At 67.8% G+C, this 201,722-nt stretch carries 187 protein-coding genes, 3 tRNA genes, 1 pseudogene and 1 riboswitch; of the genes and pseudogenes, 122 read left to right on the forward strand and 69 right to left on the reverse strand.

Annotated elements, in window-relative coordinates; all coding sequences use genetic code 11:
* Window positions 1–95: 95 nt before the first annotated feature.
* Both CRO07_RS07590 and CRO07_RS07595 read right to left on the reverse strand, forming a co-directional pair.
* Window positions 96–446 (reverse strand): annotated as a pseudogene (locus CRO07_RS07590) (IS481 family transposase); the annotation flags it as partial.
* Between the two features lie 242 nt (window positions 447–688).
* Entirely contained in the window at window positions 689–2,779 is a 2,091-nt protein-coding gene (locus CRO07_RS07595) for a sensor histidine kinase (protein WP_097030100.1), read from the reverse strand.
* Between the two features lie 297 nt (window positions 2,780–3,076).
* Here CRO07_RS07595 and CRO07_RS07600 point away from each other — a divergent pair, with 297 nt between their 5' ends.
* The 4 genes from CRO07_RS07600 to CRO07_RS07615 all read left to right on the forward strand — a co-directional run bounded on the left by CRO07_RS07600 (window position 3,077) and on the right by CRO07_RS07615 (window position 5,707).
* Entirely contained in the window at window positions 3,077–4,288 is a 1,212-nt protein-coding gene (locus tag CRO07_RS07600) for an AI-2E family transporter (RefSeq protein ID WP_097030101.1), read from the forward strand.
* Window positions 4,285–4,545 carry a GlsB/YeaQ/YmgE family stress response membrane protein gene (locus CRO07_RS07605; RefSeq protein WP_097030102.1) on the forward strand — a complete coding sequence of 87 codons (261 nt, stop codon included), beginning with the start codon at window positions 4,285–4,287 and terminating at the stop codon, window positions 4,543–4,545. The genes CRO07_RS07600 and CRO07_RS07605 overlap by 4 nt, the downstream gene beginning before the upstream one ends.
* Before the next feature lie 49 nt (window positions 4,546–4,594).
* Window positions 4,595–5,542 carry a hydroxyacid dehydrogenase gene (locus CRO07_RS07610; RefSeq protein WP_097030103.1) on the forward strand — a complete coding sequence of 316 codons (948 nt, stop codon included), beginning with the start codon at window positions 4,595–4,597 and terminating at the stop codon, window positions 5,540–5,542.
* A 91-nt stretch (window positions 5,543–5,633) separates the two neighbouring features.
* Window positions 5,634–5,707 (forward strand) — tRNA-Gly (locus CRO07_RS07615).
* Between the two features lie 29 nt (window positions 5,708–5,736).
* On the opposite strand, the gene CRO07_RS07620 is transcribed toward CRO07_RS07615, so the two are convergent.
* The 4 genes from CRO07_RS07620 to fabA form a co-directional block, all read right to left on the reverse strand.
* Entirely contained in the window at window positions 5,737–6,159 is a 423-nt protein-coding gene (locus tag CRO07_RS07620) for a VOC family protein (RefSeq protein ID WP_097030104.1), read from the reverse strand.
* Window positions 6,160–6,276: 117 nt separating this feature from the next.
* On the reverse strand, window positions 6,277–7,065 hold the full coding sequence (locus tag CRO07_RS07625; protein WP_097030105.1) for an enoyl-ACP reductase FabI: 789 nt from the start codon (window positions 7,063–7,065) through the stop codon (window positions 6,277–6,279).
* A gap of 9 nt (window positions 7,066–7,074) precedes the next feature.
* A complete protein-coding gene (gene fabB / locus CRO07_RS07630; protein WP_097030106.1) occupies window positions 7,075–8,304 on the reverse strand; it encodes a beta-ketoacyl-ACP synthase I in 1,230 nt (409 codons plus the stop codon).
* Window positions 8,305–8,322: 18 nt separating this feature from the next.
* Window positions 8,323–8,832: a bifunctional 3-hydroxydecanoyl-ACP dehydratase/trans-2-decenoyl-ACP isomerase gene (fabA, locus tag CRO07_RS07635; protein ID WP_097030270.1), complete on the reverse strand. Its 510-nt coding sequence runs from the start codon at window positions 8,830–8,832 to the stop codon at window positions 8,323–8,325.
* Between the two features lie 172 nt (window positions 8,833–9,004).
* On the opposite strand from fabA, the gene irr reads away from it, so the two are divergent.
* Window positions 9,005–9,421, forward strand: coding sequence for a Fur family transcriptional regulator Irr (gene irr / locus CRO07_RS07640; RefSeq protein ID WP_176504524.1), 417 nt, complete (start codon window positions 9,005–9,007; stop codon window positions 9,419–9,421).
* A 137-nt stretch (window positions 9,422–9,558) separates the two neighbouring features.
* Window positions 9,559–10,374, forward strand: coding sequence for a transglutaminase-like domain-containing protein (locus CRO07_RS07645; protein ID WP_097030108.1), 816 nt, complete (start codon window positions 9,559–9,561; stop codon window positions 10,372–10,374).
* On the opposite strand, the gene CRO07_RS07650 is transcribed toward CRO07_RS07645, so the two are convergent.
* Genes CRO07_RS07650 through CRO07_RS07665 form a run of 4 tightly spaced genes read right to left on the reverse strand, consistent with a single transcriptional unit; the run spans window position 10,371 to window position 14,588 of the window.
* On the reverse strand, window positions 10,371–11,540 hold the full coding sequence (locus tag CRO07_RS07650) for a CaiB/BaiF CoA transferase family protein (RefSeq protein WP_097030109.1): 1,170 nt from the start codon (window positions 11,538–11,540) through the stop codon (window positions 10,371–10,373). The two genes, CRO07_RS07645 and CRO07_RS07650, sit on opposite strands and share 4 nt — an antisense overlap.
* The gene (locus tag CRO07_RS07655; RefSeq protein ID WP_097030110.1) at window positions 11,537–12,670 is read right to left on the reverse strand and encodes an acyl-CoA dehydrogenase family protein; all 1,134 of its coding nucleotides are present in this window, start codon (window positions 12,668–12,670) and stop codon (window positions 11,537–11,539) included. The genes CRO07_RS07650 and CRO07_RS07655 overlap by 4 nt, the downstream gene beginning before the upstream one ends.
* Window positions 12,667–13,428 carry an SDR family NAD(P)-dependent oxidoreductase gene (locus CRO07_RS07660; RefSeq protein WP_097030111.1) on the reverse strand — a complete coding sequence of 254 codons (762 nt, stop codon included), beginning with the start codon at window positions 13,426–13,428 and terminating at the stop codon, window positions 12,667–12,669. The genes CRO07_RS07655 and CRO07_RS07660 overlap by 4 nt, the downstream gene beginning before the upstream one ends.
* Window positions 13,428–14,588 (reverse strand): acetyl-CoA C-acyltransferase, encoded by a 1,161-nt coding sequence (locus CRO07_RS07665; protein WP_097030112.1) that lies wholly within the window; start codon window positions 14,586–14,588, stop codon window positions 13,428–13,430. Before CRO07_RS07665 ends, CRO07_RS07660 begins: the two co-directional genes overlap by 1 nt.
* 191 nt (window positions 14,589–14,779) lie before the next feature.
* On the opposite strand from CRO07_RS07665, the gene lnt reads away from it, so the two are divergent.
* The 11 genes from lnt (at window position 14,780) to CRO07_RS07720 (ending at window position 27,252) form a co-directional block, all read left to right on the forward strand.
* Window positions 14,780–16,267, forward strand: a complete 1,488-nt coding sequence (gene lnt / locus CRO07_RS07670; protein WP_097030113.1) for an apolipoprotein N-acyltransferase — start codon at window positions 14,780–14,782, stop codon at window positions 16,265–16,267.
* A 30-nt stretch (window positions 16,268–16,297) separates the two neighbouring features.
* Window positions 16,298–16,347, forward strand: a riboswitch (SAM-SAH riboswitch).
* 7 nt (window positions 16,348–16,354) lie between these two features.
* Window positions 16,355–17,521, forward strand: a complete 1,167-nt coding sequence (gene metK, locus CRO07_RS07675) for a methionine adenosyltransferase (protein ID WP_097030114.1) — start codon at window positions 16,355–16,357, stop codon at window positions 17,519–17,521.
* 204 nt (window positions 17,522–17,725) lie between these two features.
* Entirely contained in the window at window positions 17,726–17,881 is a 156-nt protein-coding gene (locus CRO07_RS18620) for a hypothetical protein (protein ID WP_176504511.1), read from the forward strand.
* 371 nt (window positions 17,882–18,252) lie between these two features.
* Window positions 18,253–18,636, forward strand: coding sequence for a hypothetical protein (locus CRO07_RS07685; protein ID WP_097030116.1), 384 nt, complete (start codon window positions 18,253–18,255; stop codon window positions 18,634–18,636).
* A gap of 3 nt (window positions 18,637–18,639) precedes the next feature.
* Complete coding sequence (locus tag CRO07_RS07690; RefSeq protein ID WP_097030117.1) at window positions 18,640–20,853, forward strand: NosR/NirI family protein; 2,214 nt, start codon at window positions 18,640–18,642, stop codon at window positions 20,851–20,853.
* Window positions 20,846–22,783, forward strand: a complete 1,938-nt coding sequence (gene nosZ / locus CRO07_RS07695) for a TAT-dependent nitrous-oxide reductase (RefSeq protein WP_097030118.1) — start codon at window positions 20,846–20,848, stop codon at window positions 22,781–22,783. The genes CRO07_RS07690 and nosZ overlap by 8 nt, the downstream gene beginning before the upstream one ends.
* A 2-nt stretch (window positions 22,784–22,785) precedes the next feature.
* Complete coding sequence (locus tag CRO07_RS07700) at window positions 22,786–24,105, forward strand: nitrous oxide reductase family maturation protein NosD (protein WP_097030119.1); 1,320 nt, start codon at window positions 22,786–22,788, stop codon at window positions 24,103–24,105.
* Window positions 24,080–24,964: an ABC transporter ATP-binding protein gene (locus CRO07_RS07705; RefSeq protein WP_097030120.1), complete on the forward strand. Its 885-nt coding sequence runs from the start codon at window positions 24,080–24,082 to the stop codon at window positions 24,962–24,964. Before CRO07_RS07700 ends, CRO07_RS07705 begins: the two co-directional genes overlap by 26 nt.
* Window positions 24,961–25,782, forward strand: coding sequence for an ABC transporter permease (locus CRO07_RS07710; protein WP_097030121.1), 822 nt, complete (start codon window positions 24,961–24,963; stop codon window positions 25,780–25,782). The genes CRO07_RS07705 and CRO07_RS07710 overlap by 4 nt, the downstream gene beginning before the upstream one ends.
* Window positions 25,779–26,327 carry a nitrous oxide reductase accessory protein NosL gene (locus CRO07_RS07715; protein WP_097030122.1) on the forward strand — a complete coding sequence of 183 codons (549 nt, stop codon included), beginning with the start codon at window positions 25,779–25,781 and terminating at the stop codon, window positions 26,325–26,327. Before CRO07_RS07710 ends, CRO07_RS07715 begins: the two co-directional genes overlap by 4 nt.
* A gap of 10 nt (window positions 26,328–26,337) precedes the next feature.
* Entirely contained in the window at window positions 26,338–27,252 is a 915-nt protein-coding gene (locus CRO07_RS07720) for an FAD:protein FMN transferase (RefSeq protein WP_097030271.1), read from the forward strand.
* A gap of 115 nt (window positions 27,253–27,367) precedes the next feature.
* Here CRO07_RS07720 and CRO07_RS07725 read toward each other — a convergent pair whose 3' ends face one another.
* Window positions 27,368–28,681, reverse strand: a complete 1,314-nt coding sequence (locus tag CRO07_RS07725) for a D-amino acid dehydrogenase (protein WP_097030123.1) — start codon at window positions 28,679–28,681, stop codon at window positions 27,368–27,370.
* Here CRO07_RS07725 and CRO07_RS18385 point away from each other — a divergent pair.
* The 11 genes from CRO07_RS18385 to CRO07_RS07775 all read left to right on the forward strand — a co-directional run bounded on the left by CRO07_RS18385 (window position 28,680) and on the right by CRO07_RS07775 (window position 40,713).
* Window positions 28,680–28,997 (forward strand): hypothetical protein, encoded by a 318-nt coding sequence (locus CRO07_RS18385; protein ID WP_141400044.1) that lies wholly within the window; start codon window positions 28,680–28,682, stop codon window positions 28,995–28,997. The genes CRO07_RS07725 and CRO07_RS18385 overlap by 2 nt on opposite strands.
* A gap of 261 nt (window positions 28,998–29,258) precedes the next feature.
* A complete protein-coding gene (locus CRO07_RS07730; RefSeq protein WP_097030124.1) occupies window positions 29,259–29,597 on the forward strand; it encodes a hypothetical protein in 339 nt (112 codons plus the stop codon).
* 45 nt (window positions 29,598–29,642) lie between these two features.
* A complete protein-coding gene (locus CRO07_RS07735; RefSeq protein WP_097030125.1) occupies window positions 29,643–30,731 on the forward strand; it encodes an ABC transporter substrate-binding protein in 1,089 nt (362 codons plus the stop codon).
* On the forward strand, window positions 30,728–31,777 hold the full coding sequence (locus tag CRO07_RS07740) for a FecCD family ABC transporter permease (protein ID WP_097030126.1): 1,050 nt from the start codon (window positions 30,728–30,730) through the stop codon (window positions 31,775–31,777). The genes CRO07_RS07735 and CRO07_RS07740 overlap by 4 nt, the downstream gene beginning before the upstream one ends.
* Window positions 31,774–32,511, forward strand: coding sequence for an ABC transporter ATP-binding protein (locus tag CRO07_RS07745; protein ID WP_097030127.1), 738 nt, complete (start codon window positions 31,774–31,776; stop codon window positions 32,509–32,511). Before CRO07_RS07740 ends, CRO07_RS07745 begins: the two co-directional genes overlap by 4 nt.
* Window positions 32,512–33,229: 718 nt before the next feature.
* Entirely contained in the window at window positions 33,230–34,225 is a 996-nt protein-coding gene (locus tag CRO07_RS07750; protein WP_097030128.1) for a class 1 fructose-bisphosphatase, read from the forward strand.
* A gap of 3 nt (window positions 34,226–34,228) precedes the next feature.
* The gene (locus tag CRO07_RS07755) at window positions 34,229–35,107 is read left to right on the forward strand and encodes a phosphoribulokinase (protein ID WP_097030129.1); all 879 of its coding nucleotides are present in this window, start codon (window positions 34,229–34,231) and stop codon (window positions 35,105–35,107) included.
* Window positions 35,108–35,189: 82 nt separating this feature from the next.
* Entirely contained in the window at window positions 35,190–37,163 is a 1,974-nt protein-coding gene (gene tkt, locus CRO07_RS07760; protein ID WP_097030130.1) for a transketolase, read from the forward strand.
* 10 nt (window positions 37,164–37,173) lie between these two features.
* Window positions 37,174–38,175, forward strand: a complete 1,002-nt coding sequence (gene gap, locus CRO07_RS07765) for a type I glyceraldehyde-3-phosphate dehydrogenase (protein WP_097030131.1) — start codon at window positions 37,174–37,176, stop codon at window positions 38,173–38,175.
* Between the two features lie 81 nt (window positions 38,176–38,256).
* Entirely contained in the window at window positions 38,257–39,321 is a 1,065-nt protein-coding gene (gene fba / locus CRO07_RS07770) for a class II fructose-bisphosphate aldolase (RefSeq protein WP_097030132.1), read from the forward strand.
* A 15-nt stretch (window positions 39,322–39,336) separates the two neighbouring features.
* Entirely contained in the window at window positions 39,337–40,713 is a 1,377-nt protein-coding gene (locus CRO07_RS07775) for a ribulose-bisphosphate carboxylase (protein ID WP_097030133.1), read from the forward strand.
* A 109-nt stretch (window positions 40,714–40,822) separates the two neighbouring features.
* Here the strand turns inward: CRO07_RS07775 and CRO07_RS07780 are convergent, their stop codons facing one another.
* Window positions 40,823–41,311 (reverse strand): GNAT family N-acetyltransferase, encoded by a 489-nt coding sequence (locus CRO07_RS07780; protein WP_097030134.1) that lies wholly within the window; start codon window positions 41,309–41,311, stop codon window positions 40,823–40,825.
* Between the two features lie 247 nt (window positions 41,312–41,558).
* Between CRO07_RS07780 and CRO07_RS07785 the strand changes: the two genes are divergently transcribed.
* From CRO07_RS07785 to CRO07_RS07795, 3 genes are all read left to right on the forward strand, one after another.
* On the forward strand, window positions 41,559–42,062 hold the full coding sequence (locus CRO07_RS07785; RefSeq protein WP_097030272.1) for a cytochrome c oxidase subunit 3: 504 nt from the start codon (window positions 41,559–41,561) through the stop codon (window positions 42,060–42,062).
* Window positions 42,063–42,064: 2 nt separating this feature from the next.
* Entirely contained in the window at window positions 42,065–42,334 is a 270-nt protein-coding gene (locus tag CRO07_RS07790) for a hypothetical protein (RefSeq protein ID WP_097030135.1), read from the forward strand.
* Window positions 42,335–42,617: 283 nt separating this feature from the next.
* A tRNA-Thr gene (locus CRO07_RS07795) sits at window positions 42,618–42,692 on the forward strand.
* A gap of 552 nt (window positions 42,693–43,244) precedes the next feature.
* Here CRO07_RS07795 and CRO07_RS07800 read toward each other — a convergent pair.
* On the reverse strand, window positions 43,245–43,451 hold the full coding sequence (locus CRO07_RS07800; RefSeq protein WP_097030136.1) for a cold-shock protein: 207 nt from the start codon (window positions 43,449–43,451) through the stop codon (window positions 43,245–43,247).
* A gap of 34 nt (window positions 43,452–43,485) precedes the next feature.
* Between CRO07_RS07800 and CRO07_RS18870 the strand changes: the two genes are divergently transcribed.
* From CRO07_RS18870 to CRO07_RS07890, 18 genes are all read left to right on the forward strand, one after another.
* On the forward strand, window positions 43,486–43,920 hold the full coding sequence (locus tag CRO07_RS18870; protein WP_204839989.1) for a hypothetical protein: 435 nt from the start codon (window positions 43,486–43,488) through the stop codon (window positions 43,918–43,920).
* Window positions 43,921–43,925: 5 nt separating this feature from the next.
* Entirely contained in the window at window positions 43,926–44,621 is a 696-nt protein-coding gene (locus tag CRO07_RS07805; protein WP_097030137.1) for a hypothetical protein, read from the forward strand.
* Window positions 44,622–44,728: 107 nt separating this feature from the next.
* Window positions 44,729–45,193 carry a hypothetical protein gene (locus CRO07_RS07810; RefSeq protein ID WP_097030138.1) on the forward strand — a complete coding sequence of 155 codons (465 nt, stop codon included), beginning with the start codon at window positions 44,729–44,731 and terminating at the stop codon, window positions 45,191–45,193.
* A 27-nt stretch (window positions 45,194–45,220) separates the two neighbouring features.
* Window positions 45,221–46,417 carry a phage tail sheath family protein gene (locus tag CRO07_RS07815; protein WP_097030139.1) on the forward strand — a complete coding sequence of 399 codons (1,197 nt, stop codon included), beginning with the start codon at window positions 45,221–45,223 and terminating at the stop codon, window positions 46,415–46,417.
* A 20-nt stretch (window positions 46,418–46,437) separates the two neighbouring features.
* The gene (locus tag CRO07_RS07820; protein ID WP_097030140.1) at window positions 46,438–46,884 is read left to right on the forward strand and encodes a phage tail protein; all 447 of its coding nucleotides are present in this window, start codon (window positions 46,438–46,440) and stop codon (window positions 46,882–46,884) included.
* A gap of 1,442 nt (window positions 46,885–48,326) precedes the next feature.
* Window positions 48,327–49,112 carry a hypothetical protein gene (locus tag CRO07_RS18625; protein WP_097030142.1) on the forward strand — a complete coding sequence of 262 codons (786 nt, stop codon included), beginning with the start codon at window positions 48,327–48,329 and terminating at the stop codon, window positions 49,110–49,112.
* A complete protein-coding gene (locus CRO07_RS18630; protein ID WP_097030143.1) occupies window positions 49,109–50,605 on the forward strand; it encodes a phage baseplate assembly protein V in 1,497 nt (498 codons plus the stop codon). The genes CRO07_RS18625 and CRO07_RS18630 overlap by 4 nt, the downstream gene beginning before the upstream one ends.
* Window positions 50,606–50,608: 3 nt before the next feature.
* A complete protein-coding gene (locus CRO07_RS07840; protein ID WP_097030144.1) occupies window positions 50,609–50,956 on the forward strand; it encodes a hypothetical protein in 348 nt (115 codons plus the stop codon).
* A gap of 9 nt (window positions 50,957–50,965) precedes the next feature.
* The gene (locus tag CRO07_RS07845; protein ID WP_097030145.1) at window positions 50,966–51,370 is read left to right on the forward strand and encodes a GPW/gp25 family protein; all 405 of its coding nucleotides are present in this window, start codon (window positions 50,966–50,968) and stop codon (window positions 51,368–51,370) included.
* On the forward strand, window positions 51,363–53,888 hold the full coding sequence (locus tag CRO07_RS07850; RefSeq protein ID WP_097030146.1) for a baseplate J/gp47 family protein: 2,526 nt from the start codon (window positions 51,363–51,365) through the stop codon (window positions 53,886–53,888). The genes CRO07_RS07845 and CRO07_RS07850 overlap by 8 nt, the downstream gene beginning before the upstream one ends.
* Window positions 53,875–54,399 (forward strand): phage tail protein, encoded by a 525-nt coding sequence (locus tag CRO07_RS07855; RefSeq protein WP_176504512.1) that lies wholly within the window; start codon window positions 53,875–53,877, stop codon window positions 54,397–54,399. The genes CRO07_RS07850 and CRO07_RS07855 overlap by 14 nt, the downstream gene beginning before the upstream one ends.
* A 3-nt stretch (window positions 54,400–54,402) precedes the next feature.
* A complete protein-coding gene (locus CRO07_RS07860; RefSeq protein WP_097030148.1) occupies window positions 54,403–55,566 on the forward strand; it encodes a Stk1 family PASTA domain-containing Ser/Thr kinase in 1,164 nt (387 codons plus the stop codon).
* A gap of 40 nt (window positions 55,567–55,606) precedes the next feature.
* On the forward strand, window positions 55,607–56,092 hold the full coding sequence (locus tag CRO07_RS07865) for a hypothetical protein (protein WP_097030149.1): 486 nt from the start codon (window positions 55,607–55,609) through the stop codon (window positions 56,090–56,092).
* Between the two features lie 240 nt (window positions 56,093–56,332).
* Window positions 56,333–58,243 (forward strand): trypsin-like serine protease, encoded by a 1,911-nt coding sequence (locus CRO07_RS07870; RefSeq protein WP_097030150.1) that lies wholly within the window; start codon window positions 56,333–56,335, stop codon window positions 58,241–58,243.
* Window positions 58,240–59,151 carry a S1 family peptidase gene (locus CRO07_RS07875; protein ID WP_204839990.1) on the forward strand — a complete coding sequence of 304 codons (912 nt, stop codon included), beginning with the start codon at window positions 58,240–58,242 and terminating at the stop codon, window positions 59,149–59,151. The genes CRO07_RS07870 and CRO07_RS07875 overlap by 4 nt, the downstream gene beginning before the upstream one ends.
* A 53-nt stretch (window positions 59,152–59,204) precedes the next feature.
* Window positions 59,205–60,446: a hypothetical protein gene (locus tag CRO07_RS07880; RefSeq protein ID WP_141400045.1), complete on the forward strand. Its 1,242-nt coding sequence runs from the start codon at window positions 59,205–59,207 to the stop codon at window positions 60,444–60,446.
* A 1-nt stretch (window position 60,447) separates the two neighbouring features.
* Window positions 60,448–62,667, forward strand: a complete 2,220-nt coding sequence (locus CRO07_RS18635; RefSeq protein ID WP_204839991.1) for a peptidoglycan-binding protein — start codon at window positions 60,448–60,450, stop codon at window positions 62,665–62,667.
* 228 nt (window positions 62,668–62,895) lie between these two features.
* Window positions 62,896–64,218, forward strand: a complete 1,323-nt coding sequence (locus CRO07_RS07890) for an ABC1 kinase family protein (protein WP_097030153.1) — start codon at window positions 62,896–62,898, stop codon at window positions 64,216–64,218.
* Between the two features lie 55 nt (window positions 64,219–64,273).
* On the opposite strand, the gene CRO07_RS07895 is transcribed toward CRO07_RS07890, so the two are convergent.
* Window positions 64,274–64,618: a carboxymuconolactone decarboxylase family protein gene (locus CRO07_RS07895; RefSeq protein WP_097030154.1), complete on the reverse strand. Its 345-nt coding sequence runs from the start codon at window positions 64,616–64,618 to the stop codon at window positions 64,274–64,276.
* Between the two features lie 250 nt (window positions 64,619–64,868).
* On the opposite strand from CRO07_RS07895, the gene CRO07_RS07900 reads away from it, so the two are divergent.
* Window positions 64,869–65,846, forward strand: a complete 978-nt coding sequence (locus CRO07_RS07900; RefSeq protein WP_176504513.1) for an SLAC1 anion channel family protein — start codon at window positions 64,869–64,871, stop codon at window positions 65,844–65,846.
* A gap of 59 nt (window positions 65,847–65,905) precedes the next feature.
* Here the strand turns inward: CRO07_RS07900 and CRO07_RS07905 are convergent, their stop codons facing one another.
* From CRO07_RS07905 to CRO07_RS07925, 5 genes are all read right to left on the reverse strand, one after another.
* A complete protein-coding gene (locus tag CRO07_RS07905; RefSeq protein WP_097030155.1) occupies window positions 65,906–66,265 on the reverse strand; it encodes a DUF5368 family protein in 360 nt (119 codons plus the stop codon).
* 10 nt (window positions 66,266–66,275) lie between these two features.
* Window positions 66,276–67,592 carry an NAD(P)/FAD-dependent oxidoreductase gene (locus CRO07_RS07910; RefSeq protein WP_097030156.1) on the reverse strand — a complete coding sequence of 439 codons (1,317 nt, stop codon included), beginning with the start codon at window positions 67,590–67,592 and terminating at the stop codon, window positions 66,276–66,278.
* A 119-nt stretch (window positions 67,593–67,711) separates the two neighbouring features.
* Complete coding sequence (locus CRO07_RS07915) at window positions 67,712–68,395, reverse strand: glutathione S-transferase (protein ID WP_097030157.1); 684 nt, start codon at window positions 68,393–68,395, stop codon at window positions 67,712–67,714.
* A 126-nt stretch (window positions 68,396–68,521) separates the two neighbouring features.
* The gene (locus CRO07_RS07920; protein ID WP_235840952.1) at window positions 68,522–70,435 is read right to left on the reverse strand and encodes a putative bifunctional diguanylate cyclase/phosphodiesterase; all 1,914 of its coding nucleotides are present in this window, start codon (window positions 70,433–70,435) and stop codon (window positions 68,522–68,524) included.
* 421 nt (window positions 70,436–70,856) lie between these two features.
* Window positions 70,857–71,171, reverse strand: a complete 315-nt coding sequence (locus CRO07_RS07925) for a hypothetical protein (RefSeq protein ID WP_097030276.1) — start codon at window positions 71,169–71,171, stop codon at window positions 70,857–70,859.
* Between the two features lie 347 nt (window positions 71,172–71,518).
* Between CRO07_RS07925 and CRO07_RS18640 the strand changes: the two genes are divergently transcribed.
* On the forward strand, window positions 71,519–71,686 hold the full coding sequence (locus tag CRO07_RS18640) for a hypothetical protein (RefSeq protein WP_176504515.1): 168 nt from the start codon (window positions 71,519–71,521) through the stop codon (window positions 71,684–71,686).
* A 276-nt stretch (window positions 71,687–71,962) separates the two neighbouring features.
* On the opposite strand, the gene CRO07_RS07935 is transcribed toward CRO07_RS18640, so the two are convergent.
* Complete coding sequence (locus tag CRO07_RS07935) at window positions 71,963–72,304, reverse strand: zinc ribbon domain-containing protein YjdM (protein WP_097030277.1); 342 nt, start codon at window positions 72,302–72,304, stop codon at window positions 71,963–71,965.
* Window positions 72,305–72,569: 265 nt separating this feature from the next.
* On the reverse strand, window positions 72,570–73,436 hold the full coding sequence (locus tag CRO07_RS07940) for a glycosyltransferase family 2 protein (protein WP_097030159.1): 867 nt from the start codon (window positions 73,434–73,436) through the stop codon (window positions 72,570–72,572).
* A gap of 107 nt (window positions 73,437–73,543) precedes the next feature.
* Here CRO07_RS07940 and miaB point away from each other — a divergent pair, with 107 nt between their 5' ends.
* The 4 genes from miaB to CRO07_RS07960 all read left to right on the forward strand — a co-directional run bounded on the left by miaB (window position 73,544) and on the right by CRO07_RS07960 (window position 77,489).
* On the forward strand, window positions 73,544–74,854 hold the full coding sequence (gene miaB, locus CRO07_RS07945) for a tRNA (N6-isopentenyl adenosine(37)-C2)-methylthiotransferase MiaB (protein WP_097030160.1): 1,311 nt from the start codon (window positions 73,544–73,546) through the stop codon (window positions 74,852–74,854).
* Between the two features lie 165 nt (window positions 74,855–75,019).
* Window positions 75,020–76,039: a PhoH family protein gene (locus CRO07_RS07950; RefSeq protein ID WP_235840953.1), complete on the forward strand. Its 1,020-nt coding sequence runs from the start codon at window positions 75,020–75,022 to the stop codon at window positions 76,037–76,039.
* Window positions 76,023–76,526: an rRNA maturation RNase YbeY gene (ybeY, locus tag CRO07_RS07955; RefSeq protein WP_097030161.1), complete on the forward strand. Its 504-nt coding sequence runs from the start codon at window positions 76,023–76,025 to the stop codon at window positions 76,524–76,526. The genes CRO07_RS07950 and ybeY overlap by 17 nt, the downstream gene beginning before the upstream one ends.
* Before the next feature lie 39 nt (window positions 76,527–76,565).
* Window positions 76,566–77,489: a CBS domain-containing protein gene (locus tag CRO07_RS07960; RefSeq protein ID WP_097030162.1), complete on the forward strand. Its 924-nt coding sequence runs from the start codon at window positions 76,566–76,568 to the stop codon at window positions 77,487–77,489.
* Between the two features lie 18 nt (window positions 77,490–77,507).
* Here CRO07_RS07960 and CRO07_RS07965 read toward each other — a convergent pair whose 3' ends face one another.
* A complete protein-coding gene (locus CRO07_RS07965) occupies window positions 77,508–78,611 on the reverse strand; it encodes an alpha/beta hydrolase (protein WP_097030163.1) in 1,104 nt (367 codons plus the stop codon).
* A gap of 447 nt (window positions 78,612–79,058) precedes the next feature.
* Here CRO07_RS07965 and CRO07_RS07970 point away from each other — a divergent pair, with 447 nt between their 5' ends.
* Window positions 79,059–81,176 carry a calcium-binding protein gene (locus tag CRO07_RS07970; RefSeq protein WP_097030164.1) on the forward strand — a complete coding sequence of 706 codons (2,118 nt, stop codon included), beginning with the start codon at window positions 79,059–79,061 and terminating at the stop codon, window positions 81,174–81,176.
* 15 nt (window positions 81,177–81,191) lie between these two features.
* Here the strand turns inward: CRO07_RS07970 and CRO07_RS07975 are convergent, their stop codons facing one another.
* Complete coding sequence (locus tag CRO07_RS07975; protein WP_235840954.1) at window positions 81,192–82,610, reverse strand: coniferyl aldehyde dehydrogenase; 1,419 nt, start codon at window positions 82,608–82,610, stop codon at window positions 81,192–81,194.
* A 199-nt stretch (window positions 82,611–82,809) separates the two neighbouring features.
* Here CRO07_RS07975 and CRO07_RS07980 point away from each other — a divergent pair, with 199 nt between their 5' ends.
* Window positions 82,810–83,175 (forward strand): response regulator, encoded by a 366-nt coding sequence (locus tag CRO07_RS07980; RefSeq protein WP_097030166.1) that lies wholly within the window; start codon window positions 82,810–82,812, stop codon window positions 83,173–83,175.
* Between the two features lie 102 nt (window positions 83,176–83,277).
* Window positions 83,278–84,945 carry a methyl-accepting chemotaxis protein gene (locus CRO07_RS07985; protein ID WP_097030167.1) on the forward strand — a complete coding sequence of 556 codons (1,668 nt, stop codon included), beginning with the start codon at window positions 83,278–83,280 and terminating at the stop codon, window positions 84,943–84,945.
* Window positions 84,946–85,034: 89 nt separating this feature from the next.
* Here the strand turns inward: CRO07_RS07985 and CRO07_RS07990 are convergent, their stop codons facing one another.
* Complete coding sequence (locus CRO07_RS07990; protein ID WP_097030168.1) at window positions 85,035–85,301, reverse strand: hypothetical protein; 267 nt, start codon at window positions 85,299–85,301, stop codon at window positions 85,035–85,037.
* A gap of 489 nt (window positions 85,302–85,790) precedes the next feature.
* Between CRO07_RS07990 and CRO07_RS07995 the strand changes: the two genes are divergently transcribed.
* The 4 genes from CRO07_RS07995 to CRO07_RS08010 all read left to right on the forward strand — a co-directional run bounded on the left by CRO07_RS07995 (window position 85,791) and on the right by CRO07_RS08010 (window position 88,830).
* The gene (locus tag CRO07_RS07995) at window positions 85,791–86,102 is read left to right on the forward strand and encodes a hypothetical protein (RefSeq protein ID WP_097030169.1); all 312 of its coding nucleotides are present in this window, start codon (window positions 85,791–85,793) and stop codon (window positions 86,100–86,102) included.
* On the forward strand, window positions 86,102–87,316 hold the full coding sequence (locus CRO07_RS08000) for a methyl-accepting chemotaxis protein (RefSeq protein ID WP_204839992.1): 1,215 nt from the start codon (window positions 86,102–86,104) through the stop codon (window positions 87,314–87,316). The genes CRO07_RS07995 and CRO07_RS08000 overlap by 1 nt, the downstream gene beginning before the upstream one ends.
* 135 nt (window positions 87,317–87,451) lie before the next feature.
* Window positions 87,452–87,859, forward strand: a complete 408-nt coding sequence (locus tag CRO07_RS08005; RefSeq protein ID WP_097030171.1) for a carboxymuconolactone decarboxylase family protein — start codon at window positions 87,452–87,454, stop codon at window positions 87,857–87,859.
* Window positions 87,856–88,830 (forward strand): quinone oxidoreductase family protein, encoded by a 975-nt coding sequence (locus CRO07_RS08010; RefSeq protein ID WP_097030172.1) that lies wholly within the window; start codon window positions 87,856–87,858, stop codon window positions 88,828–88,830. The genes CRO07_RS08005 and CRO07_RS08010 overlap by 4 nt, the downstream gene beginning before the upstream one ends.
* A 422-nt stretch (window positions 88,831–89,252) precedes the next feature.
* Here the strand turns inward: CRO07_RS08010 and CRO07_RS08015 are convergent, their stop codons facing one another.
* Complete coding sequence (locus CRO07_RS08015) at window positions 89,253–89,495, reverse strand: hypothetical protein (protein WP_176504516.1); 243 nt, start codon at window positions 89,493–89,495, stop codon at window positions 89,253–89,255.
* Window positions 89,496–90,360: 865 nt separating this feature from the next.
* On the opposite strand from CRO07_RS08015, the gene CRO07_RS08020 reads away from it, so the two are divergent.
* From CRO07_RS08020 to CRO07_RS08035, 4 genes are all read left to right on the forward strand, one after another.
* Window positions 90,361–91,617 carry an efflux RND transporter periplasmic adaptor subunit gene (locus CRO07_RS08020; RefSeq protein ID WP_097030279.1) on the forward strand — a complete coding sequence of 419 codons (1,257 nt, stop codon included), beginning with the start codon at window positions 90,361–90,363 and terminating at the stop codon, window positions 91,615–91,617.
* Window positions 91,617–92,318 (forward strand): ABC transporter ATP-binding protein, encoded by a 702-nt coding sequence (locus CRO07_RS08025; protein ID WP_097030173.1) that lies wholly within the window; start codon window positions 91,617–91,619, stop codon window positions 92,316–92,318. Before CRO07_RS08020 ends, CRO07_RS08025 begins: the two co-directional genes overlap by 1 nt.
* Window position 92,319: 1 nt before the next feature.
* Window positions 92,320–93,525 (forward strand): ABC transporter permease, encoded by a 1,206-nt coding sequence (locus CRO07_RS08030; RefSeq protein ID WP_097030174.1) that lies wholly within the window; start codon window positions 92,320–92,322, stop codon window positions 93,523–93,525.
* Between the two features lie 63 nt (window positions 93,526–93,588).
* The gene (locus CRO07_RS08035; RefSeq protein WP_097030175.1) at window positions 93,589–94,629 is read left to right on the forward strand and encodes a lysine-2,3-aminomutase-like protein; all 1,041 of its coding nucleotides are present in this window, start codon (window positions 93,589–93,591) and stop codon (window positions 94,627–94,629) included.
* Here CRO07_RS08035 and CRO07_RS08040 read toward each other — a convergent pair.
* Window positions 94,626–95,867 (reverse strand): lytic murein transglycosylase, encoded by a 1,242-nt coding sequence (locus CRO07_RS08040; RefSeq protein WP_097030176.1) that lies wholly within the window; start codon window positions 95,865–95,867, stop codon window positions 94,626–94,628. The two genes, CRO07_RS08035 and CRO07_RS08040, sit on opposite strands and share 4 nt — an antisense overlap.
* Window positions 95,868–96,157: 290 nt before the next feature.
* On the opposite strand from CRO07_RS08040, the gene CRO07_RS08045 reads away from it, so the two are divergent.
* From CRO07_RS08045 to CRO07_RS08080, 8 genes are all read left to right on the forward strand, one after another.
* Entirely contained in the window at window positions 96,158–97,756 is a 1,599-nt protein-coding gene (locus tag CRO07_RS08045; protein WP_097030177.1) for an ABC transporter substrate-binding protein, read from the forward strand.
* 68 nt (window positions 97,757–97,824) lie between these two features.
* Window positions 97,825–98,832 carry an ABC transporter permease subunit gene (locus CRO07_RS08050; RefSeq protein WP_097030178.1) on the forward strand — a complete coding sequence of 336 codons (1,008 nt, stop codon included), beginning with the start codon at window positions 97,825–97,827 and terminating at the stop codon, window positions 98,830–98,832.
* Between the two features lie 7 nt (window positions 98,833–98,839).
* The gene (locus tag CRO07_RS08055; RefSeq protein WP_097030179.1) at window positions 98,840–99,733 is read left to right on the forward strand and encodes an ABC transporter permease subunit; all 894 of its coding nucleotides are present in this window, start codon (window positions 98,840–98,842) and stop codon (window positions 99,731–99,733) included.
* Between the two features lie 4 nt (window positions 99,734–99,737).
* A complete protein-coding gene (locus CRO07_RS08060) occupies window positions 99,738–100,586 on the forward strand; it encodes an ABC transporter ATP-binding protein (RefSeq protein ID WP_097030180.1) in 849 nt (282 codons plus the stop codon).
* A complete protein-coding gene (locus tag CRO07_RS08065; protein ID WP_097030181.1) occupies window positions 100,586–101,434 on the forward strand; it encodes an ATP-binding cassette domain-containing protein in 849 nt (282 codons plus the stop codon). Before CRO07_RS08060 ends, CRO07_RS08065 begins: the two co-directional genes overlap by 1 nt.
* A gap of 91 nt (window positions 101,435–101,525) precedes the next feature.
* Window positions 101,526–101,921 (forward strand): VOC family protein, encoded by a 396-nt coding sequence (locus CRO07_RS08070; RefSeq protein WP_097030182.1) that lies wholly within the window; start codon window positions 101,526–101,528, stop codon window positions 101,919–101,921.
* Window positions 101,922–102,003: 82 nt separating this feature from the next.
* Window positions 102,004–103,188: a hypothetical protein gene (locus tag CRO07_RS08075; protein WP_235840955.1), complete on the forward strand. Its 1,185-nt coding sequence runs from the start codon at window positions 102,004–102,006 to the stop codon at window positions 103,186–103,188.
* Window positions 103,189–103,570: 382 nt separating this feature from the next.
* Window positions 103,571–105,022: a DegQ family serine endoprotease gene (locus CRO07_RS08080; protein WP_097030184.1), complete on the forward strand. Its 1,452-nt coding sequence runs from the start codon at window positions 103,571–103,573 to the stop codon at window positions 105,020–105,022.
* A 73-nt stretch (window positions 105,023–105,095) separates the two neighbouring features.
* Here the strand turns inward: CRO07_RS08080 and cutA are convergent, their stop codons facing one another.
* From cutA to CRO07_RS08100, 4 genes are all read right to left on the reverse strand, one after another.
* The gene (gene cutA / locus CRO07_RS08085; RefSeq protein WP_176504517.1) at window positions 105,096–105,404 is read right to left on the reverse strand and encodes a divalent-cation tolerance protein CutA; all 309 of its coding nucleotides are present in this window, start codon (window positions 105,402–105,404) and stop codon (window positions 105,096–105,098) included.
* Window positions 105,405–105,521: 117 nt separating this feature from the next.
* Window positions 105,522–107,093 carry a GMC family oxidoreductase gene (locus CRO07_RS08090; RefSeq protein WP_097030186.1) on the reverse strand — a complete coding sequence of 524 codons (1,572 nt, stop codon included), beginning with the start codon at window positions 107,091–107,093 and terminating at the stop codon, window positions 105,522–105,524.
* A gap of 12 nt (window positions 107,094–107,105) precedes the next feature.
* Window positions 107,106–107,627 (reverse strand): Twin-arginine translocation pathway signal, encoded by a 522-nt coding sequence (locus tag CRO07_RS08095; RefSeq protein ID WP_097030187.1) that lies wholly within the window; start codon window positions 107,625–107,627, stop codon window positions 107,106–107,108.
* A gap of 323 nt (window positions 107,628–107,950) precedes the next feature.
* Window positions 107,951–108,235, reverse strand: a complete 285-nt coding sequence (locus CRO07_RS08100) for a ribbon-helix-helix domain-containing protein (RefSeq protein WP_097030188.1) — start codon at window positions 108,233–108,235, stop codon at window positions 107,951–107,953.
* Between the two features lie 178 nt (window positions 108,236–108,413).
* On the opposite strand from CRO07_RS08100, the gene rarD reads away from it, so the two are divergent.
* Window positions 108,414–109,313, forward strand: a complete 900-nt coding sequence (rarD, locus tag CRO07_RS08105) for an EamA family transporter RarD (RefSeq protein ID WP_097030189.1) — start codon at window positions 108,414–108,416, stop codon at window positions 109,311–109,313.
* A gap of 16 nt (window positions 109,314–109,329) precedes the next feature.
* Here the strand turns inward: rarD and CRO07_RS08110 are convergent, their stop codons facing one another.
* Together CRO07_RS08110 and CRO07_RS08115 are read right to left on the reverse strand one after the other, a co-directional pair.
* On the reverse strand, window positions 109,330–109,773 hold the full coding sequence (locus CRO07_RS08110) for an RrF2 family transcriptional regulator (protein WP_097030190.1): 444 nt from the start codon (window positions 109,771–109,773) through the stop codon (window positions 109,330–109,332).
* 366 nt (window positions 109,774–110,139) lie between these two features.
* The gene (locus CRO07_RS08115) at window positions 110,140–111,675 is read right to left on the reverse strand and encodes a pyruvate kinase (RefSeq protein ID WP_097030191.1); all 1,536 of its coding nucleotides are present in this window, start codon (window positions 111,673–111,675) and stop codon (window positions 110,140–110,142) included.
* A 197-nt stretch (window positions 111,676–111,872) separates the two neighbouring features.
* Here CRO07_RS08115 and CRO07_RS08120 point away from each other — a divergent pair, with 197 nt between their 5' ends.
* A complete protein-coding gene (locus CRO07_RS08120; RefSeq protein ID WP_097030192.1) occupies window positions 111,873–113,318 on the forward strand; it encodes a tryptophanase in 1,446 nt (481 codons plus the stop codon).
* Window positions 113,319–113,363: 45 nt separating this feature from the next.
* Here the strand turns inward: CRO07_RS08120 and CRO07_RS08125 are convergent, their stop codons facing one another.
* Window positions 113,364–114,236 (reverse strand): ChuX/HutX family heme-like substrate-binding protein, encoded by an 873-nt coding sequence (locus tag CRO07_RS08125; RefSeq protein WP_097030193.1) that lies wholly within the window; start codon window positions 114,234–114,236, stop codon window positions 113,364–113,366.
* A 213-nt stretch (window positions 114,237–114,449) separates the two neighbouring features.
* Between CRO07_RS08125 and CRO07_RS08130 the strand changes: the two genes are divergently transcribed.
* Together CRO07_RS08130 and pth are read left to right on the forward strand one after the other, a co-directional pair.
* Window positions 114,450–115,166: a DUF5765 domain-containing protein gene (locus tag CRO07_RS08130; RefSeq protein ID WP_097030194.1), complete on the forward strand. Its 717-nt coding sequence runs from the start codon at window positions 114,450–114,452 to the stop codon at window positions 115,164–115,166.
* A gap of 73 nt (window positions 115,167–115,239) precedes the next feature.
* Window positions 115,240–115,950, forward strand: a complete 711-nt coding sequence (pth, locus tag CRO07_RS08135) for an aminoacyl-tRNA hydrolase (protein WP_097030195.1) — start codon at window positions 115,240–115,242, stop codon at window positions 115,948–115,950.
* Here pth and CRO07_RS08140 read toward each other — a convergent pair.
* Complete coding sequence (locus tag CRO07_RS08140) at window positions 115,947–116,711, reverse strand: NAD kinase (RefSeq protein ID WP_097030196.1); 765 nt, start codon at window positions 116,709–116,711, stop codon at window positions 115,947–115,949. The genes pth and CRO07_RS08140 overlap by 4 nt on opposite strands.
* A 159-nt stretch (window positions 116,712–116,870) precedes the next feature.
* Here CRO07_RS08140 and glyA point away from each other — a divergent pair, with 159 nt between their 5' ends.
* On the forward strand, window positions 116,871–118,166 hold the full coding sequence (gene glyA, locus CRO07_RS08145) for a serine hydroxymethyltransferase (protein ID WP_097030197.1): 1,296 nt from the start codon (window positions 116,871–116,873) through the stop codon (window positions 118,164–118,166).
* 44 nt (window positions 118,167–118,210) lie between these two features.
* Here glyA and CRO07_RS08150 read toward each other — a convergent pair whose 3' ends face one another.
* Window positions 118,211–118,594: a hypothetical protein gene (locus tag CRO07_RS08150; protein WP_235840956.1), complete on the reverse strand. Its 384-nt coding sequence runs from the start codon at window positions 118,592–118,594 to the stop codon at window positions 118,211–118,213.
* Between the two features lie 81 nt (window positions 118,595–118,675).
* Here CRO07_RS08150 and CRO07_RS08155 point away from each other — a divergent pair, with 81 nt between their 5' ends.
* Window positions 118,676–119,449 carry an alpha/beta fold hydrolase gene (locus tag CRO07_RS08155; RefSeq protein WP_097030199.1) on the forward strand — a complete coding sequence of 258 codons (774 nt, stop codon included), beginning with the start codon at window positions 118,676–118,678 and terminating at the stop codon, window positions 119,447–119,449.
* A 1-nt stretch (window position 119,450) separates the two neighbouring features.
* Here the strand turns inward: CRO07_RS08155 and CRO07_RS08160 are convergent, their stop codons facing one another.
* The 4 genes from CRO07_RS08160 to carB all read right to left on the reverse strand — a co-directional run bounded on the left by CRO07_RS08160 (window position 119,451) and on the right by carB (window position 125,692).
* The gene (locus tag CRO07_RS08160) at window positions 119,451–119,957 is read right to left on the reverse strand and encodes a cytochrome b (RefSeq protein ID WP_097030200.1); all 507 of its coding nucleotides are present in this window, start codon (window positions 119,955–119,957) and stop codon (window positions 119,451–119,453) included.
* A gap of 33 nt (window positions 119,958–119,990) precedes the next feature.
* Window positions 119,991–120,167 (reverse strand): CTP synthetase, encoded by a 177-nt coding sequence (locus CRO07_RS08165; protein ID WP_097030201.1) that lies wholly within the window; start codon window positions 120,165–120,167, stop codon window positions 119,991–119,993.
* A gap of 326 nt (window positions 120,168–120,493) precedes the next feature.
* Window positions 120,494–121,885 (reverse strand): DEAD/DEAH box helicase, encoded by a 1,392-nt coding sequence (locus tag CRO07_RS08170; protein WP_097030202.1) that lies wholly within the window; start codon window positions 121,883–121,885, stop codon window positions 120,494–120,496.
* A 477-nt stretch (window positions 121,886–122,362) separates the two neighbouring features.
* Entirely contained in the window at window positions 122,363–125,692 is a 3,330-nt protein-coding gene (carB, locus tag CRO07_RS08175) for a carbamoyl-phosphate synthase large subunit (RefSeq protein WP_097030203.1), read from the reverse strand.
* Window positions 125,693–125,881: 189 nt separating this feature from the next.
* On the opposite strand from carB, the gene CRO07_RS08180 reads away from it, so the two are divergent.
* The 4 genes from CRO07_RS08180 (at window position 125,882) to CRO07_RS08195 (ending at window position 130,266) form a co-directional block, all read left to right on the forward strand.
* Window positions 125,882–127,021 carry an aminodeoxychorismate synthase component I gene (locus tag CRO07_RS08180; RefSeq protein WP_097030204.1) on the forward strand — a complete coding sequence of 380 codons (1,140 nt, stop codon included), beginning with the start codon at window positions 125,882–125,884 and terminating at the stop codon, window positions 127,019–127,021.
* Window positions 126,979–127,611 (forward strand): aminotransferase class IV family protein, encoded by a 633-nt coding sequence (locus CRO07_RS08185; protein WP_176504518.1) that lies wholly within the window; start codon window positions 126,979–126,981, stop codon window positions 127,609–127,611. The genes CRO07_RS08180 and CRO07_RS08185 overlap by 43 nt, the downstream gene beginning before the upstream one ends.
* A 173-nt stretch (window positions 127,612–127,784) precedes the next feature.
* Complete coding sequence (aspS, locus tag CRO07_RS08190) at window positions 127,785–129,560, forward strand: aspartate--tRNA ligase (RefSeq protein ID WP_097030206.1); 1,776 nt, start codon at window positions 127,785–127,787, stop codon at window positions 129,558–129,560.
* A 4-nt stretch (window positions 129,561–129,564) separates the two neighbouring features.
* Window positions 129,565–130,266, forward strand: coding sequence for a GNAT family N-acetyltransferase (locus CRO07_RS08195; RefSeq protein ID WP_097030207.1), 702 nt, complete (start codon window positions 129,565–129,567; stop codon window positions 130,264–130,266).
* 223 nt (window positions 130,267–130,489) lie between these two features.
* Here CRO07_RS08195 and CRO07_RS08200 read toward each other — a convergent pair whose 3' ends face one another.
* Window positions 130,490–131,140 carry a response regulator gene (locus CRO07_RS08200; protein WP_235840957.1) on the reverse strand — a complete coding sequence of 217 codons (651 nt, stop codon included), beginning with the start codon at window positions 131,138–131,140 and terminating at the stop codon, window positions 130,490–130,492.
* Window positions 131,141–131,333: 193 nt separating this feature from the next.
* Here CRO07_RS08200 and mce point away from each other — a divergent pair, with 193 nt between their 5' ends.
* Both mce and CRO07_RS08210 read left to right on the forward strand, forming a co-directional pair.
* Complete coding sequence (mce, locus tag CRO07_RS08205) at window positions 131,334–131,738, forward strand: methylmalonyl-CoA epimerase (protein ID WP_097030209.1); 405 nt, start codon at window positions 131,334–131,336, stop codon at window positions 131,736–131,738.
* Window positions 131,735–132,007, forward strand: a complete 273-nt coding sequence (locus CRO07_RS08210; protein ID WP_097030210.1) for a DUF1467 family protein — start codon at window positions 131,735–131,737, stop codon at window positions 132,005–132,007. The genes mce and CRO07_RS08210 overlap by 4 nt, the downstream gene beginning before the upstream one ends.
* 34 nt (window positions 132,008–132,041) lie before the next feature.
* On the opposite strand, the gene CRO07_RS08215 is transcribed toward CRO07_RS08210, so the two are convergent.
* Together CRO07_RS08215 and CRO07_RS08220 are read right to left on the reverse strand one after the other, a co-directional pair.
* Entirely contained in the window at window positions 132,042–132,737 is a 696-nt protein-coding gene (locus tag CRO07_RS08215) for an EI24 domain-containing protein (RefSeq protein ID WP_097030211.1), read from the reverse strand.
* Window positions 132,734–133,312 carry a nitroreductase family protein gene (locus CRO07_RS08220; RefSeq protein WP_097030212.1) on the reverse strand — a complete coding sequence of 193 codons (579 nt, stop codon included), beginning with the start codon at window positions 133,310–133,312 and terminating at the stop codon, window positions 132,734–132,736. Before CRO07_RS08220 ends, CRO07_RS08215 begins: the two co-directional genes overlap by 4 nt.
* A 202-nt stretch (window positions 133,313–133,514) precedes the next feature.
* Between CRO07_RS08220 and CRO07_RS08225 the strand changes: the two genes are divergently transcribed.
* The 7 genes from CRO07_RS08225 (at window position 133,515) to CRO07_RS08255 (ending at window position 140,047) form a co-directional block, all read left to right on the forward strand.
* Window positions 133,515–135,104: an ABC transporter substrate-binding protein gene (locus tag CRO07_RS08225; RefSeq protein WP_097030213.1), complete on the forward strand. Its 1,590-nt coding sequence runs from the start codon at window positions 133,515–133,517 to the stop codon at window positions 135,102–135,104.
* The gene (locus tag CRO07_RS08230; RefSeq protein ID WP_097030214.1) at window positions 135,105–136,175 is read left to right on the forward strand and encodes an ABC transporter permease; all 1,071 of its coding nucleotides are present in this window, start codon (window positions 135,105–135,107) and stop codon (window positions 136,173–136,175) included. It begins immediately after the preceding gene.
* On the forward strand, window positions 136,172–137,074 hold the full coding sequence (locus CRO07_RS08235) for an ABC transporter permease (protein ID WP_097030215.1): 903 nt from the start codon (window positions 136,172–136,174) through the stop codon (window positions 137,072–137,074). Before CRO07_RS08230 ends, CRO07_RS08235 begins: the two co-directional genes overlap by 4 nt.
* Window positions 137,075–137,150: 76 nt before the next feature.
* The gene (locus CRO07_RS08240; protein ID WP_097030216.1) at window positions 137,151–137,969 is read left to right on the forward strand and encodes an ABC transporter ATP-binding protein; all 819 of its coding nucleotides are present in this window, start codon (window positions 137,151–137,153) and stop codon (window positions 137,967–137,969) included.
* On the forward strand, window positions 137,969–138,724 hold the full coding sequence (locus CRO07_RS08245; RefSeq protein ID WP_097030217.1) for an ABC transporter ATP-binding protein: 756 nt from the start codon (window positions 137,969–137,971) through the stop codon (window positions 138,722–138,724). The genes CRO07_RS08240 and CRO07_RS08245 overlap by 1 nt, the downstream gene beginning before the upstream one ends.
* On the forward strand, window positions 138,721–139,788 hold the full coding sequence (locus CRO07_RS08250) for a dipeptidase (protein ID WP_097030218.1): 1,068 nt from the start codon (window positions 138,721–138,723) through the stop codon (window positions 139,786–139,788). Before CRO07_RS08245 ends, CRO07_RS08250 begins: the two co-directional genes overlap by 4 nt.
* Before the next feature lie 4 nt (window positions 139,789–139,792).
* The gene (locus CRO07_RS08255; protein WP_097030219.1) at window positions 139,793–140,047 is read left to right on the forward strand and encodes a DUF167 domain-containing protein; all 255 of its coding nucleotides are present in this window, start codon (window positions 139,793–139,795) and stop codon (window positions 140,045–140,047) included.
* Between the two features lie 23 nt (window positions 140,048–140,070).
* On the opposite strand, the gene CRO07_RS08260 is transcribed toward CRO07_RS08255, so the two are convergent.
* From CRO07_RS08260 to CRO07_RS08270, 3 genes are all read right to left on the reverse strand, one after another.
* Entirely contained in the window at window positions 140,071–140,991 is a 921-nt protein-coding gene (locus CRO07_RS08260; RefSeq protein WP_176504519.1) for an MBL fold metallo-hydrolase, read from the reverse strand.
* Window positions 140,992–141,150: 159 nt separating this feature from the next.
* Window positions 141,151–141,807: a class I SAM-dependent methyltransferase gene (locus CRO07_RS08265; RefSeq protein ID WP_097030221.1), complete on the reverse strand. Its 657-nt coding sequence runs from the start codon at window positions 141,805–141,807 to the stop codon at window positions 141,151–141,153.
* The gene (locus CRO07_RS08270; RefSeq protein WP_097030222.1) at window positions 141,804–143,006 is read right to left on the reverse strand and encodes a DUF3419 family protein; all 1,203 of its coding nucleotides are present in this window, start codon (window positions 143,004–143,006) and stop codon (window positions 141,804–141,806) included. The genes CRO07_RS08265 and CRO07_RS08270 overlap by 4 nt, the downstream gene beginning before the upstream one ends.
* 284 nt (window positions 143,007–143,290) lie before the next feature.
* Here CRO07_RS08270 and CRO07_RS08275 point away from each other — a divergent pair, with 284 nt between their 5' ends.
* The 21 genes from CRO07_RS08275 (at window position 143,291) to CRO07_RS08380 (ending at window position 174,475) form a co-directional block, all read left to right on the forward strand.
* Window positions 143,291–144,880 carry a glucan biosynthesis protein gene (locus tag CRO07_RS08275; RefSeq protein ID WP_097030280.1) on the forward strand — a complete coding sequence of 530 codons (1,590 nt, stop codon included), beginning with the start codon at window positions 143,291–143,293 and terminating at the stop codon, window positions 144,878–144,880.
* A 256-nt stretch (window positions 144,881–145,136) separates the two neighbouring features.
* On the forward strand, window positions 145,137–146,138 hold the full coding sequence (locus CRO07_RS08280; protein WP_097030223.1) for an NAD(P)H-binding protein: 1,002 nt from the start codon (window positions 145,137–145,139) through the stop codon (window positions 146,136–146,138).
* A gap of 369 nt (window positions 146,139–146,507) precedes the next feature.
* On the forward strand, window positions 146,508–148,388 hold the full coding sequence (locus tag CRO07_RS08285) for a phage tail sheath family protein (protein ID WP_176504520.1): 1,881 nt from the start codon (window positions 146,508–146,510) through the stop codon (window positions 148,386–148,388).
* 11 nt (window positions 148,389–148,399) lie between these two features.
* Window positions 148,400–148,900, forward strand: coding sequence for a phage tail protein (locus tag CRO07_RS08290; RefSeq protein WP_097030225.1), 501 nt, complete (start codon window positions 148,400–148,402; stop codon window positions 148,898–148,900).
* Between the two features lie 18 nt (window positions 148,901–148,918).
* Window positions 148,919–149,626, forward strand: coding sequence for a hypothetical protein (locus tag CRO07_RS08295; RefSeq protein ID WP_097030226.1), 708 nt, complete (start codon window positions 148,919–148,921; stop codon window positions 149,624–149,626).
* Window positions 149,626–150,618 carry a hypothetical protein gene (locus CRO07_RS18645; RefSeq protein WP_176504521.1) on the forward strand — a complete coding sequence of 331 codons (993 nt, stop codon included), beginning with the start codon at window positions 149,626–149,628 and terminating at the stop codon, window positions 150,616–150,618. Before CRO07_RS08295 ends, CRO07_RS18645 begins: the two co-directional genes overlap by 1 nt.
* Window position 150,619: 1 nt before the next feature.
* A complete protein-coding gene (locus CRO07_RS08310) occupies window positions 150,620–151,780 on the forward strand; it encodes a Pvc16 family protein (RefSeq protein WP_176504522.1) in 1,161 nt (386 codons plus the stop codon).
* The gene (locus tag CRO07_RS08315; protein WP_102016831.1) at window positions 151,777–153,735 is read left to right on the forward strand and encodes an ATP-binding protein; all 1,959 of its coding nucleotides are present in this window, start codon (window positions 151,777–151,779) and stop codon (window positions 153,733–153,735) included. The genes CRO07_RS08310 and CRO07_RS08315 overlap by 4 nt, the downstream gene beginning before the upstream one ends.
* A complete protein-coding gene (locus CRO07_RS08320) occupies window positions 153,732–154,004 on the forward strand; it encodes a hypothetical protein (RefSeq protein ID WP_097030230.1) in 273 nt (90 codons plus the stop codon). Before CRO07_RS08315 ends, CRO07_RS08320 begins: the two co-directional genes overlap by 4 nt.
* Window positions 154,001–154,684 (forward strand): hypothetical protein, encoded by a 684-nt coding sequence (locus CRO07_RS08325; RefSeq protein ID WP_097030231.1) that lies wholly within the window; start codon window positions 154,001–154,003, stop codon window positions 154,682–154,684. The genes CRO07_RS08320 and CRO07_RS08325 overlap by 4 nt, the downstream gene beginning before the upstream one ends.
* Before the next feature lie 9 nt (window positions 154,685–154,693).
* Entirely contained in the window at window positions 154,694–154,972 is a 279-nt protein-coding gene (locus CRO07_RS08330) for a hypothetical protein (protein WP_097030232.1), read from the forward strand.
* A gap of 9 nt (window positions 154,973–154,981) precedes the next feature.
* Window positions 154,982–156,127: a hypothetical protein gene (locus CRO07_RS08335; RefSeq protein ID WP_097030233.1), complete on the forward strand. Its 1,146-nt coding sequence runs from the start codon at window positions 154,982–154,984 to the stop codon at window positions 156,125–156,127.
* Window positions 156,124–156,861, forward strand: coding sequence for a phage baseplate assembly protein V (locus CRO07_RS08340; RefSeq protein ID WP_097030234.1), 738 nt, complete (start codon window positions 156,124–156,126; stop codon window positions 156,859–156,861). The genes CRO07_RS08335 and CRO07_RS08340 overlap by 4 nt, the downstream gene beginning before the upstream one ends.
* 7 nt (window positions 156,862–156,868) lie before the next feature.
* Complete coding sequence (locus CRO07_RS08345) at window positions 156,869–157,342, forward strand: hypothetical protein (RefSeq protein WP_097030235.1); 474 nt, start codon at window positions 156,869–156,871, stop codon at window positions 157,340–157,342.
* Window positions 157,343–157,353: 11 nt separating this feature from the next.
* Complete coding sequence (locus tag CRO07_RS08350; RefSeq protein ID WP_097030236.1) at window positions 157,354–157,752, forward strand: GPW/gp25 family protein; 399 nt, start codon at window positions 157,354–157,356, stop codon at window positions 157,750–157,752.
* On the forward strand, window positions 157,749–160,190 hold the full coding sequence (locus CRO07_RS08355; RefSeq protein ID WP_097030237.1) for a baseplate J/gp47 family protein: 2,442 nt from the start codon (window positions 157,749–157,751) through the stop codon (window positions 160,188–160,190). Before CRO07_RS08350 ends, CRO07_RS08355 begins: the two co-directional genes overlap by 4 nt.
* Window position 160,191: 1 nt before the next feature.
* Window positions 160,192–162,708 carry a baseplate J/gp47 family protein gene (locus CRO07_RS08360; protein ID WP_097030238.1) on the forward strand — a complete coding sequence of 839 codons (2,517 nt, stop codon included), beginning with the start codon at window positions 160,192–160,194 and terminating at the stop codon, window positions 162,706–162,708.
* Entirely contained in the window at window positions 162,705–166,004 is a 3,300-nt protein-coding gene (locus CRO07_RS08365) for a phage tail protein (protein ID WP_097030239.1), read from the forward strand. The genes CRO07_RS08360 and CRO07_RS08365 overlap by 4 nt, the downstream gene beginning before the upstream one ends.
* A 29-nt stretch (window positions 166,005–166,033) precedes the next feature.
* Entirely contained in the window at window positions 166,034–169,354 is a 3,321-nt protein-coding gene (locus CRO07_RS08370; RefSeq protein ID WP_097030240.1) for a hypothetical protein, read from the forward strand.
* Between the two features lie 191 nt (window positions 169,355–169,545).
* Window positions 169,546–173,910 (forward strand): eCIS core domain-containing protein, encoded by a 4,365-nt coding sequence (locus CRO07_RS08375; protein ID WP_097030241.1) that lies wholly within the window; start codon window positions 169,546–169,548, stop codon window positions 173,908–173,910.
* Window positions 173,911–173,914: 4 nt separating this feature from the next.
* Window positions 173,915–174,475, forward strand: coding sequence for a hypothetical protein (locus CRO07_RS08380; protein WP_097030242.1), 561 nt, complete (start codon window positions 173,915–173,917; stop codon window positions 174,473–174,475).
* Between the two features lie 6 nt (window positions 174,476–174,481).
* Here the strand turns inward: CRO07_RS08380 and CRO07_RS08385 are convergent, their stop codons facing one another.
* Entirely contained in the window at window positions 174,482–175,285 is an 804-nt protein-coding gene (locus CRO07_RS08385) for a helix-turn-helix transcriptional regulator (protein ID WP_097030243.1), read from the reverse strand.
* 459 nt (window positions 175,286–175,744) lie between these two features.
* On the opposite strand from CRO07_RS08385, the gene CRO07_RS08390 reads away from it, so the two are divergent.
* The 3 genes from CRO07_RS08390 to CRO07_RS08400 are packed head-to-tail and all read left to right on the forward strand — an operon-like array spanning window position 175,745 to window position 180,723.
* Window positions 175,745–176,911 carry an efflux RND transporter periplasmic adaptor subunit gene (locus CRO07_RS08390; protein WP_097030281.1) on the forward strand — a complete coding sequence of 389 codons (1,167 nt, stop codon included), beginning with the start codon at window positions 175,745–175,747 and terminating at the stop codon, window positions 176,909–176,911.
* 1 nt (window position 176,912) lies between these two features.
* On the forward strand, window positions 176,913–180,038 hold the full coding sequence (locus CRO07_RS08395; protein ID WP_097030244.1) for an efflux RND transporter permease subunit: 3,126 nt from the start codon (window positions 176,913–176,915) through the stop codon (window positions 180,036–180,038).
* Window positions 180,039–180,072: 34 nt separating this feature from the next.
* Window positions 180,073–180,723, forward strand: a complete 651-nt coding sequence (locus tag CRO07_RS08400; protein WP_097030245.1) for a TetR/AcrR family transcriptional regulator — start codon at window positions 180,073–180,075, stop codon at window positions 180,721–180,723.
* Between the two features lie 5 nt (window positions 180,724–180,728).
* Here CRO07_RS08400 and cowN read toward each other — a convergent pair whose 3' ends face one another.
* The 4 genes from cowN to trpA form a co-directional block, all read right to left on the reverse strand.
* Entirely contained in the window at window positions 180,729–181,007 is a 279-nt protein-coding gene (gene cowN, locus CRO07_RS08405) for a N(2)-fixation sustaining protein CowN (protein ID WP_097030246.1), read from the reverse strand.
* A gap of 257 nt (window positions 181,008–181,264) precedes the next feature.
* Entirely contained in the window at window positions 181,265–181,873 is a 609-nt protein-coding gene (locus CRO07_RS08410) for a 50S ribosomal protein L25/general stress protein Ctc (protein ID WP_097030247.1), read from the reverse strand.
* Window positions 181,874–181,998: 125 nt separating this feature from the next.
* Window positions 181,999–183,162, reverse strand: coding sequence for an alpha-hydroxy acid oxidase (locus CRO07_RS08415; protein WP_097030248.1), 1,164 nt, complete (start codon window positions 183,160–183,162; stop codon window positions 181,999–182,001).
* Between the two features lie 157 nt (window positions 183,163–183,319).
* On the reverse strand, window positions 183,320–184,111 hold the full coding sequence (gene trpA, locus CRO07_RS08420; protein WP_097030249.1) for a tryptophan synthase subunit alpha: 792 nt from the start codon (window positions 184,109–184,111) through the stop codon (window positions 183,320–183,322).
* 148 nt (window positions 184,112–184,259) lie between these two features.
* Between trpA and ychF the strand changes: the two genes are divergently transcribed.
* Window positions 184,260–185,357: a redox-regulated ATPase YchF gene (ychF, locus tag CRO07_RS08425; RefSeq protein ID WP_097030250.1), complete on the forward strand. Its 1,098-nt coding sequence runs from the start codon at window positions 184,260–184,262 to the stop codon at window positions 185,355–185,357.
* 76 nt (window positions 185,358–185,433) lie between these two features.
* On the opposite strand, the gene CRO07_RS08430 is transcribed toward ychF, so the two are convergent.
* Together CRO07_RS08430 and CRO07_RS08435 are read right to left on the reverse strand one after the other, a co-directional pair.
* Window positions 185,434–187,023 carry a methyl-accepting chemotaxis protein gene (locus CRO07_RS08430; RefSeq protein ID WP_097030251.1) on the reverse strand — a complete coding sequence of 530 codons (1,590 nt, stop codon included), beginning with the start codon at window positions 187,021–187,023 and terminating at the stop codon, window positions 185,434–185,436.
* A gap of 294 nt (window positions 187,024–187,317) precedes the next feature.
* Entirely contained in the window at window positions 187,318–189,018 is a 1,701-nt protein-coding gene (locus tag CRO07_RS08435; RefSeq protein WP_097030252.1) for a methyl-accepting chemotaxis protein, read from the reverse strand.
* Window positions 189,019–189,412: 394 nt separating this feature from the next.
* On the opposite strand from CRO07_RS08435, the gene CRO07_RS08440 reads away from it, so the two are divergent.
* Together CRO07_RS08440 and CRO07_RS08445 are read left to right on the forward strand one after the other, a co-directional pair.
* The gene (locus CRO07_RS08440; protein ID WP_097030253.1) at window positions 189,413–190,297 is read left to right on the forward strand and encodes a DMT family transporter; all 885 of its coding nucleotides are present in this window, start codon (window positions 189,413–189,415) and stop codon (window positions 190,295–190,297) included.
* Window positions 190,298–190,529: 232 nt separating this feature from the next.
* Complete coding sequence (locus CRO07_RS08445; protein WP_235840958.1) at window positions 190,530–190,820, forward strand: hypothetical protein; 291 nt, start codon at window positions 190,530–190,532, stop codon at window positions 190,818–190,820.
* Here the strand turns inward: CRO07_RS08445 and CRO07_RS08450 are convergent.
* From CRO07_RS08450 to CRO07_RS08520, 16 genes are all read right to left on the reverse strand, one after another.
* A complete protein-coding gene (locus CRO07_RS08450; protein WP_097030255.1) occupies window positions 190,795–191,061 on the reverse strand; it encodes a WGR domain-containing protein in 267 nt (88 codons plus the stop codon). The genes CRO07_RS08445 and CRO07_RS08450 overlap by 26 nt on opposite strands.
* Window positions 191,045–191,281, reverse strand: a complete 237-nt coding sequence (locus CRO07_RS18875; RefSeq protein ID WP_097030256.1) for a hypothetical protein — start codon at window positions 191,279–191,281, stop codon at window positions 191,045–191,047. The genes CRO07_RS08450 and CRO07_RS18875 overlap by 17 nt, the downstream gene beginning before the upstream one ends.
* Window positions 191,257–191,403 carry a hypothetical protein gene (locus CRO07_RS18880; protein WP_204839993.1) on the reverse strand — a complete coding sequence of 49 codons (147 nt, stop codon included), beginning with the start codon at window positions 191,401–191,403 and terminating at the stop codon, window positions 191,257–191,259. Before CRO07_RS18880 ends, CRO07_RS18875 begins: the two co-directional genes overlap by 25 nt.
* Window positions 191,404–191,697: 294 nt before the next feature.
* Entirely contained in the window at window positions 191,698–192,207 is a 510-nt protein-coding gene (locus tag CRO07_RS08460) for a lysozyme inhibitor LprI family protein (RefSeq protein ID WP_097030257.1), read from the reverse strand.
* A 109-nt stretch (window positions 192,208–192,316) separates the two neighbouring features.
* A complete protein-coding gene (locus CRO07_RS08465) occupies window positions 192,317–193,357 on the reverse strand; it encodes a ribonuclease E/G (protein WP_097030258.1) in 1,041 nt (346 codons plus the stop codon).
* Window positions 193,354–193,932: a Maf family protein gene (locus CRO07_RS08470; protein WP_097030259.1), complete on the reverse strand. Its 579-nt coding sequence runs from the start codon at window positions 193,930–193,932 to the stop codon at window positions 193,354–193,356. Before CRO07_RS08470 ends, CRO07_RS08465 begins: the two co-directional genes overlap by 4 nt.
* Complete coding sequence (gene infA / locus CRO07_RS08475; protein ID WP_002720792.1) at window positions 193,933–194,151, reverse strand: translation initiation factor IF-1; 219 nt, start codon at window positions 194,149–194,151, stop codon at window positions 193,933–193,935.
* A gap of 91 nt (window positions 194,152–194,242) precedes the next feature.
* Window positions 194,243–195,118, reverse strand: a complete 876-nt coding sequence (locus CRO07_RS08480) for a carbon-nitrogen hydrolase family protein (protein ID WP_097030260.1) — start codon at window positions 195,116–195,118, stop codon at window positions 194,243–194,245.
* Between the two features lie 14 nt (window positions 195,119–195,132).
* Entirely contained in the window at window positions 195,133–195,729 is a 597-nt protein-coding gene (locus CRO07_RS08485; protein WP_097030261.1) for a GNAT family N-acetyltransferase, read from the reverse strand.
* Window positions 195,726–196,124 (reverse strand): ketosteroid isomerase-related protein, encoded by a 399-nt coding sequence (locus tag CRO07_RS08490; RefSeq protein WP_097030262.1) that lies wholly within the window; start codon window positions 196,122–196,124, stop codon window positions 195,726–195,728. The genes CRO07_RS08485 and CRO07_RS08490 overlap by 4 nt, the downstream gene beginning before the upstream one ends.
* Window positions 196,114–196,599, reverse strand: coding sequence for an arsenate-mycothiol transferase ArsC (locus tag CRO07_RS08495; RefSeq protein ID WP_097030263.1), 486 nt, complete (start codon window positions 196,597–196,599; stop codon window positions 196,114–196,116). The genes CRO07_RS08490 and CRO07_RS08495 overlap by 11 nt, the downstream gene beginning before the upstream one ends.
* Window positions 196,596–197,075 carry a UPF0262 family protein gene (locus CRO07_RS08500; RefSeq protein WP_097030264.1) on the reverse strand — a complete coding sequence of 160 codons (480 nt, stop codon included), beginning with the start codon at window positions 197,073–197,075 and terminating at the stop codon, window positions 196,596–196,598. The genes CRO07_RS08495 and CRO07_RS08500 overlap by 4 nt, the downstream gene beginning before the upstream one ends.
* Window positions 197,076–197,078: 3 nt before the next feature.
* Window positions 197,079–198,383, reverse strand: a complete 1,305-nt coding sequence (gene hisD, locus CRO07_RS08505) for a histidinol dehydrogenase (protein WP_097030265.1) — start codon at window positions 198,381–198,383, stop codon at window positions 197,079–197,081.
* A gap of 180 nt (window positions 198,384–198,563) precedes the next feature.
* A complete protein-coding gene (locus CRO07_RS08510; RefSeq protein WP_097030266.1) occupies window positions 198,564–199,040 on the reverse strand; it encodes a DUF2948 family protein in 477 nt (158 codons plus the stop codon).
* Complete coding sequence (gene murA / locus CRO07_RS08515) at window positions 199,040–200,308, reverse strand: UDP-N-acetylglucosamine 1-carboxyvinyltransferase (protein ID WP_097030267.1); 1,269 nt, start codon at window positions 200,306–200,308, stop codon at window positions 199,040–199,042. Before murA ends, CRO07_RS08510 begins: the two co-directional genes overlap by 1 nt.
* A gap of 16 nt (window positions 200,309–200,324) precedes the next feature.
* Entirely contained in the window at window positions 200,325–200,513 is a 189-nt protein-coding gene (locus tag CRO07_RS08520) for a hypothetical protein (protein WP_097030268.1), read from the reverse strand.
* Between the two features lie 113 nt (window positions 200,514–200,626).
* On the opposite strand from CRO07_RS08520, the gene CRO07_RS08525 reads away from it, so the two are divergent.
* Window positions 200,627–200,701: transfer RNA gene (locus CRO07_RS08525), tRNA-Thr, on the forward strand.
* 60 nt (window positions 200,702–200,761) lie between these two features.
* Window positions 200,762–201,250 (forward strand): GIY-YIG nuclease family protein, encoded by a 489-nt coding sequence (locus tag CRO07_RS08530; protein ID WP_097030269.1) that lies wholly within the window; start codon window positions 200,762–200,764, stop codon window positions 201,248–201,250.
* Between the two features lie 277 nt (window positions 201,251–201,527).
* Here the strand turns inward: CRO07_RS08530 and CRO07_RS18650 are convergent.
* Window positions 201,528–201,722 (reverse strand): hypothetical protein (locus CRO07_RS18650; RefSeq protein ID WP_176504523.1); only part of this gene is annotated, 195 nt, incomplete at its 5' end.

Consider the following 201,722-nt stretch of genomic DNA (forward strand, 5'->3'; position numbering starts at 1 on the left):
CCAGCCTCCATGGAGAAACTCCGTCCTGATCAACATCAGGCTCCAATCAGCCGATTACGACCAAGCCAGGAAGGTGGGGTTCAGGCGACGCTTACAAAGAAGCCGATGGGGTAGCGATTGAACTTCTGGCGCTGGGGCTTGTCACCCTCGACATCCGGCAGCCGCGAGAAGCCATGCCGCTGAAGGCATCGATGCGGCGCCGAACGGGTCAGATGCGGGATCGACGGCTGCAGGGCATAGAGGCAATCGTCCAGCGGAAGCAGCGTATGGCGCCGGAACCCGACAATCATCGTCTCTTCGGCCTCGGTCAGGACGGTCGACCGCGGTTCCCTCGGCCCGGTCTTCATGTCCTCGACTGTCGCCCGCTTGCGCCACTTCGCCACCGTCTTGGGGTTGATGCCCAGTTCCCGGCTCGGCTGCGCGAGCGAAGCTTGCGATCGCTGTATTGCAGCTCTGACGGCGTGCGTGGTCGTCGCGCTCTAGTGACGAACTATGTCCCATAGTGCTTCCTTCCATTCCTGCAAATGGATCGCACCATCAAACCGTGGGATCAAACACCTAAGCAGAACACGGGTCCGTCAACGTGGGTGGGTGTGCGGCGGCCCACATCGCTGCCTGCGGCCCGTGGCTGCGGAAATGCCCTGCGGGCGTCCGCCCTTGCTGCGGGCAGACGCCGAATCGAGGGCGGTCAGCTTCGACCCTGTCGGGTTCGCGGGATGGTCAGAAGGAAGGTCGTGCCCGTGCCGACCTCGCTTTCGAAGGTCAGGCGGCAACCGCTGACCTCGGCCAGTCGCCGTGCGATGGTCATGCCGATGCCGGCGCCGCTGATGCTGCTGTTTTCGCGACCAAGGCGGTGGAAGGCCTTGAACACCTCGTCCTGCCGTTCGGGCGGGATGCCTACCCCGGTGTCGTGGATGCTGACCCCCACCATGTCGGGCGAGCCGAGATCGAAGCGCACCGTCACGCTGCCGCCGGTGACATTGTATTTCACCGCATTCGACAGCACTTGATCGAGGATCCGCGACAGCATTTCGGCATCGCCGACCACCGACGGCAGCGGCGCCTCGGGCGGTTCGACCCGCAATGTGACATCGCTGCGCGCAGCCTCGGGGCGGATGCGGTCGCAGGCGCTGGCAACAATGGGCATCAGATCCATCGAGCTTGTAGAGATCCGCACGTTCTGACGTTCAAGCCGGCTGAGATCCAGCACCGCATCGACCAGCCGCAGCAGGTTCCAGCCCGCCCGCGAGATCGCCCGAACCTGCTTCATCCGCTCGCCGTCAAGGCTTTTGCCTTCCGCCACTTCGAGAAGCTCGGAATAGCCGATGACAGACGTCAGCGGCGTTCGCAACTCATGGCTCATTGCGGACAGGAAGTTCGATTTCGCCTGGTTCGCGGCATCCAGCTTTGCGCCCATCGTGACCAGATGCTCGCCCACCGTCTGCAATTCGCTGATCGGATAGTTGTGCGTCGCAGAAACGGTTCCCCCTTCCGAGATCGTGACCATCCGCTGTTCGAGATCACTCAGCGGTTGGGCAACCCGCGCGCTCATCACGACCGAGCGGCGCCAGAGATAGGCGAAGAACGCGGCGTAGAACACCAGAAGGACGGCGATCATGATCTCGCTGACCACGGTCAACTGACTGCGCAGGTTGGCGGATTCAGTCAGCAGGCTTTCTTCGCTGGTCAGAACCAGCAGGGTCCAGCTTGGCCCTGCCACGGTGGACCAGGCCGCGATCATCGGCTGTTTCAGATCGATCCTGCGCACGCCTTCGCGCTGCGAGCGAAGCGCCTCGGCCAGACCGGCCAGTTCCGGCCGGCGAAAGATGTTGAAGGCGTCCGGCTTGAACGTGTCCTGCTGGATCGCATTCTCGTAGTCATGCGCCACAAGTTCGTTCAGCCCCAGCTCAGCTTCGCCTTCCTTCGGAAGGGCCAGAATGGTGCCGTCGCGGCCGACAAGGATCGCAAAGCCTTCGCCCGGGATCTGGATGTTCAGAACCCGACGCACGATGGTGGCAATGGTGATGTCGATGCCGACCACCCCTTCCAGGCGCTCGGCGCTGTAGACCGGCGCGATCGATGACACCATCCAGCCGCTGCCCGCGGGGTCGACATAGGCATCGGTCCAGACCGGGACGCGCGCCGGATTGTGCTTTTCGTCGGCCTCATAGTAGAAATTGTAGGCGGGGATATCCATGTTCGAGGGATAGATATCCAGCACCTCGAAATAGGGATAGATCCTGTTCAGGGAATCGTGGGTGTTCAGATAAAGTTGTGAAACCAAGGGGTCGGCGTTCTTGATCGATTTCATGATCGGATCAAGACGCACGGTGCGCCAGACCTTTTCGCGCTCGGCCTCGCCAATGGGGACATGGCCGGAATAGAACACGGCCGAGTTGCCGGTGTCGCGCGTGGTGTAAAAGGCGCCATCGGGGGCATAGGCGTGGCGGGCCTTTTCCTCATCGGGCACGTCGGCCGGCATGGCAAGGGCGCGGGCGGCTTCGTCGGCGTAGATCCCGGTCATCACCGCGACAGCCTGAAGGCGGTGGGCGATGATATTGGCCTCGCGCGCGGCGGCGTCGCGCAGGGTGTCGGTCGAGATGCGGGTCATGGCGGCGGCGCCGCGGTCATAGACCACCTGACTGGTGGCCCAGTAAATGCCGATGAAGCCCAGTTCGATCAGCAGAAGCGGAACAAGGGCAGCCTTGATGTAAGAGCGCCACAGCCACTTTTTCAACGGAACCGGGGTAACGGGGCCTGCCTTGGCGTTCCGAAACATCTAACCTGACCTTTACTGATCGAAATGGGCAGTAAGCCCGCCGAACTATCGGCGCAATCTATTGCAAAACCCCAGCTGCGAGAAGCCGGCCGCAACTTTCTTTAGATTGGCCATACATACTTTCGGATTGTTTCTTCCGGGCATGCGGGCACTTTGCCGCAGAAATCCGCGCGTCGCAGGCGGAATTGCATGCCGTTCCCGTCGTTCCGGCCGGTCGTCCCACGGAACAAGCCCCCGGGGTTTTCGGTTGTTCGCCACAGGAAGCACCGGCCCTTGCCGGAGGGCGATGGGGACGCAATGCAGACAGAGCGGAGGACGCAACCGGGGGAACCGGCAGACGATTCCAGTGCCGAGGCCGGCCCTGCCGCCGATCCGGTTCACCTGAACCATCTGGCGGCGATCCGACGCCTGCTGGGGTGCATTCTTCTCGTTCTGGTCATCATGGGGCTTTATTTTGCCCGCGATGTGATCCTGCCCCTGATGGTCGGGCTGCTTCTGGCGCTGACGCTGAGTCCGGTGGTCCGGGCGATGCAGCGTATCGGGGTCGCGGCTCCGGTGACGGCCACGGCGCTGATCCTTGCGCTGGCGGCGGTGCTGGCGGTTGCGGCCTTTTTGTCCAGCGGGCCGGTCGCGGACTGGATCAATCAGGCGCCCCGGCTGGGCGATCAGCTGCGCGACCGCCTGCAATCGCTGCTGAGGTCGTTCCAGGCGGTGCAGGATGCGTCCGAGCAGATGTCAGACTTTGCGACCGATGCCGAAGATCCCACGGTGCAGCGCGTGGCGGTTCAGTTGCCCGGTATCCTCGGTTCCGCGGTGGGCAGCGTTGCGGCGATCCTGACGACGGGGGTGGTGACGCTGGTGCTGGCACTGTTCCTGCTGGCCTCGGGCGATCTGTTCTACATCAAGCTGATCGAGGCTTTCCCGCGTTTCGGTGACAAGAAGCGGGTGCTGCGCATCGTCTACGGGATCGACCGGCGGGTTTCGCGCTATCTGCTTTCGGTCACGCTGATCAATGCGGGGCTGGGCGCGGTCATCGGTCTGGCGATGTGGGGGGCCGGGATGCCCCGGCCGCTGATCTGGGCGGTTGCGGCCTTCGTGCTGAACTTCCTGCCCTATATCGGTGCGGTGGCGGGGGTCGGGCTTTCGGCCGCGGTGGCGCTGGTGCATTTCGACCCGCTGTCGCAGGCGCTGCTGGTGCCTGCGCTGTATCTTGTCTGCACCATGGTCGAGGGCCAGCTTGTGACGCCCATCGTTCTGGGGCGACGGCTGGAGTTGAACACCGTGTCGGTCTTTGTCACGGTGATCTTCTGGGGCTGGCTGTGGGGGATTGCCGGGGTGCTGATCGCGGTTCCTTTCCTTGTCTGCCTCAAGGTGGTCTGCGACAATGTCGAGGCGCTGCATGTGCTGGGCAATTTCCTTGGCGCACGCGATCCGCTGCCCGAACTTGATCCCGCCGACCCGGCCGACAGCGGCCGGTGGCAGTCAAACCCAACGGAGGACCGGTCTTGAGCATCGTCTGGACCATTCTTATCGGCTTCGTCGCCGGCCTGATCGCGAAACTGCTGCATCCCGGCGACCACGGGCCGCGGGGCTTCATCCTGACCACGCTTCTGGGCATCGGCGGTGCGGCCATGGCGACATGGCTGGGCCAGACCGTGGGCTTTTACCGGCCGGGCGAAGGTGCGGGCTTCATCGGCGCGATCGTGGGCGCCATCCTTGTGCTGATGATCTGGGCCGCGCTGACCCGCGATCGCAACCGCGGTTAGCCGCTTGCATCCCGGCATCACCGGGCACCACCCCAGCCGGAGATCCGCCATGCCCCATGTCCTTGTCGCCGGAGTGCTGCATCCGGCGGGGCTTGACCTTTTGCGCGCCGCGCCGGGGGTCACCGTCCATCATGTCGAGGATAACGCCGCCGCCGCCTATCTTCCCCATCTTGCGGAGGCCGATGCGCTGGTGGTGCGGACGCAGCCGGTGACGGCGGCGGCGCTGGCGGCGGCACCACGGCTGCGCATCGTCTCGCGGCACGGGGTGGGCTATGATTCGGTCGATGTGGCGGCGCTGAAGGCGCGCGGGATCACGCTGGCGGTGGTGGGGGATGTGAATTCGCTGTCGGTGGCCGAACATGCGATGATGTTGATCCTTGCTGCGGCCAAGCGGCTGCGGCAGGCCGATCTTGCGGTGCGCGAGGCAGGGCGCTGGGACTGGCGCAACCGGATGGAGCCGGTCGAACTGGCGGGCCGCCGGCTGTTGATCCTTGGATATGGCCGGATCGGCCGGCATCTGGCGCGGATGGCTTTGGCCTTCGGGATGGAGGTCCGCGCCTTCAGCCCCTCGGTTCAGGCCGCGGGCTGGCCCGAAGGCCCCGTCTCCCCGGTGACGCTGGATGAGGGGTTGCCTTGGGCCGATGTGGTCGCGGTGAATGCGCCCAAGCGCGCCCGCCCGCTGATCGGTGCCGCGGAACTGGCGCGGATGAAACCCTCGGCCATCCTTGTCAACACCGCCCGGGGGGGTGTGGTGGATGAGACCGCCCTTGTCGCCGCACTGCGCGGCGGCCGGCTGGCCGCGGCCGCGCTTGATGTGTTCGAGGACGAACCGCCCCCGCCCGACCATCCGCTTCTGACGCTGGATCAGGTGATCCTGACCCCGCATATCGGCGGCGTGACCGCCGAGGCGGCGCGGCGGATGTCGGTCCAGTCGGTGCGGAACGTGCTGGATTTCTTCGCGGGCCGGCTTGATCCGGCGCTTTGCGTGCCGCTTTGATCCACGGGTCACGGCGTCCATCCGGCGGCCACCGGACATCCCGCCTGCAAGGCTTGAGCCTGCCGCCGGCACATGCTATCAGACGCCTCGCGCGGGTATGGTGAAATGGTATCACACGAGCCTTCCAAGCTCTTGGCGCGGGTTCGATTCCCGCTACCCGCTCCATCCTGATCCGTGAAAGAACGCTGCGTGGCCTATCCGCCCATCTTCTGGGCGGCGTTGGCGGCTTCGACATCCATCCAGAACGGTTCGAACACGTTGCCATCGGGATCGGTGAAGGTGCGGCCATACATCCAGCCGTGATCTTCGACGGGGTGCGGCTCGGCCCCGCCGGCGGCCAGAGCGGCGGCCATCATGTCGTCGACCGCGTCGCGGCTGTCGCGCGACAAGGCCAGCAGGACCGCGGTCGTGGCCTGCGTATCGGCGCGGGGCAGGGGGGAAAAACCCTGAAACCGCGGATGTGTCAGGATCATCAGAAAGATCGTGTCCGAGATCACGACACAGGCGGCGGTCTCGTCGCTGAAGGCGTCATCGATCCCGAACCCAAGCGCGGAATAGAACGCGCGCGAACGGTCAAGATCCGCGACAGGCAGATTGACAAAGATCTTCTGGGGCATGGCCAGTCCTCTGTGACGCGGGGGAAAACCCGCATCCAGACGAACGAAACCGGCCGGCGATGCGTTCCCTGCCGTGGCCGGGGCCTGAGCGGTCTCAGGCCCGAAACTCCACCGGGATCAGATGTTTTCGGGCTGCGGCATCCCAAGGACGTGATAGCCGCCGTCGACGCGGACAATCTCGCCGGTGGTGCAGGCGCCGTAATCCGACGCCAGCCAGACCGCCGTGCCGCCCACCGCTTCCAGCGTGGCATTGGCGCGCAGCGGGGCGTTCGCCTCGGAATGGCGATAGGTCGCCCGCGCCCCGGCAATGGCCGCCCCCGCCAACGTTTTCATCGGCCCGGGCGAGATCGCATTCACCCGGATCTTCTGCGGCCCAAGGTCATTGGCCAGATAGCGCACCGCCGCCTCAAGCGCCGATTTCGCCACGCCCATCACGTTGTAATAGGGCGTGACCCGGTTCGATCCCTGATAGGTCAGCGTCAGCAGCGTGCCGCCATCAGGCATCAGTTCCGACGCGCGACGCGCGATGTCGATGAAGGAATAACAGGAAATCGTCAGCGAGGTCTTGAAGTTCTCGCGGCTGGTGTTGATGAAGCGGCCCGCCAGTTCCGACTTGTCGGAAAAGGCGATGGCATGAACCACGAAATCGATGGTGCCCCAGCGATCCTTCAGCGCGCCGAAGCAGGCATCCAGCGAGGCATCGTCGGTTACGTCGACATCCACCAGAAAATCCGACCCGACCGAGGCCGCCAGCGGCTCGACCCGCTTGCCGAACGCCTCGCCCTGATAGGAAAAGGCCAGTTCAGCCCCCTCGGCCGCCAGCGCCTTGGCGATGCCCCAAGCGATCGAGCGTTCGTTCGCGACGCCCATCACAAGCCCACGCTTGCCTTTCATCAACTCGGCCATGGTCGGACCTCAGTTCCTGAATTTGCTCATGACCAGCGTGGCGTTGGTGCCGCCAAAGCCGAAGCTGTTCGACAGGACCGAGTCCAGCTCGACATTCTCGCGCAGGGTGGTGGCGATCTCGTCGGGGTGGATCTCGGGGTCGAGCTGGGTGATGTTGGCCGACGCCGCGATGAAATTGCCGTTCAGCATCAGCAGCGAATAGATCGCCTCATGCACGCCGGTTGCGCCAAGGCTGTGGCCGGTCAGCGATTTGGTGGACGAGATCGGCGGCACGGCGCCTTCGCCGAAGATGCGGCGGATCGCCTTGACCTCGGTCACGTCGCCCGCGACGGTCGAGGTGCCATGCGCGTTGATATAGTCGATGCGCCGCCCTTCGGGCAGGGTCGAGATTGCCAGCCGCATCGAGCGTTCGCCGCCTTCGCCCGACGGCGCCACCATGTCGGCCCCGTCCGAGGTCGCGCCATAGCCCGTCACCTCGGCGTAGATCTTCGCGCCGCGCGCCAGCGCGTGGTTCAGTTCTTCCAGCACCACGACGCCGCCGCCGCCCGCGATCACAAAGCCGTCGCGCGTCGCGTCAAATGCCCGCGAGGCGGTCTGCGGCGTGTCGTTGTATTTCGACGACATCGCGCCCATCGCGTCGAACAGGCAGGACAGCGTCCAGTCCAGTTCCTCGCCGCCGCCGGCAAAGACGATGTCCTGCTTGCCCATCTGGATCAGTTCGGTGCCGTTGCCGATGCAATGCGCCGAAGTCGAGCAGGCCGAGGTGATCGAATAGTTCACGCCCTTGATCTTGAAGGGCGTGGCAAGGCAGGCCGAGTTGGTGGACGACATGCAGCGCGTGACCATGAACGGCCCCATCCGCTTGGGCGAGCCCTTTTCCACCACGATGTTGTGGGCTTGGAAGAAGTTCGAGGTCGACGGCCCACCCGATCCCATCACAAGGCCGGTGCGCGGGTTCGACACGTCCGATGCATCCAGCCCCGAATCCTTCACCGCCTGATCCATGGCGATGAAGTTGTAGGCGGCACCCGGCCCCATGAAGCGCAGGTCGCGCTTATCGATGTGGTCTTCCAGCACGATCTGCGGCATGCCGTGGATCTGGCTGCGGAAGCCGCGCTCGGCATATTCCGGCGAGGCCACGATGCCCGAGCGCCCCGCGCGCAGGCTGGCTTCCACTTCAGCGGCATTGTTTCCGATCGGCGAGACGATGCCGATCCCGGTGATGACGACGCGGCGCATGGGCTTTCCTCCCCCGGGTCAGGCCGCAGCGGCCAGACCGACTTTCATATCCTTGACGACATAGATTTCTTCGCCGTCGGCGAACACGCGCCCGTCCGCCACACCCATCTTCAGGCGGCGGTCGATGACACGGGTGAAATCGACGTGATAGGTGACCAGCTTGCGATCGGGCCGCACCATCCCGGTCAGCTTGACCTCGCCCACACCCAGCGCGAAGCCTTGACCCTGCCAGCCGCGCCAGCCCAGATTGAAGCCGGTCAGCTGCCACAGCCCGTCCAGCCCCAGACAGCCCGGCATCACCGGATTGCCGGGGAAGTGGCAGGCGAAGAACCACAGGTCGGGATGGATGTCGAACTCGGCCACCACATGGCCCTTGCCATGCAGACCGCCATCGGCGCTGATCTCGGTGATGCGGTCCATCATCAGCATGGGCGGCAGCGGAAGCTGCGCATTGCCCGGCCCGAAAAGCTCTCCGCGGGCACAGGCCAGCAGGGCCTCCTTGTCGAAGCTCGTCGGATAGTCCGCCATCATTCCCCCGCCGTCCCTAGGTCAATCAGTCCCCTCTATCACCCGTGTCTTGGCGCTGGCAAGGGCGCTGGGCCGTCCCAAGCGGCCTGCGACGACATGGAAAAACATGGGTCTTTCCGTTTGAATTTTTTCCGGGTGATGCGATATGATAAGAGTTATGGCACATGATACTATGGCACGGACGGCAATCGAACGCGGCACCGAGTGGCTGGCAAGGGGGGGCTTGCGTCCCACCCGTCAGCGGGTTGCCTTGGCCGCGCTTCTTGTGGGTGACGGAAACGACCGGCATGTGACGGCGGAAGGTCTGTTCGCGCTGGCCACGCGCGCCAATGACCGGGTCAGTCTGGCCACGGTCTACAACACGTTGCGCGCCTTCTGCGAGGCCGGTCTGATGCAGGAAGTCGTGGTTGACGGTGCCCGCAGCTATTTCGACACACGGATGGATGACCATCCGCATTTCTTCTGGGAAGACACCGCCGATCTGTTCGACGCCCCGGCCGAGCAGCTTCAGATCGCGCGCCTGCCCGACCTGCCGCCCGGTGCGGAACTCAGCCGGGTCGATGTGGTGATCCGTCTGCGGCGGGCCTGACGCCGCGCGCTTTTTCGGCCCCCCACTGCATCGCGCCGCCCGTTCCGCGGGCCTCGGGTCTGTCTGGTCCGGGGCTTTCGGAACCCGTGCGGCGGCCGGCGTGTTGCCCAAGCCTGAACCACTGGCAGGAGCGGGCAATGCTGATACGTTTTGGATACGAAATCTCGGTCACTTGTGCGGCCGAGACGCCGATGATCTGCCTGCTTGACATCCGCGACGAGCGTCGGGGCGATCTGCGCAAGCCGGAACGGGTGACGGTCTCGCCCGATGTGCCGATGACGCTCTATCGCGACATGTTCGGCAACCGTTGCCGGCGTCTGGTGGCGCCGGCGGGCGCGTTCACCATTGCCGGCGATGGGGTGCTGGAAGATGCGGGCCTGCCCGACCCCGAGGACTGGTCCGCCCCCGAGACCCCCGTGGCCGATCTGCCGCCCGAGGTGCTGGGCTATCTTCTGGGCAGCCGCTATTGCGAGACCGACCGGATCAGTCCCGTCGCCTGGGATCTGTTCGGCGCCATCGCGCCGGGATGGGGCCGGGTGCAGGCGATCAGCGATTTCGTCCACAACCACATCCGCTTCGATTATCAGAACGCCCGCGCGACCCGCACTGCTTTCGAGGCATGGCAGGAAGGCACCGGCGTCTGCCGCGATTTCACCCATCTGGGCATCGCCTTCTGCCGCGCGCTGAACATTCCGGCGCGTTATGTGAACGGCTATCTGGGCGATATCGGTGTGCCGCCCGGCGGGCCGATGGATTTCTGCGCCTGGATTGAGGTCTGGATCGGCGGTCGCTGGCATGCTTTCGACCCGCGCAACAACCAGCGCCGGATCGGCCGCATCGTGGTGGCACGCGGGCGCGACGCCGCCGACGTGCCACTGATCCATTCCTTCGGCCCGCATCGTCTGACCGGCTTTACCGTGCGCTGCGACGCGGTGGCCGAGGCCACGGCCTAAAGCCGGATCGCGCCCGCCGCCTTTGCCGCGCTTCCATCCACGCCCCAGCGGGCAAGGATCTCGGCACTGTCGGCGCCGGGCCGGGAGGGTGGGGCCGGGGGCGCGGCGCCGGTTGCGGAAAACCGCGGGCAGGGTGCCGGTTGCAGCACCCCGGCCACCGTCGCAAAGCTGCCTCGCGCGCGGTTCTGGGGATGGTCGGGCGCCTCGGCCCAGGACAGCACCGGCGCCACGCAGGCATCGGTGCCCTGAAACAGCGCCACCCATTCGTCGCGCGGGCGCCGCCTCAGCACCGCTGCAAGGCGTTCGCGTTGCGCGGGCCAGTCGGCGGCGGGGCCCTGATGCAGCCCGTGGGCATCCTCGCCCAGCCGGTCAAGGAAGGCGCGGGCGAACTTGCCCTCGATCGGCGCAACGGCAAGGAATTTTCCGTCGGCACATTCATAGGTGCCATAGAACCACGCCCCGCCATCCAGCAGATTGGCCTGCCGCGCGTCGACCCATGCCCCGCCGGCGCGAAAGCCCCAGATCATCGCCGCCAGCAACGAGGCCCCTTCGGTCATGGCGGCATCGACCACCTGACCCTCGCCGGTGCGCCCGGCATGGATCAGCGCGGCCAGCATCCCGAAGGCCAGCATCATGCCGCCGCCGCCGAAATCGCCGATCAGGTTCAGCGGCACCGCGGGCGGACGATCCGCCGGCCCCAGCGCGCCCAGCACCCCCGACAGCGCCAGATAGGTCAGATCATGCCCCGCCGCCTGCGCCAGTGGCCCGTCCTGCCCCCAGCCGGTCATCCGGCCGTAAACCAGCCGCGGGCGGCGGGCCAGACAGACATCCGGCCCAAGGCCCAGCCGTTCCATCACCCCCGGCCGAAATCCCTCCATCAGCCCGTCGGCACGGTCGATCAGATCCAGAGCCAGCGCCAGCCCTTCGGGCCGCTTCAGATCCACCGCGATCGAGCGCCGCCCGCGGGCCATCACGTCATGGTCGCTGCCCATCAGCGGGATGTCCGAGCGCGCATCCAGCGGGTGGATGCGGATCACCTCGGCGCCGGCATCGGCCAGCATCATCGCGGCAAAGGGGCAGGGACCAAGCCCCACCATCTCGATCAGACGCAGGCCCGACAGCGGGCCGCTCGCAGCCGGGGGGGAACCGCCCGGCCCCGCGCTCATGCCATGCCCCGCAGGATCAGCATCTTCTGGATGTCCGACGTGCCCTCGTAGATCTGGCAGACGCGGACATCGCGGTAGATCCGCTCCACCGGAAAGTCGCGGGTATAGCCGTAGCCGCCGAAGGTCTGGATCGCATCCGACACGATCCGCTCGGCCGCCTCGGAGGCGAACAGCTTGGCCATCGCGGCTTCGGTCAGGCAGGGGGCACCTGCATCCTTCAGCCGTGCGGCATGAAGAACCATCTGCCGTGCCGCTTCCAGCCGGGTTCTGGCATCGGCCAGCCGGAAGCCCACCGCCTGATGATCGATCAGCGCCCGCTCGAACGAGGTGCGGTCGCGGGCATAGGCCACCGCCGCGTCAAGGGCTGCCTGGGCCATGCCGACCGATTGCGCGGCGATGCCGATCCGGCCGGTTTCCAGACTGGACAGCGCGATCCGATAGCCCTCGCCCTCGGCGCCGATGCGCATGGTTTCGGGCACTTCCAGCCCGTCAAAGCGCAGGGCGCAGGTGTCGGATGCATCCTGCCCCAGCTTTTCCTCGACCTTGGTCACCTGATAGCCGGGGGCGGATGTGGGCGTCAGGAAACAGGTGATGCCGTCCTTGCCGCGGGTGCCGTCGATCCGGGCGAACAGGATCGCCCAGCCGGCCAACTGCCCCGAGGTGATGAAGATCTTTTCGCCGTCGATCACATAGCCGTCCCCGCGGCGGCGGGCGCGGCTGCGCAGGGCCGAGGCATCCGACCCCGCCTGTCCTTCCGTCAGCGCGAAGGCGCCGATGAAGGCGCCCTGCGCGGCGGGGCGCAGCACCGTCTGCCGCTGCTCGTCGGTGCCGAACCGCTGAAGGATGGCGTTGAAGGGCGCGTTATGAACGCTCATCACCGTCGAAACCGAACCGTCGCCGGCTGCGATCTCGATCAACGCCAGCGCATAGCTGACGTAATCGGCGCCGACGCCGCCCATGTCCTCGGGGACGGTCATGCCCAGAAAGCCCAGATCGCCCAGGGCTTTCAGCACCTCGGGTTCGATGGCGCGGGCCTTGGCGCGGGCGGCGGCGCCGGGGGCCAGCACGTCTTGCGCGAAACTGCGGGCGGTCTGCTGGATCAGCCGTTGGTCGTCGGTAAGCAGGGTCATTTCGGTCCCATCCGTAAAGCGCCATCCAGCCGGATCGCCTCGCCGTTCAGCATCGGATTGGCGATGATATGCTGGACAAGGGCCGCGAACTCGGCCGGCTGGCCCAGTCGCGAGGGGAAGGGGACCGCGGCGCCGAGGCTGTCCTGCGCGGCCTGTGGCAGGCCCTTCAGCATGGCGGTCTCGAAGATGCCGGGCGCGATGGCGCAGACCCGGATGCCCAGCGGCGCCAGTTCCCGTGCCGCCGGCAGGGTCAGCGCCACCACACCGCCCTTGGAGGCGGCATAGGCGGTCTGGCCGATCTGTCCATCCCATGCGGCAATCGAGGCGGTGTTGATCGCGACACCCCTTTCGCCGGTCTCCAGCGGGTCCAGATCCGCCGCGCCGGCCGCAAACAGCCGCAACAGGTTGAAACTGCCGATCAGGTTCACCTCGACCGCGCGGCGGAAGTCGTCCAGCGCCATCACCCCGGCCCGGCCCAGCATCCTCTTTGCCGGCGCCACGCCCGCGCAGTTCACAAGGATGCGCGCCGCGCCATGCGCCGCCGCCGCCTGCGCCACCGCCGTCTCGGCGCTGCTGGCCGAGGCGACATCGCAGGCCACCGCCAGCCCGCCGATTTCGGCCGCGACCGACCTTGCGGCCTCAAGGTTGAAATCCAGCAGCGCGACCTTTGCCCCCGCCGCGGCCAGTGCCCGCGCCGTGGCCTCGCCCAGACCCGATCCTGCGCCGGTGACCAGCGCCGCCTGTCCTGCCACCTGCATCACGCCACCTCGATCGCGATGGCCGTCGCCTCGCCGCCGCCGATGCAGAGCGAGGCGATGCCGCGCCGCAGCCCGCGTTCGCGCAGCGCATGGATCAGCGTGACCACGATCCGCGCACCAGAGCAGCCGATGGGATGGCCAAGCGCACAGGCGCCGCCGTTCACATTCACCCGGTCGTGCGGCAGATCCAGATCGCGCATCGCGGCCATGGCGACCACGGCGAAGGCTTCGTTGATCTCATACAGATCGACGTCGCCCGCAGCCCATCCCAGACGGTCCAGCAGCTTGCGGATGGCAAAGATCGGCGCCGTGGTGAACAGGTTCGGCGCCTGTGCGTGGCTGGCATGGCCGCGGATCACCGCCAGCGGCGTCAGGCCGCGGGTTTCGGCCGCGCCCATCCGCGTCACCACCAGCGCCGCCGCCCCGTCCGAGATCGAGGAACTGTTGGCCGCCGTCACCGTCCCGCCCTCGCGGAAGGCGGGGCGAAGCTGGGGGATCTTTTCCGGCCGGGCGCGGCCGGGCGCCTCGTCATGGGCCACACCGCCCAGCGTCACCACTTCCGGCGTGAAGCGCCCGTCGGCAATCGCGGCCTGCGCGCGGGCAAGCGATTCCAGCGCATAGGCATCCTGCGCCTCGCGCGTGAACTGATAGGCTTCGGCGCAATCCTCGGCAAAGGTGCCCATGGCGCGGCCCTTGTCATAGGCGTCTTCCAGCCCGTCGAGGAACATGTGGTCCAGCACCCGGCCATGGCCGATCCGATAGCCTGCCCGTGCGCGGTCCAGCAGGTAAGGCGCGTTCGACATGCTTTCCATGCCGCCGGCCACCACGATATTGGCGCTTCCGGCGCGGATCATGTCATGGGCCAGCATCACGGCCTTCATTCCCGATCCGCAGACCTTGTTCAGCGTCGCGCAGGGCACCGCTTCGGGCAACCCCGCCGCCAGTGCCGCCTGCCGCGCCGAGGCCTGCCCCAGCCCCGCGGGCAGGACGCAGCCCATCACCACCTCGTCCACCGCCTGCGCGGTCAGGCCCGCCCGGACCAGCGCCGCGGAAATGGCGGTGGCACCAAGGTCCACCGCGGTTTTCCCCGCCAGCGCGCCCTGAAACGCCCCCATCGGCGTGCGCGCCGCGCCCGCGATCACGATCGGTTCCGCTGTCATCAAGCCCTCCCCTTCCTGTTGACAAGCCGGAAGACTAATCCACCGCGCCGCGACCGCGAAACCGGGAATGTCGCGCGTGCCGCAGCGTCAGATGCGGCCAAGGCCGCTCACGCATCCGCGATGGGACGGACCTTGACGCGCCCCGTCTGCCGGGGCACCCAAAGCGCGCAACCCGAACACGCGGAGCCTGCATGGTCCTTTCCAGCCTTTCAGACCGCCCCGGCCGGCGCCTTGTCCTTGGCGGCGCGACGGGGCTGGCGCTTGCGCTGGGGCAGGCGCCGTTCGGGCTGTGGTGGGTGGCGCTGCCGGGCCTTGTCGCGCTGACCGCGCTGGTGGCCACCGCGCCCACCCGGCGCACGGCTGCGCTGACGGCGCTGTGCGGGGGGGCTGCGCATTTCGCACTGGCGCTGAGCTGGATCGTCGAGCCGTTCCTGATCGACATTGCCCGTCACGGCTGGATGGCGCCCTTTGCGCTGTTGCTGATGGCGGTCGGGCTGGCGCTGTTCTGGATGGCGGCGGGCTGGCTGTCGGGGCTGGTTGCCGCCCCGCGCCGGGCGATCGGCTTTGCGGTTGCGCTGGCCGCGGTGGAGCTGGCGCGGGGCTATGTGCTGACGGGCTTTCCGTGGGCGCTGGTGGGCCACATCTGGGTGGGCGCGTGGCCTGCGCAGGTGGCGGCACTGGCAGGGCCGTCGGGGCTGACGCTGATGACGACGCTGGCCGCGGCCCTGCCGGTGACGCTGCGCTGGCGTGGGCTGGCGGCGGGGGGGGCGATTCTTGGCGCGGCGGCGGCGTTCGGGGCGTGGCGGCTGGCCCAGCCGGACCCGGCCGCGCCGGGTGTCACGCTGCGCCTTGTCCAGCCCAATGCCGAGCAGAAGCTGAAATGGGATCCCGACATGGCCGCCGCCCATTTCGCCCGCCTGCTGGCCCTGACGCGCGACGGGCCGCGCCCCGATCTGACGATCTGGCCCGAAACCTCGGTGCCCTATCTGCTGGACCGCTCGCCCGGGCTGCTGGATGAGATCGCGGCAGCGGGGCGCGGTGCGCCGGTGGCGATCGGCATCCAGCGCAGCGAGGGTTGGCGGTTCTGGAACAGCCTTGCCGTCGTAGCCCCCGATGCGACCATTGCCGGGCTTTATGACAAGCATCATCTGGCGCCCTTCGGGGAATATGTGCCGATGGGCGACACGCTGTTTGCGCTGTTCGGTGTCCGGGCCTTTGCCGCGCAGGAAGGCTATGGCTATTCGGCGGGATCGGGGCCGGCGGTGCTGGACCTTGGGCCGGGTCTGGGCCGGGTGCTGCCCCTGATCTGCTATGAGGCGGTGTTTCCGCAGGATCTGCGCACGGACACCCGCGCCGAGTGGATCCTTCAGATCACGAATGACGCGTGGTTCGGCACCTTCAGCGGCCCCTATCAGCACCTGGCCCAGACCCGGTTGCGCGCCATCGAACAGGGGATGCCGCTGGTGCGCGTGGCCAATACCGGGGTCTCGGCGCTGATCGATGCAAAGGGCAGGGTGATGGCGGACCTGCCGCTGGGCGCGGCCGGTTACAAAGATGTCGCACTTCCTGCCACCTTGCCGCCTACGCCGTTCTCACAAAAGGGGGAATTGCCGGTTCTCTTTATTCTGGCGGTCCTCTGCGGCTTTCTGGCCCTGTCCCGCGGCCCTCGGCGCGCTTGACCGGGGGGCAGGCGGGGTGTAGCGCGGTTTCAACCGTCACAACGGCTTCCTGGCGTGACGGGGATAACCCCAACGGAGCACTTCCCAATGTCCCGCAAGAACTACGTCTTCACCTCCGAGTCCGTCTCGGAAGGTCACCCCGACAAGCTGTGCGATCGCGTGTCGGATGCCGTCCTCGATGCCTTCCTGGCCGAGGAGCCGAACGCCCGCGTCGCCTGCGAAACCTTTGCCACCACCAACCGCGTGGTTGTCGGCGGCGAAGTGGGCCTGTCGGACCCTGCGAAACTCGACGAGTTCATGGGCCGCGTGGACGGGATCGTCCGCGACTGCGTGAAGGATATCGGCTACGAACAGCAGGAATTCCACTGGCGCACCATCGAGGTGCAGAACTACCTGCACCGCCAGTCGGCGCATATCGCGCAAGGGGTTGACCGCGACGGCGCGGGCGATCAGGGGATCATGTTCGGCTATGCCTGCCGCGAGACGCCCGACCTGATGCCGGCGCCGATCCAGTATGCCCACGCCATCCTGCGCCGTCTGGCCGAGGTTCGCAAATCGGGTCAGGAACCCGACCTGCGCCCCGACGCCAAGTCGCAGCTGACGTTGCGCTATGAGGATGGCAAGCCCGTCGAGGTGCGCTCGATCGTGCTGTCGACCCAGCACGCGTCCGAGCATCAGACCTCGGATGACATCCGCGCCATCGTGGAACCCTATATCCGCGAAGTGCTGCCCGAAGGCTGGGTGACCGAGTCCACCGAATGGTGGGTGAACCCCACCGGCACCTTCGTGATCGGCGGGCCGGATGGCGACGCGGGCCTGACCGGGCGCAAGATCATCGTGGACACCTATGGCGGCGCCGCGCCGCACGGTGGCGGCGCCTTCTCGGGGAAAGATCCGACGAAGGTCGACCGCTCGGCCGCCTATGCCGCGCGCTATCTGGCAAAGAACGTGGTGGCGGCGGGTCTGGCCGATCGCTGCACGTTGCAGGTGTCTTATGCCATCGGTGTGGCCAAGCCGCTGTCGATCTATGTCGACACTCACGGCACCGGCAAGGTCGACGAGGCCGCGATCGAACGCGCTGTGGCCGAATGCATGGATCTGACCCCGCGCGGCATCCGCGAGCATCTGAACCTGTGCCGGCCGATCTATGCCCGGACCGCGGCCTATGGCCACTTCGGCCGCGCACCCGAAGCCGATGGCGGTTTCTCGTGGGAGCGGACGGACCTGACCGAGGCGCTGCTGAAAGCGGTTTGATCCCGGGCCTTTGACGCACGCCAAAGCCCCGGCGCGGTGATACATTCCGCGTGGTGGGACACGAGACAGGGCCGGATCAGCCGGCCCTGTTCTTTTTGATTTCGCCGGGTCTTCACGGGTGTCGTGCGGCAATGTCAGGCGCAGGGGCTGGTTTCGGCCGACACCGTCCACATCGACGCCAGTCTGATCCGGGCGGATGTCAGCATGGATGCGATGGTCGCGCGCCATCTGGATGCGGTCGAAGAAGCCAATGCTACCGAGCGTGATGCGCACACGAGCGGCAGGTTCAAGAAGCTCTGCCGCACGGACCCGGACGCGCCCATGGCGACGTGTCCTAAGGTTCCGCTGCGCCCGGCCTAAAAGCAGCACACAGCCTTGCGGGCGTTGCGGTTGACGTGGAATCGTGACCGGCGAAGAGCACGACACGGGCCGGTTCGAGGCGCGCCTCGACGTCATCGAAGATATCGATAGCGCGCTTTCGATAAGGTGTCATGCGGCGGGCCGACCGTGCGGGGGTGGGGCCTGAATCCCACGAATTCTGCGGGCCAGATTGCCGAAAACCTCGGGGTTTCGATGCCACATCAACACCTTCGCCGGTGTTCGGGCCGGACTGCCCAATTCCGGGCAGGCTTTCAGGCCCGGCGTGAAGGGCAAGCGCCGCACGGCAATAAGGATACAATTGTTTGACCTTTATCAACGTGAGCGATCCGGCCGACCTGTAGGCTTGCGACATGAAGTGCCGTTTGCCCCATCTGTGCCTTTGCCTGACGCTGGCCTTTGCCCTTGCGGCGATGCTGGCGTCGACCGCTTCGGCGGGCCTGCGGATGGCGGCCATGGGCCCGCTGACCGAGATGGTGATCTGCGATCACAAGGACGGTGCATCAACCATCCTGATCGATCGCGCGGGCCAGCCCGTCAGCCCCAAGCGCGACTGCTGCGACGGCCCCTGCGCCGTCTGCCTTGGCGCGGTGACCGCCGCCCTGCTGCCGACCGCGGCGCCCTTGGGTCTTGCGGCGGGCGGTGCAAGCCGGTGCCTGTCCGCGCCGCAGTCGGTGGTGGCCCCGCGGCCTGAAGCTGTCAACCGGGCCCGCGGCCCCCCGTCCGGGAAAGTCTGAGTCATGCGATTTCCGTCGGCCCCGTGCCGCATCCTGCTTTTGTGGATAGTCATCGCCCTTGCCGCTGCGGTTGTGCCGGCGGGGATGTCGCGGGCCGATGCGCCCTTTGTCACCGGGTTTGCGGCCGAAGTGCAGGCTGCGGATCTTGTTCCCGGCGCCGATGGCTATGGGCCGCTGCGCGAGGATCTGGCCGTCGTTCCCGTGCTGAAGGGCACCGAGACGATCGGCTATGCCTTTGTCACCTCGGATTTCGTCGGCACCACCGGCTATTCCGGCAAACCCATCCATGTGCTGATGGCGGTGGGGCTGGATGGCCGGGTGATCGGCGTCGAGCTTGTCAAACATTCCGAACCCATCGTTCTTGTCGGCATCCCGGATGCGCGGATCCGCAAGATGGTGGCGGGCTATATCGGCATGGATCTTGTGGCCGAGGCCGCCAAGGAAGGCGGGGCGCACCAGATCGACATCATCTCGGGCGCGACTGTCACCATCATGGTGATCGACGATTCCATCGTGCGCTCGGGGTTGAAGGTGGCACGCGCGCTGGGGCTGGGCGGGCTGACCGCGGTGGCCGCACATCAGGGGCCACGGTTCGAACCCGACCCCGACGCCGCCGCCCCGGCCGACTGGCTGGCGCTGACCGGCGATGGAACATTGCGCCGGCTGTCGCTGGATGTCGGCCAGATCAATGCCGCCTTTGCCGCCCACAGTGACCCACGCGCCGCCCAAAGGCCCCATCCGGGCGCCGAGACCGAGATGTTCGTGGACATGGTCGCGGGGCTGGCCAGCGTGCCGGGCATCGGGCGCAGCCTGCTGGGCGAGGCCGAGTTCTCCAACCTTTCCAACTGGTTGCAGCCGGGTGATCACGCGCTGATGCTGGCGGGGCGGGGGATCTATTCCTACAAGGGATCGGGCTATGTCCGTGGCGGGATCTTTGACCGGATCGTGCTGGTGCAGGGCGACGTCTCGATCCGCTTCCGCGACCGGATGCACCGCCGGCTGGGCGCCATCGCCGCCGCCGGCGCGCCGCGGATGACCGAGATGGACCTGTTCCGCATCCCGGCCGACTCGGGCTTCGACCCGACCGAGCCGTTCCGCATCCAGCTGCTGGTTCAACGCGAGGTGGGGCCGATCGAGAAGGTCTTTGCCACCTTCGACCTTGGCTATCGCCTGCCCGACCAGTATCTGCGCGCCGTGGCCCCCCCCGCCGCGCAGGCGGTGGACATCCCGTCCGAGACCGCCGCGCAGGCCGAACTCTGGCAGCGGATCTGGCGGGACAACCGCGGCCGGATCGTGGCGCTTCTGGCCATGCTGGGCGTGCTGACGGCGGCCTTCTTCTTCCAGTCGTTCCTGACCGCCTCGACGCGGCTGACCTTCTGGTTCCGGATCGGCTTCCTGTCGACCACGCTGGTCTTTCTGGGCTGGTATGCCAATGCGCAGCTGTCGGTGGTGAACCTGATGGCGCTGATCGGCTCGTTGCGCGACGGGTTCAGCTGGCAGGCGTTCCTGCTGGACCCGATGACCTTCATCCTGTGGTTCTCGGTTGCGGCGGCGCTGCTTTTCTGGGGCCGGGGGGCTTATTGCGGCTGGCTTTGCCCCTTCGGCGCGTTGCAGGAACTGACGAACCGGCTGGCGAAACTGGCCCGCATCCCGCAGGTGACGCTGCCGTGGGGCCTGCACGAACGGCTGTGGGCGGTGAAATACATCCTGTTCCTTGGTCTGTTCGGCATCAGCCTCGCATCCATCGAACAGGCCGAGCATCTGGCCGAAGTCGAGCCGTTCAAGACCGCGATCATCCTGAAGTTTGATCGCGCCTGGCCCTTCGTCCTTTACGCGCTGGTGCTGCTGGGGATCGGGCTGTTCGTCGAACGGTTCTACTGCCGTTACCTTTGCCCGCTGGGCGCGGCTTTGGCGATCCCGGCGCGGGTGCGGATGTTCGACTGGCTGAAACGCTATCGCGACTGCGGCAACCCCTGCCAGACCTGTGCCCGCGATTGCATGGTGCAGGCGATCCACCCGACTGGCGAGATCAATCCGAACGAGTGTTTGAATTGCCTGAACTGTCAGGTCCACTACCAGTCCAAAACCACCTGCCCGGTGGTCATCCGAAAACTCAAGCGCCGCGAGACGGCCTCGGCCGGGACCGCCGCGGTCCGCGAGACGCTTGAGAAGGCGATCCAGAACCATCCAAACGTGAAGGGAAAAACCCATGTCTGACAACGAAAAGGGAGGCATCAGCCGCCGGGGCCTGCTGGGCGCGACGGCAGGGGGTGTGGCGCTTGGCGCACTGGCACCGCGGGCGGCGATGCTGGGGGGAGGAGCGGGCCTTGCCACGATGGCGGGCATGAGTTCCGCCGCGGCCGCGGCCAAGATCCACCTCGCACCCGGTGAACTGGATGAATATTACGGTTTCTGGTCCTCGGGGCAGACGGGCGAACTGCGCATCCTTGGCGTGCCCTCGATGCGCGAGTTGATGCGGGTGCCGGTGTTCAACCGCTGCTCGGCCACCGGCTGGGGCCAGACCAACGAGTCGCTCAAGGTCATGACCGAGAACATGACCGAAAAGACCCGCAAGTATCTGGAAGCGAACGGCAAGAAGGTCCATGACAACGGCGACCTGCACCACGTCCACATGTCCTTCACCGAAGGCAAGTATGACGGCCGCTTCCTGTTCATGAACGACAAGGCCAACACCCGCGTCGCCCGCGTGCGCTGCGACGTGATGAAGACCGACGCGATCCTTGAAATTCCGAACGCCAAGGGCATCCACGGCCTGCGGCCGCAGAAATGGCCGCGCACCACCTATGTCTTCGCCAATGGCGAGGACGAGGCGCCGATGGTGAACGATGGCAAGGTGCTGGACGACCCGTCGCAATACGTCAACTTCTTCACCGCCGTCGACGCAGACAAGATGAAGGTGGCATGGCAGGTGATCGTCTCGGGCAACCTTGACAACACCGATGCCGATTATGAAGGCAAGTGGGCCTTCTCGACCTGCTACAACTCGGAAATGGGCACCAACCTCGGCGAGATGATGGAAGCCGAGATGGACCATGTGGTGGTCTTCAACATCGCCGAGATCGAAAAGGGCATCGCGACGGGCGATTTCATCGAACTGAACGGGGTGAAGGTGATCGACGGCCGCAAGGGCCAGAACAAGAACTACACCCGCTATATCCCGATCGCGAACAACCCGCACGGCTGCAACATGGCCCCGGACAAGATCCACCTGTGCATCAACGGCAAGCTGTCGCCGACGGTCAGCGTGATCGACGTGCGCAAGCTGGATGCGGTGTTCTATGACGGCGCCGAGCCGCGGTCCGTCATCGTGGCCGAGCCGCAGTTGGGCCTTGGGCCGTTGCACACCGCCTTTGACGGCAAGGGCAACGCCTATACCTCGCTGTTCCTCGACAGTCAGGTGGTGAAGTGGAACATCGAGAAGGCCATCGCCGCCTATAACGGCGACGAGGTCGATCCGATCATCCAGAAGCTGGATGTCCATTATCAGCCGGGCCATCTCAAGACCTCGATGGGTGAAACGCTCGAGGCGGACGGCAAGTGGCTGGTGGTGCTGTGCAAATTCTCGAAGGACCGCTTCCTGAACGTCGGCCCGCTGAAACCCGAGAATGACCAGCTTGTGGATATCTCGGGCGATCAGATGGTGATCGTCCACGACGGGCCGACCTTTGCGGAACCCCATGACGCGATTGCAGTCCATGCTTCGAAGATGACGAACATCCGTTCGGTATGGGATCGCAACGATCCGATGTGGGCCGATGCCCGCGCGCAGGCCGAAAAGGATGGCGTCAACATCGACGACTTTGTCGGCGAGGTGATCCGCGACGGCAACAAGGTCCGGGTCTATCTGTCGGGCATCGCGCCGGCCTACAGTCTGGAAAAGTTCACCGTGACCGAAGGCGACGAGGTGACGGTGATCGTGACCAACCTTGACGAGGTGGACGACCTGACCCACGGCTTCACCATGGGCAACCACGGCGTCGCAATGGAGATCGGGCCGCTGGCGACCGCCTCGGTCACCTTTGTGGCGGGACAGCCGGGGGTCTACTGGTATTATTGCCAGTGGTTCTGCCACGCGCTGCACATGGAGATGCGCGGCCGGATGTTCGTCGAGCCGAAGGCGGCCTGACGATGTTTCGCCTTGGCCTTGCGCTTTTGTGCCTGCTGGCCGGCCCGGTTTCGGCGGCCGAACGGCTGGTGCCGGCCGGGGCCGGGGCGCTGAAAACCGCCGTCGTCGGGGCCGACCCCGGCGACGTGCTGATCCTTGCGCCGGGCCGCCATGACGGGCCGGTGCATCTTGACCGGCCGCTGTCTCTGCGCGGGCAGCCCGGGGCGGTGATCGACGGCGGCGGGCAGGGCTCTGTCATCACGGTGACCGCGCCGGATGTGACGGTGACGGGGCTGGAGATCACCGGCTCGGGGTCCTCGCATGAGGGGATCGATTCCGGCATCCGGCTGCTGAAGGGTGGCGACCGGGCGCGGGTCGAGGGCAACCGGCTTCTGGGCAACCTTGTGGGTGTCGACATCCACGGCGCGGCCGATGCGACGGTGCGCGGCAATGTCATCGTGGGCCGCGACGGTGCCCGCATGAACACCCGCGGCAACGGCATCTATGTCTGGATGGCGCCGGGCCTGCTGGTCGAGGGCAACGACATCAGCCTCGGCCGTGACGGGATCTTCGTCAACGTCTCGGATCGAAATGTCTTTCGCAACAACGTGATGCGCAACCTGCGTTTTGCCATTCACTACATGTATGCCCACAATTCCGAGGTGACGGGCAATATCTCGATCGGCAATCACCTTGGCTATGCGCTGATGTATTCGCATCACCTGACGGTGACCGACAACCTTAGCCTGCGTGACCGCGACCATGGGCTGATGCTGAACTATGTCAACAACGCCGAGGTGGCCCGCAACCTTGTGCGCGGCGGCACCGGCAAATGCACCTTTATCTACAACGCCCACCGCAACGTGATCCACGACAACCGCTTCGAGGGCTGTGGCATCGGCATCCACTTCACCGCCGGATCGGAAAAGAACACCCTGACCGGCAACGCCTTTGTCGGCAACCGCACGCAGGTCAAACATGTCGGCACCCGCAGCGTGGAATGGAGCCATGCGGGGCGCGGCAACTTCTGGTCGGACCATCCGGCCTATGACCTGAATGGCGACGGGATCGCGGATGCAACCTTTCGCCCGAATGATCTGATGGACCATATCCTGTGGTCGCAGCCCGCAGCGGCGCTTCTGGTGGGATCGCCCGCCGTGCAACTGATCCGATGGAGTCAGGCCAGCTTTCCCGCGACCCTGCCCGGCGGCGTGCGCGATTCCCATCCGTTGATGTCGCCCGTGGCCATTCCCGTGCCCGATGACGCGGCCCGGCTTGAGACGGCCGTTCCGAACTGGCCGCAAGGAGAATCCTTCGATGCTGACACTCTTGCAGGTCACTAAGGCCTTTGGCGGGCTGACGGCCCTTGACGATATCAGCCTTGCCGTCGCCCCGGGCGAGCGTGTGGCGCTGCTGGGTCACAATGGCGCCGGGAAATCCACGCTGATGAAGATCGTGCTGGGGCTGATTGCGGCCGACAGGGGCCGGATCGCCGTGGGCGGTCATGCCCCCGGCAGCCGTGCCGCCCGCGCAATCACCGCCTATCTGCCGGAAAACGTGGCCTTCCATCCGGCGCTGACCGGGCTGGAGACGGTGCGCCACTATCTGCGCCTGCGCGGCGAGGATGCGCGCAAGGCCGGCGATCTGCTGGATCGGGTGGGGCTGGGCGCGGCGGCCGGGCGGCGGATCGGCACCTATTCCAAGGGGATGCGGCAGCGTGTCGGCCTTGCGCAGGCGCTGATCGGCCACCCGCGGCTGCTGGTGCTGGACGAGCCGACAAGTGGGCTTGATCCCGTTTCGCGGCGCGATTTCTATGCGCTGCTGGCAGAGCTTGCCGCCGAAGGTGCGGCGATCCTCTTGTCGTCCCACGCCCTGACCGAGGTCGAGGCCCGGACCGACCGGATCGTGATCCTGTCGGGGGGGCGGCTGATGGCCAATGATACGCTGGCCAACCTGCGCCGGCAGGCGGCGCTGCCGATCCGGTTGCAGGTCTCGGCCCGGCCGGGCGCGGCTGACGAGGTGGCCGAGCGGCTGAAGGGCGGCCGGCGCAACGGGGTGGTTGTCGATCTGTCCTGCGCGCCGGACGAAAAACTTGACCGGCTGGGTGCGATCACCGCGCTGGGGCCGATGGTCGAAGATGTCGAGATCCTGCCTCCCAGTCTTGAAGACCTCTACACCCACTACAGCCGGAGACCGTCATGAGTCGCATCCTTGCCTTTGCCGCGTCCGAGGCGCGGATCGCGATGCGCAACCGCTGGGTGGCCATCGTCACGCTGCTGATGGCGCTGTTCTCGCTGGTGCTGGCCGCCGCAGGCTCGGCGCCCACGGGCGAGTTGGGCATCGACCGGCTGTCGGTGACGGTGGCCAGCCTGACCAGCCTTGCCGTCTATCTGGTGCCGCTGGTGGCGCTGCTGATGTCCTTTGACGCCGTCGCCGGCGAGATCGAGCGCGGGACGCTGCCCCTTGCCCTGACCTATCCGGTGTCGCGGGCCGAGGTGCTCTTTGGCAAGTTCTTGGCGCATCTGGCGATTCTGGCGCTGGCGGTGGCGGTGGGATACGGCCTTGCCGCCGTGGCGGCACTGGCCGTCGACCCCGAGGCCGTGGCCGGCCTGCCCGCGCTGTTCCGCCTGTTCTGGAGTTCGCTTCTGCTGGGCGCGGCCTTCCTTGCCGCGGGCTATGCGGTTTCGGCCGTGGCGCGGCGGCCGGGGGCCGCGGCGGGCATGGCGATCGGGCTTTGGCTTGCGCTGATCGTGCTGTGGGATCTGGGTCTGCTGGCGGCGGTGGTGGCCGATGACGGTGGCACCTTTACCACGCAGGTCTTTCCATGGCTGCTGCTGGGCAATCCGGCCGATGCCTTCCGGCTTTACAATCTTGCGGCATCGGATGCGACCGCCGCTGCCGCCGGTGTGGGGGGCGCGGCCGCCGCGATCCCGCCGGTGCAGGCGCTGGCATCGGTGCTGATCTGGCCGGTGCTGGCCTTCGGTCTGGCCATCGCCGCTTTCCGAAGGGTCACGCCATGAAGCGCCTGTTGCTTGCCGCCCTTGTCCTTGCCGCCTGCCGCGAAGAACAGGCGCCGCCCTCGCCCGTGGCCCTGACACCCGAGGCGGTGGGCCATTACTGCCAGATGAACCTGCTGGAACATCCCGGCCCCAAGGCGCAGGTGCATCTGGATTTCGGCCCGCCGCTTTTCTTCAGTCAGGTGCGCGACGCGCTGGCCTATCAGCGCATGCCCGAGCAAAGCGCCGCGATCCGGGCGATCTATGTCAACGACATGGGCGCGCCCGGTGCCAGTTGGCAGGAACCGGGGCCTGCCAACTGGATCGATGTCGGGGCGGTGGTGTTCGTGACCGGATCAGATGTGGCCGGCGGCATGGGGGCGCCCGAACTGGTGCCCTTTGCCGCCCGCGCCGCGGCCGAGGACTTTGTCCTGCGGCACGGCGGGCAGGTGGTGACGCTGGCCGAAATTTCTGACGCGGCCCTTCTTGCGCCCGCCCCCGCACAGGGGGGCGACGATGCCGATTACCAGAAGATGCTGGGCCGCCTTCCGGCCCCAGATGCGGAGTGATCCCATGACCCTGCACCGCCGTCGTTTCCTTTGCATCTCGGCCGCAGCCTTCGCCACCGGTCCCGCGCTTGCCGCCGCGCCGCTGACCCGCATCCACGGGCAGGCGATGGGAACCGGGGTGCAGATCCTGCTGGCCCATCCCGATGCCGCGGCCATCGGTCAGCGTGCCCTGGCCGAGATCTCGCGGCTGGAGGCGATCTTCAGCCTTCATCGCGACTCGGCGCTTGTTCGGTTGAACCGCGATGGCCGCCTTGTCGCCCCCCCGCCCGAGTTTCTGGATTGCCTCAGCATTGCCGGGCGGCTGCATCGGGTGACGGGCGGGCTGTTCGATCCGACGGTTCAGCCGCTTTGGCAGCTTCATGCCGCGCGCCATGCTGCGGGCGGCCCACCCTCTGCGGCCGAGATTGCCGAGATGCGGGCGCGTGTCGGCTGGCAGCGGGTGCAGTTTGACACCGGCCTTGTGCAACTGGCGCCGGGAATGGCGCTGACGCTGAACGGGATCGCGCAGGGCCATATCGCGGACCGGGTGGCGGCGCTGCTGTCGGCCGAGGGGTTGACGGATGTGCTGGTGGATACCGGGGAACTGGTCGCCCCCGCCGGGCAGCCGGGCGGCGGCACCTGGCCGGTGACGCTGGCGGACGGGCAGGGCCGGTTCGCGTTGCGTGGGGCGGCGCTGGCCAGCTCATCCGTGCTGGGGACGAGCTTCGACGCGGGCGGGGCTTTCGGGCATATCCTCGATCCGCGCACGGGCCAGCCTGCGCCCGCACGCTGGCGGCTTCTCAGCGTGACGGGGCCGACGGCGACGATTGCCGATGCGGCCAGCACCGCCTGCTGCCTGATGGACCGCCCCGACATCGACCGGACGCTGGCGGCGCTGCCGGGGTTTCGGCTGGCTGCGCTGGTGCCGTATCCCGCCACGCTGTAGATGGCCGTGGGGGGCGTCCATCTCCACGGGGCCGCGGGGGTGTCGCGACAAATGGCTGACCGGCACGCCCAGCATGCGTGGGCAAGCCGGATGCCCTGCCGGCCTGCCCGCGCGCTCAGGCCGCCTGATCCGTCGCGGGACGCGGGAAACCGGATGGGCGCCGGATGACGGAACGTTTCAGATAACGGTCGATCCCGAGATCCGCACTTTCGATCTCGGGGGCGTGACCAGAGACAAGGTCGGCCAGAACGCGGGCCGATCCCGCGGCCATCGTCCAGCCCAGCGTGCCGTGCCCGGTGTTCAGGAACAGCCCCTTCACATGCGTCCGGCCAATGACCGGGGTTCCGTCGGGCGTCATCGGCCGCAGGCCGGTCCAGAAACTTGCGCGGCTCTGGTCGCCCGCGCCGCCGAACAGATCCTCGACCGAGCGCACCAGCGTCGCGCGCCGCTTTTCGTTCAGCGACAGATCGAACCCGGCGATCTCGGCCATGCCGCCCACGCGGATGCGGTCGCCTAGGCGCGTGATGGCCACCTTGAAGCTTTCATCCATCACCGTCGAGACCGGCGCGCGCGCCTCGTCCATGATCGGCACAGTGATCGAATAGCCCTTGAACGGATAGACCGGCAGATCGATGCCCAGCGGCCGCACCAGCGCCGGCGAGTGGCTGCCAAGGGCCACCACCACCGCATCTGCCGCCACCTCGCCGCCCGAGGTCACAACCGAGGCGACGCGTCCGCCCGTCACCACCAGCCGCTTGACCGCGGTGCCATAGCGGAAGGTCACGCCCGCGCTTTCGGCAAGCGCGGCAAGGCCTTGGGTGAACTTGAAGCAGTCTCCCGTCTCGTCCCGGGGCAGCCGCAGCCCGCCCGCGATCCGGTCGCGCGCCGCCGCAAGGCCCGGCTCGGCGGCAAGGCAACCCGCGGCGTCCAGCAGTTCGAACGGCACACCGCCCGCGCGCAGCACCTCGATGTCCTTGCCCGCCGCATCCAGGTGTTTCTGCGTGCGGAAAAGTTGCAGCGTGCCCTGCTGCCTTTCGTCGAAGGCAAGGCCGGTCTCGTGGCGCAGCGCGGTCAGGCTGTCGCGCGAATATTCCGCAAGCCGCACCATGCGCGCCTTGTTCACCGCATAGGCCGACGCCGTGCAGTTGCCCAGCATGCGCGCCAGCCAGCGGATCTTTTCGGGATCGGGCCGCGGCTGGATGATCAGCGGCGCATGGGCCATGAACAGCCACTTCAGCGCCTTCAGCGGAATGCCGGGGGCCGCCCAGGGCGAGGAATAGCCGGGGCTGATCTCGCCCGCGTTGGCGAAAGAGGTTTCCAGCGCCGCGCCCGGCTGGCGGTCGATCACCGTGACCTCGTGACCGGACCGGGCAAGTTGCCAGGCCGAGGTGACACCGATGACGCCAGCGCCAAGAACGACCACCTTCATGCAACTTCCTCCCTGCGGACATCCAAGCTGCGGGATATTATGGCGATTCCTGAAGAAATCTTTTGGTGAAGGTGACCGCGCCGGAGTCATCCAGCGCAAGGATCTGCGGCTTGTCGCTCGCCATGCCGAAGGAAATCGCGCCATAGCGTCCATGGACGCAATCGATCCCCGTTCGGCCGCTTCGGGGCGGCTTTCGCAGGGCACAGCGCGTCCCCCTAATGGCATCATCGCCGCGATCCGGGTCGAGAGTGGATCGCGTGTCGTCTGCGACATCCAGATCATGCGCCCCTCTGACCCACCGCGCCCGGATTTCTGACAATCACGCCCGACGGTCGCGCCCGATGTGTCGAGGCCCGAGGTCTGTGCCGCAGGATGGCGTGGTCGGAAGTTTGACGCTGCGCAAGCTTTTGCTTGGGCTGCGTGTTAGGTCTGTGTCATGGTCAAGGCGCGGCTCAGTATGGATCGGTTGGCGGCAGCCCTTGGCGGGCAGCCGCGGGCCGCAATCGGCGGGGGGGTTTGCGCAGTGCGGCGTGGCGGGCGGCCTTGGCGCGGGGCGGGCGCTGTCCAAGGCGGATGGGTGCGGGCCCTTCTGCTTGTTCTGGTTGCGTCCTTTGCGCTGCTTGGCTTCCGTCCGGGTGCGGCGCCGGTCGGGTTTGATGCGGCGGCGCTGTTTCCGGGCATGGAGATCTGCCACGATGGCCCGGTGCCGGAACCGCGCGACGCGGACAAAAGCTGCGTCTTCTGCCACCTGATTGCCGGGGCCTTGGCCGACCTGTCCGCGCCTGCACAAGGCGCGATGCGCCCCGTGCGCTTCACGCGGCTGAACCGGCCGCGTGGCACGGGTCTTCCTCGTCCTCGGTCGCTGCGGATCGCGCGGGCGCGGGCGCCTCCGGTTTCGGGTTCTGTGATCGCGTGAACCCACCGTGGCGCCTCGGCGCCGATCCGAACCTGGACACCAGACATGAAAACCACCCTTCTTCTGGGGGGCGCCTTCTGTGCGCTTGCCCTTCCGGCCCTTGCCGGGATCACGGTCACCGATCTGCGCGGCCGCGTTGTCACGCTGGATGCGCCCGCAAACCATGTTCTGCTTGGCTTCAACTACGAGGATTTCCTGGCCATCACCGGCCCGGGGGGCGAAAGCAGGATTGCGGCGCTGTCGAAAACGCCCTGGGCCGAGTGGCGCCCCGCCCAATGGGCGGCCTACACCGCGGCACTGCCGTCGCTTGCGGCCCTGCCCGATGTGGGTGACGCCGAGACCGGAACCTTCTCGGTCGAGGCCGCCATTGCCGCGGCGCCCGATCTGGCGATCCTTGCCGGCTGGCAGGTCGATGCGCTTGGCGAGGGCGTGGCACAGCTTGAGGCCGCCGGCATTCCGGTCGTGGCCATTGACTACAACGCGCAGACGGTCGAGGCGCATGTGGCCTCGACCCGGCTTCTGGGCGCGGTGATGGGAGAGCCGGACCGGGCCGAGGCGCTGGCCGCGCTTTATGCGGCGAAAATGGCCGACACCGCCGCCCGCGTTGCCCGCGCCGGCGACGGATCGCCCAGCGTCTATGTCGAACTGGCGCAGAAGGGGCCGGGCGAGATCGGCAATTCCTACGGCAAGGGGATGTGGGCCGGGGTGATCGAGGGCGTCGGCGGCGACAACATCGCCAAGGGCCAGATCGAGAACTGGGGGCCGCTGTCGCCGGAATATGTGCTGGCGCGCCAGCCTCAGGTGATCCTGCTGGCGGGATCGGAATGGAAGAACAAGCCCGAGGCGGTGCTGCTGGGCTTCGGTCAGGATGAGGCGCTGGCGCGGAAGCGCATTGCAGCCTATCTCGGCCGCCCCGGCTGGGCCGATCTGCCGGCCGTGCGCGAAGGGCGCGTCTTCGGCATCTACCACGGCGGCGCGCGCACGCTGTCGGATTTCGTCTATGCCCGCCATATCGCCAAGGCCCTGCATCCGGCGGCCTTTGCCGATGTCGACCCGGCGGCAGAGCTGGCGCAGTTCTACGCCGACTGGCTGCCGGTCAAGCCCGAGGGCCCGTTCGTGGTGCAGGTGCGATGACCGTTGCGCTTGCGATGCCGGGCCATGCGATCCGCCGCGAAACTGCGGGCCGGCTGGCCATGCTGGGCGCCGCCGCGCTGGTCCTGCTGGCTCTTGCCGTGACCGACCTGGTCACCGGACCCTCGGGGATGCCGCTGGGCAAGGTGCTGGCGGCCTTTGCCGCGGGCCCTGACGGCGCCGACCGCGGGGCGGCCACGATCCTGTGGCAGCTTCGCATGCCGCAGACGCTGACCGGGGTTCTGGTGGGGGCAAGCCTTGGGGTGGCCGGGCTGGTGATGCAGACGATCCTCGCCAATCCGCTGGCCAGCCCTTACACGCTGGGCTTCTCGGCCGCGGCGGGGTTCGGCGCGGCGTTGGGGATCATGTTCGGCGGGCTTTTGCCGCTGGCGGTCTGGATCGTGGTTCCAGCCTCGGCTTTTGCCATGACGCTGGTTGCCTGCTGCCTGATCTATGCCATCGCCCGGGCAAGAGGCGCCTCGCCCGAGGTGCTGGTGCTGGCGGGTATCGCCACGCTGTTCTTCTTCCAGTCGCTGCAATCGCTGCTGCAATTCCTTGCCGCCCCCGAGGTGTTGCAGCAGATCGTGTTCTGGCTGTTCGGAAGCCTTCTGAAATCCAGCTGGACCTCGGTTCAGGCGATCTTTCTGATCCTCTGTATCGCGGCACCGATCCTTGCGCGCGACGTCTGGAACCTGACCGCGCTGCGGCTGGGCGAGGCGAATGCGGCCAGCCTTGGCCTTGATATCGACCGGCTGCGGCGGCGCTGCTTTGCGCTGGTGGCGCTGCTGACGGCGGGGGCGGTCAGCTTCACCGGCACCATCGGCTTCATCGGCCTGATCGCGCCCCATGTCGCGCGGCGGATGGTGGGCGAGGATCACCGCTTTGCCCTGCCGGTGGCGGCGGTGCTGGGGGCGGTGCTGCTGGTTGCGGCCTCGGTCATCGGCAAGCTGATCTCGCCCGGGGCGGTGATCCCGGTGGGCATCATCACGGCAATCGCGGGCATCCCGATGCTGCTTGCCGTGATCCTGAAAGAGGGGGGACGGCGATGAGCCTTGACGTCGAAGGGCTTTCGGTGCGGCGCGGCCGGCGCGAGGTTCTGGCGCCCGCCAGTTTTGCGCTGCCGCCCGGCTGCGTCGCCGGCGTCGTCGGGCCGAACGGGGCGGGCAAGTCCAGCCTTCTGGCGGCGGTGGCGGGTCTTTTGCCCGCCGAGGGCCGCGTGCATTGGCAGGGGCGCCCGCTTGTCCCGCAACAGGTGGGCTTCCTGCCGCAATGCTTCGCCGTGAAGTCGCGTCTGACGGTTCTTGAATGCCTGCTGCTGGGGCTGCGTGAAAGCCTTGGCTGGCGCGTGCAGCCCGCGCAGGTCGCCGCGGCCGAACGGATGCTGGCGCGGCTGGGCCTGTCGCAGCTTTCGGATCGGCCGATGGAGGCGCTGTCGGGCGGCCAGCAACAGCTTGTGCTGCTGGCGCAGCGCCTGCTGCGGCGGCCGGTGCTGCTGATCCTTGACGAGCCGACCAGCGCGCTTGACCTGCACCATCAGGTGCAGGTGCTGCGCCACGTCCGGGCCCATGCCGAGGAAACCGGCGGCGTGGTGCTGACGGCGCTGCACGACCTGACGATGGCCGCGCGCTTTTGCGACCGGCTGCTGCTGATCGAAGCCGGAACCCTGACGGCCGAAGGCCCCCCGGCCGAGGTTCTGGACGAGCCCCGCGTCACCCGCATCTGGCGCATCGACATCGAAATCCTCGCCTCGCGCGAAGGCCACCCGGTGATCGTGCCGCACTGACGCCCGGCGGGTAACGCCATCAGGGCCTGTCCTTGTTTTTCGTCATCCAGGACAGGCCCCGATCGCGTTTCGTCGCGCACGGGTGGGCCGTGCGGTCGATGTCGGGCACCCGCCGATCCAGGATGCCGCTGACCATCCCCGCCCCATCAGCACGAAAACCGGCAGGAAGGTCGCGGCAGGCGTGATCTTGGTGGCGGGTTCGATGGCAGCCCTGTGCGCTGAACGGCCGCCCGCGCCGGTCTGGGCAATGACCGGTGCGGGAAGAATCCAAGGACTGCCGGTTCGAATGGCCCATCCGGCGGCAATTTCACACGGCCGTTGATCCGGCGCGCCCGGTGATCGGGCCTCGTCGGGCATCGCAGGGCCTGCCCGACCTGCGACATAGCGTCTGCGATCCGGCCTGCCATGCTGAGCCGCGACCGGCCCCGCCCGATCTGGTCCAAGGCCGCCGTCAGGGCGGATGCGGCAAAAGCACCGACGCGGGTCGCTTTTGCAACATGTTGATATAGATATGATTATCGCGGGTCCGGCCGCAATGCCCGCCCTGTAGCAGGCTGCGAACCCGGATCGAACCGTGGCCTCGTCAGTGTGAACCTGCTGGCGCATGACCCCACCCAGCCGGACAATTTCAATTTTTTTGAAGGCTTCTTGCTGATTTTCTAATATTCATGAACGCGATCCTGACGCAATTTCCGCCCCGACAACGGCAGGAGTGGCCATGGCGATCGAACTGGACGACCTCGGGCTGAGCCCGGAGCTTGCGGATGTGATGCAGCGTCTGGCGCGCGTGGGGGCGCGGATGGCCCGTATCATATCGCGCAACGGGCTTGAGGACGACCTTGCCGCGGGGGTTGGCACCAATGCCGGGGGCGACGGGCAGAAGGCGTTGGACGTCATCGCTGACGATGCCTTCCGCGAGGCGCTGACCGGATCTGCGGTGGCGTTCTACGCATCCGAGGAACAGGATGATGTGGTGACGCTGGGCGCGGGCAGTCTTGCGCTGGCGATCGATCCGCTGGACGGATCGTCCAACATCGATGTGAACGTGTCGATCGGCACGATCTTTTCGATCTTCCCCGCCGCCGAAGGCCCGAACGAAAGCTTTCTGCGCCGCGGGACCGAGCAGCTTGCCGGCGGCTATATCATCTATGGGCCGCAATGCGCGCTGGTCTGCACCTTTGGCCGCGGCGTGCAGCATTGGGTGCTTGACCTGGATGCACAGGTTTTCCGCCGTGTCGCGGATATCAAGCAGCTGCCGGCGGAAACCTCGGAATATGCGATCAACGCCTCGAATTATCGCCACTGGTCGGCGCCGATCCGCGCCTTCATCGACGATCTGGTGGCCGGTGCCGAAGGCCCGCGGGAGCGGAATTTCAACATGCGCTGGGTCGCCTCGCTGGTGGCCGAGACGCACCGTATCCTGATGCGGGGCGGCGTGTTCCTTTACCCTGGCGACGAGCGCAAGGGCTATGCCCGCGGCCGGCTGCGCCATGTCTATGAATGTGCGCCGATCGCCTTCCTGATCACGCAGGCCGGGGGCGGCGCCACCGATGGCAGCGAAGGCATCCTGACCGTGGTGCCGGATGCGTTGCACGCCCGCACGCCCTTTGTCTTTGGCTGCGCGGGCAAGGTTGCCCGCGTCACCGCCTACCATGACCTGCCCGGCGAAGAGACATCCGCGCTTTTCGGCCGCCGCGGCCTGTTTCGGAGCTGACCAGTGTCAAAAAAGTTTCCCATCATTTCCGTTGTCGGATCGTCCGGGGCTGGCACCTCGACGGTGAAAAACACTTTCGACCAGATCTTCCGCCGCGAGGGCGTGAAATCGGTCTCGATCGAGGGTGACGCCTTCCACCGTTTCAACCGCGCCGACATGAAGGCCGAACTGGAACGCCGCTATGCTGCGGGCGACGCGACGTTCTCGCATTTCTCCTATGAAGCCAACGAGTTGGCCGAACTCGAGCGCGTGTTCCGTGAATATGGCGAGACCGGCCGCGGCCGCAGCCGTCACTATGTCCATGACGCGACCGAATCCGAGAAATTCGGCGTGCCGCCCGGCCATTTCACCGATTGGGCCCCGTTCGAGGAAGGCACCGACCTGCTGTTCTACGAAGGGCTGCACGGGTGCGTCGTGAACTCTGAGGTCGATCTGACCAAATACGCTGACCTGAAGATCGGCGTGGTTCCGGTCATCAACCTTGAATGGATCCAGAAGATCCACCGCGACCGGGCGCAGCGCGGCTATACGACCGAGGCCGTCACCGATGTGATCCTGCGCCGGATGCAGGCCTATGTGCATTGCATCGTGCCGCAGTTTTCGGAAACCGACATCAACTTCCAGCGGGTGCCGGTGGTCGACACCTCAAACCCGTTCGTCGCGCGCTGGATCCCCACGCCCGATGAAAGCCTGATCGTGATCCGGTTCAAGAACCCGCGCGGGATCGACTTCCCGTATCTGACCTCGATGATCCACGGATCATGGATGAGCCGGGCGAACTCGATCGTGATTCCGGGCAACAAGCAGGATCTGGCGATGCAGTTGATCCTGACCCCGCTGATCGAGCGGATGGTGCGCGAGGCACGCCGCGCGCGGGCCTGAACCGACGGATAAAGCCTTGACATCATGGCGGGCCCATCCGGGCCCGGCCGGGAAAGATCTGGGCACAAGCAGGGAGAATGCGGTGAAAGACATGCAGATTTCACACGAGACGCGGATGGCCAACGCCATCCGGGCGCTGGCGATGGATGCGGTGGAAAAGGCCAAGTCGGGCCATCCGGGGATGCCGATGGGCATGGCCGATGTGGCGACGGTGCTGTTCAACCGCTTTGTCCTGGTCGATCCGTCGGCGCCGAAATGGCCTGACCGCGACCGCTTTGTGCTGTCTGCGGGCCATGGCTCGATGCTGCTTTATGCGATCCACCACCTGCTCGGCTATGCCGATATGGACATGGACCAGATCCGCGCGTTCCGCCAACTGGGCGCCCGCACCGCCGGCCACCCGGAATACGGCCACGCCGACGGGATCGAGGTGACGACCGGCCCGCTGGGGCAGGGCATCGCCACTGCCGTGGGCATGGCGCTGGCCGAGCGGATGAAGGCCGCGCGCTATGGCGATGCGCTGGTGGACCACTTTACCTATGTCATCGCCGGCGACGGTTGCCTGATGGAAGGCATCAGCCACGAGGCGATCGACATGGCCGGGCATCTGGGCCTTGGCCGGCTGATCGTGCTGTGGGACGACAACCGCATCACCATCGACGGCGATACCGAGCTGTCGACCTCGACCGACCAGATGGCGCGCTTTGCGGCCTCGGGCTGGCATGTGCAGGCCTGCGACGGCCACGCGCCCGACCAGATCGCGGCGGCGATCGAGTCCGCGCGCCACGACCCGCGGCCGTCGATGATCGCCTGCCGCACGGTGATCGGCTTTGGCGCACCCAACAAACAGGGCGGCCACGATGTCCATGGCGCGCCGCTGGGGGCCGAGGAAATCGCCGCCGCCCGCGCCTTTCTGGGCTGGGATCATCCCCCGTTCGAGATTCCGGCCGACATCTATGACGCGTGGCACGCGATCGCCGCGCGCGGCGCCGCCGCCCGTGCCGCATGGGAAACCCGGCTGGCCGCCAGCGCGGCGCGCGATGCCTTTCTTATGGCCGAGGCGGGCGACACCTCGGCGCTGCCTGCGGCCATCACTGCCTGGAAGGCGAAGCTTTCGGCCGACAAGCCCAAGGTCGCGACCCGCAAGGCCAGCGAAATGGCGCTGGAGGTGGTGAATGGCGCGCTGCCCTTCTCGGTCGGTGGCTCGGCGGATCTGACGGGGTCGAACCTGACGCGGTCGAAAGGCATGGTTTCGGTGAAACCGGGGGCCTTCGGCGGTGACTATATCCACTATGGCATCCGCGAACATGGCATGGCGGCAGCGATGAACGGCATCGCGCTGCATGGCGGCCTGCGGCCCTATGGCGGCACCTTCATGGCCTTTGCCGACTATTGCCGGCCCGCGATTCGGCTTTCGGCGCTGATGGGGGTGCCGGTGACCTATGTCATGACCCATGACAGCATCGGTCTGGGCGAGGACGGCCCGACCCACCAGCCGGTGGAACATCTGGCCAGCCTGCGGGCGATCCCGAACCTGACGGTGATCCGTCCCGCCGATGCGGTGGAAACCGCCGAGGCGTGGGAAGTCGCCATGACCTCGACCGCGACGCCGACGCTGTTGGTGCTGTCGCGGCAGAACCTGCCCACCGTGCGCCCCGAGCACACCGACGAGAACCTGACCGCCCGCGGCGCCTATCTGCTGCGCGACCCGGAAAACCGTCAGGTGACGCTGATCGCCACCGGGTCCGAGGTGGAACTGGCGCTGAAGGCCGCGGATCTGCTGGCAGAGGAGGGGATTGTCGCCGCCGTCGTCTCGGCCCCCAGCTTCGAGCGGTTTGCCGCCCAGCCGCGCGACCATGTGGCCAAGGTTCTTGGCACCGCCCCGCGTGTAGGCTGCGAAGCGGCGCTGCGGCAGGGCTGGGATCTGTTCCTGGGGCCGACCGACGGCTTCGTGGGCATGACGGGCTTTGGCGCCTCGGCGCCGGCGCCCGCGCTTTATCACCATTTCAACATCACAGCGGAAGCCATCGTCGCCGAAGCGAAGAACCGGATCTGAGGGAAGAGGGATGACAGTCAAGGTTGCCATCAACGGCTTCGGCCGCATCGGCCGCAACGTGCTGCGCGCCATCATCGAATCGGGGCGCACCGATATCGAGGTGGTCGCGATCAACGATCTGGGGCCGGTCGAGACCAACGCGCATCTGTTGCGCTTTGACAGCGTGCATGGCCGCTTTCCGGCCACCGTCACCACCGGCGCAGACTGGATCGATGTGGGCCGCGGCCCGATCAAGGTGACCGCGATCCGCAACCCGGCCGAGCTGCCCTGGGCGGACGTCGATGTGGCGATGGAATGCACCGGCATCTTCACCACGAAGGAAAAGGCTGCCGCGCATCTGCAAAACGGATCGAAGCGGGTTCTGGTTTCGGCACCGTGCGACGGGGCGGACAAGACCATCGTCTTTGGCGTGAACCATGCCACGCTGACGGCCGAGGACATGGTGGTGTCGAACGCATCCTGCACCACCAACTGCCTGTCGCCGGTTGCCAAGGCGCTGAACGATGCCATCGGCATCACCAAGGGCTTCATGACCACGATCCACAGCTATACCGGCGACCAGCCGACGCTGGATACGATGCACAAGGATCTGTATCGGGCGCGCGCGGCGGCGCTGAGCATGATCCCGACCTCGACCGGGGCGGCGAAGGCGGTGGGCCTTGTGCTGCCGGAACTGAAGGGCAAGCTGGACGGAGTGGCGATCCGGGTGCCGACGCCCAATGTCTCGGTGGTGGATCTGGTGTTCGAGGCCGCCCGCGACACGACGGTCGAGGAGGTCAACGCCGCCATCGAGGCCGCGGCCGACGGCCCGTTGAAGGGCGTGCTGGGCTACACGAAACAGCCCAACGTCTCGTCCGACTTCAACCACGATCCGCACAGCTCGGTCTTCCACATGGACCAGACCAAGGTGATGGAGGGCCGGATGGTCCGCATCCTGAGCTGGTACGACAACGAATGGGGCTTTTCGAACCGCATGGCCGATACCGCCGTGGCGATGGGCAAGCTTCTCTGACAGAAAGCCGGGGGGCGCTGCCCCCCGGACCCCCCGGGATATTTCGGCCAGAATGAAGGGCCGACAGGCAAGGATTTCCACATGGCACTGATCACGCTTCGCCAGCTTCTCGACCACGCCGCCGAATATGGCTATGGCGTTCCCGCCTTCAACATCAACAACATGGAGCAGGGTCTTGCGATCATGGAGGCCGCCCGCGCCTGTGACGCGCCGGTGATCATCCAGGCCAGCCGCGGGGCGCGCGGCTATGCCAATGACATCATGCTGGCCAAGATGATCGAGGCGCTGGCCGCGATCTATCCCGAGATCCCGCTGTGCATGCATCAGGACCACGGCAACAATGAAGCCACCTGCATGACCGCGATCCGGCACGGGTTCACCTCGGTGATGATGGACGGATCGCTGAAGGCCGATGCCAAGACGCCGGCGGATTACGACTACAACGTGGAGATCACCGAGCGGGTGAGCCGGATGGCGCATTGGGTCGGCGCCTCGGTCGAGGGCGAGCTGGGTGTGCTGGGCAGCCTTGAGACCGGCGAGAGCGAGGCCGAGGACGGGCATGGCGCCGAAGGCAAGCTGGATCACAGCCAGCTTCTGACCGATCCGGATCAGGCGGTCGATTTCGTGAAGAAGACGCAGGTGGACGCGCTGGCCATCGCCTGCGGCACCAGCCACGGCGCCTACAAGTTCAGCCGCAAGCCCGATGGCGAGATTCTGGCCATGTCGGTGATCGAGGCGATCCACAAGAAGCTGCCCGACACCCATCTGGTGATGCATGGCTCGTCCTCGGTTCCGCAGGAGTTGCAGGACATCATCAACGAATTCGGCGGTGCCATGCCGCAGACCTTCGGCGTGCCGGTCGAGGAAATCGTGCGCGGCATCAGGATGGGCGTGCGCAAGGTCAACATCGACACCGACTGCCGCATGGCGATGACCGGCCAGTTCCGCCGCATCGCGCAAGAGAACCCGTCCGAGTTCGACCCGCGCAAGTTCCTGAAGCCCGCGATGGATGCGATGCGCGACCTGTGCAAGCTGCGTCTGGAAGCCTTCGGCACCGCTGGCAATGCCGGCAAGATCAAGGTGATCCCGATGGACGATATGGCGAAACGCTATGCCAGCGGTTCGCTTGCGCCGAAAACCGCCTGATCGAAAGGACAGATCATGGACCAGTCCAACCGTTACGCCCGGCTTGACCTTCGCGAAGCCGATCTGATCGCAGGCGGCCGTCATGTGCTGTGTGCTTATGTGATGAAGCCGAAGGCCGGCTATGGCTATCTCGAGACGGCGGCCCATTTCGCCGCCGAAAGCTCGACCGGGACCAACGTCGAGGTCTCGACCACCGACGACTTCACCCGTGGCGTCGATGCGCTGGTCTATGAGATCGACGAGGCGCGCGAGCTGATGAAGATCGCCTATCCGGTCGAGCTGTTCGACCGCAACATCATCGACGGCCGGGCGATGCTGTGTTCGTTCCTGACGCTGACGATCGGCAATAATCAGGGCATGGGCGACGTCGAATATGCCAAGATGCACGATTTCTACGTGCCGCCCTGCTATCTGCGGCTGTTCGATGGCCCGTCGATGAACATTGCCGACATGTGGCGGGTGCTGGGCCGCGACGTGCGCGATGGCGGCATGGTGGTGGGCACCATCATCAAGCCCAAGCTCGGCCTGCGCCCGAAGCCCTTTGCCGATGCCTGCTATGAATTCTGGCTGGGCGGCGACTTCATCAAGAACGACGAGCCGCAGGGCAACCAGACCTTCGCGCCGCTGAAAGAGACGATCCGTCTGGTGGCCGATGCCATGAAGCGCGCGCAGGACGAGACCGGCGAGGCCAAGCTGTTCTCGGCCAACATCACCGCCGACGACCATTACGAGATGGTGGCGCGCGGCGAATACATCCTGGAAACCTTTGGCGAGAACGCCGACCATGTGGCTTTCCTGGTCGACGGCTATGTGACGGGTCCGGCGGCGATCACCACCGCGCGGCGCAGCTTCCCGCGGCAGTTCCTGCACTATCACCGTGCGGGCCATGGGGCCGTGACCTCGCCGCAGTCGATGCGTGGCTATACCGCTTTCGTGCTGTCGAAGATGTCGCGCCTGCAAGGGGCCAGCGGCATCCACACCGGCACCATGGGCTACGGCAAGATGGAAGGCGAGGCCGCCGACAAGATCATGGCCTTCATGCTGACCGATGACGCCGCGCAGGGGCCGTTCTACCATCAGGACTGGCTGGGAATGAAGGCCACGACGCCGATCATCTCGGGCGGGATGAACGCGCTGCGTCTGCCGGGGTTCTTCGACAACCTTGGTCATTCGAACGTGATCCAGACCTCGGGCGGTGGCGCCTTCGGCCACCTCGACGGCGGCACGGCTGGCGCCAAGTCGCTGCGTCAGGCGCATGATGCGTGGAAGTCGGGCGTGGATCTGGTCACCTATGCCAAAGGCCACCGCGAACTGGCCCGCGCCTTCGAAAGCTTCCCGAACGACGCCGACAAGTTCTACCCCGGCTGGCGCGAGGCGCTGGGGCGCGGCTGATCAATCGCACGAAGAACGCCCCCGGCCCGTCAGCCGGGGGCGTTCTTCGGCGGTAGGTTCCGGCCTCGGGTCTGTTGCCTTTGCTGCAAGCCACAGCCCGGCCGAAAGATCAGAGCCCTCTGGTCATGAACAGGCTGTTCGGGTCATCGCGATAGTCCGCAAACGGGGGGCAGGGGACAAAGCCCGCGGCGGCGTAAAGCGCGCGGGCGGCGGCGAAGGCGGGCTCGACGCCGGTTTCAAGGCTGAGCCGCACAAATCCGGCCGCGCGGGCCTCGGCCATCAGATGGTCAAGCATCCGGCGGGCCAGCCCTTTGCCTCGGGCTTCCGACAGGATGTGCATCGACTTGATCTCGGCATGGGTCGGGTCGATGGCCTTGATCGCGCCCATCCCCAGCACGCTCTGGCCTTGCCGCAGGCTGAAGAACGCCACGCCGGGCACTGCAAGCTCTGCCGGATCAAGGGCATGAACGCTTTCCGGTGGCGAGCTTTCCCACATCAGCGTCAGGTGCCGCTGGAATACTGGCCGCAGTTCGGGGGCAAGCGGGTCGTCTCGCCGGATGACCGGGCTGTCTTGTGGGATGGTGGCGATGTTGGCCATGGCAAAGTTTTCCCCCTTCTCGACAGGCTCGGACCTTGCCGGGCGCGTTCCCATGTTAGGCGGCGCCTTGCATGAAGGCCACGGGGGATTTCGGGGCCAGCGCCGAATGCCCCCCCCGCGGTGCCAGCGCCTGCCCGATAGGCGATGTGCTTGTCGTGGCGCAACGTCTGGCCGGCAGAGTCCGCGCAAGACTGCGGCCATGCACACGTCGTCACCCCCCGCGCCCGTGCCTCCGGGCGATCTGCTGATGTGGATCCTGATTTTGTCGGAACTGCTGGTGTTCGGCGCGGGTCTTGCCGCCTTCCTTGCCGTTCGTCTCGGTGATCCCGAAGGGTTCGCCGCGGCGCAGGCGCAGCTTCACCGCGGGCTTGCGGGGGTCAATACGCTTGTTCTGGTTACCTCGGGGGCCTGTGCGGCACTGGCGACACGGGCGGCGGCATTGTCACGAAAACCCGTGGCGCGACTTTGGCTGCTGGCGGCGGGGGCGTTGGGGGCGGTCTTTCTGGGCATCAAGGCCACCGAGTTCCGCGACCTTGCTGCTTTGGGCTTTTCCACCGAGACGCATCCGTTCTTTACCTTTTACTACCTGTTGACCGGCTTTCATGCGGCGCATGTTGCGGCGGGTCTGCCGCTGTTCCTGATTGTCAGCTGGCGTTGCTGGCCGGCCGGCGTCGAAATGGCGGCTGCGTTCTGGCATATGGTGGATCTGGTCTGGGTGCTGATCCTGCCCGTCATCTATCTTCTGAGGTAGACATGGGCGGTCGCGCGATCCTGAAGACATGGCTGGCGCTTCTGGTGCTGTCGGCGCTGTCGACGCTTTACGCCGAGCGTCCGCCGCAGGGCGACGCGCTGGCTGTGGGGGCGGCCGGGTTGCTTTTGGTGACGTTGGCGAAGGCGCGGGCGATCCTGTCGGTCTATCTGGGGCTTGCGGTGGCGCCCGCATGGCAGCAGGGCGCGACGCTGGTGCTTCTGGCCTATCTGGCGCTGCTGGGGGCGCTGTATCTGGCGCCGGTTCTGGCGTGACCGGGCCGGGTGGCCGGCGCGGCCGCGCCTTGCCCTTTGGCAATCCGGAAACCGATCCTGCGCCCGCAGATGCGCGTCGTGCCGCTGAAGGTCAAAGAGATCCGGCCGTGGTCGGTCTGTCCCGTGCCGGGCGCCTTGAAGATCGCATCCCACCCGGCGGGCAAAGCCTGCAATGGGCCGTTGCCTCAGTTTCGGGGTTGCGGGCGATGGCCGCAACTCGTCATCCGGAACTTCAAGATAGCCTTGCCCAACAAAACCGTGTCGTTTAAACAGACGACGCGTCGCCCTCTTAGCTCAGTCCGGCCAGAGCAACCGCCTTGTAAGCGGTAGGTCGTCCGTTCGAATCGGACAGGGGGCACGCGCTGGCCAATGGCTGGGCGGCATGAAATCCGTGAAACTGGTCCCTTTATGGCATCGCGGTGCAGATCCGGTGCGGCCGGGGGGGGCGCATGTCGGGCTTGTAAGCCTCGGCGCAAGAAATGCTGTTGCGCAGGTGATCTGCCCCGTGATTTTCCCGCGCTTGCGATAAGGCTTGGGCGTGGTGAGGGGGCGATGGTCTTCGCTTCCGTCCCTGTCCCTGCCTAGCCGCGCCGTCGCAAGGATCTTGCCCGAGGGCGGCTGGACGCTGGTGGGGCAGGTGGCCGGATCATGGGGCGCGCGCATTGTCGGCGGCATCGGCCATGCGGTTCGCGATCGTGCCATTCGCAGGCTTGACCATGATGCGCGGGCAATGCGGCGACAAGACCCCGGGCATCGCGCGCCGGGCCGGTTTGACCATGATGTGCGGCAATGCCCCTGCCGTTGGCCGCTGCGCTTTCGCGCCATACCGAACGGAGACATTCACGATGTTGCGGCGTTCAAATGCAAAAGGCCGGCACGAGGCCGGCCTTTTCATCGTCTGTCGATAATCTCAGGCGAGCGCGAGGTTCGTCGCCGACTCACGACCGTTACGGTCGCGTTCCAGATCGAACGTGACGGCCTGACCGTCGTTCAGCTGACGGATGCCGGCCCGCTCAAGCGCCGACACGTGGACGAAAACGTCCTTCGAGCCGCCTTGCGGAGCGATGAAACCGAAGCCTTTGGTGGCGTTGAACCATTTCACGGTGCCGTTGGCCATCGTGATATTCCTTATCATGACTGCCGCTCACAGAATGCAGCGACTTGGCAAAGCTGAAGATCGAGAGCTGAGCCGTCAGGAACAGGTTCGAAAACAAGAGTTGCCTGACCCATATAGACCATCCCCGACCATTTTGGGAGACTTTCTCGCCGCTTATCGGAACAAATCGCGTTACGCCTTGAAACGGTTGCAAATTATTTCTCTTTGCGGCGATGCGATGGTGCGGGTTGTGGCAGATTCAGGGGCGATCCGTGGCATCTTCGGGGCGCGCGGGGTCGCGGACGCACCCTTGCGATGCCTGATCGCGCCGTTTCCCGCCCGACGCCATGACAAGGCCGGCGTCGTGTCCCGCCTTCGGTCCGGGCAGACCTTACGGCCGGGGCCGATCCTGGTGGCCCGTCCGTGCAACCCTGGCTTGTCGGGTTGGCCTGCCGGCGGTATGGTCAAAAAGGCGCTTCAGGGTCGGTGAACCGGATGGACGCGGCGAAGATCGGCATCTTCTACCTTGGCCTGTTCTGCTTCGCGCTTGCGATCGTGGGCGAGTTTTCCCTGGGTCTTGTGCTGGGCGCCATGGGCAGCGCCAGCGCCAGCGCCGACGCAGCGCCGGGGCTTGGTATCCGGATGCTGGGGCTTCTTGACCTGGCACTGGCCTGGACGCTGCTGCTGATGGCGGTCGAGATGGTCCGGCCGATCGGACCGCTGGCGAAGATCCAGGGCTTTGTCACCCTCGTCCTGTCGTTCTTCGGGATACTGGGCGGGATCGCGCTGATCTTCACCACCCTTGCGCTGCTGATCCTGATGGTCTCGCTGCTGCTGGCGATTCCGTTCGGCACCATCGTCTACATGGCGACATGGGCCGATTTCCCGGCGGGATATGCGCGCGGTGCGCTGGCGCTGCTGATGACATTCAAGCTGATCGGCACCGGCCTTCTGGTGGTGGCCAGCCCGGCGCTGATCCGCAACAAGGGGCTTCTGGTCTTGTTGGTGCTGTCCATCGGGCTGACCTTCCTGACCGGGCTGCTGATCGGTTTCGTTCCGGGGGTGGTGTCGGCGATTGCCGATGCGATCGCGGCGCTGATCTCGGCGATTGTCGGCACGGTGTGGATGCTGGTGCTGCTGATCGGTGCGCTTGGGTCGATCCTGCGCGCGATCCGCAGCACTGCGACCTGATGAAGCATGTCCGGCAGGTCGCAAACGGCGCGTGCAACGCAGACGGGAATCGGTTAATCATAGGTTGAAGATGCACGCGTAATCTCCGGATTTTCGGAGTCGTTTCAATGACGGTCGATGCGCTTATGAATTGGGTGGGGCGGCAGGCGGGAACCGTTCCGGTTCATCTGCGCACCATGGGCGACGAGCAGCCCGAAGGCGTCATTCTTTCGCTGCTGGCCGTCAATCCGCTTGCCTCGTTCGAGGCGAACGCCTTGCGACTTGAACTGACCTACCGCCTGACGGTGCGCCTGGCCGATCCGGTCGCCGCCCATGATCTGCTGTGCGCCATCGCCTTCGCGGCGATCGGGGCGCCGGATCTGCCCGCGCAGGATGGTGTGCGGGCGCGGGCCCTGGAACTGCTGACCCCGGCCGAGGCCCGCCTGCGCCACGGCCCACCCGCCGAGCCGTGCCTGCACCTTGTCGTCACCCTCGAGCGTGCGCGCGAGGGCGCCAAGGCGCTTCCCGTCAGGGAGCGTGTTCTTCACACCACCCAGACCGTGCCGCGCCGCGCCGCGGACGCAGAAAGATGACCCCGAAGCCAAGGGAGGATCGCCGCGATGCCCGAGTATCTGACACCAGGTGTCTATGTCGAAGAAGTGGCCATGGGCGCCCGCCCGATCGAGGCGGTGGGAACCTCGACCGCGGCGTTCCTTGGCCGTGCGCCTGACGCCACCGCCCGCGTGGGCGAGGCGGTGGCCGTCAACAACTGGCGCGATTTCCTGCGCCAGTTCGGCGGCGAGGCCCCGGTTTCGACCCCGCTTTCCCACGCGGTCGCGGGCTATTTCCTGAACGGCGGTCGCCGCGCCTGGGTGGTCAACACTGGGCCGGGCGACAAGTTCGACGACGGCCTGCGGGCGCTGGCCGCGGTGGATGAGATCGCCATCGTCGCAGCCCCCGGCCAGACCTCGCCCGCGGTTCAGGATCTGCTGCTGGGCCATTGCGAATTGCTGGGGACGCGGTTCGCGATCCTTGACGGGCCGGCGGAAGCCGCGGATCTGTCGCTGCTGACGCGGGTGGCGACGCTTGCCGCCCCGGCCGCCCCTGCGGCGGCGGAAGGCGAGACGCCGAAAGAGGGCAAAGAGGCCAAGGGTCAGCGCGGACTGCGCCCGCGCGAAAGTGAGCGCGGTTATGGCGCGGTCTATTTCCCGCATCTGGTGGTGCGCGATCCGTTCGATCCGGCCCAGCTTGCGACCGTGGCGCCCTCGGGTCATATCGCGGGGATGTTTGCGCTGAACGACAGCCAGCGCGGGGTGTTCAAGGCGCCGGCCAACATGGTGGTGCGCGGTGCGCTGGGTCTGTCGCAGCGGCTGACCGATGCCGAACAGGGCGTGCTGAACCCGCGCGGCGTCAATGCGATCCGCATGTTCACCGGGCGCGGCATTGTGCTGTGGGGGGCGCGCACGCTGGCGCCGGCCGCCGGCGAATGGCGCTATGTGCCGGTGCGCCGGCTGTTCATCATGGTCGAGGAAAGCATCCGCCGCGGCACGCAATGGGTGGTGTTCGAACCCAATGACGAACGGCTGTGGAAAAGCATCCGGCGCGATGTTGGTGCCTTCCTCATGCTGTTGTGGCGCGACGGGGCGCTGCAAGGGGCAACGCCCGAGGAAGCGTTCTTCGTGAAATGCGACGCCGAGACCAACACCCCCGATGAGATCGCCGCCGGCCGTGTGGTGATCGAGGTCGGCCTTGCCCCCGTCCGCCCGGCCGAGTTCGTGATCTTCCGCATCGGCCAGACCAGCGCCGAAATGTCCTGACGCCCTGGAAGGAGCACGCCATGCCAGACACTCAGACCGCCCGTGCCGCAGACCCGATGCGCAACTTCCAGTTCCGGCTGGAAATCCCGGGCGTGGCCCAGGGCCATTTCACCGAAGTCAGCGGGCTTGGCGTCCGCGTCCATCCGATCCGCTACCGCGAAGGCGGCATCGGTCAGATCGTGCGGACGATGCCGGGCCCGGTGGATTACTCCGAGGTCACGCTGCGTTATGGCCTGATCCGCGACCGCGAATTGTGGACCTGGATGCAATCGACGATCCAGGGCCGGATTGAACGGCGCAACATCTCGATCATGATGCTCGATACCGATGGCGCGACCGAGACGCTGCGCTGGAACCTGTTCAACGCCTGGCCCTGCGAATGGCAGGGGGCGCCGCTGGATGCGATGGGCCGCGATGTGGCGGTCGAGCTGTTGCGCATCTCGTTCGACCAGATGGAGCGGGCCTGACCGATGACGGCGCCGGGGCTTCTGCGTCGGATTCTTGCGCGGGCCCTGCTGCGGCTGGCGCGGATGCTCGACACGCCGGAAGCCGAGGCCACGACCCGCGCGGCCCGGCTGCGGGCAAGGTTTCCCGACGCGCCCGAGGTCTGGATCGCCGCAATTGCGGCCCTGGGAGAGCCGGTCGAAGGCCCGCTGCCTGCCGCCCGCCTGCCCCGGCGCGACACTGCGCCGGCCCTGCCGCACCCCCCCCCGTCGGTGACGGATCTGCCAGTGCCCGGGTTGCCTTTTCCCGATCGGCCGTTGTCCGATGTCCCGTTGCCCGACCTGCCCGCGGCTGGACAGTCCGTTCCAGGCGCGCAAGGTCCAGACCTGTCACCGCCGGCGCGCCACGCACCGCCCCGACCTGCGGCAGTCCAGCCCCCGGCTGTCGGGCCTCTGTCGCACCTGCCCCTGCCGCGGGACGGTGCAAGGTCTGGCCTGGGTCCAGATGCGCTGACGCCGCCCGGACCTGCTCTTTCGGGGCCGCTCGCACCCCATCCTGCGCGACCCGCCCCCTCGCGGCTGGCGTTTGATCGCAGCCCGGCCGCGCCATCCCCTCCGGCGCCAGCCGTCGCGCCTTCGCCATCCGCCCGCCCGGCCAGGCACCCCGCCCGGCCGGCGTTTTCCCACAATCCTGCGCCGGTGCCCCCGAACCCGACGCAGGTGCAGGCCGTCCCGCGGGATGTCCCGCCCTCGCCCCCCCCGGTCCCGGTGGCGCAGGAACCCCCCGCGCTGCGCCCTACCGTCTGGCTGCCCTTGCCGGGCTCTGTCCGGCAGGATCGCCTGCCAGTGCCCGTGGGGCCGTCCGCGCCGGACAGGCCCCCGCCGCGGGTGCATCAGGGCTGGCCCGCGCCGCAGGCGCCGGTCGCCCGGCAGGTCCACCCTCTGGCCGAAGCGCCCGTTCCCGAAGATTCCGCGCCGCCGCTGGCGCCGGTCCCGCCAAGGCCCTGGCCTGCGCGACTGGCGACAAGGCCGGTCTTTCATCCGCCACAGCCGCCCGCGGATCCCGTGCCGCCTGTCGTGGCCGGGCGCGAACCGCGGCCCCCCTCGGCCGGGTTCGGTCCCGACCTGCCGGCGCAGGGGCGCGGTGCTGTCGCCTCGCAGCCCTTGCCGATCCGGTTGGCGGCCGCGACCGATGCTGCCGCCGCTTGGGTCGCACTGCCGGCGTCTGACCTTCCGGCGCCCGATCGCCATCGGGCGCCGCCCCGCTATCGCGACCGCGTTGCCGCGCTGCCGATCCCGGATCAGTCCTCCTGGCCCGCACTCGACACTCGGCACGATACGGCCAGTGGCCCCGCCGATCCTGCGCCCCGGCCCGCGTGGCCCGCACTTCCGCCGCCGCTGGCGCCAGCCGTGCCGCAACCCCCCGGCCGCCGGGCCGACCTTCTGCCCGATCAGGAGGCCCGCGGATGGAGCGCGTGACCTTCCTGATCGAGGCCACCGGCGCGCGGGTGTCGTGTCTGCTGAACCCCGAAAGCCTGACGCTGACCCGCCGCGCCGGCCTGCGCGAACGGTCGGGGCGGGGCGGGGCGCTGACCGGGGCAGGGGGCAGCCATGATCCGCTGATCGCCACCGGCGGCGGGGTGACGGAACTGGATCTGCATCTGCTGTTTGACACCGAACTGGCGCGAAGCCTTGATCCGCGACCGGCGCTGACCACCGCCACCGGCGAGGGCGACACGCCCGCCCCTGCGCGGCCCGAACCCGATGTGCGCGACCTGACCCGGCCGCTGGTGGCGCTGGCCGAACCCGGACAGGGCGCCACGGCCGAGATCCGCGGCACGCCGGTTGCGCGGTTCATCTGGGGCCGGGCGTGGAACATGCCTGTCGTGGTCCTTGCCGTGGCCGAACGGCTGGAACGCTTCGGCCCCGGCGGGGTGCCCGGCCGGTCGTGGATGAGCCTGCGGTTGCGGCAGGTGCCCGAGGCCGAGACGGCCGCCGCTGGCCCGGTGCCGCCCGCCCCGCCACAGATCGGCGACACGCCCGAGACAGCACCCGAACTGACCGCGGACGCGATCGAGGCGGTGGCCGATGCGGCCGGGCTTCCCACAACCCCGCTTTATCTGGCGGCGTTCTGGCTGACCGGCCGCCCTGAGGACTGGCCCGCCATCGCCGAGGCCAGCGGCATCGAAGACCCGCTGCGGATCGAGGCGGGCACCGTCCTGACCGCCGCCAGACCCGAGGTCTCGCCATGACCGCCGCCCTGACCCCGCGCCCGCGCCTGCTGGTTCTGATCGACGGGACCGAAATTACCCCCGCGCTGGCGGCCGCCCTGTCCGAAACCGTGCTGCGGCAGGGCCTTGGCGCCTCAGCGGCGCTGGAGCTGACCTTTGCCGATCCCTTGGCCGCTGACGGCCTGAAGCCGGGGCTGTCGGTTGCGGCCCTGATTGACGGCCGGGCGGTGTTTTCCGGCCGCATCACCCAGCTTCGCGAAGACAGCGGCAGCGCCGGCCGGACCGTCCACCTTGTGGCGCGTGATGCGATGATCCGGCTTGCGCGGCGTCAGACGCTGCGGGCGCTGGCCGATGTCTCGGCCGGGGATGTGGCGGCGCTGCTGGCCGCCGACCTTGGCCTTGACAGCCTGAGCCTCGAGCCCACACCGAAGCGGACGCTTGTTCTGCAACATGAACAGACCGATCTTGATTTTCTGGCTGATCTGGCGGGGCAGGCCGGGCTGTTCCCGATCCTGCGCGACGGCCGGCTGATGTTGATGTCGCTGGCCGGGGATGGCGACGAGCCGATCCCGCTGGTGCTGGGCCGGAACCTTCACGCCTGCGAGGTGGCGCTGGCGGCCGACCGCTGGCTGGATGGCGGCACGATCCACAGCCGCGATCCGGTCAGCCTGAAGCCGCGCGCCTCAAGCCTGACGCTGGCGCGGCAGGACCGGGTGGTGGACATGCACGACCCCGGCGCCGATCCGCCCTCGGGGCAGCGGATGCTGCTGAACCGGCTGGCCGCAACCGATGCCGAGGCCGAGGCGATGGCGCAGGCCACACTGGACCGGGCCGCGGCCGACACCGCGGTGGCCGAAGGTCTGGCCGAGGGCAACGCCGACCTTCAGCCCGGCCGGACGGTGATGGTCGATGGCGTGCTGCCGGCGCTTGCGGGGGGGTATGTCGTGACCCGCACGCTGCACCGGCTGTCGGCCTCCGAGGGCTATGTCACGGAATTTTCCACCGAAGCGCCGCGACTGCGGCCGGCGCCTCGGACGCCGATGGTGGCGTTGGGGCGGGTGTCGGATGATGCCGACCCCGACGGTCTGGGCCGTTGCCGGATCGTGCTGCCGGATTTCGGCGATCTGGATGCCGGCTGGATGGCCAGCATTGCGGCCGGTGCCGGTCGGCGGCGGGGGGTGGTGGCGCTGCCCCTGAAGGGCGACGATGTGCTGGTGCTGTTCCCCGAGGGCGACCCGGCGCGCGGCTTCGTTCTGGGGGGGCTGTTCGGCGCGCAGACGCTTCCCTCCGGGGCGGCGCGCAGCCCGCACGGGATCGTTCTGCGCAGTCAGGGCGGGCAGATCCTTGACCTTGGCGGCGGAGGCGGCGCGTTGAAGATCGCGACCTCGGGCGGCAGCCTGCTGGAAATGGGCCCGGATGAGGTGCGGCTGGCGGCGGCCGCCGATCTGCTGATCGAGGCGCCAAAGCGGACCATCACGATCCGGGCCGGCGCGATCCGGTTCGAAAGGGGGTAGGCGATGCCGAATGTCCTGACCGAAGCGGCCCATCTCAGTTGCGCCCATGGCGGGCGGGTGGGCCTTGCCGCCTCGCAGGATCTGGTGCGGATCGGGCGCGTCCCGGTGCTGGTGCGGCCCGACCTGCTGGGCCGGCCGATCGCGGCCTGCCCGCATGCGACGCCTTCGACGCCGCCCTGCCTTCAGACGGTGGTGGTGGATGACGCCGCATCCTATTCCGGCTTTGTCACCATCGACGGCCGGCCGGTCGCCAAGGCCACGGCACAAGGGCGCACCGACTGGAGCAAGCTGGGCGTCGTGCCCTTCGGCGTCGATGCCGCCGGGCAGGATTTCGTCAGCGTAAGCGAGTAGGAGGCGACGATGACGGCCTTGCAGGGATGGCTTTTCGCATCACCGGGCGGCCCGGCGCTGACGGCGGGCGGGGGCGTGGCGACGGTCACGGGGGCGGCGCTGATCCGTCAGTCGCTCATGCTGCTTTTGGGGACGGTGCCGGGCGAACGGGCGATGCGGCCGGATTATGGCTGCCCGCTGGACCGGCTGGTGTTCGCGCCGAACGATGCCACGACCGCGGGCCTTGCGATCCACTATGTCCGGCAGGCGATCCGCCGGTGGGAGCCGCGGATCGAGGTGTTGCGGCTGGATGCCGGCCCCGACCCGCAGGGCCCGCCCGAACGGCTGCGGATCTGGCTGGATTATCGCATCCGCCAGACGGTCGAGCGCGGCACTCTTGGCTTCACACTGGATCTTGGAGGGGCGGATGCGTGACGATGACCTGATCGATCGCCGCCGCTTTGCCGATCTTGTGGACGAGGCGACCGCGATCATCCGCGCCCGCTGCCCCGACTGGACCGACCTTTCGCCGGGCGATCCGGGGGTGACGCTGCTGGAAGCCTATGCCTGGCTGACCGAAACCATGCTTTACCGGCTGAACCGCCTGCCCGCGCGGCTGCATCTGGAACTGTTGCAGCTTCTGGGCGTGGCGCCGCTGCCGGTGGCCGCCGCCGAAACACTGCTGCGCTTTACCCGCAGCGGCGAGGATCTGCCGGCGCTGGACTGGCCCGCCGGGCTTCGGGTGTCCGACCCCGAGGGCAAGGTGGTGTTTTCCACCTGCCGCCCGTTGAACCTTGCGGCCGGCGCGACCGTGGCCGAAGTGCCCGCCGTTCACGCCGAGCCGGTCGAGGGCGAACTTCTGGGTGTGGGCACCGGCGAGGCGGGGCGCAGCTTCACCCTGCGCCGCGGTCCGCTGCCGCGCCCGCTGGCGGTGGCCGAAACGCTGCGCATAGGCGTCGAATGGCAAGAGGGCGCATTGCCCGAAACCGCCCGCACCATCAGCCTTGATGGCCGCGTGTTCCTGCTGTGGGACGAGGTTCCGGGCTTTCGCCCCGGTCTGCCGCGCCGCGCCTTTATCGCCGATCGCGCGGCGGGCCGGATCAGTTTCGCGCCGCTGTCGGGTGTGATCCGCACCGGCGAGGCGGCCGGCTTCGAGATCCCCGCCCGCGGTGCCGAGATCCGCGCCTGGTATCTGGCGGGTGGCGGCCGGGCGGGCAACGTGGCTGCGCTGACGCTGACGCAGTTGCGCCAGCCCGTGCCGGGGCTGAGCGTGACCAACCCCTCCCGTGCCACCGGCGGCGAGGATGCCGAAACCCCCGCAGCCTTCGTCCTGCGCGGCAGCGAGGCGGTCCGGATGCCCGAATCCGCCATCACCGCCACCGATTTCGAACAGGTGGCGCTTGCCGCCGGCGGCGTCGCCCGCGCCAGCGCCGAGGCTGAATCCGCGCTGTGGTGTTTCGGCCGGCCCGGCGTGGTCGAGGTTCGGGTGGTGCCGCAGGCCCAGCCCGATCCCGAAAGCGGTGCGCTGACGGATGCGATGCTGGCCGCCCACCGGCAGGAACCGCTGCGCGCCCGGATCGAGGCGCTGCTGGATGCCCGCCGTCCGATCGGGGTGCGGGTGGCCGTCCGCTGGGCGAAATGCCGAAGCATCGCGGTCGAGGCGCGGATCGCGGCCTCGCCCTCGGAAGACCTGAAGGCGCTGGAACAGCGGGTGACGCGGCGGCTGAACGCGCTTTTGTCGCCGCTGGGGGGCTGGCCCTTTGGCAAGGCGGTGCGGATCTCGGACATCTACGAGGCGATCCTGTCCGAACCCGGCGTCCGCTATGCCGAAGGCGTCCGCCTGTCGACCGATGACGGGCCGGAGGGCGCGGTCAGCCGGCTGGTGGCCGATCCGCACCAGCCGCGGACGCTGCACGCCCTGATGGCCGACGGGCTTTACCGCTCGCTCGACGATGCGCAAAGCTGGGAACGGGTGGCGTCCGAAGACGGCGCCCGCCCGACCGTCATCGCCACCGACCCCGCCACGCCCGGCTTTCTTGCGCTGGCGCTGGAACGCGAGGGGGGCCAGACGGCCATCCGCGCCTCGGGCAGCTGTGGCGAGGCGTGGGAGGATCTTGAGGTTCTGCCCCGGCCGGTCCATGGCCTTGCCGTCATCCCGCGCGACGGGCGGCGCTGGCTGGTGATCGCCGGCCCCGAGGGCTGTCTGCAACGCGATCTTGCCGCGCCGGGCGTGATGCCGACCGAGGTCGCGCCCGGACTGGCAGGGTTTTACGCGGTGGCGAGCGCCACCAATGCCGCAGGCGTTGCGTTCGTCGCGCTGGCCGCGCGGTCGGGCGGCGGGGTGTGGCTGTCGTCGCGTGCCGGCGCGAACGGCAGCTTTCAGCTTCTGCCGGGGTCGCAGGATCTGGATATCCGCGCGCTGGCATTCTCGCGCGAGGGGGGGCAGTTCTGGTTGTGGGCTGCGGTCTGGTCCGAAGCCGGGCAGGCGGGGACCGGGCCGATGCGGATCGCGGTCCGCGCGGACGGGCTGGACCCGCTGGGCTGGCAACGCTTTGCCGAAGGGTGGAAGGGCGGATCCTGCCTTGGGTTCGATGTCGCGGGCGGGCAGGTTGCGGCGGGCACGCGGGATGCGGGTGTGCTGATGCTGGATGTGGCGATGGCCAAGCCTGTCTGGCGCGCGGCGCGGCTGACATCGGGGCTGCCGATCGACGCGGACCGCGCGCGGCTGCTGCCGGTGTCGGCGGTGGCGCTGCGGCCCAGCGGGCGCACGCTGCTGGCCGGCACCGCGCAGGGCCTGTTCCGGGCCGAACCGGCCGAGCTGACCTTTGCCCGGATCGAGGGCCGCCGCTTCTCCGACCGCCTGCCGCTGCCGCCGGGCTGGCTGCCCTGCGCCGGAAGCCACCGGCTGCGGTTTGGCGCGGATGCCGCGGAGGATGCCGATGCAACCGGCTGAAATCGCGCTACTTCTGCCCGAGATCTATCGCCGTGACCTGACCGATGGCACGGTGCTGGACGGCCTGCTGCATGTGATGTCGGCGCTGCATGGATCCCTGGAACAGGCCATTGCGGACCCGTCGGTTCTGGTCGATCCCCGCCGCGCTCCGGATCGGCTGGTGCCGGTTCTGGCGGCCTGGGTCGGCCTTGGCTGCTACCTGCGCACCGACCCCGGTCAGGACCGGCCCACCCCGGCCGATCTGCGCGAACTGGTGGCGGTGGCCGCGGCGCTGGGTCGGCGTGGCGGCTCTGCCGCGACGCTGCGCCGCCTGCTTGAGACCGCCACCGGCATCGACGGCTTTGCCATCGAGGAAAGCCAGGATCGTCCGTTCCATTTCCGCGTGCTGATGCCGCCCGCGGCCCAGTCCCGTCTGGATCTGGTGCTGCATGTCATCGCGACCGAGAAACCCGCCTTTACCACCTTCGAACTGGTGTCGGTCCTTGATGCCGACACGAACCCAGGGAGTTGACCAATGCCTTCCTTCCAGATCACCGAAGCGCCCTCTCGGCTTGAACTTGGCAATCCCGACGCGGGCGGGCTGACGCCTCCGGGCAAGGCCACGTTCCTTGTGCGCAACATGGGGCCCGCGGCGCAGGTGGGGCGGATCTCGGTCGAGCCGCTGGAGGGCGCGCGTGCCGACTGGTTCCAGATTGCGGGGGCGCCGGCGACCTCGCCCGGCCGGACCGAACGCGATTTCGTCTATGGCGGCAATCAAAGCGTCGAGGTGACGGTGCGCCCGCCGGCCGGGGCGCCTGCGGGCAATTTCGGCTTTCGGCTGCGCGTTGCGTCCGAAAGCGATCCCGATACCGATTATGTGCAGGGCCCCTCGGTTGCCTTCACGCTGAAACCCGCGCCGGTGGCGCCGCCGCCCGCGCGGCGCATCCCGTGGTGGATCTTTGCCGCGGCGGCGGCGCTGACCGCGGCGCTGGTGGGGGTGGGGGTGTTCCTGTTCGTGATGCGGACCCCCGCCACCCCGATGCCCGCCGGCCTTGTCAGCCAGCCCGCCGAGATCGCCGCCTTCCGGGTCGCGGAAATCCCGCGTCCGGTCAGGTTCACCCTGTCGCGGCAAGGGACCGAGGTCGCGCTGTCGGTGCTGTCCACCCAGCCCGCGGAAGGCGAGGGGGTGGACGAGGACGCGGTGGTGGATCTGACGGTGCGCAGCCCCGACGGGCCCTGCGCTTCGCTGATCTGCATGTTCCCCGGCGCCGAATTCCCGCCGGATGTGGTCAGCGCGCTGTCGGCCGAGGGCTTCGATGCCCGCTTTGCCCCGGCGCTGACGGTGGTTGAAAGCCGGGTCCAGTTGGATGCGGCCAAACTGTCCGACATCAAGAACGCCCAGCCCCCCGCGGCGATGGTGCGGCTGCCGCGGCTGACCGGGCTGACCGTGACGCAGGTCAAGCAGACGCTGAGCGACCTTGGACTGGGGATGGAGCTGAACACCGTCACCGACGGCCCCGAGGATGACGTCGTCCGCCGGACCGAGCCGCAGGCGCCGACCAACATCGCCGAAGGACAGATCGTCAAGGTGTTCTACCGGCCAAAGCCCTGCACCTCGCCGCGCTGCCTGAAGATTGACCGTGTGCTGATCGCGCCCAAGGTGATGGACAAGTTCGAGTTGAGAACCATTCAGCCATGACCGTGGCAGCGTCTGATCCTTCGCACAGGCGGGATTGTCCATGCGCAAGGGGCTGATCGGGCTGGCGTTGATCGGCCTCTTGTTTCTGGGGCTGATGCTGTTTGCGCCATCGGGCGCGGACAAGGGTGAGCCGCCGAACTGGACCCGATCCCTGGGTGATCTTCTGGGCGGGTTTGCGCCGCGGGTGCGCAGTCTGGGCGGCCAGACCGAGATCGTGCTGGAAAGCGACGCGACCCGCCGCGTCGCCATTCCGGCGGCGCCCGATCAGAAGGTGCGGCTGCTGACCCTTCGGCATCTGTCGGGCGGGGCGGTGGTCGCGACATTCACCTGCAAGCCTACGGCCAAGGACCGCTGCGACCCTTCCGAGGCCACCGGCTGCCTTGGGCTGCCGCTGGATCCGGCCTGCGAGGAACAGGTCAAGGCCAAAGACCGCGGCCAGGAGGTCTCTTTCACCATAGGCCCGGGGGGCGGGACGCTGGACCTGCGATCGACGTCTGCCGCCAGTCGGCTGGGGGTGGCGCAGTGATCGGGTGCCGGCGGTGCGGGGAAAGGGCGATGGATCGGCGGTTTTGCCAATCCGTCCCGAAGACTGCGCGTTTTGGCGCGGATTGAACGAATCGACAAAGGGTGCCACACTTTTTGGTGAATTTTCTTGCAGATAAGTCGCGCAGGGCGGGTGCGTCCTGTCATCGGTTAAGGATCTTGTCGGCACCCGGTCCGGGTGGTGCCGTCTTTCGTTCGTCCCACGATCACGGGGGATCGTCCCATGCCCATCGTCACAGCTTTCCGGTTCAAGGCCGCCTTGATCGCGGCAATCTGGCTGTTTGCGGCCCTTGTCGCCGCCGAAAGGGCCAGTGCGCAGGCCAGCCTTGTCACCTTCGACGACATCAAGCGGATCTCTCCGACCGCGCGGGATGAATATGCGCAGGCCATGGTCGATGCGGCGCCGCTGTTTGCCAAAGCGGGCATCAACACCCGCCTGCGGATGGCGCATTTTCTGGCGCAGGTGATGACGGAAACCGGCGGCCTGAAGCGGCTGGATGAAAACATGAACTATTCCTACAAGACGCTGATCCGCGTGTTCAGTCGGCGCACCATCTCGGATGCGAAGGCCCGCCAGATCGCAGGCAGGCCGGTCGAGATCGCGAACTGGGTCTATGGGGCGCGGCTGGGCAACCGGGGCCGCACGACGCAGGACGGCTGGAACTATCGCGGCTCGGGGTTCATCCAGTTGACCGGGCGCACGAATTTCCGGCTGCGCGGGCAGGAACTGGCCCTTCCGCTGGAAGACGATCCGGAACTGGCGCGCAAGGCCGATGCGGGGCTTCAGGCGGCCATCGGCTACTGGACCTCGCGCGGGATCAATGCCGCGGCCGACAACAACGACCACCGCCGCGTCCGTATTCTGGTCAACGGGCCGGCCGCGCATGGGTTGGATCAGGCACGGATTCACTTTTCGCGCGTATGGACGCGGGTGTTTGCGGCCAAGCCGCCGTCGCCGGGCGAAGTCGCCGTCGAGATGACCGAAGCGATGCCGTCCGAAGCCGATCTGTTCGACAACATCCTGATCGGCGGCGGCATCCTGTCCGAAGATGCGCTGGCCACCGAAGCCGGCGCCGCCGAAGCCCGCGCCGAGGCGCTGCGCGAGGTGCAGCGCGATCTTGGTCTGCCCGAAACCGGCGTGCTGGACGAGGCGACGCAAGACGCGCTGCTTGATCCGCGCGAATGGCGGCATCTGGACGAGGGCGAGGCGCAGGCCGCCGAGGCCGGTCCCGATGCCGAGCGCAGCGTGATTTTCCCGATTGCGGACGGGGGCGGGCAGACCGCGGCCACAGCGGCCCTGATGCCGGAACCCGGCAGCGGTGCCATCGTGGCCGATCCGAACCTGCCCGAAGCCGAGCGCCAGTCGCTGGGCCGTGCCAGCGGGATCTATGCCCGCTATGAAATGGGCGATGCCGACATCGATCCCGAAACCTTCACGCCGTTCTCGGTGATCGGTCAGGACGAGCGCGTGGCCGTGACCGAGACCGTCTCGTATCCGGCGCGGGCCGTGGTGCAGATCCTGTTCGAGACCGCTTCGGGATCGCAGCGCATCTGCACCGGGGCGATGGTCGGGCCGCATACGGTGCTGACGGCGGGGCATTGCCTGCACAGCGGCACCAGCACCGGCCAGCTTTACCGCAACTTCCGCGTGATCCCCGGCCGCAATGTCGGGGCGGGTCCGTTCGGGGCCTGTCGCGCCACCCGGGTTTTCGTGCTGGCCGGCTGGACCGGCGCGCAGACCGGGGACGAGGCGCGCTATTACGATCTGGGCGGCCTGCGGCTTGACTGCGAGGTGGGCCGGGCCACCGGCTGGCTTGGCGTGCGGGCGCTGGCCGATGCCGAGACCGGGATCGAGACGGTGGTGCATGGCTATGCCGCCGACCTCTCGCCGCCCGGCCGGCAGTGGATCAGCCGCGACCGGCTGCATATCCTTTGGGATCTCAAAGGCTTTTACCAGAACGACACGTTCGGCGGCACCAGCGGATCGCCGGTGCTGGCGGGGGGCGCGCCCGATACCATCATCGGCGTGCACACCAACGGCCTGCATGGCGAAGAGCCGTGGGCCTCGTTCAACGCCTTTACCCGGATCACGCCCGAGCGGCTGGCCCGGATCAGGGACTGGATCGGGGAATGACCATGCAGGGCTTCCGATGTGCCGTCATCGCGCTTGCGATTGCCCTGCCGGGGCCGGGCGCGATGGCGGATGTGGTGGATGAGACGACGGTCTATCTGGAATGCACCGCGGGCGGCGTGACCCACCGCGGCACCGGGGTTGTGGTCAGCCCCAAGGGATTGGTGCTGACCGCGCAGCATGTGGTGCCGAAGGATGCGGCCTGCGTCGGCTCGATCGGGCTGGCCGATCCCAACACCGCCAGCCGGATGATCGTGCGGCCGACGAACCTTCCCGTCGATGCGGCCCTGCTGCAATTCGCCCGCCAGCAGCCCTATGCCTTTGCCGGCTACTGCGATCTTGAAGACTGGATGGTGCGGCGCAAGATTTTCGTTGCGGGCTTTCCCGGCAATACCGAAACCGGCGCCCCGTCCTATCGCGAAGGCGTGCTGTCGACGGTGCTGCCGAATGCGGCCGGACTGCTGGAAACCGACGGCCAGACCGTCGCCGGAATGAGCGGCGGGCCGGTGTTCTCGAACAATCTGGCCGGGATCGTCGGCATCGTGATCGGCGCCAAGTTCGACAGTCTGGGCACCGTCAGCTTTTACGGCATCCTTCCCGCCTCGGCCTATGCGCAGGCTTTCGGCCTGACCCCCAGCGCAAAGCCCTGCTACCATCAGCACCGCGAGGTCGATTTCACCGATCCCCGCACCGGCACCTGGACGGCGACATGGAAGGCGGGCGATCCACCGCTGCCGCTGGGTGTGCATGAAGATGAAGGGCTGTGTTTCCTTGCCGGTGTGGGCGGGCTTTTCAACGACGCCGAGGATACGGCGCGGGTGGACCGGGTCGACGGGCAATACCGGCTGACCGGGAACAACAGATCGGGTGGAAGCCACAGTGCGGTTGCGCGATGCATCTGGTTCGAATGACGGGCAGGGCGCATGGCCCTATGCGCCGCGGCCCTGTCGCATGGGGTGCGGCTGTGCTGTTGGCGTCGGGTCTTGCCGTTTCCGCTGCGGCACAAACGCCTGAAAACAGCGCCGAGATTCTGGAACGCGCCACCGAGGCGGTTTTTCATATCGAGGTGACGGGCACCCCCTCGGACCCGGCGAACCCGACGCAAGAGGCCGCCCGTTCCGGCAAGGCCTTCGCCATCGGGCCGGAGATGCTGGTCACCGCGTTGAATGTGGTGGGCGACGAAACCGAATGGATGCTGGCCCGCACCACGCGGGACGAGGTGACACGCGCGGTCCGGCCGCTGTCGCGGACCGTTCAACTGACTGATGGCCGAAACTTCCGCATTCCGTCCGGCGATGTGCTGGTGCTGGCCGCGCCGGCGCGGGCGGTGGATGCGGCGGGCATCATGGTGCCGGACCTGAAGCTGAAGGATTACTTTCATTTCAGCATGTGCGATATCGTCGAGGGGCAGCATTACAGCGCCCTGATGACGACCTCGCAGCAGCCGGGGGATGCGCGCTCGGTCGAGAGGCTGGAACTTGTGCCGCTGATCGCGGCGGGATACCGCCCGGGCGACTATGGCGCGCTTTACCTGTTTGAATCCGAAGGCGCGCCGCCCTTCGCGCCGGAACCCTGGGGTCACGGCGGCTCGCCGATCCTTGATGCCGACGGCAATGTGGTCGCGCTGATTTCGGCTGTGACGGTGACCGGCGGCGGGCCGATTGTGCTGGCCACCCCGATCAGCCCGCTGTTTCCGGGCCTTGGCCCGATGCTTGCGCGCGAACCCGAGAACGCGGCCGCCACACAGGCGCAGCTGAAATGTTCGATGGTCGATGCGGTGCGGCAGGTGCGCAACCAATTGAAAAGCCATGCGATATGGTCGATCGCGCCGCGCCCCGCCGATAACCCCGACGAAGTTGACATCGTCTTTGAATATGACAGCGCCATTGATCCGCCGAACATCTCCAGCATCGAGGTGCGCTATATGTTCTTTGGCACCGAGGTCGAGGGCCTGCCTGCCGGCCGTATTCCGCATCGCCCCGCCGCCGAGGATGTGATCACCCTGCGGCCGAACCCGAAAGAGCCGCGGACCTTTGTCACCTCCGAGATCGCGCGGGTGGGGCGTGTCAGCGTGGCCAACTACGTCAAGCCCGGCAATGGCGCGATCGAGTTTGTCCGGCTGATGATAAAGGCCCACCTGACCACCGGCGAGATCGTCGAGAACCGGACCAAATATTACGATATCCAGTGGAGCGATCTCGATTAGCATGTGGGGCAGGACCATCACCCGATTGTCGACATGGCTGTGGGCGGCGGCTGTGGTCTGCTGCACGGCCGCACTGGCCGAAACGCCGGTTCTTCTGGATCGCGTCCGGCCGTTCGATCTGCCGGTCGGTCTTGATCGCATCTATGGCGGCGGGGCGGATCTGGTCGTGGGCACCAGTCAGGCCGAGCGTCTTGTGGTGCTGATCGATGCCCGCGACGGGCGGGTGCTGGCCCGGCAGGATCTGGGCGGGGTGCCACATTCGGCGGCGACCGCTGCGGTGCCCTCGGCGCCGGGGATGGTGTCGGTGGCGGTGGTGATCGCGCAGGAGGGCGGCGGCTTTGCGCTGCGGTTGTTCGCGGCCAATGCCGCCCGGGGGTTCGTTGCCGCCGATGCGACCAAGGGGGGCCTTGCGAAAGCCCTGCGCGATCCGGGGGTCAGCTTTCTGCCCGCCACAGTTGAAAAGGGCCGGCCCGGCACGGCGCTGGTGATCTGGGATCGCGCCGACCCGCCCGGATCGGGGCAGATTCTGGTGCTGCGCGGCGGCGCGGGACGGCCCGTCGCCCCCGATGATCAGCCCCAGCACATGATCCCGATCGGATCGCCCGAATGGATGCTGGCGCTGCATCCCCCGGCCGGGCGGGCCACGGTGATCGATGCGTTGACCGGCGCACGGCATGACAATGTGCTGATCGAAAATCTGGGCGATGGCCCGCCCGAGCAACTGGCGCTGTTCGTTCCGGCCGAGGTCCATGGCGGCACCGGGGATGCGCTGATCGCGAACGGCAGCAGTGGCCAGTTGATCGCGTTGACCGTGTCGCCGGGCTATCCGCCGCTGCTTGACCCGCCGTTGCGCATCGGACTGAACGCGCTGCGCGGCGACCGGCCCGAAGGGTTCATGCCATGGATTGCCGCCGACAGGGCGCAATCGCTGATCGTCGTCGGCGCCAGCGGCAGCCCGTCGATCCTGATCCTGCGGCGGTTCCGGGGCGGGATCGAGACGCTTGCCAGCGCCTCGCTGGTCATGCCGGTCCGCGACGGGGTGACCTTGCAGGGCCCACGCCCGATCGACCGCGAGCATTTCGCCCTGCTGGGCGCCGATGGCCGGCAGCTTCTTGTCCTTGATCTGCAAGAGCTGGGGGTCAGTTTTCAGGAAAGCCTGCCGATGCCCGAGCCGCCGCCTGCGGTCACCGCGCTGCCCCCGCCGCCTCTGCCCGGGGGCGCGTTGGAGCCGCGGCCGATGCTTGATCCGGCCGACACCCGTCAGGTTCAGCGTGTTCTGGGCGCACTGGGCTATCCGGTCGGCAGTATTGACGGCATCATGGGGCAGCGGACCACCGCCGCCATCCGCGCGTTCCAGTATGACCGGAAGCTGGAAACCACCGGCCTGCTTGACGATGCGACGGTTGCCAAACTGACCGAGGGGCTGCCTGTCGGCCGGAAGTCCGCGCTTGACCGCGCGGTGAAAGAGTATGCCGCCTTTCTTGCGGGCTTTCCCGATGCACGGGCGCTGGCCACGCGCATCCTTGCGCCAGAGCCGTCGCAGGAAGACCCCAATCACCCCTGCTTTGGGTTGAATGACCTGCCTCCGCCGCAGCTTTGGCCGAATTCGGTCAAGGTCGTTCAGCTTCTGCGCCGGCTTGAGGCTGATCTGGGCACACGGGTTCACATCATCTCGGCCTATCGCACCCCGGCCTACAATCGGTGCAGCAACTATGAACCGGCATCCGAGCATCAGAATTTCGGCGCGATCGACATCCGGCCGGCCGATGGTCCGCCCACCGATGAAGGCTATCTGCGGTTGCAGACGGCGCTGGAGCAGCTTCAGGCCAAGGGGCTGACGACGGTCAGGCTTTATTGCTGCCTGAACGGCCTGCATGTCGAGCCGCTGATCGGCGCGTGGCACGCGGCGATCGCCTCTTATCCGGCACGGGAAAGCGGATGCCGGCTGGCGCGCGACGATGCGGACGAGTTCGCCCGGCTGCTTGCCGGAACGCCATTGCGCGGGCGCGAGGTGATGGTGCTGCGTATGCCGGCCTCGTCGGTCTACACCGTGACCATCGATACCGGCAACGACAAGGCCGCCGCCCGGAACGCCGCGGATCTGATCCGCGCCCTGTCGAAGAAAAGCATCGATCGCCGGACCGGCAAGGATGCGTTCGTGATTCAAGGAACGGGTCTGGCCACGGATACCGATTGCCTGCACACCCGCGTCATCAACTAGCCCGGCCCGGCGCCATCCGGCCAGCCATGGCCCCCCTTCGGACAGGTGCGGCGCGGGCGCCATCCCCGCCCGCGCCGATTTTGCCCCTTTGTGACGCGATCACAGTCACCCGCCACGTCTTGCGTTAAGGCTTCCGCTTGCGAACCCGCCCCGGCCTTTCGCCGGGGGATGTCCTGCCCTATCTGAATCCGCGACGGCCACCCCGCCGTCGCATGAAGGAGCCCTGACGTGCCGCACCGCAAGATCGAGTCGAAAGCCCTTGCCGTTCCAAGTTCCCGCCTGTCGCGGCTGGCCAAGCTGGGCGGTCTTGCCTCGGGGATCGCGGGCAATGTCGCGGCGGAAGGTGCGCGGCAACTGGTGCGCGGACAGCGGCCCAACATGGGCGCGCTGCTGCTGACGCCGGCCAATGCGATGAAGGTGGCCGATCAGCTTGCGCAGATGCGCGGGGCGGCGATGAAGGTCGGCCAGCTTGTGTCGATGGATGCGGGCGACGTGCTGCCGCCGGAACTGGCGCAGATCCTGGGCCGGTTGCGGGCCGAGGCGCATCACATGCCGGGCCAGCAGTTGAAAAAGGTGCTGACGGATGCCTGGGGGCCTGACTGGTTGCGCCGGTTCCAGAAGTTCGACGTCCGGCCGATCGCGGCGGCCTCGATCGGGCAGGTGCATCGGGCGGTGACCCGCGACGGGCGCGATCTGGCGATCAAGGTGCAATACCCCGGTGTCCGCCGCAGCATCGATTCCGACGTGGACAATGTGGCGGCGCTGATGCGGATCTCGGGTTTGGTGCCGCGTGGCATCGATCTGGCGCCCATGCTGGCCGAGGCCAAGCGGCAGTTGCACGAGGAAGCCGATTACGAACGCGAAGGCCGCTGCCTTGCCCGGTTCGGAGAGTTGCTGTCGGACAACCCCGCCTTCCGCGTGCCCGCGCTGCATGCCGATCACACCACGACCTCGGTTCTGGCGATGTCCTTTGTCGAGGCGGTGCCGGTCGATGATCTGGCCGAAGCCCCGCAGGCCGAGCGTGACCGCGTGGTGACGCTGTTGATCGATCTTCTGTTCCGCGAACTGTTCGAGTTCCGGCTGATGCAGACCGACCCGAACTTTGCCAACTATCGCTATTCGCCGGCGACGGGGCAGGTCGTGTTGCTGGATTTCGGTGCGACCCGCGCCTTTCCCGAAGGCTTTGCCGATCTTTACCGCGGGCTGTTGCGGGCCGGTTTTGCCGGCGACCGCGATGCCATCCGTCGCACCGCGCGCCAGATCGGCTTTCTGGCCGAGGACACGCCCGAAGGGCTGGAACAGGCGATGCTGGCGATGTTCGAGATGTCGCTGGAACCTTTGCGCCAGAAGGGGGCGTTCGATTTCGGCGCCTCGGATCTGCCGGTGCAGATGCGCGACGCCGGCATGGCCATGGCGGCCGAGCGCGACCATTTCCGCATCCCGCCGATGGACACGCTGTTTCTGCAACGCAAGTTCGGCGGGATCTATCTGCTGGCAAGCCGGCTGAAGGCCAGGGTCGATCTGCGCGCCCTGATCGAGCCTCATCTGTGACCGCCTGTGCCGCCGGCAAGGGAAAGCCCCGCCCGGCGGCACAGGCAAGGCGGCGTCAGCCCGGAAGGGCCGCCAGTTCGTCCCAGCAGGCCAGCGCCTTTGCCGCATACATCATGCCGGGGCCGCCGCTCATCTGGATCGCCATGGCCAGCACGTCGCACAATTCATCGCGGCTGGCGCCGGTCTTCATCAGCGCCTCGATATGCAGCACGATGCAGGGCTCGCACCGCTGCACCAGCGCCATGCCAAGCGCCACGAATTCCTTTTCCTTGTGCGACAGGACGCCGGTTTCCTTGACAGCCTTCGACAGGGCGCCGAAGCCCTTGGTCTGTTCAGGCGCGGCCTTGTAAAGGCTGCGCAGCTCGTCGCGGATGTCGTCGATCTTCTGCTTGTAGGTCATCGTCGTCCTTGCCTTTCCGTTGAACCCTGGGCCGCGATGCGGCGACAGGGGAAGTGACAGCCCGCCCTTATCCTGATCCGGTGCCCGCGTCGGTGACCTTGTCACCGAATCCGGTGCAGCGCAAAGCGCGCAGCACGGCCGGCCTGTGTGACGCAGTCACCGTCCGGCCCGCGCGCTTGCGCTATCAGCCCGTGCGAAGGGCCGCGGCGGCCCTGGTCCAGTCTGTTCCTGCCCACGGAAGGAAGCCCACATGTCCACAGCCACCATGGCCCCCGCGCAGGACGCGCGGCTGGCCCATTATCCGGTCACCTTCTTTGCCATCGGCATGGGGATGCTGGGCCTGACGATTGCCCTGCGAACCGCCGAATCGGCCTTTGGCTTCGGGGCGCAGGTGTCGCAGGCGGTTCTGGTCGTCTCGGTCGTGCTTCTGGGCCTTGTGGCGCTTGGCTATGCGGCCAAGGCGGTGCTGCATCCCGGCGCGGTGGCGGCGGAATGGCATCATCCGGTGCGCATCGCCTTCTTTCCGGCGATCTCGATTTCGCTTCTGCTGCTGTCGGTGGCGCTGCTGGGCCAGTGGCCCGCGGTCGCGCGGATCGTCTGGATGGCGGGCACCGGCTTGCAGGGCATCCTTGCGCTGGCGGTGATCGCGGCCTGGATCGGCCATCGCAGCTTTCAGCCCGGCCAGTTGACGCCCGCCTGGTTCATCCCGGCGGTGGGCAATGTCATCGTGCCGCTGGCGGGGGTGAAGCTGGGCCATCCCGAACTGTCGTGGCTGTTCTTTTCCGGTGGGCTGCTGTTCTGGATCGTGCTGTTGACGCTGGTGATGAACCGGCTGATGTTTCACGATCCGCTGCCGGGCCGGATGGTGCCGACGCTGATGATCCTTGTCGCCCCGCCGGCGGTGTCGTTCGTGGCATGGCTGCACCTGACCGGCGAGGTGGGCGCCTTTGGCCATATGCTGCTAAGCATGGCCTATGTGTTCGCGCTGATCGTGGCGACGCAGGTGACGAAGTTCACCCGGATGCCGTTTGCCTTGTCGTGGTGGGCGCTGTCCTTTCCGTTGGCGGCGCTGACCATCGCCAGCTTTTCCTATGCTGCTGCCGCCGCCTCCGAGGCGCATCGCTGGATCGGGGCGGGTCTTCTGGGGCTGTTGACGCTGGTGGTGGCGGGGCTGATCCTGCGCACCGCGCTGGGGATCTGGCGCCACGAGATCTGCATCGCGGAGTGACCGGCCCCGCAGGAGGCCCCCCGGTGGGGGCCGCCTGCCTGTCGCGCATCAGGGGCGGGTCAGTCCCGGTGCGCGGCCCGCGGCGAGATCAGCGCCTGCGCGACATAGGCCACCATCGTGATCCCCGCGCCGCCGATCACGCCGATGCCGATCAGCACCACCACATCGATGGCCCCGCCGATGTGGTAAAGATGCGAGTTGGTGATCCATTGCACGAAGGCGATGGCCAGCACCGCCCCCACTGGCGACAGCAACTGCGCCCGCACGAAATGGTGGCTGACCAGCCCGCGGTCGCGGATCACCAGTGCCAGGAACAAAAGCCCGAACAGCGCGGACAGCACCGCCATGGTCCAGAACAGGCCGCGGCCATACATTTCCTCGAACACGGCCAGAAGGGTCAGGAAGCTGAAGGTTTCCATCGGTTTCTCCTTATGCGCGGCCGCGCAGCATGGCGTTGTAGGTGGCTTTCAGCGCGATCTCTTTCATCAGCCACGAGATCCACAGTTCTTCGAGCGGGGCGACCACGCCGGGGAAGGATTCGACAAGGTTGTTGTTGTAGTCGAACTCGACCAGCATCGCGCGGCCCACGCGGGTGATCATCGGGCAGGACGTATAGCCGTTGTAGCGCGCGGTGCCCTCGCGGCCCTCGATGGCGGCGATCAGGTGATCCTCGACCACCGGGATCTGCCACTTGACCGAGGCTGCGGTCTTGCCCTTGGGCACGCCCGCCACATCGCCAAGCGCGAACACCTCGGGGAAGCGCGGATGGCGCAACGTGGCCTTGTCGACCTCGACCCAGGACTGGCCCACCCATTTGTCGGCCCAGGGAAGCGGTGAATCCCGCACCACATCCGGCGCCCGCATCGGCGGAATGACGTGGATATAGTCATAGGGCCGTTCCACCGGCCCTTCGGGCGTGCGGAAGGTGGCCAGTTTGCGCCCGGCGTCGATGGCGGTCAGAACATGGCTGTAGGCGGTGGCGATCTGGCGGTTCTCGAACAGCATCCGCACCTTTTCATGCACGATCGGCACCGAGAACAGCGCCTCGTTGTTCGAGAAATAGGTGATCTCGCTTTTGGGCCGCCCGCCGCGGGTGCGGGCGATGTCGTCGATCAGGAACGTATGCTTCAGCGGCGCGCCTGCGCATTTCATCTCGGTGTCGGGGCGGGTGAACAGACCCTGCCCACCCTGTTCGGCAAAGCGCGCGGCCGCGGCCCAGGTGCGGGCGGCATGATCGGCCCCGGCATAGACCGAGCCGACCCCGTCGCGCCCGATCATGTCCAGCGAAAAGCCCTCGATCGCGGCGTAATCCAGCGTCAGGCCGGTGGCCACCACCAGATAATCATAGGCGATGCGGGTGCCCTTGGCGGTCGTGACGGTCTTGCCCAGAGGGTCGATCTCGGCGGCGGGCTCCTGCAACCAGTCGATGCCCGCGGGCAGCCATTCCGCCGTGGTGCTCAGGGCGTAGCGGGCGGGTTTCAGCCCCGCCCCGATCAGCGACAGGCCGGGCTGGTAGAGATGCTCTTTCCGGCTGTCGACAATGGTGATCCTTGCGCCGTCCAGCCGTTCGACCAGCCGATTGGCGAAGGCCGTGCCGGCCGCCCCCGCGCCCAGGATGACGATCCGCGCCCCGGTTCTGACCTTTGCCGCACGCGCCGCCGGTGTGCCTGCCGCCAGTGCGATCCCTGCGGCGCCAAGCCCGAAAAACCCCCGGCGTGTCAGTGTTTGCCACGTCTGCCTTGTCATGCGGCACCCTCCTCTTTACATGCAAAAGCTCGCATGTCTTGGGCCGGGCGCCTTGACATAGCGCAACATATCCCGGGCAGACGGGGGTATCGATGGGATTGGCCGCGGTCATGCGGGCATCACATCCCTGGCCAGGGCCGCGTGGGCCAGTCGCGGCGATAGATGTCCTGATCCGGGCCGTCCTGCAAGGCCGCGGCCCGCCAGGCCCGGAACGACGGGTGGCGCAGATGCGCGGCCACATAGGCCGCGGCCTGTGGCCCGACATGCAGGTTGTGCCCGGCAATCCGGGCCGCAACAGGCGCAAAGAAGGCATCCGCCACCGAATAGGCCCCGCACAGCCAGTCGCCCGCGGCGCCGGTCCGCGCCCGCGCATCGGCCCAGATCGTCTCGATCCGCGCCAGATCGGCCAGCACGGCCCGATCCGGGGCGCAGTCGGAATAGCTGACGCGCAGGTTCATGGCGCAATGGCTGCGCAGCGCCGGAAAGCCGGAGTGCATCTCGGCTGCAAGCGACCGTGCCACCGCCCGCGCCGCCGGGTCAGATGGCCAGAGCCCCGCCCTGGGCTGACGCGAGGCAAGTTCCTCGGCAATGGCCAGGCTGTCGGATACCACCACCCCGTCAGGCGTCCGCATCACCGGCAGGGTGCGGGCGGGCGGAAAATCCGCGAGGGCGCGCGGCAGATCGTCGGAATAAAGCCGGCAGGTCCGAACCTTGACCGGCAGGCCGAAGGCGTCGAACAGCAGCCAGCCGCGCAAACTCCAACTGGAATAGCTGCGGTCGCCGATCAGAAGGGTATAGGTCATGGGGCACCTCCGGTCCGCAACCTATGCCGGGATCAGGGGCCGGCCAAATTCATCCTGATGAAGCCGCCCATCACCGCCACCGATGATCGGCGGCGGGGCGCCCTTGCCCCCGACCGCCGGACGGCATCAGCCGCAGGCTTTCACGGCCGGCGCATCGCCCGGGACGGCAGGACCGCGGTGCGGAAAACCCGCGAAACCCGCGGCGTCAATCGATTGCGACCACAGATAGCCCTGGCCGGAATGAACCCCCATCTGCGTCAGGATCTGACGCTGCGCTTCGGTTTCCACGCCTTCGGCCACGGCCCGGATGCCCATGCCGCGGGCGATCTCGGCGATGGCGGCGACGATGGCGCGATCGTCGCGGCGGGCTTCGACGCCGGTAATGAAGCTGCGGTCGATCTTGATTTCCGCCACCCGGATCTGCTTCAGATGTGCAAGCGAGGCATGGCCGGTGCCGAAATCGTCCAGCGACAGTTCGTATCCGCGATCGGCCAGGGCATCGAAAATCTTGTTGGCGGCATCGGTGCCGCGGTCGATGAAACAGTCTTCCGTGACTTCCAGGATCAGATCGCGCCCGGTGATGCCGTGCGATTCGAACATCTCGATGGTCTCGACCAGCATCGACTGCGATTTGAAATCGTCCGGATGCAGGTTCAGCGCGATCTTGCCCGGATCGAACGCGCCCCTGCGCCATGTCAGGATGTTGCGCGCCACGATCTCTGCGATGTAGCGGGTCAGCCGTGGGATCAGGCCGCGTTCGGATGCGATGGCCAGAAACCGTTCGGGCGCGATGTTGGCGCCGGTCGCGGATTTCAGCCGCACCAGCGCCTCGGCGCCGATCAGCCGCCCGTCGGACAGGGCGATCTTGGGTTGGTATTCGACATAAAGCAGCCCCTCGTTCAGCGCCGTGCGCAGGGCGGCTTCGATCTCGTCGTTGGTCTTCACCTGCCGGCGCAACGCGTCGTCGAATCTGACGCACTGGCCGCGGCCGATCTCTTTCGCGCGGTTCAGCGCCAGATCGGCCTTCAGCAACAGATCGCTTGGTTCCGATGCATCCATCGGGCAGGTCACGGCGCCGATCGAGGCGCCGGAATGGATGTGGCGCCCCGCCAGATGTGCTGGACGAGCAAGCGATTTCAGCAGGCGGTCGGTGACCGTGCGAACCGCTTCCTCATCCGCGGCATCCATCAGAATGACCGAGAACTCGTCGCCGCCCAGCCGGGCGATGACATCGCGTTCCGAAAGACCTTTACGCAGGCGGCGCGCGATCTCTGCAAGAAGCTCGTCCCCGGTGCTGTGGCCGAACAGGTCGTTCACATGCTTGAACCGATCAAGATCCATCAGCAGGACCGAGAACGGCCGCCCCGTCCTGCGATGGTGGGCGACGGTCTTGCGCAGGCGGTCGTTGAAGGCCTTGCGGTTCAGCAGCCCGGTGGTGTCGTCGATATTGGCCAGCAGATAGTTTTCGTCCCGCGCCTGCCGCAGTTTTGCCACCGCCCGCGACAGTGCCGCCACGGATTCGTCGCGCTGGCGGGCGGTCTCGCCGGCGATGAAGGCGAAGTAGGCCAGGAAGGACGCATAGACGATGCCATAGCCGGTCACCGACCAGGCCATGTCCCACCCGCCGATATGGGATGAGACGATGATCGCCAGAAAGATTGTCGCCATGTAGCTGAGTGCTGCGACAAGCGCCCGGTGCAGCATGAAGGTTCCGCCCGACAACATGCCGGTGCAGACCAGAATCACGACCATCGGCTGGCCGGGTCCGTGAAAGCCGATGACATAAAGCGGCAGGATCGCCCAAGGCAGCGCAAGCAGGATCGAGGTTTGCACAAGGCGACGCGCGGCCCGGCGCGACACGCTGCCGATGCTGCGCCCACGCGCCTTGCGCGACATCCGCGTCATTGTCAGGCAAAGCATGAGAATCACGCCAAGCCACAGCGCCAGGAAGGGGATGGCTGCGGGCTCGAACGCGCCGATGGCGTAGATTAGCGCGTTCAGTCCGGTCACGAACGCGCCGACCGCGGTGCTGCTGACCACGCTGGCGGCATCCTCGGGACTCGGGTGTTTGGTCAGCGCCGAGCCGGCCGCAGTCAGAGCGGATTGAATCCTCTGTCGTATGACACCTAGATTCACGTCACCCCTGCCCAATCATGAACGATATCCGGAATGCCACGGGACGCGCCATCCGCGGAATCTCTCAATTCGGCTGCCCTGACGGCATGCCCTGACAGGTTTTCATCCGGAATGTCGAAAGATCATGCCATCAATTCGAAAGAATGGGCCGGGCCAGCCGCCGGGTGCGGTCCTGACGGGGGCCTGATGGGGCCGCCATCGGGTGGTTTGCAAGACCGCCTTTGGGCGTGGGGTGTGGTGCCGCGATCTGTCAGGCGGCGGGCCTTGCCGGCCCCGGCCCGTTACCGGGTCCGGCGCGCTTGCCGGTGCGCCGCACGGGTGGCCGTCAATGCGTGCCGTGGCCTGCCACGCGGGCCGAGACTTCCTGCAAGCCATGGACCAGCGAAACGCCCATGACGCCGTGATAGATGATCGATGCCCCGAGGACGTGGAAGAAATAGATCCAGCCGCCCGAGATCCCGGCCGCCACGGTCACCACCAAGGATGCCACCGCCGATACGAAAAGCGCCAGCAGGATCGCGCGACCGTTCGGGCCAAGCCTGCGGGCGACAATGGCGCGGCGTTCAAGCTCGGTCGCGCCAAGCAGCAGGGCCAACGAAAAGCCGAAGGACAGTGCAAGGAACTGGAACAACTCGAACATCCTTTCGCGTTGCGACCGGCGCGGGGTGCCGGTTTCCACCGGACTTGCATTACCAGCCCGATAACTCCCCCACAATGAGGCAGAATATCCGTGGGGATGCAACAGCATCCGCTTGATCGGGGCATTTGGGCCGCGATCGACCCCGCAATGAGCCAGAATATCCCGGGCGCAACGGCGCCGTCCGTTCCCGTTCGGGCTGCTGCCAGCTTTCTCTGCAACCACGCGCGGACAAGAAGGAACGAAGCCCCATGTCATGGCCAGCCCGCCCGGATGGCCAGACGCATCAGGCCGCACCCGGCCCGCCTTTCAGCCGTTCAGGGGAACCCTTGCGGTCGCGGGGTGTTTCGATGCTGGCCGACAATGGCGCCTTCTGGCGGCGGGCGGTCGGGATCTTTGGCCCGGGCGTCGCGCTTGTGGTGTTCGGGGCTGCGTTCTGGGTGCTGACGGGTCTTGTCGTGGGTCTGCGGGCCGTGGGGCCGCTGCACCGGCCGGATGCGGGCCTTCCCTCTGCATGACCGGGTGATGGATGTCATCGAGGTGCTGGTGACAGTCACCCTGCTTCCCCGTGAGATCTCGGGCGGTCTGATGGATCGTGACAGCGAAGGCCAAGGCGCGTGCGGCACGGCAGAACCCTGGCGCGGCGGTTCGATGGCCCGCCATGTCCGGGGCGGTTCGTCTCGCCCGACCCGGACCGCCGGCAAAAGGGCTTCGTTCGGCCCGGATGCTTGCCCGGCCGGCGCATTGGCCGATGAGGAATGCGACATTCCCCGCTGCCGATCAGGCGGCAGGGGTCAGTCCGAGACCTTCTTCACGAATTGCGATTTCAGGCCGATCTGGCCAATCCCGGGGATCTTGCAATCGATGTCGTGGTCGCCGGCCACCAGCCGGATGCCGCGAACCTTGGTGCCGACCTTGATCACCGAGGACGATCCCTTCAGCTTCAGATCCTTGATCACCGTCACGGTGTCGCCGTCCGCAAGCACATTGCCCAGACTGTCCCGCACGGCGGCGCCGGTTTCGGCCCCTGCCTCGGGGGACCATTCATGCCCGCATTCAGGGCAGGTAAGCAGGGCGTCCGCCTGATAGGTGAAGGCGGAATGGCATTCGGGGCACGGGGGCAGGGTCTCGGTCATGCCCCGCCCATAGCCTGAAACCCGGCCGCGCACCAGAACGAGATCGTCGCGCCTTGGTGGCACTGTGGCCATTCGGGGCCTCCTCTGGCCAAAGCTGGCCGCCCCCGTTGCAGCGGACGGTGCCCCCCGTGGCTGCCGGCAGGCAGACCGGCATCAGACGGTAGGGCGCGGCCTGCACGCGGAATGTGGCCGGACAGGGCCGATCCCGGCAAGGTCGCAGGCGTCAGGCAAGGCCACCGCAGCGGGTGGCCAAGCGATCAGCCGGCTAGAACCACTGTCCCGGCTCCATCAGGCCCAGATCCATCAGTTGCTGCGACGTCCATTCGAACGGGACCGAATTGCGCCAGCGAAAGCTGGCGATGTCATAACGCGACCCGGGATTGGTTTTCAGCGCCTTCGCCGTGCGGAACGAACAGATCGCGGTGGTGATGTTGTGATGCCACGGGCAGGCGTAGGTGTTCAGTTCCTCGTCGGTGAAGGTGTAATCGGGCCGCAGCACAAGCCCCGGCTTCGCGCGAAACAACGCGATCCTGTCGATCTTGCGCCGGGATTCGGGGATGTGTTCCTCGAACCGCCAGCGCAGGCCGCCGAAGAAATCCAGTTGCCGGTCCTTCGGCTGACCATGGTTCAGCGGATCGGGGCGGCCAAGCGCGTAATAGCCGGAACGGTCCAGCATCGCATGCGACAGCGAGACCGCATCGGGGAAGCGATCCAGATCGCTGGCGTAAAGGTCGATGACATAAGACAGCACCGCCTCGCGGCGTTCTTCTGCGTGGAAGGCCAGCATCTCGGCGATGCTGCGGGTTTCGCAGAACGGGTGGAACAGGAATTCGGCGTTGTAGCAGTAGTAAAGCCACTGGCCCGGCGCCGCGGGGATCAGCCGGTTCACCGCCCCCACCAGCGCGTCGGGGGCAAAGATGTCGTGGTCGATCCGGTGCAGGCCGTCGTCCGGCCCTTGCAGGATCAGGTCGGGATGGGCCAGCAGCACAATGGCGCGGAATCCGGCGCGGGCGTGATGGTCAAGGGTCGCGCGCAGCTCGGCCTCGTCCTCGGCCATGATGACGGCGATGGGCCCCTGCGCCAGCGCCGCCCTGCCGCGCGACAGGAAATCCTCAAGGCTGGGGTAACGCATCCTTGTCCTCTTTCGGTCCACCGGCAGCTTTCCCAGCCGCCCCGCCGGATTGCAAGCCCCCTGCGATTCCGGTTAAGACGCCGCCTTACCGCAAGGGGGCCCGCGCCATGTCCGACACCCGCAAGCTTTTCATCAAGACCTACGGCTGCCAGATGAACGTCTATGACAGCGAGCGGATGGCCGAGGCGCTTGGCGCGCAGGGCTATGTTCTGACCGAGGTCGCCGAGGATGCGGACATGGTGCTGCTGAACACCTGCCACATCCGCGAGAAGGCCGCCGAAAAGGTCTATTCCGACCTTGGCCGGCTGAAGCCGCTGAAAGCCGCAAAGCCCGATCTGAAGATCGGCGTGGCGGGCTGCGTGGCACAGGCCGAGGGCGACGAGATTCTGCGCCGGATGCCGCTGGTCGATCTGGTGGTGGGGCCGCAAAGCTATCACCGCCTGCCCGAGATGCTGGCGCGCACCGAAGGCGGCGCCCGCGTCGTCGATACCGAATTCCCCCCCGAGGACAAGTTCGACCACCTGCCCGAACGTAAGGCGATGCGCGGCCCCTCGGCGTTTCTGACCGTGCAGGAAGGCTGTGACAAGTTCTGCGCCTTCTGTGTGGTGCCCTATACCCGCGGCGCCGAGGTCAGCCGCCCCTTCGCCCGCCTGACGGCCGAGGCGCGCGGGCTGGTGGACCGGGGCGTGCGCGAGATCACGCTTCTGGGCCAGAACGTCAACGCATGGCGCAACGACGGCAAGGGTCTGGGCGATCTGATCCGCGAATTGGCCCGGATCGAGGGGCTGGCGCGCATCCGCTATACCACCTCGCATCCCAACGACATGGCCGAGGATCTGATCGAGGCGCACGGGACAGAGCCGAAGCTGATGCCCTATCTGCATCTGCCGGTGCAGTCGGGGTCCGACCGCATCCTGAAGGCGATGAACCGCAAGCACAGCGCAAGGGATTATCTGCGTCTGGTCGACCGCATCCGTGCCGCGCGGCCGGATATTCTTCTCACATCGGATTTCATCGTGGGCTTCCCCGGCGAGACCGAGGCGGATTTTCAGGCGACGCTGGATCTGATCCGGGCGGTGGGATTCGGGGCGGCCTTCTCGTTCAAGTATTCCGCGCGGCCGGGCACGCCTGCCGCCGAAAAGCCCGAACTGCCGGCCGAGGTGTCCGACGCGCGGCTTCAGACGCTTCAGGCGCTGATCGCTACGCAGCAGCGCGCCGCGCAAGAGGCGATGATCGGCCGCGAGGTCGGCGTGCTTTACGAAAAGCCCGGCCGGTTGCCGGGGCAGATGGTGGGCAAGTCCGACCATCTGCACGCCGTCCATGTGGCCGATCCCACGGCGAAGGTGGGCGATCTGGTGCGGGTGCGCATCACCGCCAGCGCACCCAATTCGCTGGCGGGCGAGCGGCTGGCGGACTAGGGCCGCGATCAACCGGAAACAGGGCCGCGGCGCCGTCCGCGGCCTTGTTCATGGCTTGCGTCTTTCCTGTGCAGGGTCACAAGAATTTGTGTTCCCGTCACCAAAAATCTTGCCTTGGGGCGCTGGCGGCCCCACTCTTTACCCATAGCCCTCCAGCACAAGGAGATGTCGTTGGGCATCAGCGCGCTGACCCCCCCGAGTCCGTCCGAGGATGTCGTGGAAACGACCCTCGAGTTTCCTGACAACCGTCTGCTCATTGATCTGTGCGGCGAATATGACCGCAACCTTGCCCAGATCGAACATCAGATGGGTGTGCATATCCTGCGCCGGGGCAACCGGCTGGCGGTGATCGGCGACAGGGAGGCACGGGATCAGGCGGCATCCGTGCTGCGCGGGCTGTATTCGCGGCTGGAAGCGGGCAGGGGTGTGGTCGCCGGCGACGTCGACGGCGCGATCCGGATGGGCCGCCCCGCCCCCGATGCCGCGCAGGGCGAGCAGATCGAACTTTTCACCCCGGGAAAATACGAGATCCGCACCCGCAAGAAGCCGGTCGAGCCGCGCACCGAGGCGCAGAAGGCCTATGTCGCCAATCTGTTCGATCACGAACTGGCGTTCGGTATTGGCCCTGCGGGCACCGGCAAGACCTATCTGGCGGTGGCGGTGGGGGTAACCATGCTGATCGGCGGCATGGTCGACCGGATCATCCTGTCGCGCCCCGCAGTCGAGGCGGGCGAGCGGCTGGGCTTCCTGCCCGGCGACATGAAGGAAAAGATCGATCCCTACATGCAGCCGCTTTACGATGCGCTGAACGACTTCCTGCCGCAAAAGCAGTTGCAGAAGCTGATGGAGGAAAAGCGGATCGAGATCGCGCCCTTGGCCTTCATGCGGGGGCGGACGCTGTCGAACGCCTTTGTCGTGCTGGACGAGGCGCAGAACGCCACCACCATGCAGATGAAGATGTTCCTGACCCGTCTGGGCGAGGGCAGCCGGATGGTCATCACCGGCGACCGGACCCAGATCGACCTGCCGCGCGGCACGGCCTCGGGGCTTGCGGATGCGGAACGGGTGCTGAAATCGGTGCGCGGCGTGTCGTTCAACTATTTCACTGCGCGGGATGTGGTGCGCCACCCGCTTGTCGCCCGTATCATCGAGGCGTATGAGGCCAGCGATGGAGCCGCTGGTTGACATAGTCATAGACGACTCGCGCTGGGAGGATGCAGACCTTCCGGCGCTGTCCGCCCGTGCCGCCGAGGCGACTCTGACGGCGCTTGGCCTTCCCTGCGAGGGCTTCAACCTTGTGGTGATGGGCTGCGACGATGCCCGCATCGCCGAGCTGAACGGCCAGTTCCGCCAGAAGGGCCAGCCCACCAACGTGCTGTCCTGGCCGTCAGAGGAACGCGCCTCGGACGTCGTGGGCGAGATGCCCGAGCCGCCCGAGCCGGGCGAGCCCGATGACCCCGAACATCTGGGCGACATCGCCATCGCCTACGAGACCTGCCTGCGCGAAGCCGCCGAGCAGGCAAAGCCCTTCTCGGACCATGTGACACATCTTCTTGTTCATGGCATTCTTCATCTTCTGGGCTATGACCACATTGAGGACGCGGATGCCGACCTGATGGAAAGAACCGAGACCCGGATACTTGCGGGGCTGGGGGTTCCTGACCCATATTGACTGCGCGTCGCACCGGGCGCGACTTTTCGGAAAGGACCGATGGACAGTAGCAGCGACGGGTCTATGGCAGCGCAAGGCGCGCCAGACCAGACCGAGGACGACCAGGCCGAGACCAGCCCCCGAGGCATTTTCGGCCGGATATTCAGCGCCTTCTCGCCCGATGGTGCGGGCGCGGCAGATGGGGCGCATCACGCCCTGACGCCGGCGCAAAGCAGCCTGACACTTCCCGGTATCGGCAACCTGCGCCGCCTGCGCGTGGATGATGTGGCGATTCCCAAGGTCGAGATTGCGGCCGTTCCGATCGACATCGGCAAGGATGAACTGGTTGCGGTGTTCCGCGAACACGGATTCTCCCGCCTGCCGGTGTACCGCGAAACGTTGGACCAGCCGGTGGGCCTTGTGCTGCTGAAGGATCTGGCGCTTTTGCACGGGTTCGACGGCACTGCCGAGTTCAACCTGAAATCGATGCTGCGTCCGCTGCTTTATGCGCCGCCCTCGATGCCCATCGGCGTGCTGCTTCAGAAGATGCAGCGCGAACGGGTGCATATGGCCCTTGTGATCGATGAATATGGCGGGGTGGATGGCCTTGTCACCATCGAAGACCTGATCGAAACCGTCATCGGCGAGATCGAGGACGAACATGACGAGGCCGAGGGCGCGCTGTGGGTGCTGGAAAAGCCCGGCGTCTACATGGCCCAGTCACGCGCGCCGCTGGACGAGTTCGAATCCGAGATCGGCCTGCGCCTGCGCCGCGACGAGGAAGACGAGGAAATCGACACGCTGGGCGGTCTGGTGTTTCTGCGCTCGGGTCGGGTTCCGGTGCGCGGCGAGATCGTTCCCCATGAAAGCGGGGCCGAGTTCGAGGTGATCGACGCCGATCCGCGCCGGTTGAAACGGCTGCGGGTGCGCCTGCCGGGCCATGGCACCAGCGGCAAGCCGGCGATGGCGAAAGCGGCCGAGTGACCCCGGCCGCCGCACGCCTTATTTCGGCGGCAACCGCCAGCTTTGCCCGGGCCTGAGCGTTTCGCGCCAGGCCCGGCCATCCTGCGGCTGATCGGCAAGCGTGGCCTGCACGTCGCGGATCACCTCGTCGCGCAGCCGGTAATACTGGTGGCGGCCATGCGTCAGCGCGGTTTCACTGACCTGCCGGCAGTCGATGGCAAAGACGCGCTCGCCAACCTGATCAAGGTTCTGTGGCCCGTCGGCGCCCAGTCGGTCGGGCATCCCCTTGGTGCGGTCGGAAATCGTCAGCGCCACGTCATTGGCGGCGTGATAGACAAAGATCCGGTTGGCCAGATCGTCCAGATGCCGCAGCTTCAACGGCACGTCCAGCGCGTCGTTGTCCTCGTCCGCAGCCATCAGGAAGGCGCAATCCACCACCCGGGCGATCCGCCCGCCGTTCAGTTCCGCGAACTTGCGCAGCGCGTGGCGCAGCGCCCAGTTGCCCATTGAATGGGCCATGACATGCAGCCGCCGCGTGCATTGCTTCAGCGCCGACTTTTCGGGCACCTGCCCGTCACGCCGGGCGGCCAGCACCACCTTGTGATCCTCTTCGCGCAGCCGGGTCAGGAATTCGACCAGTCGCATCAGCGCGCGGCCCATGGCAAGGCCCGACGCCTCGGCATCCTCGCGGTCCGAGAAATAATCCCACGCCGGCTGCACCCGGCCGTTCGAGGGCCAGGAAAACAGCACGACCATCACCTGCTGGGCGGGGGTGGAATAGATCTCTTGCAGCGCCGCCGCGCGGCGGACCGAATCCTCGAAGGTGTTGGCAAAGCCGGGGATGAAGATGATGACATCCCGATCCGCAGCCTTCAGCGCGACGCGCAGTTCCTCGAACAGTTTCTGCGAGCCAAGCTTGACCCCGTCGGCCTTGCGGCTGTCCAGAGTTTCGGTGAACAGCCGCGTTGCGCCGACCGACCACTGATCGTCGTCCTTGGGATCGTGGCCGGCAAAGGCGATCTCGGCCTTGCCGACGCGAAAGATCTGTGGGCCACCGGCATTGAACCGTTCGCCGAAGACGCGCCCGTTGGCCGAGGTTTCGTGTAGGACATTTCTGTTGCTGGCAAAATAGATGGTCGCCATCGTCTTACCCCCTAATGACTGGCGCTGCCGGGCGGGTGCCGGGTCGGGATGCAGGGCCGGAAGTGACGCGGCGCCGATCCAGGAAGCGGCCGTCCGGAAGTGGGCGCAGCATAGCAGAGCCGGCCCGCACCACAAAGCCGGGTTCCCGCTGTGGCCGACCGGGGCAGGTGCCGGTGCGGTGCCTTGCGGTTGTGCAGGGCCGCAAGCGGCGCGGAGAGATTCAGCCGAATTAGGGCGAATCCCATGCGAAAGGATATTTGCGGCCGGCTTGGGAATGGCGATTATTACGCATCCTGTTCCGCATATCGTCCATGGGTTGAGTCGTGCCATGCCGCTGATCCTTGCCGAAGCCGGGCTGTCCTTGGCGGCCGCACGGTGGGCTGATGCGGGGTTCAGGGCCGACACACAGTCCCGCGGACGGAGCGGCACTTCGCAAAGGAACCGGACATGATCGTGATCGCCTCCAGAACCGCGGGTAACGACCGGACGGGCGCCGTCATCACCGATCGCCACTTTGGTGTGAATCTGCTGTTTGATCGCGATACCCTTGATCCGTCGGGCACCTATATCCGCGCCCTGCAAGAGATCGGGGCCTCGACTCTGCGCTATCCCGGCGGGATGCTGTCGGAACGGTTCTTCGATCTGGCAAACCCGAACGGGTCGATGCAGAACTATCTGTATGGCGATGCCACGCACCTGTTCGACCCCGATCTGACCGGGCCGATGCAACCCCGGACGCTGGGTCTGTGGGATGCGGTGTCGGCCGCGGGCGAGGCGGGCTTTGCCCTGACCTTCGTCATGCCGACGATCCGCTTTGCCGGCACCACCCGCGATGCGGCCGGCAACCGATACGAGGCGGTGGATGCCGCCATGGTCAAGGCTTTCACCACCGAGTTTCTGGCCCGTGCCCTTGCCGCCGGCGTGACGGTCGAGGCGATCGAGCTGGGCAATGAGTGGTGGGCCGACAATACCGCCTTCTTTGGCGAGACGCTGAGCGCCGTGGAATATGGCCGCATCGCCAGCCGGCTGGCAATGGTGGTCCAAAGCGCCATCGATGAGTTTCGCGCCGCGAATACCCTGCCGGCCGGCTGGGCCGAGCCTGAAATCGTCGTGCAGGTCGGCCCCGGCGGCAAGGCGGAATGGGTGCAGCCGAATGGCGAGCCGGTTCCCGAAGGCTATAGCGGCCCGACCGTCAGCTCGACGTCGCTGATCTTCCGCGAGTTCAACCTTGAGGCCGAGCAGAGAGCGATCGACGGTATCGTGACCCACCGCTACCTGACCGGATCTTCGGTGGATGGCTGGGCCTATGACCCGTTCGACAGATGGGACAGCCTTACCGCGCAGAACGCCAACTTTCAGGACATGTCGCGCTATGTGAGCGAATGGAACGTGGCGGCCCGGAACGAGTCCGCGACCGGGCTTTTGCAGGTGCCGTGGCTGGTCGCGCTGTTTGCGGAAGCGGTCGAGGCTGGCGTCCGCCACGCCAATGTCTGGACTGTGCAGCAAAACAACATCACCAGCCTGTCAACCGCCTCTGGCCTTGCGGGCGATGCCTATGAGGGTCTGACCGCCGCCGGCGAGGCCTTCCGCATCCTGAACGAGGAACTGATCGGGCTGCAACTGATCGATACGCTGCCTGTCATCGGTGACATGCAGGTGAGGGTTTTCGGCAGCGACGCCCGGACGATGCTGTTCCTGTCCAACATGACCGGCGAGGTCGCGACCGGCACTTTCGACGTGTCGGATGTCGCCGCCGGTTATCGCCATGTCTGGGCCACCACCATCGGCACCATGGGCGCTGATCCGCTTGATCCCGGGGCTGCGGCGCGCATCGGCGTGCTGTCGCAGACCGATCTGATGGCGGGGGGCGGCCTGTCGGTCTCACTGGCAGCCTACGAGTCGATCTGCGTCGAATTCACGCTGGCCACCGTGGGCGTGACGATGTCCGGGGGCGCGCTGGATGACCGGCTGGCCGGCTCGGGTGCGGGTGACACGATTTCGGGCGCGGCGGGCAACGACCGGCTGGATGGCTTTGCCGGGGCGGATGTTCTGTATGGCGGAACCGGCGCCGACCGTCTGTTTGGCGGCGATGGCAACGACACGCTTCACGGCGACGGCGGGAATGACGTCCTTGGCGGTGGGGTCGGTCTTGACCATCTGTTTGGCGGTCCGGGCAATGATGTGCTGCGGGGCGACGCGGGCAACGACCGGCTGACCGGCGGTGCCGGGCGCGATACCATGACCGGCGGGGCGGGGTCGGATGTCTTCGTCTTTACCGACCTTGCCGACAGCGCCGTGGCTGCGCCTGACCTGATCACCGACTTTGCGCGGCGCGTTGACAAGATCAGCCTGTCCCAGATCGATGCGAACAGCAAGCTGGCGGGGGATCAGGCGTTTACCTTCATCGCCACGAAAGCCTTTGGCGGCACGGCAGGGCAATTGCGCTACTTCGCAAACGAGGGCGGACGGATGATCGAGGGTGACGTGAACGGCGACCGCATCGCCGATTTCCGCATCTTCCTTGACGATCCGGTGACGCTGAGCGCCACGGATTTCCTGCTTTGACCGCCGGCCCCCGCGTCAGACGATCCGGCGAAAGATCCGCAGCGCCCGCGCCTTCCAACCGCTGAAGGGCGGCTCCATCAGGAAGCCGCCGTTCAGACGGCTTTGGATCAGCACCGGCTTCATGTGGCTGAAACGGCGAAAGCCGTCCTCGCCATGCCACGATCCGGTGCCCGAGGCGCCGACCCCGCCAAAGGGCAGGCCATTGCAGGCGACATGCAGCAGCGTGTCGTTCACCGCCATTCCCCCCGCCAGACTGCGCGCGATCCACGCCTGCCGATCCTCGGCCGCCTCGGCGAACAGATACAGCGCCAGCGGCCGCGGCCCGTCCGCCACGCGGGCCAACGCCTCGTCGCGGCTGTCATAGGCGATGACCGGCAGGATGGGGCCGAAGATCTCTTCCTGCATCAGCCGCAGGTCGGGGGGCGGGTCCAGCACGATCGCGGGGGCCATCCGGCGCAGGCCCGGCCCCGGGGCGGCCCCGACCGGGCGGATCACCCGGGCGCCTGCGGCCTCGGCCTCGGCCAGCAGGGACTCCAGCCGCGTCCGGTGCCGGTCCGAGACGATGGCGCCATAATCCGCGCTTGCCGCGCCTTCGGGCAACATCCGGCGCATCGCCTCGGCCAGACTGTCCACGAACGGCCCGATCAGCGGCCGGTGAACCAGCGCGTAATCCGGTGCGATGCAGATCTGCCCCGCATTCGCCAGCTTGCCCCATGCGATCCGCCGCGCCGCGCGCTGCGGATCGGCCGAAGCTGCAAGGATCGCCGGCGACTTGCCGCCAAGTTCCAGCGTGACCGGCGTCAGGTTCCGCGCCGCCGCCTCGGCGACCTTGCGGCCGACCGCGGTCGATCCGGTGAACACCAGATGATCGAAAGGCAGGGCGGCCACATTCGCGGCCACATCGGGGCCGCCGGTCACGCAGGCGACCTCGTCCGGGGCGAAGGTTTCGGTCAGCAGCGCGTTCAGCACATCCGCGGTGGCGGGCGTCAGCTCTGACGGCTTCACCATCGCCCGGTTGCCCGCGGCCAGAACCATCGCCAGCGGCCCTGCCGTCAGATAGACAGGGAAATTCCACGGCGCGATGATGCCCACCACCCCCAGCGGCTGCGGCCGCAGCAGCGCCTTTGCCGGTTGCAGATAGGCCGGCACCGCGACCCGGCGCGGCCGCATCCAGCGCCGCAGCGACCGGCGCGCGAAGCGGATGTCTGCGATGGGCAGGGTGATGTCGAACAGCCCGCTTTCCGCCGCGCTGCGATGGCCGAAATCGGCATGAATCGCGGCGACAAGGCGGGACTCCCACGCCTGCAAGGCGGTTTCCAGACGCCGAAGCCGGTCGATCCGTATCGGGGCATCCGGGTCGGGATCGGCCAAATGTGCGCGGCGCAGGGCATCGAGAAGCAGCGTCGTGTCCATGAAATCCTCTGGTGGTTCCATTTGTCCTGTCTGTCTACCCGAAAGGATCGTCGATTTGTCCGGCGCAGGGACTCAAATGATCCTGCGGATGTCCGTTTCCCTCTGGAGTTGATCGGGCATTCCCGGCGCGCAACATCAGGCAGAGCGACAGGAAGGATGGCATCACCATGCAGTGGAGTCAGGGCGGGCAACTGTCCAGAGTCAGAAAAGGGTGGGTCCGATGACGCGGACCGTTCTTGCGGTAGACGATTCGCCCTCGATCCGGTGCATGGTGGCGCTGACCCTGCGCGAAGCCGGCTATGACGTGATCGAAGCCGGCGACGGGCAGCAGGCGCTCGAGGTTGCTTTGTCGCGCCGGGTCGATGCGATCCTGACCGATCAGAACATGCCCAACCTCGATGGGCTTGGCTTCATCCGGGCCTATCGCAGCCACCCTTCGGGACGCGGCACGCCCATCGTGTTTCTTTCGACCGAATCCGCCGACGGGCTGAAAGCCCAGGCGCGCGAGGCCGGTGCGCTTGGCTGGATGGTCAAGCCCTTCACGCAGGCCCAGCTTCTGGCCGTGATGAAGAAGGTTCTGGGTTAGGGATCGCCCGCCCGTGTTGCCGCGTGGGGCCAGCTGTCATTCCGGTCCCGGTCACTGTGCGATCAGGCCCCCCGCGGCTTGGCGCTTCTTAGGAAAGCTACCATGCGATTGACTATCCGCACCAAACTGATTGCGACCTTTCTGGCGATCTTCGTCATGGCGGGCGCGGCCAACCTTTATTCGCTTCATACCATCGACCATCTCAGCACCGAAATTGCGACCCTTGTCGACCGCAACTTCGAACAGGTCCGCCTGGCCGAGCGGCTGAACGCCGAGCAGATGCGCATGAAAGGTGCGGTGCGCGATCACATGTTGGCGCCTGAAGGCGACAAGGCCGCGCATGTCGAGGATCTGAAACAGTCCCGCGTCTTCATGCGCGCAGCCTTTGACGGGCTGATGGCGGTGTCGGATGCCGCCGACCGCGAGCGTCTGGTGCAGTATGAGGAACTGTGGAAGCAGTCGATCAAGATGAATGACAAGGCCATCCTGCTGTCGGGCGAAGGCCGTGTCGAAGAAGCGCGCAAGCTGTTGTGGGGCGATTACTTCAGCCGGTTGCAAACCCAGCGGATGCAGATCGTCGAGGAATTGCGCGACGCCAGCATTCAGCGGTTGCAGCTGACCGTGGCCGCCGCCGAGGCGTCGCAGCGTCAGGTGATGCAGGTCATGGCTGGCGGCATCGCCATTGGCAGCGTCATCGCGATCGCCGCGTCGCTGTGGATCATCATCTCGATCGGGCGCGGTCTGACGCGGGCGCTTGCCCTGACGCGGCGTGTCGCGGATGGCGATCTGACCGAAACGGCGGCGCTGCGCGGCCATGACGAGATCACCGACCTTCTGGCCGCGCTGAACGCGATGGTGCTGAATCTGCGCGACGTGGTGGGCAAGGTCACCTCGGCCGTGGGGCAGGTGGCGGCCGGCAGCGCCGAAGTCGCCGCCACGTCGGAACAGCTGAGTCAGGGCGCGAACGAACAGGCGTCGGCCACGATGCAGGCTTCGGCCTCGGTCGAGGAAATGGCCGCCAACATCAAGCAAAGCGCCGAAAACGCGGTTCAGACCGAAAAGATGGCCCTGAAATCGGCCGATGATGCGCGCGAAAGCGGGCGGGCGGTGACGGATGCGGTGGGGGCGGTGCGAGCGATTGCCGACCGGATCAACGTGGTGCAGGAAATCGCGCGCCAGACCGATCTTCTGGCGCTGAATGCCGCGGTCGAAGCCGCGCGGGCGGGCGAACATGGCCGCGGTTTCGCCGTGGTCGCGTCCGAGGTGCGCAAACTGGCCGAGCGCAGCCAGCAGGCGGCGGCCGAAATCTCGACCCTGTCGATCACCACCGCGCGGTCGGCGGTGGCGGCGGGGGGGATGATCGACGGTCTTGTGCCCGACATCGAACTGACCTCGGGGCTTGTGACCGATATCTCGACCGCCTCGCGCGAACTGTCCTCGGGCGCGGCGCAGGTCAGCCTTGCGATCCAGCAGCTTGACACGGTCACCCAGCAGAACAACTCGGCCGCCGAGCAGCTTTCCGCCAGCGCCGCCGATCTGTCGGACCGGGCCGAGGATCTGCGCGCCGCAGTTGGATACTTCCGTCTTGCCGACCGGACCGAACCGGCGTCCGAACCGGCGCCCATGCCCGCCGTGCAGCCCGTGGCCCGGCGCCCGGCCGAGCCCGCCCCGCACCCGGCGCGTGCCCCGGTCAGGAACGGCGGCTTCGCCTTCGAGTTGCGCGGCCCCGACACCGAGGATGACGGATTCCAGCGCACGCGCGTCGCCTGACCCTTCCCGACCTGACAAAAAGGGCGCGGCTGCCACTTGGCGCCGCGCCTTTTTTCATTTTGCGGGGCGATCAGCCCCGCCTTGCCATGTCAGGCAAGGATCAGCAGCATGCTTAGAAAAACGCTGGCGGTGATGAAGATCGGCAGCACCAGCGGGATCAGCAGTTCTTCCGGCTCTGGCGCGTCGGTGTCGACGGGGGGTTTCGTCGGTCCCCAGAACGGCGGGCCGGGGCGCCACGGTTCGCGGGCATAGCTGGCCAGCGGTTTGATGCGTCGTTCCGCCATCGTCGCCGGAGCGATGGTGTCCCGTGCCACCGCCCCGCGCAGCGATTCGTGCGACGACTGGATCATGTCCATGAAAGACCTGTGATTCCAAACGGTTGAGGGTGCATCGTTCGGCATGGATCAAAAGAATCCGCTGATGGGTGGGGCGACAACTAAAGATTGTATACTTCTCGCGCTGGAGAGGAAAGGGCTCGTTGCGATATCTCATTACGACCTTTGGCCATGCTGCCGGACGATGCGGATCTGCAAACGTATGCCATCTTTGGCAGGGCACGGGGCGCCCGCACATGTCGCTGTCATCGCCGTGGCGCGGCGATCGCCGGGCCCCCGGATTTCCGGGATGAGAGGTTCGCCCCCGGCGAACCCGCAACAGCCGACCGACAGGGTGGTGCGGCCGCCTGCAACCGCAGTCCTGCCGGCGCACCGGCATGCAACCCTGCGTGTCGGTGCGGGCGCGGACATCGCATAAAAGGATATATCGCCACCGCAAAAGGATATCTTTTAATGATGCAAAAGCACGCAAGGGTTGATTAATGTCCCACGAAGGATAATCCACCCATAATGAAAATCTTGTCCTCGCTCCTCTACCTCTGCCCCGGAGCCGCCGCCTGTCTCGCGCTTGAGACCGCGGCGCTCTCGGCGGGGGGTGGTTTCGACCGTGGCAACGGACCGTATCTTGTCGTGGCGCCCCCATGGGGCGGCGGCGCGGCCGAAGTCGTGCGGCAGGCCGGGGGCGTGATCGTCGGGCCGACCCAGGCCCCCCTGTCCGTATTGGCCGACGGCGCGGATGCCGCGGCGCTGGCGGCGGCAGGGGCATGGTGGGTGCTGGACCCGACGGTGCTGGGCATATCCTGTGGTTCCGGAGAAGTGTGATGACCCCCCCTGACGCGCAAGACGACAAGAAGTCCGGTATCGGGCTGGCACGGATCGTGACGATGGGGCTGCTGCCCCTTGCGCCGGTGTCCGCGGTCTTCACGGGCGGCCCTTTGGTGCCGGTGCTGATCGCGGCGGCAACTTTTTCAGGCATGGCCCTTCTGGTCCGCAAGGCGGATCATCGAACGCAGTCGCTGGTTCTGGCGCTGTCGCTGATCGGCCATTGCATCGCCTTTACCGCCGCCTTCGCCGGGCATTCGTGGCAGATCGATACGCATATGCTGTTCTTCGCGGTCCTTGCCATCGTCGCCACGATGTCCAGCATTCCGGCGCTGCTTTTTGCCTGTGCGGTGACGGCGGTGCACCATCTGTCCTTCGGGCTGGCGCTGCCGGTTCTGGTCTATCCCTCGACCGATCTGGCCGAGAATTTCGGCCGGACCATGCTTCATGCCGCCATTGTCGTGTTCGAGGCGGCGATCCTTGTCCTGTCGATGCTGCGCGGCGCCCGTGCGGCGACCGAAATCCAGGCGGGACGCCAACGTCTGGCCGTCAGTGCCGAACAGGCGGCCGCGGCGCGCATCTCGGCCGAGCGTGCGCGCGAGCGTGCCGTCGCCGCCGTCGCGGTCGAGCAGATCGCCGCCGCGGCGAAGGCAGCCTCTGACAGCGCCCGCAACGCGCAGTCCGTCGTGGCCCGTGCCCGGCTTGATGCCGAAGAGTCGGGGGCAGTGGTTTGCCGCGCAACCGAGGCGATGAACGCGATCGAGGCATCCTCGGTCGAGATCGGCCGCATCGTTGCGGTGATCGACGAGATCGCGCGTCAGACCGATCTTCTGGCGCTGAATGCCGCTGTCGAATCGGCGCGGGCGGGCGAGGCCGGACGGGGCTTTGCGGTGGTTGCGACCGAGGTGCGCAAACTGGCGCAGCGGTCGGCCGATGCGACGCAGCAGATCCGCGGTCTGGTTTCGACCTCGTCCGGGCGGGTGGCCGAAGGCGTGGGCCTTGTGGGCGCCACCGGCGAGGCGCTTTCGCGCATCACATCCGAAGTGTTGAACCTTAGCGAGGTGGTCGATTCGATCGCCGCGGGTGCAGCCGAGCAATCGGCGGGGCTGGCTCAGGTCAGCACCGCCATCGCACGGATCGACAGCATCGTGGATGAGGACGACGCCGCCGGTGACGATGCATGGTCCAACCCGCAGGTGACCGCGGCCGCCTGATCGGCGGGGCCGGGTCCGGGCCACAGCGGCCGGCCGGCTGCGCATTCGGGGGACTCGACGTCGGCCAAATCCGTGCCAGAATGGCGCGATGATGCCGCGCCCCGGCCACAACGGCCGCCCCGAACAGGAGATCCCATGGCCACAGTCCGGCTTCTGACCGACATCGAGGCCGCCGCCGATCCACGAGTGGCGGCCGTTTTTGCCGACATCCGGGCCACCCGGCAAAGCGATTTCGTCAACAACTTCTGGCGTGCGCTTGCCTGTCAGCCAGACGTTCTGGAAGCGACATGGGCCCGGTTGAAGGTGGTGATGGCGCCCGGCGCGCTGGACCCGCTGACGAAAGAACTGCTCTATATCGCTGTCTCGGCGACCAACGGCTGTTCTTACTGCGTGCATTCCCACACCGCCGCCGCCCGTGCCAAGGGCCTGACGGATGCCCAACATGCCGAATTCCTTGCCGTTCTCGGCATGGCGGCCCAGACCAACCAGCTTGTGACCGCCCTGCAGGTGCCGGTCGACGCAGAATTCCAGGTGCAGACATGACCGATTTCGCCATCGTCGCCCGCCGCACTGGCGGCCCCGAGGTTCTGGAATGGGCCGAGCGTCCCGCCGGCCGCCCCGGCCCCGGCGAGGTGCTGATCCGCCAGACGGCGGTGGGGCTGAACTTCATCGACTGCTATTTCCGCTCGGGTCTTTACCCGTGGCCGGGTGAGGAACTGATCCCCGGCGGCGAGGCGGCGGGCGTGGTCGAGGCCATGGGCGAGGGGGTTGTCGGTTTTGCAGTCGGCGACCGCGTGGCCTATACGATGCCCAATGGCGCCTACCGCACCCACCGGGTGGTGCCGGCGGCTTGGCTGGTGAAGCTTTCGGCCGGCGTCTCGGACGAGATCGCGGCCTCGATCATGCTGAAAGGGCTGACCGCGCATTACCTGATCCATTCCAGTTTCCGCGTCGAGCCGGGCCATGTCGTGCTGGTCCATGCCGCGGCGGGCGGAGTGGGCCAGCTTCTGGGGCAGTGGTTGAAGGCCAAGGGCGCGACCGCCATCGGCACGGTCGGCGGCGCGGCAAAGGTGGCGGCGGCGCGGGCTGCCGGCTATGATCATGTGATCGATTACGACAGCGCCGACTTCCCCGACGCAGTGCGCGAGATCACCGCCGGGCGCGGCTGCGATGTCGTGTATGATTCGGTCGGCCGCACGACATGGCGCGGATCGCTGAAAAGTCTGCGCACGCGCGGCAGTTTCATCTGCTTCGGCCAGTCATCGGGTCCGCTGGACGAGTTCCGCTTTTCCGATCTTGCCGTTGGCAGCTTTACCGCCAACCGACCGTCGCTGTTCCACTATGTCACCACGCGGGACGAACTTGAGGCCCGCGCTGCGGATCTGTTCGCGATGATCGGCTCGGGTCAGCTTCGGTCGCAGATCGGGCAACGGTTCGCGCTGAAAGACGCCGCCAGCGCGCATCATGCGCTTGAACAGCGACAGACCACCGGGGCGACGGTGCTTCTGCCCTGACGGTGGAACCGGGCGGCGCAGGTCGCCGCCCGGCCGGCGTGTCAGCCCCGAGGTGCGACGATCACCGGCAGGCCATTGACGCGGCTGAAGCTGTGTCCGCGCCATGGTTGCCGGGGATCGCGGCGTCGGTGACCACTTCGCCTTCCGGTCCGACCGGATTCTGGTGGACATGGGTGACCGAGGTCTGGTCCGGCGGGTCACAGGTTTGGATCGGTCAGGGGATGGGCCGTTTGCACCAGCGCGACAGCGGCGCCGGCCAAAGCTGCGCCCGCGGCCGAAAGTCAGCGAGTCGTGAGGCGAATCATGGGATGTCCTTTCGGGTCCGTCGGTGCCAACCGGCTTTCGGCAAGCCGGCGACAATGGCGGGACAGCCTGTTCTGTTCCTGAGGCCGCCGCGGAACCCGTCAGAAGGTTGCGCCGCGTCAGGTCTGCGGCAGCGAGGGGCGCAGGTGGGGGCGGATGCGGGACAGAACCTCATAGGTATCTTCGGGCACCCGGACCCATGGCCACCCGGCCGAGGCGGAATAGGCGCTCCATGCGGCATGGGCGTCTTCGGGGGCCACCATGCAGTCGCGCAGCGTCAGCGCATGGCGGATTTTGCGCACGAACTCCATCCGGTTTTCCGGCACCGGCCCGATGCGGCCGGGAAATACCAGCGTCTTCATGCCTTTCCCCAGATCCCTCTGTTGTCCCGTTCCCTTGCAAGACCCGCGCCACGCATTCCCAGTTCGAGAACGAATGACCGCACGATAGGCTGATGCGCCTTTACAAAACGTGTCGCCATGCGACGGAAGGGCCCCAGCCGCGCCCCGGCCCATGCTGTGGGTGCTGCCGCGGCGGGCACAAACGCGCCGTTTGCCGCCATTTCGGGCAACATTCATTGGGCTTTGACCCTCGGGGCCGACCATCCGCTTCCGACACCCGTGCATATTCTGCGACAAAAAGCGACAAGGCGCCTATTGTGACAGCAGATTGTCCGCCGCCTGTCATCGCCCGAAGGGGCGACGCCGCCCCTTGCCAAGCCGCCGCCCGCGGTCAGCGAAGCGCCCATGCCCGCCGCGGTTTGTGTCGATCCGGCACGCGGCGATCTTGCCGGACCTGCGCGATGCCACGTTGGCGCGTGGCCGCTCCCGTCCCAGCAGGGCGATTTTGGGGCAGGCTGTCCCGATCGTCCCCTGAACGCTGGCGCCAAGTGTCAGTGCCACGGCCGGAACCGACCGCCACAAGGCGGTGGGGGCTGTCCCGTCCTTGCGGGGTGGCCTTGCATGTGGCGTCTGGGATGCCCGCCCGCCGGGGTCCATCCCTTGTGCGGGCGATGATCCCCGGCCGCATGGTGTTCGGCCCACGCCATTTCCTTCCCTTTCGTCGCCCCGTTGGGTAGACCCGCTTGGGAAGTGCCTGCGACAGGACCATCTGCCCTGCCGAAACCCGCCGTCGCCACGACGGATGATCTGGCGCAAACCGTTCAACAGTTTGTCCGGCCTTTGGTCGCGACGGATGGCCGGCCGCGCCGGCAAAAAAGGGCGAAGCATGACGGACAAGGGCGAGGAACTGGCGCGCATCCTTTCGCGGCGGCGCGGGCGCGGCTGGTGGCTTTGGGCGCTTCTGGGGCTGGGGCTGGTGGCTGCGGGCGCCGGGCTGTGGCTGGCGCAGCGCGGCACGGGGGCGGCGCCGGTCTATGTGACCGAGGTGGTCCAGCGCGGTGGGCTGACGGTGACGGTGACCGCCACCGGCACGGTGCAGCCCACCACACAGGTCGATGTCTCGTCGGAACTGTCGGGAACGCTGTCCACGGTCGAGGTCGATTACAACGACGAGGTCGAGGTGGGCCAGCCGCTGGCCCGGCTGGACGATACCAAGCTGAGGGCGCTGCTGACCAACGCCGAGGCCTCGCTTGCGGCGGCCGAGGGGCGGCTTGAACAGGCCCGGGCCAGCGCCCGCGAGGCCGAAGAGGTCTTCAAGTCGCGCTCGGCGCTGGATCAGCGCGGTATCGCCGCCCATCTCGACATTCTTGCGACCGAGGTGGCCCATCGCCGCGCGCAGGCGCAGGTGACGATCGCCGCTGCGGATCTGTCGCTGGCGCAGGCCAATCTTCAGGTGCAGCGCGCGGATCTGGAGAAATCGGTGATCCGCTCGCCGATCAAGGGCATCGTGCTGGATCGCGCGGTCGAGGCGGGACAGATCGTGGCCTCGTCGCTGAATACGCCGGTGCTGTTCACGCTGGCCGAGGATCTTGACCGGATGGAACTGCGCGTCGACATCGACGAGGCCGATATCGGCCGGGTGCGGGTCGGCAATCCGGCCAGTTTCCGCGTCGATGCCTATCCGGGCCAGTCCTTCCGCGCCGAGATCGTGCAGGTCCGCTATGCCCCCGAAACGACCGAGGGCGTCGTGACCTACAAGGCGGTTCTGTCGGTGGACAACTCGGGCCGGCTGCTGCGCCCGGGCATGACTGCGACTGCGACGATCACCGTGGCCGAGGTGACCGAGGCGTTGCTGGTGCCCAATGCCGCGCTGCGCTTCGCCCCGCCGCAGGTGGCGGCAAGCGGGGGCGGGGGCGGGGCCAACCGGGGTGGCGGGCTTCTGGGGCTGATCATGCCGCGCCCGCCGGCCGCGGGTCCGGCGCAGGCCGCGCCAGCGGGGGCGGCGATCTGGGTGCTGAAGGACGGCGTGCCGGTGCGCGTCGCGGTGACGGCCGGCGAAAGCGACGGCCGCCGCACCGCGATTTCGGCAGAAGGGCTTTCTGCCGGCGATCCGGTGGTCACCGACCAGCGCGAGGCCGGCTGATGGCCGACACCCCGCTGATCCAGCTTCAGGGCATCGCCCGGGTCTATGGCGAGGGCGAGGCCGAGGTCCGCGCGCTGGACGGCGTGGATCTGGCGATCCGCAAGGGCGAGTTCGTGGCGATCATGGGCCCGTCCGGCTCGGGCAAGTCGACGGCGATGAACATCATCGGCTGTCTCGACCGGCCGACCGCGGGGCGCTATCTGTTCGAAGGCACCGATGTTTCGGGGCTGGACCGCGACGGCCGCGCCCTGCTGCGGCGGCATTTTCTGGGCTTCGTCTTTCAGGGCTTCAACCTGCTGCCGCGCACCACGGCGCTGGAAAACGTGGAACTGCCGCTGATCTACAAGGGCCTGCCCCATGCCGAACGGGTGGCGAAGGCACGGCTTGCGCTGGAACGGGTGGGCCTTGCCGGGCGCGAGCATCACGACCCAAGCCAGCTTTCCGGCGGCCAGCAGCAGCGCGTGGCCATCGCCCGCGCCCTTGCGGGCGAGCCGATGGTGATCCTGGCCGACGAGCCGACGGGAAACCTGGACAGCCAGCGTTCGCACGAGATCATGCAGCTTCTGCAACAGCTTAACCGGGAAGGCATCACCGTCGTCATGGTCACCCACGAAGAGGATATCGCCGCCTATGCCAGCCGTCTGGTGGTGTTTGTCGACGGCCGTCTGGCACGGGACGAGCCGGTGGTGGCGAGGGTCTGACATGCTGTGGGAAACCGTCCGCCTTGCCATCATCGCCATCATCCGCAACAAGCTGCGGTCGTTTCTGACCGTGCTGGGCGTGGTGATCGGCGTTGCCGCCGTCATTGCCATGGTGACGGTGGGGCAGGGCTCTTCGGCGCAGGTCTCGGCCAATGTGGCCAGCCTTGGCACCAATGTGCTGATCGTGCGGCCCGGCAAGCGCATGATGGGGCCGGGCACGCGCGACACCGCCCCCGCCTTCACCCTGCGCGATGTCGAGGCGTTGCAGGATCTGCCGGTGACGGCGGCGGTGGCGCCGACCTCGTCGACATCCTCCACCGTGGTCTTTGGCAATGCCAATGTCACCACCTCGATCACCGGCACCTCGGCGGCCTATATCACCGTGTCGAACTGGGTTCTGGACGACGGGCGGGCCTTCACCCCGGCCGAGGAACGTCAGGGCGCGGCCGTCTGCATTCTGGGCGAGACGGTGCGCGAAAAGCTGTTCGGCAGCGCCGAGGCCCTTGGGCAGACCGTTCGGATCAAGGCGATCTCGTGCGAGGTGGTGGGGCTGTTGCAGCCCAAGGGCGCGGGGTCGTTCGGGCAGGATCAGGACGATCTGCTGCTGATGCCGATCCGCACCGTTCAGCGCCGGCTGGCGGGCAATCAGGATGTGTCCGGCATGTCGATCGCGTTGCAGGACGGCGTGTCCTCGGCCCGCGGCATTTCCGAGATCACCGCCCTGATGCGCGAACGCCGCCGGATCGAGCCGGGGGCCGAGGACAATTTCTCGGTCACCGACATGAAGGAAATCGCCTCGATGCTGACGTCGATCAACACGGTTCTGGCGGGGCTGCTGTCGTCGGTCGCGGCGGTCAGTCTGCTGGTCGGCGGCATCGGGATCATGAACATCATGCTCGTCTCGGTGACCGAGCGCACGCGAGAGATCGGCATCCGGCTGGCGGTGGGCGCGACCGCGGGGCAGGTTCTGACACAGTTTCTGGTCGAGGCGATCATGCTTTCGGTGCTGGGCGGTGTGGTGGGGATCGCGCTGGGGCTGGGGCTGGCCTATGTCGCCTCGCGTTACATGGTGATCCCGTTCACGCCCGACCCGATGGTGGTGGTGCTGGCGTTCGGCTTTTCGGCGCTGGTGGGGGTGGTGTTCGGCTTCTTCCCCGCCCGCCGCGCCGCGCGCCTTGATCCGATCGAGGCCCTGCGCCACCAGTAGCGCGGGGCCTTGCGCGGCGGCGCCTGCGGGGGGATAAAGCCGCCTCAACCGAAGGAACCCGCCTTGTCCGACCGCGCGCTGCAATCGCTGGACGATCTGGTGGCGGCGGGTCTTGCCCGGCCGTCCGACGCGCTGGCCGAGGTCGAGCGCCGGTTCCGTATCCGCCTGACGCCTGCGATGCAGGCCGCCGCCGCCGCCGATCCGGGCGTTCTGCGCCAGTTCGTGCCCACCCCGGCCGAGTTGGAGATCGGCCCCGAGGCGCTGGCCGATCCGATCGGCGACGCCGCGCACAGCCCCACCCCCGGCCTGACCCATCGCTACCCCGACCGGGCGATCCTGCATGTCACCCGCACTTGCGATGTCTACTGCCGGTTCTGCTTCCGCCGCGAGGTGGTGGGCGCCGAGGGCACCCTGCCCGAGGCCGAACTGGACGCGGCGCTGGCCTATGTCGAACGCACGCCCGCGATCCGCGAGGTGATCCTGACCGGGGGCGATCCCTTGGTGCTGTCGCCGCGCCGGCTGGCCGGGATCGTGGGGCGGCTGGGGCGGGTCGCGCATCTGGACCAGATCCGCATCCACAGCCGCGTGCCGGTGGTGGCGCCGCACCGCGTCGATGGCGCGTTGCTGGCCGCGCTGGCGGCCCCGGTGCCGGTCTGGATCGTGGTCCATGCCAACCACGCCGCCGAACTGGGCGCCGAGGCGCGGGGCGCGCTGGCGCGGCTGGCCGGGGCGGGTATCCCGCTGCTGTCGCAAAGCGTGCTGTTGCGCGGCGTGAACGACAGCGCAGATGCGTTGGAGTCGTTGTTCCGCGCCCTGATGCGCTGCCGGGTGAAGCCCTATTACCTGCACCATTGCGATCTGGCAAAGGGCGCGGGCCATTTCCGCACCCCCTTGGCCAAGGGCCGCGCGCTGATGGCCGAGCTTCGTCTCCGGCTGACCGGGGTGGGCCTTCCGACCTATGTCCTTGATATCCCCGGCGGCTTCGGCAAGGTGCCGGTCACCTCCGATCATGTCGCCGCCGACGGCCCCGGCCGCTGGCTGGTGCGTGACCGGCTGGGCGGGGTGCACCGCTACACCGATCCGCCCGAGGGCCTTGCCGACTAGCGCCGCAGCTGCGCCAGCAGATCGACCGAGGGCTGGCCCGTTACCGCCAACCCGTTCGCCTGTTGCCATGCCGAAATCGCGGCTTCGGTCTTGGCGCCGATCACCCCGTCGCTGCCGCCGGTGTCAAAACCCGCGGCGGTCAGGCGGCGCTGGATCTCTTGCCGGTCGGCCATGGTCAGGCCGCGGGCATCGGGGGGAAAGCTGCCACGGATCGCGGGGCCGCCGCGCAGCCGGTCGGACAGATGGCCGACGCCGATCACATAATTCTCGGAATTGTTGTAACGGGTGATGACGGTGAAGTTGCGAAACACCATGAAGGCCGGCCCCGCCAACCCCATCGGGATCAGGATCGAGGCCGGGCCATGGTCCGGCACCGCGCGCCCGTCCATGTCGCGCACCCCCATCGCTGCCCAGTCGGCGGGGCTGCGCGTGGTGCCGCGCCCGGCAAGGCCCGCGTTGAAGCCCGCGGGCAGCCGCACCTCGACCCCCCAGGGCTGACCCCGCCGCCAGCCCGACCGCGCCAGATAAGCCGCGGCCGAGGCCAGCGCATCGGTCGGATCGTCCGACCAGATGTCGCGCCGCCCGTCGCCGCGGAAATCCACCGCATAGGCAAGATAAGAGGTCGGGATGAACTGCGTGTGCCCCATCGCGCCGGCCCAGCTTCCGGTCATCCGGGCGGGCGCCACATCGCCGTTCTGAACGATCTTCAGCGCCGCGATCAGCTGGCTTTCGAAAAACGCACCGCGGCGGCCCTCGAAGGCCAGCGTCGACAGCGCCGAGACCACAGGCACCGAACCGCGGCGTTCGCCATAGCGGCTTTCAAGGCCCCAGACCGCGGCGACCACATGCGATTCAACGCCATAGCGGGCCTCGATCTCTGCCAGCACCGCGCCATGGCGGGCCAGCGCCGCACGCCCCAGCGCGATCCGCTCGGCCGAGGCGGCAATGGCAAGGTAGTCTTCCAGCGTCCGGGTGAACTCGGTCTGGTTGCGGTCGCGGTCGATCACGTCGGGCAGGAACCCCGCGCCGGCAAAGCCGCGCTCGAACGTGTCGGGGGCGATGCCGGCCGACAGGGCGCGTGGCCGGAAACCCGCCACCCAGGCATCCCAGGCCGGGTTCGGCACCGCGCGCATTGCGGGTTCGGACGCGGCGGGCAGGAAGGCCGCCCCCCCGCCGGTGCAGCCCGCAAGCCCCGCCGCCATCAGCCCCAGCATCACCGCCCGTCGTGTCGTCTGCATCCTGCTCTCCCGCTTCTGGTGCCGGTTTCGGTGCAGCCTAACCGAATCGCGCGGCAGGGCAAACGGAACTGGCGGGGATGCGCCGACCGCGCAGGGCGCTGCCCGGCCTATCCTGCGGCGCCCGGTCGCGCCACGGCAAAAGGGTCAACAAAAGTTCCCTTTCCGCCCAGTCGCCGCTACGTCACCTTTGAGAATCTTCCTTGCAAACGGCATCACAACCGCATTTGATCCGCCCGAGGCGCCGCACATTCGCAAGAAGGCGGCACTTCCAACATGATGGAGGTTCACCCATGAAATTTGCGCATCTTCTGGCCGCCTCGTCGCTGGCCGTGATGGCGGCTGCCGGGGCCAACGCCAAGACGCTGGTCTATTGCTCGGAAGGGTCGCCCGAAGGGTTCGATCCGGCGCCCTATACCGCGGGCACCACGTTTGATGCCTCGGGCAAGACGGTCTACAACCGCCTGGTCGAGTTCGACCGCGGCACGACCAACGTGGTTCCGGGCCTTGCCGAAAGCTATGAGGTGGCCGCCGACGGGCTGGAATACACCTTCAAGCTGCGGCCCGGGGTCAAGTTCCACACCACGTCCTTCTTCACGCCGACCCGCGATCTGAACGCCGACGACGTGATCTTCTCGTTCATGCGGCAGGGCGATCCGGCCCATCCGTGGCACCAGTATGTGCCCGGAATCTCTTATGAATATTATGCGGGCATGGAAATGCCCACGGTCATCAAGGAAATCCGGAAGGTCGACGACCTGACGGTGAAATTCGTGCTGACCCGCCCGGAAGCGCCGTTCCTGGCCAACCTTGCGATGAGCTTCGCCTCGATCCTGTCGAAGGAATACGCCGACAAGCTTGAGGCCGAGGGCCGCATGGCCGACATGAACAACGTGCCGGTGGGCACCGGCCCGTTCAAGTTCGTGGCCTATCAGAAGGACGCGGTGATCCGCTATCAGGCGCACGAAGATTACTGGGCCGGCCGCGAAAAGATCGACGATCTGGTGTTTGCCATCACCACCGATCCGGCGGTGCGGATGCAGAAGCTGCAAGCCGGCGAATGCCACATCATGTCCTATCCGGCGCCTGCCGACATCGAGGCGCTGAAGGCCGATCCGAACCTTCAGGTGATGGAACAGCCCGGCCTGAACGTGGCCTATCTGGCCTACAACACCACCATCGCGCCCTTTGACAAGCCCGAGGTGCGCCGCGCGCTGAACATGGCGATGAACAAGCAGGCGATCGTCGACGCCGTGTTCCAGGGCACCGGCCAGATGGCCAAGAACCCGATCCCGCCGACGATGTGGAGCTATAACGACGCGGTCGAGGATGTGCCCTTCGATCCCGAAGGCGCCAAGAAACTGCTGGAAGAAGCGGGCGTGTCGGGTCTGAGCATGGAAGTCTGGGCGATGCCGGTGCAGCGCCCCTACATGCCCAACGCCCGCCGCACCGCCGAGCTGATCCAGGAGGATTTCTCGAAGGTCGGCGTCGATGTCAGCATCGTGTCCTATGAATGGGGCGAGTATCTGAAGAAATCGACCGAGCCGGGCCGTCAGGGCGCGGTGATCCTGGGCTGGACCGGCGACAACGGCGATCCCGACAACTTCCTGGCGGTGCTGCTGGGCTGTGCGGCCACCGGCGACGGCGGCGCGAACCGCGCCCAGTGGTGCAACAAGGAGTTCGACGACCTGATCCAGAAGGCCAAGGTCACCTCGGACCCGGCCGAGCGGACGCGGCTTTACGAAGAAGCCCAGCTTGTCTTCAAGCGTGAAAACCCCTGGGCCACGCTGGCCCATTCGACGGTGTTCATGCCGATGTCGAAGAAGGTTTCGGGCTATGTGATGGACCCGCTGGGCACGCACAACTTCACGGGCGTCGATATCGCGGAATAAACCGACTACACTAAGGGGCAGGCGCGCCGGGAAGACCCCCGGCGCGCCTCTCATCATTCAGGACGCAGATGATCAGATTCCTTCTCGGCAAGCTTGCCTATCTGATACCGACCTTCATCGGCATCACCATCGTGGCCTTCGGCTTCGTGCGGCTTCTGCCAGGCGATCCGGTGCTGCTGCTTGCGGGCGAACGCGGCATCACGCCGGAACGCCACGCCGAACTTTCCGCCCAGCTCGGCTTTGACCGGCCGATCTGGGTTCAATACCTTGAATTCGTGGGCAACCTGTTTCAGGGCGATTTCGGCCTGTCGATCACCACGAAAAAGCCGGTGCTGACCGAATTCCTGACCCTGTTCCCTGCCACGATCGAGCTTGGTCTGGTTGCGGTGACGCTGGCCACGCTGATCGGCATCCCCCTGGGCGTGTTTGCCGCGATCAAGCGCGGCAGCTGGTTCGATCAGATCTCGATGGGCACCGCGCTGGTGGGCTATTCGATGCCGATCTTCTGGTGGGGGCTTTTGCTGATCATCCTGTTCTCGGGCATCCTGAAATGGACGCCGGTTTCGGGCCGGATCGATCTGCTGTATTTCTTCCCAAACGGCACCGGCTTCATGCTGTATGACGCGCTGGTGTCGGGGCAGTCGGGGGCGTTCACCTCGGCGGTGCGGCACCTGATCCTGCCCTCGGTGGTGCTGGCCACGATCCCGATGGCGGTGATCGCGCGGCAGTCGCGGTCGGCCATGCTTGAGGTGCTGGGCGAGGATTACGTCCGGACCGCCCGCGCCAAGGGGCTAAGCCCGTTCCGCGTTGTCAGCATCCACGCGCTACGGAATGCGCTGATCCCGGTCGTCACCACCATCGGCCTTCAGGTCGGCGTGGTGATGGCCGGCGCGATCCTGACCGAGACCATCTTTTCCTGGCCGGGCATCGGCAAGTGGATGATCGATTCCATCTCGCGCCGGGACTATCCGTCGGTTCAGGGCGGCCTGCTGCTGATGGCAGGTGTCGTGATGATGGTGAACCTGATCGTCGATCTGCTTTACGGGGTCATCAACCCCCGCATCCGCCATTCCTGAGGGTTCCATGACCGCAGCAACCCCCATCCCATCGGAACGCCGCCGCATCCTGCGCGAGTTCTGGTTCTATTTCTCGGAAAACCGCGGCGCGGTGATCGGCCTTGGCGTGTTCCTTCTGCTGGTGCTGCTGGCGATCTTTGCGCCGCTGATCGCACCGCACAGCCCGACCTTGCAGAACCGCGCCGCCCTGCTGGTGCCGCCGTTCTGGCAAGAGGGCGGCAGCACGACCTTTCTGCTGGGCACCGATGCGGTCGGGCGCGACATCCTTTCGCGGCTGATCTTCGGGGCGCGGCAGTCGCTGTTCATCGGCTGCGTCGTGGTGTCGATCGCGCTGACCGGCGGCATCATCCTTGGCCTTGTCGCGGGCTTTTTCGGTGGCTGGGTCGATGCGGTCATCATGCGGGTGATGGACGTGATCCTTGCCTTCCCGTCGCTGCTTCTGGCGCTGGTGATGGTGGCGATCCTTGGCCCCGGCCTGACGAACGCGATGATCGCCATTGCCATCGTGCTGCAACCCCACTTCGCGCGCCTGACCCGCGCCGCGGTGATGGCCGAGAAGAACCGCGAATATGTCATGGCGGCCCGCGTCGCCGGGGCGGGACGACTGCGGCTGATGTTCCGCACCATCCTGCCGAACTGCCTTGCGCCGCTGATCGTGCAGGGCACGCTGTCGTTTTCCAATGCGGTGCTGGATGCGGCGGCGCTTGGCTTTCTGGGCATGGGGGCGCAGCCGCCCATTCCCGAATGGGGAACCATGCTGGCCGAAGCGCGCGAATTCATCCTGCGGGCGTGGTGGGTGGTGACGTTCCCGGGCCTTGCGATCCTTGTCACGGTGCTGGCGATCAACCTTGTGGGCGACGGCCTGCGCGACGCGCTTGACCCCAAGCTGAAGCGGAGCTGAGATCATGGCGCTTCTGGAAATCCGCAACCTCTCGGTCGGGTTCGAAACCTCGACCGGGCGCTTTCATGCCGTGAAGGGCATCGACCTTGACGTGCACCCGCGCGAGGTGCTGGCCGTGGTGGGCGAAAGCGGCTCTGGCAAGTCGGTGGCGATGCTGGCGGCCATGGGCCTTCTGCCGAAAACCGCGATCATTCAGGCCGATGTGATGCGCTTTGACGGCCGCGACCTGCTGACCATGCCCGATGCCCAGCGGCGCGAGATCATCGGCCGCGACATCTCGATGATCTTTCAGGAACCCATCGCGTCCTTGAACCCCTGTTTCACCGTGGGCTACCAGATCGAAGAGGTTCTGCGTGCCCATCTGAACATGGGCGCCCGCGCCCGCCGCGCCCGCGCGATCGAGCTGTTCCGTGCCGTGGGCATCCCAGACCCGGAAGGCCGGCTTGCCAGCTATCCGCATCAGATGTCGGGCGGCCAGTGTCAGCGGGTGATGATCGCCATGGCCATCGCCTGCAAGCCCAAGCTGTTGATCGCGGACGAGCCTACGACCGCGCTGGATGTGACGATCCAGAAGCAGATCCTTGATCTGCTGATGACGCTTCAGGAAGACACCGGGATGGGCATGATCATGATCACCCATGACATGGGCGTGGTGGCCGAAACCGCCGACCGCGTCGTGGTGATGTATAAAGGCCGCAAGATGGAAGAGGCCGGCGTGCTGGACATATTCGAGTCCCCCTCGCATCCCTACACCCGGGCGCTGCTGTCGGCGCTGCCGGAACTGGCAACCGGCGACCGGCTGCCCACGGTGTCGGATTTCATCGACACTCAGGCCTTGGCGGAGGGCGCGTGATGGCCCCGGTTCTTGAAGCGCGCAACATCGTGCGCGACTATGCGGGCGCGGGCGGGCTGTTCCGCCGCGCGCAGCCGGTCCGGGCGCTGAAGGGGATCTCTTTCTCGGTCGAGCAGGGCCGCACGCTGGCGGTGGTGGGCGAAAGCGGCTGTGGCAAGTCCACGCTGGCGCGCATCATCACCCTGATCGACCCGGCCACCGCGGGCGATCTGCTGATCGACGGCGAACGGATCGACATCGCTCGGCAGGGTCTGCCGCCGGGCCTGCGCCGCAAGGTGCAGATCGTGTTCCAGAACCCCTATGGCTCGCTCAATCCGCGCCAGAAGGTGGGCGACATGTTGATGGAGCCGCTGATCCTGAACACCAAGGACACGGCCGAACAGCGGCGCGACAAGGCCATGGCGATGCTGGTGAAGGTCGGGTTGGCGCCCGAACATTTCCAACGCTATCCGCATATGTTCTCGGGTGGGCAGCGTCAGCGTCTGGCGATCGCGCGGGCGCTGATGGTGAACCCGCGGCTTCTGGTGCTGGATGAACCCGTCTCGGCGCTGGATCTGTCGGTGCAGGCGCAGGTGCTGAACCTGCTGGCCGATCTTCAGGAAGAATTCGATCTGACCTATGTCTTCATCAGTCACGACCTGTCGGTGGTGCGCTATATCGCCGACGAGGTGATGGTGATGTGGAAGGGCGAAGTGGTCGAATACGGCAGCCGCGACGCGGTGTTCGATGCGCCGCAGCATGACTATACCCGCACGCTGTTCGCCGCGACCCCGGTGACGGATGTGGCGGCGATCCGGGCGCGGGTGGCGCGGCGCCGCGCGGCGGGCATCGGCGCGCCCGCGGCCTGATCTGTGGCCTTGGCGGGGGGGGTAGTAGCCCGATACCACCCCCCGCCAGCGGCACTTTGCCAAGGTGCGGGCGCAGAACCCGGAGGATTCCATGGCCAAGACCATTCACAGCATGATCCGCGTGCTTGACGAGGCGCGCTCGCTTGCCTTCTACCGCGATGCCTTTGGCCTTCAGGTCGCGGACCGGCTGGATTTCGACAGTTTCACCCTGATCTATCTGTCAAACCCGGAAAGCGACTTCGAACTGGAACTGACGGTCAACAAGGGCCGGACCGAACCCTATGCCCTTGGCGACGGCTATGGCCATCTGGCGGTCTCTGTCGCCGATGTCGCAGCCGAACATGCCCGCCTGACCGAAGCGGGCCTCAACCCACGGAAAATCGTGGATTTTGCGCCCGCCGGCAGCGTGATCGCCCGGTTCTTTTTCATCGCGGACCCCGACGGATACCAGATTGAAGTGTTGGAGCGGGGCGGCCGCTTCAAGTAACGTGCGGCCAAGCCGGCGGTTTGCCCTTGGTGGGCAGGCCGTCGTGCCGGAAACGGTATAAGGGGGTATCATGCGCGACCGCATGGGACTGACGATCATCCTGCCCGCCACTCTGGCGGTTGTGGCGGCAGGCGGCGCGGGATTTGGCGCCTATATGTATAACGAACGCAACGTGGCGCTGGCCGAGCTTGCGCATCAGGCCGAACTGACCGGCGAGGTCACGGCGCTTGAAGGCAAGGTTGCCGGGCTTGCCTCGCAAACCAGCGAAGCCGAGACCGCACTGGCCGCCCTGCTGGCGCAGGCCGAGGCGGCGAAATCGGAACTGGCGACGGTCCAGCTTGACCATGAACGGCTGGCCGCGGAACTTGCGCCCATGCGCGAGGAGATCGCAGGGTTCGACACCCGCCGCACCGCGGCCGAGACCGGCGCCGCCGAGGCGATCGCCGCCTTCGAGGCCGCTGACAGCCGTCTGAAGGATCTGATTGCCCGCGAAGATGAATTGCGCGCCACGGTCACCAACCTGTCCGCGCAGGCCGAGGATCTCGACCGCCGGATGGAGTCGCTGCGCGTCGAAAGCGGGCAACTGGTGGCGGCCGCGCAGTCGGCGGCCCGCCAGCGCAACGACCTGCAAGGTATGGTCGAGCTTCTGTCGCAGGTTCTGGCCGCGCGCAGCAGCGAACTGGTCGATCTGGAACGCAAGCTGGGGGCCTATCAGCTGACGGCGCCGGCCGAAGGCCCGGCGATCCCCGAGGCCGACGAGGCCCTGCCCGCCGAGACCCCCGACGCCGAAACCCCCGACGCCGAGGCCACCGAACCGACCGAGGCCGAGCCGACCGAGCCCGAGGCGCCTGAAACCGCGGCCCCCGAGACTGCGGCCCCCGAAGAACCCGCGGCCGAGGCCCCGGCCGAAGCTGACGAAGCCCCCGCCGAACCCGAAGCCCAGGATGCCGCTGCCTCCGAGACCCCGGCCGAGCCCGAAGCCACCGTCACGGGTCTGGGCGTGGGCGCCTACAGCATCGGTGCGCTCGAGGTGGACTTTGGCAAGGGCGGCCGGTTCGTCATGCGCAACACCGATCTTGGCACGCAGGTGTCGGGCATGTGGTCGGTGTCGGGCGATGTGCTGACGCTTGCGGCACCGAAAAGCGGAAGCGGCTCGGCCAGCTTCCCGATGCTGTGCCGCGTGGTCACCTCGGCCGAGGGCATTGCGCTGGAAGCGGCGGACAAGGGCAATTGCGCCCTTGCCGGTTCGGCCGTCACGCCGCGCTGATCCGCAGCTTGCCGGACGCGGGGCCATCGCGGCCGTGCGTCCGGCAGACCGACGCCCAAGGGGTCTGACCCGCAGGCGTCCCGCTTCGGATCGGGCGGCAGCCATGGCCGCAAGGCCGATGCGCCGGTTCCTTTTCACCGGCCCGCTGGCATTTGGTCGCTTGCACCGAACCCTTCCCGCCCATCATTCTTCCCGATCCCGATCCCGATCCCGATCCCGATCCCGATCCCGATCCCGCCATCTGACGCCGCCTGCGCCCTCTGGCGTATGGATCGGGCGGATCACGACTGCGCGAGACCGCCCGGCCACCCCGCGGCGGGATGCGGGCCCCGCCCCATATTGGCGCAGGGTCGTTCCCGATCGTCATCCGAAGGAGAAGTTCATGCCGATGCCCTTGCTGCGGTCGTCGCTGAAGGCCGCGATGCTTGCCACCACGCTTCTGGCCACCGGCGTGGCCGGCCTTGCCGTCACGGTTCCGCCTGCGCAGGCCGAGGTGCCGATGCAGGGCTATGCCGACCTTGTCGCGCAGGTCTCGCCCGCGGTGGTGTTCATCGAGGTCACCGCGCAGTCGCAGGCCCCCTCGGGCCGCGCGGGCAACCCGCTTGAAGAGTTCCTGCGCCGCTTCGGTGAGGTCAACCCGCAGTTCCGCCTGCCTGAACAGCCCGAGGGCGGGCAGGTGATGCATGGCCTTGGGTCGGGCTTTCTGATCTCGAAGGACGGGGTGGTGGTGACAAACAACCACGTCGTCGAGAACGCCACCGACATGCGGGTGAAACTTGAGGACGGGCGCGAATATCAGGCCGAACTGGTCGGCTCTGACCCGATGACCGATATCGCGGTGATCCGGCTGAAAGGGGCGAAGGATCTGCCCTTTGTCGAGTTCGGCGACAGCGAGGCGCTGCGGGTGGGCGATGCCGTTGTGGCGGTGGGCAACCCCTTCGGGCTGGGCGGCACGGTGACATCGGGGATCGTCTCGGCAATGGGGCGCAACATCAACTCTGGCCCTTACGATGACTACATCCAGACCGACGCGGCGATCAACCGCGGCAACTCGGGCGGGCCGTTGTTCGACACCACCGGGCGGGTGGTCGGCATGAACACGGCGATCTTCTCGCCCACCGGCGGCTCGGTCGGGATCGGGTTCTCGATCCCGGCCAATACGGTGCGGGATGTGGTGGCGCAGTTGCAGCAGTCGGGCCGGGTGGCGCGCGGCTGGCTGGGGGTCACGATCCAGCCGATGACACCTGACATTGCCCTTGCGCTGGGGCTTCCGGGGCAGGACGGCGCGCTGGTGGCGCAGGTTCAGCCCGACAGCCCGGCCGAAGCCGCCGGAATCGCAAGCGGCGATGTCATCAGCGCGGTGAATGGCAAGCCTGTGACCGGGCGAAGCAGCCTGCCCCGCCTGATTGCGGCGATCCCGGATGGCGAGCGCGCGACCCTGACGGTTGTCCGCGACGGGGCCGAGCGCAAGCTGTCCGTCACCATCGGCGCGCTGTCCCCCGAAAGGGTGGCCGCCGCGCCGTCGGATGCGCCGTCCGGTCTGGCTGCGCCGCTGGGGGTTGATATCGAGCCGCTTGCCCCGCGGCTGGCGCGGCAACTGGGCCTGCCGCCCAACCTGTCGGGCGTGGTGATCACGGCGGTCGACCCGTCGGGGCCCAACGCCGACCGTCTTGGCCCCGGCGATGTGATCGCGGAAGCCGGCGGCCGTCCCATCGCCACACCGCGTGACCTTGCCGCCGCGCTGCGCGAGGCGCAGGGCCGGGGGGTGCTGCTGCTGAAGGTGATCCGGGACGGCGATCCGGTCTATGTCGGCGCCGAGGTTCCCGGCGCCTGATCGGTCGCGCATCCCCTGACGCAGCCACCGCGCGCCCCGGCAACGGGATCGCCCGGGGCGCGCGGTGGCCGTGTCAGTCTGCGGTTTGGGCGGCGATCCAGTCAGCATAAGGGGGGCTGACATTGTCCAGTCGCACCGACCAGATCGCCGGCAATTCATAGGGGTGATGTGCGCGGATCAGCGCCTCAAGCGCGGGGCGACGGGTCTCGACGGTCTTGAACAGCAGGCGGATCTCATTGTCTTCGCACAGATCGCCCTTCCAGCGGTAAAGGCTGTCGATCCGTTCCAACTGGGCGCAGGCGCACAGGTTCTGCGCCAGCGCCGCCCGCGCCATTGCGCGGGCCTGGGCCTCGGTTGCCACGGTGGTCTGAACGCCGATCATCATGGCTTCCGCCCCCCCCCCTCTCTCTTGTCTCACACAGGCTGACCCGTTGCGCAGGCAGGGTCAACCGGCGTCCGGGCGGCGGGGGGGAAGGCCACCGCCCGGACAAGGGTTGTGTCAAAGCGCGCCCTTCGCGATCTCGCCCGCGATATGGTCGGCCTGACGGATCGCCAGCGCCACGATGGTCAGCGTCGGATTCTCGGCCGCGCCGGTGGTGAACTGGCTGCCGTCCGAGATATACAGGTTCTCGACATCATGGGTCCGGCCCCAGCGGTTCACCACGCCAAGGCGCGGATCGTCCGACATGCGGTTGGTGCCAAGGTTGTGGGTCGAGGGATAGGGCGGCGTCGGCAGGGTGCGCGTGGCGCCCATCGCCTCGTAGATCGCCTTGCCCTGTTGGTAGGCGTGGTTGCGCATCGCCACATCGTTCGGGTGGTCGGTGAAATGCACATCCGGCACGGGCTGGCCAAAGCGGTCCTTCACCGCATGGTTCAGGGTGATGCGGTTGGTTTCCTGCGGCATGTCCTCGCCGACGATCCACAGCCCGGCCATGTTTTCGTAGCTGTCAAGCGCGGTGGTGAACTCGCGCCCCCAGCCGCCGGGATCAAGGAAGGCCGCCATGAACGGGATGCCAAGGCTGAGGGTTTCCAGCTCGTATCCGCCGACAAAGCCGCGTGCGGGGTCGTGGTGTGCCTCGTCCTGGACGATGCCGGCCATGGTGGTGCCGCGCCACATCCGAACCGGCTTGTCGAAGATGCCATAAACCGACCCCGTGACATGGCGCATGTAATTGCGCCCGACCTGCCCGGATGAGTTCGCCAGCCCCTGCGGAAACATGTCCGAGGCCGAGTTCAGCAACAGTCGCGGGCTTTCGATCGAATTGCCGGCCACACAGACGATGCGCGCCTTCTGGGTGACCTGATTGCCGGCCTTGTCGACATAGGTCACGCCGGTCGCGCGGCCGCCGGCATCATGGTCGATCTTCAGCGCATGGCAATGGTCGCGCACCTCAAGCAGGCCCGTCGCTTCGCCCCGCGGGATGTCGGTATAGGCCGAGGACCATTTCGCGCCCCATTTGCAGCCCTGGAAACAGAAGCCGGTCTGCATGCACTGGTGGCGGCCGTCATATTCGGCGCTGTTGATCGCCATCCGCCCGGTATGGACCTTTTCATAGCCCAGCTTCCTGGCGCCCGCTTCCAGCACCTTGAAGTTGTTGTTGCCGGGCAGGCCCGCGCGGTCGCCGGTGCGGGTCACGCCCAGCTTGGTTTCGGCCAGATCATACCAAGGCTCCATCTCTTTCAGGTCGATCGGCCAGTCGAGAAGGTTCGCCCCGGGCACCTGTCCATAGGTCGTCAGCGCCTTGAATTCGTGGTCCTGAAACCGCAACGAGGCGCCGGCCCAGTGGATCGAGGTGCCCCCCACCGCCTTCACGATCCAGGCGGGCAGGCCCGAGAAATCCTTGGCCACCCGCCAGTCGCCCGAAGTGGTGCGCGGATCGACCCAGGCCAGTTGACCGAAGCTGTCCCATTCGTCGTTGATGTAATCGTCAGGCACATAGCGGCCGCCGGCTTCCAGCGCGACCACGCTGACGCCTTTCTGCGCCAGTTCGTTGGCCAGAACGCCGCCGCCGGCGCCGGTGCCGATGATGACGACCACCGTATCGTCGTTCAGATCATAGGGTGCGGGCATCGGTGGTCTCCGTCAGATCCAGTTGATGTCATCGAAGCCGCGGGCGATGTAGCCGCCGTGGCTGAAGCTTTCGCCTTCGTAGCCGAACAGCGGCCAGACCGCCTTCTGGTTGTAAAGGCCGGTCACAAGGCCGCCGCGGATGGTCTGGAAGAACTCGCCCGCTTCCATGCCGCGCAGGATGTCGACGCGGTCGCGTTCCCATCCGGTTCCAAGATAGCTGGTAAAGCCCTTGCCGCGCGCCGCCGCATCAAGGCTTGCGATGCCGGCCTCGATCGTGGGGGCGGTTTCGGCGGTGTCATGGCCCTTCACGGCGGCGGCGTAGAATTCGTCGGCGATGCGGTCGTGGGGGTAGATGTCGCGCGCCATCTGGATCAGCGTCGCCATCGTTTCGGGCTTCAGGTGCGTGACCTCCAGCGCCCAGGCCGCATCGCGTGCGGCCACAAAGCCCGTGCCCACCGCGAAGGTCGCGCCTGCCGCCAGACTGCGGGCCAGAAGCTCGCGCCGGGTCAGCGTGCTGCGGTTTGTCAATGTCATCCGTCTTTCCTCCCATGTCAGTGGCGGCCGCTTGGACGCGGCCCGGTGGCCGTCGCGCGTGGGCACGCAGGATAGGCCGCGGTCTGACGGGTCTGCCGGAATTGGCCCCGGTTCTTTGCCCGCCGTGGCAGGTGAAGCGGGCGGACGGGGCGTCCCCCGGCGGCAAGCCTCACCCATTCGACGTTTCGGGAAGGTGCAACGGATCGCATTCTGGCCGCGGTTGCGGGCAGACGAGGGTCCGTGGCCGCGCCTCCCATCGCGCCACAGGGAAAAGGTGGCAGACGGGCGGCGGCCGCGGGTAGTAATCGTCTACTACCGGAACATCATTCGGCGGCGAAGGCGATCGGCTGGCGGCGGCGCAGTTCGATGATGCAGGTGCAGCGCAGAAGCGAGGTGAAATTGGCGGCCTCGCCCGCGGCGATCAGAACCTCGCTGTGCAGTTTCGACACGAAGGCGGGGGTCGAGAGCCCCTCGGATCGGGCGATGTCATCAAGGATGTCCCAGAACAGCCGTTCCAGCCGGATGCTGGTGCTTTGGCCGTTCAGGCGCAGGCGGCGGGTGACGGGGGTGTAGCCGACAGGGTCCTGACGGGCAAAAATCTGGCACATGGCGACGGGCTCCGGGCTGGTCTGCGTGACAGATTGCCGCGCGCTGCCCGGATTTCAAACTGCCTTTTCGTAGCACGCCCGGGTTTCCATCACGTTTGGAAATGGATGGCCGCACAAGATCGGATTGGCGCGGGCGTCGTCGCTCCTGTATCGCGGTCAGACCCCAGAGGAGCCGAGGATGACCGACCTGCCCCTTTCCCGCAACGAGGACAGCCTGCGCGGCGTGGCTTTCGCGCTGTCGGCCTATCTGCTGTGGGGCTTCATGCCGCTTTACATGAAGGCGCTGGCCCATGTGCCGCCGTGGGAGGTGGTGGCCCATCGCGTTGTCTGGTCGGTGCCGGTGGCGCTGGCGGTGCTGGTGGCGCTGGGGCGGACGCAGGAGTTGCGCGCGGCGCTGCGCTCGCCGCGGTTGTTGCTGATGGCCTCGATCACGGCGGCGCTGATCTCGGTGAACTGGGGGATCTATGTCTGGGCCATCGGTGCCGGGCAGGCGCTGGACACCGCGCTTGGCTATTACATCAACCCGCTGTTCAGCGTGTTTCTGGGGGCGCTGTTGCTGGGCGAGCGCATGAACCGGATGCAGCTGGCAGCCATTGCACTGGCGGCGGCGGCGGTCGTGGTGCTGACGGTCGAGGCGGGGCGGCTGCCCATCGTGGCGCTTGGCCTGACCCTCAGCTGGGGCGGCTATGCCTATCTGAAAAAGTCGCTGCCGCTTGGCGCCAATCAGGGCTTCTTGCTTGAGGTGCTGATCCTGCTTCTGCCGGCGCTGTTGGTGCTGGGCGTGATCGAGGCCCGCGGCGAGGGGCATTTCCTGCACGGCAGTCTGTCGGATCAGGCGCTGTTGCTGGGCACGGGGCTGATCACGGCGGTTCCGCTGATGCTTTATGCCAACGGGGCCAAGCTGTTGCGGCTGTCGACCATCGGCTTTCTGCAATACCTTGCGCCGACGATGATCTTCCTGACGGCGGTCTTTCTGTTCAAAGAGCCCTTCGGCCGGGCCGAGGCCATCGCCTTTCCGATGATCTGGGTCGCGCTTGCGATCTATTCGGTGGCGCTGATCCGGGCGGCGCGGCGCTGATCCGGGCGGCGTGGCGTCAGGTCAGAACCGGCACGCGGCCATCGGCGCCGAACTGTTCCGGCGCCATCATCACATCGGCGACGGTATATTCGTCCAGCGTGGCCATGAACGACTTGACCGCCCGCGCGATGATCGGCGGCAACTGGCACGGCCGCGAGATGCAGCAGGTGTTGCCCTGCTGGAAACATTCCACCAGCGCAAAGTCGGTCTCGGTCGCGCGCAGAACCTCGCCCAGACGGATCTCGTTGGCCGGCCGCGCCAGCCGGAAGCCGCCGGTGCGCCCGCGGGTGCCTTGCAGAAAGCCCGCATGGATCAGGTTCATCACCACCTTTTTCAGATGCCCCTGCGAGATGCCATAGACCGAGGCGGTCTCGCCGATGGTGACCAGCCGGCCGTCCTCGATGCTGGCGGCATAAAGCAGGACACGCAGGGCATAGTCGCTGAACTTGGTCAATCGCATGGCGCACTCCGGGGAACGTTAGGTGTCCCTTTTTCGGAAGGGACGACGAAACGTCCTTGATCGCAATCAAAAAGCCGAATTCTTCAAGGTCTCGGCGGAAGTGCCGCAGGGCCGGGCCGCAGGCGAAGGACGGCGCGGCCCGACCCCGCTGCCCGCAACGGTGGCGGTTTGCATGTCGGGGCCGGGCGATGGCAGGCGGGTTTGGCACAATTGCGGCCCCCGCAGCCGTGGCGCATGATGGTGAGGGGCGCTGTTTTCCACCGCAGGCGCAGGGGTGGCTGAGGGGACAGCGTGACCTGAAGGGCGAGGCGCTGTTTGCCACCGCAGGCGCGGCGGCGTCCGTCGATTCCCCGTGCGCCGCCGCTGTCAGGGCAGGTCTGGCCGCGGCTCTTGATCGGCGCCGGTCCACAGGTGCAACGGCCCCAGCCGGTCGGATTTCTTGGCGTGGTGGCGATCCATCCGGCCAAGGATGCCGCGCAGGAAGCGCACCGTCGGCAGGATATGCGGCCCCTTGTTCAGCATCACGCATTCGGCGCGCTGGCTCATGGCGGCATCGGTCACCTCGGCCCGGCTGGCCTGACCCTCTTTCGCCATGCCCTCAAGCACTTGTGTTGCCCAGACCACTGGCACCTGTGCCGCCTCGCACAGCCACAGGATTTCTTCCTGTATCTCGGACAACCGCTCGAAGCCGATCTCGACGCCCAGATCGCCGCGGGCGATCATCACGCCAACCGGCAGGACGCCCCCGGCCTCGATCACCAGATCGGGCAGGTTGCGCAGGCCAAGCGGGGTTTCGATCTTCAGCAGGATCGCGGGCAGCGGCCGGTCGGGCACCGCGCGCGCCTGCATCGCCGCGATCAGGGCGCGCACATCCTCGACCGTCTGCACGAACGAGAACGCCACCAGATCGGCATGGGGCACCACCAGATCCAGCGCCGCCAGATCCTCGGGGGTCAGCGCCTCGACGCGCAGGGTGGCGCCGGGCAGGTTGACGCCTTTGCCCGGTTTCAGCCGAAGGCCCTTGGTGGGGGCGTGGCGAGCCTCAAGCACGGCATGATCGGGCGCGGTCTCGGTCACCACGGCGCGCATCTTGCCATCGTCCAACGTGACCTCGGCCCCCGGCGACAGCGCGTCCAGCAGCGCCGGATGGGTCAGCGTGGCGCAGGCCAGCCGCCGCGGCCCCGCCCCGGTGCGGGCCGCCAAGGCGAACCTGTCGCCTGCGAACAGCCGCGGCGGGCGCTTGGGCACCACATCGGCAATGCGGACCTTCGGCCCGCCAAGATCCATCGAAACCGGAATGTGACGCCCCGCCGCCCGTCCCGCGGCGCGGATATGGCCGATCATCGCGGCCCAGTCCTTCGGCTGGTCATGGGCGCAGTTGATGCGGAAGGCGTCGGCGCCGGCATCCACAAGGGCCGCGACCAGATCGGGATCGTCCGCGGCTTCGGGCGGCAGCGTCACCATGATCCGGGTATAGGGGCCATCGGCCCGCGCACCGAACAGGCTGTCCCTTCGGTCGCAAAGGCAGGTGCTGTCGGTCACGGCCGGGGCGGTCGTGGCTGCCGGCTGGCCGGCAATGTCGGCCAGCGCCGCCAGCACCGCATTCAGCGTGGGGCGCACATGGCCGTCAAGCCGGCCCAGCGTCGACAGACCCAGCGTCGCCAGCGGCCCCTGCAACGGCGCAAGATCGGCCTCGCGCAGCGCAAGCCAGTCGGCAAGGTTCCGGGCCGAGGCCAGAAACCCGGCCCGCCCGATCCGCGGCGCCCAGTCGGCCATCCTGTGATCCGACTTGGTCACGATCCCTTCGCGCAGGGCATCCAGCCGGTGCCAAAGCGCCTGTGCCTGCGCCCTGCGATCCGTTGCCGTTTCCTTGATGCCGCCTGATGCCGTCGTCCCGTCCATTTCCGCAAAGCCCCGATAGGTCGTTTTGGCTGCCTGCTAGCAGCCGCCTGCGACGGTTCCGTGACAGTGGCAATGACAGTGGCGGTGGGCGGCCGTGATCTTCTGCCGCAGCCTGACAAGGTTGCCCGCGGGCGCTGTGCCGGGTCCAATCCCGCCGGAGTCTGAAGGTAAGGGCGGGATGCCCGGGGGGATTTGAGATGACGGTGAAGTTCTTCGGCGGCGATACCGTTCCGCTTGAGATGCACAAGGTGCGCGTGGTCCAGAAGCTGAACCTGCCGCCGATCGAGGAACGCCAGAAGGCGATGGCAGGAGCGGGCAACAACACCTTCCTGCTTCAGAACCGCGACGTGTTCATGGACATGCTGACCGACAGCGGCGTGAACGCCATGAGCGACCGGCAGATGGCCGCGATGATGGTGGCCGACGACAGCTATGCCGGATCGGCTACCTATGAACGGTTCGAGGCCAAGCTGCGCGATCTGTTCGGGATGCATTGGGTGCTGCCCACCCATCAGGGCCGCGCCTGTGAAAACATCCTCAGTCAGGTTCTGGTGACGCCGGGGACCATCGTCCCGATGAACTACCACTTCACCACCACCAAGGCCCATATCGTGCTGAACGGTGGCACGGTCGAGGAAATCTGCTACGACCGCGGGCTTGAGGTCACCAGTTCCTTCCCCTTCAAGGGCGATATGGACATCGACAAGCTGGAAGGGCTGGTTGCGACCCACGGTCCCGACAAGATCGCCTTCGTGCGGATGGAGGCGGGGACCAACCTGATCGGCGGTCAGCCGATCTCGATTGCGAACCTGCAAGAGATCCGCGCCGTCTGTGACGCGAACGGCCTTCTGCTGGTGCTGGACGCCAGCCTTCTGGCCGACAACCTGTGGTTCAACAAGACGCGCGAGGAAAGCTGCCGCGACCTGACGATCCCCGAGATCACCCGCAAGATCGCGGATCTGTGCGACGTGATCTACTTCTCGGCCCGCAAGCTGGGCTGCGCCCGCGGCGGTGCGATCTGCATCCGCAATGAAGACCTGTTCCGCAAGATGCGGGTTCTGGTGCCGCTTTACGAAGGCTTCCTGACCTATGGCGGCATGTCGGTGCGCGAGATCGAGGCGCTGACCGTGGGTCTTGAGGAAACGATGGACGTGGACATGATCTCTCAGGGTCCGCTGTTCATTGCCTATATGGTGGATGAACTGGTCAAGCGCGGCGTGCCGGTCATCACCCCGGCGGGGGGCTTGGGGTGCCATGTCGATGTGATGCGCTTCCTGCCGCATGTGCCGCAATCGCAGTATCCGGCCGGCGCGCTGGCCTCGGCTCTGTTCATCGCCAGCGGCATCCGCGGGATGGAGAGGGGATCCTTGTCCGAACAGCGCAACCCCGACGGCACGGAAGTCTATTCCAACATGGAGCTGCTGCGTCTGGCCATGCCGCGCCGGGTGTTCACGCTGAGCCAGGTGAAATACGCCATCGACCGGCTGGACTGGCTGTATCAGAACCGCGAACTGATCGGCGGCCTGACCTTCGTGGAAGAGCCCGAGATCCTGCGCTTCTTCTACGGCCGGCTGGCCCCGGTGGGCGACTGGCAGGAAAAGCTGGTGGCGAAGTTCCGCGCCGATTTCGGCGACAGCCTGTAACCCCTTCGGCCCGGCCCCATCACGGGGCCGGGTTTTTCCACCGTCTCAGGTGGTTTCGGCCGTCAGGCCCCGGGCCAGCGCATCCCAGCCGGATGCGTCAGGCCCGGCCCCGACCGACAGGATCGCCTCGCCGGTCGGGCCGAAGGCGTCGACCGTCAGGCCGTCGGGGGCTTGCGTCAGCAGCACCGTCGCCAGATGGTCGGTGCGCAGATGCAGGTTGAAGCGCGGGTCCATCACATTGATCCAGTAGCCCGCCGGCAGGATACGCGCCACCGTGCCGCGAAACACCTGCGCGCAGCCGGGATTGGTCACGCGGATCGCCAGCGACACGCCCCCGGCCGCGGCGCGTTCCAGCAGTTCGGTCATGGCGGCAGGCGACAGCCGCCGCAGTGTCCGGGCCGGGTCCGGTGCATCCGGGATCGGCGTCGCGCGGGGCACGAAGGGCAATGCCTCGGGTTGATCGGGCAGGCGCAGCGCCGCGACCAGATCGGCAAAGGCCGCCACGTCGCTGTCGTCGGTCAGGTGGATCTTGTGCACCGCATCGCCCGCCGCATCGAAGATCTGGACTGAGCGTTTGACCGATTTCGCGGTTCTCTCGGTGACGGCGAAGGCATGGACCCACTGGGCGGGGCGGATGTGCAGCTCGATCCCGTCGCCGGTGACCGTCACCGGGTCATGCGGGCAATAGCGGCCCTGCCGTTCCTGCACCGCCGAATCGTTGCGCGTCAGCGCCAGCGCCTCGCCCAAGGCCGCGGCCAGCGGGATCAGCCGGTCGGGCGCGGCCGCGACATGCACGGTGTCAGGTCCGACATGGGCGGCCAGCAGCGCCGCCTCGGGGATGCCATGGGCGTCGGTAAAGTCGCGGGCGCGGGCGCGGTGATTGGCGGCGCGGGCGGTGCGGATCTCGGCCGGGGTCATGGCATCTCCTTGGTGATGGACGGTCTCGGGCGCAGGTCGCCATCTTCCGCGCCCCGCCGCCAGAGGCAAGAGGCCGCACTTGCCCGCAGAGCCCCGGACCCAGGCCCTTCCGTGATGCGACTGGCCAGAAAACGCAGGCTTTCTGGCATCTTCATTTGCCAGCGCGGGCGGGCTCGGACATGCTGGGTCGGGTTGGCAATGGTGGAGCAGGGGATGTGCTGGGGGATTGAGGTCACGGCCACGATGGTTGCCGCAGGCACCGCGGGCGCGCTTGTCGCCTGGTGGCGCAAGGAAGCGGCGGCGATCCCGCTGACGCTGGCCTATTTCGCCCTGATGGAGGCGTTGCAACTGGGGGGCTATCTGGTCATCGACCAGTGCGGAACGCCATCGAACCGGGCGATCACCCTGCTGTCGGTGTTGCACATCGCCTTTCAGCCCATCCTGATCAACGCCTTTGCGCTGGCCATCGTGCGCCCGGACATGGGCGCCTTCGGGCGGCGGATCGTGCTGGGCCTTGCCACGCTGTCGTCGCTGGTGATGGTGGTGCAGCTTTTGCCGCTGCCGGCGCTGGGGACTTGCTCGCCGGGCACGCCGCTGTGCGGGGCTGCGCTGTGCACGGTGTCGGGCAACTGGCATCTGGCGTGGGAGGTGCCCTACAACGGGCTGATGGTGGCGGTGGACCGCGCCATGGGCAGCAATTTCGGTTTCCCGCCCTACATGCTGACAGTGTTCCTGTTGCCGGTCTTTTACGGCGCGTGGCGGTTTGCGCTGTTCCATCTGTTGATCGGGCCGGTGCTGGCGTTTTCGCTGACGCGGAACCCGAACGAGGCGCCGGCGGTCTGGTGTCTGTTCTCGATCCTGATCCTTGGCATCGCTCTTGTGCCGCCGGTGCGGCGACTGTTCGCCGGGCAGCGGATGGCGCCGGCCTGACCTGCGCGGCCAAGCCTTGCCGCGGGGCCGGGGTGGCCCTAAAACGCCCCCGTCCCCAGAAACGGAGCCCCGCATGAAGCTGTTTGTCGGCCTTGGCAATCCCGGCGCGCGTTATGCCGGCAACCGCCACAACATCGGCTTCATGGCCGTCGATGCCATCGCTGCGGCGCATGGCTTCTCGCCGTGGCGGGCGCGGTTTCAGGGTCAGGCCGCCGAAGGCCGGCTGGGCGCCGAGCAGGTGCTGCTGCTGAAGCCCGGCACCTTCATGAACCTGTCCGGTCAGGCGGTGGGCGAGGCGATGCGCTTTTACAAGCTGACCCCCGCCGATGTCGTGGTGTTCCACGATGAACTTGACCTTGCGCCGGGCCGGGTCCGGCTGAAGCAGGGCGGGGGGCATGCGGGCCACAACGGGTTGCGCTCGATCCACGCCCATGTGGGCGAGGCCTATGGCCGGGTCCGGCTGGGGATCGGCCATCCGGGGCACAAGGACAAGGTGGCGGCCTTCGTGCTGTCGGATTTCGCAAAAGCCGATGCCGAATGGCTGGACGATCTGATGCGCGGCATCAGCGACGGCGCCGAGGCACTGGCCGCGGGTTCGGGCGACAGGTTCCAGAACGCGGTCGCGCTGCGGATGCAGCCGCCCCGCTCCGGTGGCAAACCCGCCGAGCCAAAGCCTGTGAAAGCGGTGGAATCCGGCAGCGTGAAAACGGCCGGACCTGCGCCCGAAGATCCCGGGACAGACAGCCGCAACCCGTTGCAAAAGCTGATGGATCGGTTCCGCTAGACGAACTGTTCGCGGATCAGTCGTTCTTCCAGCCCGTGACCGGGATCGAACAGCAGCCGGTGGCGGATCGCAGGTTCCGACCGGATCTCGACCGAGACGACATCGCGCACCGACCGCCCGTCGGCATCCGCCATCACCGGCCTCTTGCGCGCATCGATCACGTCGAACCGCACCAGCGCCGTCTTGGGCAACAGCGCGCCGCGCCAGCGCCGCGGCCGGAACGGCGCGATCGCGGTCAGTGCCAACACATCGGCCCCGATCGGCAGGATCGGCCCATGGGCCGAGTAATTGTAGGCGGTAGAGCCGGCCGGCGTGCAGACCAGCGCGCCATCGCAGACCAGTTCTTCCATCCGCACCTTGCCATCGACCGAAATCCGCAGCCATGCCGCCTGCGGGCCTGCGCGCAGCATGCTGACCTCGTTGATGGCCAGCCGGTGAAACACCTCGCCGGTCTCGCTGACCGCGGTCATGGCCAGCGGGTTCAGGATCTCTTCCTCGGCCTCGGCCAGCCGTTCGGGCAGCCTGTCCTCGCAATAGCCGTTCATCAGGAACCCCACGGTGCCGCGGTTCATGCCGTAAACCGGCAGCCCAAGGCTTTGCGTCTCGTGCAGGGTTTGCAGCATGAAGCCATCGCCACCAAGCGCCACGATCACCTCGGCCTCGGGCAGGGGGCACTGGCCATAGCGGGCGGCCATCGCGGCCAGCGCCTCTTGCGCGACGGGCGCGCCGCTTGCCACGAATCCGATGCGCTGGCGCGCCATGATGCTCTCCTGCCGGGGTTAGGGGCAGTGTTGGACGCAGCCGGCGGCAAACTCAAGCCCTGCCCGCTTCGCACCATTGGGCCCTTGCGTCGTTTTCCGGTCTTTCTGTCGTGGCCGGGATGTTCTAAATGGGCGCATCCCTTCCGACAGGAGACGCCCATGAACGCCCCGCACCGCGACGACGGCTTCTTTACCGAAAGCCTTGCCTCCCGCGATCCCGAGCTTTTCGCCTCGATCACCGGCGAACTGGGCCGGCAGCGCGACGAGATCGAGTTGATCGCCTCGGAAAACATCGTGAGCCGCGCCGTGATGGAGGCGCAAGGCTCGGTGATGACCAACAAATATGCCGAAGGTTATCCGGGCAAACGCTATTATGGCGGCTGCGGTTTCGTGGACGTGGCCGAGACGCTGGCGATCGAGCGTGCGAAGCAGTTGTTCGGCTGCGCCTTTGCCAACGTGCAGCCCAATTCGGGGTCGCAGGCCAATCAGGGCGTGTTCAACGCGCTGCTGAAGCCGGGCGATACCATTCTGGGGATGGAGCTGGCCTCGGGCGGGCACCTGACGCATGGCGCGTCGGTGAACCAGTCGGGCAAGTGGTTCCATGCGGTGCAATATGGCGTGCGCAAGGCGGACAACCTGATCGATTACGATCAGGTGGCGGCCCTTGCGCGCGAACACAAGCCGAAGCTGATCATCGCCGGCGGTTCGGCCATCCCGCGCCAGATCGATTTCGCGAAGTTCCGCGCCATTGCCGATGAGGTGGGCGCGCTGCTGATGGTGGACATGGCGCATTTCGCGGGTCTTGTCGCGGGTGGGGCGCATCCCTCGCCGTTCCCGCAGGCCGATGTGGCGACGACGACCACCCACAAGACGCTCCGCGGCCCGCGCGGCGGCATGATCCTGACCAACAACGAGGATATCGCGAAAAAGGTCAACTCGGCGATCTTCCCTGGTATTCAGGGCGGCCCGCTGATGCATGTGATCGCCGCGAAGGCCGTGGCCTTCGGCGAGGCGCTGCGCCCCGAGTTCCGCGCCTATGCCGCGCAGGTGGTCAAGAACGCGCAGGCGCTGGCGGACGAGCTGATGAAGGGCGGCCTTGATATCGTCACCGGCGGCACCGACACCCATGTGATGCTGGTGGACCTGCGGCCCAAGGGCGTGAAGGGCAACGCGACCGAAAAGGCGCTGGGGCGTGCCCATATCACCTGCAACAAGAACGGCATCCCGTTCGACCCGGAAAAGCCGATGGTGACAAGCGGCGTGCGTCTGGGCACCCCCGCCGGCACCACCCGCGGCTTCGCCGAGGCCGAGTTCCGCGAGATCGCCCGCCTGATCGTCGAAGTGGTGGACGGGCTGGCCGCCAATGGCGAGGACGGCAATGCTGCGGTCGAGGCCGCGGTCAAGGCCAAGGTCGCGGCGCTGTGCGCCCGCTTCCCGCTGTATCCGACGCTGTGAACTGACACCCGGCGCGGGTGCCCTGTGGTTCCCGCGCCAGCCTTTCAGACCAGACCGCGCCAGCGCATCAGCGCATAGCCCACGCCAGCGGCCAGCAGGCCCGCGGCCAGAGACACCCGGGCAAAGGTCAGCGCCGTTCCCATCCAGCGCGCCCACGGGCCAAGCCCGGTCAGGTGGCGCACACAGATGTCGTAATCGGCCGAGACCTGTTCAAAATCGATCTTCATCAGCCGTCTGGGGTCGCGTGCCCCCTCGGCCGCGGCGGCAAGGCCGCGTGCCGCCTTGCGCACCCGCAAGGGCAACAAGCGCCCGCCGCGCGCAAGCCGGTCGCCAAGCCCGGTGCCGCGGATGCAAAGCCGCTCGTCCATCAAGGCGCCGACCCTGTCGGCCATCTGCCATATCGCCACCGCCGTCATGCCGTCCCCCATGGTTGCGGGCAGGATAGGGGGGGCGCCGCCCGGCGGCAACGGGGTCTGGCAGGCCGCGGCACGGCACGCTAAAGACGGGCCATGCTGAACACCCTGATCCACCGGGCGGAAAGCCCGTCTGATGCCCCGCCGCTTTTGATCGCGCATGGCCTGTTCGGCTCGGCGCGCAACTGGGGCGTGATCGCCCGCCGCCTTGCCACGACGCGCAGGGTGATCGCGGTCGACATGCGCAACCACGGCGAAAGCCCCTGGACCGACAGCCACCGCTATCCCGACATGGCCGAGGATCTGGCCGAGGTGATCGCCGCGCAGGGTGGTTTGGCCGATGTGATGGGCCATTCGATGGGCGGCAAGGCGGCGATGGTGCTGGCGCTGACCCGCCCCGATCTGGTGCGCCGGCTGGTGGTGGCCGATATCGCGCCGGTGGCCTACACCCACGACCAGACCCGGAATGTCGATGCGATGCGGGGCCTTGACCTGACCGCGCTGGCGACGCGGGGCGACGCCGACCGCAGGCTGGCCGAGGTATTGCCCGATGCGGGTCTGCGCGCCTTTTTCCTGCAATCGCTGGATCTGCGCGCCGACCCGCCGCGCTGGCGGCTGAATCTGGATCTGCTGGCGGCCGAGATGGCGCATATCATCGGCTGGCCGGGAACCGAGGGCCGCTTTGACGGCCGGGCGCTGTTTCTGACCGGCGAGACCTCGGATTATGTTCGGCCCGAACATCGCGCGACGATCCAGCGCCTGTTTCCCGCCGCCCGCTTTGCCGAACTGAAAGGCGCGGGGCACTGGCTGCACGCCGAGAAGCCCCGCGCCTTTGAGGACACTGTTCGTGCCTTTCTGGACGCCGCCTGACCTAGTTCGGGCGGCGCATCCGGTCGAGCGCGCCGTTGCGCAGCACGAACTGGTGGAACAGCGAGATCGCGATGTGGACGCCGACGATCACGATCACCAGCACCTTCATGCTGCCATGCACCGACGTCGCAACCTCGTTCTGATAGAACCAGCCGATGGCGCCGGTGATCGGCAGCGCGAAGATGGTCAGATACAGGAAGAAGCTGAGCTCGCGGGTGAGGAAGGCGATGAACTCTTGCTCGGGGGTTTTCGGCTCGAACGCGGGGGCGGGCACGCCATTGGCAAAGCGCAGGCCGACGCGCCAGAACGCAAGCAGAAGGATGGCCAGCCCCACACCGACATGGGCCCAGGCAAGCGCGCCAAAGCCCGGATCGGCGCCGGTCCGCTCGGCCTCGACAAAGCTGGACATGGCGGGCCCCAGCAGGAACTGCACGACAACCAGCACCGCCACCGCCCAGTGCAGCACGATCTGCATCCTTGAATAGCCTGCCGGCGCTTCTTTCGACATCTTTGGTCCTTCCGCTTCTGGTCTCGCCGGGAATCAGGCGAGTTTGCGCGCGATGATGAAGCTGACGGGCAGCGCCGCCACGAAGCCGATTGCCGCAGCGGCAATGATCGGCTGAAGCGTGTCATAGCCTGTTACAAGGGCAACGACGATGAATGTCCCCATCAGCGACACGGAAACGATCGAGAACAGGATCAGCATCAGGCGAGTCATGGCAGGTCTCCGATTCCGGTTGAGCCGTATCAAGACTTCGCCCGGAATTGCCGCGTGGACCTTGATCCGCGTCAATCGAAGAAGGCTAGGCAATCGAGGGGAAAAAGGGGTAGATTGCAGCAAAGGTAGCCCGACAGTCGGGTGACGCGATCACCGCCGACTGCCGGGCTCCTTTGCGCAATGGATTGACACTCGTAAAGCAAACCCCCGGCGCTGCAGTCGCCGGACACTCGTTACCACACCGGCGCACCGGAACTTCATTATGCGCGATCCCGGCGGCGAGTGCCCGTCGGAATCGCAGCCTGCGTCACCAGGAAGCAGGGGCCTCAGCCCCGGGGGGCGCCGCCGGCCTGCCGCCCTTGCGATGACGACCGCCGGGGGGCTGCGCCGCCACCGGGCGCGGCTGCGGGCCGGCCCGGTCGGCCGCCGTGCGCTGCCTTGGGTTGCTGGCCCCTGGACTGCGGCTTGGCTGCGCCGGCCGGCGCCTTGGCGCCCTGCGCCTTCGGACGCCCGCCCTGACGCGGCTTCTGGCCCGGCTTCGGCGCGGCGGCCACGATGTCGGCCGCCCATGCCGCGCCGCCGATGACCGGGATCGGCTGCTTCAGCACTTTTTCGACAGCGCGCAGTTCTTCCATCTCGGCCGGGGCGACAAAGGCCACGGCGCTGCCCGCCGCGCCCGCCCGTGCGGTGCGGCCGATGCGGTGGACATAGTTTTCCGGCACGTTCGGCATGTCGTAGTTATAGACGTGCCGCACGCCCGGAATGTCGATCCCGCGCGCCGCCACATCGGTCGCCACCAGAACCTGAAGCGTGCCGTCGCGGAATTCGGTCAGGGTGCGGTCGCGCTGATTCTGGCTTTTGTTGCCGTGGATCGAGCCGGCCTGAAAGCCCCAGCTGACCAGCAGTTTCATCAGCTTTTCCGAGCCGTGCTTGGTGCGGCCGAACACCAGCGCCTGTTCGCCCGGATGTTTCAGCAGATAGCTTTCCAGCAGTTTGGCCTTGTCGCCCTGCGGGATGAAATGCACGCTTTGCGCGATCTTTTCCACCGGCTTGCCGGGGGGGGCGACCTGCACCCGGACCGGCTCGCGCAGGTAGGTATGGGCCAGTTCCTCGATCAGCTTCGGCATGGTGGCCGAGAACAGCAGCGTCTGGCGCTTCAGCGGCAGGTGGCGGGCGATCTTCCGCAGGCTGTGGATGAAGCCCATGTCAAGCATCTGGTCGGCCTCGTCCAGCACCAGATAGCCCGTCGCCTCAAGCGTGACGGCATTGCGGTCCAGAAGATCGATCAGGCGGCCGGGGGTGGCCACCATGATGTCGGCGCCGCGGGCCAGCTTTTCGGTCTGGCGGTGGATCGAGGCGCCGCCGGTGATGGTCACGACCTTGACCGGGGTGCCCTTGGTGAAAACCTCAAGGTTGGTGGCGATCTGGGTCACCAGTTCGCGCGTCGGCGCAAGGATCAGCGCGCGGATGGTGCGCGGGGCGGGCGGATGGCCCACGCCCAGCAGGCGGTGCAGCAGCGGCAGGCCAAAGGCCAGCGTCTTGCCGGTGCCGGTCTGGGCCAGACCCATCAGGTCGCGGCCGGCCATCACATGCGGGATCGCCTCGATCTGGATCGGCGTCGGTTTGGTGAAGTTGGCCTTGGCAAGGCCCTGCATAAGCTTTTCGGACAGCCCAAGGGTGCTGAAATCGGTCATGGTGTTCTTTCGACAAGCGGGCATCGACCCGCGGAATGGGGATCTCCCCGACGGGGGAGGCGGCAGGCGGGGCGGCAGAAGAATGTGCCGCGGTGCCCCTGCGTGACGGTGGGAACCTGTCGGCCAGACCTTGGCCCCAAGGGGGCGACTGCTCACGCGGCAGCGGGTCGTTGGCTTGCGTTGGACATGGAGGGGAAGGGGCTGGAAGTCAAGCGAAGGTTGTGGCGAATCGGCAAACTGCCTGACAGCGGCCTTGCGCTTGCCGGCCTGCCCCGCCGCCATGGCCGATATCGCCCGCCACATGTGCGCCGGGCGTTCGCGGCTGACGATCCTCGGCCAAAGGATCCTCCGGACGCCGTGCCGGCCCGCCACATGTGCGCCGGGCATTCGGGGCTGACGATCCTCGGCCAAAGGGCCGTCCGGGCGCCTTGCCGGCCCGCCGCTTGCGCGTCGGGCGTTCGGGGCTGACGATCCTCCACTGGAGGATCGTCCGGGCGCCCCTCACCCTTGCAGGGTGCGCACGCCGTAGCCTTCGCCGCGGGCCTGCATCGCTTCGACGGCGGCGATACTGGCGGCGGCGGTGGTGAAATAAGGGATCTTGTCCATCAGCGCGACGCGGCGGATGTCGCGGCTGTCGCTGATCGCCTGCGCGCCCTCGGTGGTGTTCATCACCAGCGTGATCTCGCCGTTCTTCAGCATGTCGACGATGTTGGGCCGCCCTTCGTAGACCTTGTTCACAAGGGTTGCCGCTATCCCCTGCGCCGCCAGCCAGCCGGCGGTGCCCTTGGTCGCCACGATCTCGAAGCCCATGGCGGTCAGGCCGCGGGCGGCCCCGGCCAGCGCCGCGGACTTGTCCTGATCCTTGACCGACAGGAACACCTTGCCCGCTTCCGGCAGATGCGTGCCCGCGCCCATCTGCGCCTTCAGGAACGCCAGCGCAAAGCTGCGGTCCCAGCCCATCACCTCGCCGGTCGAACGCATCTCCGGCCCCAGCAGCGGGTCGACGCCGGGGAAGCGGGCAAAGGGCAGCACCGATTCCTTCACCGAGAACCACGGCGTGATCGGATCGGCCAGTGTCAGCGGATCGGCCAGCGGCAGCGCCGAATCCGGCCCGACGCCCGCGGGATAGGCCGCGCGCAGAGGGAAGGCCGACAGAGGCTCGCCCGCCATCAGCCGCGCCGCGATGGACGCAATCGCGCTGTCGGTGGCTTTGGCCACGAAGGGCACCGTGCGCGAGGCGCGGGGGTTGACCTCAAGCACGAAGATCACCCCGTCCTTGATCGCGAACTGCACGTTCATCAGGCCCACCACATGCAGCGCGCGGGCCATTTCCACCGTCTGACGCTTCAGCTCCGTGATGGTTTCGGCCGACAGCGAATGCGGCGGCAAACAGCAGGCCGAATCGCCGGAATGGACGCCCGCTTCCTCGATATGTTCCATGATGCCCGCGACATGAACATTCTGCCCGTCGCAAAGCGCATCCACATCGACCTCGATCGCGCCGGCCAGATAGCTGTCCAGCAGCACGGGCGAGCTGCCCGAGACCTGAACCGCCTCGCGGATATAGCGTTCAAGCTGGGCGTCGTCGCGAACGATCTCCATCGCGCGGCCGCCAAGGACATAGGACGGCCGGATCACCAGCGGATAGCCGATGCGGCGGGCGATGGCGAAGGCCTCGTCGCGCGACCGCGCCATGCCGTTGATCGGCTGCTTCAGGCCCAGATCGTTCAACAGTTGCTGGAACCGCTCGCGGTCCTCGGCCAGGTCGATGGCATCGGGGGTGGTGCCAAGGATCGGGATCCCCTCATGCGCCAGCGCCTGCGCCAGCTTCAGCGGCGTCTGGCCACCGAACTGCACGATCACGCCGTGAAGGGTGCCGTTTTCCTGTTCGACCCGCAGGATTTCCAGCACATGTTCCAGCGTCAGCGGCTCGAAATACAGCCGGTCCGAGGTGTCGTAGTCGGTCGACACGGTCTCGGGGTTGCAGTTGATCATGATGGTTTCGTAACCGGCGGCGGTCAGCGCGAAGCAGGCATGGCAGCAGCAATAGTCGAACTCGATGCCCTGACCGATCCGGTTCGGCCCGCCGCCGAGGATCACGACCTTTTTCGCCGCCGACGGCCGGGCTTCGCATTCCACGTCACCCATCGCGGGCGATTCGTAGGTGGAATACATATAGGGCGTCTGCGCCTCGAATTCGGCCGCGCAGGTGTCGATGCGTTTGAAGACCGCCTTCACCCCAAGGTTCCGGCGGGCACGGCGCACCTGACCTTCGTCACGCCCCGTCAGACTGGCCAGCCGCGCATCGGTAAAGCCCATCATCTTCAGCTTGCGCAGGCCCCGTTCGGTGACCGGCAGGCCCTTGGCGCGGATGTCGGCCTCGGCCTCGACGATCTCGCGCAGGCGGGCAAGGAACCACGGATCGAAGGCGGTGGCGGCCTGAATCTCGTCATCCGTCAGCCCGTGGCGCATCGCCTGCGCGATCAGCCGCAGCCGGTCGGGGGTCTGGGCCGAAATCGCCTTGATGACGGCGGCCTTGTCGGGCGCGCCGGGGATCTCGATCTCGTCAAAGCCGGAAAGGCCGGTCTCCAACGAGGCCAGCGCCTTCTGAACCGATTCGTGGAAGGTGCGGCCGATGGCCATGACCTCGCCCACCGATTTCATCGCGGTGGTCAGTTCCGGCTTCGATCCGGGGAACTTTTCAAAGGCGAAGCGCGGGATCTTGGTCACGACATAGTCGATGGACGGCTCGAAGCTGGCGGGCGTGACCTTGGTGATGTCGTTGTCCAGCTCGTCCAGCGTGTAGCCCACGGCGAGCTTTGCCGCGATCTTGGCGATGGGAAAGCCCGTAGCCTTGGACGCCAGCGCCGAGGACCGCGACACCCGCGGGTTCATCTCGATCACCACCATGCGGCCGTCGGCGGGGTTGATCGCCCATTGCACGTTCGATCCGCCGGTTTCCACGCCGATCTCGCGCAGCACGGCGATGCTGCCGTTGCGCATGATCTGGTATTCCTTGTCGGTCAGGGTCAGCGCCGGCGCCACGGTGATCGAATCGCCGGTATGCACCCCCATCGGGTCCACGTTTTCGATGGAACAGACGATGATGGCATTGTCCGCGCGGTCGCGGACCACCTCCATCTCGTATTCCTTCCAGCCAAGCAGGCTTTCATCGACAAGGATCTGCGCCACCGGCGAGGCATCGAGGCCCGAGCGGCAGATCGCCTCGTAATCGTCGCGGTTGTAGGCCACGCCGCCGCCGGTGCCGCCAAGGGTGAAGGCCGGGCGGATGATCGCCGGAAGGCCCACATATTCGATGGCGGCCATCGCCTCGGCCACGCCCGCGTTGATGTCATAGCGCCCGTCGGGCAGCTTCGGTGCGGCGATGATCGTGGCCTTGGGGTTTTCCAGCCCGATGCGGTCCATCGCCTCGCGGAACAGCTTGCGGTCCTCGGCCATCTCGATGGCCTCGCGGTTGGCGCCGATCAGTTGCACGCCGAACTTTTCCAGCACGCCCATGTCGGCCAGCGCCAGCGCGGTGTTCAGGCCGGTCTGCCCGCCCATGGTGGGCAAAAGCGCGTCGGGGCGCTCTTTCTCGATGATCTTGGCGACGACTTCGGGGGTGATCGGCTCGATATAGGTCGCATCCGCCAGACCGGGGTCGGTCATGATGGTGGCGGGGTTCGAGTTCACCAGAACCACGCGATAGCCTTCCTCGCGCAGCGCCTTGCAGGCTTGCGCGCCGGAATAGTCGAACTCGCAGGCTTGCCCGATGACGATGGGGCCTGCGCCGATGATCATGATCGAGCTGATATCGGTTCTTTTCGGCATTTGTGGCCCCACATCTATGGTCCTGCGCCGTACGGGCGGCAGGATTGTCCGGATTCTACGCTCTGCGCAAATTGGCGCGGTTATAGACCCGCCGCCGCGCGGCGCAACCCATTTGCGAAGCGTCGCGGTCGGGCTGTCGCGGCGACCGGCCCCATGCTAGATCGGCGCGACGATGACGGAGGGACAAAGGTGATCCTGTGCGAGAACGGGCCGGCGGGCGGCCCCGCCCTGTTCCGCGACCCGGTCGAACGGGTGACGGTGTGGGAACCGGCCGATGTCGCCCCGGCGCTGGCGCGGCTGGATGCGCTGCGGGGGCAGGGGCTTTGGGTCGCAGGCGCGATGGCCTATGACGCCGGGCTGACCTTCGAGCCGCGCCTTGCGGACCTGATGCCCGCCCATCGCGACGAGCCGCTTCTGGCCTTCGGCGCATTCGCAGGCCCTGTCCCCGCGACGGATGTTCTGGCGCGGGCCATGGCCGAGGCGGCGGGCGTGTGTCTTGCGCCGCTGTGCCCCCGGATCACACAGGCCGATCATGCCGCGGCCTTTGCCCGGCTGATGGACTATATCGCCGCGGGCGACTGCTATCAGGTCAACCTGACCTTTCCCGTTGACAGCCGGCTAACGGCCGGCAGCGCGCTTGGGCTTTATGGTGCGCTGCGGGCGCACCAGCCGGTCGGGCATGGGGTGTTCTGCGATCTGGGCGGGCCGGTGGCGATCTCGGCCTCGCCCGAGCTGTTCTTTGCCTGCGATGCCGATGGCTGGATCGAGACCCGGCCGATGAAGGGCACCGCGCCGCGCGACGCCGACCCCGCACGCGATGCGGCGCTGGCCGCAGGGCTGGCCGCCAGCGAAAAGGGGCAGGCAGAGAATCTGATGATCGTCGATCTGCTGCGCAACGATCTGTCGCGGATCTGCGCCGTGGGCTCGGTCCGGGTGCCGGATCTGTTCGCGGTGGAAAGCTATGCCACCGTGCATCAGATGGTCAGCCGGGTGACGGGGCGGCTGACGGGGCGGCCGGGGCTGGCGGCCCTGATGCCGGCGCTGTTTCCCTGCGGTTCGGTCACCGGGGCGCCCAAGATCCGCGCAATGCAGATCATCGCCGAGCTGGAATGCGGTCCGCGCGGGCTTTACTGCGGTGCCATGGGCTGGATGGCGCCGGACGGGCGCGCGGCGTTCAATGTGGCGATCCGCACGCTGCGGCTGTATCCCGACGGGCGGCTGCGGCTGGATGTGGGCGGCGGCGTGGTGCAGGATTCCACCGCGGACGGCGAATGGGAGGAGGCACTGTGGAAGACCCGCTTTGCAAGGCTGCCCACGACCCGGGGCTGAGGCTGATCGAGACTCTGCCATGGGACGGCACGCGGCTGGTGCGGCTGGACCGGCACTTGGCGCGGCTGGCCTGCGGGGCGGCGCGGCTGGGCTGGCGGTGCGAGGGGGCGGCCAAGGCGCTGCGCGCGGCAGTGCCCGATGGGCCGGCCCGGATGCGCCTGACACTGGATTCCGCAGGGCGGATCGAGGTCGAGGCGGCACCCCTGCCGCCTGTGAAACCGCTGTGGCGGCTGGGGCTGGCCGGCGAGCGGTTGTGGTCGGCCGATCCTTGGCTTGGGGTGAAATCCACGCGCCGCGGCGCCTATGACCGGGCGCGGGCGGCGCTGCCGGCGGGGCTGGACGAGGTGGTGTTGCTGAACGAGCGGGGCGAGGTCTGCGACGGCACGATCACCACGCTGTTTTTCGATGCGGGCGAGGGGCTCTGCACGCCGCCGCTGTCCTGCGGTCTGTTGCCCGGCATCCTGCGCGCGGACATGCTGGACAGCGGCGCCTGCCGCGAGGCGGTGCTGCCCGGTGCGGCGTTGCCACGGGTGCGGCTGTGGGTGGGCAATTCCATGCGGGGGCTTAATCCGGCCGTCTGGTCGATCTGACGGAGGCGCGTTCCGCGCCACGGCGTTTGTCTCGCCCGTCCGGCGGGGCCGGACGGGCTCGGGCGCTCCGCGGGGGATATTTGTGGCCAGAATGAAAGGGGCGTGGCTTGACTTCGCGCGGCTGGCAGAGTGTATCGGCGCGGACGAACCAAAGCCTCGGGAAGGGGACTGTTATGCACGCCTATCGTAGCCATACTTGCGCGGATCTGAACGCCGGGCACGTCGGTCAGGAGGTGCGGCTTTCGGGATGGGTGCACCGCGTGCGCGACCATGGTGGCGTGCTGTTCATCGATCTGCGCGACCATTACGGTATCACGCAGGTGATCGCGGATGCCGACTCGGCGGCCTTTGCCGAGTTGGAGAAGGTGCGCGCCGAATGGGTGATCCGGATCGAGGGCGTGGTGAAGGGGCGCGATGCGGCGCTGGTGAACCCGAAGCTTTCGACCGGCGAAATCGAGGTTTATGCCCGCGGTCTGACCGTTCTGGGGGCCGCCGACGAGTTGCCGATGCCGGTGTTCGGCGAGGTGGACTATCCCGAGGAGACCCGGCTGACCTATCGGTTCCTGGATCTGCGGCGCGAGAAGCTGCATGGCAACATGATGCTGCGGTCGAACGTGGTGCGGTCGTTGCGCAACCGGATGTGGTCGGCGGGCTTCAACGAGTTTCAGACGCCGATCATCACCGCATCTTCGCCCGAAGGGGCGCGGGACTTTCTGGTTCCCTCGCGGTTGCATCCGGGCAAGTTCTATGCGTTGCCGCAGGCGCCGCAGCAGTTCAAGCAGTTGATCATGGTGGCGGGGTTCGACCGCTATTTCCAGATCGCGCCCTGTTTCCGCGATGAGGACCCGCGGGCCGACCGTTCGCCGACCGATTTCTACCAGCTCGACATCGAGATGAGTTTTGTCGAGCAGGAGGATGTTTTCGCCGCCGTGCAGCCGGTGATTCAGGGGCTGTTCGAGGAGTTCGGCGGCGACCGCAAGGTTTACGCCGATTGGCCGCGGATTGCCTGGCGGGATGCGATGCTGTGGTATGGCTCGGACAAGCCGGACCTGCGCAACCCGATCCGGATGCAGGTGGTGAGCGAGCATTTCCGCGGCTCGGGCTTTGCGATCTTCGCGAAGCTGCTGGAGAACGAGGGGACCGAGGTTCGCGCGATTCCGGCGCCGATGGGGGGCAGCCGCAAGTTCTGCGACCGGATGAATGCCTTTGCCCAAGCCCAGGGTCTGCCGGGGATGGGCTATATCTTCTGGCGGAAGGGCGAGGACGGGGCGATGGAAGCCGCCGGGCCGCTGGCCAAGAACATCGGCCCCGAGCGGACCGAGGCGATCCGGCTTCAGCTTGGGCTGGGCGAGGGCGACGCCGCGTTCTTCCTTGGCGGCAAGCCCGAGACCTTCGAGGCCGTTGCGGGGCGCGCGCGCAACGAGATCGGCCGCGAGCTGGGGCTGACCGAGGAAAACTGCTTCAAATTCGCCTGGATCGTCGATTTCCCGATGTATGAGACGGACGACGAGGGCAAGATCGACTTCAGCCACAACCCGTTTTCGATGCCGCAAGGGGGCATGGAGGCGCTGGAAGGCGATCCGTTGAAGGTTCATGCCTATCAGTATGATCTGGCCTGCAACGGCTATGAGCTGGTGTCGGGCGGCATCCGCAACCACCGGCCCGAGATCATGTTCAAGGCCTTCGAGATCGCGGGCTATCCCAAGGAAGAGGTCGAAAAGCGGTTCGGTGGCATGGTCAAGGCGTTCCGGTATGGCGCCCCGCCGCACGGCGGTTGTGCCGCCGGCATCGACCGGATCGTGATGCTGCTGGCGGACGAGGCGAACATCCGCGAGGTCATCATGTTCCCGATGAACCAGCGCGCCGAGGATCTGCTGATGGGGGCGCCGTCGGAACCCACCAACGAGCAGTTGCGCGAGTTGCGCCTGCGCGTCGTGCCGAAGGACTGAGGCGATGACGCGGTTTGGCGCCCCGGTTCCAGACTGGTCGGCGCCGCCGCACCCCTCGGATCTGTCCGGGGGGCGGTATGCCCTGCTGGAACGCTTGTCGGCTGACCGGCATGCGGCGGATCTGCACAGGGCGTTTTCGGGCGACGATACGCTGTGGGATTACCTGCCCTATGGGCCGTTTGCCTCGACGGCGGCCTATCACCATTGGGTGCGCGGGGTCGAGGGCGCCGCTGATCCGCTGTTCTTTGCCATTCGCGCCCGCGACACCGGCCATTGCGGCGGCGTGGCAAGCTTTCTGCGGATCGCGCCCGAGGCGGGGTCGATCGAGATCGGCCATATCTGTCTGGCGCCCGCGATCCAGCGCAGCCCGGTTGCGACCGAGGCGTTGTTTCTGATGATGCAATGGGCCTTTGATGCCGGTTATCGGCGTTGCGAATGGAAGTGCGATGCGCTGAACCTGCCGTCACGCCGGGCGGCGCAGCGGCTTGGGTTCAGCTATGAGGGCACGTTCCGGCAGGCGGCCGTGGTGAAGGGCCGCAACCGCGATACGGCGTGGTTCTCGGTGATCGATACCGAGTGGGCGGCCCTGCGCGAGGCGTTCACCCTTTGGCTGGCGCCGCGGAACTTCGGGGCGGATGGCCGGCAGGCAGAGCGGTTGTCGGACCTGACCTCTCTGGTGCGCGGAGGGACTGACCCCCTGCTTTGACGGTCCGCGTGCGGGCCTGCGTTGTGACGCGCACCCGCGCCGGACCCTCATCCGCAGCGTGCCCGGGCCGCGGGCCGCCAGCCAATCGGCGGCGACGAGGCAGGGCGACCGCGACCGGGCAAGGCGGGCCGGATCGACCGCCGCGGGTTTGCCAACGGCAGCGACGGGACAAGGGTGGCTTGGACCCAGTTCGCGCGCGGCCCGATGTTCGGGCCGTGGCGGCTTAGAATGCCCCGGTCGAGCCCGCGAGTCGGGTCAGGATCAGCCGTTTCATGCGGTCCAACCCCTCGGCGCTGTCGGCGGCGCTGCGGGCGGCCTGTTCCAATGGTGTATCGCCGCTGCTGCGGGCGATGCCCGAGACGAAGCCGGCCAGATAGCGCGCTGGCGCCGAATGCGGCTGGGCATCGGTGGCCAGTGTGGCCGCACGGCTGAGATCCTCGCGCAGCGAGAACGGATCGGGGGGTGGAAGCGCCTCATCCTCGGGCGGGCGCTGTCGGTCGGGAAGGTGCTGAAGCAGCATCTGCTGGAACAGCGCAAGACTGTCGAGCGGCTTTTCCATGAAGCCATGCGCGCCCGCGGCAAGGGCGGCCTCGCGCCCCGAGGGGTCGCCGCTGGCGGCAATCACCACCGGCCCCGGCGCATCGGCCGTCAGTTCGGCAATCAGCGCCGCGCCGCTGCCGTCGGGCAGGCTTAGATCGACCACCACGGCATCGGGGCGGTAAAGGTCCAGATGGCTGCGGGCTGCTTCCAGTGTTTCGGTCCTGCGCAGTTTTGCCCCCGAACGGTGGCACAGCAGGCGCAACGCCTCGGCCGCGAAATGGCTGTCTTCGACGGCAAGGATGGTCAGGCCCGACAGCGGCAGTGCCGGCTGCATGGTGCGGCGGGGGGCGGGCGAAGGCGGGTCTGGAAGAAGGTGAAGGTGGGGCATGAAACGTCTCTCGGCGGGGCTGAGTCGCGTCATCCAACCCCATCGGGATCAACATCCGGTTAAGCGGCGCGACCGGCTGCCCCCTTGCCTCGTGCCGGTGGCGCTTTCATAAGACGGACAACCCGCAAAGGAGAAGACCATGATCGGACGCCTGAACCATGTGGCCATCGCCGTGCCCGACCTTGAGGCGGCGGCGGCGCAGTATCGCTACACCCTCGGCGCCGAGGTGGGCGCACCGCAGGACGAACCCGACCACGGCGTGACGGTCGTGTTCATCACGCTGCCCAACACCAAGATCGAGCTGCTGTATCCGCTGGGCGAGAATTCCCCGATCAACGGGTTTCTGGAAAAGAACCCGGCCGGCGGCATCCACCACATCTGCTATGAGGTCGAGGATATCCTTGCCGCGCGCGACCGGCTGAAGGAAGCGGGCGCCCGCGTGCTGGGCAGCGGAGAGCCGAAGATCGGCGCCCATGGCAAGCCGGTTCTGTTCCTGCATCCCAAGGACTTCAACGGCTGTCTGGTGGAACTGGAACAGGTATGACACCGACCGGCGCCGCTGTCCTTTATGCGGTGACCTGGTTCATGGTATTCTTCATCCTGTTGCCCATCCGGGTGCAGAGCCAGGACGAAGCCGGGGACGTGGCGCCGGGCACCCCGCCCGGGGCGCCTTCCGGGTTTGTGGTGCGCAGGAAGGCGCTTTTGACCACGGTGGTGGCCACTGTGGTCTGGGGGGCCGTGTGCGGGATCATCCTGTCGGGCTGGATCTCGCTGGAAGATATCGATGTGACGGGGCGGATGACGCCGGGCTGATCCGGCCCCGGGCAAGGCCCGAGGCCGGCCGCCGTCAGGCACCCTGCCGGGCGTTCAGCCGATGATAAAGATGGGTGAAGGTCGCAACCCCCAGCACCGGCACCACAAGGTTCAGGATCGGCACCGACAGCGGTGCCGCCATCAGCGTGCCCGCCAGCCAGATCTGCCCCGCATGGCGCGCCCGAAGCGCCTTGGCCCCGGCGCGGCCCAGCCGGCGCATCGCGACAAGGGTGAAATATTCCCGCCCCAACAAGAAGCCATTCAGGCCCCAGAACAGGATCGGAAAGATCGGCCCGGCAAAGGCGAACAGCACCAGCGCGATCAGGTTCACCACCACCAGCACCGCAAAGAAATTCGCGCTGTCAATCAACTGGTCGCTCAGCGGCAGTGCCTTGGCCGGGGCAAGCTGCGGATAGTGCCGCGCCTCGACCGCATCCACCACCCGGTCCAGAAACAGCCCCGTGAAGGCCGAGGCGACCGGGATCATCAGAAACACCGACAGCCCGATCATCAGCACCGCCGATCCCCAGGACAGGATGGTGTCCAGCCCGCCGATCTCACCGATCCAGGGGATCGTCATCGTATCGGGCATGACCATCTGCAACAGCAGCACGAAGCCCGCATAGACCGCGGCCAGCAGCGCCAGCGCAAGGCCCACCCCCATCCAGACGACACGACGAAAGCGCGCATCGCCGATCTGGCCGATGGCGCGAAGGAAATCGCGGATCATTCACTTACCCATTTGACAAGACTGGCAACATCGGGTCGCGGCCGGTCCGGCGGGGCGATGGTTTCGGTCCCGATATGGACAATGCCGGCGACGAATTCGTGATCTTCAAGGCCCAGCCCTTCGCGCAGAAAGGCGCGGTCATGCGCGGGCCAGCCGGTCAGCCAGTTCGCGCCCCAGCCCGCCGCCTCGGCCGCGTTCAGAAGCCCAAGACAGGCGGCCCCCGCCGACAGGGTCTGCTCGATCGCGGGCACCTTGTCGGACGGCTTGGGGCTGGCCACCACCACCACGGCCAGATGGCTGGCCTCGAACTGCGACCGGCCCTTGGCGCGGCGCTCGTCGTCAAGGCCAAGCGCATCGGCGCGGGTCTCGGCCAGCCGCACCAGCCGGCCCATCGCCCCGCGTGCCAGCACGATCAGCCGCCAGGGTTCCAGCTTGCCATGATCGGGCGTGCGCAGCGCGGCGGTCAGGATCGGCTGCAACTGATCGGGCGACGGCACCGGCAGGCCGAGCGTCTTGGCCGGACGCGAGCGGCGGTGCAGCAGGAAGTCGAGAACCTCGGGCTTCGGCGCGGGCATGGGCGTCTCCTTTTCCCGCGCGATCATCAGGATCGGCCGCGCCGGGTCAAGCGGAGTTCGCGCCCCGGCCGGCCAATGCTCTCGACCTGAGAAGCGGCCTTGACACTTCCGTGAACGGCTGGTCAGCTTAACCCCGAGGCCCGTCCCGACGCCCGGCGTCGGACAGGGTTCCGCCACAAAAAACTTCGACAGGGGGTTCTTCATGTTCATCCGAGCGCGCTTGCTGGCGACGGCGGCGGTTGCCGCATTGGCGTTGACCACGGCACCGCTTTCCGCCGAGACGCCACCCGATACTTTCATCCAGGCATGGGCGATCGACGACATGATCACCCTCGACCCGGCCGAGGTGTTCGAATTCACCGCCTCCGAGATCATCGGCAACAGCTATGAGACGATCATCGGCTACGAGGTCGATGACGTCTCGAAGATCTTCGGCCGCGTGGCGGAAAGCTGGGAGCTGTCCGAGGACGGCAAAACGATGAGCTTCACGGTTCGCCAAGGCAAGAAATTCGCCTCGGGCAACGATCTGAGCGCCGAGGATGTGGTCTATTCCCTTGTTCGCGCGGTGAAACTGGACAAGTCGCCCGCCTTCATCCTGGGCCAGTTCGGGCTGACCCCGGACAATGTGGAAGAAAAGGTCAAGCAGACCGGCGACTACAGCTTTACGCTGGAAATGGACAAGGCCTATGCGCCGACCTTCCTGCTTTACTGCCTGACCGCGACGGTCGCGGCGGTGGTCGACAAGGATCTGGTGCAGTCGAACGAGGTCGATGGCGACTGGGGCTACAACTGGCTGAAAACCAACTATGCCGGGTCCGGCCCCTATACGATCCGCGAATGGCGTGCCAACGAGGCCGTCGTGATGGAGCGTAACGACAACTGGGACGGCGAACGCCCCGCCATGGCGCGCAGCATCTACCGTCACATCCCCGAGGCCGCGACCGAACGGCTGTTGTTGGAACAGGGCGACATCGACATCGCCCGCAAGCTTCTGCCCGAGGAAATCGAGGCGCTGAGCCAGAACCCCGACATCAAGATTCAAAGCGGGGTGAAGGGCACGATCTTCTATCTGGGCCTGAACCAGAAGAACGAACACCTGGCCAAACCCGAAGTGCGCGAGGCGATGAAATGGCTCGTCGATTACGACGCCATCGCCGAGACACTGGTGAAGGGGATGAAGAAAAAGCACCAGACCTTCCTGCCCGAAGGGTTCCTTGGCGCGTTGGACGAAAATCCCTATTCCTTCGACCCGGCAAAGGCCAAAGACCTTCTGGCCAAGGCCGGCCTGCCCGACGGCTTCACCGTGACGATGGATACGCGCAACACCCCCGAGGTGACCTCGATCGCGCAGGCGATCCAGCAGACCATGGCAGCGGCCGGCATCACCCTAGAGATCATCCCCGGCGACGGCGGCCAGACGCTGGAAAAATACCGCGCCCGCACGCATGATATCTACATCGGCCAGTGGGGCCCGGATTATCAGGATCCCCACACCAACGCGACCTTCGCGCAGAACCCCGACAACTCGGACACGGCGGCATCAAAACCGCTCGCCTGGCGCAACGCCTGGGAGATCCCCGAGCTGACCGCCAAGGCCGATGCCGCGGTGCTGGAACGCGACGCCGAAAAGCGCGCGCAGATGTATCGCGAGATGCAGGAGGAGGTCCTGGCGACCTCGCCCTTCGTGATCATGTTCCAGGAATCCGAAGTGGTCGCGATGCGCAAGAACGTCGAGGGCTACATCATCGGCCCGTCGTTCAACGACAACTCGTTCCGGGCCGTGACCAAGTAGATGACCGGAACCCCGCAGATCGGAAGGGGGCGCAAAGGCGCCCTCTTTCTCTGGCTCTGGAAGGGCGTGAAGGTGGCGCTGACAGTCGCCGTGACCTTCCTGGGCCTGCTTCTCGTGACCTTCGCGATCAGCCGCTTCATGTCGGTCGATCCGGTGCTGCGTGCGGTGGGCGACCGGGCCAGCCAGTCGACCTATGACGCGATGTTTCTGGAAATGGGCCTTGATCGCCCGGTGTGGGAACAGTTCTGGATCTATCTGACCAACGTGCTGTCGGGCGATCTGGGAAGCTCGTTCCTGACCAAACGCCCGGTGATCGACGATCTGGCGCGGGTGTTCCCGGCGACGGTGGAACTGGCGACGGTGGGCATCGTGATCGGCACGCTGTTCGGCATCCCGCTGGGGGTGATCTCGGCGGTGAAACAGGGCCGTGCCATCGACCAGATCGTGCGGGTGCTGGGCCTTGTCGGCTATTCCGCGCCGATCTTCTGGCTGGGGCTGCTGGGCCTTTTGCTGTTTTACGCGCAGCTTGGCTGGGTGGCGGGTCCGGGCCGGATCGACATCGCCCACGAATACAGCTTCACCGCGACAACCGGACTTCTGCTGCTGGACAGCGCCATGCAGGGCGCATGGGCCGCCTTCGGCAATGCGCTGTCGCATATCATCCTGCCGGGGGCGCTGCTGGGCTATTTCTCGATGGCCTATATCAGCCGGATGACCCGCAGCTTCATGCTGGCCGAACTCGCACAGGAATATGTCACCACCGCCCGCGTCAAGGGCGTGCCGGAATGGCGCATCATCTGGGTCCACGCGCTGCGAAACGCCGCCGTGCCGCTGGTGACGGTGGTGGCACTGTCCTATGCCGGCCTGCTTGAAGGCTCGGTCCTGACCGAAACCGTATTCGCCTGGCCCGGCCTTGGCCTTTACCTGACCAACAGCCTGCAAGTGGCAGACATGAACGCAGTGCTTGGCGGAACGCTGGTGATCGGCGCGGTGTTCGTCTCGCTCAACCTGCTGTCGGACCTGCTTTACACCCTTCTCGACCCGCGTACGCGGCGGCAGGTGCGACCATGACCCGTTCCGAGTGGCTGCTGACCGAACACCCCCGATCGCGCCGCCAGGCCCGGCTGGGCCAGGCCTGGCGCACCTGGCTGGCCTTCAAGGAAAACCGGCTGGCAATGCTGGGGCTTGCCATCGTGCTGACGCTTCTGGCGCTCGCAGTCCTTGCCCCCTGGATCGCCCCGCACAACCCCCTGACCGGCGGAGACCTGCGCACCGAACGGCTGCTGCCACCCTCATGGGCGCATCCGATGGGCACCGACGATCTGGCGCGCGACATCCTCAGCCGGGTGATCTGGGGCTCGCAACTGACGCTGATGGTGGTGGCGCTGGTGGCCCTGATCGCCACCCCTATCGGCCTCGCCATCGGCACGACGGCCGGCTACTTCGGCGGCTGGATCGATACGGTGCTGATGCGCGTCACCGACATCTTCCTGGCCTTCCCGCGCCTCATTCTGGCGCTGGCCTTTGTCGCGGCCCTCGGCCCCGGGATCGAAAACGCGATCATCGCGATCGCGCTGACCTCCTGGCCACCCTACGCCCGCCTCGCGCGCGCCGAAACGCTGACCATCCGCAACAGCGATTTCATCAGCGCCGCCCGCCTGCAAGGCGCCTCGCACCTGCGCATCCTCTGGGGCCATGTCACGCCGCTTTGCCTGTCGTCGGTCATCGTCCGCGTCACACTCGACATGGCGGGCATCATCCTCACAGCGGCCGGCCTGGGCTTCCTCGGCCTTGGCGCCCAACCGCCCCAACCCGAATGGGGCGCGATGATCGCCGGCGGCCGCCGCTTCATCATCGACCACTGGTGGGTCGCAACCATGCCCGGCCTTGCAATCTTCGCCGTGTCGCTCGGCTTCAACCTGCTCGGCGACGGCCTGCGCGACGTGCTCGACCCCAAGGCCCGCAAATGACCGCCCCGCGCTTTCATTCTGGCCCAAATATCCCCGCCGGAGGCTCCGACGCCGGCCACAAGCCCAAGGCCCGCCGATGACGCTACTGCATGTCGACAATCTTCGCGTGACCTTCCCGACCCGGCAGGGCCCGGCCGAGGTCGTGCGCGGCGTCTCTTTCGCACTGGGGCGCGAACGCCTTGGCATCGTTGGCGAAAGCGGCTCGGGCAAATCGCAGACCGGCCGCGCGATCCTTGGCCTGACGCCCCCTCCCGGCCGCGCCACCGCCGACCGGCTCAGCTTCGATGGCATCGATCTTTGCCGCGCCACCCCGCGCCAGTGGCGGCAGTTGCGCGGCGCGCGGATCTCGATGGTGATGCAGGATCCGAAATTCTCGCTCAACCCGGTGATGACCATCGGCCGCCAGTTGATCGAGGCCGCCCGCGCCCCGCGCGCCGAAGCGCACGACCGCGCCATGGCGATGCTGGATGCGGTGCAGATCCGTGATCCCGCCCGCGTCTTCGCCGCCTATCCGCATGAACTTTCGGGCGGCATGGGCCAGCGCGCGATGATCGCGATGATGCTGATGGCCGAGCCCGACCTGCTGATCGCGGACGAGCCGACCTCGGCCCTCGACGTGACCGTGCAGATCGAGGTTCTGCGCATCCTCGACCGGCTGGTCGAGGATCGCGGCATGGGTCTGATCTTCATCAGCCACGACCTGCGGCTGGTTGGCAGTTTCTGCGACCGGGTGCTGGTGATGTATGCCGGCCGCGTGGTCGAGGAACTGGCAGCCGCGGATCTGGCACAGGCCCGCCACCCCTATACCCAAGGCCTTCTGAACTGCCTGCCGCGGATCGAGGGCGGCCGCCGTCCGCTGCCCACGCTGCAACGCGAAGCCGGGTGGGCGCTCTGATGGCCCTGATCGACATCCGCGATCTTCACGTCAGCTTTGGCGAGGTTCAGGCCGTGCGCGGCGTCTCGGCCGCGGTGGCCGAGGGCGAAAGCTATGGCATCGTCGGTGAAAGCGGCTCGGGCAAATCCACGGTGCTGCGGGCGCTGTGCGGGCTGGCGCCGATCACCGCCGGCGCCGTCACCGTCGTGAACGAGCCGCTTGGCCGCCGCCGCTCGGCCGCCTTTCACCGCCGGGTGCAGATGGTGTTCCAGGATCCCTATGCCTCGCTTCACCCGCGCCACACCATCGACCGCGTCCTGTCGGAACCGCTGGCGATCCACGGCTTTGCCGACCGTGAAAGCCGCATCCTTCAAGCCCTGGACGAGGTCGGCCTCGGCGCGGGCTTCCGCTTCCGCTATCCGCATCAGTTGTCGGGCGGCCAGCGTCAGCGTGTGGCCATCGCCCGCGCCCTGATCCTGGAGCCGCGGGTTCTGCTGCTGGACGAACCTACCTCGGCGCTTGATGCCTCGATCCAGGCCGAGGTTCTGAACCTGCTTGACCGGCTGCGCAGCGAACGCGGGTTGACCTATATCCTTGTCAGCCATGACCTTGCCGTGGTCGCCCACATGTGCGAGCGGTTGCTGGTGATGCAGCACGGCCGCGCGGTCGAGGAACTGACCCGTGACAGCCTGCGCGCCCGTTCCGCCGCCGAAGCCTACACCCGCGCCCTGCTTTCCGCATCCGAAGGCTACACCCCCGCCGGAGCCACCCCATGACCCCGCCAATTCCGGTCTTCGACGGCCACAACGATTTCCTGCTGCGCCTTGTGCGCAATCCTGCCGCGCGACAGGCGATCTGGCTTCACGGCGATGGCAACGGCCATCTCGACCTGCCTCGGATGCGCAAGGGCGGCTTTGCCGGTGGCTTTTTCGCGATCTACATCCCCTCGCCGCAGCCGCATGACGCGCCGGACTTCGAGGCGATGATGAACAATCCGCCGTTCGATCTGCCCTTGCCGGCGCTGATCCGGCATGAACAGGCCCAGCCGGTGGCGCTGGCCATGGCCGGCCATCTGCTGTGGATGGAACGGGCCGCCCCGGGCGCCTTCAGGATCTGCCGCAGCACCGCCGACCTGCGGGCCTGCCTTGCCGACGGCGTGATCGCCGGCATCATGCATATGGAGGGCGCCGAAGCCATCGGCCCCGACCTTGACGCGCTGCATCTGTTCCATGCGCTTGGCCTGCGCTCGCTCGGCCCGGTCTGGAGCCGCCCGACCGTGTTCGGCCATGGCGTCCCGTTCCGCTTCCCCGGCACCCCCGACACCGGCGAGGGCTTGACCGAGGCCGGGCTGCGGCTGATTGCGGAATGCAACCGGCTGAAGATCATGGTGGATCTGTCGCATCTGAACGAAAAGGGGTTCGACGATGTGGCGCGGATCTCGGATGCGCCGCTGGTGGCGACCCATTCCAACGCCCATGCCGTCACCCCTTCGACCCGCAACCTGACCGACCGCCAGCTGGCGATGATCCGCGACAGCGGCGGCATGGTGGGGCTGAACTTTGCGACCTCGTTCCTGCGCGAGGATGGCCGGCAGTCCGCCGCAATGGGATGGGAGCCGGTTCTGCGCCATCTCGATCACCTGATCGCCCATCTGGGCGAAGATCATGTCGGCCTTGGGTCCGATTTCGACGGCGCGACCATTCCCGAACTGATCGGTGACGTGACCGGGTTGCCCGCGCTGCAAGACGCGATGCGGGCGCATGGCTATGACACCGCGCTTCTGCGCAAGCTGTGCCATGAAAACTGGCTGGCGGTGCTTGATCGGACATGGGGCGGCTGACCCGATGGCCGATCCGGCGCTGGAGGCGGTGGTGGTTCCCGGCGCACCCTTCGCGGTGCGCGTGACCCCGCGCGCCTCGCGCACCAAGGTCGAGGTTCAGGACGGCACGATCCGCGTCCATGTCACCTGCGTCCCCGAGGACGGCAAGGCCAACCGCGCCGTGACCGAGGCGCTGGCCGCCGCGCTGGGGGTGGCCAAGACCCGCCTGACCCTGCTGCGCGGCGCGACCAGCCGGGACAAGCTGTTCCGGCTGGATTGAGTCAGCTCTGCCCGGCCGCCGTGTCAGCCGTTCAGCATCAACTGATAGCTTTCGGGAACGAAACGGAAGCCATCGCCTGCGCGCTCGACATAGCCGATGGCGGGGAAGGGCATGTGATAGCCGATGAAGGGGATGCGGTCGTCAGCGATCTGGCCAAAGATCCGGCGCCGGGTTGCGGCGGCGGCGGCCTTGTCGGCGTCAAAGCTGACTTCCCAATCCGGGTGCCCCAGCGAAAAGACATAATGGTTCGCGGTGTCGGCGGTCAGCATCAGCGCCTGCCCCCCACTTTCCAGACGATAGGCCATGTGCCCCGGCGTGTGGCCGAAAGCCTCGACCGCGGTGATGCCCGGCGCGATCTCGGCCCCGGGTTCGACAAAGCCGGTCCGGTCCAGAAGCGGGCGCATCTTCGCCTCATAGCCGTCGTTTGACTGCTGCGCCCAGTGGTCGTTCTCGACCTGTCCGGTCAGATAGCGGGCGTTGGCGAAGGTGGGCGTGTCGCCTGTCATCAGCCCGCCGATATGGTCGCCATGCATGTGGGTGATCACCACCAGATCGACCTGTTCGGGGCTGTGACCGGCCGCCGCCAGTGCGGCAAAGATGCCCTCGGCCGACAGGCCGGTGTCAAACAGGATCAACGCGGTTCCGGTATTGACCAGCGTGGGCGTGAAGAACCCCTGCGCCCGGTCGGTCGGAAGGAAGGCGGCGCGGGCCGCGGCCTCGAACGCATCCTGCGGGGCGTTCAGGCCGAAGATCTGTTTGGGGTTTTCCTGCACCCGCGTGCCGGCCAGAAGCGGTGTCACCTCGAACCGGCCAAGGCGGAAGCGGCGGAAAGGGGCAACCGCGCTGCCCTGTTGTTCGGCCGCGGCACGCGCGGGAACGGGGACGGCAGCGGCGAAGGGCAGGGCGGCCCCGGCCAGAAGGGCGTGTCGGCGCGTCAGGGTCATCGGCATCCTCGGGTTGCGTGTCACAGCCCTGATGGTAGCAACAAACGCTGCCATGGCAGCCGGTTGACGCAAAGGTGATCGGTGCATCCGCCGGCCCCGCGCGGTCAAGGACCGAAGAACGCGCGGCCCCGGCCGGCTGAGGCGCCCCGGCCACCGCTGTCACCCGGCGGGCCGTTTCACCCAGCCGCAGACCGCATAATCGCGAAACATCGGCCGAAGCGCGCTGCTGCCACCGATGGCGGCGGCGGTCTCGGCCAGTGCGCGGTCCAGATCGGGGCGTGGTGAGACGTGGAACCGCCCGATCCAGCCGCGCAGGCCCGCGCCCATCCAGTGCGGAAGGCCGGTCTGGCCGCCGAAATCCACCAGATGCAGCTCGCCTCCATGGGCCAGATGCCGCGCCGCCTGCAACAACGCGGCCCGCCAGTCGGGGATCATCGACAGCGCGTAAGAGATCACGATCCGGTCGAACCCCTGCGTGCCGAACAGGCGTTCGGCGTCAAAGCCCGTGGCATCGCCCTGCGCCAGCATCGCGCGCGGACCCAGCTTGCGCCGGGCCGAGCGCAGCATCTGGTCCGAGATGTCCAGCCCGAACAGCCGCGCATCCGGCCAGCGCCGGCCGATCCGGTCAAGATTGCGCCCGGTGCCGCAGGCGATCTCAAGGATACGGGCGCGGGGGGGCGGGTGCAGGGCTGCGATCATCTCGTCCCGGCCCAGCAGGAAATACCGCCGCGTCGCATCATAGATCAGCCGCTGGTGGCGATAGGTGGCATCCATCAGCGCGGCATGGCCCGCCGTCGTCGTGTCAACGCCGGTCATGCCCGCCGCCGGTAGACATGGAACCCGCCATAGATCGCCGAGCGGTCGCTGGCAAACCCGTCGCGCGAGGCGTCGGGGTCAAGCTGCCACTGGCCCAGCACCTCGGCCGGGACGCGACCGGGCAGGATGTCGGTCGCGCCGCCGGTGCGGAAGATCACGCTGGCCCCCGGTGCGGCGGTGCGGGTGATCTGCTGCCAGAGCGCGCCCAGTTGCGCATCGCTCATCCAGTCCTGCGCATCCAGAAGGCTGAAGCCGTGGATCGTGCCGGGCGCCTCGTCGACAAGCGCCTCGGTCAGCGGGCGGTTCACGATCCGCGCACGGTCGGCATGGGCGCGCAAGGCCTCGAAGGCGTCAGGTTCCAGATAGGGCGGCAGCGCGCCCTCGCCGGGGCAGGGATAGCGGCGGGCCAGCGCCTGCCAGGCAAAGTAATTGTCGCGCAAGGGAAAATCGCACAGCAGGCGGTGCAGGCGGCGGCGCAGAACCTCGGTGACTTCGCCATCGGCGGCCAGCAGGTCGTATTGCGCCGGCGGAATCCCCAGCCCGAACAGCGCCGCCGGATGGCTGGCCAGCGCCCGCACCCACGAAGACGAGAACAGCGGATCGATCCGAGTGTTGAACAGGCTGCGCTGCTCGTCGATGGTGCGGCAGGCCAGGAACTGGCGCAGGTCGGCGCCGCCAAGCCGCGCCAGCAGATGCCCCGCGCCGATGAAACGGCCAAGCGCGCCATGGCGATAAAAGCCGCGCGCGAACAGCTCGATCCGGCGGCCGTTCAGGCTGCGCGCTTCCCAGTGGCGGCGGGTGTCGGGGTCCAGCCGGGGGGCAAGAAAGCGGTCGTAGGCCGCGACATTCTCGGCCCGGTCGGCGCGACCGAAAAAGTCGAAGAAGGCCGCGTGATCGGGCAGGTGCTGCGCCGCGGCCAGCTTCAGCCGCCCCAGCGCCACATGGGCGGGCGACAGATCGACAGCCAGCAGGCTGGCCGGGCCGGCAGTCAGATAGGACATCATGTTGCAGCCGCCCGAGGCGATGACCGCCAGCCGCTGGCCGGCGCCGATCCGAAGGGCGGCCATGTCGGGAACGGGGTCTTCCCAGATCTGCGGATAGACAAGGCCGTGGAACAGCCGCGAGAACAGCCGTTCGGTCAGCCCCGCGGCAGTCAGCGCCGGGCGGCGGTGCACCAGTGCCCCGATCTGGCGGGCCATGGTCGGGGCGGGAATGGCGGCAGGGGTCAGGTCGAGCACGGGAACGAACCTCCGGGGCACAGGGGCGGCCGCTGTCGGGCGGGCCGGGTGATCCGGCTATGCCGCGCGAAGGCCACGGTCTTGTGACGGGGCGGTTGCGGATCTGTGACAGGGGCATGGCCCCGCCGCTTCCTGTGCTTTTCCTGCGCCTGCCGCCGCATCTGTTGCCTCCGATGCAGGCGGGCCTTGATTTTGGCCCGATTCCCCCACATGCGATGCGCAACCCTCCGCCCGTGGAGGCAGTCATGGAGCCCCTCTTGCCGCCCCTTCGCATCACAGCCCTCAGTCTTCTGTCCGCGCTGCTCCTTGCCGCCCCCGCGGCGGCCGATCAGCCGGCCGCCGCCCCGGCGGCGCTGCCCGGCCTGACCTATTCAGAGCCTGCCGCCTTCAGCTTTGACGCGCTGGCCGACCGTGCCGCGGCACTGGCCCGGCAGGCGCATGTGCCGACACCGGTCGCACAGCCCGAGGTGCTGGAAAAGATCGACTATGACGCGCATTGGCGCATCCGCTTCCGCCCCGAGGCGACGCTGCACCTTGGCACCACGCCGGTGCAGTTCTTCCATCTTGGCACCTATTTCCGCCAGCCCGTCCGCATCTTCGCCGTCAAGGACGGCGCCGCGCGCGAGGTGATCTACAGCCCCGACCAGTTCGACATGCCCGAGGACAGCCCCGCCCGGACGCTGGCGGGCAACGCGGGCTATGCCGGCTTCCGCATCATGCGGCCCGACATGCAAAGCGACTGGATCTCGTTTCTGGGCGCGGCCTATTTCCGCACCGATGGCGCGCTGCGCCAGTATGGGCTGTCGGCCCGCGGCGTCGCGCTGAACACCGGCCTGTCGATCCCGGAAGAGTTCCCCCGCTTTACCGAATTCTACATCGAAGAGGATGCCGAGGGCCGGACGGTGATCCATGCGCTGCTTGACGGCCCCAGCGTTGCGGGCGCCTACCGCATGGTGATGCGCAATGAGGACGGCAAGGGTCAGGTGATGGACATCTCGTCCCGGCTGTTCTTCCGCAACGGGGTCGAGCGGCTGGGCGTGGCGCCGCTGACCTCGATGTTCTGGTATTCGGAAGCCAACCGTTTTCAGGCGGCGGACTGGCGCCCCGAGGTGCATGACACCGACGGTCTGATGGTCCATACCGGCGCGGGAGAACATATCTGGCGGCCGCTGAACAACCCGGATCGGGTGGTGACCTCAAGCTATTTCGACCGCGATGTGAAGGGCTTCGGTCTGGTCCAGCGCGACCGCGACTTTGACAACTATCAGGACGACGGCGTGTTCTACGACCGCCGCCCCTCGGTCTGGGTCGAACCCACCTCGCCCTGGGGGGCGGGTGCGGTGCAGTTGATCGAGATCCCGACCGACGACGAGATCTATGACAACATCGTGGCGTTCTGGAACCCCGAGAAGCAACCGCTTCCCGGCGAGGAGATGCGCTTTGACTATCGGCTGCACTGGGTTGCGACCCCCCCGGTTCAGATGACACTGGCGCGCACGGTGGCCACGCGGATCGGCAATGGCGGCGTGCCGGGCCAGCCGCGGCCCAGGGATGTCATCAAGGTCGTGCTGGAGTTCGAAGGCCCGGCGCTGGCGGGCCTTGGCCAGCAGGATGGCGTCACCCCCGAAATCTCGGCCCCTGCGGGCGTCGAGATCCTGCGCCCCTACACCCTGCCGGTGGTGGGCACCGACCGCTGGCGGCTGATCTTCGATCTGAAGGCCGGCGAGGGTGTCGAGACCGCCGACCTGCGCGCCTTCCTCACCCGCGAGGGCGTGCCGCTGACCGAGACATGGCTGGGCCAGTTGCATCCCGCGCAGATCAACCGTCTGCGTTAAGGTCGGGGGCCAGCCTGTCAGGCGCTCCGCCGACCGAGACATGGTTGGGCCGGCGGCATCCGGCGCAGATTAACCGTCTGCGTTAAGGCCGGGGGCCAGCCTGTCGGGTGCGTCCACAGGCAAGGACGCTGCGTGCTCGGGGATGTCCGGGCACCCCGGCGCGACCGGACGTCCCCTTCAGATCCGGCCCGGCCCTGCCTATGGTGGGGCCGGAACCCGCCACGACCCTGCCTTCGCGGCCGGTAAGGACAATGCCATGACCGAACTGCATCCCGCGCCCCTTTCGCCCCGCCCGCGGCGGGTGTTCATGCTTGGCGCCACCGGCACCATCGGCCGGGCCACCGTTGCCGCGCTGCTGCGGCGCGGGCATCAGGTCGTGTGCTTCCTGCGCCCCGGCACCCCCGGGGACCGGCGCGGTCTGCCGGATGCCGCGATCCTGCGCTTTGGCGATGTGACTGATCCGGCCTCGATTGCGCGTGACGGCTTTTGTGGTGAACGGTTTGATGCGCTGGTGTCCTGCCTTGCCTCGCGCACGGGGGTGCCGCGTGACGCCTGGGCCATCGACCACAAGGCCCATGTCGATGCGCTTGCGGCGGCAGAACGGGCCGGGGTGACGCAGGTCGTGCTGCTGTCGGCAATCTGCGTGCAGCGCCCGCTGCTGGCGTTCCAGCAGGCGAAACTGGCGTTCGAGACGGTTCTGGCGCAATCGGGGCTGGAGTATTCCATCGTGCGCCCGACCGCGTTCTTCAAATCGCTGTCGGGTCAGGTCGAGAGGGTGCGCAAGGGCAAGCCCTTCCTTCTGTTCGGAGACGGCACGCTGACCGCCTGCAAGCCGATCAGCGACGACGACCTTGGCGCCTATATGGCCGATTGTCTGGACGATCCCGCCCGCCGCAACCGTATCCTGCCGATCGGCGGGCCGGGCGCGGCGATCACCCCGCGCGAACAGGGCGACTACCTGTTCCGGGCGCTTGGCCGCGAACCGCGGTTCCGGCAGGTGCCGGTGGCGCTGCTCGATACGATCATCGCGGTTCTGGACGGGCTGGGGCGGGTCTTTCCGCGCCTGCGCGACAAGGCCGAACTGGCCCGCATCGGGCGCTATTACGCGACCGAATCGATGCTGGTCCTTGATCCGGTCACCGGGCGCTATGATGCCGATGCCACGCCCTCGGCCGGGTCGGAAACGCTGTTCGACTTCTATGACCGGCTGCTGCGCGACGAAGCGCGCGTCGATCTGGGGGAACATGCGGTGTTCTGACCGCGGGCGCCGGCCGCAGTGGTGCCCGTTTCGGCACAATGATGGCCATTTGCCAATTACCACGGCGTGAATTGAAACAATCTTGACGCGAATCGGCTAGGTGGCTGATGATCACGCGATAAAGGCCCAGACCGCGGCTTTGGGGTGTTGCCGGGCAAGCCCCACAGCTCTTTGACGCGCAATTGTGGCGCCCTGTGGCCTGCCTGAACAGAGTTTCCGCGCAAGCGCGATCGCCTGCGCGGGTCCAGCTTTCGTAAGCACGTTCGTCAGACGGCGGGTCTTTCCGCTGGTCTCAGGTTCATTGTCCGGGCGCGGGCCGGCCGCCGCCGACCGATGCCGCACGCCCACAGCCAGCGCGCGAGGATCACCATGACCACCCCCCTGACCCCCGGTGTCTATGTCCGCGAGGCGCCGGGCGGCGCGCGTGCCATCGAGGCCGCGCCGACCGCCGTCACCATCTTTGTGGGCGAAACCGAACGTGGCCCCATCGGCCCCACCTCGATCACCAGCGCGATCCAGTTCCGGCGCCTGTTCGGTGGCCATTTCCGCAATCAGGGCGATGCGGCGACCCAGCGGCTGTTCATGCCCTATGCGGTGCAGGGGTTCTTCGACAATGGCGGGCCGCGCGCCTATGTGCTGCGCCTTGTGGCGGCCGATGGCGGCAATCCGGCCGCGGCGGCGGAACTGCCGGTCGATGCCGAACGCGCGGTGACGCTGGCCGGCCCGGCAGGGGCGCGGGCGCGCATCGTGCAGGCGCGGGCGCCGGCCGACAACGAGCTGATCCAGATCGTGGTGGCCAATGCCACCAGCGGCAACGCGGGCGAGTTCAACCTGACGGTGCGGGTCTCGACCGACAACGGCGCGAACTTCGCCAACCGGGCGGTGAACCCGACGCTGACCAACCTTTTGCCCGACACGCTGATGACCCAGCTTGCCGCCGATCCCGACATCCGCTGGTCGGGCCCCGCCTTCCGCCCCGACAACCTTGCCGCGGGCGAGGTCGGCATCCTGCGCGGCGCGGGCCGGTCGGCGTTGCGGGCGCGCGGTCCGGGTCAGTGGGGGAACGCGCTGCGGGTGGCGATCACTGACGCCACCGACGGCGATCCGGCCCGCTTCAACGCGATCGTCTTCCATCGCCCCGTGGGCGAGGCCGACACCCGCGAGGTCGAGCGGTTCGAGGGGCTTTCCGCCGATCCGTCCGATGAGAAATACATGATCGACCAGTTCGCCCGCTCTGCCTATGTCGAATGGGCGGGGACCGATCCGGTGGTGGCGTTCCGGCCGCGCAATCAGGGCGGAGTGACCGGCAACACGCCGGGCGTGGCGATGACCGGCGGGCGCGGCGGGGCCGCGACCATGGCCGCCAATGCCTATACGGCCGCACTGGCCGGGCTTGACGGCATCGACGATGCGGCGCTGATCGTCTGCGCCTCGGACGGGATGCTGGGGGCGACAAGCGACGCCGAATACAATGGGCTTGTGAATGCCGTGATGGGCTATGTCGAGACGCGGCCCCAGCGCGATCTGTTCCTTGTCGCCGATGCGCCGCGCGCGCGCGGGGCGGCCGATCCGGTGGCGGCGGCGGTGGGCCACGCCCGGACCGGCATCACGTCTTCGGATCACCGCGCGCTTTACTGGCCGTGGATCGTGATCTCGGACCCGGCCGGGGTGGGGCGCAATCCGACGCGGGCGATCCCCTCGGCCGGCCATGTCGCGGGGCTTTACGGGCGCACCGATGGCCGCCGCGGGGTCTGGAAGGTCGCCGCCGGAATCGAGGCCACGCTGACCGGCGCGGTCGGTCTGGATTTTCAGGTGCTTGACCGCCATCAGGACCAGATGAACCCCCACGGGCTGAACGCGCTGCGCACCGTCCCCGGCGCGGGGCGGGTGGTCTGGGGCGGCCGCACCGGCCGGCCCACGACCGAATGGCGTTACATCAACGTCCGTCGCACCGCGATGTTCCTGCGCCGCTCGATTTACAACGGCATCCAATGGGCGGTGTTCGAAGGCAATGACGAAGACCTGTGGGCCGCGCTGCGTGCCTCCATCGGTGCCTTCATGGAGGCACAGTTCCGCAACGGCGCCTTCGCCGGCGCGACCAGCCGCGAGGCATTCTTCGTGAAATGCGACGCCGACACCACGACGCCCGACGATCAGGCGGCCGGTGTCGTCAATGTCCTTGTGGGCTTCGCGCCGCTGCGTCCTGCCGAATTCGTGATCGTCACCCTGAGCCAGATGACCCGGCGCTGAGGAGCCCTGCCATGCCGATGTTCACCGTCAACGCGCACCGGATCGACCCCTACAAGAACTTCCGCTTCCGTGTGACATGGGATGGCCGCACTGTGGCCGCCCTGTCCAAGATGTCGGCGATCAAGAAGGCGACCGAGGCAATCGAATGGCGGGCCGCCGCCGATGCGGGCGTGGTGCGCAAGCTGCCCGGCCGCACCAAGTTCGAACCCGTCACCTTCGAAGCCGGCCTGACCCATGACCGGCAGTTCCTTGAATGGGCGCAAGAGGTCAACAACCCGCAGGGCGAGGCCGCCAACAGCCTGCTGCGCTATCGCAAATCGGTGCGGGTTCAGGTGCTGAACATGCAGGGCACGCCTGTGATGGCCTTCAACCTGCTTCGCGCCTGGGTCAGCGAGTTTCAGGCCCTCCCCGAGATGGACGCCAACGCCAATGCCATCGCGATCCAGACGTTGAAGGTGGAATACGAAGGGTTCGAGCTGGACGAGGCGGTGACGGAGCCGGCCGAGACCTGAGCCGGAAGGGCCTGACCGATGCGCGCCCTGACCGGACGGGACGAGATGGCGTTTCACGACACGGCAGCGGTGGGGCCGCATGGTCGGCTGCTGGCGCTGGCCTCGGCGGTTGGCCCCGAAGTGGCGGGCGATCCCGCGCTGCCCGAATGGGAGGCGCGGCTTCTGGCGCTGCGAAGCCATCTGTTCGGCCGCCGGATCGAGGCCGAGGCCACCTGCCCGGATTGTGGCGCGGGGATCGCGCTGATCTTTTCGGCCGACGATCTGCCGCGCGGTGCCTCGGTCCCGTCGGGGGACGAAGGCCCGATCCGGCTGTCGCATCTTCTGGCGCTGGAGGCTTCGGGCGTGGCGGGCGAGGCGGCGTTGCGGCGGCTTCTGGGGCTGCTGCTGGGCGACGAGGATCAGGCCGCGGCCCGTCTGTCAGGCCCGACGCGCGCCGCCACGCTTCTGGCGCTTGAGATGAGGGCCGCGGGTCTGGGGCTGGAAATCGGCACCGCCTGCACCGACTGTGGCGCGCCGATGGTGCTGCCCTTTGATGTCGCGGCCTTTCTGGATGCCGAAATGCGCGCCCGCGCCGACCGCCTGCTGGATGAGGTCCACCGTCTTGCCTCGTGCTATCACTGGAGCGAAGCCGAGATCCTGTCGCTTCCGGTCGCGCGCCGGCAGTCCTATCTGCGCCGCATCCTTGCGGCCGAGGTGATGGGCGCGGCGAAGGGGGGGGCGGGCTGATGCGGTTGCCCCGTCTTGCCCGGCTGGTCGGAGAGGTGCCCGAGGCCGCGGGCGGTGGTGCGGTGCTGCATCCCGGTGCGGCCCCGGCGCCCGTGCCTGCACCCGAAACGCCGGCCCCCGACGCCGCGGCGCCGATGCCCCCCGCGCGCCCGGTGGCCGCGCCCCCGCCGCCGCGGCAAGAGGCGTCCCCCGCCATGGCCATGCCCCCCGCCCGGCAGATGCCACTGCCGGTTGGCGCCCCCGCTCGGCCTGTTGCCCCCTTGGCGGCGGCCCCGGTCCTGCCGGCGCAGACCGCGCCCGCGCGGCCCCCGGTGGCGCGACAGGCAGAAGCCGCCCGCCCGGCTGCGGCGGGTCTGCCCGCAGCCCCGCTGCCTGCCCGCGCTGCCCCTGTCGCGCCGCCTGACCGCCCGGCCCCCCCCACCGACCGCCCGTCGCAGCGCGTGGTGCGGATCGACCTGCGCCCGCCCGCGCCGCCGCAGGGCAAGGCGCCGCCCGCCGCGCCACGGCCTCCGCCGCTTCCTGCCGATCCGGCACGGCTTGAGGCGATGGCCCTGCGCCTTGGGCTGAAGGCCGCCCCCCCGCCTGAAAGCCCTGCGCAGCCGCCAAAGCCTGCGGTGCTGTCCCCACCCTTGCCGGTCGGACCGAGGCCGGCTCTGCCGACCGTCGCGGCCCCGCCCCCGACGGCTGCCCGCAAGGACAGCAGTCCCCCTGATCCGGTCCCGGCCGGGCCCAAGCCGCCGCAAAAGCCGCTGGTGCGCCGTGATCCCGCGGCGCCGGCACCCTTGCCCCCGGTGCTGCATCCGGCCGCGGCAAAGGCCCCCGCTCTGCCGCCGATGCCACCGCCCGCCGCGCCGAAGGTGCGGATCGAGATCGGCAAGCTGACCTTGGTGGCGCCCCCGCCCATGGCCGGACGCGCCACCCCCCCGGTGCTGCGTCCGGGCCCCCGGCGGGCGCCCCGCGGCCATGCGATCCCCCGGCCGGGCGAGGGCTGAGATGGCCCGGATCGCCAACCTTCACGACGCCGGCCGTGCCCTTGCCGCCCATCTTCGCGGCCTGATCCAGCCGGCGTTGACCGACGTGCTGGCTGCCCCGCCGCTGGACAATCCCGCCGCCCAGGCCGAGGCGGTCAGGCTGTCGCTGTTGTGGGTCACGCCGCAGCCCACCCACCGCAACGACCCCTGGGTGACGGGCGGGGATGGCCAGAGCCGCCCGCCCCCGGTGTCGCTGTCGGCGTTCTATCTTGTGACCGCTTACGGCACCTCGGGCGCGGGCGAGCCGACACAGGCGATCAACCGTCTGGGGCAGGCGCTGCAAGCGATCGAGACCCGGCCGGTGATCGATCTGCCCATCGCTGCTTCTGCCGGGATCGACCCGGTGCCGGGCAGCGGACGGCTGACGATTGCGGTGGTGCCGGTGGCTGCGGATCTGATGGAAAAGATATTCACCCCGCTTCAGGTGCGCCACCGCCCTTGGGCACTGGTTGAACTGGGGCCGGTGCAACTGGATCGGCTGGCCGCGCCGCGCCCGGCACCCGATCTGGTGGCGCCGGGGGGGCTGCGACTGGAAGGCCCGCAGCCAGTGACGCGCCCGGTGATCCGGGCGATGCATCCCGCACCGCTGGGGGCGGGGCGGCGTCTCAGGCTTGATACGGTCGAGGCGGGGGGCGCCACGGCGCTGCTGATCGGGGCCGCGCGGTTTGCCTTTGCGGATGCCCCCGCAGGCCCCGACCAGATTGCCCGGCCCGATGGCGAGGGGCGGGTGTTCGCCACCTATCCCGCCGCCAGTGCGACCGGCGCGCTGGATGTGATCCTGATCGGTCCGGACGGCCCGTCCGAACGGCATCCGCTGACAGTGACCGAGGCGGGCCTTGCCGCGCTGGATGCGCCGCTGGCACCGCTGCCGCCGGGCGCCGATCTGGTGCTGACCGGCGCGGGTCTTGCCACGGCCGAGCGGATCTTCCTGTGGCCCGAGCGTGGCATCCGCTCGCCCGCCGAGGTGATCGGGCTTGCCCCCGCGGTTGTTCTGGCGGGGCAGGTCAGCGCATCGCGGGCGGCGCTGGATGCGGCCGGTCTGCGGCCCATCCCGCATCTGGTGGCGCTGCGCCTTGACACCGGCCGCTTCACACCGCCCGTCCTGCTGGAGATCGCGCCATGACCGCGATGGGGATGGGTGCCGCCTCGGGCCGGCCGGTCGAATGGATGCGGCGCGCGGCGCTGCTGGCGGTGGGCCACCAGATCGCCGCCGACGATGCGGCGGCGCTGGAGCCTCGCTCTGGCTGGCCGGGGTGCGAGACCGACTGGCAGCCGCTGACCCACGAGGCCGCCGACCTGCCGCTGGCCCCCGAAGCCTGGGCCGAGGCCGCCGCGGTGGCCGCGGAACGCTTCCCCGAGGCGGCGGCGGCCTTTTCGATCCTGGCCGACAATCCGGGCCTGCATCTGCCAACCCCGGCGGTCTTTGCCCGCATCGCGGTGGCGGGGTTGCGCCTGGATTATGACACGGCACTGGCAGCGGCCCTTGCCGCGGCGGGCGAGCCGGGCGGGCGGCTGGAACTGGCCGCGCCGGCGAACCTTCAGCTTCCGGCGGCGCAGCATGGCCTTAGGCTGTCAGCGGCGGGGCTGGCGCGGGTCTTCCGCCGTGAGGCGCGGCCGCGGGGCGAGCGGTTGGTGGCGGACCACGCCCCGATCCTGGCCCGCGAGGCACGGGCGGCGATGCGCATCCTTGCCGGCGAAGGCGCGGTCTCTTTGCGCAGCCCCTCGCGGCGGATGGCGCGACAACTGGCGCTGGATCTGGCCGCGCTGCTGCCGGGCCACGCCTGCGAGATTCTGGCCCTGCGCCCCGGCGAGGCGGTGCCCGATCCGGGCGAGTCGTCCGTGCCGCTGGCCGTCGATCTGTTCGATCTGGATCAAGAGCCACGGCTGCCGCTGGATTTCGGGGGCGGGCTGGTGCTGCTGGCCCCCGACCGGCTGGAGACGGGCCGCATCCGCGCGGTGGATGCACCCCCCCTTGCGCCGCCGCGGGCCCGGGCGGTGTGGGAGGCCGCAGGCGTGCCGGCCGGGCTTGCCGACCGGCTTGCGCCGCGGTTTGCCCTGACCCTGCCCGAACTTCTGGCCGCCCGGCAAGAGGCCCTTACGCTTGAGGCGCTGACAGAGACCGGAATGACAGGCGGGGGGATGGCCGTTGGGGTGCCGCCGGACCCAGGCCCGAGCTGCCGCCGGCCCTCTGTGGCCACAGGCCTGGAACAGGCCATCCTTGCCGCCGGCGCGCGGCGGATGGGGCCGTTCGTCACGGTGGTTCCGACCGATGTCACGCTGGACGATCTGGTGGCCACGCCCGAGATGCGCGGGCAGTTGCGCGATGCGGTGGACTGGCGGCGCACCGATGCGCAGGTCTGGACCGGGATGGGCCTGCCGCGGGCGGCGGGCATGGCGCAGGGGCTGTCGCTGCTGTTTTCCGGCCCGCCCGGCGGCGGCAAGACCTTTGCCGCGCGCTGCCTTGCCCATGCGCTGGGGCTGAACCTGTATCGGGTGGATCTGTCTCAGGTCGTATCAAAATACATCGGCGAGACCGAAAAGCGGCTGGCGAGGATCTTTGACGAAGCCGATGCCGGGCATGGCGTGCTGTTCTTCGACGAGGCCGACGCCGTGTTCGGCAAGCGGTCCGAGGTCAAGGACGCCCATGACCGCTATGCCAACATCGAGGTGGGGTTCCTGCTGCAACGGCTGGAAACCTTTGCCGGTGTGGTGGTTCTGGCCACCAATCTGCGCGCGAACCTTGACCCGGCCTTCACCCGGCGGATGCAGTTCATCGTCGAATTTCCGATGCCGCAGAAACCCGAGCGCGCGGAACTTTGGCGCCGCCATCTGCCCGGGCCGGACTGGCTGGATCGCCAGGTCGATGTCGAGATGCTGGCCGAACGGTTCCGCCTTGCCGGTGGCAACATCCGCAATGCCGCGGTGGCGGCGGCGCATCTGGCGGCGGCCGAGGCCGCACCCGTCGGCCCGCGCCATCTTGCACGCGCATTGGTGCGCGAGTTGGAAAAATCCGGCCTGCCGCGCGGGGCCGAGGATCTGGGGCCGCTGGCCTTGTGGATCGAGGGGGCGGCGCCATGACCGCGCGGGATCTGCTTGTCACGCTGGACGAAATCGTGATCGAGGGCGCCCCCGTCGATCAGGCCGACCGCATCCGCGCGATGGTCGAGGCGGTTGCCGAAGATCTGGGCCGGCGTCTGTCCGAAGGTCATTCGGGCGCGCTGCATCTGTCCGCGCTGCGCCTTGAGATCACCGAGGCCGGTGGGCTTCTGGCCCCCGGCGCGGCCGAAACCATCGCACGGCGGATCGAACGGGCGCTGCTGGACCGCATCGAAAGTGAGACGCCATGACAGAGACCGTCAACTTCACCCAGGGCGCCTTTGCCGTCTACGACCCCGAGGATACCTCGGTCATGGCGCGCTTCATTCCGTTCCGTTTCAACCCCGAAACGCTGACCCGCCAGCTTGCGCTGGAACAGGCCGAAGGCGGAGGGGCGGGGGCGGCGCCCGGCGCCAATGCCGCGGGCGGCGGCGGGGCAGGGGAACGCGGCGCCGATGCCTCGTCCGGGGCGCTGAAGGAAAGCTTTTCGGTGCTGCTGCGCTTCGATCTGGCACAGCGCGAGGAAGCGCGCTCGTCCCTGCCGGTCGAATACGGCGTGCTGCCCGAGATTTCCGCGCTCGAGGATCTGCTGCATCCGGTGGAAAGCGAAACCGAGGCGCCCTCGGACGGGACCGAGCCGGTGCGCGCCCGCGGGCGGCGGCCGCTGGTGCTGTTTGTCTGGGGCGAGCGGCGGGTGGTGCCGGTGAAGATCACCGGCATGGCCATCGCCGAAACGGTGTTCAACGGCAAGCTTTACCCGATCCGCGCCGAGATCGAGGTGGGCGTTGAAGTGCTGGGCGAAGCCGAGGCGCGCGACAATGCGCGCGTCCGGGCCTCGTTGGAATTCACCGCGGCGAACCGGCGCCGGATGGCCCGGCTTTATCTGGATACGACCGCCGATCAGGGCACCACGATCAACCTGCCGCAATAGGGGAACGCTTTGGCCACCGACCGCAAAAGCCGCTATGCCAAGACGCCACGGGTGCCATGGGTGCGCGCCGATGGCTCGGACGTGGATCTGATCGGGCTTGCCCCGCGCCCGGCGCGCCCGGCGGTCTTTGCCCGGATCGCGACCGACACCGACCGCCTTGATACGCTGGCCGCGCGCTATTACCGCGACGCCGAAAAGCTGTGGCGCATCGCCGATGCCGCCGAAACGCTTGACCCGTTCGACGCGATCCGGCCCGGCGCACCGATTGCCATTCCACCGGACAAGTGAGGAACGGGGATGGCCACGCCGCGCGTCTCGATCGAGGTTGACGGGCAACGGTTGCCGGATGCGGCGCTGGCGCGGCTGGATGCGCTGGACCTGACCGAAGGCGACGACCGCACGGCGCGACTGGCGCTGCGCTTCCGGCTGGCGCAGGGGGCGGATGGCACCTATGGCTTGCTGGACGATGGCACCTTCGATCCCGGCGCCGCGATCCGGTTGACGCTGGCCGCGCCCGGCGGCACGGATCAGGTGGTCTTTGCCGGCCATCTGTCGCATCTGCGCCCGCATTTCGAAGACCCCGAGGCGAATTCCTGGCTTGAGGTTCTGGCCGCCTGTCCGGCGATGCTGCTGGCGGCCGAGGAGCGGGTGGCCAGCTATCCCGACATGGGCGATTCCGGGGCCGCCGAAGAGATCGCCGGCCGCTACGGTCTGCGGATCGAGGCCGACAGCACCGCCGCCCGCTTTGCCGAGGATGACATGCTGCTGATCCAGCGCGCCGACGACTGGGCCTTTCTGCGCCATCTGGCGGCGCGCAACGGCTTTGTCACCTATTTCGAGCCCGATCCGACCAGCGGCGAGACCGTCTGCCATTTCCATCCCCGCCGCGGCGACGAGCCGCCTCAGGCCGATCTGACCGTTCTGCGCGAGGCGGCAAACCTGATCTGGATCGATTTCGAGATCGCCCATGATCGCCCCGCGGGCCGGCGCGGTGCGGCCATCGATGCGGTGGCCAAGCGGCTGGTGCGCGCCGGGGGCGAGCCGCAGGAAGACCCGATGGGCGAGGCGCTGTTTGCGACGCAGGCGGCCGAGGGGCTGGTGCGGGCGGGGGCCACGGGGGCGGTGCGCCTGCTGCGCGGGGCCCTGCCGCGCGACGAGGCGATCAATGCGCAGGCCGACGGGCAGGGCGCCCGCGACCGGATGGTGGTCGAGGCGCGGGGCGAACTGGACCCCGCGCTTTACCGCGGGTTGTTGCGGGCCCATCGTCCGGTGCTGGTCAAGGGCGTGGGCGACCGGCTCAGCGGCAGCTACTACGTCACCGAGGTCCGCACCGAGATGGCGGCCGGGACGCTGAAGCAGCGGTTCACCGCGCGTTCGAACGCGCTTGGCCGCCGGGGGGCAGAGCCCTTCGGCCAATCCGCCGAAGCAGAGGCCCCGACATGACCGGACAAGGCGCCGACCCCGGACGGGTGCTGACGGATGCGGGCTTTGGCCCGGATGTGGTGCGGGCGCTGGTGGCGCTTGCGGGGCCGGCGGGGCGGCCGGCGTTCTATGGCAAATATGCCGGCATCGTCACCGACACCGACGACCCGCGCCAGATCGGCCGGCTGCGCGCCCGCGTGCCCGAAGTGTTCGGCGAGGATCAGCCCTGCGGCTGGGCGCTGCCCTGTGCGCCGTTCGGCGGCGGGCTGAACCGCGGCTTTTATGCCATGCCCACAGTGGGCGACACGGTCTGGATCGAATTCGAGGCCGGCGATCCGATGCGGCCGATCTGGGTCGGCACCTTCTGGGGGGCGCCCTCGGGCGGGGGGGGCACCGACGATCTGGCCAGCCAGTCGGGCCCCGAGACGCCCGAGGGCGCCGACGGCCCGGCCCGGCCCGGCCTGCATGTGCTGCGCACCGCCGCGGGCCATCTGGTCAGTCTGGACGATGACGGCGGCGTGGTGGTGATCGCCGAAGCCTCGGGCGTCGAGATCCGCCTGACCGGCGCGGGTGAGCTGACCATCACCGCCGACCGGATCAAGCTGGGCGCGAATGCCTCGGAAAAGCTGATCCTTGGCGACAGTTTCATGCAGCTTTTCAACAGCCACACCCATCCGACCGGCGTCGGCCCCTCGGGTCCGCCGGTGCAGCCGATGATGGCCAGCCACCTGTCCAACGTCTCGAAAACCGAGTGAGGGGTTCATGCCGCTTCTGCCCTCGATCCTGTCCCGATCGCTGCAAGCCGACTGGCTGGTGCCGGAAGGCGGCGACCATCCGGGCGATGTCGCCGCGTCGGCCCGGGCGCTGGCGGGGGCGATCGCGGACTGGTTCGCGGGTGCGATGGCGGCGGGCGTTCCCTGCACCACCGCGGCCGCGCGCAAGGGCCAGCTTCAGGCGATGCTGATCCCGGCCTTGCAGGCGGGGGCGGCCAGTGCGGCGGGGCAGGGGGTGGCGATGGCCTTCATGGCCTATGCCGCGGGCCAGAGCTTCGGGCCGGGCGTTGCCTCGCCGCCGGCGGCGACGGGGGCGGCCGCGGCGGCGCTTGGCGCGGCTTTCGCCGATCTTCAGGCCCCGCTTGCCACCCGCGCCGACCGCATCGCCGGCGCGATCCATCTTGCCGCCGTATCCTCGATCGTGACCTTCCCGCCGCCGATGGCGCCGGCGCCCGTAACCTGACGGAGACCCCGATGGCCCGCCGTTTCCTTGCCCAGCCCTTCGCCCTTGGCCCGCCGCTTCTGCGTGCCGGAACCCGGCCCCGCCGTGAAGGTCTGGCCGAGACCGACGACATCGAAACCCATATCCGCGATTGCATTCTGGCGGTGCTGTTCACCCGCCCGGCCGAACGGGTGATGCGCCCGCGCTTTGGCGCGGGGCTGGATGCGCAACTGTTCGAGGCGATCTCGCCGCTGGCGCTGTCGGCGGTGGAATACCGCATCCGCGAAAGCCTTGCCGCCGCCTTCGGCGCCGAGGTCGAGGTTCAGGAGGTGACGGTGGAAGAGGCCCCCGAACAGGGCGCGATGCTGATCCGCATCGACTATGCCCGGCGTGCCGACCGGCTGTCCCGGCGCCTTGAGGTGGTGACATGAGCAGCCAGCGCCGTCAGCCGGGGGCCTTCGGGCTGGAATGGGACGAGGCCGAACTGGATGCAGGCTGGCAGGGCATCGCCGCCCTGCGCTTTGCCCCGCCGCCCGCCGGTATCGCGGTTGAACTGGTTGTGGCGCTGGCCCGGCCCGCCGCGGGCCTGACCGCGGCCGAGATCGCGGTGAACGATGCGGCCGAACTGCCGCTTGCCCCCGCGATCCTGCCCTTTGCCGATGGCGCGACCGAGATCCGCCTGCGGTTTGCGGTGCGCGGGCCGCGGGGGCAGACACGGGTGCGTCTTCTGTCGGGGGGCGACGATCCGCTGCATCCGTTCTTTTCCGAGGCCGGGTTCGACTTCTTCGTGGATTGCCCCGCGGGCGATTGCCACGAGACCCCCGCCAGTGCCGCGCCGTCGCCCGGCCCGCAACCGGCCATCGATCTGGCCACCAAGGATTTCGCGGGCTTTCTGACCCTGCTGGACAACTGGGCGCGGGCCAGCGATCCGAACTGGCTCGCTCCCGGCCCCGCCGCGACGGAAACCATGCTGATGGAGCTTCTGGCCCATCACGCCGAGATGCTGTCGTTGCATCAGGATCGCGTGGTGCAGGAAGCCTTCATCGACACCGCGCGCGAAAGGCTGTCGTTGCGCCGGCACGCGGGCCTTGTGGGCCTTGCGCTGGATGAAGGCGCCTCGGCCCGGGCGGTGGTGGCGGTCGATCTGGCGGCGGGGCGTGCGGGATTTCTGCCCGCCGGAACCCGCTTCGTGCGCGAGGAAGGCATGGGCCGGATCACCGCCACCTTCGTCAGCGAGGCGCCGGCCTATCTGGATGCCGACTGGAACGCGGGCCTTGCGCCGGGCTCGGGGCGGGGGCGGCTGGTGCCGGCCGCCTGGCCCGGCGCGCCGGATGCGGCGCTGCCCGAAGGCGCGATGGGGATGCTGCTTCTGGGTTGGGACAGCCGGCTGCGGGCGGGGCAGGCGCTGGCCATTGTGCAGGGGCGGGCCGCGCATCTGACCCGCCTGACCGAAGTGGTCGAGATGCTGGCACCGGGCTGGGTGGCTCGGCCTTCGGACCCGCCTCCGGGGGGGGCGGTGCGGGTGACGCGGATCGCCTGGGCCGATCCCACCACCGCGCGGTTCAGCCCCTGGGCCGATCCCGAAGGCACCCCCTTCCTGCTGACCGCCAATCTGGTCGAGGCCGTCCACGGCACCCCGCGCCGCGCCGCGAACGAGGAAGGCGCTGCACTGCGCCTGGGCGGTGGCCGGGCCGATCTGGTCACCGCGACCGATCCCGCGACCGGCGCGACGCTGATCCGCGCCCTGCGCACCCCTGAAGCCCAGGTGCTGACCGGCGCGGCCGGCCGGCCCGCGCTGTCGCTGACCGTGGGGGCCGATCGGTGGGAATGGCAGCCGACGCTGATGAACTCGGCCGGGTTCGACCGCCACTACATGACCGAAACGGACGAGGATGGTTCGGTCTGGCTGCTGTTTGGCGATGGCATCCGCGGCCGCGCGCTGCCGCTGCCGGAGGGGTCGGGGCCTGACGGGCTGGGGATGGCACCCGCGAACCGCCGCATCCGTCTGGACTGGCTGTCAGGCGAGGGCGAGCGCGGCAATCTGGGCGCCTTTGCCCTGACCGGCGCCCGCCCGCCCGAAGGCGGCGATGCTGGCGCCGAGGCCGATTTCGCATCGCTTGCGCCGATGGCGGCCACCAACCTGCGACAGGCCAGCGGCGGACGCAACCGGGTCTCGGCGGCGGTGGCGCGGGCGCTGATCCCGGAATCGATCCGCAATCCGGCGCGGGCGCGCTGTGTCACGCCCGACGATTATGCCCGCGCCGCCGAAGAGGTGCCGGGCATCGCCCGTGCCGCCGCCCGGCCGCTGGGCGGGATCTTCAACACCATCCTTGTGGTCTGCGCGCCGCAGGATGGCGGGCGGCTGTCGGCGGATCTGGCGGCGGCCGTCCATGCCCGGCTGGACGGGCTGCGGATGGCGGGGCGCGAACATGTGGTGCGGGCGCCCGATCCGGTGCCGCTGGATGTGGCGCTTCTGATCTGTCCTGCCCCCGGCGCCGGTGCGGCCGCGATCCGCCGCCGCCTGCGCGAGGCGCTTGCCCCCGGCAGTGCCGCGCGACCCGGCTTCTTCCACCCCGCCCGGACCGGCTTTGGCGGCACGATCCGCCGGGCCGACATGCTGGCCGAACTGGCCCGGCTGCCCGGCATTGCCGCGGTGAAGGCCACGGTGTTCCGCCCCCTGTTGCGGGCGGGCGGCCCCGACAGCGCCGAGGCGCTGACGCTGGGCCCGACCGAGATCGCGGAATGTTCCTGCGACGAGGCCGACCCCGGCCGCGGCCGGCTGCGGGTAAGCGTGCTGGGCACCGATCGCCCCCCCGAGGGCGAGGGCTTCGTCACCGCGGGCCCCGCCCCCGAACCCGCAGGAGGCTGAGATGTCGCGACCGCCGATCCACCGCCCCGTCCCCTCGCCCCGCGGCGACGCGCGCTATTTCGCCCCCGATTTCGCAGCACTTGTCGATCTGGCCGAGACCCTCGCACGCGAGCGGCACGGGATCGAGATCCCGGCCCGCGGCCGCGGCCTTGCCCGCACCCTGATCGAGATGCCGGCGCTTCTGGCGCATGTGCTGGGCGAGCATCAGGGCCTTTACGGCCGCGAGGCGCATCTTGGCACTGCCGAACTGGCCGAAACGCTGGTGCGTCATGCGCTGCGGCTGGCCCATACCCCCGATCCGGGCGTGGCCGCGACCGGCCTTGCCGCCTTCACCGTCAAGCCGGGGCTGCGCGGGACGCTGGCTGCGGGGTTTGCGCTGCAATCGCAACCCCTTGGCGAGGCCAAGGCCGAAACCTACGAGACGCTGGCCGATCTGACGCTGGATGCCGGCTGGAACGCGATCCTGCCGATTGAGGCCGAAACCGACGATCCCGTGCGCGCGGTGGCGGGCCTTCTGGTGGTGACCGCGGCCGAGCGTCCCGGCCTTGACCCCGGCGAGATCGTGCTGCTGGAAGGCCGGGGCCAGCTTGGCCTGTTCCGGATCGCGGACCCGGCCGAGGGCGATGACCCCTTGACGCTGCGCCTGCGCCATCTGGGCGGGCATGGCTATGACGAGGCCCCCGGTGCCGGCCACTGGGACGCGGGCTACCGCCTGCACGCCTGCCCCGCGACCGAGGCGCGGCTGTTCGGCTGGAATGCCCCGCCCACGCTGTGGCCCGCCGAGGCGCTGGCGCAGGCCGTGTCGATCGACCGGGAAAAGGCGGGCGAGACCGCGGGGGATGTGGTCTTTGGCTATGAAGAACCGGGGGATCTGTCCTCGGTGCTGATGCTGGCCGATCCGGTGCCGCCGCCGCCGGTCGATGCGCCGGTGGCGCTGGTCTGGCCGGGGGCTGGTCTGGCGCTGCGGCTGGTGCAGGCCGATGAGGTCACAGCGATCTTCGTCCGGATCGAAACCGTCACCCGCCCCACGGTGGCCACCCCGGTCGAGGATGGCCGGACCGTGGTGAAAATCACCCAGGAACAGACCGAGATCGCCACCCGGCTGGCGGGCCGGGTGCTGGCGCTGACGCTGGCCCGCCCCGACGGCGGGACGCGGCGGTGGAAAACCTGGCCGCTGGATGCCCGCTTTCTTGCCGGCTGGTCAAAGCGGATCGTACTGGCGCGCAGGCGGCCGAACCCGGCGCCGCTGGAACCGGCCTTTGCCGTCGCCGCCGATCTGACCGGGATGCGGCCGGGCCGGCCGGCCATCCTGCGCCATCGCACCACCGGCGCGGTGCACGAGGCTACCGTCGGCGCCATCGACCGCGAGGCCGAAGGCTGGCGGCTTCGCCTTGAGGTCGCGGGCGGCTTTCCGTCGGGCTGGACGCTGGGCACGGCCGAGGTTCTGGCCAATGTCGCCCGCATCAGCCATGGCGAGACCCGCGCCGAGATCCTTGGTGGCTCGGACGGGGTCAGCCCGCATCAGGGCTTCGCGCTGAAGGGGGCGCCGGTCACGCGCCTGCCCGCGGCGCTGGGGCCGGCGATGGCGCTGGAGGTGCGGGTGGATGGCGTGCTGTGGGGTGGCGCCGCGGATTTCCACGCCGCCGGGCCGGGGGCGCGGATTTACACCACCGCCACCGATGCCGAAGGCCGGGTGACGCTGCGCTTCGGCGGCGAAGGCCGGGGCGCGATCCCGCCCCTTGGGCGGCGCAACGTGACCGCGCTTTACCGCGAAGGGCTGGGGGTGCGGGGCAATGCCGGCGAGGGCCGGGTAAAGCGCATCCGCAAGGCCTCGCCGTTGATTGCCGAGGTGACAAACCCGCTGCCGCTCCGCGGCGGCGCCGATCCCGCGGGCGCGGCCGATATCGCGCGGCAGGCCACGCGCCCGGTGCGGGTGTTCGACCGTGCGGTGTCGGTCGCCGATCATGCCGATCTGGCGCTGCTTTATCCCGGCATCGTGCGGGCCGGCGCGCGGCTGATCGACGGTGCGGGGATCGAGCTTGTCGCAGCCGATGCCGAAGGCAACGGCCCGGCGGACCGGGCGGCCTTTCTTGGCTTTCTGGATGCGCGGCGCGATACCGGCCTGCCGCTGGTGCTGGCCGATCCGCTGGCGGTGCCGGTCCGGCTGTCGGTCCGGATCGAACGCGACCGTGCCTATCTGGCCGAAGCGGTCCGCCTTGCGGTCGAAGAGGCCCTGATCGGCCCCCGCGGTCTGTTCACCTTCGCCGGCCGGAATCTGGGCCAGCGGCAGGCGCTGTCGGATCTGCTGGCGCGGCTTCGGGTGCTGCCGGGGGTGGCGGGGCTGGTGCCGCGGCACTTCGGGCTGGTGGGTGCCACCCCCGCGGTTGCCGGCCCCGACCTTGCCGAGATCCTGCATGTCACGGGCCGTCAGTGGCTGTCGCTTGGCGCCGCGGATCTCTGGATCGACATGGTCGAGCCCGGCCTTCTGCACCGCGCAACCACCGGAGGCATGGCATGAGCTGGCCCTATGACCCCGACCACCTGACCCGCACGCGCGATCTGCTTTATGCGCATGTCCCCGAGTTCTACAAACATCGCGACCGGGCCGCCGAAGCCGCCGACCCGCCCGAGACGGCTGAGCTTCTGGCCGTGATCGAGGCGCTGGCCGCGCCGCTTGCCGCGGTGCGCCAGTCGATCGAAGAGCTTTACGCCGACCTGTTCGTGGAAAGCGCGGGGGCAGGGATGCTGGGGCGGATCGCGGCTTCGCTTGCGGTCGATCCGGTTTTTTCCGACCCCGAGGCGCTGCGGCGCGATCTGGCCTCGGCCATGCGGTGGCGGCGACGCAAGGGCACGCCCGCGATGCTGGAGGAAATGGCACGCGCGCTGTCAGACCGGCAGGTGGCGCTGCGCGAAGGCTGGCAGGCGGTGATGCTGACGCAGGATCTGGATCTGCTGCGGCCCGGCCGTGCGTTGCCCGATCTGCGGGCGCCCTCGGTGGCCGAACGGGCGGCGGGGCCGCTGGCCACGCTGGCGCGGCTGGCCGATCCGCGGCCCATTGCGGAAGCGGCGGGCCATGTCCATCCGCGGCATCTGGTGCATTGGGCCTTTCCGACCCGGCTCCATCCGCTGCGCCGTGCGGCCTGCCATGAACTGCCGCCCGGCGCGGGCGACCGCCGCTTTGCCTTTGACGCCGCAGGCGACTGGCGGGCGCTGCGGGTGCGCGCCACCGGGATCGACGACCGCCCCGGCACCGACCGCGTGCCCGACGGGCTGTTTGCCGAAAGCCCCGGCGACTGGTTCGGCCGCGAGGGCCGCTTTACCGTTCGCCTGACCGGGGTGCCCGCGGCCGCGGCGCGCGATCCGGCGGCCACGCGCGCGGCCGCGACGGTGCCGGCCGACATCACGCTGGGCCGCCGGCCGGCGCATCTGCACCCGGTTCGGATCGCGGTGGCGGATTGTTCGGGCAATGTCGGGATCGAGCTGATCTCGGCGCCGCTGACCGGCCTTTTGCCGGATCTGGCGCTGGCCGAGATGCGCGGCGCGGTGACGGTCGGCCCCGCTGGCCTTGTGGCGCAGGCCCTTGGCGCGGGCACCACGGCCGCCGATCATGTGCTGCTGCTGCGCCTGCGTCCCGAGGCGCCGGCCGCCAGTCGGATGCTGGGCGAGACGGTTCTGGAGATCGAGGGCACCAGCCCCGCCGCCCCCCGTGCGCCCCAGCCCGAGGAAGCCGCCCTTGCCCAGTCGGGCTATCGGCGCGGCGCGCTGTTTGTCCGCATTCCGGCGCTTCAGGTGGACGGCGAGCGGCTGTTCTGGCTGGGCGCCGATGGCGCGCTTCATGCGGCGCAGGCCGAGGGTGGCCTGCGCCCGCTGGAACTGGCGGCTTCGGGACGGCTGGCCTTGCCGGGCCGTGCGGTCGCCTCGGCCCCGGTTGGGCCGGTCTGGCCCGAAGCGGCCGAAACCGCCGAACGCGCCCCCTTCGCGCCGGCACTGGCCGCGCCGGGGGCGGCGCCGGCGGTGCTGCATGGCGGCATGGTGCTGCGCGCGAACTCGGCCGGGGTGGTGGGGGCGGGGGTGCAATCGGCGCTGGTGTTCGCGCTGGCCTCGTTCGCGGGCGAACGGCGGTTCGATCCGATGCTGCGGCTGGTCTGGGCGGGCGGCGATCCGCGCGATGCCGAATGGTCCGCGCTTGATGCCGGGGCGCTGCCGCTGGCTGCGGCCGATCTGGCGGCGCGTTTTGCCGTGCTGGGGGCGATCCTGACCGAAGGCCGGTCGGATCTTGCGCTGGCGGTGCGGTTCGAATGTTCGGCCACCGACTCGATCTTCACCCCGGCCGAGGTCGCCTTTACCGGCTTTGACGGGCAGGCGGTGCTGATCCACCTGCCCGAACTGCTGGCCGACCTGACCGAGGAAGCCGCCCCCGACGGCACCGCGCGCTGGCCGCGTGGCCCGGCGCCGCTGGCCCATCACAGCGCGGCGGTGCAGGTCGGTGCCGACGGCTCGACCTGGGCCGTGGGCACCACCGCGCTGCGGCGCAAAAGCCTTGGCCCCGCAGCCCCGTTGCCCGGTCCGGTCGCGATGCGCCGGCGCGAGGCGGGCTGGCGCAGGCTGTGCCCGTGGCAGAACGAAACCGCGGTGGCGGTGCTGGGGCCCACCCGCCCCGGCCGACTGGATGTCGATCCGGCCTTTGGCCTGTTCGCGCTGAACACGGGCGACGGGATCGTGCCGCATCCACCCGCGGCCGACATTCCCGCGCCGCCCGCGGTGACCGTGGATCTTGAGGCCGGGGCCACGATGGAACTGGGTGCGCTGCCGGTCGATCACCGGCGGTTCCTGAACCGGCTGCCGCCCCCTGCGACGCGGCTGGTGTCGGTGTCGGGCCATCTGGGCCGCGATGCGACGCCCGCGATGCTGGCGCTTCCGCGGCACCGCTCGGTTGCGGCGGCGCTGGCGGCGGCGGCGGGGTCGGGCGCGCGACATGAGGTGATCGAGATCGTCGATTCCGGCTTTTACGCCGCCGAGGCGCTGGTCTGGCCTGTCGGCCCGTCGCAGCTTGCGATCCGCGCCGCCGCCTTCGAGCGGCCGGTGATCGAGGTCGCCTCGTCGGTGCCGGGGCTGGCGGCTTATGAAAGCCTCGATCTGGCGGGGGTGGCGCTGGTGGCTGTGGCGCCGCTGGATCTGCCGCCGGCGCAGCAGGTGACGCTGGCCTTTGTCAGCATGTTGCGCGCGACCGCGCCGCTGTGCCTTGCGCTGCACGAGGCGACCGGGGTGGAACGGGTGACGATCCTGCGGTCGGCGCTGGGGCCGCTGCATCTGGCCGAGGCGGGCGAGATCCTTGTCAGCGACAGCCTGATCGATGCGGGCAGTGATGACGCGCTGGCGGTTTCGGCGCCGCTGGCCCGGCTGACAGCGGACCGGGTGACCATCGCGGGCCGGATCGAGACAGGCGAGATGGACCTGTCGGACACGATCGTGACCGGCCGCGCCACCGCGCGCGAGCGGTTTCGCGGCTGTCTGCGGTTCTGTCTTGTGGGTCCGGGCAGCGAGACCCCCCGCCGCCACCGCGTGCTGGAATCCGAGGAAGGGCCGGGCGGCCAGCCGATCCGCGCCCCCTTCCTGAGCCGGGATCGGATGGACCCGGCATGGCTGCGGCTGGACCCGGCCGGGGATGCCCGGATTCTGGCCGGGGCCTCGGACGGGGGCGAGATGGGGGCCTTCAACGCGGCACGGCTGGGGGAACTGATGGCGGGGCTGGCGCAAAGGCTGGCTGAACACACGCCCGCGGGGCTGAGAACGGGAATTGTGGTGCGTCTTTAAGGGGCACCGGGAAAGGACGGGGGAAGGCGATGGAAGGCGATTTCTCACGCGGGCACCGGCCCGACGGCAAGCGCGGGCGCAACTATCGGCGCGTGCTGGCGCGGCAGGGGGCGCCGCTTCTTGACAGCGACCTGCACGCGCTGGCCGATCTGGGCGACCGGCTGGACCGGCAGGGCCTTCAGCATCTGGCGGGGCCGGCGGGGGGCACGGGACTGGGCTTTTTTGTCACCGCGGGCCGCCTGCTGGCGCTGTTCGACCCGGCCGAGGGGGTGCAGCCGCAGGTGGCAGGCGGGGCCAGCGCGGTGCGCGACTTCTCGCGCCGGCATCTCGACCGGCTGCCGGGCCTGCGGATCGAGGGCGCGGCAGGCACCGTCACCATTGCGTTCCGTACGCCTCTGGCCGCGCCCGCCGCCTGCCGGCTTTGGCTGCGTGCCGATCACGCAACGACGATCACCGTGGATGGCGTGGCGCTGGCGCTGCCCGCGGGCACCGCTTTCGCACCCTTCGCGGCCAGCCTGTCGGGCGGGCAGGTGGCGATCCGCCCCGGCGCTGAACCCTGCTGGTTGGCGCTGATCGAAACGCACGAGCCGTCGGGCGCCGAGGCGCGCTTTCACTGGGCGGCGGGGGGGTTTCAGATCGGTGGCCTGCTGACACAGGCTCGTGATGCGCGCTGGCCCGACCTGTCGGGTCCGGCCGGCACGGCGCTGGCGACGGCGTCGGCGGGGGCGGCGGGCACGCGCTGGCTGGCCTATCTGGAGCTGTCCGAGCGGGTGGTGACCGCTGTCGAAGATCCGGGCCTGCGCGAACAGGCGCTTGGCGACCTGCGCGAGACGACCTCGCGCGCCGAGGTGGTGGCGCAGGTCAAGCTGGCCCGCGTGCCCGATGGCACCACGCCCGCCGCCGCCCGCACGGCTTTTGCGCAGGTGCTGTTGCCATCGGGGCGGGTGACCTTCGGCACCAGTGCCGGCAGCGCCGCCGCCGATCCTTGCGATCTGCCGGTGCCGGGGGGCTACAGCGGCCCGGAAAACCGGCTTTACCGGCTTGCGGTGCATGACGTTACCGGCGGCCTGACCCGGTTCAAGTGGTCGCGCGATAATGCCGCCGATCTCTGGCCCTGCACGCTGCTGCCCGAGGCGCCGCCCGGCGCGCCGGCCACCCATGTCCGCGTTGCGGCACAGGCCGCCCTGCGCGCGGGCGATCTGGTCGAGCTGACCTCGGACGCGATCGAGCGGGGCGATGCCGCCCCGGGCGAGGTGACGGCCGCGGGCTTTCGCAGGCCGCGCCGGGCGCAGGGCCGGCTGTTCCGGCTGGCAGGCGGCGAGGTCGCAGGTGGCGCCGGGCGTGAATTCCGGCTGCTGGACCCGGTGCTGGAAACCCCGGTTGCCGGTGTCGATCCGGCCCCGTTCGGCACCGACGGGCTGAAGCTGCGGCGCTGGTCCGGGCTGCTGGACCGCACCGGCAGCGGGGCCGTGACCCTGACGCTGGAACATGGGCTTGAGGCGCATGTCACCGGCACGTTCGAGGCGGGCGACTGGTGGCAGACCGAAGCGCGGGTATTGGCCCCACAGGCCAACGGCCCCGTGGTCAGCGAGCCGCACGGCCCCGAACGGCAGTTCGCGCCGCTGGCCTTGTTGCGGCGCGGCGCGGCGGGGGTGCCGCTTGAGGTGCTGGGCTGGCTTTCGCCCGCGATCCGCCGGCTGGATGCGCAAGAGGCCGATGCCACCAGCTATGACGGCGCGCGCGTCGGCACCCCCGCCGATACCGTGCAAGAGGCGCTGGACGAGCTGTTCCTGCGCCTGTCGGATGGCTGTGGCGAGATTGCGGTTCCGGTGGGGGCGCCGGTCCAGTCGGTGATCGACACGATCCCCAATGGTGGCAATGCCCGGATCTGCCTGAACGCGGGCCGTCGCGATCTGACGGCGGCGATCGTCGTGGCGGACAAGGGCGATCTGGTGCTGGGCGGCATTGGCCCCGGCACGGTGCTGCGCAGCCCCTTGCGTCTGGTGCTGCGCTTTCTGCGCTGCCGCAGCGTCGATCTGCGCGATTTCGCCATCGAGTCGCAGGGCGGCGGCCAAGGCCCGATCCTGGAATTCGAGGATTGCGGCGAGGTGCGGATCGACTCGGTCCGCATCACGGGTGCGGGGCCGGTCGAGCAAGGCAGCGCCGCGGTGCGCCAGCACTCGGCCGCGGCCCGGCCGACGCGCCACTTCGGGATGCGGCGCTGCCGGTTAAGCCTTGGGCAGGGCGACAGTGGCCTGTCCGCCGCCGATCCCGGCCACGCCGAGGTCTGCGACAACGAGATAGAGATCCGCCGCGATGCCTTTGATTTTCTGGGCACGCTGGCCGCGCCCGGCGAAACCGCCGCCGCCGTCGGCAGTCTGTTGATCGACCGCGTCGCGTTTCTGCCCGACACCACGGCGACCTCGGCCGCGATCGCCGCGGCGGGCGGGCCGCCGGTGGGGGTGGCGCCCATGGGCGGCGCGCGGGCCAACATCCTGATGCACCGGCGGTTCTGGGGCAGAGAAGCTTTGTCCTTCACGACCCATGTCACCACCACCAGCGTGTGGGAGGGGCTTGCCCGCGCGAATCAGCCCGGCTCGGGGGCGCAGACCGAACCCGAGGGGATGCAGGCGTTCCTGTCCGACCTGCGCCGCGGCCTTGCCCGGCGGGTGTTCGGGGTAGGCGGCGACTGGCTGAGCTTTGCAACCTTCCTGACCGCTGCCTTCGCGCGGTTCCGCAACGGGGTGGCGGGGACGAACACGCTGCAACATGGCCGGACGGGGATCGCGGTCGGCATGTCGCGCGGCCCGTCGCAACTGGGCTGGGCGGGCGATCCGGTTGCGGGGCTGTTCGCGGCGGCCTCGGGGCAGTCGGCGCGCATCCACGGCAACCGGGTCGAGGGCTTTGCGCAGGGCATCCGGGTCGGCGCCTCGGCCGGGCCGCAGCGCAACCGGCATCTGTTCGCCCAGTCGGTCGAGGTGGCCGACAACCGCATCGCGCTGCGCCTGCCGTGGCAGGCCCGCCAGCGCGGCGGCATCTGGGTCGGCAATGCGCTGTCGGTGGCGGTCACCGGCAACCGCATCATCGACCCGGCCTATGTCCCCCGCGCCGGCACGGGGGCCGCGGCAATCGAGGCGCTGGATGTCGATGGCATCCGGCTTTGGGGCTGGTTCGGGCCGTTCGTGCAGGTGACGGGCAATCTTGTCCATGGCGCGACCGTCGGCCTGCGCTGGCAACCGATGGGCCGGAGCGAACCGATGGGCGCCCGTCGCGACGTGTTCGTTCGCGCGGTGCGTGACAATGCCTATTCGGGCGATTGGCAGGCGCAGTTGCCGGCCTCGATCCCGTAGAAGTTGAAAGATGGGGCAAGCGGTGCTATGCTTTGGGTCTGGTCGGTGGATGAAAGCGGAAAAGACGGTTACTCGTCTGTGCCTTCGGGTGTTTCGCAGGATGAAGCTGCGGGGTTCAAGTCCCCGAGGGGAAGCTGGTCAATAGGCCAGCTTCACCCATTTTCGGCCCCCGCCTGTGCCGGAGCCCGCTGATGAAAGCCGCGCCCGTCGCCACGACCGCCGCCCCGACCCCTGCCGCCGCCGCCCCGGCACGGATCGCAGGCCCGGCGCCGGTCACGGCCGAGGTGGGGGGCGCGCTTGGCACGATCCGGCGCGGCCTGACCGGGGGCAGCCCCCTGCCGATGCCGCTGCGCAGCCGGATGGAGGCGGGATTCGGGGCCGGTTTCGGGGATGTGCGTATCCACAGCGGCGGGGCGGCGGGGGCGGCGGCCGCGTCGCTGGGGGCCGAGGCCTTTGCCAGCGGCAACAGCATCGCCTTTGCGCCCGGGCTTTACCGTCCCGGCACCACGGCGGGCGATGCGCTGATCGCGCATGAACTGGCGCATGTCGTCCAGCAGCGCCGGACGGGCGCGGGCGGGGCGGTGCAGATGCATCAGGCGCTGTCCTCTCCGGGCGAGGCCGCCGAGGTGGCGGCCGACCGGGCGGCGGCGACCGTGCTGGCGGGGGGGCGGGCCACTGTCGGCACCGGCGGTCTGTCCCTGCGTGACCGCATCCTGCGCCGTGCCCGGCCGGGGGCGGGATCGCTGGCGGTCTCGCCCGCGTTAAGTCAGGCGCCGGCACAACCTGGGGCGGTGGCGCCGGGGTCCGGGCCGGTGCTGACCCCGGTGATGACGGCACGGGTCTCGCCCGCCGGGGGCGAGGTGACGGGCCTTGGCCGCGCCATGCCTGCGGCGGCGCCGAAAGGCCCGGACGAGGCACAGGTGGCGCAGGGCGCAAACGCGGCCGAAGGGGCCGCGCCGGCATCTGTCATGGTCGCGGGCACCACGGCCGGCGCGGCGGCACCCGCGGCCAGTCCCGCCCGCGCCGAGCGGCGCGACCGCCCGCCACGCGACAGGGCCGAGGCCGAAGACCGCCGGGCCGAACCCGCCCCCGAGGCGGAAGCCGAACGGCCACGCGGCGGCGGGGGCGGTGGTGGGGGCGCCCGGCGCTTCGGCCGCAATCTGGGCGACCGGGGCGCGGCTGCGGCTGAAGAGGCCCGCGCCCGGCTGGATCGGCACGCCACAGCCCTTGGCACCCATGAAGGCGCCGGCACCCGGATCGATGCCGCCCGCGCCGCGGCCGAGCCGCCGGCGACCGCGGCCGAGGCCGACGGGCAACGGACACAGGCGGGCCAGCTTGCCGAAGCCGAAGTGCCCACGCCCGATGCCGCGGCGGCACAGGCGCGGGCGGCCTCGGGGTTGGCGGCGGTCGCGCCCACAACCATCGAGGAACTTGACGATTTCTCGGGTCCGGCGGGGGCGGGAACCCGCGACGGCCTTGCCCGCACGCTGGCCGAGGATGCCGCCCGGCAGGCCGACCCCGTCCGGCAGGCGATGGCCGGCCTGTCCAGTCCGCCGCCCGGCGCGGCCCCCGATCCGGCCGTGCCGCAGCCCGAACCGCTGGCCGCGCCCGATACGGCCGCGCCCGCGCTGGGGGCGGCCACCCCGCCGCCAGTGCCGGATGCAAGCCTTGATGCGTCAGAGTTCCGCGAAGACGCCGACGAGACGCTGGCCGGTCACGATGTCGATGACCGCACCCTTCAGCGTGCCGAGGAAGGGCCGCTGCGCGCCATCGGCGACGACAAAAGCGAACTGGACGCCGCCGTGGACAGCGCCACCACCGAGGCCCGCAGCACCGAGGCCCGCGCCACGGGTGTGGCTTCGGCCACGCTGTCGGCGGCCGAAGGCGAGGCCGAAACCGCGATGATCGGCGGCCGGCAGACGGGCCAGCAGGCGGTTTCCGCCGAACAGGACAGCGCCCGCAGCAGCGAAGAAACCGGCGAACGCACGCTGGTAGAGCAGATCGAAACCACCTATTCCACCGCCGAAACCGCGGTGAACGACCGTCTCGGCCGGCTTCAGACCGATGCGGTCGAGGCCTTCCGCGACCAGCAGGGCGCGCGGCTGGATACCTTTGCCGCGGACGTGCGGGCCGATCTTGAGGCGTTCAAGTCGCGCCGCTACACCGGCGCGCGGGGGCTTTACTACCGGGCGCGCGACTGGGTGCTGTCGATCAACAGCCTGCCCGAGGTGCGCGACCTGTATCAGCGCCACCGCGCCAGCTATATCGCCGATATCGACGCGATGATCGCGACCCTGAAAACCGGGATCGAGCAAAGCGTGACCGAATGTCGCCAGATCCTTGCCGATGCCCGCACCCGCATCGACACGCTGGCCGAGGAAAACCGCGGCTCGCTGGACGATGCCGCCCGCGCGGCGCTGGACCGCGCCCGGCAAGGGTTCGACCGGATGGAAGCGCGGATCGAAGCCAGCCGGCGCGCCGCACTTCAGGCGCTTGACCGCGAGCGGGATCGGGCGATCGCGGAAATGGATGCCCGGCTGGAAGAAATCCGCGCCGAGAATGCCGGCCTTGTCGACCGCATCGCCGCGGCGATCCGGGCGCTGGCGGCGTTGCTGGGGCAGTTCCTTGGCCTGATGACGCGGATCACCCGGATGGGGATCGGCGCCTTCCTGTCGGCCGCCGCCTCGCAGGCCCGCGAGGGGGTGCAGAACCACCTGTGGGAACAGTTGAAGGAAGCCTTCAAAGAGTGGATCTTCTCGAAGGTGCCTGGGTTGCAGTTGCTGCTGGCGCTGCCGCCGAACTGGGTCGAGATGCTGGCCGCGATGGCGACCTCGATGATCGGGCTGTTCGTCGAGAACCTGCCGGCGATGCTGCCGGCCATCGGCGTGGCGGCGATGATCTGGCTGGCCACCCAGCTTGCGGTAAAGCTGATCCCCGGCGCCGGGGCGATCATGGCGGTGATCGATGCAATCCGCGCGGCATGGTCGCTGGTGCAATCGCTGTTCTCGGCCGCGACCGCGTTCTTTCAGTATGTGATGACGGTGGCCCAGCCCGGCAATGGGGCGGTCTCTTTCGCCCGCGCGCTGGCGCATGGGATCGTGGCGGCCGTGGACATGGTGCTGACCTTCCTAGGCGTGGATGCGCTGATCCGGCGGGTGGCGGGCGCGATCCTGCGGCCGTTCGGGCGCATCGTGCAGCGCATCCAGACCCGGTTCCGCCAGTGGAGCGAGCGGCGCCGGGCCCGCCGCGGCGACCGCCCCGGGCATCGCCGCGAAAGGGATGGCGGCCGTGACGGCGAGGACAGCCACCGCCGCCGCCGGGCCGAGGCCGAAGCCCGCCGCCGCGATCGCGACGACGACCGCCGTGGCCCTGCGCGCGGCGCCGACCGCAACCGCCGGGGCGATACCCCCGAGGCCCGCCGCCGCCGTGAACGCGAAGACCGCGAGCGCCGCGACCGCGAGCGGCTGGCGCGGGCGGTGCGCGAACTGCCAGGCCGCATCCGCCCCCTCTTGCGCCGCGGGGTGCCGGGCCTGTTGTTGCGCGCCCGCCTTGCGATCTGGCGGGTGCAATACCGGCTGAGCGCGCTGGAGATCGATCGCACTGGCAGCGGCTTCCGCATCGAGGCGCGGGTGAACCCCGGGCAGGTGGTGGTGGGCGGCATCACCTTCGAGCGTGACGAGTTGCTGATCGAGATCCGCCGCATCGCCCAGCAGGTGGCGCGCGACCCGCGTGTGGCCGCAGCCTCGCGCGAGATCCGCGGCGGCCAGACCCGCAGCCAGACCGCGGCACAGCGCCGATCGGGCAGCGACACGCTGAACACCCCGGTGGGCGAGCGCACCAACATCGCGGGTCTGCACAACGTCAATGTCACCGCGCCCCGGCGCCGGCACGGTCAGGTCGAGGATGTCACCATCGGCGGCGCCGGCACGTTCCGGCGCACCCAGCAGCACGGCACCGCGCGCAATCAGACCATCTCGGGCGTGTCGGGCACCGCGCTGGATTATGACGAAGCGCAAGGCGTGATCGGTCAGCGCCCGCGCCACTTTGCCGAGGCGCTGCGCCGGATCGGCCAGCGCACCGGCGGCCCGGTTCCGGGCACCGACATGGCGGCGGCGGCCGAACATGTCGGCATCCGTTTTCAGGAAGCCCAGCGGTCGCCCGCGATGCTGGCGCATATGCCGTTCGAACAGATGCAGCTTGCCGCGGGCCAGACCGACGCGGCGATCCGGAACCATCCCGCCTATGGCGAAGAGTCCACCCGCCGCATGGCGGCCGTCGACCGCAACCTTGCGCAGCGGGCGGGGCTTGATCCCGACAACCCCGACTGGTCGCAGGCCGACACCAGCCGTCTGGGCGGGCGGCAGGCGCGCGGCTCGACCGCCCGCCAGATCGAGCGTGAATGTGCCTATATCGCCGCGGCAGTTGCGGCGCGCGGGCTGATGTTCAATTCTCGGTCCGAGGCGCTGACCGAATTGCGCCGGATCGTGTTCGAACATTTCTCGATGGGCGTCCAGTCGCTGGATGGCCCCATCGCGCTTGGCCCCGGAGGAGACTGACCGGATGCACATCATCACCCCCACCGCGGCCTTTCCCGATCCCGCGGTGGCCGAGGCGGCCGAGGCGATTGGCCTGACCGCCCGGACCGAGATCCAGGACGAGACCGGAACCCTGTACGAGCAGGATTTCCGCGATCCCGAAGGCGCCACGCGGCTGCGCTATCTGCACGAACCCGACCTCGATATTCCGGTGATCGCGATCGAGGGGCCGCAGGCGGACGCGGTCCGGGCCGCGCTTGGCGATGCGGTGGCGCATGTGTCGGGGCTGGCCGCGGCCATGGCCTATGATGCCGGCGCGGACGAGCAGGTGCGGATGACGCTGTTGCGGATCATCGCCGCCCACAGCCTTCAGCGGCTGCATCCCGCGATGCTGCGCGCGGCGGAACTGGCGGCGCGGGATGGATCGGCCTTTGTGCGGCTGGGGGTGGTGCTTCTGGCCCATTACGCACGGGCGCCACAGGTGACCGATCTGGTCCGGGGCCTTGTCTGCGATCCCGACCCGGACGTGCGCGATTTCGCGGCCGAGGTGCTGCGCACCCTGGCCGAGACCGCGGGCGATGCCTAGCCCCGCCTAGACCGGGGGCCGCCCGTCCCCAGACTGCCGGGCCGCCGACTGCCTTTCCCCCGACTGGTCGGGGGCCAGCAGCAGCGACAGCAGCGCGTCCAGCGATCCCGTTCCCGTCTTGGCGTGGATGCTGCGCAGATGCGCCCGGATCGTCGACCGGGTCAGGCGCAGCTCGGCCGCCACCCGGTCCAGCGCCAGCCCCCGGCTTAGCAGCAGGCAGACGCGGAACTCGGCCCGGCTAAGCTGGGCAGGGTTCGTGGGGCACAGGATCGGGCGCTGGCCTGCGGCCTCGATCCGGTGGCGCTGAAGCGCGATCGCACGCGAGATCAGCCCCGGCAGCCGCTGTGTCCAGCCCCGTGTCAGCGCCGGCAGCAGCGACGACAGGGCGGCCTGCGTCTCGGCGGTGACCTCGGTGCGGAAATGCATCTCGATATGGTCGCGGCTCAGCGCGTCCGACACAAGGACCAGCGTCGCGAAGCCGCGCATCTTGCGCGCCGCCTGCCATTCCGCCAGCGCCGGCTGTGGCGAGGCCGCCGCATGGCCCAGCCAAAGGCTGCCCGGTGCCGCCCCGGCCAACGCCGGCCCGAACTGGCCAGCGGCAAAGCACGACACCAGCGGGCGCACGGGCTCGCCTCGGCGGTCGTCGTGAAGGGCTATGCGCTGGGGGCGGGCCATGTCAGGCGTCGTCCGCGCGATCAGCCCACATTCGGCGCCAAGGCTGCGCAAGAGATGCGCCAGCGCGTCAGAAAGGGAATGGCGGCCCTGTAAAGCGTCGTCCCAATCGGCCAGCGCATCCGCATGGCGCGCCAAGAACCCTGCTGGACGCCCTGCGACGGATGCAGCGGCTTCCCAGTGTCTCGTCATTCGGTTCGTCTCCCGGAACACGCCGCCGCCAATCCGCGCCGACGGATGCACACACCAAAGACAGGACGACACCGCCGCCCGATCCTCTGCCCCACCTACGAAAGACCATCGGGCTCATTCGTCGGTATGTCAATATTCCATCCGAACCCATCCGTTACGGCCCCCCGAATACACCTTTCAGTTGCGATTATTTCGCGTCGGGATAGCGTCGAATCTGGCCAGGGTTGTCGTGGCCGGCCGCAACATGCATCGCAAGAGGAATCACCCGGCGGGGCAGCGGGGCAGGGCCTGCCATCCGGGCAAGGCCCGATCCGCCGCATTTTCGGGATCGGATGCATGGCAGGACTTGACTTTGGAAACGACATCGTTTCCCAAAAGGACTTCCGTTCGCCGATGGAGTTTCCCGTGACCCTTCCCCGCCTTTCCCGCATCCTTGCGGTGCTGATCCTTGCCGCCCTTTCCAGCGCGGCGGCCCGGGCCGATGGTCCCGGCGGTGGCGCAGGTCCGGGGGCGGGGCGGCCGTCGCCGGTCACGGTGCTGACGCTGAAGGCCGCAGATCATCCGATCGTCACCGTGCTGCCGGGCCGTGTCACGGCGTCCGAGGTCGCCGAGGTGCGCCCGCAGGTCAATGGCATCATCCGCGAACGCCTGTTCGAAGAAGGCCGCGACGTCACCGCGGGCCAGCCGCTCTACAAGATCGAGGACGACAGCTATGTGGCCGCCGTCGCCGCCGCCCGCGCGGCGGTGGCCCAGGCCGAGGCCACCTTGCGCTCGGCCGAAAAGGACGCCCGCCGCGCCGAGGAACTGTTCGGCAACAAGACCGGAAGCGAACAACGGCTTGATACCGCGATTGCCGCGCGCGACAGTGCCGCGGCGGCGCTTCAGATGGCGCGGGCGCAACTGCGCGCGGCCGAGATCGACGAAAGCCGCACCACGATCACCGCGCCCATCGCCGGAACCATCGGCTTTTCGCAGACGACGACCGGCGCGCTGGTCTCGGCGGGGCAGGCCCAGCCGCTGACGACGATCCGCAGCCTTGATGCGGTCTATGTCGATGTCACCCAGTCCGCGACCGATCTGCTGCACTGGCGCAGCCGCAGCGGCAAGGGCGTGCTGGTGCGCCAGACCCCGGACGTGCGGCTGATCCTGGCCGATGGCAGCGCCTATCCGCTGCGCGGCCGGCTGACTGCGGCCGAACCGCAGGTGACGCCGACCACCGGAATGGTGACGCTGCGGATGAATTTTCCCAATCCGCAGAGGGTGTTGCTGCCCGGAATGTATGTGCAGGTCGAACTGCCGGTTTCGGTGGCCCGCAATGCGGTGGCCGTGCCGCAGCAGGCGGTGATCCGCGATCGCCACGGCGCGGCCAGCGTCTGGCTGGTCGATGCCGAGAACCGCGTCGTGACCCGCCCGGTCGAGATCGTGAAATCCGAAGGCGACCGCTGGATCGTTTCGGACGGGTTGGCAGGCGGCGAGAGGGTGATCGTCTCGGGCTTCCAGAAAACCGCCGTCGGCGCGACCGTCGTCCCCGAGGAACAGGGTGCCCCGCAGACCGCAGGAGCCGGGAACTGAGATGGGCCGTTTTTTCATCGACCGCCCGGTTTTCGCCTGGGTCATCGCCATCATCATCATGGCGCTTGGCATCCTGTCGATCCTGACCCTGCCGGTGTCGCAATATCCAAGGATCGCGCCGCCCGCAGTCGTCATCGGCGCGGTCTATCCCGGCGCCTCGGCCGAGACGGTGGCCGACACCGTCACGCAGGTGATCGAACGCGAAATGACCGGCCTTGACGGGCTGCGTTACATCAAGTCGTCCTCGACCTCGACCGGGGTGGCGCAGATCACCCTGACGTTTGAACTGGGCACCAATCCCGACATCGCGCAGGTGCAGGTGCAGAACAAGCTGGGGCAGGCGCAGGCGCTGTTGCCGCAGGCGGTGGTGCGGCAGGGGGTGACGGTCAAGAAATCCTCGGCCGGGTTCCTGATGGTCATTGCCATGACGTCGACCGATGGCCGCTATGACGCCTCGGCGCTGGCCGATTACATGGCCTCGAACATGGTCGAAAGCATGAGCCGCCTGCCCGGTGTCGGCTCGGTCGAGGTGTTCGGCTCGCAACATGCGATGCGGATCTGGCTCGATCCGAACAAGCTGAACGCCTATGATCTGGCGCCCTCGGATGTGGTAGCGGCGGTTTCGGGGCAGAATGCGCAGATCTCGGCCGGCTCGTTCGGGGCCCGCCCCGCACCCGAAGGCCAGCAGCTTCACGCCACCGTCACCGCCCAGTCGTTGCTGCGCACCCCCGAGGATTTCGCCCAGATCGTGCTGCGCGCCGAAACCGATGGCGGGCTTGTGCTGCTGCGCGACGTGGCCCGGGTCGAGATCGGCGCCCAAAACTATGAAATCAACGGCCGCTTCAACCGCGGGCCCGCGTCGGGCATGGCGATCCAGCTGGCCGCCGGCGCCAATGCGCTGGACACCGCCGAGGTGGTGAAAGAGAAACTGGACGAACTAAGCGCCTTCTTCCCCGAAGGCATGACCTACGAGATCCCTTACGACACCACGCCCTTCGTCAAGATCTCGATCGAGGAGGTGGCCAAGACACTGGTCGAGGCCATCATTCTGGTCGTGCTGGTGATGCTGTTGTTCCTTCAGAACATCCGCGCCACGCTGATCCCGACGCTGGCGGTGCCGGTGGTGCTGCTGGGCACCTTCGGGGTCATGGCGGCACTGGGATTTTCGATCAACACGCTGACCATGCTGGCCATGGTGCTGGCCATCGGGCTTCTGGTCGATGACGCCATCGTGGTGGTCGAAAACGTCGAGCGGATCATGGACGAAGAGGGGCTGGATCCCGTCGCCGCGACCCGCAAAAGCATGGGCGAGATTTCGGGCGCGCTGGTGGCGATTGCCATGGTGCTGTCGGCGGTCTTCGTGCCGATGGCGTTCTTTGGCGGCTCGACCGGCGAGATCTACAAGCAGTTCTCGATCACCATCGTCTCGGCCATGGCGCTTTCGGTGGTGGTGGCGCTGACGCTGACGCCGGCGCTGTGCGCGACGATCCTGAAGAACGACCATTCCCATGCCTCGCGCCGGGGTCTGGTGCGGCTGTTCAACCGCGGCTTTGATGCCACCACGCGCGGCTATGGCGGGCTGGTGGCGCAGGTGATCCGGCGCCCGGTGCTGATGCTGGTGCTGTTCGGGCTGATCGTGGCCGGCATGACGGGGCTGTTCCAGCGCACGCCCACCGCCTTTCTGCCCGACGAGGATCAGGGCGTGATGATCACCCTTGTGCAGACCCCGTCCGGCGCCACCGCCGAACGCACGCAAGAGGCGATCAAGAAGGTCGAGGACTACTGGCTGCAAGCCGAAGCCGAGAATGTCGACTCGGTCTTTTCGGTGGTGGGCTTTTCCTTCGCGGGGCAGGGGCAGAACATGGGCATCGTGTTCGTCAAGCTGAAGCCTTGGGACGAGCGGACCGAGCCGTCGCGCCATGTCTCGGCCATCGCTGGGCGGGCCTTTCCGGCGCTGATGGGGGGCATCCGCGACGCGATGGTGTTCCCGATCGTGCCGCCGCCGGTGATCGAACTGGGCAACTCGAACGGGTTCACCATGTTCCTTCAGGCGCGGCAGGGCCAGACCCACGAGGAACTGCTTCAGGCCCGCAACATGCTGCTGGGGATGGCCGCGCAAAGCCCGCTGATCGCCTCGGTCCGGCCGAACGGGGTCGAGGATGCGGCACAGTTCCGGCTGGACATCGACTGGCGCAAGGCGGGCGCGGTGGGGGTGACCGCCGCACAGGTGGGCGATTTCCTGAACACCGCCTGGGCGGGGGCCTATGTGAACGATTTCCTCGACATGGGCCGGGTCAAGCGGGTCTATGTCCAGGGCGAGCCCTGGGCGCGGACCGCGCCTGACGATCTGGCGCTGTGGCGTATCCCCAATGCGAACGGCGAGTTCGTGGCGCTGTCGACCTTTTCGGATCAGACATGGTTCTACGGGCCGCAGCAGGTGGCACGTTATAACGCGATCCGCGCGATGGAGTTGCAGGGACAGCCCGCGCCCGGCGTGTCGTCCGGCGAGGCGATGGCCGAGATGGAGCGGCTGGTGGCCCAGCTTCCGCCCGGTTTCGCGCTGGAATGGACCGGCCTGTCGCTGGAGGAACGCGAAGCCGGCGATCAGGCGAGCCTTCTGTTCCTGTTGTCGGTCGGGGCGGTGTTCCTGTGCCTTGCGGCGCTTTACGAAAGCTGGACGGTGCCCATTGCGGTGCTGCTGGCGATGCCGGTGGGCATCCTTGGCGCGCTTCTGGGCGCGTGGCTGGGCGGGCAGGCGAACGGGGTCTATTTCCAGGTCGGCCTGCTGACCGTGGTGGGGCTGACCGGCAAGAACGGCATCATGATCGTCGAATTCGCCCGATCCCGGCTTGCCCGGGGCGAGCCCCTGCACGAAGCGATCCGGCAGGCCGCGATCCTGCGGTTCCGGCCGATCCTGATGACCTCGCTGGCGTTCTCGCTGGGGGTGGTGCCGCTGGTGCTGTCCAGCGGGGCGGGCGCGGGGGCGCGGCGGGCCATCGGCGACGGCATCCTGGGCGGCACGATCACCGGAACCCTTCTGGGGATCATTTTCGTGCCGGTGTTCTTTGTGCTGGTGAACGGCCTTGTTGGCCGCCGCAAGCGCGCGGACAAGGCCGCGGCGGCGTGATCCCACGCCGCCCGCCCGCCGCAGGACACATGCCATGACCGAGGCCAAAGTCAGAACCGGACGTCCGCCCGTTCTGAGCTGCGAGGAACGGACCTGCCTGATCCTGCGCGCGGCCGAGGCGGTCTTTGCCCGCCACGGCTATTCCGGCGCCACGATGGAGCGGATCGCGTCCGAGGCCGGCATGTCCAAGCGCACCCTTTACCAGCATTTCGGCGACAAGCTGACGGTGCTGGCGGCGCTTCTGCGGGCCTATGACGCCGACCCGGTGATGACTTGCCTGACCGATCCCGACCCCGAGGGCACGCCGCATCAGATCTTGCACCGCTCGTTGACCGAGATCGCGCGCCATGTCCTTGGCCCCGGTCAGATCGCGCTGACCCGGCTGGCGATCGCCGAGGCGACCTCGACCCCCGAAGTGGCGCGACTGTTTTACGAAAACGCCATGGACGGGATCAGCGCCGCCTTTGCGCGCCGGCTGGCACGGATGGCCGACCGCGGCCAGATCCGCACCGCCGACCCCGAGCGTCTGGGCGAGATCCTGATCGGCGCCACGCTGAACCGACAGGTGCTGCACCGGCTGACCCATGCCGATACCCCCCCGCCAGAAGCCGCCGGTCTGGCGGCGCGCGTCGATGCGGTGCTGGCGCTGACCGGCCCGGCGCTGGGTCTTGGGGGGCCGGGCTGACCCTCTCAGCAGCAGTTGTGTTCGATGTTCCACAGCAGATCGAGCGCATCCTGGTCGTCGATCTCTTCCATGAAGCTGCGCAGGCTGTTGATCTGGCTGCCGATGAAATGCAGGTTGTCGGTGGCCATCCGCTGCTTCTCGGCCAGCTTCAGTTCGAAATAGCCCACCCAGCGCGAGTCGCTGGTGGCCATCAGCCGGGCAAGCCCCTCCATCATCCGGTCGGCCTTGGCGTCGCAATCAAGGCCAAGGAAGGTCACATAGCGGTCGGGGGTCTGATCGTTCATGGCAGTGTCATCCCATAGTTCAACGCGGCGCCGTCGGTCCGTCAAGCCGGACGACACCGGAACACGCCCCCGTTCAAGTCCGGATGACCCGCCAACCCGATGCATTGCCCGGGATTTTTTACCCAAGGGGGATTTTTGGGCGCAGCCACATCGACTGCGGATGAAATGGCCAAAATGAAAAGCGCGCCGCCGGGGCGACGCGCTTGACATCATAGGATCGGACCCGGCGCCTGCCGGTATCCGGAAAACGTCCGGACTCAGCCCTCGGCTTCGTCTTCGTTGTCGGTCGAGCGCAGACCCGACGGAGCCGAGATGTTGGCCACGACAAAGTTCCGCGCGATGGTCGGCACGACGCCTTCCGGCAGCGGAATGTCCTGAATGTGGATCACGTCGCCGATCTGGCGGTCGGTCAGGTCCACGGTGATGTGATCGGGGATGTCGCCCGCGGTCACTTCCAGTTCGACTTCCGGACGCACCACGGTCAGCGTGCCGCCACGCTTCAGGCCCGGGGCCTTGTCGTGGTTTTCGAAAGTCACATGGATAAACAGGTTCACCCGGCTCGTGCGGCGCAGGCGCATGAAATCGACATGCGTCGGCAGATCCTTCACCACGTTGCGCTGGACGCCGCGGCAGATCACGCGCACATCCTCGTGGCCTTCAACCTTCAGGTTGAACAGCGTCTGAAGGAAGCGGCCTTTTTTCAGCCGGTTCAGCAGATCGTTGTATTTGACGTTGATCGACAGCGGCTCATGCCCACCGCCGTAAACGATACCGGGTACGTAGCCCTCACGACGAGCTTGACGAGCGGCCCCCTTGCCTGTCCCCGTCCGTACCTCGGCGTGAAAATCCGGGATTTCACCAGCCATTGAGGTTCTCCATATGTAAAGCGCCCCATCCTCCAAGGGTGCATGGGGTCGCGGGCTGTGGCCTTAGCCGATCTTGGGCCGGATGGAAAGGGATTCTGGCCCTGCCAGGCCGCGAAAGTTCCCGGTCAGGCCCAGTTGCCTTCGAAATCCCTGGGCACCAGCAGGTTGTGGGGCCCCAGCGCCTTCACATCCTTCTCGCCGCACAGTGCCATCGAGATATCCAGCTCTTTCCAGATCACCTCCAGCGCGCGGCGCACGCCGGCCTCGCCCATCGCGCCAAGGCCATAGATGTAGGATCGGCCGATGTAGGTGCCTTTCGCCCCCATCGCCAGCGCCTTCAGCACGTCCTGTCCGGACCGGATGCCGCCATCCATATGAACCTCGACCCGGTCGCCCACCGCCCGCACGATCCCCGGCAGCATCCGGATCGAGGACAGGGCACCGTCCAGTTGCCGCCCGCCGTGGTTCGACACCACAATGGCATCGGCACCGAAATCGGCGGCGCGGCGGGCGTCGTCTTCGTCCAGAATCCCCTTCAGGATGATCTTGCCGCCCCATTTGTCGCGGATGCGGGCGATCTTCTTCCAGTCAAGCTGAGGGTCGAACTGCTCGGCGGTCCAGCTCATCAGGCTTGAGGTGTCGCCCACGCCCTTCGCATGGCCGACGATATTGCCGAAACTGCGCCGCCTGGTGCGCAGCATTTCCAGCCCCCAACCCCATTTGGTGGCCAGATCCAGCATCACCGGCAGCGTCAGCTTCGGCGGGGCGGAAAGCCCGTTCTTCAGATCCTTGTGACGCTGGCCAAGGATCTGAAGATCCAGCGTCAGAACCAGCGCCGAACAGCTGGCACGCTGCGCCCGTTCCAGCATCTGATCGACGAAATCCTCGTCGCGCATGACGTAAAGCTGGAACCAGAACGGCTTGGTGGTGGCGGCGGCCACATCCTCGACCGAGCAGATCGACATGGTGGAAAGCGTGAAGGGCACGCCAAAGGCTTCCGCCGCGCGGGCGGCCTTGATCTCGCCATCGGCCGCCTGCATCCCGGTCAGCCCCACGGGGGCCAGCGCCACCGGCATCGCGACCGGCTGGCCGATCATCTTGGACGCGGTCGAGCGGCCGGCCATGTCCACCGCCACCTTCTGCCGAAGCCGGATCGCCCCGAAGTCCGAGACATTGTCGCGGAAGGTCTGTTCGGAATAGCTGCCGCTTTCGCAATAGTCGAAGAACATCTTCGGCGTCCGCCGACGGTGCATCCGCTTCAGGTCGTCGATGCAGGTGATGACGGGCATGGGCGCTCTCCGGCTGGAACTGGTCATGTTTCCTTACCGATATTGCGGCGCCAGATCAACGCATCCTGCAAGGGCGGCAGGCCGCCATCTTCCGTGGCAACGCTGCCCGCGGGGGTTCGATGCCCCCGCGGGCGGCCCGTCCGGTCCGGCTTGCCGGTCAGGCGGCGTGCGCCCCGCCCGCCAGCGCCGCCACGCGGTCCAGCACTTCGGGCACCGGGCGGCCTTCGCCCACCAGCTTCACGATGGCCGAGCCGACCACACAGCCGTCGGCAATCGCCGCGATATCCTGCGCCGCTTCCGGCGTGCTGATGCCAAAGCCCACGATCACCGGCAGGTCGGTCTGCGCCTTGATCCGGGCCACCTCAGGCGCGACATCGGCGGGTTTTGCCGCCGCCGCCCCGGTGATCCCGGTGATCGAAACATAATAAACGAACCCCGAGGTATTCTGAAGCACCTTGGGCAACCGCTTGTCGTCGGTCGTGGGGGTGGCCAGACGGATGAAATTGATCCCCGCCGCCTGCGCGGGCAGGCAAAGCTCGGAATCCTCTTCGGGGGGCAGGTCCACCACGATCAGCCCGTCGATCCCGGCCTCTTTCGCCTCGGCCAGAAAACGGTCCACGCCGCGCGAATAGATCGGGTTGTAATAGCCCATCAGCACGATCGGCGTCACCGCATCGCTGCGGCGGAACTCTCGCACCATGTCCAGCGTGCGGACCAGCGTCTGCCCGCCTTCCAGCGACCGCTGACCCGCAAGCTGGATCGTCTCGCCGTCCGCCATCGGATCGGTGAAGGGCAGGCCCAGTTCGATGATGTCCACCCCCGCGGCAGGCATCCCTTTCATCACCTGAAGCGAGGTCGCAAGGTCGGGGTCGCCCGCCATGATATAGGCCACGAAAGCCTTCTTCCCCTCGGCTTTCAGCCGCCCGAAGGTATCGTCGATCCGTGTCATGTCCGCCCCCTGCCGTGTCGCCTGCCGGTTTGCGTCAGCGGCGCGGGAAAATCAATGGGGCGGGCGGGCCGCGCGAACCGGGGCAGGGCCTGCTTGCCTTGACGAAGGCGCTTGCCTATGAAGCGGCAAACGCATCAAGAGGTGGATCATGGGCTTCCGCATGGGGATCGTCGGCTTGCCGAACGTGGGCAAATCCACGCTCTTCAACGCCCTTACCCGCACCGCCGCGGCGCAGGCCGCGAACTTTCCGTTCTGCACCATCGAACCCAACGTCGGCGAGGTGGCGGTTCCCGACTCGCGCCTTGACGTTCTGGCCGAGATTGCCGGTTCAAAACAGATCATTCCGACGCGGATGACCTTTGTCGACATCGCGGGCCTTGTGCGCGGTGCGTCCAAGGGCGAGGGGCTTGGCAACCAGTTTCTGGCCAACATCCGCGAATGTGACGCCATCGCCCATGTGCTGCGCTGCTTCGAGGATGGCGACATCACCCATGTCGAGGGCCGGATCGACCCCGTGGCCGATGCCGAAACCATCGAGACCGAGCTGATGCTGGCCGACATGGACTCGATCGAGCGCAGGCTGGCGAACCTTGCCCGCAAGCTGAAGGGGGGCGACAAGGAAGCCGCCGATCAGGACCGGCTGTTGCGCGCGGCGCTGGCGGCGCTGGAGGCGGGCAAGCCCGCCCGCACCGTGCAGGTCGCGGATGACGATCAGCGGACGTGGCGTCTGTTGCAGCTTCTGACCGCCAAGCCCGTGCTGTATGTCTGCAACGTCGAGGAAGCCTCGGCCGCGTCGGGCAATTCGCAATCCGCCCGCGTTGCGGACATGGCCAAGGCGCAGGGCGCGGCGACGGTGGTGATCTCGGCCCGGATCGAGGAAGAGATTGCGCAACTGCCGCAGGACGAGGCGCAGATGTTCCTGTCCGAAATGGGTCTGGAAGAGGCCGGCCTTGACCGTCTGATCCGTGCCGGCCACCAGCTTCTGGGCCTTCAGACCTATTTCACCGTCGGCCCGAAAGAGGCCCGCGCCTGGACGATCTCCAAGGGGATGCTGGCGCCGCAGGCCGCGGGCGTCATCCACGGCGATTTCGAAAAGGGCTTCATCCGCGCCGAAACCATTGCCTATGAAGACTATGTCGCCGGCCGGGGCGAGGCGGGGGCGAAGGAAGCCGGCAAGTTCCGCATCGAAGGCAAGACCTACGAGGTCAAGGATGGCGACGTGCTGCATTTCCTGTTCAGCGGCTGATCGCATCGGCATGGCGCGCATATGACAACGCCGCCTGCCGGGTTCGGCAGGCGGCGTTGTCATGCGGGGGGCCGTGTCAGGCCGCTCGTCGCCTGGGCAGGCGATGGACCACGGCCGGCTGGCGGGCCGGGGTTTCGCGATCGGGCAGGGCGCGCGCAGCGGCCGCCGCCTTGGCGGTGCGGAAGAACCCGATCGCCGCCTGAAGCCGCTCGGCCTGTTTCGACAGCCGGTGCGCGGCGCTGGCCAGCCCTTCGGACGCGGTGCCGTTCTGCTGCGTCACCTGATCCAGTTGCCGGATCGCGGTCGAGACCTGCTCGGTTCCTGCCGCCAGTTCGCGCGAGGCCATCGAGATTTCCGTCACCAGACCCGAGGTCTGTTCGATGTCGGGCACCAGCGCATCCAGCATCCGCCCGGCCGTTGCAGCCGACCCCGCGGTGCGGGCCGACAGCGTCGAGATATCGGCGGCGGCGCGCTGGCTGCGCTCGGCCAGCTTGCGCACTTCGGCCGCGACCACGGCAAACCCGCGGCCATGTTCGCCGGCCCGTGCCGCCTCGACCGCGGCGTTCAGCGCCAGAAGGTCCGTCTGGCGGGCGATTTCCTGCACAACGTTGATCTTGCTGGCGATATCCTGCATCGCCACCACCGCGTCGGCCACAGCCTTGCCGGACTGGCGGGCGTCCTCGGCCGATTTGCGGGCGATCTGTTCGGTCCGGCCGGCATTCTCGGACGACTGACGGATACCCGCCGCCATCTGCTCGACCGAGGCCGAGGCCTCTTCGGTCGCCGCCGCCTGTTCCGTCGCACCCTGTGCGATCTGCTGCGAGGCACTGGCCGAGTCGGCGCTGCCGCCCGAGACTTCGCCCGCGGCGGTCGTCACCTCGGCCACCACTTCGCGCAGCTTCACCACCATCGCATTGCAGGCGATCAGCATGGCACCGATCTCGTCCTTTGAACGCACAACCGCCGTTTCGCTCAGATCGCCGGCGGCGACCCGCTCGGCCAGGGTCTGCGCCGCCCGCAGGCCGCGGCCGATGGTCAGGATCAGCCAGACCGCCGCCGCCGTCGCAAGAACCCCGCCAAGGGCCGCAACCGCAATCAGCATCCGCACCGCGGCGGCAAAGCCGGCCTCGGCCTTCTGGCGCTGATGTTCCATCTCGGCTTGCGCATCGGCCACAAGCTGGCGGGCCAGCGCGATCCGTTGCTGCTGGCGGTCAACCTGCACCGGGTCGTTCACCAGCGCCTTGGCCTCGGCCGAGCGCCCCTCGGCGGCAAATTCGAGGATCTGTTCGTTGTGGGCGCGGCTTTCGTCCCACATCCGGCGGTAGTCCAGAAGCCGCGCCAGTCGCGGGCTGCCGGCAAGAAGCTGCGACAGCTGCGCATAAGACTCTTTCATCTCTTTGCGGGTGGAGTCCAGATCCTGCTGGATCCTTGCCCGTTCGGCCGCCGTGTCGGCCATGATATAGGCCCGGATCGCGGCGGCGCGGCTGGTCTGGCCTTCATTCAGGCGCTGCGCCTGCACCACCTGCTGGAATTCATGCACCACCAGCCGGTCAAGGCGGGCGTTCAACTGCGCCAGATTGTAAAACGACAGGCCCACCGCGGCGGCGCCAAGAACGATAATGGCGGCAAATGTCGCCGCAAGCTTCAGTTTGATGCTGATTTTCATGTTCCGTTACCATTTACCGCGAGGGCTCGACCCTCGGGAATCCTTACGCATCCCCTGTCGGTTCTCCGACTGCGCCTGCCCGGATCTGGCGGCGGAAGTGAGGGACATAGGCATTTGTTTAGAATTTTTTCGGACGCCACGGCAGTCCGACTTCTGATGATCCGGATGTATCTTCGGGGCATCGAATGATGCAAAGGGATTGCGTTACATACTTTAGACAGTATCTTCTTTTCGGGTTTCGTAAAGGATCACCGCGCCCGTTGGAACGGGCGCGGCAAATCGCAGGACTTCGGATCAGCGCCGCAGCTGCGGACGATCGGACCCGGCAAGGCGGTCGAAGGCGTCATCCAGATCGTCGTCCGCGCCATCAAGGCTGAAGTCGAACCCACCCGGCGCCGCACGGACGGGCGCAGGCCGGGCCACCGGGACGCGCGGCGGCGACGGCTGCTGCTCACGCCCGCCATCCACCACGCGCAGCTTCTGCGGCTCGGCCCGTTCGCGACGCTCGCCCATGCGGAAATAGCCCACGGTCTCTTCCAGCCGTTCCGCTTGCGACGACAGATGCGAGGCACCTCCGGCCAGTTCCTGCGAGGCGGCGCTGTTCTGCTGCGTGACCTTGTCAAGCTGCTGGATCGCCGTCGACACCTGCTGCGCACCGGCCGACAGTTCGCGCGACGCAACCGAGATATCCGAAACCAGCCGCGAGGTCCGCTCGATATCCGGCACCAGATGGGCGAGCATTTCGCCCGCACCCGCCGCCGCACGCACCGTGCGCGCCGACAGACCCGAGATTTCGCTGGCCGCCTGCTGGCTGCGCTCGGCCAGTTTGCGCACTTCGGACGCCACCACCGCGAAACCGCGGCCATGCTCGCCCGCCCGCGCCGCCTCGACCGCGGCATTCAAGGCCAGAAGGTCGGTCTGGCGGGCGATTTCCTGCACCACGTTGATCCGTTCGGCAATGGCACGCATCGCCTCGACCGCCTCACCGACCGCCTGACCCGAGGCACGGGCATCGTCGGCGGCCTTGGTCGCCATCCGTTCGGTCTGCGCGGCATTGTCGGCGGCCTGCTTGATGTTCGCGGCCATCTGCTCGACCGAGGCCGAGGCTTGCTCGGTTGCGGACGCCTGTTCGTTTGCACCCTGAGACAGCTCTTCCGAGGTCGCAGCCATCTGCGCACTGCCCGAGCTTACATCCCGCGAAACCGACGTGACGCCGCCGACAATCTCGCGCAGTTTCAGCACCATCGCATTGGCACTTTCCAGCAGCGCGGTGATCTCGTCACGGCCAGAGACTTCGGCGGTTTCGGACAGATCGCCATCGGCCACCCGTTTCGACAGATCCAGCGCCTTGCGCAGACCGCGAGAGATGGAAACGATCATCCAGCTGGCGGCGCCCAGACCGACGATACCGGCCAGCACGATCAGCATGACCAGCATCCGCTTGGCTTCGCTGACATCGGCCGCGGCCCGGCCCTTGTATTGCCCAAGATGGGCGATCTGGCGGTCAAGGAACACGTCGATCAGCCGTTCGCGTTCGGCCTGCAAGGCCACGATCTCGGGATCGAGAACGATGCGCACGGCACTGTCGATGTCGTTCTTCTTCGAGAACTCCAGCGCGTCATTGTTGACCTGCGATATCTTCTCGCGCAGCGAGACGTAGGTTTCAAGGAGGCGCCTGTCTTCCTCTTCGAGGTCGAGGCTGTTCAGCTGATCAAGCGCGGCTTTCTGGGCCTTTCGGGCTTCTGCCAGGTCATCCTCGATCCGACGCATCGCGGCAGGATCCGTGTTGATGAAATGCTCGCGGATCGAGCCCTTGATCCTCAGCTGCGCGGCCTGAAGATTTTCGGCAGCAATCACACTCTGCACTTCGCCATCGACGATTGCGATGACCTGATCGTTCAGGCTGCTGAAGCCCCGGATAGCATAGGCGGCGGTAATGCCCGAGAGCAGGAACACCGCAAGGAATGCAGCTATAAGCTTGAGCTTTATGGTCATCACATTTTCCCGAACGCAATCGTGGATACCGTTTTCCGATCTCACAACGGCAACGACCGGGCGATGTTTAATTGGTATGGAATGGCGGGGCAGGAGGTTTGAACGGTCATCCCTATGGGTTGACCTGTCCGGAGAGAGGTTCCGATCCATCCGCTTGAGTGCTTGAGTGCTTGCGCCCGGCCGGGCAGCGCAGTCGGCCGCCGTCGATCCGCAGGCGCGTATCGCATAAGCAAAGTTATGTCATGTAATGCGTGACCCCCGCATCCGCGCGGGACGGATGGCCCCCGGTGCCGTTTTGTGGCATCCGCGATGCCGGCCGGGTCCGTCCCGAAGGGGTCTGGCGCAGGCTTTTCCGTCCGTCGTCCCATCGCCTTGCCACACCCCGAGGTTCCCCATGACCGTCCGTCTTGCAGGCATTTTCGCCGTTCTGTGCGCCGCGGTCCTGTGGGGCACTACGGGCACGCTTCAGACCTTGCTGCCCGCCGATCGCGAACCGCTTGTCGTTGCGGCGATCCGGCTTGCGGTCGGCGCGCTGAGCCTGCTGGCCATGGCCCTTCTGGCAGGCGACAGCCGCCGGGCTTTCGCGCATCTGCCGCTGCGCCCGGTGATTGCTGCGGGGATGGCGATCGGGCTTTACAACATGCTGTTCTTCGTCGCCGTGACGCAGGCCGGCGTGGGTGTGGGCACCGCCATCGCAATCGGAAGTGCCCCGGTCTGGGTCACGCTCTACGAGGCGCTGCGCCTTGGCCGTCTGCCTGGACCGCTCCGCGCGTTCGGTCAGGCGATCTCGATCCTTGGCGCGGCGCTTCTGGTCCTGGACAGCGGTGGCGGGGCATCGGTCGGGGGCATGGTGCTGGCCGCGGCGGCGGGGGCGGCCTATGCCGCCTATTCGGTGGCGACCGGCGGCCTGGGCGGCCGCGTGCCACCGGCAACGCTGGCCGCGGGCACCTTCACGGTCGCCGCCCTGATCGCAGCCCCCGCCTTCATCGCGCTGCCGGTGGCATGGGCCGCCGACCCGACCGCGTGGCCCGCGCTGGCCTTTCTGGGCGTGGTGACGACCGGCGTCGCCTATGCGCTGTTCACGCGCGGACTGGCACGGGTTGCCACCTCGACCGCGGTCACCCTGTCGCTGATGGAGCCGTTGACGGCATGGCTGCTGGCGATCTTCGTGGTGGGCGAGGCGGTGACGGCACAGCGACTCATCGGGGCGGGGTTGGTGTTTGCGGGTCTGGCCCTTGTCACTCTGGCGCCAGTCGGGCGCAAAACACCCCAGGGTTGAGCCTTCGCCAGCGCCGACACGAAAGTTATCCACAGAAAAGATGACTCTGTCAGGTGCAGGTGCAGCATCTGGCAGACCGCCTGCGAATCAGGCGCTTGCGGCTGGGAATCGGTCGGCGGGCCGCGCGTGACGGGCCAGGGCCGTGGCGCTTCGGCATTGACATCGGCCCGGCCCGCGCAAGACTTGGACAGCCGCAAGTCGGCCAATGGTGCAGGAGGAGGAGGACTGCCCCATGAAGACCAACACAACCGCAAGGGCGAACCGTCCGACGCGCCGGCTTGGCCTGATCGGTCGCCGCGCCGCCGAGGTGGATTGCCCTTGGAAAGCGGCCGGCCTGTGTCGCGGGCTAAGCCTTTCGGAAGACGATGGGCGCATGATCTGCACCTGCGCGGTGGAACTGATGGCACCATCACCCGACAGGGTGCTGGAAACCTTCACCGATCTGGGGCTGAGCGACGAACAGATCGGGCGCTATTTCCACATTCCCACCCGCTGCGTCACGGCGCTGCGTCGTCCGGTCTGATGACCCCTGCCGCCTGCGTCTCGTGATAACCGTGGCGCAGGCGGAGCTTCAGAAGCCTCTGGCCCAGATCCTCGACCCGGTCGCGCGGGCCGGAGCCACGAATGACCGTGCGGCCGCCACGACCGATCCGCCCCCATTGCACCACCAGCGAACGATCCGCAAACAGGTCCGGTTCGGTTCGGATCACATAAAAGCGATAGCAGTTGCTGTCGGGATCGATCTTTTCAAGACGGATGTCCATCCTGTGCTCCGCGCCGGGCTGCACGGCCACAAGACAGCCTTTCGCGGCCCGAATCAAGCCGGGCCGCGAAAAGGCCGTGGCTTTCCGGTGGTCTCATACGGCCGGTCATGGCGCGCAAAAGTTCCAGATCCTCGGCGTCGTTCAGGGTCTTCTGAAGCCATTCGAACGCCGCGGTCTGGATTGCGCGGGCGGACTTCATCTCGGCCTCGATCCGCCACATCGTGGTCTGGTTTTCAGGACATGCTCGCCCAGCGTGGCGCGATACAGCGTTTCGGCGCCGGGCAGGCGTTCGGTTCGGATCGCCCGTGCCACCGTCACATCGACCCAAGCGGCAGGGATCACAGGCAAAGCGATGGATGGCATCCCGATGACAAGCAGCGCCGCCTTGCTTTAGCAAGTGGCGCAGCAATCCGGTCATGCGGATCGTAATAACCGGCATCGGCGGCGTGCCGGGGACGAGGCTGCCTTTCCGCCGATGCCGAACCGATACGGTCGCGCTGCGATGCGATGCGAAACAGCGCGGATCAGATGAGCGACCTGCAACGTGTCGGTGGTCTGATCCTAGGCCCGCCGCCGCCTAGCGCATTGACGGCCGGCAAGCCTCTCAGCGTCAGGCTGACGCAGGCGCGCGGCCGGTCAGCGTTTGCGATCGGTCACGTCTTCCAGCAGCAGCGCCTGTTCCGCGGTGCGCCGCATCATGCAGTCAGCCGCCACCACCATGCGGTCAGCCTTGCCACGCCGGCGCATCGCTTCGAAAAAGCAACGCTTTTCGCTCCAGTCCTTCCAGGCGGCCTGCATCAGTTCCAGATCGTCGGTCATGCGCGACCCGCCCTGCGAGATCGACTTGGCGAACTCCACGTCGCGCAGCGCCGCCTCTTTCATCGCACGGTCATAGGCCGGGGCCATCCGGTCGCGCCACCAGTTCGTCTCGGTGGCAAGGCAGGTGGCTTCCTCGACCTCGGTCGCGCCGGGGGTGTCGCGCAGGCACTGCGCCGCCGCGACGCCGATGCAGGCCGAACGCTCGGCCGGGGTCTTTTTCGCGGCAAGACAGGCTTCGGTCTTTGCCGGATCGAAGGGAATCGGCTGGGCCACCGCCGCCAGCGGGGCGGCGATCAGCAACAGGGACAGGGCAATTCTGGCAACCATGGCGGGCACTCTTTCTGACCATTGCGGCAAACCGATACCGCGGGCGGACCATAGGCCCGCCCGGCATACGCCGTCCTGTGACAAGGTCACGCGATCACGGGGCTGTGTGTCAGCCAAGCGCCTCGGCCAGCGGCAGGCGGTCGCGCTTGCGCACCAGTTCGAACAAGCCCAGAGGCGTCCAGCCGGCAAGACTGGTTTCCGCCGCCTCGCCCTTGAAGGCCGCGCGCAGAACCTGTTCCAGCGTCGCGCGGTCGCGTTTGGGCATCGGCGCGAAATCCACCACCACCTGCCCACCAAGGCCGCGCAACCGCAACTGCCGCGGCAGTTCGCGTGCCGCGGCCACATTGGCCTTCAGCGCCGCCGCCGGCGAGGTGTCGGCGCCGGTGTTCACATCCACCGCCACCAGTGCGCGTGTCGGCTCGATCATCATATGAGCGCCACCCGCCAGCGGCACCTGCGCCACCAGCAGCGCATCCAGCGCCTCATCGATGCCATGACGGGCAAATGCGCCCTCGTCGGCGTCGATCTCGTCGGGGGCGGGATCGGACCAGTCGCGCCACGCCAGCTGATGCGCGCCGGGGGCATCGACCAGAAGTTCCGGCCCGCCGGTGGCATCGGCCAGAACCGTCTCGGCCAGCGCGCGGGTGACGCGGATATCGTCGGCAATCGCCTCATCGGTATCGGTTTCGCAGGCCGAGCGCAGGATCACGCCCAGATCCTCATCCGCGCCGGCCATCGCCTCGGCGGCCAGTTCGGTCAGCGCCTCGCGCAGGGCCTCGTCGCGGATCCGCCGCGAGACGTTCAGCCCGGGCGCGCCCGGCGTCACGATGCACAGCCGGCTTTTGAACAGCAACCGCGAGGTGACGGGAACCGCCTTGCCCGGCTCGGCCGCGCCCGAAACCTGCACCAGCAGGCTTTGCCCCGGCGCCAGCCCCGACGCCTGCCGCAGAAAGCCCGTGGTGCCCGGCAGGCGCACGAAGACGCCGCCCTGCCCCTTCATCTGCCGATCCACCACCGCGCGGCAGATCGCTTCGGGTGCGGGCCGGTCATCAGGCGGATCGATCAGCAGATCGTCCAGCCGCCCGTCCACCATCAGCGCCGCCGCCTCGCGGCCGCGCACCCGATCCAGCGCGACAAGCCGCCCCTTCATGCCGTCCCCCGGAACACAGGCCAGCCCGCCGATGCCAGAAGCGCCGCGGTTTCGGCCAGAGGCAACCCGACAATGCCGGTGAAACTGCCGGAAATCCACGGGATGAACGCCGAGGCCAGCCCCTGTATGGCATAGCCGCCGGCCTTGCCCTGCCATTCGCCACTGGCGAGATAGCGGTTCAACTCGTCATCGGACAGCCGCTTCATTTTCACTTGGCTGACCACGTCGCGCTGCCAGATCCGGGCGCCACGGCGCACGGCGACCGCGGTGATGACCTGATGACGGCGGCCGCCAAGGGCCACAAGAAAGCGCGCGGCCTCGCCCGCGTCGGCGGGTTTGCCAAGGATGCGGCGGCCAAGCGCCACCGTGGTATCGGCGCACAGCACCACGTCATCGGGTCCGGCCTCGACGGCGGCGGCCTTTTCGGTGGCGATCCGCACGCAATAGGGGCGCGGAAGTTCGGCCCGGCGGGGGGTTTCGTCGATGTCGGGCGGAAGGATCGCGTCAGGCACCAGCCCAAGCTGCCCGAGCAGCTCTTGCCGCCGCGGGCTGGCCGATCCGAGAATCAGCCGCACTTACTTGAAGCGATAGTTGATGCGGCCCTTCGACAGGTCGTAAGGCGTCATTTCCACCTGCACCTTGTCGCCGGCAAGGACACGGATGCGGTTCTTGCGCATCTTTCCCGCCATCACCGCGATCAGTTCATGGCCGTTGTCCAGCTCGACCCTGAATGTCGCGTTCGGCAGGAGTTCCTTCACGACACCGGGAAATTCGAGCGTATCTTCCTTGGCCATGGTCTCTCCAATGGGATTTCGCCCGCGACCAGCGCAGGCTCGCCGGTGAATGCTCCCATCGACGGAATTTTTCAAGCGGAAAATGCGCCGGTTACAGCACCGTGACGCCGCGGGATAGCCGCTCGGCCTGTTCGGGCCAATGGGCGTGGTTCAGAACGCCCCCTTCGCGGCGCACCCGCGCGATGGCGGCGGGATCGATCGCGGCCATGGCCCAGCCGGGGGCATCCAGCGCGGTTTCGGCCAGAATCCCGGTCTCGGGGAAGCCCAGATCGGGCGGGCCGTAGATCGCGGCGCGGCCCACGTTCTCATCCACCGCGGGGCAGAAATCGCACAGGCCGACCGTGGGGGCCTGCACGACGACGCACTGATTTTCCAACGCCCGCGCCATGGCGCCGACCCGAACGCGGGTGAACCCGGCCACAGTGTCGGTGCAGGATGGAACCAGCAGGATTTCGGCCCCGGCCTCGACCAGCGCCCGCGCCAGCAGGGGAAATTCGCTGTCATAGCAGATCGCGACCCCGATCCGGCCAAGCGGGGTCTGAAACACCCGAAGTCCCTGCCCCGGCACGACATGCCAGATCTCGCGCTCGAACCGGGTCATGATCTGCTTGTCCTGATGGCCAAGGATGCCCGCAGGCCCATAAAGCGTCGCGCGGTTGACAGGACGCGGCCCCTGGAAAACCGGACCCGATGCGCCCAGGATATGCACCCCATGCCGCGCCGCCAGCCGCAGATGCGCGGCATCGACCGCCGGGCGGTGCCGGGCCACCTCATGCAAGGCGGCTTCCAGATCGGCCGCCGTCGCGCGTCCGCCAAGGCTGGCCAGCTCCATCGCGCCATATTCGGGAAAGACCAGCAGATCGGCCCCCTGCCCCGCGGCATCGGCCACCCAGTCGGACAGCTTCGCCGCATAATCGTCGAGGCGGTCGAACCACGTCAGCGGATAGGCGGCGGCGGCGATCTTCATCAGCACTCCCGGGGTCAGAGGGGCGGCAACTCGCGCAGCCAGAACTGAAGCGGCTTTCGGGTTTCCTCGGCCTCGCCCAGATCGCGCCACGAAAATTCGGCTATCACGCCCGGCAGCGGGCGATAGCCGCGCCCAAGCCAGAACGGCGCATTGCTGCGCGCCCCGGCGGGCCGCATCGGATGATCGTCGGGCCGGATCACCGAACAGAAGGCCGAGAATTGTCGCCCCAGCCGACGGGCGTGATCCTCGCGCAGATCGAAGAAACGATGCCCCATGCCGCGCCCGCGCCAACCCGGCAACAGCACCGATTCGGCGCAGTAAAAGATCTGGTCCAGCGCAAGACCGGTCCCTGCGAAGGCCGCGGCGAAATCCGTGGCGTGATCCTCCATCGGCGTGCCGGTCGCGGCACCCACCAGCCGGTCGCCGTCAAAGGCGCCGACAAGGATCGCATCGGGACTGTCGCGATAGGTGGCCAGATAGCGCCGCTCATACTCCAGCGTGCCGTCATACAGATAGGGCCATTCGCGAAACACCGCGATGCGCAGGGCCGCCACCTCGTCCAGCCGCGCCTCAAGCGCCGGTCCGGTCAGAACCCGCGCCTGAAGCGTCATGCCGAGACCTGCCGGATCCAGTCGCTCAGGTTGTAGAACGTGGTCACCCGGCTGATCCTGCCGCCCCGCAGATCGAAGAAGGCACCAGCCGGCAGGACATAGGTCTGGCCATGCGCCTCGGGCAGGCCCGGATCGGTCCGAAGATATTCGCCATGCACCGTGAATTCGGCCGCGGCCCGACTGCCGTCCCCGTTGGAAAAGATCACCATGTCGCGCAAGGTCTCGCGATAGCTGACCCCCATATGCGCGCAGAACTCGGCGAATTTCGCGCGGCCGTGACGCACGTCGCCCTCGTTCACGCGGTGCTCGATGTCGTCGGTCACGCAATCCAGCATGGCCGCGGCGTCGCCCGCGTTGAAGGCCGCGTAATAGCGTTCGATCACCTCATGCGTCATCTTTGTCCTCCACCTGCGGGATGGGCACACCAAAGCGCGCCACCATCCGGTCCCTGATCTGGTCGCGCACCTGCCGATAGACCGCCAGCTTGGCCTCGCGCCCCTCGCCCAATCCGGTCGGATCCATGATCGGCCAGTATTCCACATCAAGATGATAATAGCGCGTCAACTCCAGCGCCATCCGCTGACTGGCCGGCGACAGCGCCACGATCAGATCGAACCCCGACAGATCGTCGCCCCAGTCCATCATCTCTTCGAAACTGCGTGAGCGGTGGCGCGACAGTTCGATCCCCAGTTCCTGACAGACCGCCACGGTGAAGCCATCGATCTCGCGATCGTTTTTCACCCCGGCCGACTGGACATAGGACTGCCGGCCGTAAAGCTTTTTCATTAACCCTTCCGCCATCGGCGAGCGGACCGCGTTATGATCGCAGCAAAACAGCACCGACGACGGGGGCTTGCGCGTCACGCTCACCCCCAGTGGAGAACGCAGATCAGCGTGAACAAGCGCCGCGCCGTATCGATATCCACCTCGGCCTTGCCCTCCAGACGTTCCTTCAACACCCGCGCGCCTTCGTTGTGAATACCGCGACGAGCCATGTCGATGGCTTCGATCTGGCTCGGCGGCAGGCGCTTCACCGCGTCGAAATAGCTTTCGCAGATCTGGAAATAGTCTTTCACCACCTGCCGGAACGGCCCGAGGCTCAGGTGGAACTCGCCCAGCTTTTCGTCGGACTCCGACCGGATGTCGAACACCAGTCGCCCCTCGCGAATGGCCAGCGTGACCCGGAACGGCCCCTCGACCGGCCCACGGCCTTCGCGCGGCGGCAGCGCGAAACTGTTCTCTTCGAGAAGATCGAAGATCGCGACCTGACGCTCCTGCTCGATCTCGGCGGTGGGGGGGATCGCACTTTGATGGTCGATCTCGATGTGACAGATGCGGTTTGCCATGCCTCAGCCCTCGTTCAGACGGTCAAGCCGGGCGCGCACCGAAAGCCCATGCGCCTGAAGACTCTCGGAGATCGCCAGCCGTTCCGCCGCAGGCCCGATGGCCCGCAACGCCGACGGGGTCATCCGCGCCAGCGTGGTGCGCTTCAGGAAATCCATCACCGACAGCCCGCTGGAAAACCGCGCCGACCGCGCGGTGGGCAACACATGGTTCGGCCCGCCGACATAATCGCCAATCGCCTCGGGCGTCCAGGCCCCCAGGAAGATCGCACCGGCATGGGTGATCTTCGCCGCCAGCGCCTCGGGATCGGCCACACACAACTCCAGATGCTCGGGCGCCACCCGGTTCGACAGCGCCGCCGCCTCGTCCAGATCGCGCGTCACGATCACCGCCCCGAAATCGCGCCAGGACGCCCCCGCGATCGCCCGTCGCTCCAACGTCTCAAGGCGCCGCGCGACCGCCTCGGCCACAGCCTGCGCGAAACCTGCATCCGGCGTCACCAGAATCGACTGGGCACTTTCGTCATGCTCGGCCTGGCTCAGCAGATCCAGCGCGATCCAGTCCGGATCGTTGTCCCCGTCTGCGATCACCAGAATCTCGGACGGGCCCGCAATCATGTCGATGCCGACCCGACCGAACACCCGCCGCTTTGCCGCCGCAACATAGGCGTTGCCCGGCCCGGTGATCTTGTCCACCGGCCGGATCGTCTCCGTCCCATAGGCCAGCGCGGCAATCGCCTGCGCGCCGCCGATACGATAGACCGCATCAACCCCGGCGATCCGCGCCGCCAACAGCACCAACGGATTGACTACCCCGCCCGGCGTCGGACAGACCACAACCAGACGCTCCACCCCCGCCACCTTGGCCGGGATCGCATTCATCAGCACCGATGACGGATAGGACGCAAGCCCCCCGGGCACATAAAGCCCCGCCGATGAGATCGGCCCCCAGCGCCACCCCAGAACCGCACCCGAGGCATCTTCCCACCGTGCATCCTCAGGCATCTGACGCGCGTGATAGGCACGGATGCGCGCGGCAGCCAACTCCAGCGCCGCACGATCCTCACCCGACACTTTCGCAATCTCGGCCTCGATCTCGGCCTCGGAAAAGGCCAGCCGCGCCGGCTCCAGATCCATCCGGTCAAAGCGCGCCGTCAACTCGATGACGGCCGCATCGCCCCGCGCCCGCACATCCGCGATGATCGAGGCCACCACCGCATCGACATCGGGGCTGTCCTCGCGCTTCATTCCCAGCAGAGCGGCAAAGGCCCCCTCAAAGCCGGAATCGCAGGTGTCAAGAAACTGGGGCATGGCGGAACTCCTTGGCTCTGCCTCCCTTAGCGCGCATCCCCCCGTGCCTCAAGCGGCGCGCCACCGCCCGAAGGTGACACTTTCGCACGAGACACATCCGCCCCTTCATTCTGGCGCAAATATCCTCGGGGGTGCGGGGGCAGACGGCCCCCGCGGCCGGCGACAGGCGCCACTCCCATGCTAGGGGTGCTCCGGGCACTTCCCCGATGGCGCGGCATAGGGCTTCGTCACATCCTTCAACGTGATTTCCAGGGCCTCGACCTCCAGCGCGATGGCCCCGTCGCCGGCCAGAACCAGCACCAGACGCCCCGCCCCCTCGGCCGCCGGCTGAAACTCCAGCGACAAAAGCGACAGCACCATATCGCGATCCTGCCGGTCGATCCCCTGGGTCCGCACCGCCAGCACGCCATCGACAACCAGCACCGATTGCACCCGCTCATAGGGGCGGCGGTCGCGTTCGGCGGCGTCGCGGTCCTCCCAGCGGAATCGGTTCAACAGCAGGGCAAACCGCCGGCGCCGCGGCTGCCATGTCATTTCCCCGATCGGAAACACCGCATCCTGCACCAGCGCCGAGATCACCGGCAGATCCTCGGGCCCCCCGGCCCCCAGATACAGCGGCGCCTCGTGGCCCGCATCCTCGAACCGCGCGTCGGTCATCAGCCGGGAACCCTCCGGATATCGGCGCCACAGGCGCGCAGCTTTTCTTCGACCCGTTCGTAACCGCGGTCGAGGTGATAGACCCGGCTGACCACCGTCTCGCCCTCGGCCGCAAGCCCGGCCAGAATCAGGCTGACCGAGGCGCGCAGATCGGTCGCCATCACCGGCGCGCCGCGCAGCCGTTCGACCCCGGTCACCCGCGCCGTCCCGCCATGCACCTCGATCCGCGCGCCCATCCGCGTCAGTTCCGGCGCATGCATGAAACGGTTCTCGAAAATCTTTTCCTCCAGCACCGAGACCCCCTCGGCGGTGCAGAGCAGCGCCATCATCTGCGCCTGAAGATCGGTCGGAAAGCCCGGGAACGGCTCGGTCGTCACATCCACCGCCTTCACCCGGCCGTTCTTTCGCGACACCTTCAGCCCAAGGGCGGTTTCCTCGATCGAGATCCCCGCCTCGTCCAGCTTCGCACAGAAGGCGCCCACCAGATCGATCCGCCCACCCAGCAGTTCCACCTCGCCGCCACAGATCGCCGGCGCCAGCATGTAGGTTCCCAGTTCGATCCGGTCGGCCACCACCGGATGCGTGGCCCCGCCCAGCCGGTCCACGCCCTGAATCGTGATGGTGGAACTGCCCTCGCCCTCGATCTCGGCCCCCATCCGGCGCAGGCAGCGGGCCAGATCGACGATTTCGGGTTCCCGCGCGGCATTTTCCAGCACCGTGGTGCCCTTGGCCAGTGTCGCCGCCATCAGCGCATTCTCGGTCGCCCCGACCGAAACGAAGGGAAACACCACCCGCGCGCCCCGCAGCCCGCCCGCCGGCGCCTTGGCGTGGATATAGCCGTCGCGCAGATCCAGCGTCGCCCCCATCGCCTCAAGCGCGGTCAGGTGCAGATCCACCGGCCGCGCGCCAATGGCACAGCCCCCCGGCAGAGAGACCACGGCATGGCCGTCGCGCGCCAGCATCGGCCCCAGCACCAGAATCGAGGCTCGCATCTTCCGCACGATGTCGTAATCCGCCCGGTGATCGGTCAACGCATGCGACGACAGCGCCAGCACCTGCCCGCCCTGAAGGCTCGCCACCTCGGACCCCAGCGACTGAAGCAGTTGCGTCATGGTGCGGATATCCGAAAGCCGCGGCGCATTGGTCAGCGTCAAGGGCTCGTCCGACAGCAGCGTGGCCGGCATCAGCGCAAGGCAGGCGTTCTTTGCCCCCGCAATCGGGATCTGCCCCCGAAGTTCCCCGTTGCCGCGCACCACGATCGAATCCATCTGCCCGCCCTTATCGTTACTCGCCGGCCCCGTCCGCATCCTGGGCCGAACGTGCCTTTGCCTGTGCCTTGCGCCGGGCCATATTGGCCTTCAGCGCCGCCTTCAACCGTTCTTCGCGCCCGGCAGGTGTGCGGGCCTTTGCCAAAGGCGGTTTGCCGCCCCCGGCGGCGGCCTGCGATCCGGGATCGTGTGTTTTTCCGCTCATGGCACCTTTCGTAACGCAACGACGAAAAAGCGTCCAGTTGGCCCTTGCGCATGGCGAAATTTGCGTCTAATCAGCCGCCACGCCCGGCGACGCCAGATGGTCGCGCCGCGGAAGCTGTGGTAGCTCAGTGGTAGAGCACTCCCTTGGTAAGGGAGAGGTCGAGAGTTCAATCCTCTCTCACAGCACCAAGAAGCCCAATGAAATCAAGTGGAATAGCGCAAACAGCCGCAGGGACGCAGTGCAGAACCATGCAAGAACGTCGCCGTGCGCGCGGCAAGTTTTTGGCAAGTTCCGATCTGGCTGCGGCCGACACATTTGAAGCCATCAGCAGGGTAAGAACTGGCTTGCTCCTGACGGATGAGAGGTGGACGTCGCCAACGTTCCTCTACCGATACCGTGAGGCAGACGGATGGCTTCTCTATGTGGGAATTTCGCACTGCCTGTATGAGCGCGACAAAAGCCACTGGACGAACGCCGCGCACTGGCGCTCGCTAGCGTCATCCGTCGAGTTCGAGATGTTCCCGACGCGCTACCTTGCTGAGCGCGCAGAGGAGGCAGCCATCCACAGCGACGAGCCAGAATTCAACGTGCTGCGCCGCCAGCCGGCCGAGCCGGCACGCGACCATTGGTTCCTTGATGAGCAAAGCGGCGAGATGCGCGGCGTTGGATCTTGGACGGCGACAGTGTGCGGATACGACAACCTGTGGCGCCGCCCGGTGATGCTAGCGCGGACATAGATCGAACGTTTCGCGAATGTCGGAACCACCTTCCACGGCTCGCAGTGGCGCCTTGACCGCATCTGATTACTTCGACAGGCACATGCGCATGATGCGCGATCCCTGCTCGGCTACACCGGCAAGCGGGCGGTCCAGACAGTCAGCAATATGGAGTGTGGGCGGGTGCCGATTGCCGAATCCGCCCGCCTGCTGATCGGCGCATACCTCAGCGGCTACAGACCGGACGACTGGCCCGGCGGTCGCCAACCGCCGGGGCAGGATCGCGCTTTTGCCGTTGTCAAGCCACGGTCACGATGACCTTTCCGGGGGTGGCGTAGCTGACGGTTCCGCCGATGACATCGGCGAAGGTGCCGGTGATCGTGGCGGCCTCGATCACGGTATGGGTTCCGACCGGCAGGCCGGTCAGGTCCAGCGTGCCGCCGCAGGTGAAGGTGGGTGTGACCGCGCCGGTTCCGGGGCCGGTCGCCAGCTT

Source organism: Cereibacter ovatus, assembly GCF_900207575.1.
Classification (GTDB): domain Bacteria; phylum Pseudomonadota; class Alphaproteobacteria; order Rhodobacterales; family Rhodobacteraceae; genus Cereibacter_A; species Cereibacter_A ovatus.

Excerpts from the sequence above, each read along its gene's own strand:
- CRO07_RS08235 (WP_097030215.1), top strand. The coding sequence starts at position 136,172 with ATGACCCGTTCCGAGTGGCTGCTGACCGAACACCCCCGATCGCGCCGC.
- CRO07_RS08245 (WP_097030217.1), top strand. The coding sequence starts at position 137,969 with ATGGCCCTGATCGACATCCGCGATCTTCACGTCAGCTTTGGCGAGGTT.
- CRO07_RS07595 (WP_097030100.1), bottom strand. The coding sequence starts at position 2,779 with ATGTTTCGGAACGCCAAGGCAGGCCCCGTTACCCCGGTTCCGTTGAAA.
- CRO07_RS08350 (WP_097030236.1), top strand. The coding sequence starts at position 157,354 with ATGGCCCGCCGTTTCCTTGCCCAGCCCTTCGCCCTTGGCCCGCCGCTT.
- CRO07_RS08125 (WP_097030193.1), bottom strand. The coding sequence starts at position 114,236 with ATGACCCCGGCCGAGATCCGCACCGCCCGCGCCGCCAATCACCGCGCC.
- CRO07_RS08440 (WP_097030253.1), top strand. The coding sequence starts at position 189,413 with ATGACCGTCCGTCTTGCAGGCATTTTCGCCGTTCTGTGCGCCGCGGTC.
- ychF (WP_097030250.1), top strand. The coding sequence starts at position 184,260 with ATGGGCTTCCGCATGGGGATCGTCGGCTTGCCGAACGTGGGCAAATCC.
- fba (WP_097030132.1), top strand. The coding sequence starts at position 38,257 with ATGGCACTGATCACGCTTCGCCAGCTTCTCGACCACGCCGCCGAATAT.
- infA (WP_002720792.1), bottom strand. The coding sequence starts at position 194,151 with ATGGCCAAGGAAGATACGCTCGAATTTCCCGGTGTCGTGAAGGAACTC.
- lnt (WP_097030113.1), top strand. The coding sequence starts at position 14,780 with ATGGTCCTTTCCAGCCTTTCAGACCGCCCCGGCCGGCGCCTTGTCCTT.
- CRO07_RS08280 (WP_097030223.1), top strand. The coding sequence starts at position 145,137 with ATGACCGAACTGCATCCCGCGCCCCTTTCGCCCCGCCCGCGGCGGGTG.
- CRO07_RS08480 (WP_097030260.1), bottom strand. The coding sequence starts at position 195,118 with ATGAAGATCGCCGCCGCCGCCTATCCGCTGACGTGGTTCGACCGCCTC.
- CRO07_RS08375 (WP_097030241.1), top strand. The coding sequence starts at position 169,546 with ATGAAAGCCGCGCCCGTCGCCACGACCGCCGCCCCGACCCCTGCCGCC.
- CRO07_RS08295 (WP_097030226.1), top strand. The coding sequence starts at position 148,919 with ATGCGCGCCCTGACCGGACGGGACGAGATGGCGTTTCACGACACGGCA.
- CRO07_RS07980 (WP_097030166.1), top strand. The coding sequence starts at position 82,810 with ATGACGCGGACCGTTCTTGCGGTAGACGATTCGCCCTCGATCCGGTGC.
- CRO07_RS08290 (WP_097030225.1), top strand. The coding sequence starts at position 148,400 with ATGCCGATGTTCACCGTCAACGCGCACCGGATCGACCCCTACAAGAAC.
- CRO07_RS07865 (WP_097030149.1), top strand. The coding sequence starts at position 55,607 with ATGCGCAAGGGGCTGATCGGGCTGGCGTTGATCGGCCTCTTGTTTCTG.
- CRO07_RS08215 (WP_097030211.1), bottom strand. The coding sequence starts at position 132,737 with ATGATCCGCGATTTCCTTCGCGCCATCGGCCAGATCGGCGATGCGCGC.
- CRO07_RS07990 (WP_097030168.1), bottom strand. The coding sequence starts at position 85,301 with ATGGACATGATCCAGTCGTCGCACGAATCGCTGCGCGGGGCGGTGGCA.
- CRO07_RS07660 (WP_097030111.1), bottom strand. The coding sequence starts at position 13,428 with ATGCAGGTGGCAGGACAGGCGGCGCTGGTCACCGGCGCAGGATCGGGT.
- CRO07_RS08370 (WP_097030240.1), top strand. The coding sequence starts at position 166,034 with ATGGAAGGCGATTTCTCACGCGGGCACCGGCCCGACGGCAAGCGCGGG.
- CRO07_RS08000 (WP_204839992.1), top strand. The coding sequence starts at position 86,102 with ATGACCCCCCCTGACGCGCAAGACGACAAGAAGTCCGGTATCGGGCTG.
- CRO07_RS07775 (WP_097030133.1), top strand. The coding sequence starts at position 39,337 with ATGGACCAGTCCAACCGTTACGCCCGGCTTGACCTTCGCGAAGCCGAT.
- CRO07_RS07910 (WP_097030156.1), bottom strand. The coding sequence starts at position 67,592 with ATGACAAGGCAGACGTGGCAAACACTGACACGCCGGGGGTTTTTCGGG.
- CRO07_RS07780 (WP_097030134.1), bottom strand. The coding sequence starts at position 41,311 with ATGGCCAACATCGCCACCATCCCACAAGACAGCCCGGTCATCCGGCGA.
- CRO07_RS07715 (WP_097030122.1), top strand. The coding sequence starts at position 25,779 with ATGAAGCGCCTGTTGCTTGCCGCCCTTGTCCTTGCCGCCTGCCGCGAA.
- fabA (WP_097030270.1), bottom strand. The coding sequence starts at position 8,832 with ATGGCGGACTATCCGACGAGCTTCGACAAGGAGGCCCTGCTGGCCTGT.
- CRO07_RS07705 (WP_097030120.1), top strand. The coding sequence starts at position 24,080 with ATGCTGACACTCTTGCAGGTCACTAAGGCCTTTGGCGGGCTGACGGCC.
- metK (WP_097030114.1), top strand. The coding sequence starts at position 16,355 with ATGTCCCGCAAGAACTACGTCTTCACCTCCGAGTCCGTCTCGGAAGGT.
- carB (WP_097030203.1), bottom strand. The coding sequence starts at position 125,692 with ATGCCGAAAAGAACCGATATCAGCTCGATCATGATCATCGGCGCAGGC.
- CRO07_RS08340 (WP_097030234.1), top strand. The coding sequence starts at position 156,124 with ATGACCGGACAAGGCGCCGACCCCGGACGGGTGCTGACGGATGCGGGC.
- trpA (WP_097030249.1), bottom strand. The coding sequence starts at position 184,111 with ATGACACGGATCGACGATACCTTCGGGCGGCTGAAAGCCGAGGGGAAG.
- CRO07_RS08040 (WP_097030176.1), bottom strand. The coding sequence starts at position 95,867 with ATGCAGACGACACGACGGGCGGTGATGCTGGGGCTGATGGCGGCGGGG.
- CRO07_RS08365 (WP_097030239.1), top strand. The coding sequence starts at position 162,705 with ATGAGCTGGCCCTATGACCCCGACCACCTGACCCGCACGCGCGATCTG.
- irr (WP_176504524.1), top strand. The coding sequence starts at position 9,005 with ATGGCACGGACGGCAATCGAACGCGGCACCGAGTGGCTGGCAAGGGGG.
- CRO07_RS18385 (WP_141400044.1), top strand. The coding sequence starts at position 28,680 with ATGCAACTTCCTCCCTGCGGACATCCAAGCTGCGGGATATTATGGCGA.
- CRO07_RS18635 (WP_204839991.1), top strand. The coding sequence starts at position 60,448 with ATGTGGGGCAGGACCATCACCCGATTGTCGACATGGCTGTGGGCGGCG.
- CRO07_RS08090 (WP_097030186.1), bottom strand. The coding sequence starts at position 107,093 with ATGCCCGCACCCTATGATCTGAACGACGATACGGTGGTCGTCATCATC.
- CRO07_RS07735 (WP_097030125.1), top strand. The coding sequence starts at position 29,643 with ATGAAAACCACCCTTCTTCTGGGGGGCGCCTTCTGTGCGCTTGCCCTT.
- hisD (WP_097030265.1), bottom strand. The coding sequence starts at position 198,383 with ATGCCCCAGTTTCTTGACACCTGCGATTCCGGCTTTGAGGGGGCCTTT.
- CRO07_RS08025 (WP_097030173.1), top strand. The coding sequence starts at position 91,617 with ATGGCCGACACCCCGCTGATCCAGCTTCAGGGCATCGCCCGGGTCTAT.
- CRO07_RS08165 (WP_097030201.1), bottom strand. The coding sequence starts at position 120,167 with ATGACTCGCCTGATGCTGATCCTGTTCTCGATCGTTTCCGTGTCGCTG.
- CRO07_RS07745 (WP_097030127.1), top strand. The coding sequence starts at position 31,774 with ATGAGCCTTGACGTCGAAGGGCTTTCGGTGCGGCGCGGCCGGCGCGAG.
- CRO07_RS07645 (WP_097030108.1), top strand. The coding sequence starts at position 9,559 with ATGCTGATACGTTTTGGATACGAAATCTCGGTCACTTGTGCGGCCGAG.
- gap (WP_097030131.1), top strand. The coding sequence starts at position 37,174 with ATGACAGTCAAGGTTGCCATCAACGGCTTCGGCCGCATCGGCCGCAAC.
- CRO07_RS08435 (WP_097030252.1), bottom strand. The coding sequence starts at position 189,018 with ATGACCATAAAGCTCAAGCTTATAGCTGCATTCCTTGCGGTGTTCCTG.
- CRO07_RS07655 (WP_097030110.1), bottom strand. The coding sequence starts at position 12,670 with ATGACCCTGCTTACCGACGACCAACGGCTGATCCAGCAGACCGCCCGC.
- CRO07_RS08530 (WP_097030269.1), top strand. The coding sequence starts at position 200,762 with ATGCAAGAACGTCGCCGTGCGCGCGGCAAGTTTTTGGCAAGTTCCGAT.
- CRO07_RS08005 (WP_097030171.1), top strand. The coding sequence starts at position 87,452 with ATGGCCACAGTCCGGCTTCTGACCGACATCGAGGCCGCCGCCGATCCA.
- CRO07_RS07685 (WP_097030116.1), top strand. The coding sequence starts at position 18,253 with ATGAAGTGCCGTTTGCCCCATCTGTGCCTTTGCCTGACGCTGGCCTTT.
- CRO07_RS08150 (WP_235840956.1), bottom strand. The coding sequence starts at position 118,594 with ATGGGGGACGGCATGACGGCGGTGGCGATATGGCAGATGGCCGACAGG.
- CRO07_RS08200 (WP_235840957.1), bottom strand. The coding sequence starts at position 131,140 with ATGCAGCCGGCACTGCCGCTGTCGGGCCTGACCATCCTTGCCGTCGAA.
- CRO07_RS07665 (WP_097030112.1), bottom strand. The coding sequence starts at position 14,588 with ATGACAGCGGAACCGATCGTGATCGCGGGCGCGGCGCGCACGCCGATG.
- CRO07_RS07995 (WP_097030169.1), top strand. The coding sequence starts at position 85,791 with ATGAAAATCTTGTCCTCGCTCCTCTACCTCTGCCCCGGAGCCGCCGCC.
- CRO07_RS08100 (WP_097030188.1), bottom strand. The coding sequence starts at position 108,235 with ATGTGCCAGATTTTTGCCCGTCAGGACCCTGTCGGCTACACCCCCGTC.
- CRO07_RS08380 (WP_097030242.1), top strand. The coding sequence starts at position 173,915 with ATGCACATCATCACCCCCACCGCGGCCTTTCCCGATCCCGCGGTGGCC.
- CRO07_RS08195 (WP_097030207.1), top strand. The coding sequence starts at position 129,565 with ATGACGCGGTTTGGCGCCCCGGTTCCAGACTGGTCGGCGCCGCCGCAC.
- CRO07_RS08080 (WP_097030184.1), top strand. The coding sequence starts at position 103,571 with ATGCCGATGCCCTTGCTGCGGTCGTCGCTGAAGGCCGCGATGCTTGCC.
- CRO07_RS07975 (WP_235840954.1), bottom strand. The coding sequence starts at position 82,610 with ATGGAACCACCAGAGGATTTCATGGACACGACGCTGCTTCTCGATGCC.
- CRO07_RS07600 (WP_097030101.1), top strand. The coding sequence starts at position 3,077 with ATGCAGACAGAGCGGAGGACGCAACCGGGGGAACCGGCAGACGATTCC.
- CRO07_RS07625 (WP_097030105.1), bottom strand. The coding sequence starts at position 7,065 with ATGGCCGAGTTGATGAAAGGCAAGCGTGGGCTTGTGATGGGCGTCGCG.
- CRO07_RS07840 (WP_097030144.1), top strand. The coding sequence starts at position 50,609 with ATGCCGAATGTCCTGACCGAAGCGGCCCATCTCAGTTGCGCCCATGGC.
- CRO07_RS08010 (WP_097030172.1), top strand. The coding sequence starts at position 87,856 with ATGACCGATTTCGCCATCGTCGCCCGCCGCACTGGCGGCCCCGAGGTT.
- CRO07_RS08465 (WP_097030258.1), bottom strand. The coding sequence starts at position 193,357 with ATGAAGGGGCGGCTTGTCGCGCTGGATCGGGTGCGCGGCCGCGAGGCG.
- cowN (WP_097030246.1), bottom strand. The coding sequence starts at position 181,007 with ATGAACGATCAGACCCCCGACCGCTATGTGACCTTCCTTGGCCTTGAT.
- CRO07_RS08310 (WP_176504522.1), top strand. The coding sequence starts at position 150,620 with ATGGCCCGGATCGCCAACCTTCACGACGCCGGCCGTGCCCTTGCCGCC.
- CRO07_RS08415 (WP_097030248.1), bottom strand. The coding sequence starts at position 183,162 with ATGCCCGTCATCACCTGCATCGACGACCTGAAGCGGATGCACCGTCGG.
- CRO07_RS07785 (WP_097030272.1), top strand. The coding sequence starts at position 41,559 with ATGTGGATCCTGATTTTGTCGGAACTGCTGGTGTTCGGCGCGGGTCTT.
- CRO07_RS08220 (WP_097030212.1), bottom strand. The coding sequence starts at position 133,312 with ATGCCCGCGCCGAAGCCCGAGGTTCTCGACTTCCTGCTGCACCGCCGC.
- CRO07_RS08030 (WP_097030174.1), top strand. The coding sequence starts at position 92,320 with ATGCTGTGGGAAACCGTCCGCCTTGCCATCATCGCCATCATCCGCAAC.
- CRO07_RS07940 (WP_097030159.1), bottom strand. The coding sequence starts at position 73,436 with ATGCGTTACCCCAGCCTTGAGGATTTCCTGTCGCGCGGCAGGGCGGCG.
- CRO07_RS08485 (WP_097030261.1), bottom strand. The coding sequence starts at position 195,729 with ATGACGCTTCAGGCGCGGGTTCTGACCGGACCGGCGCTTGAGGCGCGG.
- CRO07_RS07935 (WP_097030277.1), bottom strand. The coding sequence starts at position 72,304 with ATGACCGAGACCCTGCCCCCGTGCCCCGAATGCCATTCCGCCTTCACC.
- murA (WP_097030267.1), bottom strand. The coding sequence starts at position 200,308 with ATGGATTCGATCGTGGTGCGCGGCAACGGGGAACTTCGGGGGCAGATC.
- CRO07_RS08520 (WP_097030268.1), bottom strand. The coding sequence starts at position 200,513 with ATGAGCGGAAAAACACACGATCCCGGATCGCAGGCCGCCGCCGGGGGC.
- CRO07_RS08225 (WP_097030213.1), top strand. The coding sequence starts at position 133,515 with ATGTTCATCCGAGCGCGCTTGCTGGCGACGGCGGCGGTTGCCGCATTG.
- CRO07_RS07820 (WP_097030140.1), top strand. The coding sequence starts at position 46,438 with ATGCCAGACACTCAGACCGCCCGTGCCGCAGACCCGATGCGCAACTTC.
- CRO07_RS07800 (WP_097030136.1), bottom strand. The coding sequence starts at position 43,451 with ATGGCCAACGGCACCGTGAAATGGTTCAACGCCACCAAAGGCTTCGGT.
- CRO07_RS07925 (WP_097030276.1), bottom strand. The coding sequence starts at position 71,171 with ATGTTCGAGTTGTTCCAGTTCCTTGCACTGTCCTTCGGCTTTTCGTTG.
- CRO07_RS07620 (WP_097030104.1), bottom strand. The coding sequence starts at position 6,159 with ATGCCCCAGAAGATCTTTGTCAATCTGCCTGTCGCGGATCTTGACCGT.
- CRO07_RS08015 (WP_176504516.1), bottom strand. The coding sequence starts at position 89,495 with ATGAAGACGCTGGTATTTCCCGGCCGCATCGGGCCGGTGCCGGAAAAC.
- mce (WP_097030209.1), top strand. The coding sequence starts at position 131,334 with ATGATCGGACGCCTGAACCATGTGGCCATCGCCGTGCCCGACCTTGAG.
- CRO07_RS08285 (WP_176504520.1), top strand. The coding sequence starts at position 146,508 with ATGACCACCCCCCTGACCCCCGGTGTCTATGTCCGCGAGGCGCCGGGC.
- CRO07_RS08110 (WP_097030190.1), bottom strand. The coding sequence starts at position 109,773 with ATGCGATTGACCAAGTTCAGCGACTATGCCCTGCGTGTCCTGCTTTAT.
- CRO07_RS08320 (WP_097030230.1), top strand. The coding sequence starts at position 153,732 with ATGACCGCGCGGGATCTGCTTGTCACGCTGGACGAAATCGTGATCGAG.
- CRO07_RS08255 (WP_097030219.1), top strand. The coding sequence starts at position 139,793 with ATGGCCGATCCGGCGCTGGAGGCGGTGGTGGTTCCCGGCGCACCCTTC.
- CRO07_RS08395 (WP_097030244.1), top strand. The coding sequence starts at position 176,913 with ATGGGCCGTTTTTTCATCGACCGCCCGGTTTTCGCCTGGGTCATCGCC.
- ybeY (WP_097030161.1), top strand. The coding sequence starts at position 76,023 with ATGGAGCCGCTGGTTGACATAGTCATAGACGACTCGCGCTGGGAGGAT.
- CRO07_RS08355 (WP_097030237.1), top strand. The coding sequence starts at position 157,749 with ATGAGCAGCCAGCGCCGTCAGCCGGGGGCCTTCGGGCTGGAATGGGAC.
- CRO07_RS07710 (WP_097030121.1), top strand. The coding sequence starts at position 24,961 with ATGAGTCGCATCCTTGCCTTTGCCGCGTCCGAGGCGCGGATCGCGATG.
- CRO07_RS07985 (WP_097030167.1), top strand. The coding sequence starts at position 83,278 with ATGCGATTGACTATCCGCACCAAACTGATTGCGACCTTTCTGGCGATC.
- CRO07_RS18645 (WP_176504521.1), top strand. The coding sequence starts at position 149,626 with ATGCGGTTGCCCCGTCTTGCCCGGCTGGTCGGAGAGGTGCCCGAGGCC.
- cutA (WP_176504517.1), bottom strand. The coding sequence starts at position 105,404 with ATGATCGGCGTTCAGACCACCGTGGCAACCGAGGCCCAGGCCCGCGCA.
- CRO07_RS08045 (WP_097030177.1), top strand. The coding sequence starts at position 96,158 with ATGAAATTTGCGCATCTTCTGGCCGCCTCGTCGCTGGCCGTGATGGCG.
- CRO07_RS07860 (WP_097030148.1), top strand. The coding sequence starts at position 54,403 with ATGCCTTCCTTCCAGATCACCGAAGCGCCCTCTCGGCTTGAACTTGGC.
- CRO07_RS07805 (WP_097030137.1), top strand. The coding sequence starts at position 43,926 with ATGGACGCGGCGAAGATCGGCATCTTCTACCTTGGCCTGTTCTGCTTC.
- CRO07_RS07950 (WP_235840953.1), top strand. The coding sequence starts at position 75,020 with ATGTCGTTGGGCATCAGCGCGCTGACCCCCCCGAGTCCGTCCGAGGAT.
- CRO07_RS08445 (WP_235840958.1), top strand. The coding sequence starts at position 190,530 with ATGAAGACCAACACAACCGCAAGGGCGAACCGTCCGACGCGCCGGCTT.
- CRO07_RS07895 (WP_097030154.1), bottom strand. The coding sequence starts at position 64,618 with ATGACCTACAAGCAGAAGATCGACGACATCCGCGACGAGCTGCGCAGC.
- nosZ (WP_097030118.1), top strand. The coding sequence starts at position 20,846 with ATGTCTGACAACGAAAAGGGAGGCATCAGCCGCCGGGGCCTGCTGGGC.
- CRO07_RS08065 (WP_097030181.1), top strand. The coding sequence starts at position 100,586 with ATGGCCCCGGTTCTTGAAGCGCGCAACATCGTGCGCGACTATGCGGGC.
- CRO07_RS08050 (WP_097030178.1), top strand. The coding sequence starts at position 97,825 with ATGATCAGATTCCTTCTCGGCAAGCTTGCCTATCTGATACCGACCTTC.
- CRO07_RS08020 (WP_097030279.1), top strand. The coding sequence starts at position 90,361 with ATGACGGACAAGGGCGAGGAACTGGCGCGCATCCTTTCGCGGCGGCGC.
- CRO07_RS07690 (WP_097030117.1), top strand. The coding sequence starts at position 18,640 with ATGCGATTTCCGTCGGCCCCGTGCCGCATCCTGCTTTTGTGGATAGTC.
- CRO07_RS08315 (WP_102016831.1), top strand. The coding sequence starts at position 151,777 with ATGACCGCGATGGGGATGGGTGCCGCCTCGGGCCGGCCGGTCGAATGG.
- CRO07_RS08120 (WP_097030192.1), top strand. The coding sequence starts at position 111,873 with ATGACGGTGAAGTTCTTCGGCGGCGATACCGTTCCGCTTGAGATGCAC.
- CRO07_RS08510 (WP_097030266.1), bottom strand. The coding sequence starts at position 199,040 with ATGACCGACGCGCGGTTCGAGGATGCGGGCCACGAGGCGCCGCTGTAT.
- glyA (WP_097030197.1), top strand. The coding sequence starts at position 116,871 with ATGAACGCCCCGCACCGCGACGACGGCTTCTTTACCGAAAGCCTTGCC.
- CRO07_RS08460 (WP_097030257.1), bottom strand. The coding sequence starts at position 192,207 with ATGGTTGCCAGAATTGCCCTGTCCCTGTTGCTGATCGCCGCCCCGCTG.
- CRO07_RS07650 (WP_097030109.1), bottom strand. The coding sequence starts at position 11,540 with ATGAGCGCGGGGCCGGGCGGTTCCCCCCCGGCTGCGAGCGGCCCGCTG.
- CRO07_RS07700 (WP_097030119.1), top strand. The coding sequence starts at position 22,786 with ATGTTTCGCCTTGGCCTTGCGCTTTTGTGCCTGCTGGCCGGCCCGGTT.
- fabB (WP_097030106.1), bottom strand. The coding sequence starts at position 8,304 with ATGCGCCGCGTCGTCATCACCGGGATCGGCATCGTCTCGCCGATCGGA.
- CRO07_RS08140 (WP_097030196.1), bottom strand. The coding sequence starts at position 116,711 with ATGGCGCGCCAGCGCATCGGATTCGTGGCAAGCGGCGCGCCCGTCGCG.
- CRO07_RS07740 (WP_097030126.1), top strand. The coding sequence starts at position 30,728 with ATGACCGTTGCGCTTGCGATGCCGGGCCATGCGATCCGCCGCGAAACT.
- rarD (WP_097030189.1), top strand. The coding sequence starts at position 108,414 with ATGACCGACCTGCCCCTTTCCCGCAACGAGGACAGCCTGCGCGGCGTG.
- CRO07_RS07845 (WP_097030145.1), top strand. The coding sequence starts at position 50,966 with ATGACGGCCTTGCAGGGATGGCTTTTCGCATCACCGGGCGGCCCGGCG.
- aspS (WP_097030206.1), top strand. The coding sequence starts at position 127,785 with ATGCACGCCTATCGTAGCCATACTTGCGCGGATCTGAACGCCGGGCAC.
- CRO07_RS07790 (WP_097030135.1), top strand. The coding sequence starts at position 42,065 with ATGGGCGGTCGCGCGATCCTGAAGACATGGCTGGCGCTTCTGGTGCTG.
- CRO07_RS07875 (WP_204839990.1), top strand. The coding sequence starts at position 58,240 with ATGACCATGCAGGGCTTCCGATGTGCCGTCATCGCGCTTGCGATTGCC.
- CRO07_RS08230 (WP_097030214.1), top strand. The coding sequence starts at position 135,105 with ATGACCGGAACCCCGCAGATCGGAAGGGGGCGCAAAGGCGCCCTCTTT.
- pth (WP_097030195.1), top strand. The coding sequence starts at position 115,240 with ATGAAGCTGTTTGTCGGCCTTGGCAATCCCGGCGCGCGTTATGCCGGC.
- CRO07_RS07815 (WP_097030139.1), top strand. The coding sequence starts at position 45,221 with ATGCCCGAGTATCTGACACCAGGTGTCTATGTCGAAGAAGTGGCCATG.
- miaB (WP_097030160.1), top strand. The coding sequence starts at position 73,544 with ATGTCCGACACCCGCAAGCTTTTCATCAAGACCTACGGCTGCCAGATG.
- CRO07_RS07905 (WP_097030155.1), bottom strand. The coding sequence starts at position 66,265 with ATGGAAACCTTCAGCTTCCTGACCCTTCTGGCCGTGTTCGAGGAAATG.
- CRO07_RS18630 (WP_097030143.1), top strand. The coding sequence starts at position 49,109 with ATGACCGCCGCCCTGACCCCGCGCCCGCGCCTGCTGGTTCTGATCGAC.
- CRO07_RS08265 (WP_097030221.1), bottom strand. The coding sequence starts at position 141,807 with ATGACCGGCGTTGACACGACGACGGCGGGCCATGCCGCGCTGATGGAT.
- CRO07_RS08360 (WP_097030238.1), top strand. The coding sequence starts at position 160,192 with ATGTCGCGACCGCCGATCCACCGCCCCGTCCCCTCGCCCCGCGGCGAC.
- CRO07_RS08170 (WP_097030202.1), bottom strand. The coding sequence starts at position 121,885 with ATGCCCGCTTGTCGAAAGAACACCATGACCGATTTCAGCACCCTTGGG.
- CRO07_RS08210 (WP_097030210.1), top strand. The coding sequence starts at position 131,735 with ATGACACCGACCGGCGCCGCTGTCCTTTATGCGGTGACCTGGTTCATG.
- CRO07_RS08275 (WP_097030280.1), top strand. The coding sequence starts at position 143,291 with ATGGAGCCCCTCTTGCCGCCCCTTCGCATCACAGCCCTCAGTCTTCTG.
- CRO07_RS08490 (WP_097030262.1), bottom strand. The coding sequence starts at position 196,124 with ATGACGCATGAGGTGATCGAACGCTATTACGCGGCCTTCAACGCGGGC.
- CRO07_RS07900 (WP_176504513.1), top strand. The coding sequence starts at position 64,869 with ATGTCCACAGCCACCATGGCCCCCGCGCAGGACGCGCGGCTGGCCCAT.
- CRO07_RS08250 (WP_097030218.1), top strand. The coding sequence starts at position 138,721 with ATGACCCCGCCAATTCCGGTCTTCGACGGCCACAACGATTTCCTGCTG.
- CRO07_RS08325 (WP_097030231.1), top strand. The coding sequence starts at position 154,001 with ATGACAGAGACCGTCAACTTCACCCAGGGCGCCTTTGCCGTCTACGAC.
- CRO07_RS08335 (WP_097030233.1), top strand. The coding sequence starts at position 154,982 with ATGGCCACGCCGCGCGTCTCGATCGAGGTTGACGGGCAACGGTTGCCG.
- CRO07_RS07870 (WP_097030150.1), top strand. The coding sequence starts at position 56,333 with ATGCCCATCGTCACAGCTTTCCGGTTCAAGGCCGCCTTGATCGCGGCA.
- CRO07_RS07850 (WP_097030146.1), top strand. The coding sequence starts at position 51,363 with ATGCGTGACGATGACCTGATCGATCGCCGCCGCTTTGCCGATCTTGTG.
- CRO07_RS07970 (WP_097030164.1), top strand. The coding sequence starts at position 79,059 with ATGATCGTGATCGCCTCCAGAACCGCGGGTAACGACCGGACGGGCGCC.
- CRO07_RS18620 (WP_176504511.1), top strand. The coding sequence starts at position 17,726 with ATGGATGCGATGGTCGCGCGCCATCTGGATGCGGTCGAAGAAGCCAAT.
- CRO07_RS18875 (WP_097030256.1), bottom strand. The coding sequence starts at position 191,281 with ATGTGGCGGATCGAGGCCGAGATGAAGTCCGCCCGCGCAATCCAGACC.
- CRO07_RS08260 (WP_176504519.1), bottom strand. The coding sequence starts at position 140,991 with ATGACCCTGACGCGCCGACACGCCCTTCTGGCCGGGGCCGCCCTGCCC.
- CRO07_RS18640 (WP_176504515.1), top strand. The coding sequence starts at position 71,519 with ATGCTGGCCGACAATGGCGCCTTCTGGCGGCGGGCGGTCGGGATCTTT.
- CRO07_RS08130 (WP_097030194.1), top strand. The coding sequence starts at position 114,450 with ATGTGCTGGGGGATTGAGGTCACGGCCACGATGGTTGCCGCAGGCACC.
- CRO07_RS08450 (WP_097030255.1), bottom strand. The coding sequence starts at position 191,061 with ATGGACATCCGTCTTGAAAAGATCGATCCCGACAGCAACTGCTATCGC.
- CRO07_RS07750 (WP_097030128.1), top strand. The coding sequence starts at position 33,230 with ATGGCGATCGAACTGGACGACCTCGGGCTGAGCCCGGAGCTTGCGGAT.
- CRO07_RS08070 (WP_097030182.1), top strand. The coding sequence starts at position 101,526 with ATGGCCAAGACCATTCACAGCATGATCCGCGTGCTTGACGAGGCGCGC.
- CRO07_RS07725 (WP_097030123.1), bottom strand. The coding sequence starts at position 28,681 with ATGAAGGTGGTCGTTCTTGGCGCTGGCGTCATCGGTGTCACCTCGGCC.
- CRO07_RS07965 (WP_097030163.1), bottom strand. The coding sequence starts at position 78,611 with ATGGCGACCATCTATTTTGCCAGCAACAGAAATGTCCTACACGAAACC.
- CRO07_RS08410 (WP_097030247.1), bottom strand. The coding sequence starts at position 181,873 with ATGGCTGGTGAAATCCCGGATTTTCACGCCGAGGTACGGACGGGGACA.
- CRO07_RS08115 (WP_097030191.1), bottom strand. The coding sequence starts at position 111,675 with ATGGACGGGACGACGGCATCAGGCGGCATCAAGGAAACGGCAACGGAT.
- CRO07_RS08095 (WP_097030187.1), bottom strand. The coding sequence starts at position 107,627 with ATGACATTGACAAACCGCAGCACGCTGACCCGGCGCGAGCTTCTGGCC.
- CRO07_RS08270 (WP_097030222.1), bottom strand. The coding sequence starts at position 143,006 with ATGGCCCGCCAGATCGGGGCACTGGTGCACCGCCGCCCGGCGCTGACT.
- CRO07_RS07915 (WP_097030157.1), bottom strand. The coding sequence starts at position 68,395 with ATGACCTATACCCTTCTGATCGGCGACCGCAGCTATTCCAGTTGGAGT.
- CRO07_RS18625 (WP_097030142.1), top strand. The coding sequence starts at position 48,327 with ATGGAGCGCGTGACCTTCCTGATCGAGGCCACCGGCGCGCGGGTGTCG.
- CRO07_RS08345 (WP_097030235.1), top strand. The coding sequence starts at position 156,869 with ATGCCGCTTCTGCCCTCGATCCTGTCCCGATCGCTGCAAGCCGACTGG.
- CRO07_RS07960 (WP_097030162.1), top strand. The coding sequence starts at position 76,566 with ATGGACAGTAGCAGCGACGGGTCTATGGCAGCGCAAGGCGCGCCAGAC.
- CRO07_RS18870 (WP_204839989.1), top strand. The coding sequence starts at position 43,486 with ATGCAGCGACTTGGCAAAGCTGAAGATCGAGAGCTGAGCCGTCAGGAA.
- CRO07_RS08055 (WP_097030179.1), top strand. The coding sequence starts at position 98,840 with ATGACCGCAGCAACCCCCATCCCATCGGAACGCCGCCGCATCCTGCGC.
- CRO07_RS08075 (WP_235840955.1), top strand. The coding sequence starts at position 102,004 with ATGGGACTGACGATCATCCTGCCCGCCACTCTGGCGGTTGTGGCGGCA.
- CRO07_RS08240 (WP_097030216.1), top strand. The coding sequence starts at position 137,151 with ATGACGCTACTGCATGTCGACAATCTTCGCGTGACCTTCCCGACCCGG.
- CRO07_RS07855 (WP_176504512.1), top strand. The coding sequence starts at position 53,875 with ATGCAACCGGCTGAAATCGCGCTACTTCTGCCCGAGATCTATCGCCGT.
- CRO07_RS08060 (WP_097030180.1), top strand. The coding sequence starts at position 99,738 with ATGGCGCTTCTGGAAATCCGCAACCTCTCGGTCGGGTTCGAAACCTCG.
- CRO07_RS08430 (WP_097030251.1), bottom strand. The coding sequence starts at position 187,023 with ATGAAAATCAGCATCAAACTGAAGCTTGCGGCGACATTTGCCGCCATT.
- CRO07_RS08155 (WP_097030199.1), top strand. The coding sequence starts at position 118,676 with ATGCTGAACACCCTGATCCACCGGGCGGAAAGCCCGTCTGATGCCCCG.
- CRO07_RS07610 (WP_097030103.1), top strand. The coding sequence starts at position 4,595 with ATGCCCCATGTCCTTGTCGCCGGAGTGCTGCATCCGGCGGGGCTTGAC.
- CRO07_RS08500 (WP_097030264.1), bottom strand. The coding sequence starts at position 197,075 with ATGGCAAACCGCATCTGTCACATCGAGATCGACCATCAAAGTGCGATC.
- CRO07_RS07810 (WP_097030138.1), top strand. The coding sequence starts at position 44,729 with ATGACGGTCGATGCGCTTATGAATTGGGTGGGGCGGCAGGCGGGAACC.
- CRO07_RS08400 (WP_097030245.1), top strand. The coding sequence starts at position 180,073 with ATGACCGAGGCCAAAGTCAGAACCGGACGTCCGCCCGTTCTGAGCTGC.
- CRO07_RS08160 (WP_097030200.1), bottom strand. The coding sequence starts at position 119,957 with ATGTCGAAAGAAGCGCCGGCAGGCTATTCAAGGATGCAGATCGTGCTG.